Annotated in this window: 190 protein-coding genes, 2 tRNA genes, 20 pseudogenes and 4 riboswitches (2 of these 216 running past the window's edge); of the genes and pseudogenes, 122 read left to right on the forward strand and 90 right to left on the reverse strand. The window is 62.4% G+C overall.

Going from position 1 to position 230,686, the window contains the following annotated elements; translation table 11 throughout:
* The 6 genes from LDP01_RS14675 to LDP01_RS14700 all read right to left on the reverse strand — a co-directional run.
* Positions 1-748: the 5' portion of an amidohydrolase family protein gene (locus LDP01_RS14675; RefSeq protein WP_224093548.1), read on the reverse strand. The gene continues 482 nt to the left of window position 1, outside the view; 748 of the gene's 1,230 nt are visible here — the first part of the coding sequence; the start codon lies at positions 746-748; the stop codon falls past the left edge of the window.
* A gap of 36 nt (positions 749-784) precedes the next feature.
* Positions 785-1,807 carry an ABC transporter ATP-binding protein gene (locus tag LDP01_RS14680; RefSeq protein ID WP_224093550.1) on the reverse strand — a complete coding sequence of 341 codons (1,023 nt, stop codon included), beginning with the start codon at positions 1,805-1,807 and terminating at the stop codon, positions 785-787.
* 8 nt (positions 1,808-1,815) lie between these two features.
* The gene (locus LDP01_RS14685) at positions 1,816-2,874 is read right to left on the reverse strand and encodes an ABC transporter ATP-binding protein (protein WP_224093552.1); all 1,059 of its coding nucleotides are present in this window, start codon (positions 2,872-2,874) and stop codon (positions 1,816-1,818) included.
* On the reverse strand, positions 2,871-3,872 hold the full coding sequence (locus LDP01_RS14690; RefSeq protein WP_224093554.1) for an ABC transporter permease: 1,002 nt from the start codon (positions 3,870-3,872) through the stop codon (positions 2,871-2,873). The genes LDP01_RS14685 and LDP01_RS14690 overlap by 4 nt, the downstream gene beginning before the upstream one ends.
* 82 nt (positions 3,873-3,954) lie before the next feature.
* Complete coding sequence (locus LDP01_RS14695) at positions 3,955-5,679, reverse strand: ABC transporter substrate-binding protein (RefSeq protein WP_224093555.1); 1,725 nt, start codon at positions 5,677-5,679, stop codon at positions 3,955-3,957.
* A gap of 43 nt (positions 5,680-5,722) precedes the next feature.
* The gene (locus LDP01_RS14700) at positions 5,723-6,775 is read right to left on the reverse strand and encodes an ABC transporter permease (RefSeq protein ID WP_224093556.1); all 1,053 of its coding nucleotides are present in this window, start codon (positions 6,773-6,775) and stop codon (positions 5,723-5,725) included.
* Between the two features lie 130 nt (positions 6,776-6,905).
* Here LDP01_RS14700 and LDP01_RS14705 point away from each other — a divergent pair, with 130 nt between their 5' ends.
* Both LDP01_RS14705 and LDP01_RS14710 read left to right on the forward strand, forming a co-directional pair.
* Positions 6,906-8,372 (forward strand): chlorohydrolase family protein, encoded by a 1,467-nt coding sequence (locus tag LDP01_RS14705; protein WP_224093558.1) that lies wholly within the window; start codon positions 6,906-6,908, stop codon positions 8,370-8,372.
* Between the two features lie 34 nt (positions 8,373-8,406).
* Positions 8,407-9,108 (forward strand): GntR family transcriptional regulator, encoded by a 702-nt coding sequence (locus LDP01_RS14710; RefSeq protein ID WP_224093559.1) that lies wholly within the window; start codon positions 8,407-8,409, stop codon positions 9,106-9,108.
* A 1-nt stretch (position 9,109) separates the two neighbouring features.
* Here LDP01_RS14710 and LDP01_RS14715 read toward each other — a convergent pair.
* The 5 genes and pseudogenes from LDP01_RS14715 to LDP01_RS14735 form a co-directional block, all read right to left on the reverse strand.
* Positions 9,110-10,526, reverse strand: a pseudogene (locus tag LDP01_RS14715) (DUF4032 domain-containing protein).
* On the reverse strand, positions 10,523-12,160 hold the full coding sequence (locus tag LDP01_RS14720) for a beta-N-acetylhexosaminidase (protein WP_224093560.1): 1,638 nt from the start codon (positions 12,158-12,160) through the stop codon (positions 10,523-10,525). Before LDP01_RS14720 ends, LDP01_RS14715 begins: the two are co-directional and overlap by 4 nt.
* Positions 12,161-12,308: 148 nt before the next feature.
* Positions 12,309-13,391, reverse strand: a complete 1,083-nt coding sequence (locus tag LDP01_RS14725) for an ABC transporter ATP-binding protein (protein ID WP_223935952.1) — start codon at positions 13,389-13,391, stop codon at positions 12,309-12,311.
* Between the two features lie 227 nt (positions 13,392-13,618).
* Positions 13,619-14,422 carry a trehalose-phosphatase gene (otsB, locus tag LDP01_RS14730; protein WP_224093562.1) on the reverse strand — a complete coding sequence of 268 codons (804 nt, stop codon included), beginning with the start codon at positions 14,420-14,422 and terminating at the stop codon, positions 13,619-13,621.
* On the reverse strand, positions 14,412-15,914 hold the full coding sequence (locus tag LDP01_RS14735; protein ID WP_276573611.1) for an alpha,alpha-trehalose-phosphate synthase (UDP-forming): 1,503 nt from the start codon (positions 15,912-15,914) through the stop codon (positions 14,412-14,414). The genes otsB and LDP01_RS14735 overlap by 11 nt, the downstream gene beginning before the upstream one ends.
* Before the next feature lie 177 nt (positions 15,915-16,091).
* Between LDP01_RS14735 and LDP01_RS14740 the strand changes: the two genes are divergently transcribed.
* The gene (locus tag LDP01_RS14740; RefSeq protein WP_224093564.1) at positions 16,092-16,970 is read left to right on the forward strand and encodes a DsbA family protein; all 879 of its coding nucleotides are present in this window, start codon (positions 16,092-16,094) and stop codon (positions 16,968-16,970) included.
* Positions 16,971-17,105: 135 nt separating this feature from the next.
* Positions 17,106-17,182, forward strand: a tRNA-Thr gene (locus LDP01_RS14745).
* A gap of 347 nt (positions 17,183-17,529) precedes the next feature.
* Here LDP01_RS14745 and LDP01_RS14750 read toward each other — a convergent pair.
* Positions 17,530-18,378 carry a cation:proton antiporter gene (locus tag LDP01_RS14750; RefSeq protein ID WP_263433789.1) on the reverse strand — a complete coding sequence of 283 codons (849 nt, stop codon included), beginning with the start codon at positions 18,376-18,378 and terminating at the stop codon, positions 17,530-17,532.
* Complete coding sequence (locus tag LDP01_RS23465; RefSeq protein ID WP_263433790.1) at positions 18,329-18,883, reverse strand: cation:proton antiporter domain-containing protein; 555 nt, start codon at positions 18,881-18,883, stop codon at positions 18,329-18,331. The genes LDP01_RS14750 and LDP01_RS23465 overlap by 50 nt, the downstream gene beginning before the upstream one ends.
* An 84-nt stretch (positions 18,884-18,967) precedes the next feature.
* Here LDP01_RS23465 and LDP01_RS14755 point away from each other — a divergent pair, with 84 nt between their 5' ends.
* Positions 18,968-20,644, forward strand: coding sequence for a RecQ family ATP-dependent DNA helicase (locus tag LDP01_RS14755; protein ID WP_224093566.1), 1,677 nt, complete (start codon positions 18,968-18,970; stop codon positions 20,642-20,644).
* A 19-nt stretch (positions 20,645-20,663) separates the two neighbouring features.
* On the opposite strand, the gene LDP01_RS14760 is transcribed toward LDP01_RS14755, so the two are convergent.
* Both LDP01_RS14760 and LDP01_RS14765 read right to left on the reverse strand, forming a co-directional pair.
* Positions 20,664-21,587 (reverse strand): NAD(P)H-hydrate dehydratase, encoded by a 924-nt coding sequence (locus tag LDP01_RS14760; RefSeq protein ID WP_224093567.1) that lies wholly within the window; start codon positions 21,585-21,587, stop codon positions 20,664-20,666.
* Positions 21,565-22,359 (reverse strand): histidine phosphatase family protein, encoded by a 795-nt coding sequence (locus LDP01_RS14765; protein WP_396133465.1) that lies wholly within the window; start codon positions 22,357-22,359, stop codon positions 21,565-21,567. The genes LDP01_RS14760 and LDP01_RS14765 overlap by 23 nt, the downstream gene beginning before the upstream one ends.
* A gap of 193 nt (positions 22,360-22,552) precedes the next feature.
* Between LDP01_RS14765 and LDP01_RS14770 the strand changes: the two are divergent.
* Positions 22,553-23,870, forward strand: a pseudogene (locus tag LDP01_RS14770) (NAD(P)/FAD-dependent oxidoreductase).
* Between the two features lie 2 nt (positions 23,871-23,872).
* Here LDP01_RS14770 and LDP01_RS14775 read toward each other — a convergent pair.
* Both LDP01_RS14775 and LDP01_RS14780 read right to left on the reverse strand, forming a co-directional pair.
* Positions 23,873-24,166 carry a DUF3040 domain-containing protein gene (locus tag LDP01_RS14775; RefSeq protein WP_224093569.1) on the reverse strand — a complete coding sequence of 98 codons (294 nt, stop codon included), beginning with the start codon at positions 24,164-24,166 and terminating at the stop codon, positions 23,873-23,875.
* A gap of 254 nt (positions 24,167-24,420) precedes the next feature.
* Positions 24,421-24,654 (reverse strand): hypothetical protein, encoded by a 234-nt coding sequence (locus LDP01_RS14780; protein WP_224093570.1) that lies wholly within the window; start codon positions 24,652-24,654, stop codon positions 24,421-24,423.
* Between the two features lie 124 nt (positions 24,655-24,778).
* On the opposite strand from LDP01_RS14780, the gene LDP01_RS23985 reads away from it, so the two are divergent.
* The gene (locus LDP01_RS23985) at positions 24,779-25,021 is read left to right on the forward strand and encodes a transposase (protein ID WP_224093571.1); all 243 of its coding nucleotides are present in this window, start codon (positions 24,779-24,781) and stop codon (positions 25,019-25,021) included.
* A 367-nt stretch (positions 25,022-25,388) separates the two neighbouring features.
* On the opposite strand, the gene LDP01_RS14790 is transcribed toward LDP01_RS23985, so the two are convergent.
* Positions 25,389-26,264, reverse strand: a complete 876-nt coding sequence (locus LDP01_RS14790; protein ID WP_224093572.1) for a helix-turn-helix domain-containing protein — start codon at positions 26,262-26,264, stop codon at positions 25,389-25,391.
* Between the two features lie 156 nt (positions 26,265-26,420).
* Between LDP01_RS14790 and LDP01_RS14795 the strand changes: the two genes are divergently transcribed.
* The 4 genes from LDP01_RS14795 to LDP01_RS14810 all read left to right on the forward strand — a co-directional run bounded on the left by LDP01_RS14795 (position 26,421) and on the right by LDP01_RS14810 (position 29,906).
* On the forward strand, positions 26,421-27,263 hold the full coding sequence (locus LDP01_RS14795; protein WP_224093574.1) for an SDR family oxidoreductase: 843 nt from the start codon (positions 26,421-26,423) through the stop codon (positions 27,261-27,263).
* A 10-nt stretch (positions 27,264-27,273) separates the two neighbouring features.
* Positions 27,274-28,356 carry an NADH:flavin oxidoreductase gene (locus LDP01_RS14800; protein ID WP_224093576.1) on the forward strand — a complete coding sequence of 361 codons (1,083 nt, stop codon included), beginning with the start codon at positions 27,274-27,276 and terminating at the stop codon, positions 28,354-28,356.
* Between the two features lie 42 nt (positions 28,357-28,398).
* Positions 28,399-29,379: an aldo/keto reductase gene (locus LDP01_RS14805; RefSeq protein WP_224093578.1), complete on the forward strand. Its 981-nt coding sequence runs from the start codon at positions 28,399-28,401 to the stop codon at positions 29,377-29,379.
* Between the two features lie 107 nt (positions 29,380-29,486).
* Positions 29,487-29,906 carry a GatB/YqeY domain-containing protein gene (locus LDP01_RS14810; protein ID WP_224093579.1) on the forward strand — a complete coding sequence of 140 codons (420 nt, stop codon included), beginning with the start codon at positions 29,487-29,489 and terminating at the stop codon, positions 29,904-29,906.
* A 39-nt stretch (positions 29,907-29,945) separates the two neighbouring features.
* Here LDP01_RS14810 and LDP01_RS14815 read toward each other — a convergent pair whose 3' ends face one another.
* From LDP01_RS14815 to LDP01_RS14830, 4 genes are all read right to left on the reverse strand, one after another.
* Positions 29,946-30,677 (reverse strand): DUF72 domain-containing protein, encoded by a 732-nt coding sequence (locus LDP01_RS14815; protein ID WP_224093580.1) that lies wholly within the window; start codon positions 30,675-30,677, stop codon positions 29,946-29,948.
* 42 nt (positions 30,678-30,719) lie between these two features.
* On the reverse strand, positions 30,720-31,592 hold the full coding sequence (locus LDP01_RS14820) for a glycosyltransferase family 2 protein (protein ID WP_224093581.1): 873 nt from the start codon (positions 31,590-31,592) through the stop codon (positions 30,720-30,722).
* A 109-nt stretch (positions 31,593-31,701) separates the two neighbouring features.
* Positions 31,702-31,944: a hypothetical protein gene (locus LDP01_RS14825; RefSeq protein WP_224093584.1), complete on the reverse strand. Its 243-nt coding sequence runs from the start codon at positions 31,942-31,944 to the stop codon at positions 31,702-31,704.
* Positions 31,945-32,177: 233 nt separating this feature from the next.
* Complete coding sequence (locus LDP01_RS14830; RefSeq protein ID WP_224093591.1) at positions 32,178-32,636, reverse strand: MarR family winged helix-turn-helix transcriptional regulator; 459 nt, start codon at positions 32,634-32,636, stop codon at positions 32,178-32,180.
* 139 nt (positions 32,637-32,775) lie between these two features.
* On the opposite strand from LDP01_RS14830, the gene LDP01_RS14835 reads away from it, so the two are divergent.
* The 10 genes and pseudogenes from LDP01_RS14835 (at position 32,776) to LDP01_RS14880 (ending at position 42,928) form a co-directional block, all read left to right on the forward strand.
* The gene (locus tag LDP01_RS14835; protein ID WP_224093592.1) at positions 32,776-33,714 is read left to right on the forward strand and encodes an SDR family NAD(P)-dependent oxidoreductase; all 939 of its coding nucleotides are present in this window, start codon (positions 32,776-32,778) and stop codon (positions 33,712-33,714) included.
* Entirely contained in the window at positions 33,714-34,604 is an 891-nt protein-coding gene (locus LDP01_RS14840) for an amidohydrolase family protein (protein WP_276573612.1), read from the forward strand. The genes LDP01_RS14835 and LDP01_RS14840 overlap by 1 nt, the downstream gene beginning before the upstream one ends.
* Position 34,605: 1 nt before the next feature.
* Positions 34,606-35,802, forward strand: a complete 1,197-nt coding sequence (locus LDP01_RS14845) for an acyl-CoA dehydrogenase family protein (RefSeq protein WP_224093595.1) — start codon at positions 34,606-34,608, stop codon at positions 35,800-35,802.
* A gap of 58 nt (positions 35,803-35,860) precedes the next feature.
* Positions 35,861-36,316, forward strand: a complete 456-nt coding sequence (locus tag LDP01_RS14850) for a MaoC family dehydratase (RefSeq protein WP_224093597.1) — start codon at positions 35,861-35,863, stop codon at positions 36,314-36,316.
* A gap of 52 nt (positions 36,317-36,368) precedes the next feature.
* Positions 36,369-37,694, forward strand: coding sequence for an MFS transporter (locus LDP01_RS14855; protein WP_224093599.1), 1,326 nt, complete (start codon positions 36,369-36,371; stop codon positions 37,692-37,694).
* A 13-nt stretch (positions 37,695-37,707) separates the two neighbouring features.
* Positions 37,708-39,259, forward strand: a pseudogene (locus tag LDP01_RS14860) (acyl-CoA synthetase).
* 257 nt (positions 39,260-39,516) lie between these two features.
* Positions 39,517-40,011 carry a DUF805 domain-containing protein gene (locus LDP01_RS14865; protein WP_224093600.1) on the forward strand — a complete coding sequence of 165 codons (495 nt, stop codon included), beginning with the start codon at positions 39,517-39,519 and terminating at the stop codon, positions 40,009-40,011.
* Positions 40,012-40,134: 123 nt separating this feature from the next.
* On the forward strand, positions 40,135-41,352 hold the full coding sequence (lhgD, locus tag LDP01_RS14870; RefSeq protein ID WP_224093602.1) for an L-2-hydroxyglutarate dehydrogenase: 1,218 nt from the start codon (positions 40,135-40,137) through the stop codon (positions 41,350-41,352).
* Positions 41,353-41,784: 432 nt separating this feature from the next.
* Positions 41,785-42,087 (forward strand): DUF4193 domain-containing protein, encoded by a 303-nt coding sequence (locus tag LDP01_RS14875; protein WP_224093604.1) that lies wholly within the window; start codon positions 41,785-41,787, stop codon positions 42,085-42,087.
* A gap of 294 nt (positions 42,088-42,381) precedes the next feature.
* Positions 42,382-42,928, forward strand: a pseudogene (locus LDP01_RS14880) (AMIN-like domain-containing (lipo)protein).
* Between the two features lie 97 nt (positions 42,929-43,025).
* Here LDP01_RS14880 and LDP01_RS14885 read toward each other — a convergent pair.
* From LDP01_RS14885 to LDP01_RS14895, 3 genes are read right to left on the reverse strand one after another with little or no spacing between them, the layout of a single operon-like run.
* Positions 43,026-44,573: an APC family permease gene (locus LDP01_RS14885; RefSeq protein ID WP_224093606.1), complete on the reverse strand. Its 1,548-nt coding sequence runs from the start codon at positions 44,571-44,573 to the stop codon at positions 43,026-43,028.
* 12 nt (positions 44,574-44,585) lie between these two features.
* Positions 44,586-45,611, reverse strand: a complete 1,026-nt coding sequence (locus tag LDP01_RS14890; protein ID WP_224093607.1) for an agmatine deiminase family protein — start codon at positions 45,609-45,611, stop codon at positions 44,586-44,588.
* Positions 45,608-46,636: a nitrilase-related carbon-nitrogen hydrolase gene (locus tag LDP01_RS14895; RefSeq protein WP_224093620.1), complete on the reverse strand. Its 1,029-nt coding sequence runs from the start codon at positions 46,634-46,636 to the stop codon at positions 45,608-45,610. Before LDP01_RS14895 ends, LDP01_RS14890 begins: the two co-directional genes overlap by 4 nt.
* 365 nt (positions 46,637-47,001) lie before the next feature.
* Between LDP01_RS14895 and LDP01_RS14900 the strand changes: the two genes are divergently transcribed.
* A complete protein-coding gene (locus LDP01_RS14900) occupies positions 47,002-47,223 on the forward strand; it encodes a hypothetical protein (protein ID WP_224093621.1) in 222 nt (73 codons plus the stop codon).
* 84 nt (positions 47,224-47,307) lie between these two features.
* Here the strand turns inward: LDP01_RS14900 and LDP01_RS14905 are convergent.
* Positions 47,308-48,535 (reverse strand): annotated as a pseudogene (locus tag LDP01_RS14905) (amidohydrolase).
* 108 nt (positions 48,536-48,643) lie between these two features.
* Between LDP01_RS14905 and LDP01_RS14910 the strand changes: the two are divergent.
* On the forward strand, positions 48,644-49,294 hold the full coding sequence (locus LDP01_RS14910; RefSeq protein ID WP_224093622.1) for a cyclodeaminase/cyclohydrolase family protein: 651 nt from the start codon (positions 48,644-48,646) through the stop codon (positions 49,292-49,294).
* 64 nt (positions 49,295-49,358) lie between these two features.
* Here the strand turns inward: LDP01_RS14910 and LDP01_RS14915 are convergent, their stop codons facing one another.
* The gene (locus LDP01_RS14915) at positions 49,359-50,909 is read right to left on the reverse strand and encodes an MFS transporter (RefSeq protein ID WP_224093852.1); all 1,551 of its coding nucleotides are present in this window, start codon (positions 50,907-50,909) and stop codon (positions 49,359-49,361) included.
* A gap of 73 nt (positions 50,910-50,982) precedes the next feature.
* Between LDP01_RS14915 and LDP01_RS14920 the strand changes: the two genes are divergently transcribed.
* The 14 genes and pseudogenes from LDP01_RS14920 (at position 50,983) to LDP01_RS14985 (ending at position 67,609) form a co-directional block, all read left to right on the forward strand.
* Positions 50,983-51,522, forward strand: a complete 540-nt coding sequence (locus LDP01_RS14920; RefSeq protein ID WP_224093623.1) for a TetR/AcrR family transcriptional regulator — start codon at positions 50,983-50,985, stop codon at positions 51,520-51,522.
* A gap of 93 nt (positions 51,523-51,615) precedes the next feature.
* Positions 51,616-51,713: riboswitch (glycine riboswitch) on the forward strand.
* A gap of 185 nt (positions 51,714-51,898) precedes the next feature.
* Positions 51,899-54,745, forward strand: a complete 2,847-nt coding sequence (gene gcvP / locus LDP01_RS14925) for an aminomethyl-transferring glycine dehydrogenase (RefSeq protein WP_224093624.1) — start codon at positions 51,899-51,901, stop codon at positions 54,743-54,745.
* A gap of 13 nt (positions 54,746-54,758) precedes the next feature.
* On the forward strand, positions 54,759-55,892 hold the full coding sequence (gcvT, locus tag LDP01_RS14930) for a glycine cleavage system aminomethyltransferase GcvT (protein ID WP_224093625.1): 1,134 nt from the start codon (positions 54,759-54,761) through the stop codon (positions 55,890-55,892).
* Between the two features lie 275 nt (positions 55,893-56,167).
* A complete protein-coding gene (gene gcvH, locus LDP01_RS14935; protein WP_223935990.1) occupies positions 56,168-56,554 on the forward strand; it encodes a glycine cleavage system protein GcvH in 387 nt (128 codons plus the stop codon).
* A 427-nt stretch (positions 56,555-56,981) separates the two neighbouring features.
* Positions 56,982-58,401 (forward strand): annotated as a pseudogene (locus LDP01_RS14940) (L-serine ammonia-lyase).
* A gap of 38 nt (positions 58,402-58,439) precedes the next feature.
* Positions 58,440-59,261: a DNA/RNA non-specific endonuclease gene (locus LDP01_RS14945; protein ID WP_224093626.1), complete on the forward strand. Its 822-nt coding sequence runs from the start codon at positions 58,440-58,442 to the stop codon at positions 59,259-59,261.
* 131 nt (positions 59,262-59,392) lie between these two features.
* Complete coding sequence (locus LDP01_RS14950; RefSeq protein ID WP_224093627.1) at positions 59,393-60,343, forward strand: hypothetical protein; 951 nt, start codon at positions 59,393-59,395, stop codon at positions 60,341-60,343.
* On the forward strand, positions 60,343-61,110 hold the full coding sequence (locus tag LDP01_RS14955) for a peptidoglycan-binding domain-containing protein (RefSeq protein WP_224093628.1): 768 nt from the start codon (positions 60,343-60,345) through the stop codon (positions 61,108-61,110). The genes LDP01_RS14950 and LDP01_RS14955 overlap by 1 nt, the downstream gene beginning before the upstream one ends.
* An 85-nt stretch (positions 61,111-61,195) precedes the next feature.
* Positions 61,196-61,483 (forward strand): efflux RND transporter periplasmic adaptor subunit, encoded by a 288-nt coding sequence (locus LDP01_RS14960; protein WP_224093630.1) that lies wholly within the window; start codon positions 61,196-61,198, stop codon positions 61,481-61,483.
* A gap of 2 nt (positions 61,484-61,485) precedes the next feature.
* Positions 61,486-62,931 (forward strand): ABC transporter ATP-binding protein/permease, encoded by a 1,446-nt coding sequence (locus tag LDP01_RS14965; protein WP_224093632.1) that lies wholly within the window; start codon positions 61,486-61,488, stop codon positions 62,929-62,931.
* Positions 62,932-62,986: 55 nt separating this feature from the next.
* The gene (locus LDP01_RS14970) at positions 62,987-63,463 is read left to right on the forward strand and encodes an ABC transporter permease (RefSeq protein WP_224093634.1); all 477 of its coding nucleotides are present in this window, start codon (positions 62,987-62,989) and stop codon (positions 63,461-63,463) included.
* Between the two features lie 122 nt (positions 63,464-63,585).
* On the forward strand, positions 63,586-64,674 hold the full coding sequence (locus tag LDP01_RS14975; protein ID WP_224093636.1) for a lipid II:glycine glycyltransferase FemX: 1,089 nt from the start codon (positions 63,586-63,588) through the stop codon (positions 64,672-64,674).
* 106 nt (positions 64,675-64,780) lie between these two features.
* A complete protein-coding gene (locus tag LDP01_RS14980) occupies positions 64,781-66,094 on the forward strand; it encodes a peptidoglycan bridge formation glycyltransferase FemA/FemB family protein (protein WP_224093637.1) in 1,314 nt (437 codons plus the stop codon).
* A gap of 27 nt (positions 66,095-66,121) precedes the next feature.
* On the forward strand, positions 66,122-67,609 hold the full coding sequence (locus tag LDP01_RS14985) for a threonine/serine exporter family protein (protein ID WP_224093640.1): 1,488 nt from the start codon (positions 66,122-66,124) through the stop codon (positions 67,607-67,609).
* Here the strand turns inward: LDP01_RS14985 and LDP01_RS14990 are convergent.
* Positions 67,606-68,445, reverse strand: a complete 840-nt coding sequence (locus tag LDP01_RS14990; RefSeq protein WP_224093647.1) for a siderophore-interacting protein — start codon at positions 68,443-68,445, stop codon at positions 67,606-67,608. The genes LDP01_RS14985 and LDP01_RS14990 overlap by 4 nt on opposite strands.
* A gap of 52 nt (positions 68,446-68,497) precedes the next feature.
* The gene (locus LDP01_RS14995; protein ID WP_224093648.1) at positions 68,498-69,265 is read right to left on the reverse strand and encodes a uracil-DNA glycosylase; all 768 of its coding nucleotides are present in this window, start codon (positions 69,263-69,265) and stop codon (positions 68,498-68,500) included.
* A gap of 108 nt (positions 69,266-69,373) precedes the next feature.
* On the opposite strand from LDP01_RS14995, the gene LDP01_RS15000 reads away from it, so the two are divergent.
* The 5 genes from LDP01_RS15000 (at position 69,374) to LDP01_RS15020 (ending at position 73,951) form a co-directional block, all read left to right on the forward strand.
* Positions 69,374-69,709: a DUF3263 domain-containing protein gene (locus LDP01_RS15000; RefSeq protein ID WP_396133470.1), complete on the forward strand. Its 336-nt coding sequence runs from the start codon at positions 69,374-69,376 to the stop codon at positions 69,707-69,709.
* Positions 69,710-69,757: 48 nt separating this feature from the next.
* Positions 69,758-70,378 carry a LytR C-terminal domain-containing protein gene (locus tag LDP01_RS15005; RefSeq protein ID WP_224093649.1) on the forward strand — a complete coding sequence of 207 codons (621 nt, stop codon included), beginning with the start codon at positions 69,758-69,760 and terminating at the stop codon, positions 70,376-70,378.
* A gap of 189 nt (positions 70,379-70,567) precedes the next feature.
* Entirely contained in the window at positions 70,568-70,771 is a 204-nt protein-coding gene (locus LDP01_RS15010) for a cold-shock protein (RefSeq protein ID WP_216926027.1), read from the forward strand.
* A 313-nt stretch (positions 70,772-71,084) separates the two neighbouring features.
* On the forward strand, positions 71,085-72,710 hold the full coding sequence (gene groL / locus LDP01_RS15015) for a chaperonin GroEL (protein WP_224093650.1): 1,626 nt from the start codon (positions 71,085-71,087) through the stop codon (positions 72,708-72,710).
* Between the two features lie 197 nt (positions 72,711-72,907).
* On the forward strand, positions 72,908-73,951 hold the full coding sequence (locus LDP01_RS15020; RefSeq protein WP_224093657.1) for a ribonuclease HI family protein: 1,044 nt from the start codon (positions 72,908-72,910) through the stop codon (positions 73,949-73,951).
* 157 nt (positions 73,952-74,108) lie between these two features.
* Here the strand turns inward: LDP01_RS15020 and LDP01_RS15025 are convergent, their stop codons facing one another.
* From LDP01_RS15025 to LDP01_RS15040, 4 genes and pseudogenes are all read right to left on the reverse strand, one after another.
* A complete protein-coding gene (locus tag LDP01_RS15025) occupies positions 74,109-74,399 on the reverse strand; it encodes a WXG100 family type VII secretion target (RefSeq protein WP_224093660.1) in 291 nt (96 codons plus the stop codon).
* A 170-nt stretch (positions 74,400-74,569) separates the two neighbouring features.
* A pseudogene (locus tag LDP01_RS15030) lies at positions 74,570-76,016 on the reverse strand (sensor histidine kinase).
* Positions 76,017-76,018: 2 nt separating this feature from the next.
* Positions 76,019-76,729, reverse strand: coding sequence for a response regulator transcription factor (locus tag LDP01_RS15035; protein ID WP_026543233.1), 711 nt, complete (start codon positions 76,727-76,729; stop codon positions 76,019-76,021).
* Between the two features lie 67 nt (positions 76,730-76,796).
* On the reverse strand, positions 76,797-77,432 hold the full coding sequence (locus LDP01_RS15040; protein ID WP_224093663.1) for a LysE/ArgO family amino acid transporter: 636 nt from the start codon (positions 77,430-77,432) through the stop codon (positions 76,797-76,799).
* A 68-nt stretch (positions 77,433-77,500) separates the two neighbouring features.
* Here LDP01_RS15040 and LDP01_RS15045 point away from each other — a divergent pair, with 68 nt between their 5' ends.
* Together LDP01_RS15045 and LDP01_RS15050 are read left to right on the forward strand one after the other, a co-directional pair.
* Positions 77,501-78,406: a LysR family transcriptional regulator ArgP gene (locus tag LDP01_RS15045; RefSeq protein ID WP_224093666.1), complete on the forward strand. Its 906-nt coding sequence runs from the start codon at positions 77,501-77,503 to the stop codon at positions 78,404-78,406.
* An 83-nt stretch (positions 78,407-78,489) separates the two neighbouring features.
* Positions 78,490-78,714, forward strand: a complete 225-nt coding sequence (locus tag LDP01_RS15050) for a hypothetical protein (RefSeq protein ID WP_224093669.1) — start codon at positions 78,490-78,492, stop codon at positions 78,712-78,714.
* Positions 78,715-78,737: 23 nt separating this feature from the next.
* Here LDP01_RS15050 and LDP01_RS15055 read toward each other — a convergent pair whose 3' ends face one another.
* The 5 genes from LDP01_RS15055 to LDP01_RS15075 form a co-directional block, all read right to left on the reverse strand.
* Positions 78,738-80,891 (reverse strand): multicopper oxidase family protein, encoded by a 2,154-nt coding sequence (locus LDP01_RS15055; RefSeq protein ID WP_224093672.1) that lies wholly within the window; start codon positions 80,889-80,891, stop codon positions 78,738-78,740.
* Positions 80,892-80,903: 12 nt separating this feature from the next.
* Positions 80,904-81,377 carry a hypothetical protein gene (locus LDP01_RS15060; RefSeq protein ID WP_224093675.1) on the reverse strand — a complete coding sequence of 158 codons (474 nt, stop codon included), beginning with the start codon at positions 81,375-81,377 and terminating at the stop codon, positions 80,904-80,906.
* Between the two features lie 185 nt (positions 81,378-81,562).
* Positions 81,563-83,221 carry a DNA repair helicase XPB gene (locus LDP01_RS15065; RefSeq protein WP_224093677.1) on the reverse strand — a complete coding sequence of 553 codons (1,659 nt, stop codon included), beginning with the start codon at positions 83,219-83,221 and terminating at the stop codon, positions 81,563-81,565.
* A 10-nt stretch (positions 83,222-83,231) separates the two neighbouring features.
* Positions 83,232-85,703, reverse strand: a complete 2,472-nt coding sequence (locus LDP01_RS15070) for a helicase-associated domain-containing protein (protein WP_224093681.1) — start codon at positions 85,701-85,703, stop codon at positions 83,232-83,234.
* Between the two features lie 87 nt (positions 85,704-85,790).
* Positions 85,791-86,006 carry a hypothetical protein gene (locus LDP01_RS15075; protein ID WP_224093684.1) on the reverse strand — a complete coding sequence of 72 codons (216 nt, stop codon included), beginning with the start codon at positions 86,004-86,006 and terminating at the stop codon, positions 85,791-85,793.
* 277 nt (positions 86,007-86,283) lie between these two features.
* Between LDP01_RS15075 and LDP01_RS15080 the strand changes: the two genes are divergently transcribed.
* Positions 86,284-86,667 carry a cold-shock protein gene (locus LDP01_RS15080; protein WP_216926040.1) on the forward strand — a complete coding sequence of 128 codons (384 nt, stop codon included), beginning with the start codon at positions 86,284-86,286 and terminating at the stop codon, positions 86,665-86,667.
* Positions 86,668-86,675: 8 nt separating this feature from the next.
* Positions 86,676-87,314, forward strand: coding sequence for a DUF3027 domain-containing protein (locus tag LDP01_RS15085; RefSeq protein WP_224093687.1), 639 nt, complete (start codon positions 86,676-86,678; stop codon positions 87,312-87,314).
* Positions 87,315-87,396: 82 nt separating this feature from the next.
* Here LDP01_RS15085 and serC read toward each other — a convergent pair whose 3' ends face one another.
* Positions 87,397-88,527 (reverse strand): phosphoserine transaminase, encoded by a 1,131-nt coding sequence (gene serC, locus LDP01_RS15090; RefSeq protein WP_224093690.1) that lies wholly within the window; start codon positions 88,525-88,527, stop codon positions 87,397-87,399.
* 304 nt (positions 88,528-88,831) lie between these two features.
* On the opposite strand from serC, the pseudogene LDP01_RS15095 reads away from it, so the two are divergent.
* The 10 genes and pseudogenes from LDP01_RS15095 (at position 88,832) to LDP01_RS15140 (ending at position 102,248) form a co-directional block, all read left to right on the forward strand.
* Positions 88,832-89,528 (forward strand): annotated as a pseudogene (locus tag LDP01_RS15095) (iron-dependent transcriptional repressor DtxR).
* Between the two features lie 199 nt (positions 89,529-89,727).
* Positions 89,728-89,957, forward strand: a riboswitch (cyclic di-AMP (ydaO/yuaA leader).
* A 6-nt stretch (positions 89,958-89,963) separates the two neighbouring features.
* On the forward strand, positions 89,964-90,794 hold the full coding sequence (locus LDP01_RS15100) for a M23 family metallopeptidase (RefSeq protein ID WP_224093692.1): 831 nt from the start codon (positions 89,964-89,966) through the stop codon (positions 90,792-90,794).
* A 145-nt stretch (positions 90,795-90,939) separates the two neighbouring features.
* Positions 90,940-91,103, forward strand: a riboswitch (cyclic di-AMP (ydaO/yuaA leader).
* A 4-nt stretch (positions 91,104-91,107) separates the two neighbouring features.
* A complete protein-coding gene (locus tag LDP01_RS15105; RefSeq protein ID WP_263422282.1) occupies positions 91,108-91,836 on the forward strand; it encodes a C40 family peptidase in 729 nt (242 codons plus the stop codon).
* A 98-nt stretch (positions 91,837-91,934) separates the two neighbouring features.
* Positions 91,935-92,687: an NlpC/P60 family protein gene (locus LDP01_RS15110; RefSeq protein WP_224093696.1), complete on the forward strand. Its 753-nt coding sequence runs from the start codon at positions 91,935-91,937 to the stop codon at positions 92,685-92,687.
* Positions 92,688-93,013: 326 nt separating this feature from the next.
* On the forward strand, positions 93,014-93,514 hold the full coding sequence (locus LDP01_RS15115) for an HNH endonuclease (RefSeq protein WP_216926047.1): 501 nt from the start codon (positions 93,014-93,016) through the stop codon (positions 93,512-93,514).
* Positions 93,515-93,556: 42 nt separating this feature from the next.
* Complete coding sequence (mobA, locus tag LDP01_RS15120; RefSeq protein WP_224093707.1) at positions 93,557-94,477, forward strand: NTP transferase domain-containing protein; 921 nt, start codon at positions 93,557-93,559, stop codon at positions 94,475-94,477.
* Positions 94,474-95,815, forward strand: a pseudogene (locus tag LDP01_RS15125) (molybdopterin molybdotransferase MoeA). The gene mobA and the pseudogene LDP01_RS15125 overlap by 4 nt, the downstream one beginning before the upstream one ends.
* A 57-nt stretch (positions 95,816-95,872) precedes the next feature.
* A pseudogene (locus LDP01_RS15130) lies at positions 95,873-98,183 on the forward strand (FdhF/YdeP family oxidoreductase).
* A gap of 1 nt (position 98,184) precedes the next feature.
* Positions 98,185-99,051 (forward strand): formate dehydrogenase accessory sulfurtransferase FdhD, encoded by an 867-nt coding sequence (gene fdhD / locus LDP01_RS15135; RefSeq protein ID WP_224093708.1) that lies wholly within the window; start codon positions 98,185-98,187, stop codon positions 99,049-99,051.
* A 170-nt stretch (positions 99,052-99,221) separates the two neighbouring features.
* Positions 99,222-102,248, forward strand: a complete 3,027-nt coding sequence (locus LDP01_RS15140; RefSeq protein ID WP_224093710.1) for an alpha-mannosidase — start codon at positions 99,222-99,224, stop codon at positions 102,246-102,248.
* A gap of 102 nt (positions 102,249-102,350) precedes the next feature.
* On the opposite strand, the gene LDP01_RS15145 is transcribed toward LDP01_RS15140, so the two are convergent.
* The 5 genes and pseudogenes from LDP01_RS15145 to LDP01_RS15165 form a co-directional block, all read right to left on the reverse strand.
* Positions 102,351-103,190: an amino acid ABC transporter ATP-binding protein gene (locus tag LDP01_RS15145; protein WP_224093711.1), complete on the reverse strand. Its 840-nt coding sequence runs from the start codon at positions 103,188-103,190 to the stop codon at positions 102,351-102,353.
* The gene (locus tag LDP01_RS15150) at positions 103,177-103,836 is read right to left on the reverse strand and encodes an amino acid ABC transporter permease (protein ID WP_224093714.1); all 660 of its coding nucleotides are present in this window, start codon (positions 103,834-103,836) and stop codon (positions 103,177-103,179) included. The genes LDP01_RS15145 and LDP01_RS15150 overlap by 14 nt, the downstream gene beginning before the upstream one ends.
* Positions 103,837-104,653 (reverse strand): annotated as a pseudogene (locus LDP01_RS15155) (amino acid ABC transporter substrate-binding protein). It abuts the gene before it with no gap.
* Between the two features lie 242 nt (positions 104,654-104,895).
* Complete coding sequence (locus tag LDP01_RS15160) at positions 104,896-105,603, reverse strand: hypothetical protein (RefSeq protein ID WP_224093719.1); 708 nt, start codon at positions 105,601-105,603, stop codon at positions 104,896-104,898.
* Complete coding sequence (locus LDP01_RS15165) at positions 105,600-106,322, reverse strand: hypothetical protein (protein ID WP_224093722.1); 723 nt, start codon at positions 106,320-106,322, stop codon at positions 105,600-105,602. The genes LDP01_RS15160 and LDP01_RS15165 overlap by 4 nt, the downstream gene beginning before the upstream one ends.
* A gap of 279 nt (positions 106,323-106,601) precedes the next feature.
* Between LDP01_RS15165 and LDP01_RS15170 the strand changes: the two are divergent.
* Both LDP01_RS15170 and LDP01_RS15175 read left to right on the forward strand, forming a co-directional pair.
* Positions 106,602-108,264 (forward strand): annotated as a pseudogene (locus tag LDP01_RS15170) (ABC-F family ATP-binding cassette domain-containing protein).
* 2 nt (positions 108,265-108,266) lie between these two features.
* Positions 108,267-110,183 carry an ABC transporter ATP-binding protein gene (locus LDP01_RS15175; RefSeq protein ID WP_224093725.1) on the forward strand — a complete coding sequence of 639 codons (1,917 nt, stop codon included), beginning with the start codon at positions 108,267-108,269 and terminating at the stop codon, positions 110,181-110,183.
* 65 nt (positions 110,184-110,248) lie between these two features.
* On the opposite strand, the gene LDP01_RS15180 is transcribed toward LDP01_RS15175, so the two are convergent.
* The 3 genes from LDP01_RS15180 to LDP01_RS15190 all read right to left on the reverse strand — a co-directional run bounded on the left by LDP01_RS15180 (position 110,249) and on the right by LDP01_RS15190 (position 111,194).
* On the reverse strand, positions 110,249-110,662 hold the full coding sequence (locus LDP01_RS15180; protein ID WP_224093728.1) for an NUDIX hydrolase: 414 nt from the start codon (positions 110,660-110,662) through the stop codon (positions 110,249-110,251).
* The gene (locus LDP01_RS15185; protein WP_224093731.1) at positions 110,659-111,120 is read right to left on the reverse strand and encodes a DUF6314 family protein; all 462 of its coding nucleotides are present in this window, start codon (positions 111,118-111,120) and stop codon (positions 110,659-110,661) included. Before LDP01_RS15185 ends, LDP01_RS15180 begins: the two co-directional genes overlap by 4 nt.
* Before the next feature lies 1 nt (position 111,121).
* Positions 111,122-111,194 (reverse strand) — tRNA-Arg (locus LDP01_RS15190).
* A 106-nt stretch (positions 111,195-111,300) separates the two neighbouring features.
* Between LDP01_RS15190 and LDP01_RS15195 the strand changes: the two genes are divergently transcribed.
* Positions 111,301-112,092, forward strand: a complete 792-nt coding sequence (locus tag LDP01_RS15195; RefSeq protein ID WP_224093733.1) for a DUF998 domain-containing protein — start codon at positions 111,301-111,303, stop codon at positions 112,090-112,092.
* Positions 112,093-112,403: 311 nt separating this feature from the next.
* Complete coding sequence (locus tag LDP01_RS15200; protein ID WP_224093736.1) at positions 112,404-113,219, forward strand: DUF998 domain-containing protein; 816 nt, start codon at positions 112,404-112,406, stop codon at positions 113,217-113,219.
* Here the strand turns inward: LDP01_RS15200 and LDP01_RS15205 are convergent.
* Positions 113,158-113,784 carry a hypothetical protein gene (locus tag LDP01_RS15205; RefSeq protein WP_224093737.1) on the reverse strand — a complete coding sequence of 209 codons (627 nt, stop codon included), beginning with the start codon at positions 113,782-113,784 and terminating at the stop codon, positions 113,158-113,160. The genes LDP01_RS15200 and LDP01_RS15205 overlap by 62 nt on opposite strands.
* Before the next feature lie 33 nt (positions 113,785-113,817).
* Between LDP01_RS15205 and LDP01_RS15210 the strand changes: the two genes are divergently transcribed.
* The 13 genes and pseudogenes from LDP01_RS15210 (at position 113,818) to LDP01_RS15270 (ending at position 129,604) form a co-directional block, all read left to right on the forward strand.
* Positions 113,818-114,663 carry an inositol monophosphatase family protein gene (locus tag LDP01_RS15210; protein WP_224093738.1) on the forward strand — a complete coding sequence of 282 codons (846 nt, stop codon included), beginning with the start codon at positions 113,818-113,820 and terminating at the stop codon, positions 114,661-114,663.
* Positions 114,664-114,740: 77 nt separating this feature from the next.
* A pseudogene (gene pcrA, locus LDP01_RS15215) lies at positions 114,741-117,294 on the forward strand (DNA helicase PcrA).
* Between the two features lie 23 nt (positions 117,295-117,317).
* Positions 117,318-118,007: a hypothetical protein gene (locus tag LDP01_RS15220; RefSeq protein ID WP_224093739.1), complete on the forward strand. Its 690-nt coding sequence runs from the start codon at positions 117,318-117,320 to the stop codon at positions 118,005-118,007.
* Positions 118,008-118,271: 264 nt separating this feature from the next.
* Positions 118,272-119,441, forward strand: coding sequence for an ADP-forming succinate--CoA ligase subunit beta (gene sucC, locus LDP01_RS15225; RefSeq protein WP_224093741.1), 1,170 nt, complete (start codon positions 118,272-118,274; stop codon positions 119,439-119,441).
* Positions 119,442-119,453: 12 nt separating this feature from the next.
* Positions 119,454-120,357 (forward strand): annotated as a pseudogene (gene sucD / locus LDP01_RS15230) (succinate--CoA ligase subunit alpha).
* Positions 120,358-120,579: 222 nt separating this feature from the next.
* Complete coding sequence (locus tag LDP01_RS15235) at positions 120,580-120,984, forward strand: tautomerase family protein (protein ID WP_224093743.1); 405 nt, start codon at positions 120,580-120,582, stop codon at positions 120,982-120,984.
* A gap of 162 nt (positions 120,985-121,146) precedes the next feature.
* A complete protein-coding gene (gene iolC, locus LDP01_RS15240; protein ID WP_224093745.1) occupies positions 121,147-122,166 on the forward strand; it encodes a 5-dehydro-2-deoxygluconokinase in 1,020 nt (339 codons plus the stop codon).
* The gene (locus LDP01_RS15245; protein WP_224093747.1) at positions 122,163-123,134 is read left to right on the forward strand and encodes a Cgl0159 family (beta/alpha)8-fold protein; all 972 of its coding nucleotides are present in this window, start codon (positions 122,163-122,165) and stop codon (positions 123,132-123,134) included. The genes iolC and LDP01_RS15245 overlap by 4 nt, the downstream gene beginning before the upstream one ends.
* 40 nt (positions 123,135-123,174) lie before the next feature.
* Entirely contained in the window at positions 123,175-125,100 is a 1,926-nt protein-coding gene (gene iolD / locus LDP01_RS15250; protein ID WP_224093857.1) for a 3D-(3,5/4)-trihydroxycyclohexane-1,2-dione acylhydrolase (decyclizing), read from the forward strand.
* A 41-nt stretch (positions 125,101-125,141) separates the two neighbouring features.
* Positions 125,142-126,653, forward strand: a complete 1,512-nt coding sequence (locus tag LDP01_RS15255; RefSeq protein WP_224093750.1) for a CoA-acylating methylmalonate-semialdehyde dehydrogenase — start codon at positions 125,142-125,144, stop codon at positions 126,651-126,653.
* 85 nt (positions 126,654-126,738) lie between these two features.
* Complete coding sequence (locus LDP01_RS15260) at positions 126,739-127,656, forward strand: sugar phosphate isomerase/epimerase family protein (protein ID WP_224093752.1); 918 nt, start codon at positions 126,739-126,741, stop codon at positions 127,654-127,656.
* A 51-nt stretch (positions 127,657-127,707) separates the two neighbouring features.
* Positions 127,708-128,721, forward strand: coding sequence for a Gfo/Idh/MocA family protein (locus LDP01_RS15265; RefSeq protein ID WP_224093755.1), 1,014 nt, complete (start codon positions 127,708-127,710; stop codon positions 128,719-128,721).
* Between the two features lie 10 nt (positions 128,722-128,731).
* Positions 128,732-129,604 carry a sugar phosphate isomerase/epimerase family protein gene (locus LDP01_RS15270; protein ID WP_224093757.1) on the forward strand — a complete coding sequence of 291 codons (873 nt, stop codon included), beginning with the start codon at positions 128,732-128,734 and terminating at the stop codon, positions 129,602-129,604.
* 61 nt (positions 129,605-129,665) lie between these two features.
* On the opposite strand, the gene iolB is transcribed toward LDP01_RS15270, so the two are convergent.
* Positions 129,666-130,559 (reverse strand): 5-deoxy-glucuronate isomerase, encoded by an 894-nt coding sequence (iolB, locus tag LDP01_RS15275; RefSeq protein ID WP_224093758.1) that lies wholly within the window; start codon positions 130,557-130,559, stop codon positions 129,666-129,668.
* Positions 130,560-130,576: 17 nt separating this feature from the next.
* Entirely contained in the window at positions 130,577-131,317 is a 741-nt protein-coding gene (locus tag LDP01_RS15280; RefSeq protein WP_224093760.1) for a GntR family transcriptional regulator, read from the reverse strand.
* Positions 131,318-131,625: 308 nt separating this feature from the next.
* Here LDP01_RS15280 and LDP01_RS15285 point away from each other — a divergent pair, with 308 nt between their 5' ends.
* The 3 genes from LDP01_RS15285 (at position 131,626) to LDP01_RS15295 (ending at position 134,684) form a co-directional block, all read left to right on the forward strand.
* Complete coding sequence (locus LDP01_RS15285; RefSeq protein ID WP_224093762.1) at positions 131,626-132,621, forward strand: substrate-binding domain-containing protein; 996 nt, start codon at positions 131,626-131,628, stop codon at positions 132,619-132,621.
* Positions 132,622-132,905: 284 nt separating this feature from the next.
* Complete coding sequence (locus LDP01_RS15290) at positions 132,906-133,745, forward strand: ABC transporter permease (protein ID WP_527249083.1); 840 nt, start codon at positions 132,906-132,908, stop codon at positions 133,743-133,745.
* 12 nt (positions 133,746-133,757) lie between these two features.
* Entirely contained in the window at positions 133,758-134,684 is a 927-nt protein-coding gene (locus LDP01_RS15295) for an ATP-binding cassette domain-containing protein (protein ID WP_224093764.1), read from the forward strand.
* 64 nt (positions 134,685-134,748) lie between these two features.
* Here the strand turns inward: LDP01_RS15295 and LDP01_RS15300 are convergent, their stop codons facing one another.
* Positions 134,749-135,750 carry a LacI family DNA-binding transcriptional regulator gene (locus tag LDP01_RS15300; protein WP_396133473.1) on the reverse strand — a complete coding sequence of 334 codons (1,002 nt, stop codon included), beginning with the start codon at positions 135,748-135,750 and terminating at the stop codon, positions 134,749-134,751.
* A 159-nt stretch (positions 135,751-135,909) separates the two neighbouring features.
* On the opposite strand from LDP01_RS15300, the pseudogene LDP01_RS15305 reads away from it, so the two are divergent.
* From LDP01_RS15305 to LDP01_RS15315, 3 genes and pseudogenes are all read left to right on the forward strand, one after another.
* Positions 135,910-137,098, forward strand: a pseudogene (locus LDP01_RS15305) (Gfo/Idh/MocA family protein).
* The gene (locus tag LDP01_RS15310) at positions 137,095-138,114 is read left to right on the forward strand and encodes a sugar phosphate isomerase/epimerase family protein (protein WP_224093765.1); all 1,020 of its coding nucleotides are present in this window, start codon (positions 137,095-137,097) and stop codon (positions 138,112-138,114) included. Before LDP01_RS15305 ends, LDP01_RS15310 begins: the two are co-directional and overlap by 4 nt.
* A gap of 81 nt (positions 138,115-138,195) precedes the next feature.
* On the forward strand, positions 138,196-139,221 hold the full coding sequence (locus tag LDP01_RS15315) for a Gfo/Idh/MocA family oxidoreductase (RefSeq protein ID WP_224093766.1): 1,026 nt from the start codon (positions 138,196-138,198) through the stop codon (positions 139,219-139,221).
* A gap of 292 nt (positions 139,222-139,513) precedes the next feature.
* On the opposite strand, the gene LDP01_RS15320 is transcribed toward LDP01_RS15315, so the two are convergent.
* Both LDP01_RS15320 and LDP01_RS15325 read right to left on the reverse strand, forming a co-directional pair.
* Complete coding sequence (locus tag LDP01_RS15320; RefSeq protein ID WP_527249084.1) at positions 139,514-142,414, reverse strand: chitobiase/beta-hexosaminidase C-terminal domain-containing protein; 2,901 nt, start codon at positions 142,412-142,414, stop codon at positions 139,514-139,516.
* 127 nt (positions 142,415-142,541) lie between these two features.
* Positions 142,542-143,345, reverse strand: coding sequence for a gamma-glutamyl-gamma-aminobutyrate hydrolase family protein (locus LDP01_RS15325; RefSeq protein ID WP_224093770.1), 804 nt, complete (start codon positions 143,343-143,345; stop codon positions 142,542-142,544).
* 74 nt (positions 143,346-143,419) lie between these two features.
* On the opposite strand from LDP01_RS15325, the gene LDP01_RS15330 reads away from it, so the two are divergent.
* A complete protein-coding gene (locus tag LDP01_RS15330; protein ID WP_224093863.1) occupies positions 143,420-144,556 on the forward strand; it encodes an LOG family protein in 1,137 nt (378 codons plus the stop codon).
* Positions 144,557-144,572: 16 nt separating this feature from the next.
* On the opposite strand, the gene LDP01_RS15335 is transcribed toward LDP01_RS15330, so the two are convergent.
* The 3 genes from LDP01_RS15335 to LDP01_RS15345 all read right to left on the reverse strand — a co-directional run bounded on the left by LDP01_RS15335 (position 144,573) and on the right by LDP01_RS15345 (position 147,725).
* Positions 144,573-145,487, reverse strand: a complete 915-nt coding sequence (locus LDP01_RS15335) for a matrixin family metalloprotease (protein WP_224093773.1) — start codon at positions 145,485-145,487, stop codon at positions 144,573-144,575.
* A 117-nt stretch (positions 145,488-145,604) separates the two neighbouring features.
* Entirely contained in the window at positions 145,605-146,417 is an 813-nt protein-coding gene (locus tag LDP01_RS15340) for a matrixin family metalloprotease (RefSeq protein WP_527249086.1), read from the reverse strand.
* Positions 146,418-146,561: 144 nt separating this feature from the next.
* The gene (locus LDP01_RS15345) at positions 146,562-147,725 is read right to left on the reverse strand and encodes a VIT1/CCC1 transporter family protein (RefSeq protein WP_224093788.1); all 1,164 of its coding nucleotides are present in this window, start codon (positions 147,723-147,725) and stop codon (positions 146,562-146,564) included.
* Positions 147,726-148,003: 278 nt separating this feature from the next.
* On the opposite strand from LDP01_RS15345, the gene LDP01_RS15350 reads away from it, so the two are divergent.
* Positions 148,004-148,198, forward strand: coding sequence for a hypothetical protein (locus LDP01_RS15350; RefSeq protein ID WP_224093790.1), 195 nt, complete (start codon positions 148,004-148,006; stop codon positions 148,196-148,198).
* Between the two features lie 9 nt (positions 148,199-148,207).
* Here the strand turns inward: LDP01_RS15350 and LDP01_RS15355 are convergent, their stop codons facing one another.
* Both LDP01_RS15355 and LDP01_RS15360 read right to left on the reverse strand, forming a co-directional pair.
* Positions 148,208-148,507, reverse strand: a complete 300-nt coding sequence (locus LDP01_RS15355; protein ID WP_224093798.1) for a hypothetical protein — start codon at positions 148,505-148,507, stop codon at positions 148,208-148,210.
* A gap of 15 nt (positions 148,508-148,522) precedes the next feature.
* A riboswitch (SAM riboswitch) is annotated at positions 148,523-148,642 on the reverse strand.
* A 162-nt stretch (positions 148,643-148,804) separates the two neighbouring features.
* Positions 148,805-150,346 (reverse strand): sodium:solute symporter family protein, encoded by a 1,542-nt coding sequence (locus tag LDP01_RS15360; protein ID WP_224093800.1) that lies wholly within the window; start codon positions 150,344-150,346, stop codon positions 148,805-148,807.
* 265 nt (positions 150,347-150,611) lie between these two features.
* On the opposite strand from LDP01_RS15360, the gene LDP01_RS15365 reads away from it, so the two are divergent.
* Complete coding sequence (locus LDP01_RS15365) at positions 150,612-151,187, forward strand: helix-turn-helix domain-containing protein (RefSeq protein ID WP_224093801.1); 576 nt, start codon at positions 150,612-150,614, stop codon at positions 151,185-151,187.
* A gap of 34 nt (positions 151,188-151,221) precedes the next feature.
* Here LDP01_RS15365 and LDP01_RS15370 read toward each other — a convergent pair.
* Positions 151,222-153,196, reverse strand: a pseudogene (locus LDP01_RS15370) (amino acid transporter).
* A gap of 232 nt (positions 153,197-153,428) precedes the next feature.
* On the opposite strand from LDP01_RS15370, the gene speB reads away from it, so the two are divergent.
* From speB to LDP01_RS15410, 8 genes and pseudogenes are all read left to right on the forward strand, one after another.
* A complete protein-coding gene (gene speB, locus LDP01_RS15375; protein ID WP_224093803.1) occupies positions 153,429-154,499 on the forward strand; it encodes an agmatinase in 1,071 nt (356 codons plus the stop codon).
* Positions 154,496-156,200 (forward strand): annotated as a pseudogene (locus tag LDP01_RS15380) (thiamine pyrophosphate-binding protein). The gene speB and the pseudogene LDP01_RS15380 overlap by 4 nt, the downstream one beginning before the upstream one ends.
* 140 nt (positions 156,201-156,340) lie before the next feature.
* The gene (locus tag LDP01_RS15385; protein ID WP_224091218.1) at positions 156,341-156,823 is read left to right on the forward strand and encodes a MarR family winged helix-turn-helix transcriptional regulator; all 483 of its coding nucleotides are present in this window, start codon (positions 156,341-156,343) and stop codon (positions 156,821-156,823) included.
* 75 nt (positions 156,824-156,898) lie between these two features.
* Positions 156,899-158,887, forward strand: a complete 1,989-nt coding sequence (locus tag LDP01_RS15390; RefSeq protein WP_527249087.1) for an MFS transporter — start codon at positions 156,899-156,901, stop codon at positions 158,885-158,887.
* Between the two features lie 317 nt (positions 158,888-159,204).
* Entirely contained in the window at positions 159,205-160,938 is a 1,734-nt protein-coding gene (locus LDP01_RS15395; protein ID WP_224091220.1) for an ABC transporter ATP-binding protein, read from the forward strand.
* Positions 160,935-163,010: an ABC transporter ATP-binding protein gene (locus tag LDP01_RS15400; RefSeq protein WP_276573609.1), complete on the forward strand. Its 2,076-nt coding sequence runs from the start codon at positions 160,935-160,937 to the stop codon at positions 163,008-163,010. The genes LDP01_RS15395 and LDP01_RS15400 overlap by 4 nt, the downstream gene beginning before the upstream one ends.
* Positions 163,011-163,084: 74 nt before the next feature.
* The gene (locus LDP01_RS15405; RefSeq protein ID WP_224093867.1) at positions 163,085-163,501 is read left to right on the forward strand and encodes an acyl-CoA thioesterase; all 417 of its coding nucleotides are present in this window, start codon (positions 163,085-163,087) and stop codon (positions 163,499-163,501) included.
* A 9-nt stretch (positions 163,502-163,510) separates the two neighbouring features.
* Positions 163,511-164,278, forward strand: a complete 768-nt coding sequence (locus LDP01_RS15410; protein ID WP_224091221.1) for a copper homeostasis protein CutC — start codon at positions 163,511-163,513, stop codon at positions 164,276-164,278.
* Between the two features lie 14 nt (positions 164,279-164,292).
* On the opposite strand, the gene LDP01_RS15415 is transcribed toward LDP01_RS15410, so the two are convergent.
* The 4 genes from LDP01_RS15415 to LDP01_RS15430 form a co-directional block, all read right to left on the reverse strand.
* Entirely contained in the window at positions 164,293-165,240 is a 948-nt protein-coding gene (locus LDP01_RS15415; protein ID WP_224091223.1) for a glycoside hydrolase family 32 protein, read from the reverse strand.
* A complete protein-coding gene (locus tag LDP01_RS15420; RefSeq protein WP_224091225.1) occupies positions 165,200-166,882 on the reverse strand; it encodes a glycoside hydrolase family 32 protein in 1,683 nt (560 codons plus the stop codon). Before LDP01_RS15420 ends, LDP01_RS15415 begins: the two co-directional genes overlap by 41 nt.
* 125 nt (positions 166,883-167,007) lie before the next feature.
* Complete coding sequence (locus tag LDP01_RS15425) at positions 167,008-168,213, reverse strand: NosD domain-containing protein (RefSeq protein WP_224091227.1); 1,206 nt, start codon at positions 168,211-168,213, stop codon at positions 167,008-167,010.
* A 179-nt stretch (positions 168,214-168,392) separates the two neighbouring features.
* The gene (locus tag LDP01_RS15430) at positions 168,393-168,575 is read right to left on the reverse strand and encodes a hypothetical protein (RefSeq protein WP_224091229.1); all 183 of its coding nucleotides are present in this window, start codon (positions 168,573-168,575) and stop codon (positions 168,393-168,395) included.
* A gap of 395 nt (positions 168,576-168,970) precedes the next feature.
* On the opposite strand from LDP01_RS15430, the gene LDP01_RS15435 reads away from it, so the two are divergent.
* From LDP01_RS15435 to LDP01_RS15470, 8 genes and pseudogenes are all read left to right on the forward strand, one after another.
* On the forward strand, positions 168,971-170,251 hold the full coding sequence (locus tag LDP01_RS15435; RefSeq protein ID WP_224091232.1) for an ABC transporter substrate-binding protein: 1,281 nt from the start codon (positions 168,971-168,973) through the stop codon (positions 170,249-170,251).
* Positions 170,252-170,336: 85 nt separating this feature from the next.
* Entirely contained in the window at positions 170,337-171,224 is an 888-nt protein-coding gene (locus tag LDP01_RS15440) for a carbohydrate ABC transporter permease (protein ID WP_224091233.1), read from the forward strand.
* Positions 171,224-172,178 (forward strand): annotated as a pseudogene (locus LDP01_RS15445) (carbohydrate ABC transporter permease). The gene LDP01_RS15440 and the pseudogene LDP01_RS15445 overlap by 1 nt, the downstream one beginning before the upstream one ends.
* Positions 172,179-172,242: 64 nt before the next feature.
* Positions 172,243-173,652, forward strand: coding sequence for a right-handed parallel beta-helix repeat-containing protein (locus LDP01_RS15450; protein WP_224091235.1), 1,410 nt, complete (start codon positions 172,243-172,245; stop codon positions 173,650-173,652).
* A 15-nt stretch (positions 173,653-173,667) separates the two neighbouring features.
* A complete protein-coding gene (locus LDP01_RS15455) occupies positions 173,668-174,720 on the forward strand; it encodes a LacI family DNA-binding transcriptional regulator (protein WP_224091237.1) in 1,053 nt (350 codons plus the stop codon).
* Positions 174,717-176,261 (forward strand): glycoside hydrolase family 32 protein, encoded by a 1,545-nt coding sequence (locus LDP01_RS15460; RefSeq protein ID WP_224091238.1) that lies wholly within the window; start codon positions 174,717-174,719, stop codon positions 176,259-176,261. Before LDP01_RS15455 ends, LDP01_RS15460 begins: the two co-directional genes overlap by 4 nt.
* Before the next feature lie 67 nt (positions 176,262-176,328).
* On the forward strand, positions 176,329-177,975 hold the full coding sequence (locus LDP01_RS15465) for a DUF5107 domain-containing protein (protein WP_224091239.1): 1,647 nt from the start codon (positions 176,329-176,331) through the stop codon (positions 177,973-177,975).
* Entirely contained in the window at positions 177,956-178,318 is a 363-nt protein-coding gene (locus LDP01_RS15470; protein WP_224091240.1) for a hypothetical protein, read from the forward strand. Before LDP01_RS15465 ends, LDP01_RS15470 begins: the two co-directional genes overlap by 20 nt.
* Positions 178,319-178,421: 103 nt before the next feature.
* Here LDP01_RS15470 and LDP01_RS15475 read toward each other — a convergent pair whose 3' ends face one another.
* The gene (locus tag LDP01_RS15475; RefSeq protein WP_224091241.1) at positions 178,422-180,140 is read right to left on the reverse strand and encodes a M23 family metallopeptidase; all 1,719 of its coding nucleotides are present in this window, start codon (positions 180,138-180,140) and stop codon (positions 178,422-178,424) included.
* Between the two features lie 189 nt (positions 180,141-180,329).
* Between LDP01_RS15475 and LDP01_RS15480 the strand changes: the two genes are divergently transcribed.
* The 3 genes from LDP01_RS15480 (at position 180,330) to LDP01_RS15490 (ending at position 184,155) form a co-directional block, all read left to right on the forward strand.
* Positions 180,330-182,564 (forward strand): McrB family protein, encoded by a 2,235-nt coding sequence (locus tag LDP01_RS15480; protein ID WP_224091242.1) that lies wholly within the window; start codon positions 180,330-180,332, stop codon positions 182,562-182,564.
* 79 nt (positions 182,565-182,643) lie between these two features.
* Positions 182,644-183,852 carry a 5-methylcytosine restriction system specificity protein McrC gene (locus LDP01_RS15485; protein ID WP_224091243.1) on the forward strand — a complete coding sequence of 403 codons (1,209 nt, stop codon included), beginning with the start codon at positions 182,644-182,646 and terminating at the stop codon, positions 183,850-183,852.
* Between the two features lie 57 nt (positions 183,853-183,909).
* Complete coding sequence (locus LDP01_RS15490) at positions 183,910-184,155, forward strand: PLDc N-terminal domain-containing protein (RefSeq protein ID WP_224091244.1); 246 nt, start codon at positions 183,910-183,912, stop codon at positions 184,153-184,155.
* Between the two features lie 3 nt (positions 184,156-184,158).
* On the opposite strand, the gene LDP01_RS15495 is transcribed toward LDP01_RS15490, so the two are convergent.
* Positions 184,159-185,829: a sensor histidine kinase gene (locus LDP01_RS15495; protein WP_224091245.1), complete on the reverse strand. Its 1,671-nt coding sequence runs from the start codon at positions 185,827-185,829 to the stop codon at positions 184,159-184,161.
* A 100-nt stretch (positions 185,830-185,929) separates the two neighbouring features.
* On the opposite strand from LDP01_RS15495, the gene LDP01_RS15500 reads away from it, so the two are divergent.
* The 4 genes from LDP01_RS15500 (at position 185,930) to LDP01_RS15515 (ending at position 188,445) form a co-directional block, all read left to right on the forward strand.
* Entirely contained in the window at positions 185,930-186,673 is a 744-nt protein-coding gene (locus LDP01_RS15500; RefSeq protein WP_224091247.1) for a response regulator transcription factor, read from the forward strand.
* Between the two features lie 104 nt (positions 186,674-186,777).
* On the forward strand, positions 186,778-187,368 hold the full coding sequence (locus LDP01_RS15505) for a molybdopterin-dependent oxidoreductase (protein ID WP_224091249.1): 591 nt from the start codon (positions 186,778-186,780) through the stop codon (positions 187,366-187,368).
* 10 nt (positions 187,369-187,378) lie between these two features.
* On the forward strand, positions 187,379-188,116 hold the full coding sequence (locus LDP01_RS15510) for a ferredoxin reductase (protein ID WP_224091251.1): 738 nt from the start codon (positions 187,379-187,381) through the stop codon (positions 188,114-188,116).
* On the forward strand, positions 188,113-188,445 hold the full coding sequence (locus tag LDP01_RS15515) for a DUF6510 family protein (protein ID WP_346658927.1): 333 nt from the start codon (positions 188,113-188,115) through the stop codon (positions 188,443-188,445). The genes LDP01_RS15510 and LDP01_RS15515 overlap by 4 nt, the downstream gene beginning before the upstream one ends.
* 33 nt (positions 188,446-188,478) lie before the next feature.
* Here LDP01_RS15515 and LDP01_RS23760 read toward each other — a convergent pair whose 3' ends face one another.
* The 20 genes from LDP01_RS23760 to bioB form a co-directional block, all read right to left on the reverse strand.
* Positions 188,479-188,712 (reverse strand): hypothetical protein, encoded by a 234-nt coding sequence (locus tag LDP01_RS23760; RefSeq protein ID WP_346658928.1) that lies wholly within the window; start codon positions 188,710-188,712, stop codon positions 188,479-188,481.
* A gap of 206 nt (positions 188,713-188,918) precedes the next feature.
* A complete protein-coding gene (locus LDP01_RS15525) occupies positions 188,919-189,347 on the reverse strand; it encodes a RelB antitoxin-like protein (RefSeq protein WP_224091255.1) in 429 nt (142 codons plus the stop codon).
* Positions 189,348-189,407: 60 nt separating this feature from the next.
* On the reverse strand, positions 189,408-190,325 hold the full coding sequence (locus LDP01_RS15530; RefSeq protein WP_224091256.1) for an NADP-dependent oxidoreductase: 918 nt from the start codon (positions 190,323-190,325) through the stop codon (positions 189,408-189,410).
* A gap of 85 nt (positions 190,326-190,410) precedes the next feature.
* The gene (fdxA, locus tag LDP01_RS15535) at positions 190,411-190,713 is read right to left on the reverse strand and encodes a ferredoxin (RefSeq protein WP_224091257.1); all 303 of its coding nucleotides are present in this window, start codon (positions 190,711-190,713) and stop codon (positions 190,411-190,413) included.
* A 6-nt stretch (positions 190,714-190,719) separates the two neighbouring features.
* The gene (locus tag LDP01_RS15540; RefSeq protein ID WP_224091261.1) at positions 190,720-192,198 is read right to left on the reverse strand and encodes an aldehyde dehydrogenase family protein; all 1,479 of its coding nucleotides are present in this window, start codon (positions 192,196-192,198) and stop codon (positions 190,720-190,722) included.
* Between the two features lie 29 nt (positions 192,199-192,227).
* A complete protein-coding gene (locus tag LDP01_RS15545) occupies positions 192,228-193,040 on the reverse strand; it encodes an SDR family oxidoreductase (RefSeq protein ID WP_224091263.1) in 813 nt (270 codons plus the stop codon).
* Positions 193,040-194,005, reverse strand: coding sequence for a dihydrodipicolinate synthase family protein (locus LDP01_RS15550; protein ID WP_224091265.1), 966 nt, complete (start codon positions 194,003-194,005; stop codon positions 193,040-193,042). Before LDP01_RS15550 ends, LDP01_RS15545 begins: the two co-directional genes overlap by 1 nt.
* Positions 194,006-194,043: 38 nt before the next feature.
* Positions 194,044-194,850, reverse strand: a complete 807-nt coding sequence (locus LDP01_RS15555; RefSeq protein WP_224091266.1) for an enoyl-CoA hydratase-related protein — start codon at positions 194,848-194,850, stop codon at positions 194,044-194,046.
* Complete coding sequence (locus LDP01_RS15560; RefSeq protein ID WP_224091268.1) at positions 194,847-196,100, reverse strand: CaiB/BaiF CoA transferase family protein; 1,254 nt, start codon at positions 196,098-196,100, stop codon at positions 194,847-194,849. Before LDP01_RS15560 ends, LDP01_RS15555 begins: the two co-directional genes overlap by 4 nt.
* The gene (locus LDP01_RS15565; RefSeq protein ID WP_224091270.1) at positions 196,097-197,461 is read right to left on the reverse strand and encodes an FAD-dependent oxidoreductase; all 1,365 of its coding nucleotides are present in this window, start codon (positions 197,459-197,461) and stop codon (positions 196,097-196,099) included. Before LDP01_RS15565 ends, LDP01_RS15560 begins: the two co-directional genes overlap by 4 nt.
* Positions 197,462-197,471: 10 nt before the next feature.
* Positions 197,472-198,803, reverse strand: coding sequence for an MFS transporter (locus LDP01_RS15570; RefSeq protein ID WP_224091272.1), 1,332 nt, complete (start codon positions 198,801-198,803; stop codon positions 197,472-197,474).
* Between the two features lie 163 nt (positions 198,804-198,966).
* The gene (locus tag LDP01_RS15575; RefSeq protein WP_223936112.1) at positions 198,967-199,566 is read right to left on the reverse strand and encodes a helix-turn-helix domain-containing protein; all 600 of its coding nucleotides are present in this window, start codon (positions 199,564-199,566) and stop codon (positions 198,967-198,969) included.
* An 89-nt stretch (positions 199,567-199,655) separates the two neighbouring features.
* A complete protein-coding gene (locus tag LDP01_RS15580) occupies positions 199,656-200,036 on the reverse strand; it encodes an Hpt domain-containing protein (RefSeq protein WP_224091274.1) in 381 nt (126 codons plus the stop codon).
* A gap of 332 nt (positions 200,037-200,368) precedes the next feature.
* Positions 200,369-200,869 (reverse strand): very short patch repair endonuclease, encoded by a 501-nt coding sequence (locus LDP01_RS15585; RefSeq protein ID WP_224091275.1) that lies wholly within the window; start codon positions 200,867-200,869, stop codon positions 200,369-200,371.
* 10 nt (positions 200,870-200,879) lie between these two features.
* A complete protein-coding gene (locus LDP01_RS15590; RefSeq protein ID WP_224091276.1) occupies positions 200,880-202,034 on the reverse strand; it encodes a cytochrome P450 family protein in 1,155 nt (384 codons plus the stop codon).
* Positions 202,031-202,714, reverse strand: a complete 684-nt coding sequence (bioD, locus tag LDP01_RS15595; RefSeq protein WP_224091279.1) for a dethiobiotin synthase — start codon at positions 202,712-202,714, stop codon at positions 202,031-202,033. Before bioD ends, LDP01_RS15590 begins: the two co-directional genes overlap by 4 nt.
* The gene (gene bioF, locus LDP01_RS15600; RefSeq protein ID WP_224093869.1) at positions 202,711-203,874 is read right to left on the reverse strand and encodes an 8-amino-7-oxononanoate synthase; all 1,164 of its coding nucleotides are present in this window, start codon (positions 203,872-203,874) and stop codon (positions 202,711-202,713) included. Before bioF ends, bioD begins: the two co-directional genes overlap by 4 nt.
* A gap of 8 nt (positions 203,875-203,882) precedes the next feature.
* Positions 203,883-205,247, reverse strand: a complete 1,365-nt coding sequence (bioA, locus tag LDP01_RS15605; RefSeq protein ID WP_224091281.1) for an adenosylmethionine--8-amino-7-oxononanoate transaminase — start codon at positions 205,245-205,247, stop codon at positions 203,883-203,885.
* Positions 205,244-205,471 carry a biotin synthase auxiliary protein BsaP gene (bsaP, locus tag LDP01_RS15610; RefSeq protein ID WP_224093871.1) on the reverse strand — a complete coding sequence of 76 codons (228 nt, stop codon included), beginning with the start codon at positions 205,469-205,471 and terminating at the stop codon, positions 205,244-205,246. The genes bioA and bsaP overlap by 4 nt, the downstream gene beginning before the upstream one ends.
* Before the next feature lie 14 nt (positions 205,472-205,485).
* Positions 205,486-206,520 carry a biotin synthase BioB gene (bioB, locus tag LDP01_RS15615; RefSeq protein WP_224091283.1) on the reverse strand — a complete coding sequence of 345 codons (1,035 nt, stop codon included), beginning with the start codon at positions 206,518-206,520 and terminating at the stop codon, positions 205,486-205,488.
* Positions 206,521-206,785: 265 nt separating this feature from the next.
* Here bioB and LDP01_RS15620 point away from each other — a divergent pair, with 265 nt between their 5' ends.
* Together LDP01_RS15620 and LDP01_RS15625 are read left to right on the forward strand one after the other, a co-directional pair.
* Positions 206,786-208,405, forward strand: a complete 1,620-nt coding sequence (locus LDP01_RS15620; protein WP_527249088.1) for a purine-cytosine permease family protein — start codon at positions 206,786-206,788, stop codon at positions 208,403-208,405.
* 116 nt (positions 208,406-208,521) lie between these two features.
* Entirely contained in the window at positions 208,522-209,535 is a 1,014-nt protein-coding gene (locus LDP01_RS15625; RefSeq protein WP_527249070.1) for an SDR family oxidoreductase, read from the forward strand.
* A gap of 66 nt (positions 209,536-209,601) precedes the next feature.
* Here LDP01_RS15625 and LDP01_RS15630 read toward each other — a convergent pair whose 3' ends face one another.
* On the reverse strand, positions 209,602-210,777 hold the full coding sequence (locus LDP01_RS15630; RefSeq protein ID WP_224091287.1) for a zinc-dependent alcohol dehydrogenase: 1,176 nt from the start codon (positions 210,775-210,777) through the stop codon (positions 209,602-209,604).
* Positions 210,778-210,911: 134 nt separating this feature from the next.
* Here LDP01_RS15630 and LDP01_RS15635 point away from each other — a divergent pair, with 134 nt between their 5' ends.
* From LDP01_RS15635 to LDP01_RS15690, 12 genes and pseudogenes are all read left to right on the forward strand, one after another.
* A complete protein-coding gene (locus LDP01_RS15635) occupies positions 210,912-211,133 on the forward strand; it encodes a hypothetical protein (protein ID WP_224091288.1) in 222 nt (73 codons plus the stop codon).
* A 237-nt stretch (positions 211,134-211,370) separates the two neighbouring features.
* Entirely contained in the window at positions 211,371-211,736 is a 366-nt protein-coding gene (locus tag LDP01_RS15640) for a DUF6479 family protein (protein ID WP_224091291.1), read from the forward strand.
* A 163-nt stretch (positions 211,737-211,899) separates the two neighbouring features.
* On the forward strand, positions 211,900-212,532 hold the full coding sequence (locus tag LDP01_RS15645; protein ID WP_224091293.1) for an SIS domain-containing protein: 633 nt from the start codon (positions 211,900-211,902) through the stop codon (positions 212,530-212,532).
* 90 nt (positions 212,533-212,622) lie between these two features.
* On the forward strand, positions 212,623-213,693 hold the full coding sequence (locus LDP01_RS15650) for an alkene reductase (RefSeq protein WP_224091295.1): 1,071 nt from the start codon (positions 212,623-212,625) through the stop codon (positions 213,691-213,693).
* Between the two features lie 229 nt (positions 213,694-213,922).
* Positions 213,923-214,621 carry a GntR family transcriptional regulator gene (locus tag LDP01_RS15655; protein WP_224091297.1) on the forward strand — a complete coding sequence of 233 codons (699 nt, stop codon included), beginning with the start codon at positions 213,923-213,925 and terminating at the stop codon, positions 214,619-214,621.
* Positions 214,622-214,802: 181 nt separating this feature from the next.
* A complete protein-coding gene (locus LDP01_RS15660; protein ID WP_224091298.1) occupies positions 214,803-215,804 on the forward strand; it encodes a sugar phosphate isomerase/epimerase family protein in 1,002 nt (333 codons plus the stop codon).
* A 3-nt stretch (positions 215,805-215,807) separates the two neighbouring features.
* Positions 215,808-217,556 (forward strand): dihydroxyacetone kinase subunit DhaL, encoded by a 1,749-nt coding sequence (dhaL, locus tag LDP01_RS15665; protein WP_224091299.1) that lies wholly within the window; start codon positions 215,808-215,810, stop codon positions 217,554-217,556.
* Between the two features lie 2 nt (positions 217,557-217,558).
* Positions 217,559-218,041 (forward strand): ribose-5-phosphate isomerase, encoded by a 483-nt coding sequence (locus LDP01_RS15670; RefSeq protein WP_224091300.1) that lies wholly within the window; start codon positions 217,559-217,561, stop codon positions 218,039-218,041.
* A 2-nt stretch (positions 218,042-218,043) separates the two neighbouring features.
* Positions 218,044-219,033, forward strand: a complete 990-nt coding sequence (locus tag LDP01_RS15675) for a 3-hydroxyacyl-CoA dehydrogenase family protein (protein ID WP_224091301.1) — start codon at positions 218,044-218,046, stop codon at positions 219,031-219,033.
* A gap of 19 nt (positions 219,034-219,052) precedes the next feature.
* Entirely contained in the window at positions 219,053-219,817 is a 765-nt protein-coding gene (locus LDP01_RS15680; protein ID WP_224091302.1) for an SDR family NAD(P)-dependent oxidoreductase, read from the forward strand.
* Positions 219,818-219,988: 171 nt separating this feature from the next.
* Positions 219,989-221,340: pseudogene (locus LDP01_RS15685) on the forward strand (MFS transporter).
* A gap of 2 nt (positions 221,341-221,342) precedes the next feature.
* The gene (locus LDP01_RS15690) at positions 221,343-222,131 is read left to right on the forward strand and encodes a triose-phosphate isomerase family protein (protein ID WP_224091303.1); all 789 of its coding nucleotides are present in this window, start codon (positions 221,343-221,345) and stop codon (positions 222,129-222,131) included.
* A gap of 70 nt (positions 222,132-222,201) precedes the next feature.
* On the opposite strand, the pseudogene LDP01_RS15695 reads toward LDP01_RS15690, so the two are convergent.
* Positions 222,202-225,760, reverse strand: a pseudogene (locus LDP01_RS15695) (TM0106 family RecB-like putative nuclease).
* 108 nt (positions 225,761-225,868) lie between these two features.
* Here LDP01_RS15695 and LDP01_RS15700 point away from each other — a divergent pair.
* Complete coding sequence (locus LDP01_RS15700) at positions 225,869-226,324, forward strand: nucleoside deaminase (RefSeq protein WP_224091304.1); 456 nt, start codon at positions 225,869-225,871, stop codon at positions 226,322-226,324.
* 99 nt (positions 226,325-226,423) lie between these two features.
* Here LDP01_RS15700 and LDP01_RS15705 read toward each other — a convergent pair whose 3' ends face one another.
* Positions 226,424-227,374 carry a hypothetical protein gene (locus tag LDP01_RS15705; protein WP_224091305.1) on the reverse strand — a complete coding sequence of 317 codons (951 nt, stop codon included), beginning with the start codon at positions 227,372-227,374 and terminating at the stop codon, positions 226,424-226,426.
* Positions 227,343-228,695: a hypothetical protein gene (locus LDP01_RS15710; protein WP_224091306.1), complete on the reverse strand. Its 1,353-nt coding sequence runs from the start codon at positions 228,693-228,695 to the stop codon at positions 227,343-227,345. The genes LDP01_RS15705 and LDP01_RS15710 overlap by 32 nt, the downstream gene beginning before the upstream one ends.
* A gap of 338 nt (positions 228,696-229,033) precedes the next feature.
* Here LDP01_RS15710 and LDP01_RS15715 point away from each other — a divergent pair, with 338 nt between their 5' ends.
* The gene (locus tag LDP01_RS15715; RefSeq protein WP_224091308.1) at positions 229,034-229,468 is read left to right on the forward strand and encodes a CBS domain-containing protein; all 435 of its coding nucleotides are present in this window, start codon (positions 229,034-229,036) and stop codon (positions 229,466-229,468) included.
* Positions 229,469-229,521: 53 nt separating this feature from the next.
* Here LDP01_RS15715 and LDP01_RS15720 read toward each other — a convergent pair whose 3' ends face one another.
* Positions 229,522-229,818 (reverse strand): hypothetical protein, encoded by a 297-nt coding sequence (locus LDP01_RS15720; protein ID WP_223936138.1) that lies wholly within the window; start codon positions 229,816-229,818, stop codon positions 229,522-229,524.
* A gap of 86 nt (positions 229,819-229,904) precedes the next feature.
* Here LDP01_RS15720 and LDP01_RS15725 point away from each other — a divergent pair, with 86 nt between their 5' ends.
* Positions 229,905-230,686: the 5' portion of a Tex family protein gene (locus tag LDP01_RS15725; RefSeq protein ID WP_224091310.1), read on the forward strand. It continues 1,762 nt past the right edge of the window; 782 of the gene's 2,544 nt are visible here — the first part of the coding sequence; its start codon is at positions 229,905-229,907; the stop codon falls past the right edge of the window.

The raw sequence follows: 230,686 nt of genomic DNA on the forward strand, positions 1-230,686 counted from the left end.
AGGCGTGGGACATGGTGACCTTGCCCTGCATACCCAACGCCCGGGTGCGTTCCAGCACGAGGTCGGTGCTGAAGACGCCCAGCTCGCCGGGCTCATGGAGGTGGATGTCGATTGGCACCTGGTACTTCTCAGCCAGGCCGAACACGATGTCCAGGTGTTTCGCCGGATCCCGGTCCAAGGTGCACGGATCAATCCCGCCCATGACGTTGGCACCCGCCTTCAGCGCCTCCTCCATGAGCTCCACCGTCCCCTCTTCAAGCAACAATCCAGCCTGCGGGAACGCGATGATATCCACGGAAGCCTGACCGGCGAACTTCTCCTTGGCAGCAGCAACGGCGTCGAAACGCTCCAGCCGGCAGTCCACATCCACCTGCGCATAAGAACGAACACGCGTCGTGCCACGGGCGATCATCCGGCCCAGGGTGTCATTGACGCGGTCCTGCAGGGGGACTTCGGCGTTGCGCCAGTTGAGGCGGTCGTTCATCATCATGGTCCACACACCCGGACCGCCGGTGTGCTCGCGGAACGGCAGGCCGATCCGGGTGGAATCCAGGTGCACGTGGACATCGGAGAAGGCCGGCAGCAGGAGGCGTCCACGGCCTTCCACAACGGTCACGCCATCTGGAACGACGCGCTCAGGGTCATGAGGCTCGACGGCGGTGATCTTGCCGCCTGCTTCGCCCGCCGCAAGGGTGACGTCGCTGAGCGCGTTCCCCCAAGGACGGACGGCGCGGATCAGGGTATTCAATGGATGCTCCTTTACTCGTGAATCTGTTGCCTGCATCTATTGCACGCCGGCCAGGACCGTTGCTGCCATACCTGTGTGGTGGCAGGCGGGCGCAGCCGGCTGGGCAGGCGTGGGAATCTGGTTGATGCAGCGTTGGCGCTGTTCCTCGGGAAGAGAGCTGATCAGCGGACAGCGGGTCCGGAAGACGCAACCGCTGGGCGGATTGGCCGGTGATGGGAGGTCTCCCCGGAACCGGATCTTCACTTGCTCGCGTGATGCGCGGGGATCCGGCAGGGGAACTGCAGAGAGCAAGGCCTTGGTGTAGGGGTGCAGCGGGTTCTGGAAGAGCTCATCCCGGGGCCCCTGTTCCACGATCTTGCCCAGGTACATCACGGCAACGTCATGGGAAATGTGCCGGACCACGGAGAGGTCGTGGGCAATGAAGATGTAGGAAACGCCGGTGTCGCGCTGGATTTGTTGCAGGAGGTTCACTACCTGCGCCTGCACGGAGACGTCCAGCGCGGAGACGGGCTCGTCGCAAACAATTACCGACGGGTTGAGGGAGATGGCCCGGGCAATTCCGACGCGTTGCCGCTGCCCACCGGAAAACTCGTGCGGGAACCGGTTGTAGTGCTCAGGTTTGAGCCCCACTTGGTCAAGGAGTTCCTTGACCCGGTTCTTCAGGCCGCCTTGCGGATTGATCTTCTGCGCAACCATGGGAGCTGCAATCGCTGTGCCCACTGTCTGCCTCGGGTTCAGGGAGGCGAAGGGGTCCTGGAAGATCATCTGGACCTTGCGCCGGAAGTTGTACAGGTCCTTGCGGCGCAGCTGGCTGATGTCGGTGCCATCCACCATGATCCGCCCGCCCGTCGGGTCCATAAGCCGTGCCACCATGCGTCCCGTGGTCGACTTCCCGCAACCGGACTCACCCACGAGTCCCAAAGTCTGGCCTCGAGCGAGACTGAAGGAGACGCCGTCGACCGCTTTGACCGATCGCTTGGGAGCCCCCGGCAGGAGGCCGCCCTTGAGCGGAAAGTGCTTCTGGAGGTTCTCCACCTGGAGAATTGGTTGATGTTCCATGGCGGGTCCTAACGCGAATTCCGGATGGTAATAATCTGCGGCCCGCTCAGGTGGCAGCGCTTGCCATGCCCGTCGTCCACCGTAAACTCAGGCCTCTGCTTGGCGCAGACGCCGTCGCCCACGAGTTCGGCGTACTGGCACCTGGCGCTGAAGATGCAGCCTTTGGGCAGGTCAAGGAGCGACGGCGGCTGGCCGGGTATGGGGTTCAGCTGGCTCGCGGAGCCGTTCAGGGTGGGCATCGAATTGAGCAGGCCCAAAGTGTAGGGGTGCCGGGTGTCGTAGAAGATCTCGTCCACGGGACCCGATTCGACACACTGGCCGCCATACATCACCAGGACGTCGTCGCAGATTTCGGCCACGACGCCGAGGTCGTGCGTGATGAGGATGAGCGCGGAATTGGTTTCCTCCTGCAGCTCTGACATGAGGTCCAGGATCTGGGCCTGGACTGTTACGTCCAACGCGGTGGTAGGTTCGTCAGCGATCAGCAGTTCCGGTTCACAGATCAGTGCCATGGCGATCATGGCCCTTTGGCGCATGCCGCCGGAGAAATGGTGCGGGTATTCATCGAAGCGCTGCTCGGGACTGGGGATACCCACCCTTCCCAGCATGTCGACGGCGGCTCTCCGGGCCTGCTTTTTGCTTGCCTTGTTATGGACGAGGTAGGCCTCGGCGATCTGGTGTCCCACGGTATAGAAGGGATGGAGCGCCGAAAGAGGATCCTGGAAGATCATGCCGATGTTGCGGCCACGGAGTTGGCGCATGGCGGATTCGGGCAGCGTGACAAGGTCCTTGCCCTGGAACATTGCCTGTCCGGTGACGTGGGCCGAGGTGCCCTTAAGGAGGCCCATGAGGGCTTGGCTGGTGACGGATTTTCCTGAGCCGGACTCGCCCACGATGCCAAGGGTCTTGCCGCGCTCCAGGGTGAAATCCATCCCGTTAACGGCGGAGACCAGACCGTCATCCGTGGGGAACTTCACGGAGAGGTTTCGGACGTCCAGGAAGGGGGCGGTGGCCGTGGCGCCCGCTGGGCGGCGGGCAGGGGATGACGTCAGTGGTGTGTGGGTCATTGGAGCCTCACTCGGGGATCGATGGCGGCGTAGGCAAGGTCCACCAGAACATTGGCGACGATGACGAAGAACGCGGCCAGCATGGTGATGGCCATGGTTACCGGCAGGTCACCCGAGATTGCGGCGTGCACGGCAGTGAATCCCAGGCCGGGGACAGAGAAAATCTGCTCGGTAAGGACGGCGCCTCCCAGGAGCAAGCCGATGTCCATGCCAAGCATGGTGACAACAGGTGTGATCCCGGCACGGACGCCGTGCTTGAACGTGACGGTCCGGGGGGCCAGGCCCTTGGCGCGGGCAGTGCGGATGAAGTCCTCGCCGAATGTCTCGATCATGTTGGTCCGGGTGACGCGGATGTAGGAGGCGCTGAACAGGACGGCCAACGCAATCCATGGCAGCAGGTAGTTCGCCACCCACGCGCCCGGCCCGTGTGGACCAAAGGGGCTATTGATCTCGTTGGTCGTGAACGGCAGAAGGTGCAGCTGGTTGACGAAGAGAAGCAGCAGGAAAAGGCCCGTCACCGGGATGGGCAGCGATACGCCCACCGAGGCCGCGCCGACGATGAACTTGTCCACGGGCGAGCCCTTGCGCAGCGCAGCGAGCAGGCCCAAGCCGACGCCGGTAATGGTCCACAGGATGAGGGCCCCAATGGCCATGGAGAACGTGTACGGGAGCGAGCGGGCGATGATGTCCGCAACGCTCTCATTGGTCTGGAAAGACTTGCCCAAGCATGGCCATTCACAGAGCGTCTGGGCTCCGGGCGCACCAATCATGCGCGGTGAGAAAAGGCCGCGCATGTAGTCGATGTACTGGATAAAGAAGGGCTGGTCCATGCCCAGGGCAACGCGGGCCTCGGCCACGCGTTCGGGGGTGCATTCCTGTCCGCAGGCGGCGGCCGCGGGGTCGGAGGGGCCAAGCTGGAAGAGCGTGAAAGTGATGAAACTGACTGCGGCGAGCAGCAGGACCAACGGTCCGGTCCTGCGAAGAATAAAAGTCATCATTGTGGTGGGTGCGGGGCCGCCTGCTGGAGCAGGCGGCCCCGCTTCTCCTTCTGGACTATGGCGATGTGTTGTCGAAGCCCGGTTAGTGCTCGACGCCGACGATCGAGAGGTCGATGCCGCCGAAGAAGTAGCCCACCTGGGCGTCACGGACGTTGGATCCCACCACGCTGTTGGTGTGGCTGCGGATGAGCGGGACGATCGGATACGTCTTCAGGGCCGTACCGAACGCCTCGGACCACTTCTTGCCCAGCTCTTCAGAAGTACCGTCCGTGTTGCGCAGATCGAACATCGTCTTGGAAACTACGGGATCGAAGTAGCGGGAGGTGTTGGAGAAGCCATAGCTGGTTCCTTCATTGTTCGGTCCCAGCAATGGGTCCGCTGACGTACGGACGGAGGCCGGATCGGCACCACCGCACCAACCCGAGCGGCCCATGTCAGGAAGCTGTTCGCTGGCCAGGACCGAGTAGTAGTTCGGCGCGGGGATGGCCACCAGCTCAACATCGATGCCCAGGGCCTTCAGGTTTTGCTGGACTACGGTGCCGGTGTTCTTGAAGGCATCGCGATTGTTGGCGTAGCCGTATGTGAGGGACTTGGGGTAGTCCTTGCCTTCAAGGAGCTTCTTGGCTTCCTCCAGCTTGGGCTTGCCGGCAGGATCCAGCTCCAGCTCAGTCTCGACGTAACCACGCATCTTGGAGTTCAGCGGGCTCTGGGTGATCTCGCCAAAGCGTCGTCCACCGTACTGCACCAGGATGGATTGGCGGTCCAAGGCCAGGGCGATTGCCTTGCGGACGTCCGGGTCCTTGATCTTTTCCGTGTTCAGGCTGAGGACATCGTTGCAGCCCAGAAGGCCGGATGCGACGCGATCCTTTACCTTGGCATCGGCCAGCTTGGCGGAATCCGAGGTCTGGAGAGCGCCGTTGGAATCGAGGGTGATGGCATTTGGATCCGAGTCAGCCAACAGCTGCTGGCTGATGGTGGCTTGCGAGGTAGAGAGGGAGAAGCTGAACGTGTCCGGAAGGGCAGTGCGGTTGGAGTCCGTAGCGGGATCCCAGTGCGGGTTGCGGACCAACTTCAATGACTTGCCACGGTTGTACGACTCCACCATGTACGGCCCCGAAGACACCGGGTGGTTGGTGTAGTCCAGCTTGGTGTCCTTGGCCTTCGGGACCGGGGCTGTATTGGAACGGGATGCCAGGGCCGGGAACTCCGCGAAAGGCTTCTTCAAGTGGAAGATGATGGTGCGGTCATCCGGCGTTTCCACCGCCTTGAGCACAGCGGAAGGATCCTTGTACGGCCCCTTGTACCCGCCGGCGTCGAGCGCTGAATTCAACTCCTGCGGCGCCTGGGTGAAGACATCCTGTGCGAAGGTGCGTTCCACGCCGTACTTGATATCGGCGGAGGTGATGGGTGTGCCGTCCTCAAACTTCACGCCTTCCTTGAGCGTGAACGTCCAGCTGAGGCCATCGTCGGAGACTTTGCCGGTGTCCGTCGCGAGGTCGGGGACCACTGTTGGTGGTTGGCCCGCGGTTTCCTTGGCCATGGTGAGGGTCCGGTAGTACAGCTGGCCCACATTGGCGGTCTGGACGTAGTTGCTGTTGCCGGGATCCAGGGTCTGGAAGTCCGAGGACATCAGGACGTTGAGGTTGCCGCCCTTGGTGTTGAAGCCGGACTTCACCACCACTGGTGCCAACTCCGTGACCGATTCTGCGGACTTGGTGTTGCCGGGCTGGTTCTGGCCAGCGGCGCAGCCTGTTGCGGCCATGGCAATCAGCACGGAAAGCGCCAGTGCTCTCGTGGGGGTTTTCATGATGCTCCTCTTGAAGGGGTTGGGTGGAGGGAGATGTTGGAAGTTAGTGGCGGGAAGCCTTGGGGTCCAGCGCGTCCCGGACGGCGTCGCCCAGGAGGTTGAACGCCAGGACGGTGACGATGAGCATGACGCCAGGCACGGCCAGGAACCATGGATCGCTGAGGTACCAGTTGCCGGATTGCGCGGCGTTCAGCATCTGGCCCCACGACGGTGTGGGGTCCTTGACGCCGACGCCCAGGAAGGAGAGGGCTGCTTCAGCAGAAATGTTGGTGGGGATCAACATGGTGGCGTACACCAGGACGACTCCCATGACGTTGGGGATGATCTGGCGGAACAAGACACTCAGGTGGGAAGCCCCGAAGGAACGGGCCGCTTCGACGAATTCGCGCTCGCGGAGGCTCAGCACCTGGCCTCGGACGATTCGGGCCAGATAAGCCCAGCCGAAGAATCCGAGGATGATCACCAGCGAGGCCATGGGCAGGAAGCTGCCTTCACCCAGCGGCGTGTCCCGGAGGCGCGACTGCAGGATGGGCGTCAGTGAGAGCACTAGTAGAAGGTGCGGAAAGGCAAGGAACAGATCCATGATGCGGCTGATGATGGCATCGGTCTTGCCACCGAAGTAGCCAGCGGCTGCACCGAGCACTGTTCCCAGAACTACGGAAACGGCAGTGGACAGCAGTGCGATTGTGAGGGAAACCTGGCCACCGTAGGCAAGCCGGGCGAACAGGTCGCGGCCCAGGCCGGGTTCGACGCCCAACCAGTGCTCGGCCGATGGATACATGTAGCCGGGGAGCGGCAGGCCAGGCGTCTGGAAGTCGTCCAATACTTCGGGGCTGGTGTTGGACGTGAAGGGGTCATTGCCGGACATCGCGCTGAGTACGGGGGCAAGGATGGCGAACAGCATGATGGCCACCACGACGCACAGGCTCAGGAGTGCGATCTTGCTCCGCCGGATCCTCATCCACGCCGTGGCGAGCAGCGAGCGCGCCTCGGCGGTGGCTGCTTTGCCCTCTGGCGAGGTTGCCGGAGTGGGCGGCGGACTGCCGGTATTCGGTTCGATGGACTGTAGCTGGGTCAACGGTTGTGCTCGTTTCATGATCCAGGGAGCTGACTCCGCGATTCTTGTATACCAAACTAGATTAGATCAGGATTGATGCGATGTAAATCACAAATAATGTACTGTTTGGAATACCAGATAGCTATTTTGTTCGAGCAAAGGAGTGCACGTGCCCATCAAGGCAACTGCCCGCTACGTCCTGGGGCACAACAACGGGCAACACGTGCTGCTCGAGGATGCCTGCGTCGTCTACAGCGGCGACACCATTGAATACGTCGGGCACAACTACACAGGTCCCGTAGACGAGGAACTCAACCTCGGTGACGCACTGCTGATGCCAGGCCTGATCGACCTCGATGCCCTGACCGACATCGACCACCTCATCCTCGACAGCTGGGCAGGGCCGGAGCAGGCAAAGGGACACCAATGGTCCGAGGACTACTTCCGCAACGCCCGGGCCGACGTCTTTACCGCCGAGGAACGCCAACAGATCCGTGAGTACGCCCTCATCCAACTGGTCCTGCACGGCATCACCACCTACATGCCCATTGCGTCGGAGGTCCATTCCGAGTGGGCGGAGTCTTTCGAGGAACTCGTGGGTATGGCGGAGAGCAGCCGACGGCTGGGCTTGCGTGGCTACCTTGGGCCCGCATACCGCTCGGGCGTGAATGTCGTGTTGGAGAACGGCCAACGCTCGGTCATGTTCGACGTCGACCGCGGCCGTGAGGGGCTCGCGGACGCCTTGCGCTTCATTGACCATGCGACGGAGCTGAACGACCCGCTAATCAGCGGCGTCCTGCTCCCGTGCCGCATCGAGACCCTGGACATCGAACTGCTCAAAGCCACGGCGGCCGCTTCGGAAGAGCGGGACGTCCTGGTTCGCCTGCACTCCCTCCAGGGACTCGTGGAAAGGAAGCTCATCCTGGACCGGCATGGAGTCACGCCCCTGGAGCTCCTGGACCAAGTGGGCATGCTCAACGAACGTTTGCTGATCCCGCATGCCACCTACACTGACCGCAACCCAGCCGTGTTCGGAGAGGACCGCGGCGACCTCGCCCGGCTGGCAGACAGCGGCGCCAGCATCATCCACTGCCCGCTGACATCCATGCGCTATGGCAGCACCTTGGATTCCTTCAACGCATACAAGGCAGCAGGTATCAATATCTCGTTGGGCACCGACTCCTTCCCGCCGGACCTGGTCCGGGGCATCGACGCAGGCGTGCAGCTGGGCAAGATCCTGGCAGGCAACAACGACGCCGGCGACCTCGCCGGATACTTCGACGCCGCCACCCTCGGAGGAGCCCGGGCACTGCGACGAACCGATCTGGGCCGGTTGGAGCCCGGGGCCCAGGCAGACATGGTGGCCTTCTCCCTGGGAGACATCCGGGACGGGGTTCACGAAGACCCGCTAAGGACACTCACGCTCAACGGAACAGCCCGCCAGGCAGTGCTTTCAGTGGTGGCCGGCCGGACCATCATGGCCGATGGTCTCATAGAGGGAGTGGACCTGGATTACTGGCGGGCGAAGGCCCAGGAACTCTTCACCAGGATGCGCAACGCCTACACACTCAGGGATGCCCTGAACCGCCCCTCCGACGAGCTGTTTCCACCCGTGTATGCTCGGTTGGAACGCTGACCGGCGCCGGCCGGCGAATGGAGCGGACGCTGGCATGAAGGGAAGTTTGACAGTGGCTGAGGCGATGCCGGAGACGGGAAATGGCCGCGATGACGAAGCCCGTGCGGAGCACGTCTACCAACTTGTGTTGGAGGGAATCGTCACGGGCACCTTCGCACAGGGTGGGCGCCTGCGTGAACGGGAACTCTCCGAGATGTACGGCGTCTCCCGGATCCCCGTCCGCGAAGCCATTCAACGCCTGGAGAAGGACGGCTTCGTGGCCACCTTCCCGCGCCGCGGCGCCGTGGTCCGGCAACTCACGCTCACCGACGTCAACGAGCTCTTCGACGTTCGCCTTTGCCTGGAAACGTTCGCCGCGAGGATGGCTGCCACCCGCGTTGCCGAAGGCCATTCAAGCGGCAGGCTCGAGGAACTGATGGAAGCCTCCAACGCCGCCATCGACGAGGATCGCGCAGACGACGTCGCGCTGATCAGTGCCGAGCTCCACGCCGAGATCGTCCGTCTGTCCGGCAACAGGCTGCTCATCGAGTCCGTGCAGCCGCTCTTTGGCCGCATGCGCTGGATCTTCGGACTGGCCCACAACCGCAGCAATGAGCTCCAACGGGACGAGCACAAAGAGCTCTGCAACGCCATCCTGAAAGGCCGGCCGGACCTGGCGTACTCGCTGGCGTACACGCACATCGAGCTCGGCCGGGAGCCGGTCCTGGCCGGTCTTGCCGAGACCCTGGAACCCTGAGTTAGTCGTCCGCGTCCGGGTACTCATCCACTTCGTCGTACCGGCCTGACTCCTCCACCTCAACCTCAAGAATCTTGAGCATCTCGGTGTCCGGGTTCAACATGATGGCGGCCTCATCCCTGCGGTGCTGCAGCACAGTGTCCAGGTAGGACTGCACAGTCTCAGCCAGCGGGATGTAGCGATCCTGCTTCTGGCTCATGTACCAGCGGTGCTCCAGGACCTCGTGCACTACTTCAGCCGGTTCCAGCTTGCCGGCAAGGTGCCTGGGGATGGACCGCACGATCGGCTCGAAGATCTGGCTGACCCATGCGTGGGCGCTGATTTCCTCATCCAGCTCAGGGTTGTTGTCTGCCCTGAACTGGTCCATATCGTTCAGCAGCCTCCGGGCCCTGGTTCTCCTGGGCATCCAACCCGGTAAGCCGCAGCAAGCGCCTTTGGTGATGGCCGGCGTCGACGACTTTTGGCTGCAGCTGGATGGTTGAACCATCCGCCGTGGTCTTGATGGCATATTCCTCGACGTCGAAGCCGAGCTCATTGAGCCGGCGGATGCGGGCGCCAACGCGCCAGCGCTCGCCGAGCTCGAAGGATTCCTTCTCCGTCAGCTCAGCCCATAGCCTGCGGTAACTGTCCATGATGAGTTCACTGGTAGCCACGGGATCGACCTTTTCCTCGATGAGCCCGCCATCCAGGAGGTCCATCAGTTCGCCGGCGATGTTGACGCGGGCAATCTCGAGATCGTACTCGCGCTGGCCCATGGACAGGTCCGGGTAAAGCTCGCCGGTTTCGGCATCCACAAGGTACGCAGCGAACGCGCCCGCGTCACGACGGAACAGCGTGTTGGAAAGCGAGACATCTCCCCAATAGAAGCCAATGAGGTGCAGGCGGACAAGCAGCAACGCCTGGGCGTCGATGAGACGCGTTAACGTGTCCTTCCGGAGCATCTGCGAGAAAAGCGCCCGGTACGGCATGGAGAACTTCAGATGCCGGGTGACCAGCACCGGGTTCAGCGGTTTGCCGTCCGCGGTGGTGCGGCCGGTGATGACAGCAACCGGCTCCACGCAGGGAACGTCCAGCCGGGCCAGCTTCCGCAGCATGTGGTATTCGTGGCGGGCGACGTGCTCCGAAGTTTCCTTGATGGCAATGACCGATCCACCCAAGTGCGCGAAACGCACGATGTGCCGGGAAATACCGCGGGGGAGGGCGGCGAGGTTCTCGGCCGGCCAGTCCTCAAGCGCAATGTGCCACGGCAGGTCCAACAACTCCGGATCCGCCGCGGCGGCAGTGATGTTAAGGGAACCGATAACGCTGGCCGGTGGTGCTGTGTCCTGCGCGCTGGCCGCCTCAGTCCGGGGGAGCTTGCCGATCTGCCCGTAGTCGGTCGGTTCGTCGTGCCACTGGGCTCCGTTTTGCTCGCTCATGCCTCAATTGTTCCGTACTCGCCGGTGTTGGCGTTCATTACTGGGGGAAAGGGAGATTCGGGCATCGCGGACCACTGGACGTCCGGTGCTGCCTGGAAGGTGACGCCCTGCCTTGTGAGGCGCTCACCCAAGGCGCCAAGCCGACGTCGGAAGTCACCAAGGTCCCGCGCGTCCTGGGCCGACCACGCCACTTCCGCCAGGGAAACTACCCTGGGGTATAGAAGCCAGTAGGCCTGCTGGTTGTTGCGGACCGTCTCCGTCCACAACGGGCCTTCGACGCCCAGGATCCTGTCATCTTGCAGGCCCCCTTGGGCGGGATTCCAGTCGTAGTACTCGGCCCACGTGAACGGCCCACCGTCCACCCACTCAAGGCCGACGGGACTCGTTGCTTCATACTTCTGGTCCAGGTACGTGTTTGCCGCAGGGGACATGATCATCAAGGACCCCGTGGACTCTGCCTTCTGAACCAAAGGGGGGAGGTCGCCAAACCAATACTGCACGACGTCGCCCTCACGGAGGTCCACGGCGGCGTACTCGTTCCAACCCACCACTTTCTTGCCGGTTTCATCGGCGATGCGGACGAACTCCTGCGTCATGCTGACGTAATGCTCGTGATCCGTTACCAACGCTTCGTCACCCCCGATGTGCAGGTAGGGGCCGATGGTCATGGCTGCCAATTGTTCAAGGACTTCCCTGACAAACTCATACGTCACAGGAAGGGCTGCAACCAGCGTCGACCAGCCCACTGCTGCCGAGGTACTCATGCTTGCCGCATGGCCGTCCGGGTTGAGCTGCGGTATGGCTGCAAGGGCCGCATTGACGTGGCCTGGCAGATCGATTTCGGGGACCACCAGCACGTTCCTGGCAGCGGCGTATTCCTGGATCTCCCTGAAGTTCTGCTGGGTATAGAACCCCTCCCGGCCGCGGACTGGTGCCGCAGTGGGGAACTCCACCGCGCCTGCTCCGCCGATTTCCGTGAGCTTGCCATAATCCAGGCCCGATGGATTTTCCTTGGGCGTTCGGATCTCGATACGCCAAGCTTGGTCATCCGTCAGGTGCAGATGCAGGGCATTGAGCTTGAACTGGGTCATGACATCTATCTGCTCCTTCACCTCTTCGACCGTGAAAAAGTTCCGGGCGACGTCGAGCATGAGTCCGCGATAGGTGAACCTGGGCGCGTCCTTAATCACGACGGCGGGAATCACCCAGGTGCCGCCGGTCCCGTTGTTTGAATCCGTGCTGTTCGAATCCGTGTTGTTCGTATCGTCTTCACCGGTGAGGGAGTGTTCAATGGCAGGCGGGAACAACTGGCGGAGCGTTTGGACTGCGTTGAAGAGGCCAGCGGGGGTTGTTGCCGCGAGGCGTGCACCGGCATCGGTGACAGTCAGCTGATAAGCCTCCGGACCGCCGTCGAGCGTTTCCACGAACTCCAGGGCGATGTCGCCGGCGTCGGCTGTCCCGACGACGGGAAGAGCGAAACCTGTGCCGCGGCGAAGCAGCACCGCCAGCTGCTCCGCGACCGGGACTGCTGCCTCGCTTGCCGCGATCCGGGCCGTAGGGGCAAGCGTGAAGGCCTGACCGTCCGATGGCGCGACGTGTACGGGTCGGGGGATCAGGTTGTCCGTGGTGTTCATGCCGTTCCTTCTGCGGAAAGGTTAACGCGAGAGCGGCCCGACCGGAAGGGGTCGGGCCGCTGTCACAGTGCGGATACTTCTGGTGGCTGGCCCCACGCCGGCAGGGTTCCCTGGCCGAAGCGGAGCGAGGTTAGGGTGCCGGTGGGGATTAGTCGCCCAGGCGCAGGCCGGTCTTGGTGTCGAACAGGTGCACGTGGCCGGACTGCGGACGAACGAAGATGGACTCGCCCTTCATCGGGGGGCGGCGGCCGTCAACGCGGGCAACGATGTCGTGGCTCTTGCCATCCAGGATGGTGTGGCCGTAGACGTAGGCATCGGCGCCGAGTTCTTCGACGACGTCAACCTCAACCTGAAGGCCTTCGCCGTTGCCGACCGTCTCGAGGTCTTCCGGGCGTGAACCAACAGTAACCGTCTGTCCGTGTGCTTCTTCGAGGACGTCGCGCTTGACCGGGTAAACCGTGCCACCGAACTGGACGCCGCCGTCGACGACCGGCAGTTCCAGCAGGTTCATGGCGGGGGAGCCGATGAAGCCTGCAACGAAGACGTTCTGCGGGCGGTCGTAAAGGTTGCGCGGGGTGTCAACCTGCTGGAGCAGGCCGTCCTTGAGGACTGCGACGCGGTCACCCATGGTCATTGCCTCAACTTGGTCGTGCGTCACGTAAACCGTGGTGACGCCGAGGCGGCGGGTCAGGGACGCGATCTGCGTACGGGTCTGGACACGGAGCTTGGCGTCAAGGTTGGAAAGGGGCTCGTCCATGAGGAAGACCTGGGGATTACGGACGATTGCACGGCCCATGGCAACACGCTGGCGCTGACCACCGGAGAGTGCCTTCGGCTTGCGGTCCAGGTACTGCTCGAGGTCAAGAAGCTTGGCGGCTTCGCGAACACGCTCGGCGCGCTCTTCCTTGGAGACGCCTGCAATCTTCAGCGCGAAGCCCATGTTGTCCGCAACAGTCATGTGCGGGTACAGAGCGTAGTTCTGGAAGACCATTGCGATGTCGCGGTCCTTCGGCGGAACATCCGTGACGTCGCGGTCACCGATCAGAATGCGGCCGGCGTTCACATCCTCAAGACCTGCGAGCATGCGCAGGGAGGTGGACTTACCGCAACCGGAGGGTCCAACGAGGACCAGGAATTCGCCATCGGCGATGTCGATGTTGAGTTTATCGACGGCGGGCTTATCTGTGCCCGGGTACAGACGCGTAGCGTTATCAAAAGTAACTGTAGCCACAGTTATCAATCCCTTCACCGGCAGGTACGTGCCGGACGATCCGTTGTGAATGGTTCATTTTCTTCAGTTGAACTCCCCGGCCATTGGCCGGGGAGGATCGTGTGACGTCGCACGGTACTGTGCGTCACATCACGTTCAAGAGTATGTCAGACTTTTGGATTTACTGCGCAAATGTTACGAACGTCACATGTGACGTTGGTCCCGCTAATGCTTCCGCGGTGACGGGATCATGCTTCCGCGGTGACGCGGCGGCGCTCCCGCAGGAGTGCTTCCAGCAGTTCCGCAACCTGCACCGGGGCTTCCACCCGGTACTCGGCCTGGGTGAAATCCAAGCCCACCTTGATGCCGACGTCGTCGCCCATCAGCCGGCCCAAGGCGTCCTCATCGGTCACGTCGTCGCCGGCGAACAGAATGGCCGTGGCGCCGGTCGCTTGACGGAGGAACTCCACTGCCTCGCCCTTGGACGCCTTGACAACGGACGTCTCCAGCACGCGTTTGCCGGTTTTTACGTACACGCCAGGATGTTCGCGCAGAACCCGCGTGGCGGCCTCGACTGCATCTTCCGCAACGTCGTCGTCGGCAAGCCGTGTGTGAAGGACGACTCCGGCGGGTTTGTCCTCGAGCAACGTCCCTGGCGCGATATCGACGATGCCGGCCAGGACGTCGCGTACTGAAGCGAGCCGTGCACGTTGTTCGTCATCCAACTCCAGGCCCACGGACCCTTCGCCCAGCCATACCTCCGCGCCGTGGCTGCCAATCAGCAACGTGTTCACAGGAGGCGAGGCGACCAGGCGCAAACTGTCCAGGGCGCGTCCCGAGATGAGTGCCGTCGTCGTGCGCGGCAGTTCAGCAAGGGCGTCCAAAGCCGCAGCGGATCGCGGAAGGGGCCGGGCGTCACCAGCATGGTCCACGATTGGGGAGAGGGTGCCGTCGAAGTCCAAGGCCACCAGGAGATGGTCCGTGCCAGCGATACGCCGGATGGCGTCCAACAGTTCCGGGGACAAAGACAGGGGCGTCTGCTCAGCTGTCATCGCGCACCACCTTCTCCTCGAGGGCGGCCAGGAACTCCGCCGACCAATGATCGACGTCGTGGTCCAGGATCTGCTTCCGCATCAGCTTCATGCGGCGGCGGGCTTCCTTGGGGGAGAGGTTAACGGCCCGGAGAATGGCCGACTTAAGGCCATCGATGTCATGCGGGTTGATCAGCAGCGCCTGCTTCAATTGGTCGGCAGCGCCGGCGAACTCACTCAGGACCAGCGCGCCGTCGTCCTCGGAACGGGCCGTCACGTATTCCTTGGCCACCAGGTTCATGCCGTCGCGCAGCGCCGTGACCAGCATGACGTCCGCGGCGAGGTACAGCGCCACCATTTCCTCAACGGGGTAGCTGTGGTGCAGGTAGCGGACTGCAGTGTTCTGGATGGTGTCGTAGGTGCCATTGATATGGCCGACGGTGCCCTCGATTTCTTCACGCAGAAGCCGGTACTGCTCCACGCGTTCCCGGCTGGGGCTCGCTACCTGGATCAGGGTGGCGTCCTCCACCTTGATGCTGCCCTCACGCAGGAGTTCCTCGAAGGCCTTCAGGCGGTGGCCGATGCCCTTGGTGTAGTCCAGGCGGTCCACGCCAAGAAGGATGGTCTTCGGGTTGCCCAGGTCCTTGCGGATCTGCTTGGCCCTCTCGATGATGTCCGGCCTTCCGGCCAGCTCCCGGATCTGGTCCACATCGATGGAAATAGGGAAGGCCTGCGCCCGGGCAATGTGGGTGACCTCGCCGTCCGGGCCCTTCACATGCACTTGCTGCTGCTTGACGCTGGCGCCCAGGAAGCGGCGGGCAGAGCGCATGAAGTTGCCGGCATCGCTGGGACGCTGGAAGCCCAGCAGGTCCGCACCCAGCAGGCCATCAATGATCTCGCGGCGCCACGGCAGCTGGGCGAAGATCTCCGGAGGCGGGAAGGGAATGTGGTTGAAGAAGCCGATCTTCAGGTCCGGCCGTGCCTCGCGGAGCATGCGGGGAACCAACTGGAGCTGGTAGTCCTGGACCCACACCGTCGCGCCGTCAGCGGCATGGCGGATGACGGCGTCGGCGAACTTCTTATTTACCTGGCGGTACGAATCCCACCACGTGCGGTGGAATTCCGGCGGGGCGATGACATCGTGATACAGCGGCCAGATGGTCGCATTGGAGAAGCCCTCGTAGTACAGCTCGACGTCGTGGCTGCTCAACTGGACCGGGACAAGATCCATCGCTTCGTGGCTGAAAGGGCGCACGGTTTCATCCGGGGCGCCATGCCAGCCCACCCACGCGCCGTCGGACTTTGTCATCATCGGTGCAAGCGCGGTAACCAGGCCGCCCGGTGAGCGTCGCCAGCCCCCGCCACCATCGCCGTCGCCATCGCTGCTGCAGCGATCGACGGGCAGGCGGTTGGACACCACCATGAAGTCGAACTTGCTCGCCGTTGGCTTCCTGGTGGGAGAGGCCCTAACGCCGTCTTCCGTCTTGAGTTTTTCGCTTGCCAAATCCTGCATTACTGCTCCCTGGGGTTGCTGTGACTCACCTCCCAGCCTACCGGCGGAATCATAGAGGGCGGTTGATCGTTCAACGACCGGGTCATTGCGTGCGCGCCGAATCTTCAAGTTTGCTCCCGTAAACTGACCCCGTTGCCCTAGCTATGCACTACCGACGTCGAGTAATCCGAGGAACTGATGAGCCCCGCAAACGAACCCCGCCTCTCCAAGGCTGAACGCACCGCCCAGGCACGGGAGAAAGCGCGCGAAATCCGCGAAGCGCAGCTGAAAAAGGAAAAGCGCAACAAACTCCTGATCGGTTGGGGCATTGTGGTGGCCGTTGTCGCGATCCTTGCCGTCATCGCGTTGGTAGTGACCACCAGCATCCAGCAAAGCGCGCCGATCGCCGATCAGGGTCCCACTCCCGCGAATGGCAACGTGCACGGCGGCGTAACATTGCTGGCCAACTCCGACGTCGTAAAGTCCGATGCTTCGTCCGTGAACGTGGCAGACGTCCCTTCGGCTCCGGCAACCAAGCCCGCCACGATCACTGTTCCCGGTGGTGAGCCCGAGGCCGGCAAGCCCGTCAAGGTGATCGCCTACATCGACTTCATCTGCCCGGTTTGCAAGCGGTTTGAGACAACCTACGGGGAGTCGCTCACCAAACTACGCAACGAAGGCAAGATTTCCGTCGAGTACCGTCCCCTTGGCTTCCTGGACCAGCAATCCACCACCAACTACTCCTCACGCGCCGCAAATGCCGCAGCGTGCGTGGTGAACTCTTCGCCTGAGAAGTACGCCGACTTCTTCAACCTTCTCTTCGAACGCCAGCCTGCCGAAGGCAGCGCCGGTATCTCGGACAACGACCTCAAGGCCATGGCCAAGGAGGTAGGTGCAGCGAACATCGACTCCTGCGTGGACAGCAAGCAGTACCGGCCCTACGTAAAGGTGGCTACGCAAGAAGCGGCGGCCATCGGCATCACGGGCACCCCAACCGTGTTCATCGACGGCAAGAAGTGGGATGGATCCACCGACCTGAACGCTGAAATCCAGACCGCGGTTGACGCCAAGGGCTAGGTTTCAGGAATTTACGACGGCGGCTGGTCGCCTCGGTTTGTGCCTTGCGCTCATCCTGGGGTGGCTGGCCGTCTTCGTGATTTCCGTGACGGGGAGGGTCTGGGCTAACCTTATCTAGCGTCGTTTTCGGCGCATGCCTCCTTAGCTCAGTTGGCCAGAGCACCGCTCTTGTAAAGCGGGGGTCGTCGGTTCGAATCCGACAGGGGGCTCCACAAAAATCCGCGGCGCTACCGGGACCAAGTCCGGTAGCGCCGCGGTTTTGCTTTCCCGGAGACTTCCGGACTCCTTCCGCCCCTGCCATGCGGGAGGGTTTTGTGCGCCGAGATTGTAGGCATTCTTCCGACACCTGCGGACAGGACCGATCGGGGCGGCTCATACACTCCCGACTATCTCAAGTCCAGCGGGCGGCCTGTCAGCACGCATAGACCTGGAATCCCTGCCATTCACGGGCTCGCCGTTGAACGGCTCGTTACGCGAGCTGCGGTTTCGACGCGCCGAACTGGCGAACTGAAGCGGTACTGGGCCCATCTACGGCACACTCATTCGTGCCTTGCACGGTCTAAGGGACTTCCTCCTGCGGCACCGGGATCCTGCGCTGACGTTCACGCTGACCCTGCCGAAGTGCCAGCAGCGGAAACAGGAGCACGGAGAGCATGCCGGCTCCAACCAGTGCCGATGAGATTCCGCTTGAAATGAAGCCCTGATCCCTGCCAATGGCTGTGACTGCAACGATGATCGGCAGGCCGGTTGCCCCGAAAAGCATGATGGCCCGTTTCTCGGCGAACGTGGACCTTGGCGGGGCAGCAAGCATCGACGGCAGGCCTCGGATGATCAGCAGGAGGAGCACGAACAGCGGGACCATTGCCAGGGCTGACGGGCTGGACGTGAGTGCGCCGAGATCGAAATCTATGCCGGTATCGATGAAGAAGATGGGCACCAGGAACCCGAAGGCAACGGCGTCGAGTTTGGTCTCGATCACCTTCCGGTCCCGTTCGGGTGCGCGCGCAATGGCCACTTTCCAGAGGACGCCTGCGGCGAATGCCCCCAGCAACATGTCCAGCCCCAGGACCATGCTCAGCACCACGAGCACGGTGAGGATGAACATGATGGAGCGGACAGCGAACTGGCCGCTGGTGTGGAGAGTCCGGGTGACCTGCGAGTGGAAGAGCGTGTGCCTCGCCTTGGAAGCCAGGAAAATCGCAATGCCGGCCAGGAGAACGAATCCGAGAAGCACCGCCGTAGCCGGTCCCAGCTGCCTGCCGCTGAAAAACAGCGAGATTGCAATCAGGGGACCAAACTCACCAGCTGCACCCAATGCCGTGACGGCGATACCCATCGGGGATCTTGATTCACCGGCATCACGAAGAATGGGCAGCAACGCCCCCAACGCCGTGGAGCACAGCGCCACCCCGATGATGACTGCGGCCCTCCGGCGTGGGGGCCAACAGAAAGCCCGCCCCAACGCCCGCGGCCAACGAGATCAGCCATCCGGCAGAGGCGCGGATGGCGGGACGGCCCCGGATATCGGAAAAATCGATCTCGTTGCCGGCCACGAAGAAGAGCATCGCCAGCCCGAAATCAGCCAGGGTATCTGTGAACTGCGTGGATTCGATCCATCCCAACACGCTGGGACCCAGCAGGATTCCCAGGACGATCTCGAACACCACGAGCGGCACTTTGACCACCCGGTCAAGCAAGCGGACCGCCAGGGGCGCCGCCACAGCCAAGAGTGCGATCAGAACCAAGGATGTAGACAAGCCCTGCATCAGCGGTACCTCCGGTACCTCGGCCGCTTCTACCCCGGCCGCTTCGACGGAAAAGTATTCCAAAGCTACCGCCACACCTTCGATGACGCCATGATGCCGGTGTCCCGGTAGGCGGCCAGAGTTATCCACAAGCAGGAAGAAGCGCACGACGCCGGGTCCCGGCCCGCGTTAGTCTGGTTACCTCGGCTGAAGCAAGCGGCCGCAACACCCACTGTGCGGAGCCGTTTTCCAATGTCCGATGATCCAGACCTGGGCGCCCTTGCGGCGTCTTCCTTTTCCCTCCCCAAGCTCCGCCCCGGCCAACTCGCCGCCATGATTGCGCTCGCCGGCGGCCGCGACGTCCTGGCCGTCATGCCCACTGGGTACGGCAAATCAGCCACCTACCAAGTGGCAGCCAGGTACCTTTTCAACCAAACCGGGCGCCCCGCCGTCGTGGTTTCTCCCTTGATTGCTTTGCAAGAGGACCAGCTGGACGGACTGAACGGGCAGCTGGGTGATGGCGTTGCCGTCGCCATCAACTCCTCCCGCAGCGACTCGGAAGTGGAAGACGCCTGGGAAGCGGCGGAGTCCGGCAAAGCCACTTTCGTGTTTCTGGCTCCCGAACAGTTGGCCAAACAGGAGACTGTGGACCGGATAGCCAAGCTGGACATCACCCTGTTCGTGGTGGACGAGGCCCACTGCGTCTCCTCTTGGGGCCATGACTTCCGCCCCGACTACCTCGATCTGGGAAATGTCCGCGAACGATTGGGAAACCCTCCAGTGGCGGCCCTTACCGCCACAGCCTCCCCGCCTGTGCGCGATGAAATTCTCGAACGGCTGGGCATGAAGGACCCGCTGGTCCTGGTCCGGGGCTTTGACCGGCCCAACATCAGCCTTGACGTGGTCCGGCATGAAGAAGACAAAGGCAAGCGAAAAGCAGTCCTGGAGCAGGTTGCCGTGCTAGCCAAAGGGGGAGAGCGGGGGCTGCTGTACGCCGCCACGCGCAAGGACACGGAAAAGTACGCCGCCAAACTGGCAAAGGAAGGACTCCGCGCGGAGGCCTACCACGCCGGTCGATCCGATACTGACCGGGATCGCATCCATGAGCAGTTCCTGGACGATCAATTGGACGTCGTGGTTGCCACGACGGCGTTCGGCATGGGTATCAACAAACCCAACGTGCGGTTCGTCGTGCATGCCGACATTCCGGAATCCCTGGACGCCTACTACCAGGAAATCGGCCGTTCCGGACGAGACGGTGAACCAGCCGCTGCCACACTGCATTACCGCGAAGAGGATCTTGGTCTGCGGAAATTCTTCGGCACGCATTCACCGGACCCGGATTCGCTCCTGGCAGTCCTGAAGATCCTGAAAGCCGCAGGCGCTCCTGCCCCCAAGAGCGCGCTCGCGGAGCTGACCGGATTCCCTGCGCGGCGCCTCACCGGGCTCGTCAACCAGTTGGAGGAAGCCGGCGCTGTCACCACAGGCAAGCGCGGCATTCGCCTGGCATCCAAAGCCAAACTCTCAGCCCTAGTGGCACGCGCCGTCGAACTGGCCGAGGCCCGGCAGCGCGTTGACCAGTCCCGGCTGACGATGATGCGCGCCTATGCGGAGACGGACAGCTGCCGCCGGCAGTTTCTGCTGGGCTATTTCGGTGAGGAACTTTCGGAGCCGTGCGGCAATTGTGATGTGTGCGCCGCTGCTTCCAGGGCTGTCGATGGCAACTCAAAGCGTGAAAACCCAAATGAACAGCGGGCTGGCGAAAGCGACCTATTCCCGCTGCAGTCCGCTGTGATTCACAAGGAATGGGGTCCGGGTCTGGTGATGAGGCATGAGGACGACGTCATCACCGTCTTGTTCGAGCAGGAAGGGTACAAGACTCTCTCCCGCAGGGCAGTCGTGGAGCACGAACTCCTGAAGCCTGCATAACGCTACGAGGCTCAGTGTTTCAGGTGTTCAGCTCCAGCATCAGGGCGGGCAACTCGTCGGCGAGCTCGCGCGCAAGGAACCCGAGCGGGCCCATTTTGCTGGCCAAGCGGTCGGCTGCGGCGGCGTGCAGGTGGGTTCCCCAACAGGCAGCCTGCGCGCTGGTGGTCCCACGCGCCCGGAGACCGGTGATGGCACCGGCCAGTACGTCTCCACTGCCTGAGGTACCCAAACCTCCGTATCCGGTGGTGATCTTCCACAGTTCAGGGTCCCCGGGGTCTTCTCCAGGTGGGCGTGCGATCACGCCCTGGCAGCTAACCACTGCGTCGTACTGTTCGGCGACGGCGGCAACGTCGGTTTCGAGGTGGTTTACGTCCCGTCCCAGCAGGACTCCAGCCTCAGTCGGGTTGGGAGTGAGGATCAACCGGCCCCGCCAAGGTTCCAACATCCCCTTTAGCTTCACCAGTCCGCCGAGGGCGAAGGCGTCGAGGACAAGAGCCGGCCCTTCGCCTTTGAGTTCCTCCCGCTCCAACAACCTGGCGAGCAATTCCCCTGCCAGGTCCGAATCATCCAGGCCGGGCCCGACCAACACTGCGTCTGCCCGTTCCAAGTACCTTGAGATGACGTCCAGCCCCTCACCGGTAACGGACCCATCGGCAGTTTCCGGCAAGCCCACCGCCCCGCACTCCGGGAACGCGACTCCCACCTGCACGGCCACCGATTCGGCCACAGCCAACGTAATCTTTCCGGCCCCCGCGCGGAGGGCGGCGATGCCGGCCAGGACGGTGGCGCCCGGAGTGGTTCGTGCGCCGCCGATGATCAGAACAGCGCCGCGTGAGTATTTATCTTCGCCCGGAGCGGGCAGCGGCCACTCACGCAGAAGCGATGGCGTCACTTGCGTGGGGCCGGGAGTGCCGTGGAAATCACTGTGGGTGGACACTGGCATCTCCGGCATGCTCGGTGACCGTGACGCCCTGTTCGGTGAGATGATCGGCCACGTTGAAGCTCTCGAGCATCCATGGTCCAGCGCCAGAGGGGCGCACGTACCGGGTAATTGATGCGTTCAGCACCGTTGTGCTGGCGGCGAGATCCAGGATCTCGCGCTCGGACATCCCTTCCAGGACGTACCGGACCAGCAGGATCACTGCATCATGGCAAACGAGCATTACACGGTGTCCTCTTCCCAGGTTGTTGAGCTCGTCCAGGACGGATCGCAGGCGAAGCGCGACGTCAGCCCAGGATTCACCTCCGGGTGGCCTGTAGAACAGCTTGCCCAGCCAGAGGCGCCGCTCGGCCTCATCGGGGTAACGCGTTTCCACGCCTAAGCGGGTGAGTCTGTCCAAAATGCCCAATTCCCGGTCGCGGAGGCGTTCATCCGTGTGGACTTTCAGGGGCCAGCCAGCTGTTTGAACAGCAATTTCCGCTGTCTGAAGGGCGCGTGCATAGGGGGAGGAGACCACCGTGTCCGGGCGGAACTCCTCCGCAATCCGGGACAGCGCAGTTCCCAATGCCTTGGCCTGATCCTGGCCGGTATCCGATAGGTTGACGTCCGGGTCCCTGGCGGGGACGTCAATGACCTCAGCCCGCGCCAGGCGGGCTTCCGTCGCGGCCACGTTGCCTTCACTTTCTCCATGCCGGACCAGCAGCAACTCAACAGCCCCGGCTTCCTGCACAGCCTCTGTCAGTTGCCTTGCCTTTGTCCGCTCGTCGTCGTTCAAAAAAACCAACTCCTTCGCGCGCGCTTGCCGAATGCAGAACACTACCCACTGCGTACCCACGGGACCAGAGAATAAACGCACGACGGCGAGCTACCGTCCCAGCGTTGGCCGTCCACCCGCCGTCGAGCCTGAAAAGACATCAGGGGACCCTCCGGTACTGTTGCCGGAACCCATGGTGAAGTAAGTTGCTCGCATGGAGGACTCATACCAAGTCATCGTGGTGGGTGCCGGATTTGCAGGCGTCGCGGCAGCCAAAAAACTCGGACGCAAGGGCGTACGCGTCCTGTTGATTGACTCGAACAATTACCACCAATTCCAGCCGCTCCTTTATCAACTGGCTACTTCCCAGATCGGGGTTTCAGCCATCACGCGGCCGCTGCGCTCCGTTTTCCGCCGCTATAAGACCGTCAAAATCCTGACGGCGGGTGTTGCCTCCATTGATGCCGCCCAACGGTCAGTCACTACTGCCGATGGCGTGACTTTGCGGGCGGACATCCTCGTCATTGCGGTAGGTGCCGTTCCCAACTTCTTCAACACACCAGGCGCCGGGGAACATGCTTTTCCGTTGTACTCCGTCACCGACGCCACCAGGCTGGGCACCGCCATTACGCGGCTGCTGGATCAGGGCCGACAGAAGCTCAGAAGGCATGGTAGACGTGGTGGTAGTGGGAGGAGGACCCACCGGCGTGGAGACCGCCGGGGCCATGGCAGAAAACGTGAAATACATGGTCCGCAAGTACTTCTCTCCCGAGCTCGCCGCCCGCTGCCGCGTGCACCTGGTGGACATGGTGCCCAGCGTGTTGAACATGTTCTCCACGAAGTCGCAGCGGTACGCCACCGAACGTCTTGGGAAGGTGGGCGTCCAGCTGCATATGGGAGTGGGCGTTACCGAAGTGCGAACAGATGGTGTGGCGCTGGCTGACGGGAGCTTCGTCCCCGCGCAGATCGTCGTTTGGGCAGGCGGTCTGAAAGCAGGAGACCTCATCAGCACTTCGGGACTGACACAGGGCAAAGGTGGGCGCGTCGATGTTCGTCCGGACCTGACCGCCCCGGATGTGGATGGTGTCTACGTCATCGGTGATGCAGCGAACATCACCGATTCCACTGGCGCAAAGTTGCCACAGCTTGGCTCGGTAGCCCAACAATCGGGAAAGTGGGCGGCAGCCAATATCCTTGCAGACCTGACTGGCGGAAGCCGTACTCCCTTCCGCTACGTTGATAAGGGTTATATGGCCATGGTGGGCCGCGGTGCCGCAGTAGCAGAACTGGGCCGCAAGCGAATCCAGTTGCAGGGCCTTTTCGCTTTCTTGTCCTGGCTTCTGGTCCACCTGGCCCTCTTGTCCGGGGTCCAGCAGAAAGTCCGTGCACTATTTTCCTGGCTCAATGGATACCTCCTGCACAGCCCCGCGCAGGTGGTGGTCAGTGGGCCAACCGAGAAGGAGCTCCCTATGCGGACACTTCCCGAAGTACGTCCGGCCCCATGGACCGATACGGGTCTGGAAAAGGAATAGGCTCACCCGGAGGTGGAACGCGCCCTCTGAACGAAATGTGCCACTAATCCCCACGCCATCAGAAGGAAGCCACAGTATCCCAACGGGGACGGGTTGATTGGTATGGCCAACAGCATCAGCAGCACTCCAAGGGCGACAGCAAGAACGTGGCGGGCCCGCGGTTCATAGGGGCGACGCGCCGGGATTCCTGTTTCCAGTTGACGGGCCAAGTCCGGATCCTGGATGAAAAGTTCCCGTTCGAGTTGCTGCAGCACCCTGCGCTCCCGTTCGTTTAGGTGCATGGTTGTCCCTCCCATGTAGAGCTAAGGCTCCTCGGTGCGATCGGTGAGCCAACCGGTTCCTTCAAGGAATTCCAGCGGCACAATAAGCTAAGCATGCTTACTAAATGCTCCGCAAGCAAAATTTTCCGGACCCTCATTCCGGTCCGCGTCCACTTGGGGGACTGGCTACGATGGCAAGTAGGCGACCGTCCTTGAAGTAAACCGCCTTAACCGGGTGCGGGTCGGCTGAAGGAAAATCAGACCCCTTAGACGCATACCAAGCCGCCCAATCAGTACTCGGCGGCCGCAGCAAAGCGATCCCCAAGGCCAAGGATGGTCCTGTTGAATGCCTGCGTGTCCTGCGGGGCCGGCCGCGCGTCAGCCGTAAAAGCCCGCACTGCAGCCATCAACCAGATCAAGAATCTTCTGGTCTCGGCACCGGACAAACTTCGGGCGAAATATCGGTCCCATGCGACGCCGGCGTTGTTACCAGCCCTCCAGCGCACACGACCTTCGGGCCACATGGCTGATCCTGAGCATGTGACCCTGCTGACGCTGAAGACCTTGGCGACCCGCTGTCAATCCTTATCAGCAGAAATCCAAACTGCAGACGCCACTCCGCGGGACATTGTCAACACCTAAGCTCCTATGCTTTGCCATCTGCCAGGCGTCGGGACAGAAGTCGCCAGCCAACTGCTGGTCACTGTCGGCGACAACCCGGATCGTCTGGCCACAGAGGCGCAATTTGCCTCCCTCGTCGGCGTCGCCCCTGTACCCGCGTCATCAGGCAAGACGACCCGCCACCGGCTCAGTAGAGGCGGTGATCGCGACGCCAACCATGCCCTTTATCAGGTCGTCGTGGTCCGAATGGCGTCGTGCCAGCGGACCTAGGACTATGTCGCCAAGCGCACTGCCGAAGGCAAGAGCAAAAGAGAGACCATGCGCTGCCTCAAACGGTACGCCGCCCGGGAAATCTACCGCCAAATCACCAATCCACAACCAGCGCCCGACAACTCAGATTTGCGGCAAATGCGCACCACACTAGGCTGCACCATAACAAGCGCGGCCCGGGAGCTTGGCCTATGGCCCTCAAAGATTTCCCTCCTGGAACGGGGCCGGTACGCGACGACTCCCTCGCCACTGTCTACCGCCGGTGGCTGACCGGGCAATCAGCCGAAAGCAGGCTCTTGGCGTAACCATCAGCAGGTTATCTACTTCCAGGGCTGTATCAGGTGGCAGCCCGTCCATTGGCCGCTTCCTACCTTTCGAGCTCGATTTCCTCGGGGTGCCGTGCCGCGAGACTTCCGAGCAGGCGGAGAGCGTGGTCAGTGGATGATCCCGGTTCGGCTGTAAAGCCAACGAGTTGGAGCCCCGGATCGGTCATGAGCTGCATGGCTTCGTAACTGAGATCGAGGTCGCCCACATCCGGGTGATGGAAAAGTTTCTTGCCGGCAAGGTGTATCCGTACGTCGTGGGCTTCCCAGAGGGCCGCGAATTCGCTGCTGCCGTTTGAGAGCTCATCGATGAGGCTGCGGAGGGCACGATCGGAGGGCACACGCCCTGATTCGGCGCGGAGCAGAGCGACAATTTGCTGCGCCGCGTCCTCCCATTCGCGGTAGGCAACCCTGGCGCGGGGATCGAGGAAGAGGAAGCGGGCGAAGTTCACAGGCCCATGCGGCTCCACAAACATCTCGGAGAAGAGGGCACGGCCGAGCGCGTTCGAGGCAATGACGTCCATCTTCCCGTTCTGCACGATCGCGGGAAACGTCATGGCGTCCAGGATCTGCTGCGTGCCGGGCCGGACCTGATGGGTGCGGGAGGCGGGCTTTCGTTGCGGTGTCCTGGCGCCCCGGTTCGCTGCCCGGACCAGGTCGTACAAGTGGGCGTGCTCGGCATCGTCGAGCTTGAGCGCGCGGCTGATGCCGTCGAGGATGGCGTCCGAGATCCCTGAGGCGTTGCCCCGTTCCAGGCGCACGTAGTACTCAACGCTCATTCCCGCGAGCAGGGCCACCTCTTCGCGGCGAAGCCCCGGCACACGGCGGCGGCCCCCGAAGTCGGGCAGTCCGGCCTCTGCAGGGGTCAGCCGCGATCTGCGCGTAATGAGGAACTCGCGGATGTTGGCGGCGGTGGTCATGCTCTAAATCTACGTCAGGCACCAACCCTGAGGGGGTCCCGCTTATTAACCCTACAGAGCGGGTCTGCCTCCGGCCTGTGGGCTCTCCTTTACTGGATCTATCACGTCATCGGATGGGCAACGGGCCGGATCCGCGGAGCAGAAGGACATGCAGTCATGGCAGAAAAGAACGTTTGGTTCATCACGGGAGCAAGCCGCGGGATGGGCATCGACATCGCCCAGTCCGCTCTCGCCGCAGGCCATTCGGTCGTCGCCACCGGCCGAGACGCGGCCCGGGCCGCGGCAGCAGTTGGAGCTCATGAGGACCTGCTCCCTCTCGCGCTGGACGTCACCGATCCAGCCGCGGCAGAAGCCGCCGTCAAGGCTGCCGTGGACCGCTTCGGTCGCATCGACGTGCTGGTCAACAACGCCGGGAACTTCTACGCCGGCTTCTTTGAGACCCTCAGCCCCGAGCAGATCCGGGCGCAGATGGAGACGAACTTCTTCGGTCCCCTGAACGTCGCCCGCGCCGTCCTGCCAGTTCTGCGTCGTCAACGCTCAGGCCAGATCATCACGGTGACTTCGACTGCCGGGTTTGTCGGCGGTTCGTTCACCTCAGCCTACGCAGCGTCGAAATTCGCCCTCGAAGGGTGGATGGAGTCCCTGAGCCTGGAGGTTGCACCGTTCGGCATTGAAACAATGGCCGTTCAGCCAGGATTCTTCCGCACCGAACTGCTCGTCGAAGGCTCATCAACGATCTGGCCCGAAGTGCACATCCAGGACTATGCCGTGGAAACAGCTTCCACCATCGCGGCTTGGAAGAGCATGAACGGCCAACAGGGCGGAGACCCGGCAAAACTGGCCGACGCGCTGGTCCTGCTCTCCGACCGAGGCACCCTGCCCGCACGCTTCATCGCAGGCGCCGACGCCATGGACGCCATCGAAAAGAAGCAAGCCGCCGTCCAGGAACAGATCGAAGCGAACCGACCGCTGTCCGCGGCACTGTCCTACGACTCCTAAGGAAATACCTATGCCAATCCTGACCGATCCACTGACACTCTCCACGGGCGCTGTGCTGCAGAACCGGTTCGCTCTCGCCCCACTGACAAACCAGCAGAGCCACGAAGACGGAACCGCTTCAGCGCATGACCTCCACTGGTTTGAGCAACTCGCCGCCGGCGGATACTCACTGCTCACCACCGCCGCCGCCAACGTGCAGCCAACCGGCAAGTCCTTCGCCGGCCAGCTTGGCATCTACGACGACCGACACATCCCCGGTCTCGCAGCCATGGCCGACATCGCGCACCGCCACGGAATCCTCACATCTGTCCAGTTGCACCACGGCGGCGCGTTCGCGCGTCAGGACCTGATCGGATCCGAGACGCTCGTTGGGCCCTCCGACGGTGAGAACGCCGGGGCCAGGGCGCTGACCCTTCTCGAAGCCGAACAGCTCCGCGATGACTTCATCGCAGCAGCCGGGCGCGCCCAACGGGCCGGCTTCGACGGCATCGAACTTCACGGTGCCTTCGGCTTCATCCTGTCCGCCTTCCTGTCGCCGGAGACTAACCGCCGCACCGATCACTACGGCGGAAACCCCGACGGACGCTCACGCCTGCTCCGGGAAATCATTCAGGGAATCAGGGCGGCCTGCGGCCCCGGCTTCCACATCGGACTGAGGCTCGCCCTCAGCGGCCAGGACCCCCACCTGCCCGAACTCCGCGACATGGTCGCCGACTTCCTCGAACGCGGCCAGGTCGACTACCTCGACCTGGTCATCCGGAGCCTCGGCACCCGGGTAGAGGTAGGCCCCCACACCGGTGAGCTGCTTGTCGAAATCTTCACAGATCTCCCCAGGGCATCAACCAAGGTGGGTGTTTCCGGGGACGTCATGAGCTCCGCAGGAGCCCAACGCGCCCTGGATCATGGCAGTGATTTCGTCTTCGTCGCCAGCGGCGCGGTCGTCCACCACGACTTCCCGCAGCGGGCCCTGGCGGACCACGCCTACGAAACCCCCCGCCCGCCGTTGCCGGCTTCATTCTTCCGGGACCAGGGACGAAGCCCGGCCTTCGTCGACTACCTCCAAGAATCTCTGGGCTTCGTTGAAGCCCACTGAACAAAACCCAGGACACCTTGTAGCCGCGAAAGGGAACACACCATGAAGATCGCACACCTTGGAGACCTGGAAGTCTCCGCCATTGGACTCGGAGCCATGACCATGGCCGGCACCTACACCAGCGAAGGAGCGCTGGATAACACCGAATCAATCCGCACCATCCACCGCGCCCTCGACCTGGGCGTCACACACATCGACACAGCCGAGATTTACGGGCCGTTCCTGAGCGAAGAGATCGTGGGCCAAGCCCTCAAAGGCCGCCGTGACCAGGTGAAAATCGCCACCAAGTTCGGCCTCGTCTCCCACTCCGGCGGCGGCCCCGGCGTAATCGACAGCAGTGCAGCGAACATCCGCACCGCCGTCGAGGGATCCTTAAAGCGTCTGGGCACCGACCACATCGACCTCTACTACCAGCACCGGGTCGACCAGAACGCACCCATTGAGGAAACCGCCGCAGCAGTCGCCGACCTAATCAGCGAAGGCAAGGTGCTGCACTTCGGCCTGTCCGAAGCCTCCCCGGAAACGATCCGCCGAGCACACGCCGTCCAGCCCCTCACAGCCCTGCAGACCGAGTACTCCCTGTGGACCCGCGAGGTCGAAGACGAGATCCTGCCCCTGCTGCGCGAACTCGGCATCGGCTTCGTCCCCTACTCACCGCTCGGCCACGGCCTGTTGACCGGTCAAATCCGGTCCGTGGATGACTTCGCCGATGATGACTGGCGCAAGACCAACCCCCGTTTCACCGGCGAGAACTTCCACCGGAACCTCGCGATCGTGGACGAGGTGAAGGCCATCGGCGCCGAGGTAGGAGCAACCCCCGCACAAACTGCCCTCGCCTGGCTGCTGACTCGAGGCAACGACATCGCCCCGATCCCGGGCACCCGCCGGGTCGCGCGTGTCGAGGAGAACACCGCAGCGGATTCCATCGAGCTCACGGCCGACCAGCTCGAACGCCTCAACTCACTCCGGCCCGCCGCCGGAGAACGCCACGACGAGACCAACATGGCCTCGATAGACCGCTGATCTGACGCGATAGGACACGACCCCAAACCCGAACTGGTCGTAATGAAACTCTAGAAGTCCGAATCCAAGTCCAGTTTGACGACTATAGGAGCATCGTCGTAGGCCACATGAAGGCGGGCAACAAGACAGCGCTCACCACCGTGCGGAATGTCCTGGGCGAGATCACCACCCGCGAGAAATCGGGCAAAACGCCCATCGAGTTGGACGATGCGCAGGTTACGTCACTGCTTCAAAAGGAAGCTGCCAAGCGCCGGGATACCGCACGCATCTACACCGAAGCCGGGGAAGCAGACAGGGCAGCCGCCGAAGTTGCGGAGGCTGAGATCATCGAGGCGTACCTCCCCAAGGCCCTCAGCCGGGAAGAAGTAGAGGGCATCGTCGACGAAACCATCGCAGCTTTGAAAGCCGACGGGCAGGAACTGTCAATGCGTTCCATAGGCGCCGTCATGAAGCCGGTTACGGCCAAGGTTGCAGGACGCTTCGACGGCAAGACCGTCAGTGAGATCGTGCGGGGCCGCCTGGGCTAGGGCTGCCTAGGACCGGCTGGCTGGCTCGCCCCCGGCGAGTCAGCCGTTCCCAAGCAGCCACCGCAAAGTATCGGCATTGCGCACGGCGTTGCCACCGCCGTCGTTGTTGAAGTAGGCGTACACGTCCTTGCCCGTGCTGTTCCACTCACGGATCCGATCCGCCCACCAGCGAAGGTCCTCCTCCGAATACGAGCCCCCGTACAGGTGATGGGGGTCCGGTCCGTGAAGCCGGACGTAAACGAAGGGTGCCGTGGCCCGGAGGATGCACGGCAGATTGGCCCCGCTCATGATGCAGTAGGCGGCCTCGTGGCGTTCAAGCAACCCGTACACGTCAGTGTGGTCCCAGCTATCGTGCCGGAACTCCACCGCCACGCGAATCCAATGCGGCAAGGCTGCCAGGAAGTAGTCGAGCCGGGCATCATCGCGGGCGAAATCAGGGGGAAGCTGGACAAGCAGCACAGCTCTCTTGTCACCGAGTTCGTGCCAACAGCGGGTAATGCGCTCCACCCACACTTCAGGGCTGTACAGCTTTTTCCCATGTGTGAGGCCGCGCGGTGCCTTGACCGACATCGCAAATCCAGCCGGCAGGCGATCATGCCAGCTTTTGAATGCGGTGTCCCGCGGCCAGCGGTAAAAACTCGCGTTGAGCTCAACGGTGTCGAACCGTGCCACGTAGTGCGCCAGGCGCTTGGCCGTGGGCAGACCCGGCGGGTAGAGCACATTTTCCCAATGGTCGTAGCTCCAGCCCGACGTACCGATACGGATACTCATGCTGTGGATGGTAGTCGTCGTGAACGCGCTTGCCGGCTCATGTCACGCCTCGGGTCGGACACCAAGCACCACCTCGTAAGCCTCCACGCGGCGGTCCGCCACCGTCGTGGGCGACTCCAAGTGCACGGCGCCCGAAGGAAGAATTCCTGCACCTCCGTACCTCTCCATCACCTGCCACTGCGCCACCACATCCTCGCCGGCGTGATCAATGGGAAGTTGGGGCCAGAACGTGAAGCCTCCCGAATCCAGCAAGGCCTGCCTGTTGTACAGGACGCATCCACCAAGCCAGGCAACCCTGTAGGGCACCCATTCACCAGGCGGCAGGGAAAGATCAACACTGAGATGGCTCAGGTTGGCGGCGTTATGAAGAGGCCAGCGACCGAAACCGGGAGTGTTGGGTCGGACCAGCTCTGCTGTTACCGGCCCCTCCCATCGTTCAAATGCGGCGGTCTCGTCCGGTCTCCTGTCATCCAGATAGGAGAGCCCCTGTGGTGCCATGCCCACGAAACCGCAGCCCAACTTGTCCAGTGCCTGGTTCAATCGCTCAAGCGCACCCGGTTCCAGCCATACGTCATCGTCCAGAAACAGGCACCGGTCCGCTGTTGACTGCTCCAGTAGAAACTGCCGATGCTCAGCCAATCCGCGCCGCGGCATATGACGAAGCAGCCTGACCGGCCGCCCTTGCGCCTGCAGCACCCGAACCATTCCAGCAACGGCAGGATGTTCCCAGTCCGGGGCTTCAGTGGATTGGTCACTAACCACCACGCTAAATGAAGGCTCAGATTGTGCAGCAAACCCGGCAAGGGCCACGGCCACTTCCGCCTGGCGGTTGCACGTGGGAATAAGCACGTCCACCGCCACTTTTCCAGTGGCGCTCAGAGGCCAGGCCCAATGTTCGGATGATCTCCTGCTCACAGCACACCTCCTGCCGTCAGGATCGGCATGAATTACGAAGGGTATGCCCGTATCTGTACCCATTCGGGCCGGATCTATTCCTTGCCGAAGCCGCCAATTGGTGCCTTATTCAGGACTTGATCCCAGCCCTGGCAATCAACGCCTGGAGATCTTCGGCAACCTTGGCCACCTCGCGCTGCCGTGCGTTCCGTGTCGACTTGGCCGCGTGCGTGGCGGGCCGGGTGGCGCCGGGAGAAATGCGTGTCCGGGGATCGCGACGGAACGCGCCATCGCGTCCAATCCTTGGATCACGCACGGGGGCGTCGGCGGTGACGCGGCCCTGAAGGGGGTCGTGGAAAAGTGGGATGTTCATGGTCCATTCCGGGGTATCAGGATGTGAACTTTGATCCTGACATATGCCCGAACGCCGCGATATGGACAGGTGCCTACCTTCACCATGAACCACTGTGCACATGTCCATGCCGACACTGGGGTACTACCTGGTGGCGGGCTACGCCGTCGTCTCAGCCGTTTGGCCGCGATGTGCCGTCCCCAGCGGTCAGGTAGAGCGTCCGCGAGTGACCGGGGGGATGAGTGGGCCCCATCCTAGCCCCAGAGGGCCTTCCTGAGCAGCGCCTTGAGTTGGGTCGCCTCAGCGTTGCTCAGCGAAGACAGCTGTACTTGCTCGCACGCGTCCAGGGCCGAGCGAGCCTTCGTGTGGATCCGCCGGCCTTCGGCCGTGGACACGATGATTTTGGCACGCCTGTCCTGCTTGCCCTGTGCGCGTTCCACCAGGCCGCGGTGCTCGAGGTCGTCCACCAGGCTGACTACTTGGCTGGGGTCGAGGCTGAGGAAGTCGGCGAGTTCGCGCTGGGTGGGTTCCAGGCCGCTGCAGGCCAGCGTCAACACTGAGAACGACCTTTCGCGCAACCCGTAGTCCGCCAGCGCCTTGTTGTTGAGGACCGAGCCTGTTGCGTGCAGCTTGGCAAGCAACAAGCCGACGTCGTTGCCGATTTTGGCGGCCGCGAGGCGCGGGGTCTCAACTTCGGTGCTTTGCAGGCCCATGACAACTCCAATAGTAAATAAAATCAATCATTGACTTTTGCAATGATCCGTATTCTCATTGATCATGACAAGGATCTCACGACGCAGTGGGATCGGCCCCACCGGCTCCGGCCGGTGACTGCATGCGAAGGAGCACGCCATGAGCTTGAACGGCAAGGTTGCAATTGTTACTGGGAGCGGGCAGGGTCTTGGCCTTGCTTACGCGAGGGAGCTCGCCCGCCTGGGTGCCGCCGTCGTTGTCAATGACGTCAATGCCGGGACGGCGGCGCAGGCTGTAGCGCAGATTGAGGCCGACGGCGGCCGGGCCACCGCTGTTGTGGTTCCGGTGGGCACTACGGACGCCGCCAAGGCGCTCGTGGCCGGTGCCGTTGAGGCATTCGGCCGGTTGGACATCCTGGTCACCAATGCCGGCATCCTTCGCGACAAGAGCCTGCTGAAAATGACCGATGAAGACTTTGACCTGGTGATCAACGTTCACCTTCGCGGAACTTTCACGTGTGTCCGGGAGGCATTCGCTTACTTCAAGGAAAACAACATTCCCGGCCGCATCATCACCATCGGCTCCCCGACAGGCCAGCGCGGCACCTTCGGCCAGACCAACTACGCCGCTGCCAAGGCCGGGATCGTGGGCATGGTCCGCACCTGGGCACTGGAAATGAAGAAGGCCGGCGTCACGGTAAACTCCGTGATCCCAGTGGCCGCCACTGCCATGACCAAGACCGTCCCGTACTTCCAGAAGGCCGTGGAGGCGGATGAACGTGGCGAGGCCATGCCGTCCTTCTTCCGTCACGACCTCGGATTCGGAACCGCGGATGACGTCGCCGGGCTGATTGCGTTCCTGGCCTCTGATGAGGCTGCGGGCATCACCGGTCAGGCCATCGGCGCCGGCGGTGACCGGCTGCAGGTCTGGACGCACCCGACGGCGGCAACCACCGAATACCGCAACGGAGGCTGGAGCTACGAAGCCCTGTGCGAAAACGCCGGGTCCCTCTTCGGAGCGAACGCCGTGCAGAGCTACGGCGAGGAATTCCTGCCGTTGCCCGCCGAACTGCAGCCCGAACCAGTACAGGCCCGCTGATCATGACCCGTTACGAACCTGGCATCGACGCCGCCAAGCTCGATGCGATCGACATGCACGTCCACCTCGAAGTGGACAGCTGCGGCCATGGCTCCCTTCCGGACGCCCTCACTGAGGCCTCCGCGAAGTACTTCAAGGCCGAGGACCGGACGCCGTCGTTGGACAGGATTGCCGCGATGTACCGCGAACTGAACATGGCCGCCGTCGTCTTTACCGTGGACGCCCGGACCCAGCTCAAGCACGAACCCAACAGCATCCCGGAGCTGATCGCCGGCGCCGCGCGCCACAATGATGTGCTCATTCCGTTCGGCAGCGTTGACCCGCGCACGGGGGAGGACGCAATCGCCGGGGCGAAGTACCAGGCTATTGAACTCGGCGCCCGCGGTTTCAAGTTCCACCCCTCGCTGCAAGGCTTTGATCCGTCCAACGAGCAGTTCTACCCGCTGTGGGACACATTGCAGGAACTGAGGCTGCCGGCCATTTTCCACACCGGCCAGAACGGCATGGGTGCCGGTCTTCCTGGCGGGTACGGCATCAAGCTGGCATTCTCCAACCCGCTGCTGCTGGATGCTGTGGCGGCGGATTTCCCGGGCCTGCAGATCATTATGGCCCACCCATCGGTGCCCTGGCAGGACGAGGCCAACTCCATCGCCACGCACAAGTCCAACGTGTTTATCGATCTGTCCGGGTGGTCGCCCAAGTACTTCCCGGAGTCCCTGGTTCGCCTTTCAAACTCGGTGCTCCAGGACAAGGTGCTGTTCGGCACGGACTTCCCACTCATCACTCCGCAGAAATGGCTCGGCGCGTTTGAGGATCTTCCCCTGAAGGACGAGGTTCGTCCGAAGATTCTCAAGGAGAACGCTGTCCGGCTGCTCGGTTTGGATGGTTGAGATGTCCACCACGGCGTTGGAACATCGGCTTTACGCCGCTGCTGATTGGTATGACTCCGAATCCCTCCTCACGGACGACGAACGCCACATCCTGGCCCGGCTCCGGGATTTCCTTTCGCAGGAGGCCAAGCCGTTGCTGGCCGATTATTGGGAGCGGGGCGAGTTCCCGGAGCAGTTGGTGCAGCCTTTGATCGATCTCAACCTCATGGAACCGTTCGAGGCGCCCGCCCGGGGAATTTACCACGGCTTCCGGATCTTCGAACTTGCCCGAACCGATGCTTCCCTGGCCACTTGGTACACAGCCCAAGCCGGGCTGTTCCGTACAGCCATCCGCGTCGGTGCTTCCGAGCCCCAACAAAAGGAATGGATGCCAAAGGTTATCGACTTCTCGCTCAAAGGCGTCTTCTCGCTGACCGAGCCGGATCACGGCTCGGACATCGCCGGAGGGCTGTCCACCACAGCGCGCTTTGATGCAGATCTCGACGGCGGCAGCTGGGTTTTGGAAGGCGCGAAGCGTTGGATCGGGGGAGCCTCAACTGCCGACGTGCTGTGCGTGTTCGCCCGGGATGTAGCAGATGGGCAGGTCAAAGCGTTCTTGGTGGACCGCACCGCGCCCGGGGTCAGCCTGGCGAAGATCGGCGGCAAGACGTCATTGCGGATGATGCAGAACGCCCACATCACCCTGGAAAACGTCCGGGTTCCAGAGGCCATGCGCCTTCACAACGTGAACTCGTTCAAGGATGTGGCTGCCATGCTCCGGGCGATGCGCTCGGATGTTGCATGGATCGCCACCGGCATCCAAGCCGGCGCGTTCGAAGCAGCGCTGGCATACGTCAACGAACGCCAACAGTTCGGACGCCCATTGGGGTCCTTCCAGTTGGTGCAGGAGAAGTTGGCCCGCATGCTCGGAAACATTACGGCTTCGATCTCGCTCGTGGTCCGGCTAACGGAACAACAGAGCAGTGGAATCTACCGGGACCAGGATTCAGCCCTGGCGAAAATGCAGACCAGTTTGTTCATGCGCGAGACCGTCGCGCTCGCCCGCGAAGTGGTGGGCGGCAACGGCATCACACTCGCTTCCGACGTCGCCCGGTTCCATGCCGACGCCGAAGCCGTCTATTCCTACGAGGGCACCCACGAAATCAACGCCCTGATCGTCGGCCGCGCCCTCACGGGCGCCAGTGCCTTTACCAGATAGTCCAGCGCCTTCACCCACTAGCCGCACTCTTACAACCAACAACTACCAGGAGGCAACGATGCCCAATCTCGTCGTCGATTTCGACACCCTGCCCACCATGACCGGCAAGGACCTAGGCACTACCGATTACCGCGAAATCACGCAGCAGCAGATCAACCTGTTCGCTGATGCCACGGACGATCAGCAATGGATCCACGTTGATCCCGAGCGCGCCAAGGACGGCCCGTTCGGTGCGCCCATCGCCCACGGTTTCCTGACGCTTTCCCTGATCATCCCGTTCTGGGGCGAGCTGTTCGACGTCGACGGCGTCACCACCAAACTGAACTACGGACTGGACAAAGTGCGCTTCACTTCCCCGGTCAAGGTGGGCTCCAAGGTGCGCATGCAGGCCACTATCGCCGAAGTCACCGAGGTCAAGGGCGGCGCCCAGATCAAGGTCAACGCCACCATCGAGATCGAAGGCCAGGAACGCCCCGCCGTCGTGGCCGAGTTCCTCGCCCGCTTCTACAAGTAGGAACCCCGTTTTACAAGAAAGACTCCCCACCCCTCCTCCCCAAGGAACAGCCATGTCAGGACACACTGCGCTCGCACCTCTGAGCACGGCCGCCAAGCGCAAAGAAGCGCGCACGGTCATCTTGTCCAGCTATCTGGGCAGCACCATCGAGTTCTACGACTTCCTGCTGTACGCAACGGCCGCGGCCGTTGCCTTCCCCAAGGTCTTCTTCGCCGGCACGGATGAATGGGTGGGCGTCGTCGCCGCCTACGCAACCTTCGCCGCCGGTTACGTAGCAAGACCCTTGGGCGGCATCATCTTCGGCCACTTCGGTGACCGGATCGGCCGCAAGGGCATGCTCATCGTGTCCATGGCAATGATGGGCATCGCCTCCACGCTCATCGGCCTGATTCCCGGCGCCAGCGTGATCGGCCCGTGGGGTGCGGTCATCCTGGTGGTCCTGCGGGTCTGCCAGGGCATCGCGGTTGGTGGCGAATGGGGCGGGGCCGCGCTGATGGCGCTGGAGCACTCCGATCCCAAGCGACGTGGCTTCGCGGCATCGTTCGTCAATGCCGGTGCGCCTACCGGAGCCGTGCTTGGCACCGTAGTGATGGGCATCTTCTCGGCACTGCCGCAGGACGCCTTCCTGGCGTGGGGATGGCGGGTGCCGTTCCTGCTGTCCTTCGTTCTCCTGATTGTGGGCATGTTCGTTCGGCTGCGAGTCTCGGAAAGCCCGATTTTCGCCGAGGCAGTAGCCAAGGAAGATGCCCAAACCACCAAGCGCAAGATCCCGCTGCTTGAAGTGCTGCGCCGCCCCAAGGCATTGATCATGATCATGTTCGCAGGTGCCGCGGGCTTCGGCCTTCAAGTTGTGCTGCCCACGTTCTCCGTGACCTACGCAGTGTCCAAGGGTGCACCCCAACAGGGCGTGCTTTATGCGTTCGCGGGAGCCTCGGCCATCTCCATCGTGTTCGTTCTTCTAGGCGGAAGGCTGTCCGACCGATTCGGGCGGCGGCCGGTAATGGTGACGGGCTTGGCGTTGTTCATCGCCTACCTGTTCCCCATGTTCGGGATGCTCGGTTCCGGGAATGTCGGCCTGATCTTCCTGGCCTTCACTGTGGCGCTCGTCCTGCACTCGTCCCTGTACGGGCCACTGGCAGCGTTTGTGTCGGAGCAGTTTGGGACCACGTCCCGCTACACCGGTGCCGCCGTCGGATACCAGTTGGCCACGCTGATAGGTGCCGGCTTCACCCCCGGCATCATCGCAGGCCTGTACAAGGACTCCGGCCAGAGCATCGTCCCCGTGGTGGTGTTCCTGTCAGTCATGGCACTGGTGTCGATTGTGTTCATCCTGCTGACGCGGGAGTCTAAGAATAACGACCTCACTTCGGTCAGTTAGGAGCACTGCAAACATGGACAACAACGGAGTTGGTTCCTGGCTGCACCGTCGCCGGATCAAGTCGGGACCCAAGACGGCACTCATATCCGGGGCACGCACGCTGAGCTACGGCGAACTCGCCGACCGGACAGACCGGCTGGCAAACGCCCTCAAGGACAGGGGAGTGGCCAAGGGAGACAGAGTCGCTTTTCTCGGCGAGAATCATCCTTCCTTCGTGGAGACCTTCTTCGCCTGTGGGCTGCTCGGTGCGATCTTCGTTCCGCTGAACACCCGGCTCGCCGCCCCCGAATTGCAGTTCCAACTCCAGGACTCCGGGTCACGGCTCCTGGTCAACGCCGAGGCCCTGGAGACCCTGGCGGCCTCTGCCGTCGAAGAAACCCTGGTGACCCATCGCCTGGTGGTGGCCGCCGACGACGCCACGGAAGTTTCCCCTGCAAAGCTGCCATCCGGCGTCGAACGCTATGACGAAGTGCTTCAAGCGGCGGCCTCGACGCCGCAGGACGAGGCCGTCAGCCTGGACGACGGCGCCATGATCCTCTACACCTCAGGAACCACCGGCAAGCCCAAGGGCGCCCTGCTGACGCACGGGAACATCACCTGGAACTGCATCAACACCGTAGTGGACATGGACCTGAACCGGAACGACGTCGCCCTGATGATCTCGCCACTGTTCCACGTGGCCTCTTTGGACATGGGTTTGCTGCCCATGCTGCTCAAGGGAGCAACGGTGGTGCTGGAAACCAAGTTCGAGGCCGGCAAGGTGCTGGGACTCATCGGGCAACATGGGGTCACCACGCTCAACGGAGTCCCCACCACGTTCCAGATGCTCTGCGACCATCCTGAATGGCCGACGGCGGACCTTGGCTCCCTGGACAAGCTCACCTGTGGTGGTTCGGCGGTTCCTCGGCGGGTCCTGGATGCCTACGAGGAGCGCGGCATTGGCTTCACGAGTTGTTACGGCATGACTGAGACGGCGCCCGGAGCCACCATGCTGCCTGTCTCAAGGTCCAAGGACAAAGCTGGATCTGCCGGCTTGCCCCAGTTCTTCACCGACGTCCGTATCACCGATCCCCTGGGCGGGCCCACGCCTGCCGGGCACGTCGGTGAGATCCAGATCTCCGGGCCCCAACGTGATCAAGGAGTACTGGAACCGCCCTGACGCCACGGCGGAAAGCTACGCTGATGCCCGCTGGTTCCGGTCCGGCGACATGGGCTTCCAAGACGACGAGGGCTTCCTGTTCATTTCGGACCGCATGAAGGACATGATCATTTCAGGTGGCGAGAACATCTACCCTGCGGAAGTCGAAGCCGCGATCGCCGAACTCGATTCCGTGGGGAGCGTCGCTGTGATCGGCATCGAGGACCCCAAATGGGGCGAGGTGCCGCGAGCCATCGTCACCCTGCGGGAGGGTGCCTCGCTCAGCGAAGAGCAGCTGCGCTCGCACCTGGAAGGGCGGCTTGCGCGCTACAAGATCCCCAAATCCGTAGTGTTCGTTGACGAAATGCCGCGAACGGCCAGCGGGAAGATCCGCAAAATGGAGCTACGAAAGCAATTCGCGTCCTGACCCCGGTTGTTCTCTCACGTCTTGTTGTATGTGAGAGAGCGTTGGCTCAAAAGGGTTGGTATGTGAGAGAAGGTTTGCGCAAAAGGGTTGGTATGTGAGAGAGGGATTGGGGCGACATAATCCGTCAACGGACTAAATCCCGGTTAATTTTGTCCATCGACCTGCATAAATACCGCGGAGAGCACTACGATGAGCAACGACTCTTCACAGAGTTTAGGTCTCACTGCATTATTCACACCTAACCCCGGGGGAACACCTTGAGTTACCAGCAACAGCCACAGCAAACCCAGCCGTATGGCGCACAGACCGGCGAACCGCCGCTGTGGGCTCCCTACTATGGCGCACCCATCGGCGCCGCCGTAAAGCGTTTCTTCAAGAAGTACACCGCCTTCACCGGCCGTGCGAGCCGCAGCGAATACTGGTGGGTGGCCCTCGCTTTGGGTGTCATCGGCCTCGTACTGCAGATCCTTACCGGCATCCTCGGTGCTGCAGGTTCTACAGTCTCGGCAAACGGAACGGCAGTTCCCGGCCCGGGCGCAGTTGTAGGACTTATTTTGATCTTTGCGTTCTACCTGGCGGTACTCATTCCGTCCATTTCGTTGCTGGTCCGTCGTCTGCACGACGGCAACTTCAGCGGCTGGCTCGCCTTGCTCGGCCTCATTCCGTTCCTTGGCGGACTCGCAATTCTGGTTCTCGCACTCCTGCCGTCCAACCCGGCCGGCCAGCGCTTCGACCAGCCCAGCGCTGTCTAGCACTTCACGCACTAAGTAAAAGGGGCGGCACGCGACGTGCCGCCCCTTTTTACGTGCCCGGCGAACCACTCCATGGAATGCTGTGGAGTGATGCGGACCAATCCCCACCGACGAGGAGTTCCCATGTCTGCGAATATAACGCCGAAAAACATCAAACGCTGTGCGGTCATTGGTGGCGGGATCATCGGCGTGGCTGTTGCCCGGGAATTGGCCAATAAACTCGACGGCGTCCAGGTCACCGTTTACGAAAAGGAAGACCAGCTCGCCAAGCACCAGACCGGCCACAACTCCGGGGTGGTCCATGCCGGGCTCTACTATGAACCCGGCGGGCTGAAGGCAACGCTGTGCCGCAGGGGTGTGGAACTGCTTCGCGAATTCTGTGCCACCACGGATCTGCCGTACGAGGCCTGCGGCAAGTTGGTGATCGCCCAGACCCCCGAAGAGTCCAAGCGGCTGGAGAACATCTTCGCGCGGGCAACGGCCAATAGAGTGCCGGGCGCACGCATGCTGCGCGGTGACCAAATACGGGAGGTGGAGCCGAACGCCGTCGGGCTTTCTGCTTTGCACTCGCCGGAAACGGCGATCGTGGACTATAGGGCCATCACGAATGCGCTCGCCGACGACGTCCGTGACGCAGGCGGGCAGATCCGGCTTGGGCAGGAAGTCACCTCGCTGGAACAGCAGGGGAGCGGCGTCGTTGTCCACACGAAGGATGGCGGCGAGCATTACGATCTTGTGGTGGCGTGCGCCGGGCTTCAATCCGACCGGTTGGCGGAAGCCACTGGAGAGCCCGCAACGCCGCGCATCGTTCCCTTCTTTGGGCAGTACTTCCTCCTTGGCAAGGAAAGCCGCGCAAAAGTCAGGGGCTTGATTTATCCGGTGCCGGACCCCAAGCATCCCTTCCTTGGCGTGCATCTCACCAAAAGGATCGACGGCGAAATGATGCTGGGTCCCAACGCTTTCATCTCCTTCGGGCGCGAGGCCTATTCGTGGAAGGACATGGATGTGCGCGACGTCCTGAATTACACCCTGTTTCCAGGTTTCTGGAATTTTGCCCGGCAGAATGTGCCATCGGCGGTCCGCGAATTCCAGACCGTGGTCAGCCGGAAGAAGTTCATTAAGGAGGCCGTACGCTTTGTTCCGTCGTTGGAGGGTGCCACTGTTCTTCCCGGCACGCGCGGCGTCCGTGCGCAGGCCATGAATGCTGACGGTTCCCTGGTGGATGATTTTGTGATTTCACGACGCCGGGACATGGTTTTGGTGCGGAATGCACCGTCACCTGGGGCTACGTCGTCGATGGCGATTGCGGAGTACGTCGTGCAGCAGGCTCTGCGGGACTAATAGCAGAAAAGGGGAAGTTAACAAGCCCGTGACGCTGCAGAAACCGGCCCCACATGACGTGTGGATACCTTTGCCGCATGAAAGCATCATGGTTGGCCGGACAAATCGCGAAGATTGGCTCCAGGATCGGCGAATGGATTGAGGCCGCATACGTCCTGGATTGTGTGGAACCCGTAAACGATCCCGGGGGCCAAGGGGCTCAGGGGCGCCCCGCTGATTGGACGTGGTTGCCGGCGCTTAGCGGGGTTACGGTCGCCAGTGCGCAGGCCATTCAATCCCACTCGGGAATGGTCCGCCGTAACCCCTAAAGGTTGGCTTGAAAGCTGCTGAATGTTGTTTTGGGCACACTTTTCGTCCAACGCGGATGCTATGCCCTAAACTGCTTCACTGAGGTGCCTGAAATGGCACTATGCAGCAACGAAAGCGAACCCAATGGCTACTGATTACGACGCACCCCGCAAGACAGAAGAAGAGACTCCCGCGGACTCGCTTGAGGCTCTTCAGGCGTCCCGCGCAGCCGGTGCCCAGATTGCAGTCATCGACATCGACGAAAACGACACCGCGGAAGGCATAGACCTCCCGGGCGCCGATCTTTCCGGTGAAGAACTGACCGTTGTGGTGGTACCCGAACAGTCTGACGAATTCACGTGTTCTTCCTGCTTCCTGGTCCGCCACAGGTCCCAGGTTGCCTTGGAAAAGAACGGCCTTAAGTATTGCAAGGACTGCGAAGGCTAGTCCCGGGCACCGCAAAGCGTCGAGCCCCGTCAGGCCAATGGATGGTCGGATGGGGCTTTTGCGTGTCCGCAACTCTTTGTAACGCCCAGGTGTCGTTATCTTCGATTACGAACCTATGCATGAAGACCCACTAACTGGTCCCTGAACCGGCATAAATGTCCCCTTCCATGACTCTCCTGTGACCACCCCGGAGTCGTTTTAACGGTTGTGCGCCGAAGCGGCCACAACCCATCCAAACAACCCAAGCGACTCCTACTGTTGAAGTATCAACTTCGCCTGAAGGGGGCACAAAAAATGAGGAAATTTGGAGCGGGTTTGGCAGCAGTCCTTGCAGCTGCCGGACTCGGTCTGGTGGCACCGGGGCCGGCCTCGGCATCACCATATTGCGGGATCATGTGGGGCTCGCTGGCCAAGGGCCGACCCCGATATGAGCGCCGCCAACGTCACCAACGTCCGTACGGGCCAACAGACCTGTTACGACCGCCTGGTGGTAGATATGACCGGCAAGGTGGCCGGTTATTCAGTGCAGTATGTCCCGGTAGTGGTTCAGGATGCCACCGGCTATCCAATCCCCGTGCTCGGTGATGCTGACCTGCAGATTATGGTGACGGCTCCGTCCTATGACCAGAACGGCCAACTGACGTACGCTCCGGCTGCCAAGGCTGAACTGTCCAACGTTTCCGGGTACCAGACGTTCCGTCAGGTGGTTTACGCGGGCAGCTTCGAAGGAACCACGAGCATCGGTTTGGGTGTCCGTGCCCGGCTTCCGTTCCGCGTCTTCACGTTGGACGGGCCCGACGGCGGTTCGCGCCTTGTGGTGGACGTCGCCCACCGTTGGTGATTGGGTAGCCGGCTAACGCGAGAACGCAGGAAAGCGGCCAGTTCGTCCGGAGATTTCCGGGGTACTGACCGCTTTCCTGCGTCTTCGCGTTGAGGAACTACTCGGGGACCACCAGGGCAGGGGTGTCCTTGCGGATGGTCTCACCGCGGAAGAAGCCGGGACGGACGCGGGACATGATCAGCATGAACACGGCACCCAGGGCAAGGATTCCGATGCCGAGCACGAACACGAGTCCCACTCCGAAGATTTCCGAACCACTGCCAAACTCCGGGGCCCAGCTGTCCACCGCGGTCTGCAGGAAGACAACAAACAGGCCGACCCCGCCCAGAAGTGGGCAGAAGAGACGCAGGAAGAAGTTCCGGGCACTGGAGAATACGCTGTTCCGGAAGTACCAAACGCAGGCGATGGCCGTGAGTCCGTAGTAGAAGCAGATCATCAAGCCAAGGGCAAGGATGGTGTCGTTGAGGACGTTCTCACTGATCACGTGCATCACGGCGTAGAAGCCTGCGGACAGGACGCCCGCCGCAATGGTGGCGAAGCCCGGCGTCGAGAACTTCTTGCTCATGTGGCTGAAGCGCTCAGGCAGGGCGCCGTAGTGTGCCATGGCCAGCAGGCTGCGGGACGGCGAGGTGAACGTCGACTGCAGGGAAGCCGCCGAGCTGGAGAGGACGGCGAGGGACATCAGGATCGCGAACGGACCCATAACCGGAGACGCGAGGGCCGTAAAGACGTTGGCGTGGTTTTCCTCATTGTTCAGGCCGATTCCGGTGTCTCCGACGCCTGCGAACATCATGGTGGCGATGGTGACCAGGAGGTAAATGCCCAGCACGATGACGGCGGTCAGGGTGCCTGCGAGGCCGGCGGTCTTCTTTCCGTTGGCGGTTTCCTCGTTGACTGTGAGGCAGACATCCCAGCCCCAGTAAACGAAGATCGAGAGGGAGATGCCGGCTGCGACCTGGCCGAAGGTCTCAATCTTGGTGACGTCGAACCAGTCCCAGCTGAAGGGAACGGCGGTCTCGGACGTGGACCAGTTGGCGAATGCCATGGCAACGAACAGGCCGAGCACCAGCAGCTGGAAACCGACCAAGCCGTACTGCACGATCTTGGTGGTGTGCAGGCCGCGGTAGCTCACCCAAACAGCCAGCGCTACAAAGACGAAGCAGGTGGCAACATTGAGTACCTTGTTCGAGGCGAGGTCGGCCAGCTCGGCCGAGCCCGTAACCTGAGCCAGGAAGAGGTAGAAGAAGTCAACAGCGACGCCCGCCAGGTTGGACAGGACGATAATGTTCGCCGCGAGCAGGCCCCAGCCGCCCATCCAGCCCACCCAGGGGCCGAAGGCCTTGGTGACCCACGTGAAGGTGGTGCCGCTGTCCGGGGAATCTGCGTTGAGTTCCCGGTACGCCAGGGACACCAGGATCATCGGAATGAACCCGATAAGGAAGATCACGGGCAGTTGCAGCCCGGCTTCGTTGACGGTTGGGCCAAGCGCGCTGGTGAGCGTATACGCCGGGGCGATGGTGGAAATGCCAAGAACGACGACGGCGAGGAGCCCCAACTGCCCCGTCTTCAGTCCCTTGCCGCTGATGTCGTGCGACGTGCCGGCCGGGCTGGTGCCTGCGGCCGTGCTACGGATTGTCTGGCTCATGAAGGGCCCTTTCTAGATGGCCGTAGGCTGCTGCTGCGTAATGCAGTGGATGCCGCCGCCCCGGGCGAAGAGTTCGCGCGCGTCAACACTGACAACGCGGCGTCCGGGGTAGGCGTCGGCGAGGATGCGGAGTGCTTTCTCGTCCATGAGGTCATTGAAACTGCATGCGATGACCCCTCCGTTGACCACGAGGTGGTTGATGTAGCTGTAGTCCACATAACCTTCGTCGTCGGTAAGGGTTTCCGGGGCGGGAACTTCGATGATGTTCCAGTCCCGGCCTGCTGCGTCATGGGTTGTGCGCAGGAAGTCGATGATTTCCCGGGAGACGTTGTAGTCCGGGTGTTCCGGGTTCTGCTGGGAGTGGACCAGCAGTGTGCCGGGGCTGGGGATTGCTGCCACAATATCGACGTGCCCGCGCGTGCCGAACTTCTCGGAGTCGCGTGTGAGGCCACGGGGCAGCCACACCACATGCGTGGCGCCGATGGTGCGGGCAAGTTCCCCTTCGATGTCGGCCTTGGTCAGGCCCGGGTTGCGGCCTTGGTCAAGCTGTACGGTTTCGGTGACCAGGACGGTGCCTTCGCCATCAACTTGGATGCCGCCGCCCTCGTTCACGATGCCCGACGGAATGTGGTGGGCATTGGCGCGGCCGCTGACCTCCGCAGCAATGAGCGAGTCCTTGTCCCATGCGGCCCAATCCTGGCCGCCCCATCCGTTGAAGATCCAGTCCACGGCGCCAAGCTGCTTGTTGGCATCGAGCACGAACGACGGCCCGATGTCCCGCATCCAGGCGTCGTTGAGCTCGGCGGTGAGTACCTCGACGCGAGGGTCCAGGTAGCGCGCGGCAGTGTCGACGTCGTCGGGGTGTACCACCATGGTGACCGGCTCGAATTCAAGGATGGCGTTCGCGACGGCGGCCCACGTGGATCGCGCTGCGTGGGCCTCTTCCTCGGTGTCACCCAAGGTGTAGCCGCCGGTCGGGAAGGCCATCCAGACGCGGTCCTGGGGAGCGGTCTCGGACGGCATGCGCCAGGCGCTCATGCGGAGACTGCCTGGTACGGCGAGGCCTCGGCTGTGGAGCCGAGCGGGGCGTTGGGGTTGACCGGTTCGGTGAGGCGGCCGTACGTTTCCGGGCGACGCGTGGCCAGGAAGGGGAAGAGCGTGAGCCAATCCTTGCGCTGGTCCAGGTCAAGATCTGCAACCAGCACGGCGGATTCGTCGCGGGGTGCCTGGACCAGGATGCGGCCGTAGGGATCGGAGATGAAGGATGAACCGTAGAAGTTCAGTGTGCCCTCGCTGCCGTGGCGGTTGGGGGCAATCATGAAGAGTCCGTTGGCGATGCCGTTGCCCACGATGACCTGCTGCCAGAGCGGCTGGGTGTCGAAGTCGGGGTGGTCCGGCTCGGAACCGATGGCCGTGGGGTAGACCAGGATCTCTGCTCCGCCCAGGGAGTACATGCGTGCCAGCTCCGGGAACCACTCGTCCCAGCACGTGGGCATGCCAAGGCGTGCGCCGCCGAGTTCTGCCGGAGCGTGCACTGCATAGGCGTCCTCGGCGGCCGGGCCTTTGCGGAAGAACTTGTCCTCGTAGTAACCGGCCGTGACAGGGATGTGGAGTTTGTGGGTGCGTGCGACGAGTTCGCCAGCGGGGGAGACGAGGATGGCTGTGTTGAGTCCCAGGCCATCGTCCGTGCCGTCCGGGTTTTCGGCACGCTGGTAGAGCGATGCGTGCACCGAGACGCCGTACGTCCTGGCAGCCGCTGCGGCGAACGTGAAGGTTGGGCCCGTGAGCAGGTCTTCGGTGATGTCCGAAGGGCGGATACCAGCGGCCGGGTTGTTCTCCGGCCGGGTGTCTGCAGGGTAGCGGGAAAGAGTCAGTTCAGGCAGGAAAACAACACTGGCTCCCAGCTTGGCTGCGCGTTCGATTCCCTCGTTCAGTTCGGCATGCAGGACTGCTTCATCAGCGTGCCAGCGGTGCTGAACGACGCCGACCCGCAGTGGGGTGCGGGTGGACGGCTCGGTGCGGGCCAGGGAAGTCGGGGCTTCGAGGCGGGTAATTTCAATCATGGGGGCATGTACTCCGGTGAGACGACAGTCACTAAATGAATAGCGTTCATTTAGTATGGCGGTAGTCACGGCTGGATGCAAGGGGGTACCGGATCGAGGTCTCCCCAGATGGCATTTGATGCCAATGTTTCCAGCCACCATTGGCATCAAGTGCCATCTCGGCGGGGTTATCGCTTCGGTCGCGCCCTGACATGCATGCGCTCGCCCTGCTACCCAAAGAGGGTAAGGAGTTCCACGGGTTCCTTTGTGGCGACGGCGGCCAGCCGCGTTGAAGGCCTTGTTTCACGGTGAGTTGCATTAATTAGCAGTCGACTTACGGTCCAGGTGCGAGGACGATTAAAGAACAGCCACTAAGGAGGTTGGGTATGTGCTACTCGTACTACGAGGGCTATGAGAGGCGTACGAAGAAGGACTCCGTGCGCACGCCCGAGATGCACAAGCCTGAGACCAGCAAGGATCAGGCACCTGAGGCCCCTGCCGAGAAGAGCCCGCAGACAGAAGGAACGTTGTGGACTTTCCTGGCGCGTCGTCGCAGGGAATTTGAGGTTTCAGAACCGAGGATCGACCGCATCCGCGAGAAGGTCTAGGCGTTTTTCGAGCAAGACCCCGTCCAACGGACAATTCACCACCGGGTGCGGCGGTGAATTGTCCGTTAGGCGGGGTTTTTGCTGCTATCTTCCCGAAGTCTCCAGGAATTCGAGGGCCGCAGTAACCAGTGCTTCCGTGCCAAGGGCCAAGGTCGGCTGGATGATCGGGGCAAAGTAGGGCGAGTGGTTCGACGGAACGTCCTCGGGCAAGCGACCCGTCGTCGCCCATTCCTTGAAGTGGGTGGCCTCGATCCCGCCCAGGAACCAAAACACGAGGGGCGCGCCGGCCGCCGTCGCGAGTTCCCCGACGTCTTCACTGCCTGAGACCGGGGCCGGGGTCCATGATCCTTGCGGCGCCGAACTTATCGCGAAACGCCGAAGCGATCCTTCCGGCGGCCGATTCATCATTGACCGTCAGCGGGTAGCGCTCCTCATAGTGGAAGTCGGGTTCCTTCAGGGCGCCTGAGGCAGCAGCTTCACTTCGAACGATGCGCTCGATCGAGTTCAGGACTTTCTCCCGTGTGGGCTCGCTGAAGGATCGAATGCTGAGGCCCAGGGTTGCGGTCTCGGGAATGATGTTGTTCTTTGTTCCCGAATGGATTTGCCCAACGGTAACCACTGCAGAATCGCTGGCGGCCAGTTCCCGGGACACCACTCCCTGCAGGCGCATGGTGGCTGCCGCAGCCATGAGGACTGGATCAACGGTGGTTTCAGGCCGGGAGCCGTGGCCGCCGCGCCCATGCAACGTCACGTTGAGGGAATCCGCTGAGGCCATGGCCACGCCGGAACGGATGCCGAACCATCCGGCAGGAAAGGGCGCCACATGCTGGCCGAGGACCACGTCCGGCTTGGGGACCAGGTCAAAGAGCCCATCCGCCACCATGGCCTGGGCGCCGCCGCCCCATTCTTCGGCTGGCTGGAAGACCGCGATCAGCGTGCCCTGCCAGTCCTGCCGCTGTGCGGCCAACGCTTCCACTGCTCCGAGGAGGCAGCTGACATGTACGTCGTGCCCGCTCGCATGCATGATCGGCACCTCACGGCCTTCATGGTCGACGCCGACTGCCGCACTTGCGTAGTCCAGCCCGGTGTCCTCCTTGACCGGTAACGCGTCCATATCCGCACGAAGCATCACCACGGGTCCGGGGCCATTGTCCAGGACTCCTACAACCCCCGTTTTCCCCACGCTGCGGTGGACCAGCAGCCCCAAGTCCTCAAGGTGTCCGCTGATGATCCCGGCTGTTCTGACCTCTTGGAAGGAAAGCTCCGGGTTCGAGTGGAGATCACGGTAGAGGGCTTCCAGGTCAATGCTCATGGGGAATTTTCCTTAACAGGTCGACGCCGCAGGGTCTGGCCAGTGTATCGACGTCATCAGGCAACGACGCCGACCCACACCTTTGCGCTTCAGGGCAAACTTGGTTGCATGGAATCTTCACAAGAGATCACTACCCAAGGCTCAACAGTCGAGGATTGGACCAAGGCCCTGGCAGAGTCCAGCGGATCACCGGGTGGAGGCGCGGGAACCGGCGTGATGCTGGCCGTTGCAGCGTCCCTGGCGTCCATGGTCGCGGGTTACACAGAGGCGCCCGGGCAGGAGTTGGCCGAGCTGCACGTCCGGGCCCGCTCCCTCCGCGAAACCGCCCTGAAGCTGGCGGACGAGGACGCAACGGCGTCGAAGGCTTTCGGTGCGGCCTTCCGGCTTGATCCTGGCCCGGACCGGGAGCAGGCAATCCACCGTGCATCCGTCGATGCAGCCAAGGCCTCCGCTGTGCTCGGCGATCATGCCATCGACGCCATCGAGGACCTGGGATGGCTTGCTGCCCACGGGAACCCAGCACTCATTGCCGACGTCGTGGTGGGGTTTGGAGCCCTCAGGGCAGCCATCGCAGGAGCCCGCACCAACGTGAGCTTTGATCTCGGATCGCTCAGATCCGCAGGCGCGACGCTTGATGAAATCAAGGAAAAGCACCCTGGATTGTGGGCAACGGTAGGCCGGCTCAGCGATGCCCTGGACCGGATTGACGAGCTGGTGGCCGCCGTAGATGACAAGGCTGCACCTACTGACGGCCACTGATTCCCGACGGAACGCCGGCCTACTGTACACCCGGCTACTGCACGCTCGCTTACTGCACGCTCGCTTACCGCGCCTTGGGCACCCTGCGGAGCACGACGGCGGCAAGCACTGCCGCTCCGGCCATCAGTACCAGCCCAATCGCCGCAGTGATGTGGACGCCGGACTCGAAGGCTACCCGGGCGGCGGCTGTCAGTGCATCGGACAAAGGAGCGGGTAGTGCAGCTGCGGCATCCACGGCGCCGGCCAGCGTTTCGCCCGCGTTCCCTGCCGCCTGCGTGGACAAGCCCTCCGGGATGACGAGGTTGTGCTGGTAGGACGCGGTGAGGATAGAGCCCAGCACGGCCGTTCCCAGGAGCGAACCCAGTTCGTATCCGGTTTCGGAAATTGCGGACGCCGCTCCGGACTTGTCGGCCGGTACGGAGCCGAGGATGAGGTCGTTGGAGATGGTCTCCGCTGCGCCAACGCCAACGGCCAGGACAGTCAAAGCTGACAAGAGGAACACCGGTCCGCTGCCGTGGTCACCCACAGCCACCACCAAATAGCCTGCAGCGCTGAGGGTAAGTCCGCCGGCCACTACGAATCCTGGCCGGATGCGCTTTACCAGCGGGACCACTACCAGACCGGCGATGACCGTTGCCAGGAGCGCCGGAATCATTGCAATGCCCGCTTCCATGGGGGACTGGCCTTCAACCAGCTGCAAGTGCTGGGCGAAGAAGTAGATGAAGCCCGTCATGGAAAACAAGGACAGGACGTTGGCCACGATCGCTGTGCTGAATACCCGGTTGCTGAACAGGCGGACATCCAGCATTGGGTTCTCAAGTTGCCGCTGGCGACGGACAAACAGAACGCCCATCACCAGGCCGAAGACCATGAAGGCCGCTGCCGACACCCCGAATCCGTGAACAGCGAATTCCTTGATGCCGTACACGAACGGAGCCATCGTGATCACGGACAGCCCGATACTGGGCACGTCCACGCGGCCGGGGTTGGCGTCCTTGGATTCGGGAATGAGGACCCTGCCGAAGGCGAGGAGCGGCAGGAGCAGGAAGGTCGCCACCAGGAAGACAGCACCCCACCAGAAGTGCTCAACCAGCCAGCCACCGAAGATCGGGCCAAGGGCAGCGCCACCAGAGAATCCGGCGGCCCATACGGCGATCGCGAGCCGCCGGCGGTTCGGATCAGCAAAGATGTTCCGGATCAGGGACAGCGTTGACGGCATCAGCATCGCGCCGAACACGCCAAGGGCTGCGCGGCCGGCAATCAGCCATTCCGCGGAAGGCGCGAACGCCGTAGCAGCCGAAACCGCAGCGAAGCCGGTGCTGCCGATCAGCAGCAGCCGCCGTCGTCCGATCCTGTCGCCCAGGTTGCCCATGGAAACCAGCAATGCCGCCAACACGAGCGGGTAGGCGTCGATGATCCATAGGAGCTGCACGCCACCCACGTCCAGGGAGCGGGCAATTTCGGGCAGGGCGAACGTGAGCGCGGTGTTGTCGACGGCCACCAGCAGCACCGGGAACATCAGGAGTGCCAGGGCCGTCCAGTCGCGCCAAGGTGCGCCTCCACCCATGACAGGACGAGCGGAACGGGGAGCTTGGGTCGAGGACGGCGTGAACATGACAGCTACTGTACCGTCCAGACGGTACAGTTTCAAATTAAGCGCCGCCGACCCCGTAGGGAATGATGTACACATGCCACGAAAACCAGTTGCCAGGGATGCGGTCCTGGATGCCTACGAAGCCCTCCTCATCGAGGTGGGGGAGCGGGCCGCCACCCTCGATGCCGTTGCCAAGCGGGCGGGCGTCTCCAAGGGTGGGCTGCTTTATCACTTCCCCAGCAAGGAATCGCTGATCAGCGCCCTCCTTGAGCGCCTGGATCGGTTGGCCCAGGAAGACGTCGAGCAAATGAAGGCTGCGCCGGACGGCTCTGCGGTTTACTTCATCCGCTCCTCCCTATGGGCGGGAACCCCCATGGATCGGGCTTTGGTCGCTGCCACGAGACTGGCCGAAGTTGCGCATGAGGAGACCCGCCGCAGGTTTGCCGGAATCCAGCAGCAGTGGTTGGACGTCCTGGCCGAGGATGTTGGTCCGGAGGTTGCCAAAGCCGTCAGTTACATGGGCGACGGCCTGTATTTCAATGCCATGTTCGAGGGTGGCCAGGAAGGCGGCAAGGCCGGGCGGGAGGCCGACGTCGAGATCCTCCTTGGCATCCTGGACCGGCTCCGCAAGTAGCGGGCCATCCATTTGCGGCGACGCCCCCGACGTAGGACAATTGAGCCTTGTGGTGCGTCTTCACAGGGGCCCGCAAAAAATTGAATATGCCTTTGATCTGCGGCGGGAGAGTCCCGCAAGCAAGTGATGCGGGCGCCGTAGGAGCAAACCCTCCCCAGGAATCTCTCAGGCCCACGCACCGCCGCGGCGAGGCAACTCTGGAAAGTAGCAGGCCTTTTGCTGCGCCCTCTTGGCGCGGAAGAAGTGCTGTGCTCACCGACGGTGCAAGCGATCGTTGTTCAAGCAACACGCGGAAACTCTCAGGTCCAATACAGAGCGGGGAGGAACCCGAGCCGCTGTGGCGTACCCAACGCCGCCCAAGTAATGGAGTTCCTTCGTGACGGTTAGTTCAGCCTCCACCACCTTCGTCGACCGGCACATTGGCGCCCGCCGCCAGGCCGACATTGAAACCATGCTCAAGACGGTCGGCTACGACACCGTTGATTCCCTGGTTGATACAGCCGTTCCCAACGACATCCGCCAGGACGTTGCCCTCACCCTTGAAAACGCGCTCAGCGAAGTTGAGGTGCTGGCCGAGCTGCGCAAGCTTGCGTCCAAGAACAAGACCGCCGTCCAGATGATCGGCCAGGGCTACTACGACACCGTCACGCCGCCGGTTATCCGCAGGAACATCCTTGAATCCCCGGCCTGGTACACCGCGTACACGCCCTACCAGCCGGAAATCTCCCAGGGCCGCCTCGAAGCTCTGCTGAACTTCCAGACCATGGTCCAGGACCTCGTGGGCCTGCCGATCGCCAACGCCTCCCTTCTGGATGAAGCAACGGCAGTGGCCGAAGCCGTGCTGATGATGCGCCGCGCCAACAAGAACAAGGCCGCCCATGACGGGAAGACCGTCCTGGACGCCGACTGCCTTCCCCAGACCATTGCCATCGTGAAGGGCCGTGCCGAGGCACTCGGCTTCGAGGTTGAGGTCGCTGACCTTTCGCTCGGCCTCCCGGAAGGCGCCATCAACGGCGTCGTCCTGCAGCAGCCCGGCGTTTCCGGCCGCGTGTTCGATCACTCCGCCGTCATCGCTGACGCCAAGGAGCGTGGCGCGCTCGTCACCGTGGCTGCAGACCTGCTCTCCCTGACGCTCATCAAGCCTCCGGGCGAGCAGGGCGCCGATATCGCCGTCGGTTCGGCCCAGCGCCTGGGCGTTCCGCTGTTCTTCGGCGGCCCGCACGCCGCCTACATGGCCGTCCAGAAGGGCCTCGAGCGTTCAATGCCCGGCCGTCTGGTGGGCGTTTCCAAGGACGACGCCGGTGTCCCCGCCTACCGCTTGGCGCTGCAGACCCGTGAGCAGCACATCCGACGCGAGAAGGCCACGTCCAACATCTGCACGGCCCAGGCCCTGCTTGCCATCGTCGCCTCCATGTACGCCGTCTACCACGGCCCCGAAGGCCTGAAGGCAATCGCCGAAACCGCCCACGGTCACGCGCGCACCCTTGCAGCGTCCCTGAAGGCTGCCGGCGTCGAGGTCCTTCACGGTTCCTTCTTCGACACCATCACAGTCAGCGTCCCCGGCAAGGCTGCCGAAATCGTCGCCACCGCCGAGGCAAAGGGAATCAACCTGCGCGGCATTGACGCTGATCTGGTGGGCATTTCTGTTGACGAGACCACTACCTCAGAGATTGTCCGCGGCGTCCTGGATGTCTTCGGCGCTTCGGTCACCGAATCCGCCGAAGGTTTCTCGCTGGAATCTTCCGTTGAGCGTACGAGCGACTTCATGCAGCACCCGGTATTCAACACGCACCGCTCCGAAACCCAACTGCTGCGCTACATCCGCAAGCTTTCGGACCGGGACCTCGCCTTGGACCGCACCATGATTCCGTTGGGTTCCTGCACTATGAAGCTGAACGCAACGGCTGAGATGGAAGCAATCTCCTGGCCGGAGTTCGCCTCGATCCACCCGTTCGCTCCGGACTCCCAGACTGCGGGATGGCGTGAACTCATCGCCGACCTTGAGTCCCAGCTGACCGAGATCACCGGGTACGATCAGGTTTCCATCCAGCCGAACGCCGGTTCCCAGGGTGAGCTCGCCGGCCTCCTTGCGATCCGCGGCTACCACCTTTCCCGTGGCGACGAGCAGCGCAATGTGTGCCTTATTCCTGCCTCGGCCCACGGCACCAACGCGGCCTCGGCTGTGCTCGCTGGCATGAAGGTAGTAGTGGTGGCCACCGCTCCCGATGGCACCATCGACCACGTGGATCTCAAAGCCAAGATCGAAGCCAACCGGGACGCCCTCTCGGCCATCATGATCACCTACCCGTCTACGCACGGTGTGTACGACGCCGATGTCCGGGAAGTTTGCGACGCTATCCACGAAGCCGGCGGCCAGGTTTACATCGACGGCGCAAACCTCAACGCACTCGTTGGGCTCGCCCAGCCGGGCAAGTTCGGCGGCGACGTCTCCCACCTGAACCTGCACAAGACCTTCTGCATCCCGCACGGCGGCGGCGGACCCGGTGTTGGCCCGGTCGCTGCAAAGGCACACCTTGCCCCGTTCATGCCTGGCGACGCTGCTTCCTGGACCGAAGGCAACGACGTTCCGATTTCGGCATCCCGTTTCGGTTCGGCCGGTGTGCTCCCGATTTCCTGGGCCTACGTGAAGCTCATGGGTGGCCAGGGGCTCACCGAAGCCACCAAGTCCGCGCTGCTCGCTGCGAACTACATTGCTTCCCGCCTCAACGAGCACTTCCCGGTGCTCTACACCGGCGAAGGGGGACTCGTAGCGCACGAGTGCATCCTGGATCTCCGCGAACTGACTGCCCGCACCGGCGTCACGGCTGAGGACGTCGCCAAGCGCCTCATCGACTTCGGTTTCCACGCACCCACACTCGCGTTCCCGGTTGCGGGCACTTTGATGGTGGAGCCGACCGAGTCCGAGGACCTCGTGGAGATCGACCGCTTCATCGAGGCCATGATCACCATCCGTGCCGAAATCGAGCAGGTCGCCACCGGCGATTTCACTGTTGAGAACTCGCCGCTGCGCAAGGCACCCCACACAGCTGCCGCCGTCGTAAGTTCTGACTGGGACCGCGCATACCCGCGTGAGCAGGCCGCGTTCCCCGTCCACCACCTCAAGCAGGACAAGTACTTCCCGCCCGTCGGACGCATCGACGGCGCTGCTGGCGACCGCAACCTCGTGTGCTCCTGCCCACCGATCGAAGACTTCGAGAACTAAGGACGCTCCCGCAATGACTGAGAACTACACCGCTCTCTACGAAGAGCACAAGAAACTCGGCGCGTCCTTCACGGACTTCGGCGGCTGGCAGATGCCGCTCAAGTACGAGTCCGAGCTCGCCGAACACCACGCCGTCCGCAAGTCCGCCGGCTTGTTCGACCTCTCCCACATGGGCGAAGTCTGGGTGACAGGCCCGGACGCGGCAGCGTTCCTGGACTACGCCCTGGTGGGCAAGATCTCCGCCATGGCCGAGGGTAAGGCCAAGTATTCGCTGATCTGCCAGGAAGACGGCGGCATCATCGACGACCTCATCACGTACCGTCGCGGCGAGGACAAGTTCCTCGTGGTGCCGAATGCTGGCAACGCCAAAGTAGTGGCTGCAGCGCTGCTGGAGCGCGCCGCCGGCTTCGACGTCGTGGTTGAGGACGCCTCGGCCGAGACCTCGCTGATTGCTGTCCAAGGTCCGCGCGCCGAAGCCATCCTCCTGCGCCTCGTGCCCGCAGAGCAGCACGCGCTGGTCACCGAACTGAAGTACTACGCCGCTGTCGAGGTGCCCTTCACGTTCGACGGCGGTACTCAGGACCTGCTGCTTGCCCGCACGGGCTACACCGGTGAAGACGGTTTCGAGATCTTTGTGTCCAACGACTCCGCTGCTGCCCTCTGGCAGGCCATCGCCGACGCCGCGGAAGACGGCGAGCTCACTCCCGCTGGCCTCGCTTCCCGCGACTCCCTGCGCCTCGAAGCCGGCATGCCGCTCTACGGCAACGAACTGTCCCGCGAAGGAAACCCGTTCGCCGCAGGACTCGGTCCCGTGGTCGCACTTTCCAAAGAAGGCGACTTCGTCGGCAAGGAGGCACTCGCTGCGCTCAAGGCCGACGGCGCCGGCTCCACCAGCGGGCGCAAGCTCGTAGGCCTCAAAGGCCTGGGCCGCCGCGCTGGCCGCAGCCACTACCCGGTCCTCAAGGATGGTGCAGTGGTAGGCGAAGTCACCTCCGGCCAGCCCAGCCCGACGCTCGGCTACCCGGTCGCGCTGGCCTACGTGGATGTTGAGCACAGCGAGCTTGGCACTGCCTTGGACATCGATCTGCGCGGTAAGAGCGAGCCGTTCGAAGTCGTTGCATTGCCGTTCTACAAGCGCCAAAAGTAGGCCGGGTCGGTCGCGACACGCCTTAAGCCCGGCGGGGCCGACCTCCACTGCATGCTCGGTCGCGATGGCGCCCGCTGGGCGGACGCGACGCTCCCTTGGACGCATGCTGCCGGAGGCCGGCCCCGCAAGGGGCGTGCACCTCACCAGGACGCGTGGCCACTTTGGCGATTCGTGAACCGCTGAATGCTGGGGGAGTGGCAACCTGCCGGGGGAGATCCGGTGCCCCAGCACCCAACCCAGCCATAGTTTTTGATCAACCACAGTAAGGAAACAGAATGCCCAAAGTAGCGCCTGAACTTCAGTACTCCGACGAGCACGAGTGGGTTTCCCGCGGGGAGGGGAACCTGGTGTCTGTTGGCATCTCCGAGGTTGCAACCGACGCGCTGGGCGATATCGTGTACGTCGATCTGCCTGAGGTTGGTTCCACCGTGACTGCCGGTGAGACCTGTGGCGAGGTTGAGTCCACGAAGAGTGTTTCCGACCTCTACTCGCCGGTCACTGGTGAGGTCACCGAGATCAACGACGCCGTAGTGGGCGATCCTGCCCTGATCAACAACGATCCCTATGGCGCCGGCTGGCTCTTCAAGGTTGCGGCTGAGTCCGACGGTCCGCTGCTTTCGGCCGAGGAGTACGCCTCCAAGAACGGCGGAGACCTCTCGTAGGGTCAGTGGTTGGCCCGTCGGGGCCGACGTCCTCCGCGTGCTCGGTCGCGAAGACGCCCGCTGGGCGGACGTGACGCTCCCTTGGACGCACGCTTCCGGACGCCGGTCCCATGGGCCCGTTCCGCCGATGAGGTATTGCCAGTCCGTTTCGTGGGGTTGCTGCCGGAGATGCCGTGCGCACGGCATGTTCGGCAGGGGAGCCCCGAAATGGCCGCTGGAGTCCGCGGAGGACGTTGGCTCGAAGCGCCCATACAGCGCCCACTGTGGCGTAGCGTGGGATTGTAGAACTAAATAATTTGCGACGCCGGGTTGCCGCCTTTGGGGGCCATCCGGCGTCGTGCTTCGGCCGTCTGCCGCCACAAGCGGGGAGGCCATCCGGCAGGACCATCTGCCGGACCGTTTCAAGCTGTATTAAGGGATCCCGACTATGGCTGTTGGTGTTTTCGATCTGTTCTCTGTGGGTATTGGCCCGTCGAGTTCTCATACTGTGGGGCCGATGCGTGCTGCTGCGGTGTTCGCTGGCGAGTTGCGTGAGTCCGGGGTGCTGGGTTCGGTGGCGGGGTTGCGGGTTGATTTGTATGGGTCGTTGGCTGCGACTGGCCGTGGCCACGGGACGATGACTGCGACGCTGTTGGGTTTGGAGGGTTACCACCCGGAGTTGATCCTGCCTGATGAGGTGGAGGAGCGGTTGGCTGCGATCGCGGAGACGGGTGTGCTGAATCTTGCTGGTGCTGGCGTTGCTGGTGCGGGGGTGCAGTTGCGGTATGCGGTGGAGGATATGGTGTTGCATCCGTTGACGGTGTTGCCGCGGCATACGAACGGGATGAAGTTTGCCGTGGTTGATGCTGAGGGCGCCACGTTGCGGGAGGCGACGTTTTTCTCGGTTGGTGGCGGGTTCATTGTCCGTGAGGGCGAGGAGGACGCGGCGCGGGCGGAGTTGGAGGAGACGAAGGCGGAGTTGCCGTTGCCGTTCCGGACGGCTGCTGAGTTGCTGGGCCGGTGTTCCTCGAAGGGGTTGGGGATCAGCGACATCATGTTCATCAATGAGCGGGGGTCCCGGTCCGAGGAGGAGATCCGGGAGGGGTTGTTGCATATCTGGCATGTGATGGAGGCGTGTGTTGAGACGTCCCTGAAGCGTGAGGGTGTGTTGCCCGGGGGGTTGAGGGTCCGTCGTCGTGCTCCGGACTGGCTGGAGCGGTTGTTGAAGGAGGACAAGGACCGTAACGATCCGAAGTATTGGCAGGAGTGGGTGAATCTGATCGCGTTGGCGGTCAATGAGGAGAACGCTTCCGGTGGGCGGGTGGTTACGGCGCCGACGAATGGTGCGGCGGGGATTATCCCGGCGGTGTTGTATTACGCGTTGCATTATGCGCCGGGCATGGACAAGGCCACCCAAAAGGATAAGGACGATGTGGTGGTGAAGTTCCTGCTGGCTGCGGGTGCGGTGGGTGTGTTGTACAAGGAGCAGGCGTCCATTTCGGGGGCTGAGGTGGGCTGCCAGGGCGAGGTGGGGTCGGCGTCGTCGATGGCTGCTGCGGGGCTGGCCGAGGTGATGGGTGGTACGCCGGGTCAGGTGGAGAACGCGGCGGAGATCGCGATGGAGCACAACCTGGGGTTGACGTGTGATCCGATCGGGGGGTTGGTGCAGATTCCGTGTATTGAGCGGAACGCGATCGCGGCGGCGAAGGCGATCAACGCGGCGAAGATGGCGTTGTGGGGGGATGGGACGCACCGGGTGTCGTTGGATGAGGTGATCGTGACCATGCGCGAGACCGGCAAGGACATGTCTTCCAAGTACAAGGAAACCGCGATGGGCGGCCCTGGCCGTGAACGTCGTCGAATGCTGAGTCTGTTCGCTGTCTGTCCCTAGTGCCATGCTGTATCCATGAGCGGGGGATACGATAAGGATTTTTTGCGGGCACGCGTTGAACTGCCCAGTCCGTCAGCAACGACGATTCTTTTGGACTACACGCACTTCTCCGTGCGCTTCCGGGCTCCCCGGAAGCTCGCGGCGATCGTGGGTGTCAACATCAGCGGCGGGGAACTGAGCCCTCTGGCCCGGGAAGGGACTTGGCATTTCGATGACAGGATCCCCAAGGAGCAGCAGGCTGGCCCGGACGTCTACAAAAACAATGCGTTCGATCGCGGCCACCTGGTTCGTCGCCTGGATCCCGTCTGGGGCGATCCGGCAACGGCCAAGAAGGCAAACCAGGATACGTTTGCCTTCACCAATGCCGCGCCGCAAGTGGACGACTTCAACCAAGGCAAAGAACTGTGGGTGGGACTCGAGGACCACGTGCTGGGCCATGCGGACGCGCACGATGCCAAGATAACCGTGTTTACGGGGCCCGTTCTTCTCGACGACGACCTCCCGTACAGGGGCGTGCAGGTTCCGCGGAAGTTCTGGAAAATCGCCGTATGGACGAACGACGCCAAGCTGGCCGCCGCCGGGTTTGTGCTGGACCAATCGCCATTGCTGGGCAAGGTTGAACTGAAGAAAGCGATCGATCAACGGCTCCTGGAAGGCGAACCGCCGCCCCTGGGGCCGTTCCGGACCTTCCAGGTTCCCATCGGACAGATCGCTGACCTTACCGGTCTGAGCCTCACCCGGCTGGCCAACGCGGACCGCCTTGTGAGCGGCCAGCGGGAACTCGGCAAGGAACCCAAAGCCATCAAGTTGGAGAGCGCTGAGCAGATCCGGCTGTAACGGCACGAGCTGTAAGGGCATGAAGGTCCCCATTACATGTGTCGTGGCCAATAGCTTCGTGACGCCCAAAGATGACTATTTCTGAGAATTCTCCAATGTTTCACCATTGAAATCCCAATAAATTGTCGCGCTTGGTGTTCCCGCGCAAGATGGCTATTTTTGGCATCATTACAGTTTCAGCCGGAGCTGTGGGGACGCCGGGAGGCAAAATGGCGCGGTATCCACTGGGTCTGATCGTGTTGGTAGTTGCATTGGCCGGATGCAGCGTCAATTCGCAGCCCGCCGGACTGGATGCGGCCTCCTTGCCTCCCGTGGACCGGGCAGCATTTAACGGCGTGCATGCAAAACTTGATCCGGCGACGGCGAGCATTTCTTTGCCCATGGATGCGTATGAAGCGACGCCCGATGAATCAATGCTCATAACGGCAGCCAACATGTACGTCATTGAAGATTGCATGAAAAACGCCGGTGTCATCATGCCGGAGAAGCACGGCGACCTGACGGTTAAGGCTGACCAATCGTATGGCGTTTGGGTTCCTGAACTTGCGGCAAAGTACGGGTATGACAAGCCGATCATCCGTACCATAGCGGGCATTTACGATTCCAAAACGAGGGAATCAGCAGACGCAAATGTGAAGAAGTACTTTGAATGCGATAATGCCACTATGTCCAGTCAGATACCTCCTTTCCGTAGCAGAATCGCGGGTCAGGACTCATTGCTGACGAACATTAGCAACGACTCGAATGCATTATCTGAGCGGGATCCTGAGTGGGGCAAAGCACGCGATGACTGGATTGCTTGCCTCAAAGAAGCCGGAATTTCAATGCGGCAGGATTCACCCGATGCCTGGGTTCCTTCATACCCTTCGGACAAGCAAGGCGAAATCAGGACAGCTGTACAAGACGCGGGCTGCAAGCAGGAAACGAAGGTAATGCAGCGCATCTCGGATATCCGGGCGCAGTATCAATCTGCCCTGATCGCCGCCAACCAAGCCGCCATGAACAGGCTCGCCGTTGACAAAACCGAGGCTCTGGCAAAAGCCAGGACGATTTTGCGGCAACACGGCAAGGGCGGCGCTTGATGCCGATGCAGCAGGACGCGGTAGTCAAGGTGCCGCGGGTTCCTCGATTCCGGCGGATCATTGGCTTCCTGGTCGTAGTCATGGCAGGAATGGCAGGTGCCTTCCTTGCCGGAGGTTACATAAAGTCACCCCAGTCTGCAGCCCTCGACTCCATCAACATTCCAGTCCAGGTGACCGCCACGGTGGAGCGCAGGGCTTTGGCGAGCACACTGGTCGTCCCCGGGAGCATGACTCCGGGAACGTCGACGGGCATCGCAGCATCAGTACCTTCAGGGACTGAACGCGCCGTCATCACGAGCATGCTGGTTGCCGTTGGTGACACGCTAAAGCCCGGCACGATCGTTGCGACTGTGTCCGGGCGCCCTCTTATTGTTATCTCAACGTCCGTCCCCCTGTATCGCGACCTCAAAGATGGTGACAACGGTCAAGACGTTTCCGCGTTGCAAAAGTGGCTTCAATCCATGGGGTATCTGCCCAGCATGACCGGAGTATTTGATAAGTACACCCAGGAATCCGTGGCGGCTCTGTACCGTGACGTTGATCAGCCAGCACCAAAATCCGACGACAAGAAGACCATGGTCCGGTGGAGGGAGTTTGTTCAAATTCCTGGTGATGAGGGCTCGGTGACGAGCATTGCTGCTTCAGGAGCCGTGCTGACGGACAATCTCTTGGTAGCAACAGTGCAAACTGCCCCGGACGTGGTGGTGGGACGGGCGTCCATTACCCAGGCTGAAGCTCTCAAAGCTGGCCAGGGCCGTCGCGCTTGAAGCCAGTGGTTACAACGCTCAGGGCGTCATTCAGAGCATCGGGGTTTTCGACCAAGGCAATGCGGAAAAGGGGACGCTTCCCGGAATGGACATCATCGCCTCTATTCCCGAGGACCCCAACAAGCCAAAACCCGGTCAGCCTGTCTCTATCAACGTGAAGGAGCCGGTCCAGGAGACCTTGGCAGTTCCCCTGACCGCCATCAAACAGGACGACACCGGGACGTACGTGATGGTGCCGAGTTCGAAAAAGGACACTGGTGAGGGCGCATCGGTGGAGAGAATTGACGTGACAGTGACGGGGCAGCGCGATGGCTGGGCTGCTTTGGCCGAGACATCGGACCTCGAGCCTGGAACCGCCGTCGACGTATCGTGAACATGCCAACGCCCGGCGGGATTCCCCTGCTCCGCTTGGAACGCATCGGGCGCTCCTATGGCGGAGCCGATGTACCCACCGCTGCCCTTCAAGATGTCAATCTTGAGATTGGTGAGGGTGAGTTTGTTGCGATCATCGGCCCCTCAGGCTCCGGCAAGTCAACACTCCTGAACATTCTTGGGCTGTTGGACCGCGCGTCAGAGGGCACGTACTTCATCAACGGTGCCGATGTGTCACTGATGGCGGAGAAACAGCGCGACGTGTTGCGATCGCGGATGTTTGGATTTGTCTTCCAAGCCTCGCATGTGATGTTGGATGAATCGTCAGCACGGAATGCGGCGCTCGGCCTCCGTGTTCAAGGTGTCCGCCACGTGGAGCGGGAGTTGCAGGTGACGGAGGCCCTGCGTCGGGTTGGGTTGCTGCACAGGACGGACGTGCCCGGCAAGAACCTCTCTGGAGGGGAAAGGCAACGTCTTGCCTTGGCGCGGGCCCTCGCGACCAGGCCCGGGATCCTGTTTGCAGACGAGCCGACTGGAAACCTGGACAGTGGCAATACGCAGAGTGTCATCGCGGATCTCAAAGCCTTGAATCAGACGGGCGTGACCGTCGTCGTCATAACGCATGATCCGATCGTCGCCGCCGCGGCAGACCGGCAGATCGTCATCAACGACGGACGGTTGGAAACGCCCGATGCACAGAGTTCGCAAGGCTCGGCCCATCATGAGGCCAGGGGTGGACGCCCGGATTCAGCTGAAATTCTCGCCGCTGCGCCTCTTGGGCGACGGCTCAATCTATTGGCGGACGACATCTATGATGCCTTGGCGTCCCTTACCTCCAGGACAGGTAAGGCACTCCTGCTCATTCTGGCGTTCATGCTGGGATCCGGTGGACTGGTTGCCTCGGTTGGACTTAGCCAAAGCGCCTCCGCGCAGGTTTCCGAGCGCTTGGCCGAAGCCGCATTGGATGAACTGCAAGCCTCGAGGAGTCCCTCGGGGGTTCAACCCGGAAACCCTGACCTCGCAGGTTTGCGGGATCAGCAGAACAAAATAGCGGCCCTTCATGGAGTCGTTGCGGTTGGTTTGCGCGTTGAGATGGCGACTTCCGAATTCCGACCCACACGCTTTCGGCCAAATACAGGCATCCAAGAGGACGACTTCGCGGGATCCCTCTTGGCCGTGGATTCCACGTTTCTGGAACTTAGCGAGGCCGTAGTTGAACCGGCCTCTGCGCTGTCTCTTCTGGACGAGTCCTATGGAAAGCCAGTGGCAATAGTGGGACAGGACACGGCCACGCGTTTGGGGATACCTTCTGCGGGCCCAGGCCAGAAAATTTGGATCGGTGGGCAGCCGGTTCCCGTCGTAGGCATACTCAGCCAGACCGGAAGGAACCCTGTTCTGGCAGACAGCATCATCCTGGGGATCGGGGCCCTACCCGTCCACTGCTTCTGATAACCCGGTATTTGTGGTCCGCACCCTCCCTGGGTTTCCAGCGCCACTGGCCGACGTGATTCCTTTAGCCCTCGACGCCGCCCATCCCGAGCACTTCACAGTAAACACCGTGGCCGACCTTCGCTCGCTCCGAAGAGGTGTGAACAATGATTTGGGCGTATTGATCAGTGTCATCTCCTGGGTGTTGCTCGCTCTTGCCTGCCTGAGCGCTGCTACATCCATGTATTTGACCGTGCAAACACGAAGATCGGAGATCGCTCTCCGTAGAGCCCTCGGTACGAGTCGCGCCAGCATTGCCCGGATGTTTATCCTTGAGGGCTTGCTGGTGGGATTGGGTGGGGGCCTGGCGGGGGGAGCGGTGGGGGTGCTCGGCGTCCTGGCCTTTTGCCTGAGCCAGGAGTGGACGCCGGTGCTGGGACCTGAATCAGTGTGGACTGGGATCGCTGCCGGCGCAGCTACCGGTGTTCTTTCTGCGGTGTATCCGGCTATTGCGGCGTCCAGAGCGGATCCGGCGCAGGCAATTCGCGCCTAGCTCGAACGGGCAACTCACGGAGAGTCAAGCTATTTTCCTACGCCCGATAGACTTGGGGCTGCATGTCCGCATGCGCACTTGCTTCTGAGCACCGATTTGAACACTGCACCAAACCCCTGAGATTGGACACGGCCACCTTGCGAGAATTTACCGCCCGCTTTGCCACCGCCGAGGAAATCGATAACTGGGACAAGCACGTCACAGCCAACCCCAATGGCGGCAACATGCTGCAGTCGGACGCCTATGCGGCAGTCAAGGATGGCAACGGCTGGTTGGTCCGCCGCTTGGTTCTGGAGACCTCCGAATACTCCAGCTACAACTTGCTTCTTGAGAAGAAGTTCCCTGTCCTGGGCCGCCTGTGGTACCTGATCAAGGGCCCGGACGCCGCCTCTGTGGATGACATCAACCCCATGCTGACCGCAATCGCTGCGCTGGCCCGTGAACAGAAGATGAACGTCTTCACCATCAAGATCGAGCCCGACGTCGTGGACTCGCCTGAGGTGGCGGCTCAGCTGAAAGCCGTGGGCTTGGTTAAGGCGCCAAATATTCAATCCAACGACTCAACAGCGCTGCTGGATATTTCGGCCCCTGCCAACGAAGTGTTGCGGAGCATTTCATCGCGGGCACGCAACGCCGTCCGCAGGGCAGAACGTGAAGGATGCGAAGTTCTCCCAGCTGAGCCTGGCGAGGAGACCTACCGCAAGCTCTACGCACTGATGCAAGACACCGTGAACGCCAAGGGTGCCATGCCGTTGCGGAGTTATGAGTACTACTCCCGTTTCTGGCACGAATTCTGCAGCCGCGGGCAGGGGCACTTCTTCTTTGTCCATGAGGACGGTGCACCCAGCGTCGGTGCTTTCGTTATCAACTATGGCTCCAAGGCAACCTACAAGGATGGCGGCTCCACGCAGAACCGCAAGCAATACGGTGATTCGCATTTGGTCCAGTGGGCAGCTATCCAGCGGATGCAGGATCTGGGCTGCGTTGAGTACGATTTCTGCGGCACGCCACCTGCCGCCCGGATCAAGGACAAGACCCACCCACTATTTGGCATGGGCTTGTTCAAGACGAGTTTCACCAAGACCGTTACGGACTTCGTAGGCTGCTACGACCTCGTCCTCGGACGAATCCGGCATAAGCTCTGGCTCAAGGGTGCCGAACGCGTCTTCCGCCGGCTGGAAACCATGCGCACCGGCGGACAGTTCTACTAAGAACCGGCACCAACCCAACACACTTCAGGCCCGCCCCGGCCACCAACGGGTGCAAATCTATCTAGGTGAGGTAATTTCTTTGACTCCGATTGAGGCTGGAACCGGCATGGAATTCGTGATTCTCAATGACGCTGATTTCGAGACATTCGCAAAGGGACACCCGCAAGGCAGCTTCATCCAGTCCGTAGACCTGGCGCGGTTCCAGCGTGCCCGCGGCCAGGAAGTGGAGCTCTTTGGCGTAACCCGCGGCGGCAGCCTGATTGCCGCCGGAAAGCTCGTCTACACAGCCAACCGTTTTGGCTACAAGGTCTGCGACTGCGCAAAGGGACCACTGCTGGACTACAACGACGCCGAAACGGTGCGGTTCGTCGTCGAGCAGTTGAAAAAGCATGCGGCCTCCAAGAAGGCTGCTGAGCTGCGGATCTCGCCAAACGTCAAGTACATCGCCCGCGACGAGGACGGGGCGGAGCACCCGGAGGTTGAGGACAACCGTCCACTGCTGAAGGAACTGGCAGGGTTGGGCTTCAAGCACCAGGGCTTTGACATGAATTTCGCGAACATCAATTGGATGTTCGTCAAGAAGCTGGATGGGATCGCCGATTCCGAAGAGCTCATCATGGGCATGAATTACCGCACGCGCAAGGCCATTCGGAAGGCCGAAAAGAACGGCGTTTACCTGGAGCAGGCCACGCTGGAAACGCTGGACGACTTCTACAACGCGCTGAGCACGGCCGGCGACGAAAAGGGCTTCACCTACCGCGAGCGTGAATACTACGAAGGACTGCTCCGCAATACCTCGGATGAGTTCACCAAGCTCATGATGGCCAAGATCAATATCCCCGAATACCGGGCGTCCATCACCGAGCGCCTGGATGCCGAAGCCAAGACCCTCGCGGACCTCAAACGAGAGGTCGAGGAAACCGGGAGCAAGAAGAAGGCCAACCGCGTCAAGGTTGTCCAGGATCTCGTGGACAGCTACGAGCGGAGCCTGAAGGACATCGAACGCTTCCCCGACTCGGTCGGCGTGGCTACGGTTGCGGCAATCCACTTCGCATGCTCCGGCGATGAAATCGTGTGCGTGATCGGCGGCACTGTCCAGGACTACATCTACTTCAACGGGGCAACGTCGCTCTACTGGGGCATGATGCTGCACGCGCTGAACAACGGCTACTCGCGCTACAACTTCTATGGCACGTTCGGCATTCAGGGCCAGGATGAAACCGGTCACGGCGGCTACGAATTCAAGAAGGGCTTCGGCGGCGAAGTGGTCCAACTGGTGGGCGACTTCGTTGCACCGGTGAATCTGCCGGTCTTCACTGCTTACCAGGCGGTCAGGAAGCTTGCAGCTGCCGCCAAGACGGTACTGGCAAAATTGCCGGAGCCCGGAAACCTGCTGAGGAAATTTCGGGGGAAGAACTAATCAACGAAGCCAAGGGAGGAACACTGCGTGACTGAACGCCCTGAGGGCTCCGGCGGCAGGCCTCACACTGACGGCTTGCCCAAGACCCAGCCGATGCGGCCATCGCAAATCCGGCAGAACGCCAATGCCAAACGCATGCTGATGCGCTTGGTGCAAGGCGATAGTCCGCCCACAGCCCCCATGAACATCGTGGACCGGCTCGCGGGAAGTCCGTACGCCAACCCAACTATCCAGGTTGTCGGCGTCGACGCTTCAGCGCGCAAGACCATCGACTTCGCCCTGCATCTGGCCGAAGTCATGTTCCGCTACGGCGCAGGTGCCCTTGAAGTTGAGACGAGCATGATTGCCGTGACTGCCGCTCTTGGCTTGAAGAACGTTGAAGTGGACATCACCAACCAGTCGGTGGCCATCAACTATGCACCGAAGGACCAGACCCCCATCACGTTGTTGCGCGTGGTGCGCTCGTGGACCAACAACTACGCCGGCCTGGCCCAAGTGCATCAACTGGTCACGGACATCGTGGCCGGAGGCGTTGGCCGCGACGAGGCAGTCCGTCGACTCAACGACATCGTCCGGAGCGCCAAGCCCTTCCCTCGCTGGATGGTAACCGTTGCCTTCGCTGTGTTCGCCGCGGTGTTCGTGGGCGTACTGGGCGGCGGTCCGGGCGCTTCAGCCCTGGCATTTGGCTCCAACTTGCTCATCAGCCTGGTTGCGCGTCAATTGAGCCGGTGGCGCACCCCGGACTTCTTCATCACCCTGTCGTGCTCGTTCCTGGTTACATTTATCGCCCTCATGCTGCGTTGGGCTGGCGCGGACATCGCTCCGTCCATTGTGGTTGCGGGCGGGATCCTGTTGTTGCTTCCCACAGGCAGGCTGGTGTCTTCCGTTCAGGACGCCATCAACGGCTTCCCCGTCACGGCCGCCGGACGATTCCTCTCCACGTTGCTCACCTTCGGCGCGATCGTCGCCGGCATCGCCGTCGCGGTTGTGGTGGGGACCCTCATGGGCAGCGAAGTCCTGGACGTCACCAAAACATTCCCGGACGCGTATCCTTTGTGGGGCCAAGCCATCCTGATCGCGATCGCGGTGGTAGCTATTGGGGTCACCGAACAAACACAGATGCGTTTGTTACTCCCGACGGCGGCAGTCGGCCTGGTTGGCTTTTTCGTCTTGTGGGGGGCTACTACGGCCGGGTTTGGCGACCGCTTGTCGCCGGCAGTTTCGGCTGTGGCTATCGGCCTGCTGGCTCGGGTAGTGGCGCTGAAACTTGGTGCTCCCCAACTTGTGGTGGCTGTTCCGGCCGCGCTGATTCTGCTGCCCGGCCTGACCATATTCCGTTCGATGTATGTATTGACCATCGAGGAAGCGGACATTCTGCAGGGCGCGGGGGGCATGTTGAACGCAGGCGCGATTGTCCTGGGAGTGGCAGCAGGCATCGTGCTGGGCGATAACCTGGCGCGGCCGCTTACGAAGGGACTATCCAGCAACGAGCGCCGCAGGGTACGGCGCCGCTAGATCTGTCCTACGGGGAGCTTCTTCTCTGCCTGGAACACTTCCTCTACCCGGCCCTGTGCCCAGTAGCCGGAGAGTGAAACCTGCGAACGCTCCAGGCCGCGCTGGGTGAAGAAGATCTGCCGCAGGCCCTTCATGTAGCCCCTTTCGCCATGCGCAAAGACATCTACGCGGCCGGGCAGCCACTGGATTTCGCGAAGCGCGTCCAGCAACACCTCGCTTGATCCGGCGGGCACTCCGTTGCGCTGGAGCCATCGGAGTTCCAGGCCGGCAGGAGCGGCGATAGGCAGGATGTCCTCGGCGCTGTCCACCTCAAGGAACGCATATCCGCGGGCTTCCGGGGCGAGGGCCTCTATGCAGGCTGCGATGGCTGGAATCGCGGCGTCATCGCCGGCGAAGAGGTGCCAATCGGCGTCGGGCGCGGGGTTGTAGCCGCCGCCGGGGCCGGTAAAAATCAGGGAGTCTCCGGGTTCTGCTGCCGCCGCCCAAGGCCCTGCCAGGCCCTCGTCGCCATGGACTACGAAGTCAATCGCCAGTTCGCGTTCTTCAAGGTTCACCCAGCGGATGGTGTACGTCCGGGTGTGCGGCCATTGCTCACGTGGCATTGACTCGCGGATGCCCCACAGGTCCAGCGGAAGCTGGTAATCAACGCCGGGCTGCGGAAAAACTATCTTGACGTATCGGTCCACGTATTCGTTGTTCGCGTAGTCGCTGAACCCTGGGCCGCCGGCGACGATCCGCACCATGTGGGGTGAGAGCCATTCTTTGCGCAGGACGGTCAGGTTAACCTGCGGACGCGTGTTCCGGGTGGCGGACGAGGTAACGGGGAGAGCAGCCATGTAGGCAAGCCTAAGCTAATTCGTTGGGTGCCACCTGCGTATGAGTCGAAGGTTACAAGATGGGTAGTTCCCAATTGACGGGCTCTGCGCCCTGTTCCCTCAACAGTTGGTTGGTGCGGCTGAAGGGCTTGGAACCAAAGAAACCACGGGATGCTGAGAGGGGACTCGGGTGCACTGACGTGATTGCCGGTGTGCCATCCAGCAGCGGCATGACCGCTTCGGCGTCCTTCCCCCACAGAATCGCTACCAGCGGACTACGGCGTCCCGCGCCGTCGGTGCGATGGGCTACCGCCCTGACGGCCGCCGTCGTGATTGCCTCCCAGCCTTTGCCGCGGTGTGAGCCGGCGTTTCCCGCTGCGACGCTAAGGACGCGGTTCAGCAGCAAGACGCCTTGGTCCGTCCAGGCTGTGAGGTCGCCATGGATGCGCGGCGGGAGCCCAAGGTCGTCGTGGAGTTCACGATAGATATTTGCCAGGCTCCGGGGGATCGGCCGCGTATGCCGCGAGACGGCAAAGGAAAGCCCGACGGCGTGTCCCGGGGTTGGGTACGGGTCCTGGCCAAGGATGAGTACTTTGACGTCGGCCAGTGGTCGGCAGAAAGCCCGGAGCAGGTTGGTAGCCGGGGGTAGGACTTGGATCCCTTGGGCAGCCTGACCCGCAACAAAGGCCAAAGCTTCACGGAGTTGGCCTTCCACGGGTCGCAAGGCGTCCGCCCAATCCGCGGCCATCAGCTCTTCCAGGGGTCGGTCAACAAGCTCGTCGAAGCCCGGATCGGCAACGCCGGCAGGTTCCAGGTCAAACAGTGCATCCTCGCCAGTCACCCTGTCATTGTCCCCTCCATGGCATCGGCGGTGCGAATGACAGCGTTGTTATTCGCCCGTAACATGGGTGTAGGACATTTTCCCCCAACCAGCGTCAAGGAGTGTGCCGTGGCAGAACCAGCACCGGAACCAATGGCGCCGCAGTCTACCGGTTTGGCACTTGAAGACCTGGCGGCAGAGACCCGCAGCGACTCACCTTTAAGTGACCGTGATCAGCAAATGTTGGCCTTGGAGCGGCAATGGTGGAAGTACGCCGGCGCCAAGGAACAGGCGATCCGTGAGCTCTTCAATCTCTCCGCCACCCACTACTACCAGATCCTGAACGCACTTATCGATACCGAAGATGCGTTGGCCCACGATCCCATGCTTGTGAAGAGATTGCGTAGACTACGTACGTCGCGCCAACGTGCGCGGACAGCGCGCCGCCTGGGGTCCGACGCGTAAATCGCCCGGCTGATAGTCAGCAGCAACCAGCAAGGACAAGGCTTCACCATGACCAAATTTGCCAAGGATGAATTCGACCGGGTCCCACAGAACAGCTCCCGGCAGGGTGTTCACCGTGACGCCCAAGAGACAGCCCGCCCCAATTTGTGGCCGGTCTTGACCGTCGGAGCCGTCGCACTGGTGCTGGGACTCGTCGCTTTCCTTATACTTCCGCGGCTTGGCCTGGTTGCCCCCGGTGCGTCCGCAAGCGTTTCGACGCCGGCGCCCCAGCAGAGTGAAACTTCCCCTTCGGCTGCACCTACCGAATCAAGCAACGCGCCCATCGCTTCCGGTGAGCCGAGCCCGGGCACCACACCTTCCGGCGAAGCCTCGGCAACTCCTTCTGCTGCACCGGTGGACAAAACCGTTGCAGTTGCCGTCTACAACGGCACGGCTACGGCCGGGCTTGCGAGCCGAGTCGCAGGGCTGGTCCAAGGCGATGGCTGGACGCTGGGAACTGTGGGGAACTGGGGAGGCCTGCCGCAACAGTCTTCCGTGGTCTTCTACAACGTTCCCGGCCAGAAGGCGAACGCAGAAGCGCTGGGCAAGCTCCTGGGTATTTCCGCCGTTGTTGAATCTCCTGAAATCCAGCAGCCGCTGGTTGTTGTTGTGGGACCTGGCTACCAGTAGTTCCGCCGATCTTCGAGCATTTTCCCGGGGTTCCAGCCTCGAAAGTGGCAACTCGGTTAAGCCTCAATAACAAAAGTCATGGTGGACCCCTCCGCAGCAGCGCGCGGCGAGTGACTGTGGTTACAGTGGATTGATTCCGGTCCGGAGATCCCGGCAACCGGTCTTGGCTACTGTGAAAGTGTGGGCATCATGGCTTTGGGAACCGTCAAATGGTTCAATGCCGAAAAAGGGTATGGATTCATCACTGTGGATGACTCCGGCGACGACGTCTTCGTGCACTGGTCCGCGATTCAGATGGAAGGCTTCCGCGCTCTTGAGGAAGGCCAGCGGGTGGAGTTCGAATTAGGCGAAGGCCAGAAGGGTCCGCAGGCCGAAAGTGTCCGCGTTGCATAGTCCCCTCGGCCGTCGCGTCAGCTAACGGCTGAAACCCCTTTGTTTATAGCGCAAAGTGGCGCTTCTGCTTGCACTCTCCCCGGTCGAGTGCTAATTATTGATTTAGCACTCCTACGCTTCGACTGCTAACTGCGGCCCGGTTTACGCCGGCAGCAGATGGCTCCCGGAACGTCAGGAGGATCAAGAAACACCTTGGTGGGGTGAGGTCCGGAGCGCGGGGCATACAGAGGCCGCAAGCAAAGGACCGTCCGTCGCGGGCACCCTATCTGACAGGTTCCTTCTTAACGACTGTCCCGAAAGGACTACCGCCGTTATGGCCAAGATCATTGCATTTGATGAAGAGGCACGCCGCGGCCTCGAGCGGGGCCTGAACATCCTCGCCGACGCCGTCAAGGTCACCCTCGGCCCGCGTGGACGCAACGTCGTCCTCGAAAAGAAGTGGGGCGCCCCCACGATCACCAACGATGGTGTTTCCATCGCCAAGGAGATCGAGCTGGACGATCCTTACGAGAAGATCGGTGCTGAGCTGGTCAAGGAAGTTGCCAAGAAAACGGATGACGTCGCTGGCGACGGTACCACCACCGCTACGGTTCTCGCCCAGGCACTGGTCAAGGAAGGCCTGCGCAACGTTGCCGCCGGCGCCGACCCCCTGTCCCTGAAGCGCGGCATCGAGAAGGCCGTCGAGGCCGTCATCACCGAGCTGCTCGCCTCCGCCAAGGAGATCGAGACCAAGGAAGAGATCGCAGCTACGGCTTCCATCTCCGCCGGCGACCCGGAAATCGGCAGCCTCATTGCCGAGGCCCTGGACAAGGTGGGCAAGGAAGGCGTCATCACGGTCGAAGAGTCCAACACCTTCGGCCTGGAGCTCGAACTCACCGAAGGCATGCGCTTCGACAAGGGTTACATCTCCGCTTACTTCGTCACCGACGCTGAGCGCCAGGAAACGGTCCTCGAAGACCCGTACATCCTGATCGTGAACTCCAAGATCTCCAACGTGAAGGAACTTGTCACGGTCCTGGAGAAGGTCATGCAGTCCAACAAGCCGCTGCTGATCATCGCTGAAGACATCGAGGGCGAGGCCCTGGCCACCCTGATCGTCAACAAGATCCGTGGCACCTTCAAGTCTGTTGCCGTCAAGGCTCCGGGCTTCGGTGACCGCCGCAAGGCACAGCTCGCCGACATCGCGATCCTCACCGGTGGCCAGGTCATCTCGGAAGAGGTCGGCCTCAAGCTGGAGAACGCCGGACTGGATCTCCTCGGTACCGCCCGCAAGGTTGTCGTTACCAAGGACGAGACCACCATCGTTGAAGGTGCCGGCGACGCCGACCAGATCGCAGGCCGCGTTGCCCAGATCCGCGCCGAAATCGAGAACTCCGATTCCGACTACGACCGCGAGAAGCTGCAGGAACGCCTGGCCAAGCTGGCCGGCGGCGTTGCAGTCATCAAGGCCGGTGCCGCAACCGAGGTTGAGCTCAAGGAACGCAAGCACCGCATTGAGGACGCTGTCCGCAACGCCAAGGCTGCTGTTGAAGAAGGCATCGTTGCCGGTGGTGGCGTTGCCCTCATCCAGGCTGGCGCCAAGGCATTCGCCAACCTCACCCTCCAGGGTGACGAAGCAACCGGTGCCAACATCGTCAAGGTTGCCATCGATGCTCCGCTGAAGCAGATCGCCTTCAACGCCGGCCTCGAGCCGGGCGTTGTTGCAGACAAGGTTCGCGGCCTGCCTTCCGGCCACGGCCTGAACGCTGCCACGGGTGTCTACGAAGACCTGCTGGCTGCTGGCGTCAACGACCCCGTAAAGGTCACCCGCTCGGCTCTCCAGAACGCTGCTTCCATCGCTGGTCTGTTCCTGACCACCGAAGCTGTAGTTGCCGACAAGCCTGAGAAGAACGCTCCGGCTGCCGGTGGCGACGACATGGGCGGCATGGGCGGCTTCTAAGCCTCCTAAGCTGTAGCGTCACGCTTTAGAGCAAACGACGGCGGTCCTCACCATTTGGAGGGGGCCGCCGTCGTTTGCGTCCGCGCCCAAGTAGATAGCAGCAGATGCCCTTTTCAGCGCTCAAAAGGGCATCTGCTGCTACTGGGTTGGGTGCTAGCACGCTTTCAGTGTCTGTGCGGTCTGGCAGGATTGAAGGCATGACGATTATTGCTGCCGCCGATGGCTCTGCCCTCGGCAATCCCGGGCCGGCCGGTTGGGCCTGGTACGTTGACGATTCCTGTTGGCGCGCCGGAGGTTGGCCACACGGCACCAACAACATGGGCGAGCTCATGGCTGTCCTGGACCTGTTCCGTTCCACGGCCCACATACCGCAGGAAGAACTGCTGATCCTTTGCGACAGCCAGTACGTCATCAACTGCATCACCAAGTGGATGCCCGGGTGGAAGCGGAAGGGCTGGCGGAAGGCTGACGGAAAGCCCGTGCTGAACGTTGACCTCCTCAAGGACATCGACCAAGCAATCGTCGGGCGCAAATACACGTTTGAATGGGTCAAGGGTCACGCCGGACATGACCTCAACGAGGCAGCAGACGAGCGCGCACGCGCCGTAGCCACCGCCTTCCAGCAGGGCACGGCAGCTCCTATCGGACCGGGGTTTACGGGCTCACACCAAGTCTCGGCCGAACCTGTTCCTGCCGCAGCGGCCGCTGGCACCGGGGCGGTTCCTACAGCCGGATCCGTACGCACAGCAGGGGCCGTTCCCACGACCACTCCAGTTCCGCCGGCCAGAGCCGGGCGCGGATTCCAATCCCACTCGGAACCCACCCTGTTTGGGGAGTCGGGTATCTTCGGCCAGCCGGATCTTTTCAGTGAACTGGACGAGGATGCGTCCGCGCGGGAATTGCCCGCGGAGGAAGTCGTGGTTGCCCTGGAGCGCGAACTCCTGCGCCCCGATGTGAGGACTGACATCGGCAGGATTGGAGTATTGCTTCATCCCGACTTTGCCGAGATTGGCAGCTCCGGTCGCTTCTGGACCCGGGACGCCATGATGGTCGCCCTCGAGGAGGACCCCGGCGAACCGATTGAACTGGAAGTTCTTAGCGCCGATCGCTTGAGTGAGAACACGATCCTGCTGAACTACCGCAGTTTCGCGCACTCAGGTTCGGCCCTCCGCAGTTCCGTTTGGCTCCTGGACCGAGGCCAGTGGCGGCTCCGATTCCACCAGGGAACCCCCGAAAACTGACCAAACAGGGAGCAAACAGGAAGCACAGCAGGGGAAGTACAGCTCAGGCAGCAACGGGCTTTAATGACCTGCGGGGCGGCTGCACAGGGGGAAGACAGCCGGCCCCGCAGGAGCTTATAGCTAGCTGGACCGCGAATGTAGCTTGATCGTGGAGACCCTAGTAGGCGAACCGCTGCGTGTTGCCCTGCTCGACTTCGAGGTAGCTTGCGGCTGCCGACGCCAAAGCCATGTTGATGGAAGCCAGTGAAGCCTCGACTTTGTTTTGCGTCAGGGACCATTCAAGGACAAGCGATTGGAAGTTGGTTGCCGCGGAGCCTTTCCACGTGGCTTGGAGCTCGTCCAGTCCTAGTTTCATGGCTTGCACGTCCGTGCTGATGCGGTCAACGGTTGCTTTGACGTTGGACGACTTGAGCTGAAGGAGCTCTGTGTCGACGGAAATGACGCTCATGGGTGATGCCTTTCGACGATGATGTTCCGCTGCTCGCGGCGGTGTGCGTGGCCACAACATCGAGCCTAGGCAGCCGCTTGGGGGCGGGGAACAATCATTCGTCGCTATGTGGATAACCGCTCCGTTGATGAGCCGTCATACAGGTAATGCCAATGCGGGGGACACCCGCGTTACTGCGATATCAGCTCCGCGGGCTCCTCGCGGAACGGGAGGCTGACCACCAAAGTTGCGCCGCCGCCGTCGGTCTCTTTCACCCGGACGCTGCCCCCATGCGAGCCAACGATGGCGGCCACAATGGCCAGTCCAAGGCCACTGCCGCCGGTCTCGCGGGTGCGGGAGGTATCGGCACGGTAGAAGCGTTCAAAGATCTTGTTCGTCTCAGCCTCCGGAATGCCGGCCCCGTGATCCCGTATTTCGATGACCGAAAGCGTGCCCTCAGGACTGCTCCGTACACCAACGGCGAGTTCTATGGGGGTACCCTCTGGCGTGTAGCGCAGGGCGTTGCCCACCAGGTTGCCGATTACCTGCCGGAGCTTGGCCTCATCGCCGTGGACCGGGGGCCGGGGTGGGGGAGGATCCGTCGAGACCGATGAGCGTGATGTTCCGGTTGCCGGATGAGGCCTTGGTATCCACCACGGCGTCGTGCGCCAACAACTGAAGGTCCACAGGCTTGAGCTGCAACGGCCGCTGCTCGTCCAGCCGGGCCAGGAGGAGCAGGTCTTCCACCATGGAACCCATCCTCTTGGCTTCGCTTTCGATTCTGCCCATGGCGGTGGCGACGTCTTCGGGAGTCGCCAGCGCGCCGTGGCGGTAAAGCTCAGAGAAACCGCGAATGGTGACCAAGGGTGTCCGGAGCTCATGGGAAGCATCCGCAGCGAAGCGGCGCATCCGGGCTTCAGAAGCGGCGCGCGCCGCAAAGGAGGCCTCAATGTGGGCCAACATTGCGTTCAGCGAAGCGCCGAGGCGGCCCACCTCTGTATGGGGGTTGTCGATTTCCACGCGTCGTGAGAGGTCGCCTGCGGCGATGGCTGCGGCTGTCTTCTCCACCCGGGCCAGGGGCCTGAAGGATCGTGCCACAGTCCATGTAGCGATGAAGAACGCCAGAACCAGGGTCAGCAGGCCAACACCAACCACCACCAGCACGGCGTGTTCCATGACTTTGTCCACGGGCGTCAACGGCAGGCCGATAATGACCACGCCGTTCTGCCCGTTGGCCACGACGCCCACGGCGACGACACGCCAGTTGCTGCCGGCGGTGCCACTCACTTGGAACGGGGCATTGCCGCGCGCTTTGGCCTCGGCAGGAGTGATGTTCGCGATCGCCGGACGGTCGCTTTGCATGCCGCCAAAGGGATACGGCGAAAGCCCCGGAACATACAGGGTCAGCGAGTAGTCCGTGGGGACGGCAGGGTTCGGCTCGGACAGCTTGTCGAATGACTGCTGGTCCTGGGCCAGTGCGACGGCGGCCTTGAGTTTGTCATCAACCTGGCCTTGCAGGTAGCTCTTGACGAGCGTCAGCGTGCCGGCGCCCGTCGCGGCCAGCGCGAGGAGGAGCAGTCCCATGATGATGGCGACGAGCTGCGACCTCAGGGACGCCGCTTTCCAGCGTTGCAGCAAGGTCAGCGCTTCTCTGCCGTTCGCAGCACGTAGCCCACTCCGCGCTTGGTCTGGATGAGGGCTGCGGCATCGGGGTCGATGTCCACTTTGCGGCGCAGGTAGGAGATGTACGACTCAACGATCGAGGCGTCGCCATTGAAGTCGTATTCCCAAACGTGGTCCAGGATCTGTGCCTTGGAGAGAACGCGGTTGGGGTTCAGCATGAGGTAGCGCAGGAGCTTGAACTCGGTGGGGGACAGCTCAATGACCGTGCCGCCGCGCCGGACTTCGTGGGCGTCGTCGTCGAGTTCGAGATCGTCCACGCGGATCACGGCGTCGTCATCCTCAAGGGGCTGGGTCCGGCGCAGTACGGCGCGGATGCGGGCCACTACTTCGTCAAGGCTGAAGGGCTTGGTGACGTAGTCGTCCCCGCCCACAGTCAGGCCCGTTACCTTGTCCTCGGTGTCGTCCTTCGCCGTGAGGAACAGGACCGGGAAGTGTTTGCCTGCGGCACGGAGCCGACGCGTCACTGTGAAGCCGTCCATGTCGGGCAGCATGACGTCCAGGACCGCGAGGTCGGGGGCGTGGAGGTCGGCGGCGGCCAGGGCTTCGCGCCCATTGGATGCGGCAACGACCTCGAAACCTGCAAACCGCAGGGACGTGGAGAGAAGCTCGCGGATGTTGGGTTCGTCGTCGACGACAAGGAGCTTGGCTTCGGGGCCGTTCTTTTTCATGACACCCATGATGCTCCCAGTTTCTGTGAGTTATCTGGATGCTTGATGTGAGAAGACTGCGCGCCGCTTAGACTCCGAGGGCGAGTCCTGCGCCGAGGGCTCCCATGGTCACAGCGATCCCGCCGTCCAGGATCCGCCAGGACTTGGGCCGCGCGAAGAAGCCGCGCAGGAACCTGGCACCGAAGCCCAGGGAGCAGAACCAGAGGACGCTTCCCAGCATCGCCCCGGCTCCGAACCACCATTGCAAAGAACTGCCTTGGGCACTGGCCAGCGAACCAATAAGCGCGATGTCCAGGTAGACATGCGGGTTTAGCCACGTCAGCGCCAGTACGGTGGTGAGTACAGCGGCGAGGCCACGTTTGGTGTCGCCACCGGTGGACGGCGTATCGGAAGAATCGAGCGCCTGTGGGCGAAGGGCGCGACGCGCAGCAAGAACCCCGTAAGCCACCAGGAATGCCGCGCCGACAAAGCGCAAGATCACGACGGCGGCAGGAGCGGCCGCGATCAGTGCGCCTGTACCAAGCACGCCAGCGGCGATAAGAAGGGCGTCTGAGAGTGCGCATACTGCGACGACCGCACCTACGTGTTTGCCAAGGATTCCTTGTCGCAGCACGAAGGCATTTTGGGCACCGATAGCAACGATGAGGCCAAGACCGGTCGCAAGGCCGAGGCCTGCCGAGTTGAAGAAGTCAGAGAAAGTCACCCTTGAAAACTATGGGGCGAACGAAACTTAGACCAGCTAATGTTTTTCACGTCGCATAAGATCTTCTTATGCCACAGTTTCCTTCTGAGCAGTTGTTGACGTTCGCCACCGTACTTTCGGAAGGCACACTGGATGCGGCAGCGCGCCGGCTGCACATCACGCCGTCGGCCGTGTCCCAACGCTTGAAGGCGCTTGAGCAATCGTCCGGAAGGGTCCTGCTCCAGCGGAGCAATCCCGCGCAGGCCACGGAAGCGGGCGAAGTGGTGCTTCGCCTTGCCCGCCAAGTAGGCCAGCTGGAGGCAGATGCAGGCGTCGAGTTGGGTTTGGGCGCGGACGGTCCGCAGCTGGCTGTGCCGATCGTGGTGAATGCGGACTCGCTTGCGGTCTGGTTCCTGCAAGCACTTGCCCGTGTGCCCGGCGATCTCAACATCACCTTTGACCTGCACCGCGACGACGAACAACACTCCACCTCGATGCTGCGTTCGGGGACCGTCATGGCTGCGGTCACGGCCACTCCGGACCCGGTGCAGGGCTGCCGGGTGGAGAGCCTCGGAGTCATGCGTTACCGGGCAGTGGCAGCTCCGGTCTTTGTGGACCGCTGGTTTGCGGACGGGGTGGACGGAGGCAGGCTCAATACAGCACCGGCCGTGGATTTCGACCGAAAGGACACCTATCAGTGGGCTTTCGTGGAATCGTGGCCGGGTGCTTCAAAGGCACAACAGAAGGGGCCGCGACACTACGTGCCGGCTTCACAGGACTTTGGCGATGCCATTCGCCTGGGCTTGGGCTGGGGATTGATTCCGGAGGTTCAATGCGGGCCGGACATTGCCGACGGGCGCTTGATTGAACTCGCTCCCGCGCGCCCCTTTGATGTTCCGCTCTACTGGCAGCGCTGGAAGACGGCATCAAAAGTGCTCGACGTCGTCAGCTCCATAGTGCGCGAAGTCTCCGCCGAGTACCTTCGAACGCCCTAGCCCGGGACATCCCCAAGGCTTAAGATCTGAACACGCCCACGGATGCTCCTAAAAATGTCAGTGCCCCATTCCAAACTGGAAGCATGGCAAAAGAAGCAGCCCCCATCAGCATTCATCACAATGAAAAAGCCGCGGACGTCGAGTTCCACGTGACGTACCTGGATACAGACTCGGGCCACATTCGGCGCGAGGAATTTCCGGACCTGGCATCGGCCGAGCGCTTCGCCAGCGCACAGCTCCATGACGCCGACTGCTGGGCAGTAGTGGATCACGTTGCCATCCCGCACGCCAGCCGCATGGTGGCCTGAGGACGAACGCTACACCAGCCGTCCTATTCAGGCCGGTTGTGGGAATGGCCACCGTGTACGAAGCCGGATGACACGCCTTCGTACTTCAGCAGCATCATCATTCCCTCTGCAGCATGGTCCAGGTTGTGGCAGTGATCCATCCAGATGCCCGGATTGTCCGCGTGCAGCAGCAGCTCCCATACTTCGCCCGGCAGCACGTCCACGGTGTCAAGCATCAGCGGCGATCCACTTGGGGCCACGCCGTTCCTGCTGAGTACTTGAACGTGGTGTCCGTGGGGATGCATGGGGTGCGGCTCCGCGGTGCGGTTGACGATCGTCACTTTTACGGTGTCCCCTTCGGCCACTTCAATGGATGGCACCAGGGGATAGGCTGCGCCGTTCACCGTAAACGCGTAGCGCGGAATTCCGTCAACAAAGCGGAACTGGCGATCCAACACCAGCACTTCCTCCCGGACATTTTCTGCGGGTGCCGGTGTGCCGGCCACAGGTTCACCGTAGTGCAGCAGATCCAGGACGGGCGTCGTCGCAAAGATGCCCGGCTCGGCCTTCTCAGGGATGCCCGGCTCGGCCTTCTCAGGGGCGCCAACCGCCTTCTCAGTGATGTCGGCTTCTTTCATTGTGGCGTCAGGGCTGGACGGGGCAACCACGACGACGGCGCTGGCCGCCGAGTCAGAGCGGAGCGTCACCGCGGATTCGGGCATCGTGAACGTGACGTCCATCCTTCCCCCGGCTCCCAGCCGCAATAGCTTCCCCTTGACCTCCTGGGGCTGGTTCACCTCCGTTCCGTCCACGGCTGCAACCTTGAACGCCGTTCCATCCAGAAGGTAGCGCTGCGGCAGGGAATCAGTGTTGATGAGGCGCACGCGAACGCTCGAGCCGGGGACGGCCGCATGCACAGTGCTACGGTCTGAGGAGCCCAGCAACCCCAGACCGTCGAGGTCGTGTCCTGCCACCACAATGTCGGTATCCGCGCGAGGCAGTGTGGGGTTGTGCACGACGAATGTGCCGTAGAGACCCTTGCGGACACCTTCGGCTGAATCTTGGTGCGTGTGGTACCAATACGTGCCGGCCTGGGCAGCAAGGAACCGGTAGGTCATGGACTGCCCGGGCATGACGGCGTCCTGTGTGGCCCCGGCCACGCCGTCCATGGCGTTGGGGACGTCGTAGCCGTGCCAGTGCAGAGTTACGCCAGCGCCCACGTCCTGGTTCCTCAGCTCAACTTCCATGACCTCGCCCAGTTGGGCTTCGATGCCAGGGCCCGGGAGGCTGCCAAAGGTCCATGCATCGGTGGACTCCCCGGAGGGCAGGGTTATGTGTTCGGTGCGGGCAGTGAGTTCGTAGTGCCGGACCACGGCATTGTCAGGGAGGTCGCCCACCAGGCTGGTTACCGGAGTTGGGGCCACCACTGGTGCAGTGGTGACACCTCGGTGATGACCGATTGCGGCTGCAATCACCGCGCCATCAGCGGAACGGCTACCCAACCAGGCAAAGACTCCCGAGCCCAAAGCGGTGCAGGCCATGAGTCCGGCGACTGCAGCAGCCGCCGTCGTGCGCCTCCGAACCATGCGGCCCCGGCCGGGTGAAACGGTGCCGCCGGGCGGAGCGGCAGGAGCGGCGGGAGCGGCAGGAGCGGGCGGGCGAGGGAAGCGAGGGAACAGCGCGAGCCTGGCCAGCATCACGGTCCCTGCAACCAGGAACAGGAGAACCACCAGCGTCCACGGGGCGGGGAATGGGCCGAGGACAAAGGTCAGCGCAAGTGAAGCAATTGCCGAAGCCGCGGCGGACACCATGGCGAGGACAGCCCATTCCTGGGTTCGGCCAGCGCGTCCGGGTAGCTTGCCCGAACGTGGTGGGCCGGTGTTCCGCCTCCTCAGCAAGTACGGAACACCGGCCATCGCGGCCCAAGCCGCGGGGATGGCGGTCAAAGGCAGGCTGATGGTTGTGCGTTCGCTGGCAAACCACCAGCTGCCCGCCACCAAAGCGGGGAGCAAGGCATAGCGCGCCGCAGTGGCAACGACGGCCAGGCCCAGCAGAAGAAGCGCCAAGTCGACACCGCGTGGCTTGGCTGGCCTCCTGTCAGCTGTTGAAGAAATGGCCATCCAGGCGGCGGCCATCCAGGCGCCGGCGGCGAGGATGGCCAACACCAAATCGACGGCCAGTAGCTGTGAAATATTCACAGCCGCCGCTCATCACGCCGTAGCGGAAGAGGCGGAAGCATCCGAGGCTGCTGCCTTGGGTGGAAGGGGTTGGGGATTAAGTGCAAGGGTGCGGGCCCGCCTGAACAACCAGTAGGACATGAAGATGATCAGCAGCCCCGTGATGGGGTGAATGGAAGCCACCCACGAGCCGGAGGGCGTGATGAAATCCTCCGACGAGCCAGTGAGCATGCCGCCGATAATAAAGATAAACAGTTGCACCCATGTCATTAGGAAGATTCCGGCGGCCAGCCAGATGGTCCGGGATCCCGCCTTGGCAATGGCTGCAACGATCACAGCCAGCAAAGCCGAATAACGCAGCACATATTGGCCGTTCATGACGTGATAAACGCCCGCTTCGCGCTGGGCTTCAATAGTGTTTTGGAAATGGAAGTAGCCGGCAAAAAACAGCTGGGCAAGGCCTGATAGCAGGATGATCGCCGACAGGACCAGAAGGGTTTTACGCATAAGGAGTCCTCTGGTAAAAAATCACAGATTCTTCAAGGCCTTCGAATCGCCGGCACCCTGGCTGCGGGATTCCCCCGTTACCGACGACTGGCCGCCAGGCTGCCTGGACCAAGGGCAACCCTAAGGGCGGAGAGCTTCACTTGGAATCCTAAAATTGCTGGAGATAAATAGCAATGGCCCGGCGATTATTCCTCTGCGGGAGCGTCTTTACCCACATCCTTGGCGTCCATGATCCGGTAGGCATACCCCTGTTCGGCCAGGAACCGCTGGCGCTTGGCCGCGAAGTCCTGGTCCAAGGTGTCGCGGGCCACAAGGGAGTAGAAACGGGCCGAACGACCGTCTTGCTTTGGCCTGAGCAGGCGGCCCAGTCGTTGCGCCTCCTCCTGCCGGGACCCGAAGGAACCCGAAACCTGGATGGCGACTGAAGCCTCCGGGAGGTCGATGGAGAAGTTGGCCACTTTGGACACCACGAGAGTCTGGATCTCGCCTTTACGGAAGGCATCAAAGAGTTTCTGCCGGGCTTTGACGCTGGTTTCCCCCTTGATCAAGGGAGCATCCAGCCGCTCGGCGATCTCGTCCAGTTGGTCTATGTACTGGCCGATGACCAGCAGTTGCTCGCCCTTGTGCGCCGCCACGAGCTGCTCCACCAGTCGGGTCTTTGTCTCGGAGGTTGCGCACAGCCGGTATTTGTCGGCGTCATCGGCCATGGCGTAGGCCACCCGCTCGTCGCGGGGTAAATCGACGCGGACTTCAACGCAATCCGCCGGTGCGATGTAGCCCTGCGCTTCGATGTCCTTCCATGGAGCGTCGTAGCGCTTGGGTCCAATCAGGCTGAATACTTCGCCCTCCCTGCCATCCTCGCGCACCAGTGTGGCCGTCAGTCCGAGCCTTCGCCGGGCCTGCAGGTCCGCCGTCATCCGGAAGATCGGGGCGGGCAACAAGTGCACCTCGTCATAAATGATCAGGCCCCAGTCATGACCGTCCACGAGTTCAAGGTGCGGGTAAAGTCCGCCGCGCTTGGTAGTGAGTACCTGGTAGGTGGCGATGGTGACGGGCCTGACTTCCTTGACCGCACCGGAATATTCGCCGATCTCATCTTCGGTCAAGGACGTCCGCTTGAGCAGCTCGTCCTTCCACTGGCGTGCCGAAACCGTGTTGGTGACCAGGATCAGCGTTGTAGTGGAGGACGTCGCCATGGCCGCCGCGCCCACCAGGGTCTTTCCCGCACCACAAGGAAGAACGACGACTCCGCTGCCGCCGGCCCAGAAGTTCTCCGTGGCCAACTTTTGGTAAGGGCGCAACTGCCAGCCTGTTTCATCGAGCATGATCAGGTGCGGCTGCCCGTTGACATATCCGGCAAGGTCTTCGGCCGGCCATCCCAACTTGAGGAGCAGCTGCTTGAGCTGGCCCCTCTGCGAGGAATGAACCACCACAGTCTCGCCATCGATCCTGGGCCCAAGGAGCGGGGAGATCTTCTTGGCGCGGATGACTTCCTCCAGTACGGGGTAGTCGTCAGTACGCATCACCAAACCATGCTGTGGATCCTTTTCGAGGCGAAGCCTGCCATAGCGGGACATGGTCTCTTCGATATCGATCAACAATGCATGCGGAACCGGGAAGCGGGAGTACTTCAGCAGCGTATCCAACACCTGCTCGGCGTCGAGTCCGGCGGCCCGGGCGTTCCACAGCCCAAGAGGCGTCAGCCGGTAGCTGTGCATGTGCTCGGGAGCGCGCTCCAGCTCAGCAAATGCCGCAATGGCGTGCCTGGCTTCCGTGGCGAGCTCGTGGTCGACTTCCAACAGAATGGTTTTATCGCTTTGTACGATCAGTGGACCGTCGGTCACTCTTGCATCCTCACTTGCGCAGCTCTCCTGCTGGTTCTACATCGATGATCCGGTGGATGGACAGTACACGCTCAGTTTCCTTGCCGGGATCGAAGACCCGGACGCGGCCACCGGAGACGGAGACAGGGACCACGGTTTCGATGTTCGCATTTCCCAGGCTGTCCACCACGTTCATGGTGACCGCCTGTTTGAGGCGGATGGCCTTCTGCAGCGTTTCCAGGCCAAGCTGTGTGGAGGCTTCGCCTGTCGCATCAGCCGGGACGCCACGGTGCTGCCGCAAGACCGAAAGCTGGGCTTCGACGTCGTCGTCCGGTGGGGCCGTCCGCGGTGCCGTATAGACCGGACGCGCGCTGCCCGGCACTGCCGCTGTCCGTTTAAAGCGCACGACGGCGGGTTCCGCGTCCTGGACGGCAGGCGAAAGTCCCAGCTCGCGCAGCACACGTGCAGTCTCCTTGGGGCTGGCAGAGGACGTCAGCACGGTCGGAGCGATCCGAACCAGGCTCAGTGCAGACGTGCGGGCCTCCTGCAACAGGTCAGTGATGGCGGATTCGTCGTCGCTTTGGATGAAGCTGGCACTGGAACCGATCCGCAAACGTCCGTGTCGGGATGCTGTGTCCTGCACCAGGTACTCGAGCGGTTGCGGTACGTCCGTGGCTGAATGCTCCCGGAGGAACGTCAACAGCGATTCCGCATCCTGCCCGGCGTCGAGGGCCCTGCGGATGGTTGCCGTGGAAAAACGGTAGATCGACGCCGGGCCCTGGCCCTCGGCGTCGGCCATGAGCAGCAGCGTTTCGCTGAGTTCGGGCGCGAGATAACCGGGTGCCACGGCTGTGAGGTCCGCCTGCAGGAGGATGTGGTTGACCGCGGCTGGCAGGTGTTCACCGAGGAGGGTCATTGCCTCCTCCGGATGGCCGAGCGCGATGGCAGACCCCAACTGTGTGAAGGCCCCGGAGCCCATCAAGCCCAACAAAGTGGCTTCTTCCAGGATCCCCCTCACCAGGGAGCTGAACCGGCGGGACATGCGGGGCTGCGTCCATTCCGCGCGTTGCAGCACCGCGCGCGCGTCAAGGACAGGTGCTTTGCCATCCGGAGCGGCCGCTTCAGCGGTCAGTTCATTGAGGATCTCCAGGATCCTGCGCCGGACCACTGGAGCGTCGGGCCTCTGAGCCTCGGCGGACAATGCATTGATGGTGCTGCCGGCGGAACCTGGATGGGATGGCGAACCGGAAGTCGACCCCGGGAGGGGCTGCCCCACCATCGAAGGTGCCCGCTCGCTGGCCAACCAGGCGTTCACCAGCCAGAGCCACTGTTCCTGTCGCGGCAGGGAAAGCCATTCCAACGACGGCGCCTGTATCCACGTGGAACTGTCAACGTCCAGCCGCAGAAGGCCGGCCAGTGCGCAGAACTCCAGCAGGAGGGCAGTTTCGTGGACGCCGCACCGGACGGATTCTGCAAGTCGCCGCAGCTCACGCACGCCTACGCCGCCGCTCCGGAGGGTTGCCAATGGCTGCTCACGAACCGCGAACAGCACCTCGCTGGTGAGCCGTAGTGTCTCGGCGATGGCGCCCATCGCGGCATTGCGTCGGAGGGCAGCACTCGTGTGGCCCAGTTCCGGAACCGGAGGGGTCAGGGTGAAGTCGTCAATGATCGCACCACCGCGCAGTGCTATGCCGACACTGTGCGGCAATTCGACGTGGCCGGCGTCCAAGGGAACCAACAGACCGCGGGCCAGCAGCCAGTCAACAGGCCCGACGTCGGCGCTTTCGTGGGTTACGGAGGCCCGCCGTTGAGCTTGGGGGACCGCGCCCATGGCCCAACTGCCGAACTTGTCCAGTAAGCCGACGGTCCTTTCGGGCGCAGTGGCCAGAATGGCGCGCACATTCTCTGCACTTGACGTCCAGCGTTGCAGGGACAAGGCCGCGTCCATTGGCGTGCTGGCGGGGTGGATGTCCAGGCCGCACTGATGGAGCTCGGCTACGAGCTGGACCACGCGTTGGGCGAAAGCCGGCTGCAACCTGACCAGCTCTGTGTAGCTTCGGCCCAGGCCGGCCGGATAGATGCCGATCACGTCCTTCAGGCTTCCAACTGGAAGGTAGAACCGTTGCCGGGAACTCGGTTGTGAGTTTGCTGCCGCAGGAGGATCGGCCCGGTGGATCAGCGCCAACTCCTGAAGCTTTGCGAGAATCGGTTCCAGTGCAGACAGCGTGGAACCGGCAATGACCTTCTTGAGCCCGGCAGCGGAAACACTGTGGCCGGTATCGGCATTCGTGCACAGATGGAGTGTTTCCAGAACCTGCATTTCGGGCTTCGTCAGCCGCTCCAACGCCCGTTGAACGCTGACCCGCGCACTTGCCCTGGCTGCCAAGGCAGCGAAGTCCGGGGCCATGGGAGAAATCAGGTCGGGTCGCGCGGCAAACAAGGCCCGCAGCGAATTGTCGCTGCGCGCTTCCAGTTCCTTGCTGAGCGCGCGAATGAGGGACATCAATCCAACGTTACCGCCACCGGGCCGCTCGTGCGTGGCCAGGGCAAAGCTGCCCCGGTTGATTTGCTATTGACGGTGCTTCATTCGCTACTGCCGGCGCCGTTGACGGATGGCGTCCAACACCAGGACCACTGCAAGCATGAAGGCAACCGGCAGCCCATAGAGGGCGGTGGACGTGATCCACACCGGCGCAACTCCACTGTTAAAGGCGATGGCCATGACCGCGCCCACTGCGGCCAAGGACAGGACGGCGATCATGGCGGCAACGATCATGAGGGGGCGGCGGTAACCCGGGGAAGTCATGCGCCTAACGCTAGCAGCAGGGCCACACGGACCAGGCCCATGGGCAAAGGCGCCGCAAGCGTGAAGCAAAGGCGCCGCAAGCGTGAAGCAAAGGCGCCGCAAGCGTGAAGCAAAGGCGCCGCAAAGCGGCGGCAAAGCATGAATAGGTGGTCCGGCAGGATAACCTTGAAGTAACAGACCAACACGGACCGTGCTGTCTCCCTCGATCCCGCAAATCCCTGCGGATGCGGTGGCGGCACGACGTGTCTCCACAGCAAGAACGAAGAAGGTTGATTACGTGCCCACCGGCAAGGTCAAGTGGTATGACAAGGAAAAAGGCTTCGGATTCCTCGCGGCTGAGGACGGCCAGGAGGTATTCCTGCCCAAGACGTCACTGCCCGCAGGCGTAACCGAGCTCAAAGCCGGTACGCGTGTGGAATTTGGCGTGGCAGATGGCCGTCGCGGTGCCCAGGCATTGGGCCTTCGGGTCCTGGACAAGACGCCCTCCATCGCCAAGGCCAAGCGGATGAACGCCAAGGACCTGGCGCCGTTGGTGCAGGACCTCGTGACCGTGTTGGATAACCTGTCCGGTACTTTGTCTTCCGGCAAGTACCCCGAAGGCAACAAGGCCAAGGCCATCGGTATGGCTCTGCGCAAGGTTGCCGACGAGCTGGAAGCCTAGGAACCGCCATGACTTCGGAATCCGCACAGGATACACAGGCCGGAAGGGACGCACAGGCCAGTCCTGGGGCCGTCACTTCTGCCGCCGACGTCCCTGTCATCGGGGGGAATCCTGTCAACGGGCAAGCCCCTGAAAACAGCGACACCCCTGCGCGGAAGCCGGTCGCAGCGAAGCCGCGGGCAGGCATCCCCGTGTGGCGCACTGGCAAGCCGGATGCGTTCCTGGCCGCCGCCGTCGACGTCGCGCGGGAAGCGGTGGAGACTATCGCGAACCCGGGCGAGGTAGGTGCCCACGTAGGCGCAAAGTCCGAGGGCGACCGCGTGGTCACGCACTTGTTCGAGTCCAAGCTTGCCGGATACGGCGGGTGGCAGTGGTATGCCGTGATCACGCGCAATTCCCGGTCGAAGATCGTCACAGTCAGCGAGCTTGGCCTCCTGCCCTCCGACGATTCCATCCTTGCCCCGGAATGGGTCCCGTGGGCAAAGCGTGTCCGCCCGGAAGACGAGACACCCTTGGTGGAGGAGACGGTGGAGGAAGTGTCCGAGGAAGCCGTGCAGGCCGAGGAAGACGCTGCCGCCGAAGCCGCCGATCCTGACGCGGTGGATAACGACGACGATGACGACGACGTCGCCCGCCTGGGCGATTAACGGCAGCGGCGCCGTCCGGGAAGAACCCTGACGACGCCGTTTCCTGCCTTGCGCGGAATTCCGCGACAGTTACTTCTTCAGTTTATTTCTTGAGTTCGCCCACGACGTAGTCGATGCTGGCGAGCAGGGCCGAGATGTCGTCCGGTTCGATAGCGACGAACGTGGCAATGCGAAGCTGGTTTCGTCCAAGCTTGCGGTACGGCTCGGTGTCCACGACGCCGTTGGCCCGCAGGATCTTGGCGATTGCCGCGGCGTCGATGGAGTCATCGAAGTCGATCGTGGCGATGACGTTGGAGCGGTCCTCAGCCTTCGCGACGAACGGTGTTGCGTACTCGGACGCCTCGGCCCAGGAGTAAATGCGGCTGGCAGAGTCTGCCGTGCGCTTGCTGGCGAAGTCCAGTCCACCATTGCTGTTGAGCCACTGCACCTGCGCATCCAAAGTCACCAGCGTGGACAGTGAAGGTGTGTTGTACGTCTGGTTCAGTTTGGAGTTGTCGATAGCGGTCTGCAGGTCCAGGAAGTCCGGAATCCAGCGGTCGCTGGCCTTGATCCGGGCCGCGCGCTCCAACGCTGCCGGGGAGAACAGGCCCAGCCACAGGCCGCCATCAGAGGCGAAGTTCTTCTGCGGGGCGAAGTAGTAGACATCCGATTCGGCGACGTCGACGTCCAGCCCGCCGGCGGCTGAAGTGGCGTCCACCAGGACGAGCGAACCGGCGTCGGCGCCTTCGACGCGCTTTACAGGGGCTGCAACACCGGTTGAAGTCTCGTTCTGGGGCCAGGCATAGACGTCAACCCCGGCCTCCGCCTGGGAGACCGGCCGCGTGCCGGGCTCGGACGTGATGATGGAGGATGCATCCAGGAAGGGGGCTTTGTTGGTGGCCGCGGCAAACTTGGAACCGAATTCACCGAAGGAAAGGTGCTGGGCCTTTTTCTCAACGAGCCCAAAAGCTGCTACATCCCAGAAAGCAGTGGAACCGCCGACGCCGAGGACAACCTCGTAGCCCTCGGGTGCACGGAAGAACTGGCTGAGTCCTTCGCGGACCGAACCCACCAGGTTCTTGACCGGCGCCTGACGGTGGGACGTGCCAAGAATGGTGGTCGATGCGGCAGACAGGGCCTGGACCTGTTCCGGGCGGACCTTGGACGGTCCCGCGCCGAAGCGTCCGTCCTTGGGCAGCAGGTCGGCGGGAATAGTGATGCTGTTGTCGCTCACGTGTGGCTCCAATGGGTATCGGTTAGAGAGGGGGAGGTGGGCAGGTGGCATCGGCTGCCCCTTCGACTCCCTCATTCTGCCTGACCGGGCCCACCGTCAGGAATCTGCGGGTGTCATAGTCCGCCACGTGGAATGCCGGACCACCACAGGGATTCCGGCCCAGGGAAAAATTATCCAGAGTAATTCCAAATAAGCTAGGCTTGGATTGACGTTCCGGAGGTGTCGGTTGCACACCGTCCACCTTGGCTGGGACGCGGTACGGTGGAGATTACGCAAGAAATGCGTTCGAGGAGAGCTGAGCTGGATGACGGATCTGATCGATACCACTGAGATGTATCTTCGGACCATTTTGGAGCTTGAAGAAGAGAACATCGTGGCTCTTCGCGCGCGCATCGCGGAGCGTCTGCGGCACTCGGGTCCCACGGTTTCCCAGACCATTGGACGCATGGAGCGTGACGGCCCTGGTGATTGTGTCCAACGACCGCCACCTGGAGCTGACCGAAGTCGGGCGCAAGCGGGCCACCGAGGTCATGCGGAAGCACCGCCTTGCCGAGAGGCTCCTGGCGGACGTCATTGGCCTGGACTGGGCGTACGTTCATGACGAAGCATGTCGCTGGGAACACGTCATGAGCGAACGGGTGGAACGGCGGCTCTATGAGTTGTTGGAACACCCCACAGAGTCACCATATGGCAACCCCATTCCGGGCTTGGAAGCCCTTGGCGGCCTCGCCAACCAGCCTCTTTCCCGCCTGGACGTGAACCTGCTGCACGCGATGGACGGGTACGCTGCCGATTCGCGTGTAGTGGTCAGCCGGCTTGCTGAACCCATCCAGGTTGAGCCCGAGCTCCTCACCCAGCTCGATGAAGGCGGAATTCGTCCTGGCGCAACCGTCTCCTTGGAACGGGTGGGGGAGTACATCTCCGTCCGCGTTCCGGGCATTGAAGGAGCACTGGAGTTGCCTCCCGAGGTCGCTGCGCACGTCTTCGTCGCCGTCAGCTGACTCTGAATTGCCCTGACCACGGGAGTGTCGGATCTCACTTTGTGGTGGTTGGCGCGCGTATGACCTGCGGGTTTCCGCGACTGATGATATGGAGCACCCGCAACTCGGTCGTTTTGGAAAGATAACGAATTTATTACTGCGGGCTTTAATCACCTATAGTTATCTACTAGCGCCGATACCAAAGCGTTACCTGATCTGGAGCCGAGCTCTGCCAGCAGATCAGGTGTGTCATCAACTACTGGCAGAGGCGGGGGAACCACAAGCGGCTGCCTAAAGAAGCAGCCTTGGGGTGAAGTCCGCAGCAGAAGTGCCTACTAACGCAAGTCCTTCCGGGGATACCTGTGTGCCGTTTGCGCTTCGTGCGGACCGGGTCTTTGAACTCTCTGACCCGAATCCGACAGCTAACTTCGCAGGCTTTCCAGAGAGGAACAGAGTTTGACATCGCAGAACGTCAGGGGCCGTCGCCGTGCGTCCGGCCCCACTGCTGAGCTGCGGCCAGCCCGCGCCGCAATGGAGATCCGGCCACGCGACACCCCGCGTCAGGTGCGCCGCCGTAAGAGCCCGTTGCGCCAGGTAGCCGACTTCGCGTCAGCCAGTGGTGTAGGGCAGAAGGCCGGTGTCGCGCTTGCAGCCACCGGACTTGCCCTGACTGTAGGTCTGCCTGCCACCAGCCCCGTCATGGCCACGTCGGAATCGGGCCAGACCGAGGCGGCGCTCTCCGTGCCCGGCGGCAGCCAGCCCGAAGTTTCTGCAGCAGCCTCCGCCAAAATCGATTTCAGTCGTGCAGCAGTCGCCACCGCCGCTGACCCGGACGGCAAGCTCAAGCAGCTGTTGAGCGCCCAGTCAGCGGGGAGCATTCAGCGTGCTTCCTCACTTGGCACCTTGGGAAGTCCTCTGGACAAGCTGGTCACGGCATCGCCGTTTGGCTACCGCGTCAGCCCCCTTACCGGCGGCACCGGTGACTTCCACCGTGGCCAGGACTTCGTGGCCCAGTGCGGAACCGCCGTCCACGCCGCCGCTGCAGGCAAGGTCACGTTCGCCGGGTGGCATGAGTACGGCGGAGGCAATCGCGTTGTGATTGATCACGGCAACGGCCTTGAGACCACGTACAACCACCTGTCGTCCTTCAACGTCAAGGTGGGGCAGACTGTCAGCCGCGGCGATACCGTCGCGCTGAGTGGCACCACAGGAGCATCTACCGGCTGCCACCTCCACTTCGAGGTCCAGGTAAACGGCGAAGTCGTAGATCCCATGGGCTGGCTCTGAGCAATTTGATGGTTGTCTCTCGCATCCATGACACGCCCCGTGACCTGAATGTGACATTCACGAACATCTGTTGTACCGTCTAAAGCGCATCGGCTTTTTAGGGGGCCGGTGCACTTGAGTGGATTGCCTAGCTCTGCCACCACTCGAGGTCCGTTCGCAAAAATCGTCTGGCAGGGGCGGGGGAACCAATTTTGGTCTTCGAGTCAGAAGACCTTGGGGTTAAGTCGCAAAAGCTTCCTTGAAGCCGCGCGGCCGGATGACTCCCATCCGAATCCGACAGCTCACCTCGCAGGCATTGGGAGAGGCTACCTTCGTGTCATCACGCACTACCCCTGCGCGCCATCGCGCCGAATTGGTTCGCACGAACCCGTTGAACACCCTTTCCAAGGCTGTCTCAACCAATGCAGGCACCGTAGGCCGCCAAGCCGCCGTTCTGGCCGCAGCCTCGGGGCTCGTTCTCAGTGTTGGACTCCCGGCCCAGGCCGCCGACACCGACGTTTCGAAGTCGGAATCTTCCAGCACCCAGCAGTTGGTCGCCACCGCAGTTGTTACCGCGGAGCCCACCGCAACGGTTTCCTTCGAAAGCCCCGTTGTGGTCACCAAGGAAGCTCCCAAGGTTCAGCGGGCCTCCCAGCGCACGTCGACCGAAGACCAAGCGAACAGCACCCTCGGTGCCCTGTCCTCCAAGGCCAAGGATGCTGCTTCAAGCGCGGCGGCCTCCGGACTTGCAGCAATTGCCTACACCGGCATCGGCCACCCCTACGTTTGGGGCGGCACTTCCCCCAACGGCTGGGACTGCTCCGGATTTACCCAGTGGGTTTACGCCCAGGCCGGCATCAGCATCCCCCGCGTCAATGCCTGGACGATCATGACCCCCACCAGCACCCCTGCCCCTGGCGACCTCGTCGTTCAGAACGGCGGAGCCCACGTGGGCATCTACGTCGGCAACGGCATGATGATCAGCGCTTTGAACCCCAGCCAGGGCACGCTCCTGCACTCCGTGGCCTCCACCGGCACATCCTCGTTCTACACCCTCCGCTAGGAAATCCCATTCGGGGTAAGCCAGCATGCCCCCCAAGTGCTGGCAGCCCATAACCCGCGTGCGGTCCCAGCGTGCGCGGCTACGAAAAGAGAGTAATCATGACCAGTGCAAACAAGGTTGCACGGCATAGAGCTGAGGCCCCCAAGACCAGCTCACTTGCCGTCATTGCCAAGGCTGTCAGCGACAACGCCGGTGGCGTTGGCCGTCAGGCAGCAGTGATCGCAGCTGCGTCGGGCCTTGTCCTGACCAGCGGAGTTGCTGCAAATGCTGCGGACACCAACGTTCAGCGGGAATCTACGTCTGCCTCCACGCTTGACGTGCAGTCTGTTGCCCAGGCCACCATTGCTGCTGATTCCAGCGTTGCCATCTCCTATGAGCGCCCTGTGGTCAAGACTGAGGAAGCCCCCGCTCCCGTCGTCCAGAAGGCGACTGCCAAGGAAGCTCCGGCTGCCGGTGGCACCGCAACTTTGGCGGTCAACGCTGACGCGTCCGCAGCCAAGGCGCCCGCTGCATCCAGCGGCCTCGGTGCAGCTATCGCTGCAGCGGCCTACGCACAGCTCGGCGTCACACAGGACTGCACCATGCTGGTGACCAACTCGCTGGCCGCGGTCGGTATTCACTTCCACGACTGGCCGGCCGGTTACCTCTCCCTCGGCCGCACGGTCAGTGCAGCTGAAGCCCAGCCCGGCGATCTCGCTTACTACGCCAACGGCGGCTATGGCGGAATGGCACACATCGCTGTTTACGTCGGCAACGGCATGGCAGTCCACGGTGGATGGAACGGATCCACCACGGCACTGTTCAGCGTGAACGTTGGCTCCGGCCCCGTTTTCATCCGCGTCAACGGCTGATCACTTACTTCACGGAACACCCCGCAGGCTCAGGCCGGCGGGGTGTTCTGCTTTAATCACCAGTTTTCGTGACAGCCAGAGAAGCGGGCTGCCGACACCCAAATTCGGGGGGCGCAAGTCCGATTCCGTGGCCTCAGGGAATGTGCGCGTCCTCTGCAAGGTGTCCCGCGCATGAATTTTCGCCAACACCACAGCCGAAACGACAGAAAAATTCGTTGATACGGCATACAAGTGCTTACCCTTGTGTTGTCGATCCACAGCCCGTACAAGCAGAGGGCAGCCGGCCCTCGTGCCCCTGACGGGTGCGGCCGTGAAGAGGTACGTGCATGCGCACACTCGTTCTGAATGCTGGATATGAACCGCTGGCGGTAGTAACCTTCCGCCGGGCGCTGGTCCTTGTGCTGACTGGAAAAGCTAGCGTAGTGGCCGAAGGCGACGAGCCTGTCGTCGGGCCACAGGAGATTCTCGGACGACCATCCGTGATCCTTCTCAACCGCTACATCCGGCCCCGGTACAACAGGATCACCGCCGTGAGCCGCCGCGGGGTACTCCGCCGCGACGGCCATCGCTGCGCCTACTGCGGGAAAACAGCCCACACCATAGACCACGTCCACCCCAAATCCAGGGGCGGCGCGGATTCCTGGGAAAACCTGGTTGCGGCGTGTTTGAAATGCAACAACGCCAAGAGTGACCACACGCTCGCCGAGATGGGTTGGAAACTTCGTTTCAAACCCGGCGTGCCCACAGGAACCATGTGGCAGATCAAAGAACTCGAGAAACCTGCGCCGGACTGGGACCCGTTCCTGTTGCCGGAATCCGCCGCCTGATCGATTTCTGTTGCCCTCCCGCCGTCCGGGTAATCTGGGCGGATGGAGTTCAACGCTGTGATTCTGGCGGGTGGCAGGGCCACCCGCCTCGGTGGCGTGCCCAAGCCCGGATTAACGTTCGACGGCGCCAGCCTCCTTTCGCATGCCCTGCAGGCCGCACGGGGAGCCTCCGCTGTGGTTGTGGTTGGTCCGGACACCTCTGGTATCGGCGGTGTCCTGCCTGATGGAGTTCTTAGTGCCCGGGAGGAGCCGGCCTTTGCTGGCCCTGCCGCTGCGATTGCTGCCGGTCTGGCGGCCCTTCATGAGGCGGCCGCCCTTCGGCAGGCAGTCAGCCCGGCGCCATGGACGCTCGTCCTGGCTTGCGACATGCCGCACGCCGCCAGGGGCATTGCGCCCCTGTGGGAAGAACTGCGTGCGCACCCCGAAGCGGAGGGTGCCATGGCCGTTTCAGCCGATGGCCGGCAACAGCCCCTCCTGGGGGTTTACAGCACGCGGGCTTTGGAAAGGGAAGTTTCCGCAGCTTCTGCAACTTCGGGGTTAACGAACTCTTCAGTGTTCCGGCTGCTTGCTAGGCTGAACCTGCTGGCCGTTACTGTTCCCGATGGGTCTACCGATGATGTGGACACATGGGAGGACGCTGCGGCCCTGGGCATACACAACGAGCAGGAGGCGGACATGAAGAGCCAGGAAGAGACGCTCGAGGACTGGTGCCGCACACTGTTGCAGGCCTTTGAGCTTGAGGGCGTTGAAGTGGATATCAATGAAGTCCTCGCAGTGGCAGGAGTTGCCGCCCACTCCGTGGTGCGGCCTGCCGCGCCCCTGACTACGTTCATCGCCGGTTACGCTGCTGGTATGGCCAGGGGTATCGGCCAGGCGGCGGACGACACCGCCATGAGCGCCGCCCTTGACCTGGCCCGCCAGGTTGCCAAGCAATACCTGGAGCCCGGGACTGAGGCGGAATGACCGAGGCCCCCGGACAGGGCCACCACGCGGCACACACATGGCATGAGGCCCGGCAGCGCGCCTTCGACGTCGCTGCTCCGATCCCACCAAGCCCGGTGCCACTGAAGGCCGCCTTGGGAAGGACGCTTGCCTCGGACGCGGTCGCCGTACAGGACATGCCGCACTATGCGTCCTCCGCCATGGACGGCTGGGCCGTCAACGGAACAGGTCCTTGGATTCTTGTTGAGCCCGGACACAGGCTTGCTCCCCACCAGGCCAGTCCCATCGTTACCGGGGGACTCATTCCGCCAGGCGCCAAGGCTGTTTTGCGCACCGAGAGCGGGGTCATTACCACCGACGACGACGGCCTTCCAATCCTTGCGCTTGGCGGGGCAGCGAAGCCGGGGGAGCCCCGCAATGGCCAGCACATCCGCAAGGCTGCCGAAGAAGCTGCAGAAGGGGACGTGCTGCTCAAAGCCGGAACCATCCTCAATCCTGCGCACATTGCCTTGGCTGCCCTGGCCGGCCTGGATGAGCTGGAGGTCCTGGGGAAACCCTTGGTTCGGTTCCTCCTGACGGGCTCGGAAGTTGTGACGCAGGGCGTTCCCGTACCGGGCAAGGTCCGCGATACCTTCGGACCCCAGCTTGGCGCCGTCGTCGAACTCCTGGGGGGCATTCCAGGGGAGCAACTTAAGGTTGGCGACAATTACGACGACTGGCTTGCGGCTTTGCAGGACACCGAGCCTGAACCCGCAGAACCATATGCCACAGCGGAGCCGCCGGCCGACGTCGTTATTACTACGGGCGGGACCGGACGCTCGGGGACGGACCATTTCAGGAGAGCCGTGGCTGAACTGGGTGGCCGGCTGCTGATCGACGGCATTGCCATGCGTCCGGGGCACCCTGCCGTATTGGCGGAGCTTCCGGACGGGCGCTTCGTGCTGGGGCCTGCCCGGGAATCCGCTTGCCGCCATGATGGCGCTCTTCACGGTTGGGGGGCCGCTGCTCGCAGCGCTCGGCCACGGGAAGCTGGAGGACGTTGGTGAGGTTCCCAGCGGTGCAATGATCGACGCCGATCCTGGACGGACGCGCCTGATGCCTTTCAAACTGGTCTACGGATTGGCATCGCCCGCGCAGCACGCAGGTCCTGGGATGATGCGCGGGCTGGCAGGAGCGGATGGCGTCCTGGTGGTCCCGCCACACGGTGTCCAGATGGGGGAGCTGGTCCCCGCCTTTCCCTTGCCTTGGGGCAAACCTCTGCCCACGCCCAAAGCGGGTGAAGGGAAACGAAAGGCGCCGGCCCGGCAACAAAAGAAGGCCCCTTCCGGTCCCGTTGACTGGAGCGCGCTGGAATCCTGAAGGTCCCCGGATGGACGCAGGTGGTAACGGGGTGCCCGGGCTTGCAATGATGGACCCATGAACAGGCATGCTCCCGAACAGGACATCAATGAAGATGACCTGCAAATCCACCCGCCCAAGAAAGCTGCGGCAGGCCTCAAGGCTGTCACTGTCGCCCTTGAAAGGGGCTACTCCCAGGCAGGAGTAGCCCGCACGGTCCGCTCCATGCTCAGGGTTAACCAGCATGACGGCTTTGATTGCCCGGGCTGCGCCTGGCCGGAATCCATCACGGGACGCCGGAGTCCCGCTGAATTCTGCGAGAACGGCGCCAAGGCAATCGCTGAGGAAAGCACCACGCGGACGGTGGGGGCCGAATTCTGGGCAGCACATTCCATCGCAGATCTTGAAGACAAGACCGAATACTGGTTGGGAAGCCAAGGACGGATCGCCGAGCCCGTAGTCCTCAAACCGGGGGATACCCACTATTCCCCGATCAGTTGGACTGATGCCTTTGCCTTGATCGGGGAGCATATCAATGCCACCACGCCCGATCGCTGTGTTTTCTACACCTCCGGCCGGACGGCCAATGAGACCGCGTTCATGTACCAGTTGTTTGCCCGCAGCCTGGGCACAAACAACCTGCCGGACTGCTCCAACATGTGCCATGAGTCCTCGGGCAGCGCGCTGAACCCGACCATCGGAATCGGCAAGGGAACTGTTTCGCTGGAAGACATCCACCGCGCTGAACTGGTGTTCGTTGTGGGCCAGAATCCCGGGACCAACCATCCCCGCATGCTGTCCGCGTTGCGTGACTGCAAGAACAACGGCGGAAAGATCGTTGCCGTGAACCCGCTTCCGGAAGCGGGACTGCTGAACTTCAAGGACCCCCAGTCCCTCAACGGCGTGATCGGGGGCGGCACTACTATCGCCGATGAGTTCCTCAAGATCAAGGTCGGTGGCGACCTCGCTCTGTTCCAGGCGCTGGGCCACTTGCTCCTGGAGGAAGAGAAGCGGAACCCGGGGACGGTGGTCGATAAGTCATTTATCGGAAAGCAGACCGAGGGCTTCGAAGCGTACGCGAAGGCACGGTCCCAGCTGGACTGGGATGAGACTGAGCGCGCAACCGGCTTGTCGCGCGAGGAAATCGTCACTGTGGCGGGGCTGATGGCCAAGTCCAAGGCAACCATTATTTGCTGGGCGCTTGGCTTGACCCAGCAGCCGCACTCCGTGGATACGCTGAAGGAGATCATCAACCTGCTCCTGCTCCAAGGCAACTTCGGTAAGCGTGGAGCCGGCGCGTGCCCTGTGCGTGGCCACTCGAACGTCCAGGGTGACCGCACCATGGGTATCTGGGAGAAGCCACGCGAACCCTTCCTTGCCGCGCTGGACAAGGAGTTTGGATTCCGGATGCCCCGCGAGCATGGATATGACTCCGTGGAGACCCAGCACGCCCTGGAAAAGGGGGAGGTGGATGTCTTCGTTTCCATGGGCGGAAACTTTGCTGCAGCCGGTTCTGACACATCAGCATTGGAAGCCGGGCTCAAAACAGCCGGCCTGACTGTCCACATCTCAACCAAACCGAACCGGGGCCCACGTGGTGCACGGAAAGACATCCCTGATCCTGCCCACGCTTGGACGCACGGACACGGACGACAAACACCCCAAGGGCAAGCAGTTCCTCTCCGTAGAGGATTCGATGTCGGTCATCCACAAGACGCAGGGCAGGCTGGCTCCGATCTCGGAGCACCTCCTGAGCGAACCCGTCATCGTGGCCCGCATGGCGCAAGCGACACTCGGGGATGACCACGGCGTTGACTGGCGCGCCATGGCTGAGGACTATGACGTGATCCGGGACCACATCTCACGCGTTATTCCGGGGTTCGAGGACTTCAACGCCAGGGTCCGCACGAAGAACGGTTTTGTCCTCCCGAACCCGCCACGGGATACCCGTACCTTCGCCACTGACATCGGCAAAGCACGGTTCACGGTTAGTCCGCTTGAGTATCTTCAAGCTCCAGAGGGCCACTTGATCCTGCAGACGGTTCGTAGCCACGACCAGTACAACACCACGTTCTATGGCCTTGACGACCGCTACCGCGGAGTCTCGGACGCCCGCAGGGTGATCCTGGTCCATGAGGAAGACCTCGCTGGCCTGGGTTTCAAAGACCGTGACCTGGTGGATGTCATTTCCACGTTTGCCGGCACGGAGCGGCGGGCCAACAAGTTCCGGCTGATCGCATACCCCACAGCCAAGGGCTGCGCGGCCGCATACTTCCCGGAAGCCAACGCCCTGGTGCACCGCGAGCTTGTGGCCCGCGAATCGAACACGCCCGGCTACAAGGCCATGACTGTGCGGTTCGTAAAACACCCAGAGGAGAACGGATCCTGACATGGGACGTGTGACCCAGCGCCGAAAGCTGCATAAGTTCGTTCTTGACGGATCGCCCCAGGCCCTGGAACACCCTGTCCGGTACAAAGAAGACGTCCTCGCGGTCGAGGAGCCCCTGGAGATCCGCCTCGGCGATATGTCGTTCTCGGTGACCATGCGGACCCCCGGAGACGACTTCGACCTGGTGGCGGGGTTCCTTGTTTCCGAGGGCATCATCTGGGAGCCGGGGCAACTCGTTTCCGAACGTTTCTGCGCAGGGGAGGACGAGAACGGCGTACAGACCTTCAATGTCGTGGACGCACAGCTGCGACCCGACGTCGAACGTCCGGATACGGGCCGTAACGTCTACACTTCAAGCTCCTGCGGCATTTGCGGCACCGACTCGATCGACGCCGTCCGGAAGTCCTCGCGGCACAGTCCTGCGGACGACGACGTGACCATCCCCGTAAAAGCGCTGGCTGCCCTCCCGGACCGGTTGCGTGAGGCGCAGGCGGTCTTCGCCAAAACAGGCGGCGTCCATGCCGCGGGCCTTTTCAGGGTTCACGACGACGGTACTTCCGAGCTGTTGTGCCTGCGGGAAGACGTTGGCCGCCACAACGCCGTGGACAAAGTGGTGGGTTGGGCTTTGCGGGCAGGCAAGCTGCCGCTGAAAGGAACAGTTCTTCAAGTATCCGGCCGGGCGTCGTTCGAGCTCGTCCAGAAGGCTGCCATGGCGGGCATTCCCGTCCTTGCAGCGGTCAGTGCTCCATCGAGCCTGGCGGCCGAGCTCGCGGACGAAACGGGGATCACGTTGGTGGGCTTCAGCCGCAGTACCAGCCTGAATGTGTACGCGGGGAGGGACAGGATCGTAGGGGTGGAGGCCGGCTGAGGCCCCATTCGTTGCGGATAGTCCTCGATCACTTGGCTATTGAGCTGGAACAACGTAGATTTTATCCATCGATTGGAATCGCCGTGTCCTCTAATAACGCCGTCCATCACGTACCGGCCCGCCAGCCGGCCATGACGCTTTGCCACCAGCCAATGCCTAAGGGGTTTTAATTGCACGACGACCGCCGGATCACTGAACAGCGTCTCGATCGATTCGTTCGGGAACGCCTTCTTCCGGCCATTTACGGTAGGTCCGTCCCGCTGCAGCTGAGCAGCTGGGACGCGCCCGGAGAACCCGTGCCCGCAGCGGAGGCAATGCGCCAGCTTTTCACGCCCCAGGAGCCGGGGGCACCTTGGGGTAAGCCGTGGAGTACCAAGTGGCTCCGGCTCCAGGGTGAAGTTCCGGAAGGCTGGGGTTCAGCCGAGGGGACGGCGGTGGAAATCATCGTGGACCTCGGTTTCAACAGCGACGTGCCGGGGTTCCAATGTGAAGGCACGGCCTGGCGTGCCGATGCCAGCATCATCAAAGCGATCTCGCCGCGTAACTACCACGTTCCGCTGAAGCTGCTCGGCGGCGGATTGTCCGTTGACTTCTATGTTGAGGCGGCAGCCAACCCGGATGTGGCGCAGGGTTGGTCATTTGCGCCTACCCTTTTGGGGGATAAGGCGACCTCGGGCGGGGAACCCCGGTATCGCCTGGGCCGGATTGCCATTGCCGAACTCAACGAGACGGTGTGGGAACTCAACCAGGACGTTTGGACATTGAGCGGGCTCATGCACGAGCTCCCCATGGACCTGCCGCGCCGCCACGAAATCCTTCGGGCCCTGGAACGGATGCTGGACATCATGGATCCGGATGACGTCGCGGGAACGGCTGCCGCAGGCCGCGAGGCATTGGCAGAAGTGCTGAGCCGGCCCGCCTATGCTTCGGCCCACGAACTTGTGGCAACTGGCCATGCGCACATCGATTCTGCATGGTTGTGGCCTGTCCGTGAAACCATCCGCAAGTGTGCCCGCACGTTTTCCAACGTGGTGGCCCTCATGGACGAGGACCCCGACTTCGTCTTCTCGTGCTCCTCAGCCCAGCAGATGGCCTGGATCAAGGAATTTTATCCCGAGCTCTTTGTCCGCATCCGGGAAAAGGTCAGGGCCGGGCAGTTCGTTCCCGTCGGTGGGATGTGGGTTGAATCGGACACCAACATGCCCGGTGGCGAGGCCATGGCGCGCCAGTTCGTGGAAGGCAAGAGCTTCTTCCAAAAGGAATTCGACGTGGAGTGCCAGGAAGCATGGCTGCCCGATTCCTTCGGTTACTCGGGAGCACTGCCACAGATCGTCAAGTCGGCAGGTTTGCGATGGTTCCTTACGCAGAAGATTTCCTGGAACAAAGTGAACCTGATGCCGCACCACACCTTCACCTGGGAAGGCATTGATGGCACCCGGTTGTTCACTCATTTCCCGCCCGTAGACACGTACAACGCAGAGCTCCACGCCCGCGAGCTTGCGCATGCGGAGCGCAACTACCGTGAGCACGGCCGCGGAACCATGTCACTGGTTCCCTTCGGTTATGGCGACGGCGGTGGCGGTCCAACCCGTGAGATGGTGGCCGCAGCACGCCGCACCGCAGATCTTGAAGGTTCGCCCAAGGTCCGGATGGGCACGGCCAAGGACTTCTTCACGGCGGCCGAAGCCGAGTACCGCAACCTCCCGGTGTGGGTGGGCGAGATGTACCTGGAGATGCACCGTGGAACGTACACCAGCCAGGCGAAGACCAAGCGCGGCAATCGGCGCAGCGAACACCTATTGCGTGAAGCAGAACTGTGGTGCTCCACGGCCGCAGTGCGCCTTGGCGAGGCATATGCCTATCCCGAAACGGAGCTCAAGAGGCTCTGGCGGTTGGTGCTCCTGCAGCAATTCCACGACATCCTGCCGGGCAGTTCCATTGCGTGGGTCCACCAGGACGCCGAGCGGAATTACGAGGCGATCGCCCGCGATCTCGAGGTCATCATCGGCCAGGCCGCCCAGGCGCTTGTCGGCCAAGGAGACAAGCAGTTCCTGCTCAATGCGGCCCCGCACAAGAGGGGCGGCGTGCCGGCACTGGCCGTTGGGGAAGCGGTGAAACCGGAGGCAGGTGTTGATGCCGGCGAGAAGGGTGGCGGCTACATCCTGGACAACGGAATCATCCGCGCTGTCGTGGACAGTAACGGCTTGCTGACCTCGCTCATGGACCACTCCACTGGCCGTGAGGCGATGGTGCCCGGTCAGCCCGGCAACCTGCTTGAGCTGTTCAGGGACACTCCCAATGAATGGGATGCCTGGGACATCGAGGAGTTCTATAGGCGCAACGTCACCCAACTGACCCAAGCGGAAACCATCGATCTTGAGCGCACGGAGGCTGGCGCCGTCGTGGTGGTCAAACGTACGGTTGGTGCCTCCACCATCAGGCAACGGATAACGCTCGACGCCGGTGCGGAGTCGCTGGGGATCTCCACCACAGTGGACTGGCAAGAACGCGAAAAGATGCTCAAGATAGCCTTCCCACTGGATGTCCGCGCGGACCGCTCGGCCTCCGAGACCCAGTTTGGCCATGTGTTCCGGCCGACCCACACGAACACATCATGGGATGCTGCGAAGTTCGAGATCTGCGCCCACCGCTGGATCCACGTTGCCGAGCCTGGTTATGGCGTAGCCGTCAGCAACGCTTCCAGCTACGGGCACGACGTCACCAGGGCTGTCCGCGGAGACGGGGGGACGACCACCACCGTCCGTGTCTCGCTGCTGCGCTCCGCCAGGTTCCCGGACCCTGAAGCAGACCGCGGCGAGCACACACTTGAGCTGTCCCTTAGGCCTGGAGCGGGGATCGGGGATGCCGTGGAGGAGGGCTACCGCACCAACTTGAAGCCCCGCTATGTCACTGGTGCCAAGCCAGTGGAACCTCTGCTGTCCGTGTCCAACCCTGCCTTGGTAGTGGAGGCAGTGAAGCTGGCTGAGGATGGCTCCGGAGACGTCATTGTGCGTCTTTACGAATCCTTGGGACAACGCTCAGCCGGTGTTGTCAGGGCCAATTTTGAAGCTCATGGCGTCCTGGCCACGGACCTGCTGGAACGGCCGGTAGAGGCCCCTGGAGTGAGTGTGGGGCAGGACGCAGCCGAGCTGGTCCTGCGCCCGTTCCAATTGGTCACCTTGCGGTTCGCCCGATAAAGGCTGGGCGCGCCTGATGGCTGGGCGCGCCAGATGGCTGCGCGCGCCTGATGGCTGGGCGGGCGTGGTGGCTGGGTGGGCCAAGGGGACCCGCGCGAAGCCTTAGACGTCGTGCTGGAGCCGCTTCACGAACAGCTTGGTCCGTTCTTGCCGGGGTGCGCGCAGCACTTCGGCAGCGGGGCCCCGCTCCACCACAACGCCGCCATCCATGAAGATGACCTCATCCGCCACATGTTGGGCGAAGGCCAACTCATGGGTCACGATCACCATGGTCCAGCCTTCCTCGGCGAGTTCCTTGATGACGCCCAGGACGTCACCGACGAGCTCGGGGTCCAAGGCCGACGTGGGCTCGTCGAACAACAGCAGCTGGGGCTGGAGCGCCAAGGCACGGACGATGCCCACGCGCTGCTGTTGTCCGCCGGAGAGCTCGAACGGATAAGCGTCCCGCTTGTCAGCCAGGCCCACCCGCTCAAGCAATCGCTCGGCTTCAGCGATGGCCTCTGCCTTCGGGCGCTTCTGTACCTGGACCGGACCCTCGATGATGTTCTTCAGGACAGTCATGTGCGGGAACAAGTTGTAGTGCTGGAACACCATGGCACTGCGGTCCCGCAGCGCAGCGATCTCCCTCTTGCCCACTTTGGCGCCGAAATCGATTGAGAGGCCGTCAGACGTCTCGCCCGCCGGGCCGGAGCCTGGGCCCCGGCCCGTGCCGCCAAAGGTGACAGTACCGGCGTCGGGAATTTCAAGGCCGTTAAGCGAGCGCAAAACAGTGGTCTTGCCCGAACCTGAGGGACCGATGAGGGCCACCACCTGGCCGCGCCGGATGTCGATATCGATGTCGCGGAGCACAACGTTGCTGCCGAAGGCTTTCGCGAGGTTTCGGGCCTTGAGGACCGAGGTGACGCGTGGTTCGCGCTGTTGAGGTGCATCAGTGGGCGACATAACGGTCCAATCTCCGTTCCACGGCGGACTGCGCGGTGGAAAGGACCAGGCAGATGACCCAGTAAACCAGGGCTGCCTGCAGGTACAGGGCCATGAACTCCTGGCTGAACGCAGCGATTTGCTGGGCGTTGCGGAAGAGTTCAGTGACCAGGATGAGTGAAGCGAGCGAGGTGTCCTTAACCAGGGAAATGAAGGTGTTGGACAAGGGTGGAACGGACACGCGTGCCGCTTGCGGAAGGATGATACGCACCAGCGCCTGGGGGCGGGACATCCCGATGGTGTGGCCGGCTTCCCATTGTCCCTTGGGCACTGAAAGTATCGCAGCCCGGATGATCTCGGCAGCGTAGCCGCCCACGTTCAAGGAGAAGGCGATGATGGCGCTTGGCCAGGGATCCAGGCGGATGCCAATGCTGGGAAGGCCGAAGAAAATCACGAACAACTGCACCAGCAGGGGAGTACCCCGGATGACCGAGACGTAGAAGCGACCTATACCGGACAGCAGCCAATTCGAACTCAGCCGCAGCAGCGCCACCACCAAAGCCAACACCAGGCCCACAGCAAAGGAGGCCAGCGTAAGGGGGATGGTGCCCGTTACGGCACCGCTGATGATCGGCCCGAAGGAACTCCAGATGAGGTCCCAGTTCATTTATTTGGTGACATCCGCACCGAAGTACTTTTCGGAGATCTTTGTCAGGGTTCCATCTGCCCGGAGGTCATCCAGCGCCTTGTCTACAGCCTTGGTCAGCTCTGTGGAACCCTTCCGGAACACCATGGCGCTCTCGGTCTTGTCCGGCGCTTCGGCGGCCACCTTCAATCCGGAATCGGGTGTGGTTTTCGCGTAGTCCAGGTAGGTGAGTTTGTCGTTCACCGTTGCGTCCACGCGTCCCTGCTGTACGAGCGTGGCCGACTGGGCCCAGCCTTCCACTGCCTGAACGTTGGCGCCGGCCCTCTACGGCCATCTTGTAGAAGTTGCTGGTCAGCGACTGCGCGGTGGTCTTGCCCTTGAGGTCGGCGAAGCTGTTGATGCTGGAATTGTCCTTCTTGGTCACTACGACGCCGGTGGAGACGGTGTAGGGCTTGGAGAACTCGTACTTGGCTTTGCGCTCGGCATTGATGGAGATCTGGTTGGCGATTGTATCGAAGCGCTTGGCGTCCAAGCCCGCAAATATGCCATCAAATTGCGTCTCTTGGAAGCTCGCCTTCACGCCCAGCTTTTCAGCCACCGCTTTGGCAATCTCGACGTCGTAGCCCGTCAGTTCACCAGCGCCCTCGGCATGGAAGCTGAACGGGCGGTAGGTTCCTTCCGTTGCGATGACGAGTTCGCCCTTGGATTTCACATCGGACAAGGATGTATCGCCACCGGACTGGGCTGGAGTGGAACCGCCACCGCAGGCAGAGAGCGCAAGGGCGGCGGCGGCCAGGGTAGCGGCGAAAAGAGAACGGCGGGAGCGAAGGCTGGTCATGGAGCCATCTTAGTCACGGGCCAATGCGGATTCCCGGCAGGAAAGGCTTGGAGACTTGTGGAAGGGGTGGTTAAAAAGGCTGAGTGGGGGCGGTCCCCAACAGCCCGCCACCACTCATCCCCCCAATTGTGATCACGTGGGCGCCACATTCACCGGAAACCCGTTCTCTGATTCCGGTGCCAGGCTGCAACCGCGTTCACACATTCATGATTGTGCCACGATCTAATGGTTTTGTGAAAGTCTTACGCTGTGCGTCTTGCTTTGCGTCTGGCAAATGCCTTGGAAAACCAGATCCCGGCGAGCCCAATGGCCGTAGCCAGCACCGCGGAGTAGTTAATCAGGGAACGCAGCCACAGGTGCACCAGCGGGATCAGTGGGAAGAGCTGGGACAGCAACAGCAACGCCAGCCCAACAAACAGGAGCGCCGAGGCGGCACGCAGCAACGCAGGGTAGCGGCCTACGACGGTCCGCCAGATTGCGGGCAACAAACAGGCTGATACATAGCCGGGATAGAAGCGGCCCAGAGCCGCGTAAGCCTCCATGGATGGTCCCCAGGTCAGCCCCGTCATGCCCACCGTGGAACCGCGCGTGTCTGTGATGACAAAGAAGAACGTGGTCAGTGCCACCGTGATTCCCAGGACCGTCAGCCCCCAAGGGCCACGAATAGCCCGTTCCGCTGATCTGGAAGCGAAACCCATGGCAATCTTGATGCCCATCAGCAGGAAGGTGCCGTAGAGCAGGAACCGCAGAATCAGGTTCGTTACGTTAACGCCGCCGAGCAGGGCATCGATGGCAAGGTACGGGCCTTCGATGCTGAGGAGGATATCCAGGGTGATCAGCGCGAAAATGTAGAAAACCACCCGGTTCTCACCCCTGAGCAGGCTCGGAATCCGCGCGATGGTGATCGCCAGGCACACAATCAGCGTTGCCCAAGGCAGGACAGCCGTCATCCGAGATTCTCCCAAATTCGTTCAGTTCGTTCGTGGTCTTGTTCTTGGCGGCGCAGCGTTTTGCCCAGCGCCTGGAGTCGTTCGCCTGCCAGGGTCACCAGCTCGCCCAGCGTCATCCGGTCGAGTGCTTCCTTGCGTCCGTTGGGCGACCAGCCCGCTTCGGCTTCGGTGATCAGCCCTCCGGCGACCAGCCCGCCCGCCGGTCCGACGCCGGCAGCCCGCGACGTCGCGATGGCCAGCTCGGGAGGAAGCCTGTTGGCTGTCAGGTGGGCGGAGAAGTTCTGCGGTGCGATCCCGGTGGCTTCGCTGACCCGGTGCCGCAACTCGCCGTCGTCGATTGCATCCACCCAGTTGCGCACCGCGGTGGGGTGCGGTGTTGGCGATAGTCCCGTGACGGAGACGGACCCTGGCTCACTGCGTTCCACCACCGCGCGCAACAAATCCATGGTGGCTATCTGGCTCACCAGTTCATCAGGCGTGGGTGGGACGGGATCGCCCCGAAGGTCTGCGTAGAGGTCAAACGTGGCCAGGGCTTGGACGGGACTGATGTGGTAACCCCGGCTGATGCTGACCAGCGTTGACTCCGCCACCTTGCCGCGGACCAGCTGTTGGGCCAGCGTTGTCCGTTTTATCCCGGAAATCCTGCAGACGTCCGCTGTGCTGGCGTTGGGTGCAACGCCGTGAAGCCAGCGTTGGAACGCCTTGGACGGTAAGGGCATGGAGGGCTTTCTGGGGTATTTCAAACGGGCAAGTCCGGCATCTTCCAAAAAGGAACCGGAGCGAAGGTACGGATTGATTTTACGCCGACGCCACATTGAATTATGCTTGATGCTTGAACCCGTTGGTCCGTACACCCCCCAAGTCCGGACCAGCGGGTTTTTCCATGCCCTTGGGAATCACGGGCATGGAAGCCGCGTTTGATAGATGAACCCACGCTTGTTTGCCGTGCTGGTGATGTAGACGCGAGCGCCGTGTTGGCGCTGCGAGAGGAATAGAGAATGACTGCAACCTTGGTGGCCAAGGATCTTGCCGGTGGCCACGGCCACCGCACGCTCTTTTCGAAGCTTTCCCTCACCGTTGCGCCGGGTGATGTGGTGGGCGTCGTCGGAGCGAACGGCGCTGGCAAGTCCACGCTTCTGCGCATCCTCTCAGGCGTGGACCAGCCGCAGGAGGGGACCGTCAGCCTGGCTCCGTCGGACGCCTTTGTGGGCTGGTTGCCCCAGGAACACGAGCGCACGGCGGGCGAAACCATCGCAGCATACATTGCGCGCCGCACGGGCTGTGCACAGGCCACCGCAGAAATGGAAGCCACAGCCGAGGCCCTCGGTTCCGGTGCTCCCGGAGCAGATGATGCATATTCCTTGGCCTTTGACCGCTGGATGGCATCCGGTGCAGCAGACCTGGAGGACCGCATTCCTGCTGTATTGGCGGATCTTGGGCTTGAACTCGGCACCGATGCCCTCATGACAGGGCTCTCCGGAGGGCAGGCTGCCCGGGTTGCTTTGGCTGCGCTGCTGCTCAGCCGCTTCGATGTTGTCCTTCTTGATGAACCCACCAATGACCTGGACCTTGATGGCCTGGCCAGGCTGGAAGCGTTCGTGCAGGGGCCTGCGCGGAGGAGTGGTTCTGGTGTCCCACGACCGTGAGTTCCTGGCCCGCTGCGTCACCACCGTAGTGGAACTGGACCTCGCCCAGAACTCCGTGGCTGTCTACGACGGCGGCTACGAAGCATTCCTCGAAGAGCGCGCCGTCGCCAAGCGCCACGCCCGCGAACGCTACGAAGAGTTTGCCAACACCAAGGCCGATCTTGTGTCCCGCGCACGGACCCAGCGCGAGTGGAGCTCCCAGGGCGTCCGCAATGCGATGAAGAAGAACCCTGACAACGACAAAATCCGCAGGGCGGCGAGCACGGAGTCTTCCGAAAAGCAGGCACAGAAGGTCCGCCAGATGGAGTCGCGCATCGCCCGCCTCACCGAGGTGGAGGAGCCGCGCAAGGAATGGCAACTGCAGTTCAGCATCGGTCAGGCACCCCGCTCAAGTGCCGTCGTCGCCACCCTTCGTGACGTGGTGGTGCGCCAGGGCGATTTCACGCTGGGACCGGTCAACCTGCAACTCAACGGCGGTGAGCGCATCGGCATCACCGGGCCCAACGGCGCCGGTAAGTCCACTCTCCTGCGCTTGCTGCTGGGCACCCGGAAACCGGACGACGGCGACGCCTCCATGGGCGCGTCTGTCGCCATCGGCGAAATCGACCAGGCCCGCGGACTGCTCGACGGCGGACGGCAGCTTGGCGACGCCGTCGAAGCCGTGCTGGTGGACTGGAATAGTGCCGACGTCCGCACGCTCCTGGCCAAGTTCGGCCTCAAAGCGGACCACACCTCGCGGACAGTTGACTCTCTGTCCCCGGGCGAGCGGACGCGCGCCGCGCTGGCCCTCCTGCAGGCCCGGGGCGTGAACCTGTTGGTGCTGGACGAACCCACCAACCACCTTGACCTCCCTGCGATCGAGCAACTTGAAGAAGCGCTGGAAAGCTACGAAGGCGCCCTCCTGCTGGTCACCCACGACCGGCGACTGCTGGAGAACGTTCGGCTCGATTCGCGTTGGCACCTGGAAAACGGCCGTGTCCAGGAGCTTCACCACATCCCCGGCCAGGAGAAGTAACCATGAGCATGGATGGCGTTGCCTGGAGCTCGCTGCACAAGATCACGCGTGCCCAGAGCGGCTCGCAACCCTTCTCGAAGGAAACGCTGAAGCGCGTGCTGAGCTTTGCAGCGCCCCACAAGGGCAAGCTCACAGCCTTCGTCATCGCCTCGATTGCGGGAGCGTTCCTGGCCGTCGCCACGCCGGTGCTTGCCGGGCAAGTGGTTGACGCGATCATTGCCAAGGCTGGCGTGGGCACGGTGATCTGGCTGGCCGTCCTCATTGCGATTGTGGCTGTTGGCGAGGCTGGAATTGGACTCGTGACCCGATGGTTGTCCTCCACCATCGGCGAGGGCGTCATTGTGGACCTCCGTACCCGCGTGTTCGACCATGTGCAGCGTATGCCCATCGCTTTCTTCACCCGGACACGGACCGGCGCGCTGGTCAGCCGCCTGAACAACGACGTCATCGGGGCGCAGTCAGCGTTCGCAGGCACCTTGTCCGGTGTGGTGAGCAACGTCGTGGCGCTCGCCTTGACCCTTGTGGTCATGCTCAACACGTCCTGGTTGGTCACCGTCCTGGCCATGGTGTTGCTGCCGATCTTCCTCATACCTGCCCGACGCATGGGTTCCAAGCTGGCGGACCTCCGACGCGAGGCAGCCGCACACAACGCTGCCATGGGTACGCAGATGACCGAAAGATTCTCCGCTCCCGGCGCCACATTGGTAAAACTTTTCGGCAGGCCGGACGAGGAATCCCGGGAGTTTGCTGCCCGGGCCGGCCGCGTGCGCGATATCGGCATCCGCACCGCCATGCTGCAGTTCACGTTCGTCACCGCGCTGACTTTGGTCTCGGCCTTGGCTCTGGCCCTCGTTTACGGACTGGGCGGCTGGCTTGCCCTCGGTGGACAACTGGCGCCAGGCGACGTTGTGGTCCTGGCCCTTCTCCTGACGCGTCTCTACGCTCCGCTCACCGCGCTCTCCAACGCGCGCGTGGAAATCATGAGCGCACTTGTCAGCTTCGAGCGGGTCTTCGAGATCCTTGACCTGCAACCCCTCATCACGGAAAAGCCGGACGCGGTGGCCCTTCCGTCCGGACCCGTCGCCGTGGAATTCCACGACGTCCGCTTTTCCTACCCGTCGGCGGACAAAGTGTCCCTCGCCTCCTTGGAAGACGTGTCAACCTTGGACACGCGCGGCGGCGAGGAAGTGCTGCACGGTATCAGCTTCCGCGTTGAGCCTGGCCAGACGGTGGCCTTGGTGGGCTCGTCCGGCGCAGGAAAGTCCACGGTGGCCCAACTGCTGTCCCGCCTCTACGACGTCGATTCCGGTGCCGTACGTCTGGGTGGGCGCGGACCTGGCACCGGCGTGGATGTCCGGGATCTCCGCTTTGATTCCGTGCGGGACACCCTGGGAATGGTGACCCAGGACGGCCACCTTTTCCACGAAACCATTGCCTCCAACCTGCGCCTGGCCCGGCCGGATGCCACGGAAGAAGACATGTGGGAGGTGCTCAGGCGCGCACGCCTGGAACCCATGATCCGGTCCCTTCCGGACGGCCTGGAAACAGTTGTTGGGGAGCGCGGCTACCGGCTTTCCGGTGGAGAAAGGCAACGTCTCACCATCGCACGTTTGCTCATTAAGCAGCCGCGCGTGGTGATTCTTGATGAGGCAACCGCAGCGCTGGACTCCACCAATGAAGCCGCCGTCCAGGCAGCCTTGGGGGAAGCGCTCCAGGGGCGTACCGCCGTCGTGATTGCCCACAGGCTGTCCACCATCCGTGCCGCGGACGTCATCCTGGTGGTAGAGGACGGCAGGATCGTGGAACGCGGCACGCACACGGAGTTGCTTGTTGCCGACGGCCGCTATGCCGAGTTGTACCGGACCCAGTTCGCGGAAGCCACGGCGGTGGCCGAGGAAGCTGTTCCGGAGCCCAACTGAGTCGCATTTGTGCGCGTTTTGAGTGCTCAAAACGCGCACAAATGCGACCTACTTGGGTGACCTACTTAGGCGAGGCGAGGCGAGGCGAGGGCAGGAAGGACGTGGTCCGTCAGCAGTGGTGCGAGATCCCCGGGCAGAGATGCTGTGAGGTCCAGCCAACGGACCTCGGCGATCTCGGCGGAAGGGTGTGCTTCCCAGGTTCCAGGAGCCGTGAAAACTGTGGCCTCAATGTTGGTTGCGGCCTCGTTGGCAGCCACAGCGAGCCAGGCGCCCAGGGGTTCAAGGTCTTCGGGGGCTACCTCGATGCCCACTTCCTCGAGCAACTCGCGGGACGCAGCCTCGGCAGCTGTCTCACCGGCCTCGGGTTTGCCGCCCGGATGCATGAATTTGTCCGTGCCCCGTTTGCGGACGGTGAGGAGCTGGCCCTCCTTGTTGTAAACGCACACGGCGCTGACCACGATCACATCAGTAATGCTCATGCTTGCCTCCAGGCGTTCGTTCGGACCAGATGCGATTCCAGCAGCAGATCCTTTGCGGGACCGCGGACATCCCAGGTGAAACTGAACGCATCCGGGCCTTCCCAGATGTAGTTCACGTAATAGTCATCGGGATCGCACCAGTGTTTGTCCTGGTTGGCCTGCTCCGCAAAGCTCATCACATGGAATGGCCGGCCATCGGGGAAGAAGACGTCCATGGAATCCGGTCCAGGGCCTGGCTTGAGGAGATACTCGCGGAACGCCGGGCCTGTGTGGGTGGGCCAGTGCATGGTTCCATCTTCGCGGTAGTGAAGGCCATCGCCGTCGGGCTCTTCCGTGTACCGCACGACGCCGGTGAAGGTTCCGCGGGTGCCGGAGGCCCTGTCCAGGAGTGTCCGCTCCACATTCCACGTGCCGGCCAAATAGGCACGTAAGTCCTGGATGGGCTGCTGCTGGTTCAAGTGCCCTCGATTGGAATCGAACCAACGACACCGGCTTTAGGAGAGCCGTGCTCTATCCACTGAGCTACGAGGGCCTGCGTGTCCATCCCCGGGAGTACCGTTACGGAGCTCCTTGGCCGGACACGACTACAAGCATACAAGCTGCCGGGCCAGTGCCCGAACACGGCTAGGCTGGCCGTCATGAGAGGGCATGCGACACCACCGGAAACCACCGGCACATTCCTCCCGGATGTCCGCGCGACACGGGCAAACATTGGCGGCTGGGCCCAGTTGAGTGTGGTCCAGTATTTCGTTGCCGAGGCTGCTGTTATCGAGGCCTGGGCCGGTCCTGAACCCTACAGCAGAGCTACCGGGTTCATCAGCGACCTCGGCGCAGTATCGTGCGGGGTCTACGAAGACCGGGCAGTTTGCTCCCCTTTGCATGGGCTGATGAACGCCTCTTTTGTAGTGCAGGGCCTGGCATTGATCCTTGGGGCGGTGTTCCTGACGGCAGGGCTTTTGTGCGTGGCAGCGCGTCCTGGTGTGCATGCCCAGCGCTTCCACACCGCCACAGCCGACAAAGAGCCCCGGACCCGGGTCCTGGCCAAACCATGGATCATGGCTGTGGCCATCCGAATACTCACGGGTGTTTCAGGTGCCGGGACGGTCATCGTTGGCCTGGTGCCGGAGGATGTGGGCTCCCCATGGCATTTTGCCGGCGCCTTGATGTTCTTCATTGGCGGTGGCTTCGCATTGCTTCTGCTGGGCATCCTCTGGTTCCGGCAGACCCCGATGAGCTGGTTCATCGCCGCCTGCGGCTCCCTCTGTATCGGGGCACTCATCGTTGGCGGGATCACGGGAATGGACGTGCCCCAGCCCGGAGCACTCGAGAGACTGATGGGCTACCCCGTCACCATTGGCTTGGCAGCTGCCGGCCTGGTCATCGCCCAGCGCGTGCAAACGGTGCGGAAAGCGGCGAAGGCCCTGCGGTAAATCAGGTCCTGCGGTAAAACTGTCCTGGGGCGGCAGGAGCGGGAGAAAATCCGCTCGGGGGCCTGGTCTTGATGTGTGAGCACCAAGGACTAGACCCTTGATCGCACAACATAGGTGCCCTGCGCCTAAACAATGACCCGCTTGCCGGCGGGTCAATTGTTTTAACGAAGGGGTGGGCGGTTGGCCCACTGGGATAACACTATCGTTTTTATTTTGCCCGCTTCCTCCGCCTTGCGCATCCGGCGTCAGCCGTCAGCCGTCAGTGCCGTTGAACGCGTGCGTCCGCGGGACTCCGGGACTATTCTGGCGCTATGACGACGGCGGGTGGTCCGCTCGGCGGGGACCGGGGACTTCTGCCTGACCTCGCTGGCCGGCGCGAGCTGATTGGGGGTTGGGCCGCGATTACCCTCATCCACTATTTCGTGGTGGAAGCCATGGCGATGGCTGTGTGGCAAGGCAATCCAGGTTATGATCGGCGCGCCCACGTCATCAGTGATCTTGGCGCGGCCCACTGCGGTCCCTTCAACGGTTACGAGGTGTGCTCGCCGCTTAATTGGCTGATGAATGCCTCGTTCGTGCTCCAAGGGGTTGCCATGGTCCTCGGGGCGGTGCTGCTGAGCTCGGCTGTCCTCTCTGTGGCGGCTGAATCCGGTGCCCGGGTTATCCGGCCGGGAATGGCATCACCAGCCGCGGCAGTTCCCTGGATTGCGGCCGGGGCAGTCAGGGTGCTGGTCCTCGTAGCGGGCATCGGCCAGGCAATGGTTGGCCTGATCCCGGAAGACACCGACCTGGCGCTGCATCTGACCGGCGCGGGACTGTACTTCATCGCCGGACCGCTGTCCTTGGTGATACTGGGCCTGGTATGGCGGGGGCACACGCAGATGTGGGGGATGGTGCTCTTGTTCGGGGTTGTTTCCCTGGGAGCAACCATCTACGTCCTTGCGGTGCAGTTGCGCGTCGAGGAGCCGGGCGCCATCGAGCGCACAATGGCGTATCCGATCATCCTGGGGTTGTCCTTGGTGGGCCTGGTAGTGGCTCACCGCGTCACAAGGGAACGGAAAGCTGTCAGGGTTGTTTCGCGTTCTTCCGTCCAAGGAACACAGCCGCCACGCCGCACAGCAGGCTGATCAGGAACAGTACCCACGACGCAATGGTGACGCCGGAGGCCAGGGCAACCTGACCGGCGTCGGGCGTTTCCGTGGCCAGCATCGAATCAATGGCGACGTTGGACCACAAGTGAGCCACGGCGAAAAGCAGGGGAGCGGCCCACAATGCCCAGCGCCACGACTTTCGGGCAACGTTGGTGCCGATGAGCAGGAGCCAACTGAAGCCGAAGATCAGCGGAAAGAGCGTGCCGGCAGTCTTATGGACGTAGTTCAACTGGCCCCGGGCGGACTCGTCCATCGCGGCGCGAAGCTGGGCGACGTAGTCCTGGGAGAACCCGCCGATCAGCGAATCCGGCATGGCGAGCCCGCCTGAAAGCTGCGTCATTTGGTTCAGCGTCAACAAGTGCAGGTACCAGAACAGGAACAAGCTGGCCACAACTCCTGCAATCACAATGAGCTTGGAGTTGCTCTGTGCCTTCTCGGGGCTCCGCCGCGTGGTGGGATTGATCACGGGTGGGAGGGTGTGCTCAGGGACCACCGCCTTGGCTCCGTGCTTCTTGATGCGCTGCGCTGGTGTCTTGGCCATGTCATTCATTATCCCGCCACATAAGCTGGGACCATGACCACCGGCAGGCACACCGCAACTGAACTCGATCCATCACTTGATGACTACCAATTGGCCAGCGCACTGGTCCGCGAGGCAGGGCAACTGGCGCTGCTCATGCGGATGGGCGGACTACAGGGCACGCGCAAGACGTCAGTGTCCGACGTCGTCACGGCAGCCGACCATGCGGCCGAGGCTTACGTCTTGGAACAGTTGCAACGCTGCCGCCCGGAGGATGGCATCCTGGGCGAGGAAGGCACTTCTGTTGCCGGTACCAGTGGCCGGACCTGGGTGATCGATCCTGTGGATGGAACCTACAACTTCCTGCATGGCTCCACGTACTGGTGCTCGGCCATTGCCCTTAAACGCGACGATTCAGATCACGGCGGCAATCCCGTTGCTGATCCCTCCGTAGTGCTTGGGGCCATCTACCAGCCCGAACTGGACAAGCTCTGGCTAGGCGGCGAAGAGCATCCGGCCAGCCTGAACGGAGAACGCATTTCAGGTTCCGGAGACCTCTCTGTTGGCCAAATCTGCGCAGCAACCTACATCCACCCCACCTGGTTGGCGGACCCCCGCACTGCCATGCCCTGGCATGCCGCTGCCGTCTCCGCCGCATCACTGCGGATGTTCGGTTCAGGCTCGTGCGACCTCGGCCGTGTGGCTGATGGAGAACTCGGCTGCTGGTTCCAGCACAGCTGCCCGGAATGGGACTGGCTCCCAGGCAAGGCGATCGTCCGCGCTGCAGGCGGCGACACCGCCGTCGTGCAGGTCAACGGGATTAACTGGTTCATCGCAGGAGGCCCGACGGCGGTCCGCGAGCTGAGTGGGGCCCTCACCTCAGTACCGCAGTTTGCGTAGTTTTTGGATCGCCTGGGCGGTGCTCTCTTTGGGGTGGCCCTTGAGTGTCAGAGGCACCGCCTAGACTGGTAGTCACCATGGATATGTTGTTCGACCCCTACGCAGACGGCCCCTTCAACGCAGGCTCCAAAGCCGCTACCAAGGCTGCCCCGGAGCTTTGGCACGCGGGCGGCGGCGCTTCCCGTGCCCGGTTCGGTGAGGGCAGCGGTGGGTCCAGCACTGGAACAAATGAACGTCCTGCCTCCGGTGGTTGGGGTAACCAGGAGGCCGGTAGGCTTCCGTCCGCCGACGCCCTCCTCCAAGGCTTGAACCCACAGCAGGAAGAAGCCGTGAAGCACGCCGGCAGTCCGTTGCTGATCGTTGCGGGTGCAGGCTCAGGCAAGACCCGTGTGTTGAGTAACAGGATCGCCTACCTGATCGCCACCAAGCGTGCCCACCACGGCGAAATCCTGGCCATCACCTTTACCAACAAGGGCCGCCGCGGAAATGCGCGAACGTATCGAAGCCCTGGTGGGTGGGCGGGCCAAGGCCATGTGGATCTCCACGTTCCACTCCTCCTGTGTTCGGATCCTGCGCCGCGAGGCCGCCAATGTGGGCCTGAACTCGAACTTCTCCATCTACGACTCCGCGGATTCCCTGCGCCTGATCACGCTTGTGTCCAAGAACCTGGACCTTGATCCCAAGAAGTTCCCGCCCAAGGCGATCCAGCACAAGATCTCCGCACTTAAGAACGAGCTCATCGACGCCGACTCCTACGTCTCCTCGGCAAACCACAACGACCCCTTCGAGCAAGCCGTGGCTGACGTGTTCAAGGGCTACACCCAGCGCCTGCGCCAAGCCAACGCCATGGACTTCGATGACCTCATCGCGGAGACCGTCTACATGTTCCGGGCCTTCCCCGCGCTCGCCGAGTCGTACCGCCGTCGCTTCCGGCACGTGCTGGTGGATGAGTACCAGGACACCAACCACGCCCAGTACGCCCTGGTCAGGGAAATCGTTGGCCTGGGCACTGATACTGACGTGGAGCCCAGCGAACTCACGGTGGTGGGAGACTCCGATCAGTCCATCTACGCATTCCGTGGTGCGGACATCCGCAACATCGTGGAGTTCGAAGCCGACTACCCCAATGCGCGCACCATCAAGCTTGAGCAAAACTACCGCTCCACGCAGAACATCCTCACCGCCGCCAACTCCGTGATTTCCCGGAACCCCAACCGCCAGGAAAAGCGGCTGTGGACGGCAGAGGGAGATGGCGAGAAGATCGTGGGCTACGTCGGAGAGAACGAGCACGACGAAGCCCAGTTCATCGCCAAGGAAATTGACCGGCTTCAGGACGAGGAAGGGCTGCGTCCTGGCGATGTCGCCATCTTCTACCGCACCAACGCCCAGTCACGGTCCATTGAAGACGTGCTGGTCCGGGTGGGCCTGCCGTACAAAGTTGTGGGCGGCACGCGGTTCTACGAACGCAAGGAAATCAAAGACGCCCTGGCTTACCTGCGCGTCCTTGTGAACCCTGACGACGACGTCAACCTCCGCCGTGTCCTGAACGAACCCAAACGGGGGATCGGCGACCGCGCCGAGGGTGCCGTCGCTGCCTTGGCTGAACGCGAGCGGACGTCCTTTATGGCTGCCGCCCGTCGTGCTGACCAGGCGCCCGGCATGGCAACGCGTTCGGTGAACGCCGTCCTTGGCTTTGTGAAGCTGCTGGATGACCTTGCTGAGGTGGCTTCCGGGTCCGGTGCTGCCGCTGCCCTGGAGGCTGTGCTCGAGCAGACCGGATATCTTGCCGGTTTGCGCGCGAGCAACGATCCCCAGGACGAGTCCCGCGTGGAGAACCTCGCCGAATTGGTGGCCGTAGTCCGCGAGTATGAACGCGACAACCCGGACGGTTCGCTGGGCGAATTCCTGGAGCAGGTTTCCCTGGTGGCCGACGCCGACCAAATTCCTGATGCTCCCGGCGGGGACATTGACGCCGCGGTGGCCGAAGCCAAGCGCATGGGCGTTGTCACGCTCATGACGTTGCACACGGCCAAAGGCCTGGAGTTCCCGGTGGTCTTCCTGACCGGCATGGAGCACGGGATCTTCCCGCATCAGCGCTCCGCCACGGACCCCAAGGAACTGGCCGAAGAACGCCGCCTGGCCTACGTGGGCCTTACCCGTGCACGCAAACGGCTCTACGTCACGCGCTCCGAGGTCCGAAGCATGTGGGGCCAAAGCCAATACAACCCCGCCAGCCAGTTCCTGGAGGAGATTCCCTCCGAGCTGGTGGACTGGAAACGTGAAGGCATGAGCCGGCAAGCGGCAGGTGCCGGTTGGGGAAATGCTCCCATCGGCTCCAACCGCTACGGCGGCTCTTTCTGGGGTGCAGGCACGTCACGCGGGGTTGCCGCCAGCCCAAGTGCCGGTTTCGACGCCGACGTCCCGGCCGCCGTCGCACGCACCAGGGTGCAGCCGCAAAAGGAAGTCATTTCGGTGGTGGTGGGGGACAAGGTCAACCACACAAGCTTCGGAAACGGCGTGGTGCTGGGGGTCGAAGGCTCGGGTGACAAGACAGTCGCCAAGGTGAAGTTCGACGTCGGTGAGAAGCGCCTGCTGCTGAGGTACGCGCCCCTGACCAAACTGGATGCCTGACGCCTCACGGCATAATTGGTGGCATGCGACGGACTGTATTGGGGATTCTTGCCGCTTTGCTCCTGGTGTTGGCCACGGGCTGCTCGTTCGCCACGAAGGACCCTGACTACGTTTCCCCGGCGCCGTTGCCTCCGCTGGAACAGCTCAAGGAGGTCCCGGTTACCGAGCAGACCGCTCTGGCCGCCGGCGGGGACGTCACCGCATTTGTGACGCCGGACCGCAACATCGTGTGTGCCATGACCTCCTCCAGGGGCGGCCACATCAACATCCCCTATGAGGCGAACACGTATTCCGATGCGGCCAACAACAAGTTCGCCGTGGTGCCTGTCGTCCATTGCGAATTGGCGAAGTATGCCAAACCTGACCCAACCGACGTCGCAGACGACTGCGGTGGCACAGGGCTGGGTTATCTTGGTGGCACGGTTCTCCTGACGCCGGACAAGGCCGTGTATGGCTCATGTCGTTCCGGCGTAACACAAATGGAGTCTGAGTTCGGGCCCAAGGGGAGCCGGAGCGGCCCCATCTCGAAGCTGCCTGAGCTGGCCGACGGGCAGAACATCGAACGCAACGGCCTTCGGTGCTCGGCCTATAACGACGGTGTTGCCTGCGGGAATGTCTCCGGTGGCGTGGCGTTCTTTGTCAGCAGGCAGGGCTACCAACTGATTTCCGACGGCGGCAAAGAGGTCACGGGGAACCTGAAACAGGCGACGTGATCGCCGTCGAACAGACGATGAACGGCCAAAAAACCGCGTCATTCTGCGAGTTTTCTACGCGCGATAGAAGTGTAAGGTTACTCACTTAACCGGTAGTGTGTAGCTGGCGGGACTCCTCAAAGGGCTAAAGTTCCGAGAGGACCTTACGCAATGTGACCGGCTTCAATCCTGGTTGTTACCGCGTACTTTCCGCAGCTGGCTATCGCGGTCATCGCGGTTCCCGGCTGAACAGAAAACTACTTCGACGTAGAAGGACACTAAACCGTGGACCTGTTTGAATATCAGGCGCGCGATATGTTCGAAGCGCACGGTGTACCCGTGCTCGCCGGCATCGTGGCGCACACTCCTGAAGAAGCAAAGGCAGCTGCCGAGAAGATCGGCGGCGTTACTGTCGTAAAGGCACAGGTTAAGGTTGGTGGCCGCGGCAAGGCTGGCGGCGTCAAGGTTGCCAAGACTGCCGAAGAGGCGCTTGAGCACTCCACCAACATCCTGGGCATGGACATCAAGGGCCACACCGTTAACAAGGTGATGATCGCCCAGGGTGCGGACATCGCCGAGGAATTCTACTTCTCGGTCCTGCTGGACCGCGCCAACCGCAACTACCTGGCCATGTGCTCGGTTGAAGGCGGCATGGAAATTGAGCAGCTGGCTGTTGAGCGTCCCGAGGCCCTGGCCAAGATCGCCATCGATCCCGCTGTGGGCATTGACCAGGCCAAGGCTGACGAGATCGTCGCAGCCGCAGGCTTCGCTGAAGAACTGCGCGGCAAAGTGGCCGACGTCATTCTGAAGCTCTGGGACGTTTTCAAGAAGGAAGACGCAACCCTGGTTGAGGTCAACCCACTGGTGCGCACCGGCGCAGGCGACATCATTGCCCTCGACGGCAAGGTTACCCTCGACGAAAACGCAGACTTCCGCCACGTGCACCACGCACTGCTCGAGGACAAGGAGTCAGCTGACCCGCTCGAGGCCAAGGCAAAGGCGCAGGACCTCAACTACGTCAAGCTGGACGGCGAAGTAGGCATCATCGGCAACGGCGCCGGTCTTGTGATGTCCACGCTGGACGTCGTTGCTTACGCTGGTGAAAACCACGGCAATGTCAAGCCCGCCAACTTCCTGGACATCGGCGGTGGAGCTTCCGCCGAAGTCATGGCCAATGGCCTGGACGTCATCCTGGGCGACTCCCAGGTCAAGAGCGTGTTCGTCAACGTCTTCGGCGGCATCACCGCTTGTGACGCTGTGGCAAAGGGCATCGTGGGTGCGCTTGCAGAGCTGGGATCTGCTGCGAACAAGCCGCTGGTCGTTCGCCTCGATGGCAACAACGTCGAGGAAGGCCGCCGCATCCTGACCGAGGCCAACCACCCGCTGGTTACCCTGGCCGCCACCATGGACGAGGGCGCCGACAAGGCCGCCGAGCTCGCCAACGCAGCTAAGTAAAGGGACGCGACAATGTCTATCTACCTCAACAAAGACTCCAAGGTCATCGTTCAGGGCATCACCGGCGGCGAAGGCACCAAGCACACCGCACTGATGCTCAAGGCCGGCACCAACATTGTTGGTGGCGTCAACGCCCGCAAGGGCCGGCAGCACGGTCCTGCACGGCGAAAAGGAAATCACCGTCTTTGGCACCGTCAAGGAAGCCATCGCTGAAACCGGCGCAGATGTCTCCATCGTCTTCGTTCCGCCGGCATTCACCAAGGACGCCGTGGTTGAAGCCATCGAAGCCGGCATCGGCCTCGTTGTAGTCATCACTGAAGGCGTTCCGGTTCAGGACTCCGCCGAATTCTGGGCACTCGCCCAGTCCAAGGTTGACGCCGACGGCAACCAGATCACCCGCATCATCGGGCCGAACTGCCCCGGCATCATCACCCCGGGCGAAGCCCTGGTCGGCATCACCCCGGCAAACATCACGGGCAAGGGCCCCATCGGCCTCGTGTCCAAGTCCGGTACCTTGACCTACCAGATGATGTACGAGCTCCGCGACCTCGGATTCTCCACCGCCATCGGCATTGGTGGCGACCCCATCATCGGCACCACGCACATCGACGCCCTGGCTGCGTTCGAAGCCGACCCGGAGACCAAGGCAATCGTCATGATCGGCGAAATCGGTGGCGACGCTGAAGAGCGCGCTGCTGACTTCATCAAGGCCAACGTCACCAAGCCGGTTGTTGGCTACGTTGCAGGCTTCACCGCTCCTGAGGGCAAGACCATGGGCCACGCAGGCGCCATCGTCTCCGGCTCCGCAGGAACCGCACAGGCCAAGAAGGAAGCCCTCGAAGCTGCAGGCGTGAAGGTCGGCAAGACGCCGTCCGAAACTGCCAAGCTGCTGCGCGAGGTCTACGCAACCCTCTAGTACCCAAAGCAACGCGGGGTCACTTACGGCCCATTCCTGACTGTGGAATGGGCTCAAAGTGACCCCGCGTTGCTCTTTAAAGCACGACGGCGGCTCCGCACCTTTCCCACGGAAGGTGGCGGGGGCCGCCGTCGTGCTTTAAGGCGTGTTGTGAGGCCTGTACCTTCCGCCTGATTCTTTGTTAGTATGTCAGGACAAACCACTTCCAAGGAGCGCGCAAACATGCCATTGGTAAGAATCGACGTCAATCAGGGCAGGTCGGCGGAGGAACTGGCTGCGATCAGCCGGGCCATCCACAATGCAATCGTCTCTGAGTATGAGATCCCTGAGCGTGACTACTTCCACATCCTCACTGAACATCCGGAGGGGCAAATCGTGGCCCAGGATGCCGGGTTGGGTTTTGGGCGCAGCCGTGGCGTGATCATGATCCAGATCTTCACCCAGGGCGGCCGCAGTCAGATGGCGAAGAGCTCGCTCTTCGAGGCCATCACCGAAGGGCTTGGTGGGCTTGGTGTCAAGGGTGAGGATGTCTTCATCGGCTACATGGAGAACTCGCCTGGCGACTGGTCTTTCGGCTTCGGGCGCAGCCAGTATGTCTCCGGAGAATTGGCCATCCCACGCAAGTAGATACAGTCCGTGTCATGTTGTAAATATGTCAGTACAAACCTTTGACAGGACATGAAATCTGGGGCAAAGTAGTCATGTGGCCCCGCTCACTGAGGGGTGGCAAGGCATTGGGGCCCAGCGCTCAAAGGTTCAGAGTTCACAAGAGAAAGGTCAACGATCATCGTGACCCACGAACTGCTTACGATCGGGCGCATCAGCGTTGATATCTACCCGAACGATATTGGGGTGGACCTGGAGGATGTGACGTCCTTCGGCAAGTATTTGGGAGGTTCGCCCTCCAACGTGGCGGTCGCTGCTGCGCGCCACGGCCGCCGCGCCGGTGTCATCACCCGCACGGGCGACGACGCGTTCGGAAGCTACCTGCACCGGGAACTGCGCAAGTTCAATGTTGATGATTCGTTCGTCTCCCCGGTCAAGGAGTACCCCACAGCGGTGACTTTCTGCGCGATCAAGCCGCCGGAAGATTTCCCTCTCTACTTCTACGGACGCTTCCCCACGGCGCCGGACCTGCAGATCAAAACCGAAGAGTTGGATCTGGATGCCATTAGGGACGCGGGCATTTTCTGGTCCACGGTGACAGGCCTCTGCCAGGAACCCAGCCGCAGCGCGCACATCGCCGCCCACGAGGCCCGGCCCCGGACTGCTTTGAAGGAAGGCCAGTTCACCATCCTGGACCTGGATTACCGGCCGATGTTCTGGGATTCGGAAGAGGAAGCCCGCGCAGAAGTTGCCAGGATCCTCCCGCACGTCACGGTCGCGATCGGCAACGACAAGGAGTGCGCGGTAGCCGTAGGTGAGGGGACGCCGGACGAGCAGGCAGACCGCCTGCTGGCAGCTGGCGTCGAGATCGCGGTGGTGAAGCTCGGCCCGGAAGGCGTCATGGCCAAGACCCGCACTGAGCGTGTCGTCTCGGCCCCTGTGCCGGTGGAAACCGTTAACGGCCTGGGTGCCGGTGATTCCTTCGGCGGCGCTTTCTGCCATGGCCTGCTGTCCGGCTGGCCGTTGTCCGAGGTGCTGGATTACGCAAATGCCGCGGGTGCGATCGTTGCCTCCCGCGTGTCCTGCGCGGATGCGATGCCGACGCCGGATGAGGTCACCTCGCTGCTCGCGGAACGCGGCCGGCGGATCCCGGGAGCTTCCACGCCGGCAGCACCCACGTTCGCAGAAGGAGCAGTCCGTTGAGCCTGAACGATGACCCCCGCCGGTACGAGCACTTGAGCCGCATCCGGCTCGAGGATCCGGAAGCCGTCGCACGCGCGGCTGCCAACCGGCGTCGCCACCCTGGGTTGAAGCACGGGGTCCAGAACTTCATTGTTGCTGCCGACCATCCGGCCCGTGGTGCCCTGGCGGTGGGGCCGGAGCCGATGGCAATGGCCGATCGCCGGGACCTCCTGGACCGGCTCCAGATCGCCCTCGCCAACCCGGCCGTGGATGGAATCCTTGCCTCACCGGACATCATGGATGACCTGCTGCTGCTGGGTGCTTTGGATGGCAAACTGATCTTCGGCTCGATGAACCGTGGTGGCCTGGCTGGCCTGGTCAACGAGTTCGATGACCGGTTCACCGGCCACACAGCTGCCGCCTTGCAGGCACTCGGTGCCGACGGCGGCAAGATGCTCACGCGTATCTGTCTGGGAGACCCGGACACGGTGGCCACCCTTGAAGCGACCGCAAAAGCCATCGATTCGTTGGCCGAACGTAAGCTCATCGCCATGGTGGAGCCGTTCCTGTCGGTGCGTGACGCCCATGGCAAGGTCCGCAACGACCTCCGCGCGGACGCCGTGATCAAGTCCGTTGGTATCGCCGAGGGCCTGGGTTCCACGAGTGCCTATACGTGGATGAAACTGCCCGTGGTGGCCGACATGGAGCGCGTCATGGCCTCCACGACCCTTCCCACTGTGCTCTTGGGTGGTGACCCCGACGGCTCCCAGGACGAAGTCTTCGCCAGTTGGCAGGCCGCCCTCGCGCTCCCGGGCGTCCGCGGCCTCACCGTGGGCCGGACGCTGCTCTACCCGCACGACGGCGATGTGGCAGGTGCGGTGGCGACAGCCGCCTCGCTGTTGAACAGCACTGCACCTTCGACCGGGCCCGCACCAGTTGCGGGGGAGCACACCTCGTCAGACCGTATTCCAGTGAAAGTATCGGAGTAGCCCCGCCATGCGGACCTCAACAGGAACAGCAACCCGTCGGATGACCGTGGCCCAGGCCGTGGTCGAGTTCCTTTCCAAGCAGTACACGGTGGATTCCATCGGTGGCCAGGAGTACCGTGAGCGCCTCATCCCGGGCATGTTCGGTATCTTCGGTCACGGCAACGTTGCCGGCGTTGGCCAGGCGTTGAAGCAGTACCAGGCCACGGACCCGTCCATCATGCCGTACTACCAGGGCCGCAACGAACAAGCCCAGGCACACCAGGCAGTTGGCTACGCACGGCACACGCGTCGTCGCCAGACCTTCGCGATCAGCACGTCCATCGGGCCGGGTTCATCGAACCTGCTGACGGGGGCTGCCTTGGCAACCACCAACCGCCTGCCTGTGCTGCTGCTGCCGAGCGACACGTTCGCCACCCGTGCCGCGGATCCCGTGCTGCAGCAGTTGGAGCTGCCGTACGCATACGACATCACAGTCAATGATGCCTTCCGCCCGCTGTCCAAGTTCTTTGATCGGGTGTCCCGTCCGGAGCAGTTGTTCTCGGCGTTCCACCACGGCCTGCGTGTCCTGACTGACCCGGCCGAGACCGGTGCTGTCACGATCTCCCTGCCGCAGGACGTCCAGGCCGAAGCCCTCGACGTTCCGGAAGAGTTCCTGGCCGAGCGTGAGTGGCGGATCCGCCGTCCCGAGGCCGAGGACGATGACATCCGACGCGCTGTTGAGGCCATCCGTGCAGCCAAGCGCCCGTTGATCATCGCCGGCGGCGGCGTGCTCTACGCCTACGCCAACGAGGAACTCGCAGCCTTTGCCGAACTCACCGGCATTCCGGTGGGGAACACGCAGGCGGGCGTGGGCGTCCTGCCATGGGACCACAAGTTCTCCCTTGGTGCCATTGGTTCAACGGGCACGACGGCGGCCAACGCCATCGCTGCCGAAGCGGACCTCATCATCGGCATCGGCACGCGCTACGAAGACTTCACCACTGCGTCCCGCACGGCGTTCCAGAACCCGGACGTGAAGTTCGTGAACATCAACGTCGCCCCGATCGATGCGTACAAGCACGGCACCACCATCCCGATGGTCGCTGACGCCCGCAAGGCCCTCGTGAAGCTGAACCAGGCGCTGGGCGGCTACCGCGTTGGTGCTGATCTGGAACAGAAGGTCGCAGCCGAAAAGAAGCGCTGGAACGCGATCGTGGACGAGGCCTTCGACACCCGGTATACGCCGTTGCCGGCCCAGAACGAGATCATCGGCGCCACTAACAAGGCCATGGATGACCAGGACGTCGTTATTTGCGCTGCGGGCTCGCTGCCTGGTGATCTGCACAAGATGTGGCGCGTCCGCGACCCGTTCGGCTACCACGTGGAATACGCCTACTCCTGCATGGGCTACGAAATCCCGGGCGGGCTGGGCGTAAAGCGCGCCGCTCTGGCCGAAGCCGCTGCCGGCGGTCCCAACAGGGACGTCGTCGTGATGGTGGGGGACGGTTCGTACCTGATGATGCACACCGAACTGGTCACCGCCGTCGCCGAACGCATCAAACTGATCGTGGTCCTGATCCAGAACCACGGTTATGCCTCCATCGGTTCACTGTCCGAGTCGCTCGGTTCCCAGCGATTCGGGACGCAGTACCGGGTCCTTGACAAGGAACAGCACAGTTTCGACGCCGGTGAGCACCTGCCGATCGACCTGGCCACCAACGCCGAGTCCCTGGGCGCGAAAGTCATCCGGATCGAACCGGGCGAGAACGTCATCGAATCCCTCGGCGCTGCCATCAAGGAAGCCAAAGCAGCCCCCGAAACCGGCCCGATCGTCATTCACATCGAGTCCGATCCTCTGCTGGACGCCCCCGGCTCGGAGTCCTGGTGGGACGTTCCCGTCTCCCAGGTCTCGGACCTCGAATCCACCCAGCAGGCCTACAAGACCTACACCGACCACAAGAACCGCCAGCGCAAACTGCTCGGCTAACCTCCCCCAAGCTACCGTCCCACAGACCAAAGGAAGTCCGCATGTCGACGACGACCACACTGACCACCATTAACCATTTCATCGACGGCGCCGAGTCCACAGGTGAGGGAGAACAGACCAAGCCCGTCTATAACCCGGCGACCGGGCAGGTCACGGCTGAGTTGCGCCTGGCGAACGAGGCTGACCTGAACACTGCGGTGGCTGCTGCGAAGAAAGCAGCGGAGTCCTGGGGTGATATTTCCCTGGCGAAGCGCACGGGCGTGTTGTTCAAGTTCCGTGAACTCGTGGCCGCGCACGTGGATGAGCTTGCGGAGCTGATCACGGCCGAGCACGGGAAGGTGATCTCCGACGCGAAGGGTGAGATCGGCCGCGGCCTGGAAGTGATCGAGTTCGCCTGTGGCATCCCGCAGCTGCTCAAGGGTGACTACTCGGACCAGGTCTCCACCGGCATCGACGTGTTTTCCTTCCGCGAACCCCTGGGCGTCGTTGCCGGTATCACGCCGTTCAACTTCCCCGTGATGGTGCCGCTGTGGATGGCCCCGATGGCCATCGCCACCGGCAACGCGTTCATCCTCAAACCCTCCGAGCGTGACCCGTCCGCTCCGATGCTGCTCGCGCGCCTGTGGAAGCAGGCCGGCCTACCCGATGGGGTGTTCCAGGTCCTGCACGGCGGCAAGGAAACCGTTGACGGGCTCCTGACCCACCCGGACGTGGACGGGATCTCCTTTGTTGGTTCCACCCCGATTGCCCAGTACGTCCATGAGACCGCCACCAAGCACGGCAAAAGGGTCCAGGCCCTGGGCGGGGCGAAGAACCACGCCATCGTGCTGCCCGACGCGGACCTGGACAACGCAGCAGACCACCTCGCCGCCGCCGCGTTTGGCTCCGCGGGGGAGCGGTGCATGGCGATCTCGGTTGCCGTGGCCGTGGGGGACGCCGCTGATTTGCTGGTGAAGAAGGTCCAGGAACGTGCGTTGGCGGTGAAGGTCGGCAACGGTACCGAACCCGGCGCGGAGATGGGCCCGGTCATCACCCCTGCCTCGAAGGAACGCATCCTCAGGATCGTCACCGAAGCAGAAACCGCCGGTGCGGCCATGGTGGTGGACGGCCGCGACCTGGTCGTCCCCGGCCACGAAGACGGCTTCTGGGTCGGCCCCACCGTGATCGACCACGTCAAGACCGAAATGACCGCCTACACCGAGGAAATCTTCGGACCCGTCCTGGTGGTGGTCCGCGTCGCCGACCTTGACGAAGGCATCGCGCTGATCAACGCCAACCCGTACGGCAACGGCACCGCGATCTTCACCTCCTCCGGTGCGAACGCCCGCAAGTTCCAGCGCTCGGTCACGGTCGGGATGGTGGGCATCAACGTGCCCCTGCCCGTCCCGGTGGCCTACCACTCCTTCGGCGGCTGGAAGAACTCCCTCTTCGGCGACAAACACATCTACGGCCCCGAAGGCGTCTCCTTCTACACCCGCGGCAAAGTCATCACCTCCCGCTGGCCCGAACCCACCCACGCCTCCGGCGCCTCCTACAACTTCCCCTCCAACTAACCCATCCCCACCGCCACCCTCGCCTCGCAAGCTCGGCCAGGGAAACCTGGCGGCATGGGCCCTGATAGAGAAAGACACCGCTGTCATGACTGACGTCGAGAACAAGCTCATCATCGGCACCGCTCCCGATTCCTGGGGTGTGTGGTTTGCCGATGACCCCCAGCAGACTCCGTGGGAACGGTTCCTGGACGAGGTTGCTGAATCCGGATACAAATGGATCGAACTGGGTCCGTACGGCTACCTGCCGAATGACCCCACCCGCTTGGCAGAAGAGCTCAAGCAGCGCGACCTCCAGGTCACTGCAGGAACGGTGTTCACTGCCTTCCACCGTGGTGCCAGGCAGTACGACGAAGCCTGGGAGCCGGCACGCAAGGTGGCCGAACTGACTGCGGCAATGGGTGGCGAGCACATTGTGGTTATCCCGGCTATGTGGCGCGACGACGTCACGGGTGAGGCCGTAGAGAATGGCGAACTGACCGACGAGCAATGGGCTGATCTCTTCGCAGGCCACAACCGGATGGGCAAGGTCCTGTTGGAGGACTTTGGCCTGCACCAGCAGTTCCACTCCCACGCTGACTCGCACGTTGGCGCGCAACAGGACATCGAAACCCTTCTGGCCGCAACGGATCCGCAGTACCTGAACCTTTGCCTGGACACGGGCCACGCGGAATACTGTGGCGCTTCCAGCCTTGAGCTCATCAAGAATTACCCGGACAGGATCGGCTACCTGCACCTCAAGCAGATCAACCCGGAGATCCTGGCAGAGGTCAACGAGAAGAACATGACCTGGGCTGCTGCCAACCTGGCCGGCGTCATGACCGAGCCGCCCAACGGGCTTCCGGACTTGCGCGCCGTTATTGAAGCTGTGGAAGGCCTCAACCGGCCGATCTTCGGCATCGTGGAGCAGGACATGTACCCGGTAGCGTTCGATGTACCGATGCCCATCGCCAAGCGAACACGCAACTACCTGCTTTCCTGCGGCTCGCGCACGCGGGTCCAGTAGCTCCCGCACGCGGGCCCTGTAACAAGAACGAACCTCACGAAGGATAGAAAAGTGACAAAGATTCTCCGCGTTGCGGTCATCGGCGCAGGCCGTATGGGTGCCGACCACATCAAGCGCCTGAACACCCGCATCCACGGCGCTGAAGTAGCCGCCGTCGTCGATGTTGACCTTGCCCGCGCGCAGGCTGCCGTTGAAGGAATCGACGGCGCCGTGGCACTGTCCAGTGCCGATGAGGCGCTGAACAATGGTGACGTCAACGCCGTCCTGATCGCCACGCCGGGCTTCCTGCATGAGGAAATCCTGTACAAGGCCTTGGAGAAGGACTTCCCAATTCTCTGCGAGAAGCCGCTGACACCGGATGCAGAAAGCGCGTGGAAGGTTGTCCAGGCTGAACTGGCGTTGGGCCACAAGCGCATCCAGGTGGGTTTCATGCGCCGCTTTGATGCCGAGTATTCGGCGCTGGGTTCGATCATCCGCAACAGCGAATTGGGGGAGCTGTTGATGTTGCACCACCAGCACCGCAACCCCACCACGCCGGAGGGCTTCACCAATGAGATGCTGATCAACGACTCCGTGGTCCATGAGTTCGATGCCATCCGCTACTTCACCGGCGAGGAAATCACGTCGGTGCAGGTCCGTCTGGGCAAGCCGACGCGCAACGCCCCGAATGGCCAGCACGACCCCCAGCATGTGTTGCTTGAAACTGAATCGGGAGTGTTGGCCGACGTCGAGATCTACGTCAACGCAAAGTTCGGCTACCAGGTTGCCACTCAGGCGTCCTTCGAGGACGGCATCGTGAGCATCGGCGGGGACAGCGGCCCGTACATCCAGACCTCTGGCAAGTGGGGCGGCAGCGTCACCCCGGGCTTCGAAGAGCGCTTTGGAGCAGCGTACGACGTCGAGGTGCAGGCTTGGGTGGACGCCGCCCTCCGCGGCGAAATCGGCGGCCCCACCGCTTGGGACGGCTACGCCACGGCCGCTTGCTGCGAGGCCGGCGTCGAAGCGCAGAAGTCGGGCGAAAAGGTCAAGGTCCAGTTGAACACCAAGCCGGATCTCTACAAGTAGGGACACGGACATGAAGATTGCCCTTGATCCCACACCGTTCCATCACACGCACAGCCTTCTGGAGTTCCCGCGCGTCGCCGCGGATCTCGGCTACAAGTACCTGCAGATGACGCCGCATGCGGACCTCATCCCGTTCTTCAACCACCCGAAGGCTGATGACGAGCTCGTGGGCAAGTTGAAGGCAGCGTGCAAGGACACTGGCGTCGAAATCGCCTCCGTCCTGCCCGTCCTGCGGTGGTCCGGACCCGATGAGGACGCCCGGGAAGCTGCGGTCCGGTACTGGAAGCGGGCCATCCAGATCGCCGTGGACCTCGGCGTCCAGACCATGAACACGGAGTTCAGCGGCCGTCCGGAGAAGGCCGAGGAGTCTGAACGCGCCTTCTACCGCTCCATGGAGGAACTCCTGCCGATCATCGAGCGCGAAGACATGGACGTGCTCATTGATCCCCATCCGGATGACTTCGTGGAAGACGGACTGGCCGCGCTGCGCGTGATCCGGGGCGTGAACTCCCCGAACATTGGCATGGTCTACGTTGCCTCCCACACGTTCCACATGGGCAACAAGCCGTTGGAGATCATGCGGGCGGCGGGCGACAAACTCCGCTTGGTGCATGTATCCGACACGATGAACCACCACGCCTCCCACGGCCTCAGGTACATCACCAACCCGCCGGGCAACGCTGTCCGCGTCCACCAACACCTCAAGATCGGTGACGGGGACGTGAACTGGGACGAGTTCTTCGGTGGCTTGAAGGAGATCGGATTCCTGGACAAGGAGAACACCGTGATGGTCTCCAGCGTCTTCGCGGAAGACGAGAACGCCGAGGACGTTTCCAGGTACCAGCTCAAGACGATGAACGACTACATCGCCCAAGCCAAATAGTGCTCAACACCAAGAATGCCCCTGTGACCAAGAGTCACAGGGGCATTCTGTTATCCATGCGTCAGGCCGTAAAAGGGAGCCTGGCGTCCACGTCCTGGCCTTCCCAGGTCTGGCGGATCCAGCCGTGGTGCGGGTCGTCGCTGATGAGCCAGTCACGGACCCGTCCGGGGCCGGCCATGACGTTGAGGTAGTAGAGGTCGTAGCCCGGAGCTGCCATCGCCGGCCCATGCCAGCCGTAGGGAACCAGGACAACATCACCGGTCCGGACTTCCGCGGAGACGTCGATGGGCCGGTCGTCAGAGGCGTAGACCCGGGCGTAGCCGATTGCGTCTGAATCCGCGGGGGCTGGGGAGTCCGGGGCCACCCGCGTTTCGAAGTAGTAGATCTCCTCCAGGCTGGTCTCGCCTTCCTTCTCGTCATCGTGCTTATGCGGAGGGTAGGAAGACCAGTTGCCGGCAGGTGTGATGACCTCGCAAACAATAAAGCGATCAGCTTCCAGCGCTGCCGGTGTGCCGAAGTTGTGGACCTGCCGGGAGCAGTTGCCGGCGCCCCGCAGCTCCACGGGGGTCTCGGCCGCCGTGATCAGGCGAGTAGGGTAGTCAGCCTTGGCCGGTGCCGTCGCAACCGCAACCCGGCCGCCGTCGTGTGAACTGATGGTGACTGCCCTATTGATACCTATGTACAGGACGTCACTTGGCCCGTGGAAAACCGACTGCCGGCCCGCGAGGCTGTACTCGCCGTCGTCGACCGTTACGGTGAACGAACCGCTCAACGGAACCACAATGCGCTCTTCTCCAGCGGAAGGAAGCTCGACGGCGGCACCCGCCGCGAGCGTCGCCACCTTCAGTCCCGTATGGGCCCAGCCGTCGATCGCGAGAGTGGAATCGGAAGCGCCGAGCGAGATGTCCCATTTGCCGTCAGTGGCTGTTCCCAGCGGGTAGACCCAGTTGGCCATAAGTTTGTGTCCTTGCGTTAGCGCTGTACGAGTGTCATTTCAAAGCTGTAGGAATCGGCGCGGTAGACGTGGTGGCCCGTTTCAACCATGCGTCCCGTGTCGTCCACGGCAGTGCGCTCCATGGTGACCAAGGCTGATCCGACCTCGGCTTCGAGGAGTGGGGCCTGGTAGTCATTGGCGATCATGGCGCCGATGCGCTGGGAAGCCAATCGGAAATTCACGCCACCGCGGCGAAGGATGGAATAGAGTCCCTCGCTGGAGAGCTGGGCTTCATCCATGCTGGTGATGTCATCACGGACCCAGTTCTCCATGAGCGCCAGGGGCTTGCCGCCAACTTTGCGGAGGCGGGTGAAGTGGTAGACCTTTGACCCGGGAGGCAGCTGAAGCGCGGTGAGCGTTGCGGCGTCGGCCTCCACGTGGGAGAAGCTAAGCACGTCCGTGGTGGGCTTCTTGCCGTTGTTACTGAGGTCATCAAAAAGGCTGGAGAGCTCCAGTGGCCGCCGGACCTGGCTTGAAACAACCTGCGTTCCCACGCCGCGCTTACGGACCAGGAGGCCCGAGCGGACCAGTTCGTCCATGGCCTTTCGCATGGTGGGGCGGGACAGATTGAGCTGTGCAGCAAGGTCGATCTCGTTGTCCAACCGGCTGCCCGGCTCCAGGACGCCGCTGTGGATGGCGGCTTCGATTCCCTGGACCACTTGGTGGTAGAGCGGCACCGGGGACGAACGGTCGATGCTGAGGCTGAGTTGGTTCGCCACTGGTTTCTCCTAGCCTGCGGAAGCCCGGCCGGGAAAAGCAGTATCCCGGCCGGATGGATGAGTATGTCCGCTCATGTTCTCTTGATAGGACATACTGCCTTTTTCTGATAATAGCAGCCGGGCTGTTCTGGTCAAGGAAGTGGCTTCAGGCCCTGCGTGGTGTCATCTACTCGAGGAGCTTACGTTAAAACATCCTAATGTCAGGACAAAGTATTGACAAAGTGTGAGACGAGTCACCATGATCGAGGTAGCAGGCGATCCGGGCACGAGTCCCCGGACGCCCGAAGCTGACATCAAAGGAGATAACGGTGGCAAAATTCTCGTGGCGCAAAGCGGCGGTCGTCGCAGCAGTGGTTCCATTGGTGGCCCTGAGCGCCTGTTCGAGCCAGGGCGGAAAACCGGCAGATTCCGGGGGAGGTGCAGCCGCCGGGCAGGTGGCCAGCACGGCGCGCATCAAAGTAGCCCTTATTACGCATGCGGCGGCCGGGGACACGTTCTGGGATATTGTCCGCAAGGGCGCAGAAGAAGCATCGAGCAAGGACAACGTAGAACTCCTGTACACAAGCGATCCCGAAGCCGGACGCCAGGCGCAGCTTGTTCAGCAGGCCATCGACCAGAAGGTGGACGGCATTGCTGTCACGCTGGCAACCCCGGACGCCTTGAAGGATGTCCTGAAAAAGGCCACCGCTGCGGGCATCCCGGTTGTGAGCCTGAACGCCGGTGAATCCGTTTCCAGCCAGCTGGGCGCTTTCACCCACTTCGGATCGAACGAGCAGCTTGCAGGCGAAGCGGTGGGCACCCGCCTCGCTGCAGAAGGCTACAAGCACCCCGTTTGCGTCATCCAGCAGCAGGGCCACGTCGGTCTGGAAGCGCGCTGCGCCGGCGTGAAGGCAAAGGTGCCGGCAACGGAAATCCTCTACGTCGATGGCAAGGACATGACCGCGGTCCAGTCGACGGCTACAGCGAAACTCCAGGCGTCCAAAGATGCCGATGTGATCATCGGTCTTGGCGCCCCCATCACCCTCACGCTGCTCAAGTCCGTCACTGACGCAGGCAGTTCGGCCAAGGTGGCCAGCTTCGACCTCAATGCCGATCTCGCCCAGAAGATCGTTGACGGCCAAGTGATCTTCACCGTTGACCAGCAGCCATGGCTTCAGGGCTACATGTCTGTCGATGCCCTGTGGCAGTCAAAGCGCGGCGGCTTCAAGATCGGCGGCGGCCAGCCTGTCCTGACCGGGCCAACCATCGTGGACAAGACCAACGCTTCAGATGTCCTCAAGTTCGCCCAGCAGGGCGTCCGCTAGATCCAGGCATCCGGCTGCGCGGCGGGGAACCGTCGCGCAGCCTGACCAACAAGGAGTCATTCCTATGGCAAATACAACAACTCTGCCGCCGGCGGGGGCCAAGGGCCCCTGGCGACGAACGGGTCGGACGCCGTAGTCCGATCCAAAAGTTCCTGGCGAGACCCGAGGTCGGTGCACTGGTCGGAGCCGTAGTTCTTTTCATTTTCTTCGCCTCCGTTTCCCAGACGTTCACGCAACCGAACGCGCTGGCCACCGTGCTCTACGGTTCATCGACCATTGGCATCATGGCAGTAGGGGTTTCCCTGTTGATGATCGGCGGTGAGTTCGACCTTTCCACAGGTGTGGCCGTGATCTCCTCCGCCCTCACCGCCTCGCTCTTCAGCTGGAACTTTTCACTGAATGCATGGGTTGGTGTCACGTTGGCACTGGTTGTCTCGCTGGGCATTGGATTCATCAACGGCTGGATTCTCGTCAAGACCAAACTTCCGAGCTTCATCGTTACCCTGGCGACCTTCCTCATGCTGACGGGCCTCAATCTGGCACTCACCCGCCTTATCGGCGGCAGCGTCTCCTCGCCGTCGATCTCCAAGCTGGACGGGTTCGAATCGGCACGGGCGGTCTTCGCCTCCTCCATCAGCATCGGTGGAGTGGAAGTCAAGATCACGGTGTTCTTCTGGATCATCCTGGTGGCAGTGGCATCGTGGATCCTGTTGCGCACCCGCGTAGGCAACTGGATCTTCGCCGTGGGCGGCGACGCCAATGCTGCCCGCGCAGTTGGTGTCCCGGTGACCAAGACCAAGATCGGCCTCTTTATGGCTGTTGGTTTCTGCGGCTGGATCCTGGGCATGCACAACCTCTTTGCTTTCGATGCCGTGCAGTCCGGTGAAGGTGTTGGCAACGAGTTCCTCTACATCATTGCTGCCGTCATCGGTGGGTGCCTCCTGACAGGCGGCTACGGCTCGGCCGTAGGTGGCGCTATCGGTGCGTTCATCTTTGGCATGGCCAACAAGGGCATCGTGTACGCACAATGGAATCCAGACTGGTTCAAGTTCTTCCTGGGCTTGATGCTCCTGCTGGCCACCATCGTGAACCTGATCGTCAAGCGCCGGGCAGAGCTCAAGTAAGGGGCCGGAACAATGAACGCACAACAGATCGACCAGCAGACATTGCTGAAAAACGAGAAGGACCCGTTGACGCACACACCCGTGCACCTGCTTTCGCTCGAGGGAGTAGGCAAGCACTACGGCAACATCATCGCCCTGCGCGATGTAACCATGGCGGTGGACAACGGCCGGGTCACCTGCGTCCTGGGAGACAATGGCGCCGGAAAGTCAACGCTGATCAAGATCATCGCGGGCCTGCACCAGCACGACGAAGGCACCTTGCAGGTGATGGGCGATGACCGGAAGTTCAATTCACCAAGGGACGCCCTCGACGCCGGTATCGCCACCGTGTATCAGGACCTGGCCGTGGTTCCATTGATGCCCATTTGGCGGAACTTCTTCCTTGGCTCGGAACTGATCAGCGGATTCGGTCCGTTCAAGAGCATGGATGTCCAGAAGATGAAGGACATCACGCTGAAGGAGCTGGCCGAGATGGGCATCGACCTCCGCGACGTTGACCAGCCCATCGGCCAGCTCTCGGGCGGCGAGCGCCAGTGTGTCGCCATCGCCCGGGCCGTGTACTTCGGCGCGAAGGTGCTGATCCTGGATGAGCCCACAGCCGCCCTTGGCGTGAAGCAGTCCGGCGTGGTGCTTCGGTACATCCTGCAGGCCCGCGACCGCGGCCTCGGCGTCATCTTTATTACCCACAACCCGCACCACGCCTTCCCTGTGGGGGACCGCTTCCTGCTGCTCAAGCGCGGCAAGTCGATCGGCTATTACGACAAGAAGGACATCACCTTGGATGAGCTGACGGCCCAGATGGCCGGCGGTGCAGAGCTGGCGGAGTTGGCCCATGAGTTGGAGCAGCTCGGCGGGCATTCCGATGCGCTTGAAGAGGTCAAGGCCGAAGTGGCGGGTGTGGCTGATGCTGCCCCGGAGGGTGCCACGAAGCGGCACTAGGCTTGTTCGGCGGACTTCTGCCCGGAGTGCCTGATGGCTCCGGGCGGAGTCGTGTCCGGTTCCCTTAGTGAACCGCCGACGTCGTGCCGCGGAGTACAAGCGTCGGCTCAATGAGCTTCCGCTCCGGCTCCAGCGTTGGATCTTCGATACGGGCCAGCAGCCTTCGCGCTGCGTCCACGCCCACAAGGTCGCTTCGGTTATCGATGGACGTGAGGTCCAGGAAGCGCGACTTGGCCAACGGGGAGTTGTCGTAACCGATCACCGAAATGTCGTTGGGGACTGAAAGTCTGCGGGCCTTGATGGCGGCGAAAGCGCCGAGCGCCATGGTGTCGTTGGCGGCGAAGATCGCTGTGGTGTCCGGGTGGTGGTCCAGAAGCCAACAGGCGGAGCCGTATCCGTCTTCTTCCGAGGTTCCTGCAGACTCGCCGATGACGACTTCGACGCCGGCAGCCTCCAGGGCGCGTTGGTAACCGGCGCGCCGGTGTGCTGACGCGCCGTCGGACCCTGAAAGGTGGCCGATGCGGCTGTGGCCCAACCCCAGTAGGTGGTCCGCTGCCATGGAGCCCCCGCGGTCGTCGTCGTTGGTTATCAGGTCCGCACCTGTCGGGATGCCCTTCCGCCATCCGGCAACCACGGTGGGGACCCACGTTTTGGTGAGCATGGACTCGCTGGGTTCGGCCGCAAGGACCAGGGCATCCACGTGCATGGCCAGCAGGCCGTCCGTCGCTTCCTTGATGCGGTTCTCTCCTGGCCGCGAGTCCGCGAGCATGACCTGGTAGCCGAGGTCTGAAAGAACCGATTCCATCCCACGGAGGAGGTCTACAAACCAGAGATTCCGGTAATCGTCGATCACCAGGCCAATGCTCTTGGTGCGGTTGCTGGCGAGGGTTGTGGCAGCGCGGCTGGGCCGGTAGCCAAGATCGTGGATGGCCTTTTGGACGGCGTCCCGACGCTTTTCACTGATCTTCCCCGGGTCCTTGAGGAACAAGGAAACCAGCGACGGCGAGACTCCGGCCTGGGTGGCGACGTCGTAGAGGGTGGGGCGTCGGGTATGTGCGCTGTTCAACGGAATCGGTGTGCCTTTCTTGTCTGTCCTTGAGGATAGTCGGTTAAGGATTGACAGGACATAAAGACATAGCTACGCTCAAACCCGGTGCAAAAATTGTAGCGCTACAAAATGCCGTCCTGCGCCCCGCGCGGCGGCGAAATTTCAAAGGAGAAATCAATGGCTGAAAGCCTCGGCGTCGCCGTCATCGGTGCAGGCATGGCGGGCAAAGCGCACGCTGCTGCATACCGCACGGCATCTGCCCTCTACAGCCCCGTGCTGCCCCCGGTACGCCTGGTCTCGATCGGTGACGTCAACGCCGAATTCGGTTCCCTCGCTGCCCGCCGTTTCGGGTACGAACGCAACGACACGTCCTGGCAGGCCATCGCAGAAGCCGACGACATCGACGTCGTCAGCGTGGTCATCGCCAACTCGCTGCACCGCGAAGTGGTGGAAGGCCTGCTTGCTGCCGGCAAACACGTTCTCTGCGAAAAGCCCCTCAGTGACACGTTGGAAGACGCCCGCGCCATGGCTGACGCTGCCCGCGCTGCTGAAACCCGTGGAACGCTGGCCCGTATCGGCTTCACGTTCCGCCGGACCCCGGGCATCGCTTACATCCGTGACCTGATCCGCAGCGGCGTCCTGGGCAATGTCCTGCACTTCAGTGGGCGGTACTGGACCGACTACGGCTTCAGCCCTTCGGCTCCCATGAGCTGGCGCTACAAGGGCGGCCCCCGGCTCCGGTGCGCTTGCCGACGTCGGAAGTCACCTGACGTATGTCTCCGAATTCCTGTGTGGCGACATCAAGTCCATCAGCGGTGGCCGGCTCGCCACGGCGATCGACAAGCGGCCCCTGCCTCTCGCGGCCGTCATGGGCCACGACCACGTTGCCGTCAGCGACACGTTCGAGGCCGTCGAGAACGACGACTACGCGGCCTTCAATGCAGAGTTCGCGAATGGTGCTGGAAGCTTCGAAGTTTCCCGCGTCGCAGCCGGTCACGCCAACGGCCTCCAGTTCGAGGTCTTCTGCGAGAACGGCGCCGCCAAGTTCGACCAGCGCCGGCCGTCCGAAATCCAGCTGTTCCTCAACGATGGCTCCGGAAACGAGAACGGCTACCGCCAGGTGATCCTCGGCCCCGGCCACCCCTACATCGCCGGCGGCCTCGCCATGGACGCCCCGGAAGTTGGCTTCGGCCAGAACGACGCATTCGGCTACCAGGCGCGGGCATTCCTCGAAGAGGTCGCAGGCCTCAACGAAGAATCATCCCTGCCCCGCTGCGCCACCTTTGACGAAGGTGTCCGCAACATGGAACTGCTCGGAGCCGTCACCGAATCCGCCCTTAACAACGGAAAGAAGATCACGCTATGAAGCTCGGCGTCTACAACGCGATCCTGCACGACCGTCCGCTCCCGGAAGCACTGAAGGTCATTGCCGATCTGGGCCTCACGGGCATCGAGATCAACACCGGCGGGTTCCTGCCTTCCGTGCACGTCCCCACTTTTGACCAGATCCTGGAAAGCGACGCTGCGCGCGACGACTACCTGGCGATCTTCGAGAGCACCGGCGTTTCCATTGCGGGACTGAACTGCAACGGCAACCCGCTGCACCCCAGGCGTGAGATCGGCGAAAGGCATGCGGAAGACATCCGCCGCTCCATTCGTTTGGCCCACCGCCTCGGCCAAAACCGCGTGGTGACCATGTCCGGCCTGCCAGGCGGAGAACCAGGAGCCACCACCGTCAACTGGGTGGTCAACGCCTGGAACTCTGCGGCCCTGGATGTGCTCGACTACCAGTGGAGTCTTGCTGCGGAGTTCTGGAAGGAAACCGACCGCCTCGCTGCCGATCACGACGTCAAGGTGGCGCTGGAACTGCACCCGCAGAACATCGTCTTCAACACCGCCGATGTCTACAAGCTGATCGAGCTCACCGGCGCCACCCACGTGGGCGTTGAACTGGACGCTTCCCACCTGTTCTGGCAGCAGATGGACCCGGTGGCCGTGGTCCGAGAACTCGGGCCTCTCGTGTTGCAGGCCGCGGCGAAGGATGTCCGCGTCAACACGGAGAACGCCGCGCTCTACGGCGTGCTGGACAACAGCTTCCGCCGGCTCTCACCGGATGAGCCCCGCACCAACCTGGGCGGCGACGAGTGGGCCAACGAATGGCCCAAGAACTCCGCCTGGGACTTTGTTGCCTTGGGCCGCGGGCACGACACAGCGTTTTGGACCGGGTTCCTCCGTGTCCTTTACGAGGTTGACCCCAACATGCTGGTCAACATCGAACACGAGGACGTTTCCCTTGGCCGCATCGAAGGACTTGAAGTTGCGGCAAAGGTCCTTAAGGAAGCCGACGCGGCACTGAACGCCTCTGCCGCTAGTGCCATTTGACAGGACAAACTGACAAGGTTTAGTGTCGCCTCAAGAATCCCTCTTAAGACTCAACTTCTGCTGCACTGACGGAGACAGATAATGATCAAGCAAGTGACCCTTGGCCTGGTGGGTGTTGGCCGGATCGGTGTAATGCATGCCAGGAACATCACCTCGCTCAACCAAGTCCTGAACCCGGAAGGTGTCCAGGTCCAACTCAAGCTGACCGACGTGGCGGAGGAGCACGCCCGTTTTGTGGCCGCTGACTTTGGAGCGGAATTCGTGGCTTCAGTGGCGGAGCTGATCTCTTCAGGGGTGGACGGGCTGGTCATCGCAACCGGAACGGCGACACACCCGGACCTCATCCGCGCGGGCGTCGATGCTGGAATCCCGGTGTTCTGTGAGAAGCCCGTGGCCGTGAATGTGGCGGAGTCCTTGCCAGTCCTTGAGTACATCCGCGACAAGGATGGAACCGTGCAGATCGGCCACCAACGCCGATTCGATGCCGGCTACCTGGAAGCCAAGCGCGCGTACGAAGCCGGGGAGTTGGGCTGGATCCACTCCGTCCGCGCCCTCACCTGCGACATGACCCCGCCGCCCGTTCAGTTCCTGGCAACCTCAGGCGGCCTGTTCCGGGACTGTTCCGTGCACGATTTCGATATCCTCCGCTGGCTCACAGGCAAGGAAATTGTGGAGGTCTATGCCAAAGGTTCCAACAACGGCGACCCCGCAATCGGTGAGGTGGGCGACGTCGATACCGCCCTGGCGGTAGTAACGTTCGACGACGGCACGGTAGGTACGGTTTCGGCCAGCCGTTACAACGGGGCCGGGCATGATGTGCGGCTGGAACTCCAAGGCTCGGATGGCTCGATGGCGGCTGGCATGGATGACCAGATGGCTGTCCGTTCGGCTGAGCCAGGCGTTGCGTTCCCCTCCGGCAAGTCCCATCAGACCTTTGCTGAGCGCTTCGACCAGGCGTACCGTTCCGAGATGGCTGCGTTCGTGGAATTGGTCCTGGGAGAGCGCAAGAATCCGTGCACGCCCGAGGACGCCGTCGCTGCTTCCAAGGTTGCTGACGCGGCCCAGGAATCCCTCGAAACCGGCGTCCCGGTCCGCGTCGCCCCCTGATCTTCTCTCACATTCTGCGGCCTTTTTCCCAACGTTCTCTCACATCCTTGGGGATTGCCGGCTTTCCTCTCTCCCTTGCTTCAGGAAAGCCACGACGCCGGCACTTGGCCCTGGTGCCGACGTCGGGTCCTACCGCGCGCGGGAGCTGCGAGAGGATCGGCCGAAAAGGGGGCCGATGTGAGCGAGGATCGGCCGAAAGGGGGTCCGATGTGCGAGAGGATCGGCCGTAGCTGACGCGGGCCGGATGAGTCTGGGGGAAAACTCCGACCCGCGCCAGGTCTATGGGGGCTGATCAGGCGATGACCTTCATTGCCTGCCAGCCCGAGCCGAGGCTGACGGGCGGAACGTTGCTGAGCGTTCCGCTTCCCGATCCGGGATAGAGCCACAAAGTGTCTCCGATGCGGCCTACGACGTCGTTCTTACCGTCGCCGTCAAGGTCCCGTGGTCCGGCCAGCGCAGTGCGGGTTCCCCAGCCCGTCCCGATCTGCGTCCATTGCAGCCAGCCCCCGGAACCATTGCCCGGATATAGCCATAATGCGCCTGTATCGGTGCGCCGCGCCAGTACATCTGCCTTGCCATCACTGTTGAAATCGCCGGTGCTGAAGATGGCGTTCATGACGCCCCAACCCCAGCCGACTGTGTAGGGAGTCCGCTGTCCTCCGGCACCATTTCCTTCATACAAGCGGAGGTCGCCATTGCTGCGGCGTCCCATGAAATCGGGTATTCCGTCACCGCTGAAATCGCCTGGCGAGAAGAGCTGCGTCATGGTGCTCCAACCGGTGCTGACTTGCTTCCGTGCGCCAAAACTGCCGGCACCGTCACCGGGGTAGAACCACAGCACGTCCCCGGATCGTGCCAGGACGTCCGGTTTTCCGTCGCTGTTGAAGTCGCCAGGGGTGATGGTGTCCGTGTTGGTTGACCAGGCCGGCGCAGGCAAGGCGAGTTGCCTGGGGGAGAGCCCGCCCGCGCCGTTGCCCGGGTACAGGTACAGGTTGCCGGCGGTGTCAGCCGCAAGGACGTCAGCGCGGCCGTCGCCGTTGAAGTCATGGGCCGACGGCGGTCCGGCTATGGGAACGGTGTACGTCTGGGTACCAACGGAGGACGTGTTGCCTGCCGCGTCCACGCCTATGTATTTCAACGTCAGGGTGGAGCTGCCCATCACGATCTGGCTGGAGTACTTGATGTTGGAAGCAGACTCCGTCGCCGTTGGGGTGCTGCCGTCGGTGGTGTAGTAGATGGCCGCCCCAGGCTCGTTGGCTGTCAGCGTGATCGTGGCGCCGCTGGCCAAGGCCCGCGAGGTGGGATTGGCCGTCACCACCGGAGCTGTCGTGTCCGGCGGGATCGTGTAGGTCTGCGTTGCGATGTCGGACGTATTTCCGGCCGTATCTTTGGCAAAGTACTTCAGGGTCATGGGGTCCGGCCCATTGAACGTTATCGGCGCGGTATACAGCAGGCCGGCGGTGAGGGGATCGGTGCCGTCCGTGGTGTAGCGGATTTCCGCCGGTTCGTTGGCGGCCAAGGTGATGGTGGTACCCGCTGCGTAGGCACCGCCCACAGGGCTGGCTGTCACCACAGGCTTGGTGATATCAGGGCCTGTCGAATACGTCTGGGTGGCCACGGCAGACGAATTATTCGCGCCGTCAACGGCGAAGTACTTCAGGGTCATCGGGCCGTTCAGCGGGATGGGACTGGCGTACTTGCTGCTCGCCGTGGTGGGGTTGCTGCCGTCGGTGGTGTAGTAGATCGTCGCCGTCTCATTGGCTGTGAGGGTGATGGACTGGCCCACCGCGTATGTTCCACCCGGAGGTGTTGCCGTGACCACGGGGGCGACGTTGTCCGTTCCGAGATAGGCCTCGAACTCGGCCAAACCGGCGTTGGTGGTGGTGGAGCTTACTGAGGTGATGTTCAAACGCACCGAGCTCACGGTCTTGGACGGGAAGTTGATGGTGAGCCCGGAACCGTTGTTGGGAAGCGCCGGGACTGCCACAGTGCTTCCATCCGAGAACAACAGGTTTCCTCCGGTCACTTGGTCGGAGAGGAGCGGCCGGTCGAACAAGGTCACCGAGTTGATGGTCCTTGTGGGGGAGAAGTTGTATTGAATCCAGCTGCCCGCCTTTTCAGCGGCTGTCACCCATTCACGCGTTGCGTCCATGGGGGTGCCCCACGCATACCCGTCCCGGGCTTTCTCCGGGCTCTGGGCTGTTGCTTTCTGGGATGACGCCGTGACGGTGGTCCCTGCCGATTTCGCAGCGTTGCCCACCCACTCAATGGCTGTGATGTATTGCCGTTTCAGCCACTCATCGTAGGGGGAATCGGGGCATCCTTCGCCGGGACTGCTGCAGATGTACATGTCGAAATCCGCGAACCGCACGAAGGTGTCCACTTTCGCGGTGAGTTCGGCACCGGTCACGTTCTGGGGGTACTCGTCAATCACGTAGGCGTCGTAGGCCAGGGAGGTATGGGGGCCGGTGTAGCTGCGCGTAGCCAGTTGGGCGAATTTGGCGGTAGCCCAATGGTCGCTGTGATCGTAGGGGCTGTTGAAGTTGCCGGTCCAGTCCTGTGTGCGGAACGTGGTCGGTTGGAAGTTGGCCACCAGTCGGTTCAGTGCGGTCTGGAACTGTGACTTGGTAAAAGTGGCTGCGTTGTCCACGGGCCTGATGGAGGAAAGCCGTCCGTCCCAGAGTTTGAGGATGCTTTGGTCGTTGTACGCCGCACTGCCGTCACCGTTCGGGAAACCATCGGGAAGGCGCATGAACACCACCGAGATATTGGGTGCACCATTGAGGGTTTGCATGGTCAGCGGACGGTTGGGAACCCCTGCATCCGAGGTGGTCCACGAATCAGACACTCCTGCCATCTTGGAGTAGCTGGCCCTGATTCCAGCTTCCAGGCTCTTCCAATACACGGCACCCTCGCCAGCCTCGCCCGCCGTGGTGAATACCGTTTGGACGCAGCGTTTGGCCTGGATGTCCCTCATGAAGTCCGGACTGAGGAAAAGCAGGTCATCGTCCGTGTGAGCCACGATCTGCATGGCCCCGCCGGTTCCTGCGCACGGCGGAACGGCCGCCGACGCAGGGGCGATGGAAAATGCGACGAGTCCCGCGAAGGCCAAAGCCGGAGCAAGCATCAAGCCCAGGAAGCTGAAGAGACGGGGTTGCCGATTCGGACGACGGATGTATTTTGGACGGTCCACAACCATGCTCCTTTGAGCAGATGTTGGGCCCCCCAGCCGGCAAACTTACGACGCCCACGGGACGTCATGCGAATGGAGTTATGCGCTGGCCGAGCTTTCAGCAGAGCTGAAAGCGATGCAGTGAGCGCTACTGTACTCCTCCAGGCCGGGCCTGGGTAGGGTTCCGGCACACTTCCACGAACGCCTTAAAAGGTGCCAGCCGCTTGTTATCGGGAAGCTGGGACGCCTCCGGATGCCATTGCACCGAGGCAACCCAACGGGAAGGATCTTCAAGCGCTTCCACGGTGCCGTCGTCGGCGATCGCTGTAACCACCAGCCCTTCGCCCACCCTGGCCACCGCCTGGTGATGCCCCGAAGCAATCTTGATGGAAGTCCCCTCCGGAGCGCCATAGAGCGCGGCGGTCTTCGATCCTGGTTCAAGCACAACGTCATGCCATGCCCACTCACCGGCACTGGGGTCGTCCGGATCCAAGCCGTTGTGGTTCACGGCAGACGGTGCCATGTCCTGGATCAACGTCCCGCCGTAAAGCACGTTCAACAGCTGGTGGCCGCGGCAGATCCCCAGCAGCGGAAGGCCGGCGTCGATCGTGGCCCGGGCGACGTCAATATCCAGGTGGTCCTGTTCCGGGTTGACGTCATACACCGAATCCTCCGGGTCCTGGCCATAAAGACGCGGTTCCAGGTCCCCGCCACCGGGCAGCAGCACGCCGTCGAGCGTTTTCATGACAGAAGCCAGACGCCCGGCACTGTCGGCCGACACGGGGGTCAGCAACACCGGCTGCGCACCCGCTTCACGGAGCAAATCCACAATAAATGTGAAGAGTTGGTTGGCTTCGCCCACGCGGGCGTCGGGATTGTCCGAGCTGCTAAGGCGAATCGGAACTCCGATACGCGGCCGGGCGCCAGCGCCGCCCTCATCTGAAGTCTTCATGCTTCATCATGCAACGGAACATCGCCCTGCGCGTAAACGGGACTCAAGCCGTTGAGCACTACTACGCTGATGCCATGAATCCCTCCGGTGCCTTGAACCCAAGTCCACGGACGCTCGACGTCGAAAGCATCGTTCATTTCGACAAACTGGTTACGTCCGGGGCGGGATCCATGCACGGCTGGCACGCGCAGTCGCTGGACCTTCGCGGACGCTCGCGGGAATTGAAAATGCTGGACCCGCAGGGCGCGATCTTCCTCGGATGCACTTTCGACGACGGCATCGAGGAGAGCCTTCGAAGCCGCGGCGCGCTCATCTTTCCCAAGATGCGCGGCGTGCCCTTCAACCCATATCGAGGCACCCTCTACACGGCCAGGGAACTTTACGAGGACATCTCCACTGCAGAGTATGAAGCCACCCTGGATGCGAGGATTTACCAGTGGAGCATCCTTCCGGGAAAGCGGGCAAGCCTTGACGCAACGCTCGCCGCGGCCCTGCACGACCACGCGATCGGCGACGCCCTGGACGAGCTGCTGCAAGACGGGGACCTGGCAGGCACCAAACTCGTGGGCGTCATGGGCGGACACGCAGCGCAACGCGGAACCAAGGAATTCGCCGACGCCGCGCGGCTGGGGCGCTTGCTCGCGCAAGCGGGCTTCACAGTAGCTACCGGCGGTGGCCCTGGCGCCATGGAAGCAGCCAACATGGGCGCCTACCTCAGCGGACTGCCCGACGCCGATTCCACCACAGCGCTGCACACGCTCGCTTCCATACCGGGGTTCAGGCCCTCGGTGACGGCTTGGGCGCGGCAAGCAGCCGCCGTCGTCGAACGTTACCCGGAAGGCACAGCGACGCTGGGCATACCCACCTGGTTCTACGGCCACGAGCCACCCAACCTTTTCGCCACCCACATCGCCAAGTACTTCGCCAACGCGATCCGCGAAGCGATCCTCCTGGAGCTTTGCAACGGCGGAATCGTGTTCCTGCCCGGTTCCGCCGGAACCGTGCAGGAGATCTTCCAGGACGCATGCGAAAACTATTACGGTGCCCCCGAAACCATCACTCCCATGGTCCTGGTGGGCCGCGATCATTGGGAACGGACCTACCCGGCCTGGCCAATGCTGCGAAGCCTCGCGGCCGGGCGGCCCATGGCGAACAGAATCTTCCTGGTGGACACGGTGGAGGACGCGCTCGCGGTCGTGGCCGCGGGCTAGAAAATCCTTGCTGCAGCTAGAAGTCCTTGCTGCAGGGGCCTGAGCCGAGTTGGGCAAGGCCGGTCTTGTCCCCGGCAGCGTACTCGCGAACCCACGAGGCTTGGTCGTACATCAGCTGGCGGGGGTCATCCACATGGTCCAAGCCAAGAACGTGTCCGAGTTCGTGCATGATCACGGCCGTGCCCACTTCCTTGCCCTGGGGTGTGTCCATGATCCCGGCAAACTGCGGTGCATCCAACGACACCGACCCGGTCACGTAGGCCTTATAGCCGTTGCTCAGGCCGATGGAGGAACTTCCGCCCAAGCCCACCGTTTGTCCGGTTAGCCGCGGCACCTGCTCCGGTGTGGTCCAGGCAATGAGCACCGGCGCCCAGCGGTCCCCGTATGTGGTGGGCTGGTACCCGGCCCTGTTGGTGCTGGGGATTTCGGACGTCGGACCGTCATAAATGAACTGCAGCCCGGAGGCGAGGCTGGCCTGCCGAACGGCTTCCTCCACCATGGAATACCAGCTCGTGGGGGCCAGGTTTGAGTTCACGACGTAGTGGATCGGCCTGCAAGGGGAGTAGGCAAGGGGAGTGCCGTCTTCCTTGACGGCCAGGAATTTGTAGGAAGTGCTGGTCCGTTGCAACGGCGCCGGCGTGCCCAAGGGAGCGTCGGCTTCCTCAAATCCGGGCAGTGGATCCTGACGCTGGCCAAAGGGAACCAGCCCGGGCCGCGGCGCCTGGCTTTGCGTTGTGGAATCGGACCAGAACCTTTGAAGTTCGCCGCTGAAGTAGGCGCCGGCGCAGACCAAACCAAGGATGCCGAACAGGAACATGATGGCCGCGATGCTGCTGTGCTTGATGGGAGGCCTGGGCGGCGGCTTGGCTTCCGGGTGGTAAGGCGGCGGGGGATAGGGGTCTGGCCACTCTGGCGACCCATAAGGTTCCATCGAACCCCCTCACGGGACGGCCCAATCGGACGGTGGGGCGCCGCCGTCGGCCGCTTCCGTCAGGATAGAACCCATGGGACCGCGAGTCCATGGCGATTCCTGGGAAGCTGCGCTGCTTCAGATGTCCTTGCGGCAAGGAGCCGAGGCCAGGAGGTGAAGGCCGTTCAGGTCGCCGGCAGCCAACCCGTCAGGGGCGCCGATCTCCGGATACATCAGCTGAACCGGATCATCAACATGATCCAAGCCCATGACGTGCCCTAGTTCGTGCTGCATGACCGCCAGCACGTAGTCCGAACCGCCCTCCTCGGCAAGAAGCTCCGTCACTTGCGGGGTATCGAGTTCCAGGCTTCCCGTGATGTAGCTCTTGGGACCATTGTTGAGTGAGTACATGGTGCTGCCGCCCGTGCCGATGACGCTCTCAGCCAGCGCAGGAGCGGTCTCGGGCGTTGTCCAGGAAATGAGCAAGGGTGCCCACCGGTCACCATATTTGGACGGTTGGTAGGGTTCCCGTTTAGTGGTGGGCAACTCATCGGTGCTGCCATCGTTGACGAACTGGATTCCGGACGCCGCGGAAATATTGGCGATTGCGGTGGCAAGCAGTGAATCCGTACCCTCAGGCGCGGTGGCGTCGTTCACCACGTAGTGCAGGGGACGGCACGGCGAGTACCCAACCGGAGTGCCGTCGTCGTTGGTTGCCAGGAACTTATATGAATCGCTGGCGTTGGCTGGGGGCGGCGGCGATGCGAGCGGGGCGTCGGCCTCGTCGATTCCTGGAGGCGGCGCGTCCAGGGCGCGTGCCGGGGTCTGTTGGATCGGCTCGCTTTTGGGCGAATTGGGCAGGGCCACGCCAGGAAACAGCCCGATGATCCGCGGATCGCCGTGGAGCAAACCGCTGACAAGGACGGCCACCACCGCGGCGACACCGGCCATGAGGACGCCGCGAAGAATTCGGAGGGTTGTGCCCGCACGACGGTGTTTTGGCGCGCGCAATGGCGGCTGCTCCGAATCCACGGTTCTCCATTCCCTACGCCCCGGTCACGCGGGGCCGCGCGGAGGACGAACCAACATTACCGCCTAGACGATCATCGTTCCGAACGCGAGGCCAAGCCCGTAGGTGGCGGCCGCGGCGCCCAGGCCGATCGCCAGCTGCCGGAAGCCACGGCTCAGCGGTGAGGTCCCGGACAACAGCCCGACGACGGCGCCGGTCGCCAGGAGCGCGATCCCCACCAGTACACCGGCTACTATCAGTGCCGCCATACCCGTCATGCCGAAAATAAACGGAAGGATGGGCACGATCGCACCCGAGGCGAAGAAGCAGAAGCTGGACATCGCAGCGCCCCAGGCAGACCCCACGGTTTCGTGGTTGTCAGCGGGTTGCTCCTTCTCCGGTTGCAAGGAGAGGCTGGGATCGCAGTCGCAGCTGAAGAGTCCCATGCGTTCGGCGGCACGGTGCTCGGCTGCCTCACGGGTCATGCCGCGGGCCAAGTACACCAGCACAAGCTCGTTGTGCTCGATGTCCAAAGAAGGGGCGGCTGTGAGGGTTGCCTGCGTGGGCAGCGTGGCGCTGAGCAACTCCCGCTGCGAGCGGACCGAAACGTACTCGCCAGCACCCATGGACAGGGCGCCGGCCAGCAAACCGGCCACGCCACTCATGAGGACCACCGGGCTGGGAACGCCGGTTGCTGCCATACCCATAACCAGTGAAAGGTTGCTCACCAGGCCATCGTTGGCGCCAAAAACAGCAGCACGGAAGGTACCGGAGAGCCTGTTGCGGCCACGGGTGGCAAGGCCCCTGACAACTTCTTCGTGGATTTGTTCGTCGGCAACCATGGCTGGAGTCGCGGCAGGTTCGGCTCCGTAGGGGGAGCGGCCTTCCGCGCGCTGCGCCAACGCGAGGACGAACACGGAACCAAAGTGCCGGGCCAGGAAGCCCAGCAGCTGGCTGCGGGTGGAAGCTCCCTTCGGCATTCCGGCGTGTTCTCCCAAGAGCTTGAGCCAGTGTGCCTCGTGCCGTCTCTCGGCCTCGGCCAGGGCGAGCAGGATCTGCCGTTCTTCGCCGTCACGACGCTGGGCGAGTTCCCGGTAGACGGCGGCTTCGGCACGCTCGTCGGCCAGGTATTGACGCCAGCGCCTGATGTCCGCCGGTGTGGGCCGGGCTGGTTGGGACGGTGTTCCGGATCCGGGGGCGGGGTCCGGAGCGGGGCTCGACGAACCGTGGGATTCCTGGTGCTTCTGCACTTTTTCTCCTGTGCTGGGTGGGGTAGTTGCGGCCCCATTGCACGCCCACTGTACCGCTTATCGGCGCGGATTTTTGGCCGGTATTCCTTAGTTGGAATGTTCGGCATGCCTTAATTTTCGAAGCTGCAATCCTCTGCCTGGAGCCTTTCCCTGGGTCCATGTGGGCCGTTGCCTTGACCCTCTTCAGGCACAGTGCTCAGATGGAAGGACAGGGGCGGGGGCCCTCCCCGCACTCGGTCAGCAGGCTGCTTGCCAGCCCACCAGACGGAGGTTGCAGCATGGACACCACCGAACCGCACGCCAACCACCCCGAACGGGAGACCATCGAGTCGGATCCCGCCTACGACTACAGCGATGACCAGGAAGTCGACGAACCCTGGGTGGAGGAAATCGACGTCCCGGATGACGACGAGCGGGTTGTCCCCCTGGATGAAACCGAAGAATTCCGCGGGGAAGAAGACGAGGAATTCTAGGACCGTTTCTTAGGCAGGGCCATCTTCACCGAAGGTGAAATGCCGCTCCAGTCCCGCCGGACGCCCGAGCGCTGCAACAGTCACCGTCAACGTCCTCGACGATTCACACCACCGCGATGGACGCACAGCCTGGGCAAGGGCATGCGCCAACAGGCGCGCTTCGGGGTGCCGGAACCGGGCCAGCCCACCGTTCAGGAACAGGGTCACCGTCCCAAGGACAAGGTCGACGCCGGGAATCACCGGAACAGTGGGCGCTTCGGTTTTGGTGGGGCTGCTTTGGCTTGGGGTGGTAACGCCTTGGTACGGCAAGGACTGCTCCTTTGGGGAGTGCTCTTGCCCGCTCGGTTGTCTCTGGTCCGGGGCGGGCCGCTTCCTCATCCGAACCACCCGTGAACATGGGGTTGGTGTGTGGCCAGTCGGAGCTTGGCGCCACCTCTCTTGAAGCTGGGACCACTGTACTGGAGGAGTGCTGTCCGGGAGAAGTGTGGCCCTCGGATCCGCTCGCCCCCGCACAGCGCAACGGCGGCGCTGCCCCGGGAAGGGGCGGCGCCGCCGTCGACCATTGCTCAGTTCAGTTCTTACCTGATGCCTTGCGGCCCTGGGCCGTTAGCTGGCGTTGTGGCTGCTGACGGGGTGGGCTTCCAAGGGCAATTCGTCAGATACCGCTCCGGCCACGCGCTTTTCCCAAGCGGCCCGGACTTCGGGTTCGGTGGGCGGCGTGAGGAGGGAAATCACCACGTAGGCGACGAACGAGGCCGCGAGGCCGTAGTAGATGGGCTCGTTGGCGTAGACGCCGTCGACGCTTGGAATGACTCCAGTGGCGAACAGAATCAACAAGGCCAACGTCAATACCGAGCCCACTGCCATGGACCATGCAGCAGCGATACCAGTGCCGCGCTTCCACACCAGGCCGCCAAGAATCGCGACGAGGAGGCCGCCCACAAGGATGTCGTAAGCAATGGTGAGGGCAACAACCACGTCCTGCGCGGCCATGGAGATCAACACCGCGACGATGCCCAGGCCAAGAACCCAGTAACGGTTGGCTTTGACGTCGTGCTCGGGGTTTTCGGTGTCGTCCGTGTTGATGGTCTTGCCGAACCAGCTGGCCACGAACGGAACAACATCTGCGCGGGCCACCGTGGCGGCGGCAATCAGGGCACCTGAAGCGGTGGACATCATGGCTGCAACAGCTGCGGCCATGACCAGGCCGCCGATGCCGATGGGCAGGATGTGGGTTGCCACCTCGGCGTAGACCACGTCCTTGCCGAGGTTGGCGACATCAATGTTGGGGAGCGCCACCCGGGCGGCCAGGCCGATCAAGGCACCGGCCACACCGTAGAGGATGCAGTAAACGCCGGCGGTCGCTCCACCCCAGCGTGCAACCTTGGGAGTCTTGGCCGTGAAGACGCGCTGCCAGATGTCCTGGCCGATCAGGAGTCCGAGTGTGTACACGACGAAGTAGGTGATGATCGTCTGGACGCCGATTCCGTCGATCTGGAAGAAGCTCGCCTCGACGCGCTCACGGATGCCGTCCAGTCCTCCGGCCGCGTTCATGACGAACGGGAGCATCAGGAAGAAGATGCCCACGGTCTTGATGATGAACTGGACCTGGTCGGCCAAGGTGATGGACCACATGCCACCGATGGTCGAGTAAACAAGCACAATTGCACCGCCGACGGCGATCGCCATCCAGCGTTCCCAGTCGAAGAGGACCACGAAGATGGTGGCGTAGGCGCCGGTGGATGTGGCACAAAGCATGAGGGTGTAGGCCAGCATGACGATTCCGGAGGTCTGCGTGGCCTTGCTGCCGTAGCGAAGGCTCAGCATTTGGGAGACCGTGTAGATCTTCAGGCGCTGGATGGTGCCGGCGAAGAGCAGGCTCAGGAGGAGGACGCCGGCGCCGATTGCGACTACCAGCCACATACCTGAGATGCCGAACTTGTAGCCCAGGCCGACACCGCCGACGGTGGATGCGCCACCGAGGACAACTGCGGCCATGGTGCCCGTGTAAAGGAAAGGTCCAAGGCGGCGGCCGGCCACCAGGAAGTCGCTGTTGTTCTTGGTGCGGGACTTGCCCCACCAGCCGAATGCAAGCATGGCAAGCAGGTACACCACCACAATGGCGATGTTTATGAACGATGAGTCCATGAGTGGCTCCTTGGAGCTGGTGCACGGAGGTTGGGTTTTCGACGATACGCCTGGGAAGCGTCGAAGTCTCCGTGCTGGTGATGGGAGATTGGGGATCGTGTTGTGCCTCACAGACAACACTTGTTGCCTATGAGGATATGTTGTGATGGGAGTAACAGTCAAGGGGCTTTGGTCATCCTCGGGCTGTTGAGGGCTCCAGCGGCCCCTGGTCCCGCTACTATTGCTGCAATGACAGGGCCGAATGACAGGCCTGAAAGGTTCGTGAATGAAGGCTCTCCCCGTTGAACCAAGCAACGTTCCCGTTGCCATTGGTTCCAGAATCCGCGCAGCCCGCCAGGCACAGCGCCTCACCATTGAGCAAGTGGCGGACGCAACTGGTTTGACCAAGGGCTTCCTCAGCCGTGTCGAGAGGGATCTGACGTCACCGTCGGTCGCTTCACTTGTAACCCTTTGCCAGGTCCTGTCCGTGTCGGTAGGAGACCTGTTTGCCGCTCCTGAAACGCATCTGACCAGGCGCGACGACGGTCCCCGGATTTCGCTGGGTGGCCAGGGCATTGTGGAGCGTTTGTTAACGGCCCGTTCGGAGCGGCGCCTGCAGATCCTTCAGGCCACCATCGAGCCACGGGGCCGTGGTGAGAACGAGCTCTACGCCGTGGACTGCGACGTTGACGTCCTTCATGTGGTGAAGGGACGCATCAAGCTCATCCTGACCAACGAGGAGTACGACCTCGAAGAAGGGGACACCCTCTCCTTCCCGGGCAGGGAACCCCACACCTGGGTCAATCCCACGGACGAAACCGTCGAGGTCCTCTGGATTCTGGTGCCCGCAGCGAGCAAGTAGCTCTTGCCCGCTGCTGCGGGGTGCTGCGGCGGGGTCAGCCCACGTGGACCCAGGGGCGCCGGGTGATGTCCGGCTCAGCCTCACGCAGTACCTCGCGGGTCACCGGTGCGATCTCGCCCTCGCCAAAGAAAAGGAACCTGCTGAGGTTGGAGATGGGGTTGCCCTCGGTCCAGCGGAAGTAGATGTGCGGCATGAAACCCGTAACGTCGCGGATGTGCAGCAGGACGGCGGCAAGGGTGTTGGGCACGTTGTTGCTGTGGACTTCCAGGATTTTGAAGCCATGCCGTTTCTTGCCCACAACCTGCAGCTCCTGCTCGAAGTCCGAGCTGTCGTCAACAATGATCTCGATGAATACCGCATCGCAATCCAGCGGCAGGTGGTTGGCCTGCTGCGCGTGTTGGAGCTTCTCCCGGTACCGTCCGGCGCTGAGGTGCTTTGGTTCATGCGCGATGATCCGAACAGGGGCCGTCGACGTTGTTTGCAGTGAATTCGAGTGCAGTCTGGTCCATTTTGATATGCGTGGCACGGAGCTCAAAAGCACGCCGGATCCTGGAGATGAAGCTCACCACCATGATGCCCAGAATGAACAGCGCGGCGATCTTCAGGCCGTCCGGGCGCTCGATCGAGTTGACCACGGTTGTGTAGATGAAGACCAGGGAAACCACTCCGAACCCGATGAACTGTGCCCGTTGTTTCTTTCTCCGGGCGGACAGTGTCACTGCGATGGAGGCGGACGTGATCAGGACGAGTACACCCGTGGCATAGGCGCCACCCTGGGCGTTGACGTCGGCTTGGAAAATAATCGTCACGATGAAGGCGATGACTGTGAAGACCAGGACGAGTGGGCGCAATGCGCGGACCCACGCTGGAGCCATGCCGTAGCGCGGCAGGTACCTGGGGACCAGGTTCAGGAGGCCCGCCATGGCCGAGGCTCCGGCAAACCACAGAATAGCGATGGTACTGGCGTCGTACACCGTGCCAAATCCGTCGCCCAGGAACTTGTGGGCGAGGAAAGCCAGGGCACGCCCATCAGCCTTGCCGCCGGGTTCGAATTCAGCGGCCGGGATCAGCATGACGGTGGTGAAGCTGGACGTTATGAGGAACGAACTCATGATGATGGCGGCGGTGGTCAGGAGCTTGTGGGCGCCCTTGATCCGTCCGGCCGGCTTGGCTTCAGTGTCGGAAGGATCTCCGTTGATCTGCGGCATGACTGCGACGCCGGTCTCGAACCCTGAGAGGCCAAGGGCCAGCCGCGGGAAAACGAGCAGCGCAAGGGCAATCATCAGGATGGGATCACCGTGGGATGTGTTCAGTGCGGTCCACCAGTCTGAGATGACCCGGGACTCGGTGAAGACATGGCTGATGGAAACGATGACGACCACAAGGTTCAGTGCCAGAAAGGCGGCGACCAGGACGACGGCCACGTTGATGGCTTCCTTGAATCCGCGCAGGAAGACGATGCCCAGTCCTGCAATCAGGGCCAGGGTGATGACAACCTGCTGGCCTTCCAGGAAGTGTGGAGCGAACGGGTTCTCAATGAGGTGGGCGGTGGCGTCGGCGGCGGAGAGCGTGATGGTGATCATGAAATCCGTGGCCGCAAAGCCGAGGAGTGCCAGGACGAACAACTTGCCACCCCACCGGGGGAGCAGACGCTCGAGCATGGCAATGGAACCCTCGCCGCGAGGACTTTCCCTGGCGACTCGACGGTATACAGGCAGTGCGCCAGCCAAGGTGACGAAGACCAGCAGCAGCGTTGCCAATGGCGACAGTAATCCCGCAGCCAGGGCCGCGATGGCAGGCTGATAGCCCAGCGTTGAGAAGTAGTCCAGGCCTGTCAGGCACATGACCTTCCACCAAGCTTGCGGTTTGTGGGCTTCCGCAGGCTTTCCGTGGGGACCCTGCCGCTTGCCCGAGGTATCCGGCATTCCTTCAAGCAGCCATGATTTGAGGTGGAATGCCTTTTTGTGCCGGTCGGCAGGGTCGGCTGGCGGCCTCGTCAGGGTGGTCACGTTGTCCTTCCGGGCAGCACGGTGCTGCTCACGCAAAGGAGCGTATGGCCGCATTCTGCGCCTGGACCCCGGTTTTTATGGAATCTTTACGCCGGATGTGACCGGCATCTCATAGGGCCGGGACCTTGAAGGAAACTTGTAAACAGATGATGCTTATTAGGAAACTTTGAGTGTATGATGGGTGTCACAGTTACTGATTCATCTCGACCTATCCACTAAGGAGTGGCGCATTTTGGAAGAGCTCCGTATTGAGGCCAACGGGAACCTTGGTCCCATCGATTCGTCCCGCATCCCGCGCTACGCCGGTGCTGCCACCTACGCCCGCCTGCCCCGCCTGGACCAGGTCTCCAAGGCCGACGTCACCGTTGTGGGCGTGCCCTTTGACTCCGGTGTTTCCTACCGCCCCGGCGCCCGTTTCGGCGCTAACCACGTACGTGAGGCCAGCCGCCTGCTGCGCCCGTACAACCCTGCCTGGGATGTCAGCCCCTTCGAGAACATCCAGGTGGCGGATGCCGGCGACATGGCGGTGAACCCGTTCAACATCAACGAGGCCATTGAGGCCATTCAGCAGAACGCGCTGGACCTTACGGCCAGCGGGAGCAAGCTGGTCACCCTGGGTGGCGACCACACCATCGCCCTTCCGCTCCTGAGGGCAGCAGCGGAGCGCGCCGGTGAGCCAGTGGCCATGCTCCACTTCGACGCACACCTGGACACCTGGGACACCTACTTCGGTGCGGAATACACGCACGGTACGCCGTTCCGCCGCGCAGTGGAAGAAGGCATCCTGGACACGGAGGCCATCAGCCACGTGGGTACCCGCGGTCCGCTGTACGGCAAAAAGGACCTCGACGACGACCACCGCTTTGGCTTCGGAATCGTCACCTCCGCTGACGTCTACTACCAGGGCGTCCTGGAGACGGTGGCCAAGATCCGCGACCGCATCGGCAACCGTCCGCTGTACATCTCCGTGGACATCGACGTCCTGGATCCCGCACACGCCCCCGGCACCGGTACGCCCGAAGCAGGCGGCATCACCAGCCGGGAACTCCTCGAAATCATCCGTGGATTCCGTGGCATGAACCTCGTGGGTGCTGACATTGTGGAAGTTGCCCCGGCTTATGACCACGCGGAAATCACGGGCGTGGCCGGCAGTCACGTTGCTTATGAACTGGTAACCCTCATGGCGGATAACGCCGTGGAGGGCGACCGTCTCGGTGCACCGAACGGCTATGCCCAGCAGGCCCTCGGTGCCCGCATCGCAGAACTCGCCCAGGCAACCGGCACCGCTGGAGAGACGCGATGATTGATTTCGATCCAGGCACTGCGGCCCCGACCCGGGGTACCGATCAGCGCAACGGTGGGGACCTCGTCGTCGAGACCCTCGAGGCGCTGGGTGCCAAGACGGTCTTCGGTATCCCCGGACAACACGCTTTGGGCCTCTTTGACGCCATGGGCCGCGGCAACCTGCACTTCGTGTCTTCGCGCGTGGAGAACAATTCGGCGTTTGCGGCTGATGGCTACTCCCGCGCCACCGGCGAGGTGGGCGTGCTGTTCCTGTCCACCGGTCCGGGTGCGCTCACCTCCCTTGCCGGTTTGCAGGAGGCGTATGCCACCGGTGTTCCGATGGTGGTTGTTGCCAGCCAGATTCCGCTTGAGGGCCTGGGTGCGCGCCGCAAGGGCATGCTGCACCAGTTGGACGACCAGAAGGCTTCGGCCGCGAACGTCACCAAGAGCCAGCGCCTGATCCAGCATGCCTCGGGCATCCCGTCGGCCATCCAGGACGCCTGGACCGAGGCCATTTCCTCGCCGCAGGGGCCGGTGTGGATCGAGATTCCGCAGAACGTCCTGCTGGATCCGATCATGGTCCCGCCCGTGGAGGACGCGCTCGCCGAGGCAGCAGACAACCCGCCGCGCGTCGAGCTGATCCGCGAGGCCGTGAAGTGGCTTTCGACGGCGGAACGTCCGGCGATCATCGCAGGCGGCGGTACGCGCCGTGGCCGGGCTGAGAAGTCGCTGCTGTCCATTGCCGAGCAGCTGCGCGCCCCCGTCATTTGCACCCCTGGCGGCAACGGTGCATTCCCGTGGAAGCACGAGTTATCGCTGCAGTCGTGGATCGAGGACCGGTACATGACCGATGTCCTTGAAGATGCCGACGTGCTGATCGTCATCGGTTCATCCCTCGGTGAGGTTACGTCCAACTACTTCACGTTCGAACCCCGCGGCCGCATCATCCAGATCGACGCCGAACCGCGCGTCCTCGAATCCAACCGGCCAGGCTTGGGCATCCGTGCCGACGCGGGCCAGGGCCCTGGCAGCCTTGGACGAGGCGCTGGCAGCAGCTGGTGCCGCGGACACTGTGACTCGGTCCTGGCACGGCACCAGCCCGGAAGAAGTGGTCAAGGAGTCCCTGACCAAGGTCAAGGCACGCCTTGAATCCCAGGATCTGGCCAAGGAACTGAAATTCATGGCCGACATCCGTGAAGCGGTTCCCGCCGACATGCAGACCTTCTGGGACATGACCATCTCCGCGTACTGGGGATGGAGTTGCTGGGACGCCCGCGAGGGCCAATTCCACTCAGCCCAAGGTGCCGGCGGCCTCGGCTACGGCTTCCCGGCAGCCATCGGCGGTGCCGTGGGCCTGGAAACCACCGGCAAACCCGGCAGGGTGCTTGCTGTTTCCGGTGACGGTTCCTCGATGTACTCCATTTCGGAGTTGGCTACGGCGAAGCAGCACAATATCCCGGTCACCTGGCTGATCGTGGACGACGGCGGCTATGGCATCCTCCGCGAATACATGGTGGGTGCTTTCGGCAAGGCCACGGCCACTGAGCTCGCACGGCCGGACTTCGTGAAGCTGGCCGAGTCGTTCGGTGTTCCGGCGCGCCGGGTTTCCCCGGAGGAAGTGGGGGACGCGCTCAAGGCGTCCTTCGAGGCGGACGGTCCCAACGTCGTCGTGGTTGAGACGCTGCTAAAGATGTTTGGCCCGACCCACCTGGACCACTAAGAACCCAAAGCAATCAAGCCCCCGCACGTTTTCCGTGCGGGGGCTTGATTGCTTTAACAGCCCAGGCTCTTCTTTAGTTTCCCAAAGCAATCAATATGGGTTATAGTTGCTCTAGGCAAACAAAAAAGGGGTGTTCTTCCATGTCAGTCGGTTCTGCCACAGCAACCGATCTTGTGCATCAAATCTTCGACCTCCAGCGCACCCTGCGCTGCGTGGTGACCGCCCACATGGCCCGCGTTCCCGACGTCGGGATGGCAGTCCAGGGCGTCATGCGCTTTATCGGCGAGGGGGAGACCCGGGCAACGGCGCTGGCTGCGCGCCTGGGTGTCAGTGCGCCGGTCCTCAGCAGGCATATCGCCGAACTCGAGGAACTTGGCTTCGTCGCCAGGCGGCCTGATCCGGCGGACGGCAGGGCCCAGCTCCTTGCCCTGACGGAGGATGGCGCGGCCAAGCTGCGCGACTTCGAAGAACAACGCAGCGTGAGGCTGCGGGATTACCTGGCGGACTGGAGCGAGGCGGACGCCCTCGAGGCCTCCCAGGTCATCAACAAACTCACGACGTCCCTCAAGGACTCAATCCGGGCAACGGCGGCCGGCTCCACTACGACTACTCACACAGCTTAGGAGCCACGCATGGCCACACCAGTTCAGAATGCCACCCCACTTCAGAATGCCACCCCGGGGCAAACCGCCGCACCCATGACGCACCGGCAAATCATGGAAGCCCTCACAGGTCTCCTCGCGGCCTTCTTCACGGCGATCCTCAGCAGCACAATCGTCGCCAACGCGCTGCCAACCATCATGTCCGAACTCAAGGGCACGCAAACCGATTTCGCTTGGGTCATCACCGCCGCTTTGCTGGCGAACGCGGCCACCACGCCCATCTGGGGCAAGCTCGCGGACCTCTTCGACAAGAAGCTCCTGGTCCAGCTGAGCATCATCATTTTCGTGGCGGGCTCCGTCATGGCCGGCTTGTCCGAGACGATTCCGCTGCTGCTTACTGCGCGTGTCATTCAGGGCATCGCCATGGGTGGCCTCACCGCCCTGGCCCAGGCAATCATCGGTTCCATGATTCCGCCGCGCGACCGCGGCAAATACTCCGGCTACATGGGTGCCGTCATGGCGGTGGGCACTGCCGGCGGCCCGCTGCTGGGTGGCTTCATTGTGGACAGCCCGCTCGGCTGGCGCTGGACGTTCTTCGTCTGCGTGCCGCTGGCCGTCGTCGCACTCATCCTGCTTCAGGTGACCCTGAAGATCCAGCACATCAAGCGCCCCGCCAAGATCGACTGGCTCGGCTCCATCCTCCTGACTTCGGGCGTGAGCCTGCTCCTGATCTGGATTTCCTTCGCCGGCAACCCGGACTACTACGACTGGTTCTCCTGGCAGTCAGCGCTCATGGTGGGCGGTGGTGTAGCGCTGCTGGCGCTCCTGGTGCTGGTGGAAACCAAAGTCGCCCAGCCGATCATTCCACTCAAGATCATCTCCGAGCGCACCACGGCACTTGCCATCATCGCTTCCATCGCGGTCGGTATCGCCATGTTTGGTTCGTCCACCTTCCTGGGCCAATACTTCCAGGTTGCCCGTGGAGCCACGCCGACCGAGGCAGGGCTGCTCACGCTGCCAATGATCGCCGGCAACCTTATTGGTTCTGTGGCATCGGGCATCCTGATCAGCCGCTTTGGCAAATGGAAGCGGTTCCTGATCGCCGGCTCCGTGCTCCTGATCGGCGGCCTCGCATTCGCCGGCACGATGGACCACACCACAGAACTCTGGATCGTAGCCATCTACACCGGAGTGTTCGGCCTCGGCTTGGGCATGCTGATGCAGAACCTGGTGCTCGCCGTGCAGAACACCGTTCAAGCGAAGGACATCGGTACGGCCAGCGCTTCGGTTGCGTTCTTCCGCTCCGTAGGCGGCGCAATCGGCGTGTCCGTCCTGGGTGCCATCATGTCCAACCACGTGAAGGACCTGGCCGTTGAAGGGATGGCCGCCGCCGGCATTCCGGTCCAAGGTGGCGGGTCCGGCGCCAGCATGGACTTGGCCGATATGCCGGCGCCCATCGCGGAAATCATGCGCGCGGCTTACGGCGACGCCACTGCCCAGATCTTCCTGATCTCCGCCATCATCAGTGTGGTGGCACTCCTGGCTGTGCTGTTCATCAAGGAACGCCCCCTGCGGCGCACCGTTGACGCGGCGCCCGAGTCCGAACTCATGGCGACGGCGTCCGGAGATGCTGCCATGTCGTTGGATACAGCGACCTTGGATGCGGGGAAAGCGGACGACGGCGGCGCCCGCCTGGGTGCCGATCGCTCCGTCCCTGGGGCCAGCCGCCAGGTTCGGTCCACGGACTCCGGATCCGATCTTGACCTCGAATTCGCGCGGATCCTGACCCAGGAACGCCCCCACGCCACGGTTGACGTCAAGGAAGTCCAGGAGCAGCTGTCCCGCACCCAGTACGTCCTGGCGGAACAGCAATTGCAGCTCAGCCGGGCCAACGTTGAGCTACAGGCACGGTTGCGGGAGCAGCAAACCATCGCGGCGCAGCAGGCGAGTACCGCAGAGAAACTCGCCGCGATCCGTAAGGAACTCAAGCGCGAACGCAGGCAGCAGGAGCGAATGGCATTGCTGCTCCTCCAAGGCGTCGAAGCGCGGGAGGCGCGGCCGGACCACGGCAAGCACGCGGGCTAGACACCACGGATCCTGCCCTTGTTCGAAACTCCTGGCGTACTAAGCAGGCTGTGGCGAACGAGGGCGGGACCGAAAGCGCCGGCTGTGACCAGCCGGCGTTTTTGTTGCCTACAGCGGCTGATCCGGCCAGCATCGGCTGTGATGGCTGCGCCAGCGGGAGCAGATCCGACACGGGACATACTCCGCTGGGATGATCTTTTCCCCGGGTTGTTTCGCCGAGGCAACGGATTTCGTAGAGTAGGGAGGCTAATACTGTCAGCCCTTGCTGCAACACTTCTCTTACTTCATTCACGCACTCTTTCTAAGGACCCGTGGGCATGCTTGTCACCCTTATACGGCGCTACTCCAAGCCGTATTTGCCGCAGATAGTGGCCGTCCTCATATTCCAGTTGGCGTCCACTATTGCCACGCTCTACCTCCCAAGCCTCAACGCCAAAATCATTGACGAGGGAGTCTCCCGCGGCGACACCGATTTCATTTGGCGCACGGGCGCCATGATGCTCGCCGTCGCACTCGGCCAGGTGCTCACCGCTGTCGCAGCCGTGTACTTCGGTGCACGGACGGCAATGGCGATCGGCCGGGACCTCCGGCGCAGCGTCTACCGTCAAGTGAGCAGCTTTTCCGCACAGGACGTGAACCGTTTTGGTGCTCCCACACTGATCACCCGTGGCACCAATGATGTCCAGCAGGTCCAGATGCTGGTGCTGATGGGCCTGAACTTCATGGTCTCCACACCTATCATGTGCGTGGGTGGCATCATTATGGCCCTCCGCGAGGACCTCAGCCTGTCCTGGTTGGTCTGGGTTTCCGTGCCCATCCTGGTGGCAGTGGTTGGCTACCTCGTGGTCCGGTTGATGCCGCTCTTCCGGTCAATGCAGGCCAAGATAGATGCCATTAACGGTGTGCTCCGCGAGCAAATCATTGGTATCCGTGTTGTCCGTGCCTTTGTGCGCGAACCCTATGAAGCCAAACGTTTCGGTGACGCCAACCAGGACCTCACCGCCGTCTCCGTGAAGATCGGCAATCTCTTTGTCCTGATGTTCCCGGCGATCGGCATGATCCTGCACCTGTCCACCGCTGCGGTGCTGTGGTTCGGCGGTCAGCGTGTGGACTCCGGTGACATGCAGGTAGGCTCCCTCACGGCTTTCCTGCAGTACCTCCTGCAGATCCTGATGGCAGTCATGATGGGTACCTTCATGGCCATGATGATTCCCCGTGCTTCCGTCTGTGCAGACCGCATCGGCGAGGTCCTGGACGTGGAGCCTTCCATCCACAACCCGGCTTCCCCCGTGGTTCCTGCGGAAAAGAAGGGCCACGTGGAGTTCCGCGATGTCACCTTCAAGTACCCCGGGGCCGAGGCACCGGTGCTGAGCAACATTTCCTTCACCGCTGAGCCGGGCAAGACCCTGGCCATCATCGGTTCCACGGGCGCAGGCAAGACCACCCTGGTCTCCCTGCTGCCGCGGCTTTACGACGTCGCTTCAGGTGACGTCCTTCTCGACGGCGTCCCCGTTACCGAACTGGACGCGTCGGAGATCACCAGCCGCGTCTCGGCTGTTCCGCAGAAGCCGTACCTTTTCTCCGGCACCATCGAGCACAACCTGCGCTTTGGCAAGCCCGAAGCTACCGACGAGGAACTGTGGGAGGCGCTGGAGACGGCGCAGGCCAAGGGCTTCGTAGAGGAAAAGTCATCCGGCTTGAACCGGCGCATCGCCCAGGGCGGCACCAACGTCTCCGGCGGCCAGCGCCAGCGCCTTTCCATTGCAAGGGCCCTGGTCACCAAGCCGAATGTCTATCTGTTTGACGATTCATTCTCCGCATTGGACGTCGCTACCGACGCCCGGCTCCGGAAGGCCTTGAAGGCCAAGACGCAGGACGCCACAGTGATCATCGTCGCGCAGCGAGTCTCGACCATTGCCGATGCGGACGAGATCCTGGTCCTGGATAACGGCCGGATCGTGGATCGCGGAACGCACGATGAACTGCTGGAAACCTCTCCTACGTACCAGGAAATCGTTGAATCCCAGCTGAGTGTAGAGGAAGTCGCATGAGCGAGCAGGACCAGCAGAAGAAGCGTGGCTGGGCTGCCAAGGCAAAGGCCGCGAAGAATGCCAAGGCCACGGCCGAGGCAGACGTGGCAACCGAGGCACTTGACGATGACGTCGTGGACGAGGAATACGTCCCGTCCGAGGCAGATGGCGGTATGTTCGGCAATCTTCCAGCCAAGAAAGCCAAGGAGTTCTGGCCATCGGCCAAGCGCCTCATGGGCCTGTTGAAGCCTGAGAGCGTTGGCGTTTCTATCGTGATCGGCCTTGTGGTGGTCTCGGTGGTCCTGAACGTGATTGCCCCCAAGGTTTTGGGCACCGCGATGGACGTGATCTTCGGCGGCGTCATGGGCAAGCAGCTCCCGCCAGGCGTCTCGCAGGAACAGTTCGTAGAGCTCATGCGCCAGCAAGGCCAAGAGAACTTTGCGGACATGGTCTCCAAGATGGAACTCACCAACGGGATCAACTTCCCCAAGCTGACCTTCCTCATTTCGATCGTCCTCCTGATGTACTTTGTGGCCAACATCTTCCTGTGGGCACAAGGCTGGCTGCTCAACAGGATTGTCATGCGCGTTATCAAGCAGCTCCGTAATGACGTCCAGGCAAAGCTCAACAGGCTGCCGTTGAACTACTTCGACACACGTCAGCGCGGCGACATCCTTTCCCGCGTGACCAACGACGTCGACAACGTCCAGCAGGGCCTTCAGCAGGCGTTCGCACAGTTGGTTAGCTCGGTGCTCACCGTAGTGGGAATCACCGTGATGATGTTCATCGTGTCCTGGGAACTGGCATTGATCGCGTTGATCGCCTTGCCGCTTTCCGGTGTCATGGCTGGCTTCATTGGTGCCAAGAGCCAGAAGCTCTTTGCTGCACAGTGGAAGAACACCGGCTCGCTGAACGGCCAGATCGAGGAATCCTTCTCGGGACACGATCTCGTCAAGGTGTTCGGCCGTGATGCAGACATGCTGGTGCGCTTCGATGAACGCAATGAGGCCTTGTACAAGGCATCCTTCGGTGCCCAGTTTGTTTCCGGCGTAATTTTCCCGGCCATGAACTTCGTGTCCTACCTGTCCTACGTCGGCATTGCGGTGGTGGGTGGCCTGCGGGTTGCCTCCGGCTCCATGAGTCTTGGCGACGCCACAGCGTTCATCCAGTACTCGCGTGAATTCACCCAGCCGCTAGGCCAGATCGCCGGTATGGCCAACATGCTGCAGTCCGGTGTGGCCTCGGCCGAGCGCGTCTTTGAATTCCTTGACGCCGACGAAGAAGTTGAAGAGACCGGTACCCGCCATCTGCCAGCCAAGACCGACGGCCATGTGGAGTTCGAGCATGTCTCGTTCAGCTATGTGGAGGACAGGCCCCTCATCGAGGATCTCTCCTTCAGTGCGGAGCCTGGGCACACGGTAGCGATCGTCGGGCCTACGGGAGCTGGAAAGACCACCTTGGTGAACCTGGTAATGCGCTTCTACGAGCTCAATGCCGGTCGTATCACTTTGGACGGCGTGGACATCAAGGACCTCAGCCGCTCCGAGCTGCGGTCCAAGGTGGGCATGGTGTTGCAGGATGCATGGCTCTTCGGCGGGACCATCTACGACAACATCAAATACGGCAACCTTGACGCCACCGAGGAACAGATCATGGAAGCGGCCAAGGCCACTTACGTGGACCGCTTCGTCCGGGCTCTGCCGGACGGTTACCAGACGATCATCGATGAAGAAGGCAACAACGTCAGCGCCGGTGAGAAGCAGCTCATCACGATTGCCCGTGCTTTCGTCTCCGATCCTTCGCTGCTGATCCTTGATGAAGCTACGAGCTCAGTGGATACACGTACTGAGCTGCTGCTGCAGAAGGCCATGGCTGCGCTCCGCACGGACCGGACGAGCTTCGTCATCGCCCACCGGTTGTCCACCATCCGCGACGCCGATACCATCTTGGTGATGGAGAACGGGCGGATCGTTGAGCAGGGCAACCACAACCAGTTGCTGACGCTCCAAGGTGCCTACTACCGCCTGTACATGTCCCAGTTTGCCGGTGAGGAAGAGACCGCCGTGGATGACTCGACGGCGGTGCACAGCTGAGCGCGAATTCCCTGAGTACCGGATTGCACTCCCGGGATTCCGTGGAACCCCAGCGCATCGAGGTACTCGTACCCATGCGCTGGGGTGACATGGATGCCTACGGGCACATCAACAATGTGCAGATCGTTCGGATGCTGGAAGAAGCCCGAATCGCGGCTTTCGGACCACCACGGGGCGCTGGCCTTCCGGGCGTTGAACCACCGGCGGCCCTCTTCAATGATGTTGAGGAGGGCACCATGACGTTGGTTGTGGAGCACAAGGTCCGGTACGTGCGGACTCTGGAATACCGCAACATCCCGGCCGTGGTGGAGATTTGGGTTGGCGCCATCAAGGGGGCCAGCTTTGATCTTCACTACGTCATCAAGGACCCCGTCACACAGGAAGAATGCGTCAAAGCCAGTACGCACCTGGCCTTCGTGGCAGAGGCTACCGGCAGGGTCCTCAGGCTCACCCCGGACCAGAAGGAAAAGCTGGAGCGGTACCGCGCGTAGAGTTTCACCATGAAACTTGAAATCGCGGTGGTGAGCGCGACGGGTGCCGGTACGGCCGCATCCGAAGGTGCCGATCGGATTGAGCTCTGCAGCAGCCTGGAACTTGGCGGCATCACGCCAAGCCAGGGACTACTGGAGGCCAGCATTGAACATGTTGACGGACGCCTTGAGATCCACCCGCTGGTGCGTTGCCGCCCCGGCGATTTCCACTATTCCGCCTCGGACGTGGACACCATGGTGCACGAAGTACGTCACCTGCTGGCTCAGGGCGCCCACGGGGTAGTAGTGGGCGCCCTGACCGCAGAGGGCGATATCGATGTTCACGCGGTCCAACGGCTGGTGGATTCTGCCCGGCTGGCGAGCCCTGAAGTGCAGTTGACCTTCCATCGCGCGATCGACCAATCACGGGACCCCTTGGCGGCCCTTGATCAACTGCTGGAACTCGGGTTCACCCGGGTACTCACGTCTGGCCACGAGGCCACAGCAGGTGCAGGCCTTGCCACCCTTTCCGAGATGGTGGAGCGGGCGGGAGGAGCACTCGAAATCATGGCAGGAGGCGGCTTGCAGCTCGGCGATATTCCGGCGATGCACGCGGCCGGCCTCTCAGCAGTTCATATGTCCGCCAAGAGAACGGTCTCTACGCTGGGCCAGCGAACCATATCCCTTGGCACGCAGGACGGCGCCGACCCCACCGCCTATACCGTGACAGACCGGGAAACGGTCCGCATGGCGCGGGCCGAGATCAACGCGCTGGAACTCGGTGCTCCTCCGGCATAGTTTCCACTGCTGGGTCAGCCTCCCCACATTGCCTGGTTCAGGGGAGTTACCGTCAGGCTTTCGAGCCGTGCGGTTCCTCCTTCCGAGAAAACCGAGATGCTGGTGGCCCCAGCGCTTGGAAAGACCTGGTCCGTGATGGTGGTCAGGCCGTCCTGGGCGAAGAGCTCCACTGATGCACGGTCCACGTACAGGCGCAGGCGGAGCCTGCCATTGATCAACTCGACCCGCGGATCCTCTAATGAGCTGAAGGCTGGATGGAATCCCTCGTTGCCCGAGTTGGTCCTGTCGATGGAGAGCCGTTGAGTGGCCGGAACGTAGCCGATGCGGGTTGCTTCGGTTCCGTTATCGAGGACTTTCACGCCAAACGCCGACGCCGTCCCCGGAGAGAACTCGGCGTCAACCTGCACCACGTCACCTGTAATGGGAAGTGTGGTTGTTCCTGACGCGATGTCCTGGGCTGACGCCGTGTATGCGGCCGCCGTGTTCTTCAATGCATCGGCCTGGGACACCACCTGCTGTCGCAGCCGCGGACCCGCGGACGTCTGGGTTAGTACCACTTCACGTGGCAACGCCATGGTTCCGCGCCACGTGGTGGTGGGAGTGTCCTGACCGTAGTCCCAGTTGTTCATCCAGCCCAGCATGATGCGCTTGCCGTTGGGAGCATTGTTGAAGGACACCGTGGCGTAGTAGTCCCTGCCCCAGTCCAGCCAATCGTGCTGTTCCAGATGGGAGGCATCGGAGGAAACGAACTCGTCGGCCAGGATGTGTCCCCAGCCGCCGCGGTTGTTGTCCACGATCTTGATGGTGGCCTGGCTGCCCTTGTAGGCGCTAACGTCCCAGGCTTTCCACTCCAGATGTTCGGAATCGCTGCCGGTGGCGGTACGGACGGTCTGGCCATTGACCACAAGGTTCACTGTGGTTTCAGCGCTCCTGGGCTTCGCCTGCTCCGAGCCCAACACCATGTTGTCCAGAGTCAGGTGGCCCCAGGGGCCCGGTTGCGTTATCAACAATTCGGATGCGGGCGATCTGGCCGTACCAGGGGGAAACGTCCCAATTCTGCCAGTTCAGGTCCCCTGAATTCGTACCGGTGGCAGTGCGCACTGGCACGCCGCCAACCAGCAGCTCAACCTGGAGTTCGCCGCCGCTGCGGTTGCCGCCGCCAAGGAGGAAGCCGATGTTGGTGTTGGTCAGGTAAAACTCGGGAGACGTGATGGTGCCGACGTTGTTGTCCTGGTACGGGCCGCCTTCGAACGTGTTGATCCGTTTTCCAATGGCGAATTCACCGCCCGACGTCGAGGGGTTAAGTGCCGCCTGGAAGTCACCCGTTAGCTGCCAGCCAGCTTGCGTGAGCGTGCCGGGGTAGTCGAAGCCGTCGAAGAGCAGATAGCCCGGAGGCGCCTGGTTTCCTGACTGCTTGCCGGCTTCCTGCGGGTGTTTACCGCCGCCGGCGAGGAAGTTGAGGTAGTCCTTGTCCAGCGTGAAAGGTGCTGATTCCATGGTGCCCACGGGAGCATCTCCACCGTGGAAGCCGTTAACCAGCCCGGCTCCGATGTTGCCAGTAACCGCCATCTGTCCAGAAAGACTTCCGGAGGCGGGGGCGCTTCCCCAAGGCCCGGAACTGTTCGAAGGATCGTTCTGGATGTTCCAGCCGCTGTAATTGCCACTGTTGAAGCCGGCAAGGACGTTTCCGGGGGGAAGCTGGCTGGCGGGATCGATGTTTTCAGCGGTGAAGGAAGTGCCGTTGAAGGTTCCTACGAAGTATTGTCCGCCGCTGCCGCCTGCGACGGCTCCGGGATTGATGTTCACCGAGAGGACCCACTTGACGTTGTTCGGGTCACCATCGACGGCGAGTGGGAACAGATCAGGGCATTCCCACTGCCCTCCGGTGGCATTTGCGGGACCGAAGTCATCCAGATAGTTCCATTGCTTCAGGTCATTGCTTTTATAGAAGAGGACGCGGTGCTCGTCGGCTTCAACGGCTGCCATGACCCAGTAGTCCGGGCCGGTGGGGGAGTCGTACCAGAAGACTTTGGGGTCGCGGAAGCTTGACGTGTTCCTGTTCAGGACCGGGTTGTTGCCGTACTTGGTCCAGGTCTGTCCGTCGTCGGTGCTGAATGCCAATGACTGGGCCTGTTTACCAGCGAGGGTGGGGTGGGCCGCAGTGTAATTGCTCGTGTAGATGGCCACCAACGGCGGATTTTGGAGACTCCCGAGCCCGCTGGTGTTCTGGGTGTCCACCACTACTGATCCGGAGAAGATTTCCTCGATCACCTGGCCGGATCCGTTGAAACCCCGTGGAATGGCGAGTGGGTGTTCCTCCCAGTGGATCAGGTCGGTGGAGGAAGCGTGGCCCCAGCTCATGTCTCCCCACCGCGTTCCGTTGGGGTTGTACTGGTAATACATGTGGTATTTCCCGTTGTGGAAGACAAGTCCGTTGGGATCGTTCATCCAGTTCGCTTCCGGCGTGTAGTGCAGGTACGGCCGGTATTGCTGGGTGGCCGGATCAGGATCGGTGGCCTGGGCGGTGGTGGCAACGGAGAATGAGGCAGCGGTGAGTGCCACGGCCGCCCCAATCGACATCAGGACTTTGGTGCGTCTTGTCATCGTTGACAGACCTTTCGTCAGGGGCTTGCGTTGCAGGATGACGACGGCGGACCCGCCTGATGGGGCGACGCCCGCCGTCGTGCTATTCGCTATTCATATTCATGTCGTGCGATGACGCCGTGCAGTTACGGCGTTGCCCTGAACGCGTAGTTGGACGCGTAGCGAACCACCTGGTTGCTATCGCCGCTGTCCAACACTTTGGACCCTGAAGTCGATGCGTCCAGGACCACTGTGTGCACCGCGATGGCCGAGACGGTGTTGTTGGTGGCGATGTAGTTGTTGTTACCGGATGCCACCAGGATGATGGTGGGCGTCTGCCCCGACGGCGTGACCGATCCCGAGGCGACGTCGTAGCTGAAGTGGTTTCCAATGACGGTGTTGTTGCTGCCCGCTATGTGCACCAGGCCGAACAGATCATCCAAACCGTTGTTGTAAGGCTTGAGGGGATCGAACGGTTCCATCTGGCGCAGGAAGTGGTTTGCGCCAACGAGGTTTTCGGTGCAGCTGCCCTCGAAGTTCACCATGCCGGGGTAGAAGGCATGAAAGCGGTTGGACGTGATGGAGGAGCGCGTGCAGTCCTTGAAGTGCACGCTGCTCTTACCCCGGGGGAAAACGTTGTTGCCCGTGATCAGCAAGCCCATGTGCCCCTCGGCGAAGATCGAGAATCCCACGAAGCCGGCGCCAATAAGGTTGTCGGTGACTTTCGAGGCCTGGCCCGATCCTGTCAGTTCCACGCATGATCCATTTTCAGCAAGGAAGTTGCTGCTGACGCTCAGGGCATCTGTATCCCTCACCACGAGCCCGTGCTCGAGGTACACCATTCCCATGCGCTCCACCCGGCAGGAATCGTTGGCAGAATCGAAGCGGATGCCTGTTTTCCCGTTGGTGTAGTCGTTCTCGTTGGAGCCGAAGGAGACTCCGTCAAGGCAGAAGTTCTCGAACACCACCCCACTGATTCGTGGATCACCTGTGCGGTAGACCCGGAAGGCGTCCGTGTTCCCGTCAGTGTTTTCCACCCTGACGCGGCTGGCGCCGGGGTTGATCTCGTGCCAGCCCGATGTGTTGCCGGCGTTGTAGCGGATGCTCAACGAGGTGAAGCCATGGCCCGATCCACGGATGGTCAGGAAGCTGATGTCCACATTCACCCTGGTCTTCAGGGAGTAGTCTCCCGGCGGGATGTAGATGACAGCACCTGGCTTGGACGCCTGGCTGGTCTGCTGGCTCTTGATGTCAGCGATGATGCTGTTGATGATGAGCCCGATGTCGTTGTACGGGGTGGCGGACGGATTCCCTGGAACGCTCCAGGTGGTGACGTCGTAGACGGTGGTCAAAGCTGGTTCTCCTCACATCGTTGGGGGACTGAACTGTGCTGCTTCTCTTCAAGTGCGTCCGGAACCGCCGGCGCCGTGCTCCGCATGCTCGCTCATGCCTCGCTTAGACGCATGCTGCCGCACGCCTCCGGTGGTTCCCGGTGGTACTACAGACGGGTGGTTCTACAGAGACGGTTGCTTTACAAAACGCCGATCAGGTGGCGGTGCCCTTGGGGCTGAGTACCGGCGTCGGGCGTTGCGGCCACCTGCCCTGGTGCCGCGGCAGCAGCGCTGCCCGTGGCTGCCACGGCGAAGGCAACTGCCGCCGATGCGGTAAGCGCGCGGAGTAGACTTCGTCGGCTGATGTCGGGGATGGGTTTCATGCGTTCTCCTGTGAATAGGGTCCCCAAGTGGGGACGCTGGCGAGAGGTGGGACGAGAGGTGGGAAGGGACCGGACCAGGGGTGGAAACCGGCGGACGGGATAACAATCTGCCTAAAGAGCCGGCGTCGGCCTAAAGAACAGGCGTGAGCCGGAAGAGGCACAACGCGTGCCAAAACCTGCCCACATCAGCCAAAATATGCCAAAACGGTTTAGCTGCCTGCGACGATGACTCTAGGGCTGGGCCATCAAGCTCGTCAAGAGCTTGGGGGAGCCAAAATGTGACGCTTGACATACCCCGGAAATCGGGCCTATGGTGTTGCCAAGTCGTTTTGGCAAAACGATTCTTCATCCCCACAGAATCTTTCACATCCCGTTCAAAGAGAAAGCCGACAGCGATGTCCACTCGAAAGACCATCTCCAGACTCGTCACACTCGGCGGCCTCTGCACTGCCGTCGCACTAGCAGCTACGGGTTGCGGTGCCGGGGGCCCCGCACCAACATCCGGAAGCGCGTCCAGCACTGTCAACGTCCTGGTGGAAGCAGGCGGCCACGCCGAGCTCACAGGCGTTGCCGAGCAATGCAAGAAAGACACCGGCCTCAACGTCAACTTCGTCGAACTGCCCTATGACGGTATGTTCAACCGGCTCTCCAGCGAGTTCTCCTCCGGCAACGTTTCCTTCGACGTCGCGGCGTTGGACTCCGTGTGGCTCCCCAGCTTCAAGGATGCAGTCCAGCCAATCGATGAACTGTTCACAGATGAAGCGAAGAAGGACATTTTCCCCGCCCTTGTGAAGGAAGCCAACGTTGATGGCCACTTCATCGGCATGCCTGCCTGGACCAACGCAGAGATCATCCTGTACCGCAAGGATCTCTTCGAGGACGCCAAGAACAAGGCAGATTTCAAGGCAAAGTACGGCTATGAACTGGCAGCCCCCACCACGTGGAAGCAGTACCAGGACATTTCCGAATTCTTCACCAAGGACGGCATGTACGGCACGGACGTGAAGGGCGCCGTGGAAACGGAATGGCTCGCTCACGTCCTGCAGGCCGGCTCGCCGATGGTCCTTGACGCGAACAACAACGTGGTCATCGATAACGCTGCCCACAAGGAAGCGCTCGACTTCTACGTCAGCCTCACCAAGTCAGCCCCTCCGGGTGCTGCACAGGTTGACTGGGCGGCGGCACAGAACCTGTTCAACCAGGGCAAGACCGCTATGACCCGCTTCTGGGCACACGCCTACCGGCAGATCCCCAAGGACTCTCCCGTAGCAGGCAAGGTTGGAGCTGCAGCGATGATTGGCGGCAGCGCCGGCGTCGCGGGTGTTCCGGGCCCGTGGTACCTGTCAGTACCCAAGGCGACCAAGAACGCTGATGCCGCCAAGAAGTTCATCAAGTGCGCGTACGACCACAACAGCATGGGTGTGGAATCCAGCCTTGGACTCGCCTCCCGCATCTCAGCATTTGAGAAGTACCAGAACCAGCCAGGCTACGAGAGCTTCAAACCGCTGATTGAAACGCTCAACGGCAAGGCAACCGCAACGCGTCCGGCAACAGCCAAGTGGCAGCAGATTGTGGACACCGTGCTGGTGCCGCTCCTGCAGAAGGCTGTGGCCGGCGGCGACTCCGCCACCCTCCTGGCTGACGCCAAGAAGCAGATCCAGGACCTCCTCAAGTAAAGGCTCCGCGGCCGGCACCAGCAGACTCAGCCGGTGCCGGCCGCGGCCCCAACCAACAGAGCCCCAACAAACAGAAGAGAAAATCGTGCGTATCTCCGATCGCCGCTTCGCCCTATACCTGATGACCCCAGCGGCGCTGTTCCTGGCCGTGTTCGTGGCCTACCCGCTGTTCCGCCTCGTCGCGGACAGCTTCTTCAAGATCTCGCCCATCGCGGGCGGCCCGCGTGACTTCGTCGGATTCCAAAACTATGCGGCAGCGTTCGCCTCCGAAGCCTTTATGGGTGCCGGCTGGCGGACCCTGGCTTACACAGTGGTGGTGGTGACGCTCGAGTTCGCGCTCGGCCTTGGGATGGCTCTCCTGTTCACCACGCTGGGACGCAAGTCCCAGATTTGGCGAACGGTGTTCCTTTACCCGCTGATGATTGCGCCGATCGTGGCCGGCCTGCTCTGGAAGTTCCTGATGATCGATAACTTCGGCCTCATCGGAACCCTCCTGCACCAAGCGGGCATCCTCTCAAACCCGAACCAGATCGGCTGGCTCTCGGACCCGGACATCGTGCTGTTCTCGGTAGCCGTCCCCGATATCTGGCTCACGACGTCCTTTATGTGCCTGGTGCTGTTCGCCGGCCTCCAAAACATCCCCGGCGACCTCATCGAGGCAGCCCGCCTGGACGGCGCCAAGGCACCGGCGCTCCTGTTCCAGATCATCCTTCCGCTCCTCCGCCCGGTGATCGCCGTGGCGCTGGTGGTCCGCGGAATCGATGCCGCCCGGGCCTTTGACACAATCCTCATCCAAACCAACGGCGGCCCGCAGTCCGCCTCCGAAACCATGAGCCTGCTGATCTACCGGACCATGATCCGCTTCGGCGATCCCGGCCTGGCCAGCGCCATGGGCACTATCTACCTGCTGGCGATGCTCGCCGTCGCATTCTTCGCGGTGGCCACCATCTGGCGGCCAGGAAAGGACAACTGATGCGCGTCGCCGAACGAACAAAGCCCGACGGCGGGAAGGCGCCTGCCGTGAGTGCCAGGAGTTCCGTTTCAACCGCCACGCATGTTGCCCCGCGCAAGCGCCGCGGCGTCAACCGCGAAGGCCTGGAAGCCGGCCGCCGCAGCACCAGGACCATTCTGTGGATCCTGCTGGCCGCAGCCATGGTGCTGTACGGATTCCCGTTCCTGTACCTGCTGTTTACGTCTTTCAAGACCCCGATCGACACCATCGCCGTTCCACCTACCATCCTCCCCAAAGAATGGACCCTGGAGAATTACGCGAATGCCCTTGGCCGTAGCGGTGTGCTGGCTTCATTCATCAACAGCATCCAGACCGCAATCATCAGCACCCTGCTGTCGTTGGTCCTGGCTGTCCCGGCGGCCCTATGGCATCACGCGCTACAAGACTCCGAGCGGCCGGGTGTTCATCATGGCCGCGCTGGTCACCCGCATGGTGCCGCCGGTAGCAATCGGCATTCCGCTGGCATCCATGATGGCTTCGGCTGGTTTGGCGGATACCCCGATCGCATTGTCCATTGCCCACACCACCATTTCCTTGCCGCTGTCCATCTGGCTGATGTCCAGCTTCTTCGAGGCCGTTCCCCGCGACCTGGAAGAGGCTGCAACGGTGGATGGCTGCAGCAGGCTCGGCGCGCTCTGGCGGGTAGTGATCCCGGTGGTTTCCGGAGGCATCGCCGTCACCGCGATCTTCGCCTTCCTCGCATCATGGAACGAGTTCCTCTTCGCACTCCTGATGACCGCCATCCGATCCCAGACGACTCCAGTGGTCATCGCGAACTTCCAGACCCAGTTCGGCCTGGACTGGGGATCCATGACGGCGCTGGCCGCCGTTTACTCCATCCCGGTCATCCTTCTCACCCTTCTCTTGCAGCGCAAGATTGTCGCAGGCATGACGCTCGGCGCCGTTAAGGGCTGAGAAACCGTCAAGGGCTGAGAACCGTCAAGGGCTGGGAAACCACACCACAAAAAGGGCAGAAGCTATGTCAAGCAACAACTACTACGACGTGACTACGTGGCCGGTCGGCAACCCGTCCGAAGACGTCGGCGAAGTCATCAACAGCATCATCGCCGATATCAAGGACCGGCAGGCAGCTACCGATGTGAACAACGGAGGAAAGCCGGGGGCGGTGATCTACCTGCCACCCGGGGACTACCACCTCCGTACGCAGGTGGTGATCGATATCAGCTTCCTAAGGATCCAGGGCTCGGGACACGGCTTTACGTCTTCGAGCATCAGGTTCAACGTTCCCGAAGAGGAGTGGCCTGATCTGCACGAGCTGTGGCCCGGAGGAAGTCGCATTATTGTCGATCTTCCGCCCGCCTCGGACGGGGAGGGCGCGGACGGGGAGGGCTCGGACGAAGCCAACGGGGCGGCCTTCTACATTGAGCGAAGCGGGAGCCCCCGGATCAGCTCGGTGGAGTTCTCCAACTTCTGCATTGACGGCTTGCACTTCACCCCGGACGGCTCGGGGCTGCCACCGGAAAACACTTATGTGAACGGCAAGACCGGTATCTATGTGGCGAGCGCCAATGACTCATTCCGCGTCACGGGGATGGGGTTCATCTACCTTGAGAACGCCCTCACGATCCATAACGCCGACGCGCTGTCCATTCACGATAACTTCATCGCCGAGTGTGGAAGCTGCATCGAGTTGCGCGGTTGGGGACAGGCGTCCAAGATCACCGACAATTTGATCGGGGCAGGTTTCAAGGGCCACTCGATCTACGCCAGGAACCATGGCGGGCTCCTGATAACCGCGAACAACATCTTCCCCAGGGGTGCGAGCAGCGTCTATTTGGACGGCGTCACGCGTTCAAGCGTCACCAACAACCGTCTGCATTCGTTCTACCCCGGGATGGTGGTGCTTGCCGCTAACAGTTCCGAGAACCTGGTGGCAACGAACCATTTCCTGCGTGACCATGAGCCCTGGACACCCTTCCTGGGAGTCGATAACGGGCTGGACGATCTTTACGGGCTTCTCTGCGTTAGCGGGAGCAACAACTCTGTGGTGGGCAACCACTTCTCCGAGGTCATCGACGCACAGAGCATCCGTCCCGCAGGTGCGACGCCGGTCATCATCCGTTTGCTGGAGGGGGCTGGAAACTTCGTCTCCAACAACCATGTGGTGGCGATGGACGTTCACTCCACATCCAGTGATTCCTGCTTCTCTGCCCAGGTGGACGCCCTGCTGACCACAGGTGCTTCCGACGGGCTCGCCGTTACGGCCGTCCTGGTCGAATCCGGATCCGCCCGGAATACGGTCCTGGATTCCGGGACTGACGCGCAGGTTATTGCAGACAGGGCTGTCAACGCCTTGAGGGCCACACCGACAGTCGGTTTCCAGGCGGCACATGCTGATTCGATCGCAGGATCAGCACCAACATCATGAGGACGTGGGGGACCAATGACCAATAGATCAGTGGGTATCAAGGATGTGGCGGCAGAGGCCGGGGTTTCGGTCACCACCGTCTCCCACGTCCTGAACGATGTTGCCTACGCCCGGGTGGGCGCCAGGACCAGGGAGCGGGTGCAGGAAGCCGCACACCGTCTGGGGTACGGCCCTAACCGGCTGGCACAAGCCCTGCGGACGCAACGTTCAGGAATGATCGGGTTCATCAGCGAGGAAATCGCTACCACGCCGCATGCAGGCAGGATCATCCTCGGCTCAGAGGAAACTGCCAAGCGCCGGGGCTACAACATCATGATCATCAACTCCACGAGCACCAGCTCCCAGGAGTCCAAGGAAAGCCAGGTGGCGGACCTGCTGGACCGGCAAGTGGACGGCATCCTGTACGCCACGATGTATCACCGGAAGCTGGCTGTGCCCGGGAATCTGGCAGGACTGCCTGCAGTCCTGGTGGACTCCGAAGACATCAGCCACACTGTTTCCTCCGTCATCCCCGACGAGGTGGGTGGAGCAAGGTCGGCCGTGCAGACATTGATCGACGCCGGCCACACCCGGATCGGGATGCTGAACAACACCGACGACGTGCCTGCAACCCACTCCCGGTTGCGCGCCTTCAAGGAAACGTTGGCAGACGCAGGGCTGCCGTTCCACGAAGAACTGGTCCAGTCCGAGCATTCGGAGATGCCTGGTGGCTACCAGGCGGCGCTGCGCCTGCTGAAACCTGAGAGCCGGCCAACCGCCGTGTTCTGCTACAACGACCGCATGGCCATGGGCGCCTACCGGGCCGCTGCGGAACTCGGTCTAAGGATTCCGGAGGACATCTCCTTCGTCGGTTTCGACAACCAGGAGCTCATTGCCGAAAACCTTTACCCTGCGCTGACAACGGTGGCACTGCCGCACTACGAGATGGGCGCATGGGCAACGGAAAACCTGATCGATGCCATCGAAGGGAAAACCGACCTGCAGCTGTTCGCCACCCACCCCACCGTTCTTCCCTGCCCCATGGTTCTTCGCGATTCCGTCGCATCCCTCCCGAAAGACCTCCGATGACTGAAACAACAACCCACCGTGCCGGTCCCGGCGAAGACGCCGCCCCATCGGTGCGCCCGATCCTTCACTACACGGCCAGGAACACCTGGCTGAACGACCCCAACGGACTGGTTTGGCACGGGGGCCTCTACCACCTCTTCTACCAAAACAACCCGTTCGATAACGTCTGGGGCAACATGTCCTGGGGGCATGCCACCTCAACAGACCTCCTGCACTGGACTGAACACCCGGTTGCCATCGCCTGCGACGATGAAGAAGACGTGTTCTCCGGCAGCATCGTGGTGGACCACGGCAATACGTCGGGCTTCGGCACAGAGGAAGGTCCGGCGTTGGTGGCCATCTACACGAGCGCCTTCAAGGAAGGCTCGACGCATCAGGGGACACAGGCACAGTCCCTCGCGTTCTCCACGGATGGCGGCATGACCTGGAGCAAATATGCAGGCAATCCGGTGCTTGGCCGGGGCTCGGCCCATTTCCGGGATCCCAAGGTTTTCCGCTATGAGGGATCTGCCGGGTCCTGCTGGGTGATGGTGGCCGTGGAGGCCCAGCATCAGCAGGTTGTTATGTACCGCTCGGACAATCTGAAGGACTGGGAATACCTGAGTACTTTCGGGCCCGCGAACTCGTCGGAAGGCGAATGGGAATGCCCGGACTTGTTCCCGCTCCCCGTCGATGGCAATCCGGAGAACGTCAAGTGGGTCCTGGTGGTTAACGTCAATCCTGGTGCCGTGGCCGGTGGCTCGGGAGGGCAGTACTTCGTGGGCCACTTCGATGGCGTGCGGTTCACTGCCGATCCTGATTCGCTCGTTTCACCGCACGCTGACGGGACCATCGATCTCAGGGAATGCCTGTGGCTGGACTGGGGACGTGACTACTATGCAGCGGTCTCCTTCAGCAACACCCCGGACAACCGCCGCATCATGATCGGTTGGATGAACAACTGGGACTATGCCAACTCCTTGCCCACGGCCCCGTGGCGCTCGGGCATGTCGCTTGCCCGCGAGGTTGAACTCGCGACTGTAGAGGGTTTGCCGCGCCTGGTGCAGCGGCCGGTGCTTCCGCCGGTGTTGCCGCTGGATTCCGGGACGCCAGCCAACATTCTTCAGGATGCCGAACTTCACGACTCCGCGGTGCAACTGCCCGACGCCAGGACCGGATCAGCCCAGCTGATCGAGGCTGAGATCCTGCCCGGCTCGGCCCGGACCATTGCGTTCAGGCTTTTGTGCGCCCCGGACGGGAGCGCCGCAACGGTTCTCAGCTTTGATGCCGTAACGAGTCAGCTCATCCTGGATCGCCGCAATTCCGGCAACACTGCCTTCCACGAAAAGTTTGCGTCGGCCGAGTCGGCGCCAGTGAAGCTCGACGGCGGTGTGCTGAGGCTGCGTATTATCGTGGACCAATCGGTGGAGGTCTTCGCCCAAGACGGCAGCGTTGTCCTGAGTGATCTTGTTTTTCCCCTGCCCGGGAGCCTGGGCACAGATCTGCGCGTGGAAGGCGGCACGGCCACTGTCCGGAAACTGGCCGTCGGCTCACTGTCCTGACCCCGAGGCTCCCCGAACGGTAGAGGGAGGTCTGGCGCCGGCTGCCCGGTCCGAGGAGACTGTGGGTGTGGACGTTGATTCCTCACGAACGGATACGGACATGGCCGCCACGTCACCTTCCCATCCCACTGTCACCACTATTTCCCTGACGATGGCCGACATTGGCCCACTGAACCCCTTGCCCGTGGTGGCCGCGGAGCTCGATCAGCCGTACACCGTGGGCGAGGGAGTGCCGGAAGAACTCCAGGCGGCGGTCCGCTACGGTGTAGTGCCCAACGTGTTCCCGTACCTCATGCAGGATGGCTATAGCCGGGAGGCGGCACCCAAGGAGCTGCCCGCCGTCGTGCTTGAGAACAGCAAACTCAAGGCGACCGTCATACCGTCACTGGGCGGCCGTATTTGGGAATTGTTCGATAAAACGACGGGAAAGCAGCTCCTCCACACGCACGACGCGCCCCAGCTGGCCAACATAGCGCTGCGAAAGGCGTGGTTCGCGGGAGGCTTGGAGTGGAACATTGGCACGCGCGGCCACTCGCCCACCAGCTGCGATCCACTGCACACGGCGATCGTCCACACCGCGGACGGAAAGCACATCCTTCGCGTGTGGGAGTTCGAACGGCTCCGGGAAGTGGTGTTCCAAGTGGACATATGGTTGCCTGCCGAATCGGACGTGCTGTTCGCGGCGGTGCGCATCCGCAACCCGAATGACCACGACGTTCCCATGTACTGGTGGAGCAACGCAGCCATTCCGGAGACGGACCGCACCCGGGTGATCGCGCCGGCCCACGAAGCATTTGGCAGCGACTACGCCACGGACATCACCCGCGTCCGGCCCACAAACCACAACGGCTACGACGGCACGTGGTTGGTCAACAGCCCGCATGCCGCCGATTTCTTCTTTGATATCGATCTATCCGAACGTCGCTGGGTTGTGGCTGCGGACGACGACGGCGATGGGCTGGCGATGCTATCCACGAGCCGGCTGAGGGGCAAGAAGCTTTTCGTCTGGGGACAAGGCCAGGGCGGTAAACGGTGGCAGCAGTGGTTGAGCCCGGGTGCCGGCCCTTACGCCGAGATCCAGGCTGGCTTGGCGAGAACCCAGTTTGAGCATTTGTCCATGCCGGCGGGTGCGGAATGGTCGTGGGTGGAAGCATACGGAAACGGGCATCTGGACCCGGAAACGTCCCACGGATCGGATTGGGATGCGGCCGTGGCCCATGCCGGCCAGCGGCTTGAGGAGCTCCTGGCGCACGAGGACCTGGAGGCAATGCTGCCTGCCGCCATCACCGATGCTGACGTCCCGCCATCCACCATGGTGCTCCACGGCAGTGGCTGGGGAGTCGTGGAGCGGGCACGGCGCCGCAGGACGGGCAAGGGCTGGATTGACGAGAGCGGCACCCCGTTCGTAGATGAAAGCATCACGGCGGAGCAGGAACCATGGCTGGAACTGCTGAAGGGAAAAGAGTTCGACGGCGCAACCACCTTTGTTGCCGGAGCTGACTGGGAGGAGCTGCTGGAGGGACAGGAAAGTCCTGAGGCGCGCTTCCACGTGGCCACCATGAGGCATGCCAGGCAGGATCTGGAGGGAGCCAAGGCGGCCTACCGTGGGGTGCTTGCTGCCGGGGGCGTTCAGCAGCGGACCTTGGCGCTCGCACATCGCGGATTGGGGTTGGCGTTATTGGCCGACGGCATCGATGGCGAGGGCCCTGGATGAACTCAGGAGCGGGGTTCAGGCCGACCCCTCCAACAGGGCATTACTCACCGAGGCTGTGACACTCAGCATCCGCCATGACCACCCGGCCCAGGCGCTGGAACTGCTGGAGTCCGCGCCCAAGCTGGAGTCCGAGCCCAAGGAGGGCGCCGCCGTCGGGCGTTTGAGGTTCCTCAAGGCCCTGGCACTAGCCCGTGTGGGCAGGGCAGGCGATGCTGCAGCCATCCTGCGCGAAGGGGTGGAGATACCGGATCTCCGCGAGGGCGAGGATGCCATAGCGGCGCTGTGGGAAGAAGTCTGTCCGGGTGAAGCAGTGCCCTTCGACTACCAATTTGGAATGCACTAGGGGACTGCTTTCGCGGCATTCCAAAGGGAAGGCGCTATCCCGTCTTCGTCCTGAAAATGCCGGGCGGGGCGAGTAAGAAATCAACCCTTGACGGGTGGACACGCTACGGAGTTAGTGCCGGGGTGGGCGTAGCCGTGATGGTGGCGGTCGCTGTGGGGTCGGTTGTTGGGGTCGTCGTGATGGTTGCGGTGGGAGCGGCCGTAGCTGTTGGCGTGGGTGAAGCTGTGGGTATAGGCGTTGGGGCGGGTTCAGCCGTTGCTGTCGGCGTGGGTTCTGCGGTCGCTGTTGGGGTCGGTGTTGGGGAACCGGTTGGTGTCGCGCTCGGAGTTGGGGTTGCCGTTGGTGAAGCGGTTGGTGTCGCGGTCGCTGTTGGGGTTGGCGTTGGTGATGCGGTCGGCGTTGCGCTCGCCGTTGGGGTCGGTGTTGGTGAAGCGGTCGGGGTGGCGCTCGCAGTTGGGGTCGGCGTCGGCGTTGGGGTAGCTGCGGGTGCTGGAGGCGGCGCAGCCGGCTCGGGAGCCGACGTCTCCGGCTCGCCAAGTGCGATCCCGAGCGACCACACCGGAACCTCGCCAACCGGCGTCGTTCCTGTTACCGGTGAGAAGCTTGTGAGCCTGAGCAGATCCACGGACGACTCTCCATCCAGCGGGATCAGGCTCCACGACGATGGATCCACCAGCACGCCATTCACAATCGTTTCAAAGTGGAGGTGGCATCCGGTCGAGGAACCAGTGGAGCCGACCAAGCCGATGACGTCCCCGGCTTCAACTACCTGCCCCTTGCGCACGGCGCTCGCCTGCAGGTGGTTGTACGTAGTGATAAGCCCGTTGCCGTGATCGATCTCTATCCGGTTGCCTCCGCCCCAGGCATGCCAGCCCACCTCGCGCACGTAGCCGTCATCGGCAGAATGAACCGGTGTGCCACAGGCCGCTGCGAAGTCCTGCCCTGTATGGAGTTCCCCAGGAGCACCTGTGATGGGACTGGTGCGCAGTCCAAAAGGTGAACTGGGACGCAGGTTCAGCAGGGGTGACATCAACATGCCTGGTCCTGGCCGCACATGACGGGACGCGGGATTCCCAACCGATGTTTGCCACGAAGCAGCGCCGGAACAGGGGAGTGTCAGCGGACCCTGGGAACTCAGGAAGCCCACGATTTCCTGGGCCAGCTGCCGGTACTTGGTGTAGTGGTCCGAGTCCTGGTTCCGCTGTACCTGATGGATGGCCAGGCTGGAAGGCAGAAGCTGCCAGTCCTTGATGCCCTTCAGGGCAAGGAAGAAACTGGTTGCGCTAACGAACGGATCCATTCGATCGGCATAGGAGCCCCATGCCCCGTTGGCGCGCTGCTGGAACAACCCGCGGGAGTCCGGCCCTGCGGCGTCGCCGTAATCCTTGCTTTCAAGGGAAGATTCGCCAAGCGCGGCTTGTACCCCCAGGATTTGGGCATCGGATGGCAGGCCCAGCTTTTCCGCCGCCACCATGATGGCCGAAGCATTACGGAGCTGGACGTCTGAAGGGGCGCCGGTGGTGGATGCCAGTCCAAACCCTGTCTGTTGACACAGCGTAGTACCCAAGGGGTTGGCAGGCGCGGGCTCAACCGTTCCCGAAGGGTTGGTGGCCTGACTCGGAGTGTCGTTCGTGGACCAGTTCGCTGCTGAGGGCGCATCGCCGGATGAATCTGCCCGGATCTGCTGGACGGCTGGGGGCGCCGGGGTGACCGCTCCGGATTGGAAGCAGCCAAGCATGACAGCGGCCGCGATAACCGCTAACGGAAAGCGGGCGTGCCCACGGAGCCGCGCCGGGCCTTTGTCAGGAGTCTTGTTGTTCACCAAACCCGCTCCTGACATGGATCCGTGCCCGGCGAAAAGTGTTGGAGGTCCACACCATTGTCTGGATCCGATCACTGCATGTTACGGGTACTGCATGTCTATGGGAATGACAGGCCCACGTCAAGGCTTTCCGCATACTGCGGTGCTCCAAATCCAGATGCTTGGCTAAGTCAAACAAGGTAAGTTGGCATGGTGACCCCCTCCGTGAAGCCTGCCATTGACCGCGCCCCCGGAATCTCCAAGGAGATCGAGGACGCGGCCTGGTATGTGCTGGGCCCGGCACTTCAAGGGAGACCTTCTGCGCTGGACGGGCGCACGCTGACCTGGACGGCAGACGCCGCCGGGGAACTGCTGGAACGCCTCGAGCGCGGGGTGGAAGATTCCAAAGCGCCCATGATGACAAACCTCCGGCAAAACCTTGAAGGCGCCTCCCGGGAAGCCAAGCTGCTGGCCGTGGAGTTGCTCTTCCTTCAGTCCTTGCCGCTGGCCCATGAGGTCAAGTCGCTCAGGGTGAAGCGTGCCCGTGTGGCCGAGGCTGCCTCCTGGGTAGGGCCCCCGATCGAGTTGCCGGAACAGCTCTACGAGGGCATGACGGACCACGGCGTGATCCGCGACCGTACCGCGGAGTTCAACTGGACCATTTGGGACCACCTGAAATGGCTGTGCCGCTTTGTTGCGCACGTTGACAGCCAAAGCACGGAGACCATCAACCAGGCGCTCGCTGATCCTTTGAAGTTCCATGAACTTGCGGTCGGAACACCAGAGGACCAGCCGGCCCTGCGCCGCAGTATTGAGTATTTGGTATGGCCCAGCTACTTCGAGCCTGTGGTGGCTGACGTGGAGCGCCGGGAGATTCGTGACGCTTTCGCCTCACTCGTTGGTGGTGCCGGGGGCGATACCGAAGAGGACGTGACTGCGGACATCCATCGGATCCGGCTGCACCTGGACGAACAAGCCGGCCAGCGCATCGACTGGTACGCACGCCAGCTGGTCAGCCAATGGCGGAAGGTGGGAGACCCCGGCCGCCGCTCCTGGTTGCTGCGTACCCATCACGACAACGCAGATCTGCTGGCTGCCTGGCTTGCTGAAGAGAAAGCCACCCTGGACGTTGAGCACCTCCGCTCGCTCACTGCAGGAGTCACTGCCGGTGTGGTCCAGCATGCCGTGGACGAGGATTACAAGCACCTGGGCTATGTGGAGCGCGAGGACACCAAGACGGCGGTCTTCGCCTTCCTCACCGTGATGAAACCCGGTGACCTTACGCTCTACCAACACGCCGGACGCGTCCGGGTGGGAGTCGTCCTTGGCGAGCCCGAACACCACGAGGACAACCGCCGCATCCGCCGCAAGGTCCGCTGGTTCGACGACAGTTACGCCATCACCGAACTCCCACGCCATGCACAGCGGCAATTGTCCACGCCCGGGATCATCGTGGACGTCACAAGGGTCATTCAGGCGTTGCAGGAACTCCTTCCGGTAGAAGCCGAAACCGATGGCGAGGACGAAGCGCCGCCCACCGCCGTCGTCGAGGTTGTCCAGCAGGGTTTCCGGCCCTTGACGGAAGAGTTCGCAGCTTCCCTTCACATGGACCTCGAGCCGCTGAAGGAAATCGCCGAGCTGCTCGAAGAGAACCGCCAACTGGTTCTTTACGGACCTCCAGGTACCGGCAAAACGTACCTTGCCAAGCACCTCGCTGCCGAGCTCGCCGGCGACAGCACCGATGAACGCGTGAAGCTGGTGCAGTTCCATCCGTCGTACGCGTACGAGGATTTCTTTGAGGGTTACCGGCCGGACAAGACCGACGACGGCCAGGTCTCCTTCAAGCTCGTGGCCGGACCGTTGCGTCGGCTCGCGGAGGAAGCTGCCAAGCCGGAGAACGCGCACAAGCCGTACTTCCTGATCATCGATGAAATGAACCGTGCCAACCTGGCCAAGGTCTTCGGCGAGCTGTACTTCCTCCTTGAGTACCGTGACGACCGCATTTACCTCCAGTACAGCCCCAACGAGCCCTTCAGCCTGCCGGACAACCTGTACATCATCGGCACCATGAACACAGCTGACCGTTCCATCGCCATGATGGACGCCGCCATTCGTCGTCGTTTCGCGTTCATCGAGCTGCATCCCAAGGTGGAACCGGTCAGGGGCTCGCTGCGGCGCTTCCTTCAAGCCCGCGGCCTGGACACGCTCAACGCGGATCTTCTGGACGCCCTCAACGACGCCATCGATGACTGGGACCGGGACCTGATGATCGGGCCGTCCTACTTCATGAAGAACGCTGCCCAGAACCCCACAGGGCTTCGCCGGATTTGGAAGTACGAGCTCATGCCGTTGCTGGAGGAGCACTACCATGGGCAGCTGAACCGCGCGCAGTTGGAGGAACGCTTCGGCCTGGACCAATTGCTGGGACGACTTGCTGCCCGCTAAGGCCGTCCCGCCACGCCCGCGGCGGCCACCGGCAAGTGCCGGTACGGCGCGTACGGCTGCCGGGACCCGGCACATCGTCATGGACGAGCTCTCACGGGGAGTCGTTGACAAGCTCGACCCCCCAACCGCTGCGTTCATCAACGCCAGTGGGCTGGCGAAAGCGTCACCGATTGGCATGGGCCTCTACAGGATCGAACCCGTCGGCAAAGTCGGCTCGGTAAGGACTTCCACCGTCCAGCTTGAGGTTCGCCCCAAGGACCGGCTTGGCTTAAGCCGCCTGCTTTTCCTCCTCAGCTACGCCGGCGATCAAGGCTTCCGCGACCACTCGGTGGAAGCCGTTGAGCACCCTGATCTCTGGAGTGCCCTGGCCGAATCGCTGGCCCAGCTGGCTGACCGCGCGCTGAGCCGCGGCGTCCTTCAGGGCTACCTCACCATCGATGAATCGCTGCGGACCGTCAAAGGCCGCATCCGCATCTCGGACCAGATCTCCCGCAGGCCCGGAATGATGGTGCCCTTGGAAGTGTCCTACGACGAATTCACCGAGGACATCGCCGAAAACCGCATCCTTCGCGCTGCCTTGGAACGGATGGGGAAGGTGCCAGGCGTCCGGGCCGACGTCCTGAGCCGCTTGCGCCAACTGAAGGGAAAGCTCGACGCCGTCACCCGCCTTCAGTCCGGAGCCCCCCTGCCGCCCTGGCGGGCCAACCGAATGAATCTCAGGTACCACGCCGTTCTGCGGCTCTCGGAGGTCATCCTGCGCAATGCCTCGGCCGAGGCCGGAGAAGGGAAGCAGCAGACCGCTTCCTTTGTGGTGGATATGGCACAGGTTTTCGAGGAGTTCGTGGGCACGGCTTTGAGGCATGCGATGAGTGCCTATCCTGGCGAAATGCGCCTCCAGTATGGGGCGCTGCTCAATGAGGCTGTCCGGGACACGGATCGCCTGACAGTCCGCCCCGACGCCGTGCACTTCCTGGGCGGGAGGCCCGTGGTGGTCTACGACTCCAAGTACACGGCGGCAGGAGATGCCGGTGCTTCGCTGAATGCGGACCATTACCAATTGCTGGCGTACTGCACCGCGCTCCGGGTCCCGACCGCATGGCTTGTCTACGCCGGGCCGGGGGAGATGAAGCTGCGAAGGATCCTGAACACGGACATCGACATCGTGGAGTATCCGCTGGACCTGTCCCGGCCGCCGTCGGAGATCCTGGCCGCCGTGGCAGACCTCGCGGAACAATCGTGGGGCGAGGTAGTGCGTCAGGCTGTGGCGGGAAGAACGGCCTCAGACTAGCCTGAGATCGTCGGCTCAATGAACTCCGGCTCAGTGGAAATTTTCGAGGGAGGCATCATGGCTCGCAGGAAATCGTGGCGCGATATGAGCAAGGGCCAGCGGATCATGCTCATTGTCAGCGGAGCCATAAATATGGCACTGCTGGGTGCAGCGCAACGGAGCATCGGAAAGACCCCCGACTCCAGAATCAGGGGGAAGAAGGCGGTGTGGCGCGCTGTTTCGTTCATCAACTTTTTCGGACCGGTGAGCTACTTCCTCTTCGGCCGCCGTCGTGATGCCGCAGTAGCAGGCACAGCGCGCTAACGCTCAGGCGGGCATCTTCACGAGGAAGGTTGTGCCCCGGCCGGGTTCGCTTTCCAGCGTGATGGTTCCGCCGTGCGCTTCAACGATCGCCTTGCTGATGGGCAGTCCAAGCCCGACGCCGGGAATGGTGCTGTTGCGTACGCCGCCGGCCCGGAAGAACTTGGTAAAGGCCTCGGACTGCTCTTCTTCCGTCATGCCCATGCCGGTATCGGAGACGCGGCAGAACACAAAATCCTGGTCCTCCCACGCAGCAACTTCCACGTCTGCGCCTTTGGGGGAGTACTTGATGGCGTTTGATACCAGGTTGTCCAGGACCTGGGCTATTCGTGAGGAGTCCACGTGGGCCTCCAAGGACTCAGGGACATCCATGGACAACCGGATGCCCGCTTTGGCTGCCCGGGGACCGGCTGAGCTCACGCTTCCCCGGACCAGCTCAGCCACGTCCACCGTGTGCGGCTGAATGACCATTTGGCCCGAACGCACAGCCAACAAATCCGATACCAGGGTAAGCAGCCGTTCGGCGTTCCTTCGAACGATGTCGAGTTGCCTCCGGGACGAGGGATCCAGGGAACGGGGATCATCCAGCAGGAGCTCCACGTAACCAAGGATGGACGTCAGCGGCGTACGGAATTCATGGGAGACGTTGGCGACGAAGTCGTCCTTGGCGGCCAGGGCATTGACCAGATCAGTGACGTCGCTGAAGACAACAACCGAGCCGGCGAAGTTCCCGTCGTCGTCAACCATGGGGCGGGCGCTTGTGGTGAAGGCACGCTGGTCTGTTCCGGAACCAAGCCACACGAGTTGGTCCGTGAACCTTTCCCCCAGGACCGCGCGTCGGACTGGACGGCGGTCAGTGGGCAGCGGTGTGGTCCTGTCCTGGTCGAAGACGAGCAGTTCGGATTCGTTCGGATCGTCATTGCCCGGAGGTGTTGCCAGCGAGTGGGTCTGGCGCTGGCGGCGGTTCATGAGGACGTCATGACCTTCGCCGTCCACTGCCACCACACCCAGCGGCAGGGCTTCCATGACCGTGTTGAGGAGCCGCTCCTGTTTGGTGGTGACGTCCAGCGCTTTCTTGAGTTCCTCATCCTTCTGCTCCAAAGCCCGTTGTTGGCGCACCATGCTCAGGGTCAACACGCTCACGGACACGCCGATGCCAAGTATCAGGATCGGGAAGAGCAGGGGTTTGGTGAGGTCCTGCTCGGTGAAGGATCCCTTGACGAACAAGGGAGCCCACACGATGCAGAGCGGACCCACGAATGACAAGGCAATCGCCAGCCTTGGATACAGGCCGGACGCACACAGCCAAATGACGGGCAGGACCACCAGGACACTGAGCCCCGTGAGCGCTTCCTGCCCGCCTTCCCTGCCGAAGGAAATCGACACCATATCCAGGATCGGTATCACCAGGAAGCTGGGGAACGGCAGCCGGTGCCACGGCACGATGACGCACATCGCCAGCAGGAATGCCTGGCTGAGCAGGAAGAGGAGGAACAGGGGATTCTCGAGGGTGGCGGGGAAAAACAGCCACACCAGAATCGCCGAAATGCACACACAGACGGACAGCGGCAACTGGCTGAGAACCACCCTCATTCGCAGGGTGTGTTCGTGGAAAGAGCGCCGGAAAACCAGGAGGTTTTTCTTCTCGCCAAGATCCCAGGTGCTTGGGCGGGTCACGGCGCAACCACCTGGAATGGAGAAGAAAGTCGGTTCATGAGATCAGCCTAACCATAATGGTTATACTTCGAAGGGTTATCGAAGGGGCTGAGGGGCAGCGATGAGTGAAGTACGTGTGGGGCTGGTCATTGAAGATGACCAGGATATTCGCGAATTGGTGCGTGTGGTCCTTTCCCAAGCGGGATTTGATGTCCATGTTGCATCCACTGGATCCGCGGGCGTCACGTCAGCCCGCGAACTGAATCCAGACGTCATAACCCTGGATCTGGGGCTGCCCGACATCGATGGTTTCGAGGTGGCACGCCAGATCCGGAAGTCCTCGGACGCCTACATCATCATGCTCACTGCCCGTGCGGAGGAACTGGACACCCTCATGGGCCTTGAGGCCGGCGGTGACGATTACCTCACCAAGCCCTTCCGTCCCCGCGAACTTCGCGCACGTGTCGAGGCCATGATGCGAAGGCCCCGCGCGTCGTCGGAGTCCAAAGCCGCCGCGGAAGCAACAGACCCCGAAATGACCCACAACGGCCTTGCCGTTTCGGCCGGCTCCCGGACGGCAGTCCTGCACGGCAAGGAACTGAGGCTGACCCGCACCGAGTTCGACCTCCTGCTTGCCCTCCTCGAAACCGGCCGGATTGTGCGGACAAAAGCAGATCTGGCGCGGCGCCTTCGCAACGAACCCTACGACGTCGGCAGTTATGTCAGCGACGCCGACGAGCGCGCCGTTGAAGTACACATGGGCAACCTGCGCAAAAAACTTGGCGACAGCATCCAGAATCCGCGCTGGCTCGAGACCGTGCGCGGCGTTGGATACCGGCTGGCGCCGCTGGCACAGGGCAACTAAGGATCACTGCCCACCCTGTGCCGCTGGACCGCGCCCGGAGGTTGCCCTATGGTTGGGGCATCAACGGTCGTTGGCCGGTGGAGCTCCATCGCGGAGGGTGCATCATGGGTATTATTTCTTCCGGTTTCCGTGGGCGACGGTCCGAGAACCCTGCGTTGCCTCCGGGACAGCATGAAACGCAGGACTTTCCTGTTCTGACCGCTGGACCCGCCCCGCTCATTCCCGTTCAGGAGTGGGAGTTCTTCATTACTGCGGAGGATGGCCAGCGGCTGGCGTGGTCCTGGGATGAATTCATGGCCCTGCCGCAGGAGGAGATCACCGAAGACATTCACTGCGTCACCAGTTGGTCAAAATTGGGAACAGTGTGGCGTGGAGTCTCAGTGGACACGCTTTTTGAAAACGTGAAGACCACCCGGGACTTCGCCACTGCCCATTCCTTCGGCGGCTACACAACCAATGTTCCGCTGTGGGACCTCCTGGGCGGTAAGGCCTGGGTGGCCTGGGAGTTCGATCACGAACCACTTGAACGGGCGCATGGCGGCCCGGCGCGGCTTTTGGTGCCGCACTTGTATTTCTGGAAAAGCGCCAAGTGGATTCATGGTTTGGAACTGACTGAGGAAGACGTTCCCGGCTTCTGGGAGTCGAACGGATACCATCTTCACGGCAATCCGTGGAGCGAGGAGCGGTACTCGTGAGGCCTTTGCCGTGAGTTCTGTATGGCGGGTCGCTGAAGTGGTGGGCGGGGAACCGGAAAACGCCACTGCCCGGACCATTAGGCTGCGCGTGGATGGTTTGATGGGATATCTGGCCGGCCAACACATTGATATCCGCCTCACCGCCGAGGACGGGTATACGGCCATCCGGTCTTACTCGGTGGCATCGGCAAGTGACGACGAGCATCTGGAAATCACCGTTGACGAACTGCCCGATGGCGAAGTGTCGCCTTACCTTGTCCGGGACCTGGCGGTCGGAGACCGGTTGGAAATCCGGGGACCGGTGGGTGGCTGGTTTGTCTGGCGGCAGGGCAACGCGAACCCGGTGCAGCTGATCGGGGGAGGGTCGGGTGTGGTGCCGCTGATGTCGATGATCCGTGCCCATCAGGCATCCGACAGCGAAGCCCCTTTCCGGTTGCTCTATTCCCTCAAGGCTCCGGAAGCTGAGCTCTACCGTGACGAGCTGCATCGTTTGGATCGGGAATCAGCCAAGCTGATGGTCGATTATGTCTACACGCGTTCGACGCCGGAGGGCTGGCCGGCAGCGCCAGGCCGCCTTACCTCCGAGAGCCTTTTGGGCAAGATCTTCCCAACAGAGGAGAAACCGGATGTTTTTGTTTGCGGCCAGACAGTCTTTGTGGAGACCGTTTCGGACTGGCTTGTAATGGCCGGTTATCGGCCGGAGTCGATCAAGACCGAGCGGTTTGGCGGGACGGGAGGTATCCGGTGACCAGCGCCGATGACTTCCCCGTCCCCGGGTCCGAAGACCCGGACATTGCAGCAGGATCCCATGACCCCATTCCGTATGTGGACGGCAACGCCGCTGCCGGCGCCCTGTCCGAAGTCTTCCGGATCGACATCATCGCGGCGCTCGGGCGCTGCAGGCATTGCGGTTCCGTCAGGGCTTTTGGCGAGGCCATGGTCTTTACCGACGCGCCCGGCATTGTGGTCCGGTGCCGCGACTGCCAGGGCGTCCTGCTGAGATTGGTCCAGACACCAACGCGTTATTGGCTGGATCTGAGCGGCCTCAGCTACTTGGAGATCGACCGCGAAGAATAAGGGTTGCCCAATCCCGAAGACGTGGACTTGGGCCTATTTCCCGGGCGTGACGGTTGAGGTCCAGTAGGCGTTCATTGCCTGTACGGCTTCTTCCTTACTCATGGTGGCAACAGTCGCCTCAGGGATCTTGGCTGTCTTGGTCAGGAGTATGACAAGCTCGAGAGGCAAGGCCGTAGTCGGCGCTTCGGGTAGGCCGCGGTCTGGCAGATCACCGTCCTTCACGCACCCCCAGAACTCGTCCGGGGTGACGTCCAGTTGATTCTTCAAAATTTCACCCCAGAGGGAAGGACCATAAGCGGTCCGGTCCACTGGGCGTGAGATGCGAGTCCGAAGAATTCTCCCGTCATGTAAGGCGAGCTCATAGGTGGCGTGGTGACGGACCTTCTGGCCCTTGGCGTTGGGCACAGGTTGCCATTCCTCCGTCCTGCAGAAAGTCTCGTGATCATCTCGGGTGCCTGGGGGATATTTTTGGCTCACTTCTTGCTACCGGTCAGCCATGCGGCCAGTTCCTCATCAGTGGAGGAGTCAATCAGTTGTACTAAAGCCCAGTTGCCTCGATGGTTTGATGCCATGCGGAGGTGGTCCTCCCAGTCTTCAGCGTATTCACGAAGAGCGTCGATTAGATCAATGGTCGCTTCTTCCAACGTCGTCCCCTCGGCTGCCAGGGGCAAGCCGGGCAGGAACATGGCCCATGCCCCGTCCTCGTTGACGACCTGCGCTTTTGCCGGAAGGTTATTCACTAAGAATTCCTTGAACAAGCTGGTGTTCACGACAGAGGCGGAGCTCTCTCCACGCTCAATGATGGACAGGCCGCCGCGATCGCTAGTATCCAAAATTGTCTTGAAGGACTTGCGGGCGCCGGCGAAACCGAAAGTCCGCCGCTCGTGTGTAGGAGTGCTCATACATACAACCATGAGCCATGTACATGATGTACGTCAACTCTAACGTCTGGATCGTGTCCCCTACCGACGCATCTGGATGATCGTCTTCCCATTCCGGCGTGCGGCCGGATTAAGGGCATTGATCACGTCGTCGAATTCCCCGATGTTTCCGATGTTTGTCCGAAGCCGTCCGTCTCGGATTCGCTGGACGATCTCACCCAGTTGGGCACGATCCGACTCGACAACGAAATCCACTGCCAGACCATCTTTAGGGCGTGCTTCAACCGGCCCGGTGATGCTCACCAGCGTTCCGCCGGGCCGGATCAGGGCCGCTGACTGCTTCTGGATATCGCCACCGATGACATCGAATACCAGGTCAACTGCGCTGATATCCTGCAAGGTGTCGTTGGCGAGATCGATGAATTCGTGCGCTCCAAAGTCGAGGGCCTTCTGCCGATCGGCAGTTCGTCCGGTGCCGATGACGTAGGCGCCCGCTTCACGTGCCAGCTGTGTCACCATCGTTCCGACTGCCCCAGCGGCGCCGTGCACGAGCAGGCTCTGCCCCGACTGGATGCGGCCATGGATAAACAAGCCCTGCCAGGCGGTCAGACCAGAGATGGGCAGGCTCGCGCCAACTGTGAAGGGGACGTCGCCCGGCAGCGGCGCAAGGTTACGTGCTTCCATGGCCACGTACTCCGCCAGGGTCCCATCCCGGTGCCAGTCCGCAAGGCCAAACACGCGTTGACCCACAGTCAATCCTGTCGTCCCATAACCGAGCGAGGTTACGACCCCGGCCACCTCGTGCCCAATGATGGAGGGTGTCCGGTCCCGGCCGGCTCTATCAGTCCAGGTCGAGGGCCATTCCACCTCGGTTGGGACGAATCCCGAGGCATGAATCTCAACAATGACATCATTTATGGCCGCAGCCGGCTGCGGCCGTTCGGCCATTCTCAGCCCGGCCATTCCGGCAGACTGATCCGACACAATAACTGCTTTCATCAAAAGCTCCTGTCCTCGATCCTGGCCAACACCGCGGATTCACATTTAACAGCGCCGTACAACCCGGCACCACAACCGGCGCCGCCTAACTGCCCACCCGCAACGGCTCCGCCATCACCACAGGATGATCGCGGCCCCCGTCCTCGCGGAAATCGGCCTCGAAGAACTCCGCGTTCGCCCTGACGTAATCCGCCCATTCGTCAGGGACATCCTCCGCATAGTAGATCGCTTCCACGGGGCACACAGGATCGCATGCCCCGCAGTCAACGCACTCGGACGGGTGGATGTAGAGCGAGCGTTCACCTTCGTAGATACAATCCACCGGGCACTCGTCAATGCACGCCTTGTCCTTCACATCCACGCAGGGCTGTGCGATCACGTAGCTCATGGCGCACTAAATACCGGTGTAGACGGTCTTGCCCCAGGTGTAGAAGTCCAGGGCGGACCTGCCTTGCTCGCGGAAGGTGTTGGTGGAGGAATCCTTCACGCCGCCGAAGGGAACGTTCAGGTCCAGCCCGGCAGTTGGGCGGTTGATCTTCACTACACCTGCCTGCGCGCGGGCTGCGAAGTCCGTGGCGAGGGCCAGGGAGTCGGTGCAGATGCCGGCGGTGAGCCCGTAGCGGGAGTCATTGATGGCTGCGAGGCCGGTTTCATAGTCTGCCACTTCGAGAACGGTCACCACTGGCCCGAAAATCTCTTCGGTTACGGCTGCGTCGTCGAACGGCAGTCCGGTGAGAATCGCCGCCGGGAAGAACAGCGCGCCGGTGGGGTCGCCGTCGTGCTGTCCGTGCAGGAGTGTGGCCCCGCGTTCGACGGCGGTACGCACCGCTGCCTGGTCCTGCTCGAATTGCTGCCTGCTCACTACGGCACCCATCCGGACCTCGCTATCAAGCCCGTCACCGGTGGTGTAGGCGGCGGCCTCCCGAACCAAGGCGTCCAGGAAGGCGGAGCGGATGCCCGGTGTCACGTAGACGCGGGAGGTTGCTGTGCACGCCTGGCCGGTGAGGCCGAATGCACCGGCGGCGACTACCTGCGCAGCTTTGCGGGGGTCGGCGTCATCCAGCACCAGAACACCGTTCTTGCCGCCCATCTCGAGTTGGACCCGGGCGCGCCGGGCATTGAGGATCTCCTGCAGCCCAAGGCCAACATTGGTGGAGCCGGTGAAGGACAAACCGGCGATGCGGGGATCGCGGGCCAGGGCGTCACCCACCACGCGGCCCTTGCCGTGCACCACGTTGAACACCCCTGCGGGTAGCCCGGCGTCCTGCAGTGCACGTGCCAGGTGGGTGGTGGACAACGGAGTGAGCTCGGCCGGTTTGATCACCACGGCGTTGCCGCTGATCAGGGCAGGCGCGGTTTTCCATGCCGGAATGGCGATGGGGAAGTTCCACGGGGTAATGAGTCCCACCACGCCCAACGGTTCCCGACGCGTTGTGATGGTGGTGTCCGGCAGGCCGCTCGGCAGGACTTCGCCCGTTGCCGCCCAGCCCAGCGAACCGAAGAAACGCAGCACGTCCGAGGCACGCCTGACCTCCCCCTTTGCCTCCGCGAGTGTTTTTCCTTCCTCACGGACAAGGTCCTCGGCGATTGCGTGTTGGCGCTCGTTGAGCAGGTTTCCAGCCGCGATGAGGATGGCGCCCCGGGCTGGTGCGGGCAGGGCCGCCCATGACGGCTGGGCCGCGGCGGCCGCGGTAATAGCGGCGTCCACGTCCTGGACGGTGCCGCTGGGTGAGAGTGCTGCGAGTTCGCCTGGCCGGGCCGGATTCATTCGCTGCGTGTCCGGGTCTCCGAGCCACTGGCCATTGATGAGGTGCTGGGCGGCAACCGTAAGCGGGTCGGTGATCGCCTGGGCGTCAACTGCTGTGGAAGTCATGATGTTCCTTAGGATTTCGGGAGGGGAGGCTAGAGGCTGCGGATCAATCCGCCGTCGCACCTGAGCGCGACTCCGGTGATGTACGACGCCGGCGCGCTGCACAGGAAAGCGGCAGCAGCACCGAACTCGGCAGGTTCTCCATAGCGTCGGGCGGGGATGGTCTTGCGGGATTCGAGCTGGATGTCTTCCAACGTGGTCCCGCGTCGCTTGGCGGCGGCATGGTCAAGTTGCGTGACCCTGTCCGTTGCGATGCGGCCCGGCAGGAGCAGGTTCACTGTGACCTCGTCCAGGGCAACTTCGGCAGCGAGGGTCTTGAGGTAGCCAGCCAGGGCAGCACGTCCGGTGTTGGAGACCGCGAGGTTGGGAAGCGGGGCTGTCACGCCGCTGGACCCGATAGCCAGGATTCGGCCCCACCGCCGTTCCCGCATCCCGGGAAGCACGTGGGAAACCAAAGCGTGCTGCGGTTTGACCAGGAGATCAAACGCCGCCGCAATGTCATCGGAGCTCAGCGTGGCTGCGGCACCGGGTTTGGGGCCAGGGCCGTTGAGGACGAGGATGTCGATGGGTCCCAAATCAGCGACCGTCTGTTCGACTGCCGATTCGATGCCCTCGGGCGTTGTGAGGTCCGCTTCGATCGCCACGGCGTCGAAACCGCTCGTTCCAAATGAGCCGGTTCCGTACGCGGCCTGCAGTTCAGCGACGATCTCCTTTGCACGGTCCCGGCGGCGGCCCACGATGGCAACGCGAACGCCTTCGGCAGCCAGGGCACGCGCTACGGCCAGACCCAGCCCACCCGTGGAGGCGGCAACCAAAGCGGTCTTGCCCGCGATTCCCAGATCCATCACAGGCTCCTTGCAAGGGTCGTGTCATTTTCAAGGGCTGACGCTGCCTCGCGAAGATGTGTGCCCATACTCCCGCGCAGGGCTTCGGGAAAGCCCGCTGCAGGGGCGCGAACGCCCGAGTCCTTGATGAGTCCCCGTTCGCGCAGGCACTCCTTGCGAATAGCCAGCGCCACCTTCGCCTGCTGCTCAAAGTTGATCAGCGGCAGGTAAGGGAGCAGTTCGCGCCGGGCTGCTTCATAGCCGTCCTGCTGCCACGCCCGCACGCAAGCTATGAGGGCTTCAGGGTAGGAGAAACCAGTCATTGCGCCTGCTGCGCCGGCCATCAGTTCATCCAGCAGTCCCTGTCCGCCCAGGCCACCAAAGACTGAAACCCCGACGCCGGCACTCAGCTCCGCGATCGCGACGCTGGTGGGAGGTGCTTCGGCCTTGACGGCTATGACGAATTCACAAGAGGTCACCACCTTGATCAGAGCGGACGTGGGGATGCTGACGCCACTTGCCAACGGATAATCCTGAAGGACAACCTTGGCGCCAGTAGCCCTGTGGATGGCATCCAAGTGCGCAATCACTGTCTCGGGCCTGGCCGAGTTAGCCTGCACCATCACAGCTGCCAGGCGTTTTCCGGCAACATCCTGAGCAGCCCGGACTTCCTCAATGGCAGTCCGTGTGGCCAGGGCAGTCACGCCCACCACCAACGGCAGCGAGGTGCATTCGACGACGGTCTCCAGCACTTGCCGGCGTTCCCCGGCCGTCAGTGCGGCTGCTTCGCCGAAGACTCCCAGCACGGTGAGTCCCGTGGCACCGATGGCCTCGTAATGCTCCACGAGCTCGGACAAACTGTCCAGGTCAACGTCCAGCGTGCTGCCCTGGAATGGCGTGGCAACAACCCCCCAAACGCCTGGAGACAAAGATTCAGGGTGCTGCATTGGATGTTCCCGGGATTCGAGCGCAGCTGATGGCTGCATCGGTATCTCCTTATCTTCGTTCGAAGTGATGACTGGCATTAGCGGCCCGGCCAGACGGGTGCGCGCTTTTCCTGGAAAGCGCGCACTCCCTCGGCGGAGTCTTCGCTGTCCAGCGCCGCCATGAGAGCGGGCAGGCGCAGGCCGCGGGCTTCCTTGGCCGTCAGGTGGGAAGTCTGGGTGACCATCTGCTTCACGGCCCGGACTGAGGTGGGGGCGCACGCAAGGATCTGGTCCACCCAGCGCTGCACCGCGGCGTCGAGCTCTTCTGCAGGAACTACTTCGTTGACCAGCCCCATGGACTGCATCTCGGCAGCGTCTGCCTTTCGGCCCGTCAGGAGCATTCCCATGGCCTGGGTATACGGGATCCGCCGCACCAACTGGTGGATGCCGCCGTCGAGTGCCAATCGCCCAACCCGAGGTTCCGTCAACCCGAACTTCGCTGTGTCGGCAGCCACCAGGATGTCGGCACCCAGCACCATTTCCATGCCGCCGCCAAGGGCGTAGCCGTTGACTCGGGCGATGACCGGGATGTCCAAGCTGGTGCGCAGGCTCAGCCCACCGAAGCCGTTAGGGTCCAGTCCCGCCCAGTACTCCAGGCCGGTCTTGTCCACGGCCGACGCCGACATGTCAGCACCAACGCAGAAGGCGCGGGTCCCGGCACCGGTGATGACAACCGCACGTACGGACGGGTCCTGCTCAAGCTGGGCCCAGATCTCGTTGAGCCGTGCATGGGTGGCGGCATCCACGGCATTGAGGACGTGCTGACGATCGATGACCACAGTTGCCACGTGGTTTTCGATGGTCAGGGTGACGGCATCCACCGGAGCTTCAACCACAGCGGTCATCGCAGGACTCCCAACTGCTGCAGGCGCTCGATCGTCTCTTGGTCGAAGCCGTTCTCCAGCAGGACCTCTACGTTGTGCTCGCCAAGCCGCGGTGCGGTGCGGCGAATAGTGGGAGGGGTGGCGGAAAGCCGGATGGGGGCATTCAGCATACGGACCGTGCCGACGGCGGGATGCTCTGCTTCCACGATCATCCCATTGGCCTCGGTTTGTGCATCAGCCAACGCCTGTTCCAGGGTGTGCACCGGAGCATTCAGCAGCCCCTGTTCCTCAAGCCGGTGTGTCCAATACTCAGTGGTATTGGTGGCGATGCGCTCGCGGAAGATCGCCTGCAATGCCGGCTTGTTCTTGAATTGCTGCTCAAGGTTGGAGAATTCGGGCCGCTGCGTGAGGTCCTCGTCCAGGCCAAGTGCTTCAGAAATCCTGGCCAGGGGATCGGGCGTGAAACCACCCACCATGCACACGGCCCCGTCAGTGGTTTCGAAGACACCGCTCAGCGGCATGGCGCCCCAGTTGACCTCGTAGCCGCGGTTGAGCTGCATGCACGCTTCCTGCATCTGCAGATGCAGCATCGAGTCGTACATGGTCACCTCCACCTTCTGGCCCACTCCCGATGCCTCGCGTGTGCGCAATGCGAGGAGGATGCCCTGCATGAGGTGCATGCCCGTGATGTAGTCGCACAGGGTGGTGGGGTAGATGGAGGGCTTGGTGTCATCGGATTCCCGGCGCCACATCACTCCGGAATACGCTTGCGCGATGGCGTCCTGGCCGCCCTTGTGGGAGTAGGGCCCCTCGGGGCCGAAGCCCGTGCCCGAGGCCCAGATGATTCCCGGGTTCGCAGCTTTCAGCTCCTCGTAGCCGAAGCCCATCCGTTCCATGACTCCGGAGCGGAAGTTGCTGACCACCACGTCCGCATCAGCCATGAGCCGGTGCAGCACCTCGCGCCCTTCCTCAGTGCGGGTATCCACAGAGACGCTGCGCTTGTTCCGGTTGATGGACAGGAAGATCGGGTTGTCCTGGCCGTCCTGGTCCGGGAAGGAATTTCGGGAAATGTCGCCTGCGCCGGGGCGTTCCACCTTGATGATGTCCGCACCGTAATCGCCCAGCAGTTGGGTGCAGGACGGGCCCATGAACACCTGTGTGAAGTCCACGATTTTGATGCCGTCCAGCGGGAGTGGCGTTGGTACCGGAGCCCCGGCGGCGAGTGCCGCCGTCGTGCTTTCCGTTGTCTGTTCCAGAATTACGGTGCTCATGCCGGCACCGCTGCGGTTGCGTCGACAGTAGCGTTCGACGACGGGACGTCGCCTGGGTCAGCACCATGCCGGCGCATGCCCTGCTGGATATCCAGCGCGGAGACGTCGCGGACCAACACGTTGTTTTCCACGGCGAGGGCCGCTGCAACGCCGACGGCCTGTCCCATTGCCATGCAGGGCGGGATCTCGCGCGACATTTTCTGTGCCTCCGGAGTGGCGGAGTAGTGGCGGCCGGCCACCAGCAGCTGGTCCACTTCCTTGGGCAGCAGTGAGCGGTACGGGTAGTAGTAGTCACGGCCGCGGGCAACGGTGTCCGCGAAGTGGCGGCGCTGGGTGACGTCGTCCTTGGTCATGACGTACTCGCCCTGCAGGAGCCGGGTCTGGCGGACACCCATTTGGGAGGCGACGTCCAGCATGTAGCAGTTTTCGAAGCCGGGCAGGTTCGCGCGGACGTACTCCACGGCCTCGGAGATCCGGTCCCGGGCTGCGAACTCCGCGGCAGTCATGTCGGCGGGATCGACGCCGTCGAAACCGGACATGTGCGGGGCGTTGCACCAGACCACGCCGTCGATGGGTGTCTTGAGCCACCACAGTTCCCAGGCGCCGCCGAGGAGGCGCTTGATCTTACGGTTGATGGCCCGGGCTTCCTTGGGGTTGGCCTGTTCGAAGGCTTCGGCCGCGTTCGTATCCACGTTGCCCAAACGGAAGACCAGCGTGGTGAGGTAGTTGTCCTTGGCATAGCTGGCGCCAGCGCGGGAGGCGACGTCGATGTCGCCGGTGGTGTCGATCACGACGTCGGCCATGAAGGCCTGCGGGCCGAGTTTCGTTTCGCAGATGACGCCCTTGATCACGCCGTTGTCCACGATGGGACGGGAGAACCAGGAGTGCAGGCGGAGGTCCACGCCAGCCTCGCGGACGAGGTCGTTGGAGACGCGCTTCCAGCCGTCGGGATCGAAAGCGGCGGCATAGCAGATGGGCTTCGGGTTGGTGTGGGAGTGGAAATCGAAGGTGCCGAAGCGGCCCCACTTGTTCCAGAGTTCCTCGGAGGTCTTGCGGTCATCGGCGGGCGGGACGATTGCCAAGCCCAGCTTCTGGAGGCGCTCGACGTATTCGGAGACGATGCCGGTGACGGTGATTTCCTGGCCGTTGATCATGTCATCAAGAACCAGGACCATGCCGCCGGAAGCGAGTCCGCCCAAGGATGAGTAGCGTTCCAGCAACGTGACCTTGGCTCCCGAGCGGGCAGCGGTAACCGCTGCGGCGACGCCTGCGGGACCACCACCGACCACCAGGACGTCGGACCGTGAGATGACCGGGGCGGTGAGATCCGCCGTCGTAGTGCTGAGTTCAAGCGAGTTCATGATGGAGTCCTTACTTTCCGACGAAGATGCCGTTGGAGCGGCGTGCGGCGAGGTAGAAAACGATGCTGAGGATGGAGAGGACGGCCACGTAGACCGGGAAGACCCAGGTGAGGTTCAGGGATTGGAACCAGACCAGAAGGTAGGAGGCAGTGCCGCCGAAGAGGGCGACGCCGATGCCGTAGCCCAGCGCAACGCCGGTGCCGCGGATGTTCTTGGGCATCAGGGATGAGCTGACCACGTTGTAGAGGGTCATGTTCAGGACCAGGACGATCGAGCCACCCAGGAGGACCGCTGCGAATCCGCCAATGCCCGGCTGGACGTACATCAGCATGAGGAACACGGACGGGATGGCGAGGATGCGGGTCACCAGGAACCAGCGGGACATTGCTTTGCCGTCGGCCAGCTTGCCGATGACCCAGCTGCCCACTACGAGGATGACGGCCAGCATGGTGGTGAGGGCGAAGACCGCGGTGGGATCTTCCTTGAAACCGCTGCGGGCTGCGGTGGGAAGGCCAACGTTCCAGGCGTAGTTGTAGGCCTGTGCTGCACCCACCACGAAGATGATGGCAAGGACGGAGAGCCAGTGCTTACGGACTCCGGACCACACGGCACGCGGCGTGTTCGTGGCCATTTCCTCGGCCTTGAGCGTCTCCGGCAGGGAGCGGCGAAGGTAGAGGACCACAAAACCGAAGGCAGCGCCGATGATGAACGGTACGCGCCAGCCCCAATCAGCCATGGCTGCGCCGCCGAGGACAAGGCTGCAGAGGAAACTCACCAGCGAGGCCAGGAGGATGCCGATGTTCACGTAGAAGGACATGATGCCGGCAACGTAGCCTTCGCGGCCTTCCGGAGCGAGCTCCACAGCGTGGGAGGTGGAGAGTGGGGCTTCGATTCCTGTGGAAATACCCTGCAGGATGCGGCACACCAGTAGGATGATGCCGGCCCAGGCGCCGATGGTGGCGTAGTTGGGCGTGATGGCAATGATCAGCGTGGTGCCGGCCATGAGCATGATGGACAACAGCATGACCCGACGCCGGCCGATCCGGTCTGCGAGCGTCCCCAGCAGTATGCCGCCAAGGGGGCGGAAGGCGAACCCGACGGCGAACACGGCCAATGCATTCAGGGTGGCGGAGAGTGGCTCTGTGTTGGGGAAGAAGTTCGGACCGATGAAGGCTGACAGGAGGCCGAAGACCATCCAGTCGTACCATTCAAGGGCGTTGCCGAGGCCCAGCCCCAACAGTCCCTTGCGGACCTGCGGAGTGAACTTTGGGTTCTTTGTGGGGGAGGAGTGGCTGGTGCTTGGTGACGGGACGGCGTTGTCCGTCGTTTGGGTGTTGAGCATGGAAGTGTCCTTACGCTGACGCCCCGGGGGGCGTGGGAGGGTATGACGCAGGAACGCCTGTTGGAGGAGGCGCTTCGTGCGAAAGTGGCAAGGATTGTCTGCGGCCACGGTTCGTGTTCGGACAGTTAAGGGAAAACGCTGGCGCCGTTAAGGGGCGGCAGTGTTACCACGCGTGTGGTGCGTTGACCCAGATGGCTACGCATACCTCTTCGTAGCTGTTTTTGTACCAGTGGGGGATTTCTGAGGAGTAGGTGATCGAGTCGCCCTCTTCCAGGCTGTAGCAGACGCCGTCCAAATAGACGTCCTTACGGCCGGAAATGATGTAGCAGAACTCTTCACCACTGTGGGTAAAAGGGGTGGCGCTGGTGTCATGCCCTGGGGGCGTGCTGATCCACTGCGCTTCAATGCTTCCGTCGCGGTTGGGAGTCAGCAATTCATGTACAGCTTCGCCCACGGATTCACGGGTGACGTTCTTGAGGTTGCGTCGCTCGGATCTGCGGACCACAGGTGAGGTGGATTGGTCCTGGCCAATGAAGAATCTCCCTACAGGGATATCCAGGCCGTGGGCCAATTGGGCGAGGGTGGTGAAGGAAGGGTTGGCCATTCCGCGTTCTATTTGGCTGACGATCGCCTGGCTGAGGCCGGTGATGTCCGAGAGCTGGGCGAGGGTCATGCCCTTTGCCTTGCGCATGGTGCGCACCTTGTTCCCCACAGTTGCCAGCAGTTCGCTGGTGGCTGGCGGTGCAGGAGTCTCGGTAGTCATTGCCGCATCCTTCGTTGGTGAGCTAACTCACACAACTATAGTGAAGATTTTTAGCGAGTCAATGGTTTTCTTTATTTTCGTGAAGATCTTTACGAGATCGACGGTTGGAGTTCGCAAATCGTACCGAATACGAAGGCCTCGATCGTCTGCACTTGCTCCCTCAGTTCCTGAAGGTGCCCGGCGTTGGGGAGGAGCCTGATGCTGATTTCCAACTCCGTGGCCAAGCGGCGCATGCAGATGGCCCCCACCATGTGGCTTGAAGTCTTCAGGCTCAGTACCGCGTCCATGGCGTCTTCAATGTCGAGGTTGTTCAGTGCGTGATGCAGGCGGCCAACCCGCCACGGCAGGAGATCGATGTAGTTACGGACGAACCTGGTGACGATGGACCGGTCTCCGCCAAGCTCTGCCTGGAGTTCGGTGAGGACGGTGGGATCAACCAGTGAGTCTGTGCACTCGTCATACTCAGACACCAAACCCCTCCCGCCTCCGAACAATAGATGCACGATTCAACAGTAGGTCCCGGGGAACTATCGAAATGCCCGAAAGCGAAAGCTTGATCCAATCTTGAGCGGACTCAGAGGGAGTCTTGATCGAAGTCGCTGAAAGTAAGTAAAGGAAATGGAGTAATCGCCGAAGTGGGGGATCAAGGCGTGGGCAAAGGATTGGAAATCAGCATGAACGGTGATGTTCGGCCCTCAGCGGGGCTCATGGTCATCATCGTGTTGTGCCTGACGGTGCTGCTGGGTATTGGTGGAACGTCAGCGTATGCGTTGTGGGAGCAAGGTTCACACAACAGCACTAATCAATCGGACTCCGCTGGTTCCGCCGGGAATGCCGGGCCGAAGGCGCCATAGGGCGAATGGCCCTCCAACGGCCCCTCCAGGAACCCCGTCAGCCGTTCTTCGAGGACTGAGCTGTCCCGCAACTCGCACTCCCACACCGTCAGCACGTCCCAGCCGGCAGCGCGCAGCTGTTCCCTCTGTATCTGATCGCGTTCACGGGTCCGCGTGCGCTTGGTCTCCCAGAACGCCGCATTGGCAGTGGGGGAGTGCAGGCCAGCCTTGCAATCATGGAAGTGCCAGAAACAGCCGTTGACGAAAATGACCTTACGACGGCCGGAGAACACCAGATCCGGCCGACCCGGCAGCTTGGTCCCGCCGGCTTGCCCATGCAACCGGTAGCGGTACCCCTTGGCATGCAGGAGTTTGCGGACCAGTAACTCGGGCTTGGTGTTTTTGCCCTTGATCCTGGACATGTTTCGGCTACGCTGCTCCGGCGTCAGCAAGTCCCGGCTCTCGCCCATACAGTCCAGCCTACCCAGGGATTACTGTCACGGTCCGGGGAGCCTGGAACGATAGCAAACGGAGCCATTCGGGGTTGGGGTCCCCGAGCCGGACCCCGTTCAGTGCCGCGGTGGTTTCCTGAACCACGACGACGGTCTCCAGCTCGGCGAGCTTGGCACCAAGGCATCGATGGATTCCGGAGCCGAAGGCCAAGGCGTAGGGCGTGGGTCCCTGATGGTCGGTGGCTTCCCCAACAGACTCACCGCTGCCTTCACCGGCCGCCCAGGGAAAGCCGTGGTTCCCGGTCAGCTCCACCAGGATTTCCTCGCCCGCAAGGATGTGCTCGCCGTTAAGCTCGGTATCGCGGGCGGCCACCCTCCGCCAGGTAGGCACGGAAGACTCGGTGGCCAGCACATGACGAACAATCCCGCGGGCTTTGGCGCTGGAGGAGGCTTCGTCCCAGGAGATTCCGCGCGAGCCCTCGGCCAGACGGAACAGCGTGGTGCTGATGAGCTGCGTAGTGGTCTCCTGGCCCGCGATGAGCAGGAAGTAGCCCAAGGAACAGATCTCCGGCGTGCTGAGTCCGTGGTCTGCGAGTGCCCTGAACAGGTTTGTTGCGCCGGGAACTACCGGTGCCTCCACCGATTCCAGGACCAGCTCCCGCAGCCAGGTGTAGAAGTCCGCCGCAGTGTGGGCCAGTTCGAGTTGCCGTTCAGGATCCGGCCAGCCCCAGAACAACTCAAGGGAGTCCAGGCTCCACTCTTTCAACCGGGGGAGGTCGCGGGCGGGAAGCCCCAGCATCTCCAACATGATGACTGCTGGCGGATACGCGGCCACTGCCTGCACCAAATCAACATTTCCCGCAGAACCAAGGACCTGGGCTGCGGCAGCGGCCGACTCCCTGGAGAGCTGCCGGATGCGCGGTTCCATGGCGGCCACCTTGGCAGGCGTGAAGAAGCCCGCCACTACCTTGCGGATAGCTGCATGTGAGGGGGAGTGGTTGCTGGCCAGAACGGGTGGAAGGGCGAAGCGCGCCTTCTGCAGGACGCGGAGAGACTGACCGCTCAGGGGTGTCACTGCCAGAAGCGCATTGGCAGGGCTGAAGTCTTCGGGCCGGTGAAGGACCTCGCGGACGGTGTCCGGATCGCGCAGCACCTTATAGGGACATGTAGTAACGGTGCTCATGCCGGCACCCCGGCAAGCCAGGAGGCCGCGTGTTCGCGGAACACGCCCGGGTCCATTCCGGCGGCTTCCTGCCGGATAGCACCCAGCAGCGGCACAGGCCAGTCGGAGATGGTGGCGCGGTTGCTGCGCTCCACAGCGCCAGGGACAGCAGGCCAACTGCCAAGCACAACACCGACCACCGGCAAGCCCCGCCGATCGAGGGCTTCAAGCGTCAGCGCCGTGTGGTTCAACGTGCCCAGCGACGGCCGTGCCACCACGGCGAAGCCAGCCGAATCGCCCAGGAGGGTGCCCAGGTCAGCCAGCGTCCCGCCGTCGTGGTCCAACTCAACAAGCACCCCACCTGCACCTTCCACAAGGACGTGGTCGTGCGTGTTGGCCAGTGCACGGATTCGCCCGGCATGCGAGGCAAGCTGCGGCAGCACCACCTCATCACAGGCAGCCGCGGGGACGGGAGCCAACGGCTGTTCGAGTACGATGCCGGCCTCGGCCGTAAGCGGGCCGGCAAGCCGCACTACTTCCGCGCAGTCCGAATCGCCGTCCACGTTGCCGCTTTGGCAGGGCTTGTAGACCGCTACCGAACAGCCGCGCTGCTTCAGTGCCGCGGCGAGTGCCGCCGTCGTGATGGTCTTCCCGACGCCGGTATCGGTACCGGTCACCAGGATGATGCGGGGAAGTTTCATGAGGTTCGCTCCAGGATGTCGCGCAGCACTGCGCAGGCGTGGTCGAGGTCGGTGGGGGTGAGGTTGGCACGGGCCGTGAGTCGCAGGCGGGAGATTCCGTCCGGCACCGATGGTGGCCGGAAACAGCCCACCTGGACGCCGGCAGCGTACGCGGCCTGGCTCGCAGCCAAGGCAGCTTCCGCTGAAGGCATGGGGATGGATTGCACCGCTCCGGCACACCGCTCGACAGCGGCTGGGCCTCCCAGCGCGGGTTGCAGTCGGGCGGCGAGAGCGGCTGCGTTGTGATGGACGGCCGCGGCGCGCCAAGGTTCCTGCCGGATGATCCCGACGGCGGCCATGGCAGCAGCCGCTGCGGGCGGGGCCAACGCGGTGTCGAAAATGAAACTCCGCGAACGGTTCACCAAGTGCTCCCGCAGCAGGCTGGAACCGAGCACCACCCCGCCCTGGCTCCCCAATGCTTTGGACAGGGTGGCCGTGCGGACAACGCCCGGATGGTCCGCGAGGCTGGTACCCGCCACCGCGCCCCGCCCCTGAAAGGCGCCAACGCCGGCAACGCCCAGGCTGTGTGCCTCGTCGACCAGCAGAACGGCATCGTGTTCCTGGGCCAGACTGAACAACTCCTGCAGGGGAGCGGCGTCCCCGCCCACACTGTAGATGGACTCCACAACAACAAGGGCCCGCGGCTGTGTCCGGTCCGCCAGGAGGCGTGCCGCATCCGCAGCGTCATTGTGCTTGAATTCCCGCACCTCGGAGCGGCTCAGCCTCAAACCATCGATCAACGAGGCATGGCAGTACTCATCCGCCACAATCAACGTTCCGGGACCACCCAAAGCCGTGGTGACACCCAGGTTGGCGAGGTAGCCGGAGGAGAACACCAACGCAGCTTCCGCTCCGGTGAACAGGGCAAGGTGGTGCTCCAACTCAAGATGCAGCTCCGTGGTGCCGGTGACCAACCGGGACGATGCAGCGCCAGTGCCCCAGCGCCTGATCGCGTCCATGGCAGCCGCCGCCAGGCGTGGATCCGTGGACAGGCCCAGGTAATCGTTGCTTGCGAGGTCGATCATCCGGCGAGGTCCGCCCTGCGGGCCTCGCACTGTCGGCCTCCGCACGAGTCCACGGCGCTCGCGGACCTCTGCCTGTTGCTCCAGCCAGGCGGTCATGGAGAGGCTCATGCTCTGGCCCCCAGCCTGTCTGCGGCCGCGGAGACTGCCGCCACCATGCCCGCGGTAATGGTCCTGATCTGGGAGGTTGAGCTGATGTACGGCGGCATCGTATAGACCAGGTTGCGGAACGGACGGATCCACACTCCCTGCCTGATCGCAGCCCGGGTCACTGCAGCGACGTCCACCGCGTCCGCCAACTCAATGACGCCCACAGCGCCGATAGTACGGACGTCCCTCACGCCGTCGAGCCCCACCGCCGGGGCCAAGCCCTCCGCGAGGCCTGCGCCCACGCGGTCAACGTCTGCGCGCCAATCCCCGTCCCGCAGTAGTCCGAGGCTCGCGTTGGCCACGGCACACGCGAGCGGGTTGCCCATGAATGTGGGACCGTGAAGTAGTGCACCAGCACCACCATTGGAGACCACCCGGGCAACCTCACCCGTGCACAACGTTGCGGCCAGCGTCATGTACCCACCCGTGAGCGCCTTGCCGACGCATAGCATGTCCGGGACAACGCCGGCATCGTTCGCCGCGAACAACTCGCCTGTTCGTCCGAAACCAGTGGCGATCTCGTCCAGGATGAGCAGCAGGCCATACTCGTCAGCCACCTCACGGAGGATTCGCACACACTCTGCCGGGTAGATGAACATCCCTCCGGCCCCTTGCAGGACAGGTTCCACAATGATCGCGGCGAGCTCGTTGGAATGCTCACGTGCCAGCTCCTCAACTGATGTCCGCCACTCACTGATAACTGCTGGGCTGGCCGTCGCCGCGGCTGGAGGGCGCGGCGCGAACACGTTATCCGCCAGCAAACCAGGGAACGCGGAGTGCATACCGTCAACGGGATCACACACGCCCATCGCCGCGAACGTGTCGCCGTGATAGCCGCCGCGGACCGTCAGGAAACGCTGCCGTTGTGGACGCCCGGACGCTGTTTGGAACTGCACCGCCAGCTTCAGGGCAACCTCCACTGAGACGGAACCGGAATCAGCCAGGAACACGCGCTCCAACCGACGGCCGGGCTCGCCTGGTGCCATCGCCAGCAGGTTCTCCGCAAGTTCCACTGCAGGCTGATGCGTCAGCCCACCGAACATCACATGGCTGAAGGACCCCAACTGCCGCTGAACCGCGGCATCCAGCACAGGATGGCGATACCCATGGATCACCGACCACCACGACGACATCGCATCCAGCACCTCATGCGTTCGGCCGTCCTCGTCCCGAAGCCGCAGCGCCACGCCGTCGGCTGCTTCAACTTCCCAGAGCGGCAGCGTCCCGGACGCCGGAGCGTAAGGATGCCACAGGCTCGCCCGATCGCGCTCGATCAAGGAACCTCGCTCGATCAGGGACTCCCGCTCGATCAGCGACGTCATCGGGACAACCGTCCGTGACGCGAGCACTCTGCCGACCATCCCAGCGGCGTCACCTGGACCTTCATCCGGCGGCGGCACTGCGCACAATACCTGGGCGGTTCCATCGCCAACCGTTGGTGACAGCCCTGGTGGGGGTCCGATGTCGGGTGGGGGTCCGACGTCGGGCGCTCGCCTTGGGTGCCGGCAAGCGCGCCCCCGCAATGCGCGCAGTAGTCCGCCGTCATTGCGCCAACCGCGGTCATAGCGACTTCTGGAGTTCCTTGATGGGCATGTTGAGCTCCACCAGGAGATTCAGGTCGGCGGTGGCGGGGCGGCCCAAGGTGGTGAGGTAGTTGCCCACGATCACGGCATTGATGCCGCCGAGCAAGCCATCGCGGGTTCCAAGATCCCCGAGGGTCAGTTCGCGGCCGCCAGCGTAGCGGAGCACTGTGCGAGGCATGGCGAGCCGGAAGGCGGCGATGGCGCGGAGGGCGTCCTTGCCGTCCATGATGCCCTGGTTTTCCAGCGGCGTTCCCGGGCGCGGATTGAGGAAGTTCAGTGGAACTTCGTGCGGTTCCAATGCGGCCAGCTGGGCGGCGAGTTCGGCCCGCTGCTCCAGGGTTTCACCCATGCCGATCAGGGCGCCGCAGCACAGTTCCATGCCGGCGGCCTTGACCATGTTGCAGGTGTCCAGCCGTTCCTCGTAGCTGTGCGTCGTGACAACTTCCGGGAAGTAGCTCCGGGCGGTTTCGAGGTTGTGGTTGTAGCGGTGGACGCCCCACTCGGCCAGCTGGTCAACCTGGCGCTGAGTGAGCATGCCCAGCGAACAGGCGATGTTGATGTCCACTTCTTCGTTGATGCGGTCGATCGCGAACTTGATCTGGTTCATGAGCTTGATGTCCGGGCCACGCACAGCTGCGACGATGCAGAACTCCGTGGCACCGGTGGTGGCGGTTTCCTTGGCGGCCTTCACCAGCTCGGGGATATCCAACCAGACGCCTCGGACAGGGGAATCGAACAGGCCGGACTGGCTACAGAAGTGGCAGTCTTCAGGGCAGCCGCCGGTCTTGATGGAGATGATGCCTTCAACCTCGACGTCCTCGCCGCAGTGCTTCAGCCGGACCTCGTGGGCGAGCTGCATGGCCGCGGGTATCGCTTCGTCAGGAAGTTGGAGGATCTCCACAAGCTGGGCTTCGTTGAGGCCTTCACCACGCTCAAGGACCTGCTCGCGTGCGATGTCCAGGATGGCGTAGGCAGCGCCTGCTGGGGTTCGATCAGTTGTTTGGGTCGTCATGGACTTGACGGTATCCGTGGGCGCGTTACGCGATTTTGTGGGGTCCGCACAAAGTGGCATCACGGTTTTTGGAGCGCACTTATGGCTTAGGGGTGAAAGAGCTGGTGCAGAAGTTACAGCTGTGAAACATCGTTGTGACTGATTTGACCCGCCGCGTGACTAGCGTCGTTGGCGAAGCACCGACCACGAATCTTGAAAGTGAGCCCGGATGAGCGACGTTCTGACAGACACCCAAAGAGCTACGACGGCGGGGAGCGCCGATGCGATGAGCGCGGCGAAGGAGAGCCTTGAAGACTACACGCTCCGGTTCGCCCCGCGCTCCTACCGGAAGTGGAGCGCGGGTGTGGTGGCGACCAGTGCGCTGGGCGGGATCGCCTACCTGGCTGACTTCTCGATCGGGGCAAACATCGGCATCGCCTACGGCACCGTGAACGCGATCGTCGGCATCATCGTGGCCGCAGTGATCATCTTCGCCACGGGCTTTCCACTGGCGTACTACGCCGCCCGCTACAACATCGACCTCGACCTCATCACCCGCGGGTCAGGCTTTGGCTACTACGGTTCAGTGGTCACGAACATCATTTTCGCGACCTTCACCTTTATCTTCTTTGCCCTCGAGGGTTCCATCATGGCCCAGGGCCTGCAATTGGGGCTTGGTGTCCCGCAATGGCTTGGCTATGCCGTGTCCACCATCATCATCATTCCGTTGGTGATCTACGGGATGAAGACCCTTGCTACTTTGCAAGTGTGGACCACGCCCTTGTGGTTGCTGCTCATGGTGGTTCCCGTTGGCTATCTGCTGCTGTCACATCCGGAGAGCATCGACGCCTTCTTCGCGTACACCGGTGCTTCGGGCGGGGGCGGGACCAACCTTGCCTCCGTGATGCTGGCTGCCGGTGTTTGCCTTTCGCTGATGGCCCAGATCGCCGAGCAGATCGATTACCTGCGCTTCATGCCACCCAAGACCGCGGAGAACAAAGGCGCTTGGTGGCGTGCCGTAATTCTTGCCGGACCCGGTTGGGTTATTTTCGGTGCCATCAAGCAGGTCGTGGGCATGTTTATTGCCATTTACCTGATCGCCCGGCTGGACCCCGCCGCGTCCGTGCACGCCAACGAACCAGTCCACCAGTTCCTAGGTGTGTACCAGGAGATGATGCCTGCGTGGCTCGCGATGTCCCTTGCCGTTGTGTTGGTGGTTATCTCGCAGATCAAGATCAACGTCACCAACGCCTATTCCGGCTCGCTCGCCTGGACCAATTCGTTCACCCGCATCACCAAGACCTACCCGGGCCGCATGGTGTTCGTGGTGGTCAACCTGGTGATCGCGTTGGTCCTCATGGAGTCGAACATGTTCGAGTTCCTCAACACGATCCTTGGCTTCTACGCCAACTGCGCCATGGCCTGGGTGGTCACAGTCGCCTCCGATATCGCCATCAACAAGTACCTCCTGAAGATCTCGCCCAAGGTTCCTGAGTTCCGCCGGGGCATGCTTTACGCCGTCAACCCGGTTGGTTTCGTTTCCATGCTCGTGTCGGCGGGGGTGTCCATCGCGGTATTCTTTGGGGCTTTCGGTGCCGGAGTGCAGCCGTACTCGCCAATTTTCGCCGTCGTCCTTGCTTTGGTACTTCCCCCGGTCCTGGCTTTGGCAACACGTGGCCGCTACTACCTCCGCCGCACCGATGACGGGATTGACCTGCCCATGTTCGACGCCGACGGAAACCCCAGCGACGAGAAGCTCCTCTGCCACGTCACCGGACTGGAGTTCGAACGCCCGGACATGCTCCGCTCAGGCCAGGACGGTCCCGACGGCGAACCCCGCTTCATCTCTTCCCTTGCCTTGTCCACGGATAAGTCAGGCGCACTGGTGCTGCCGGCTCAAAAATAGGCGCGCTGCCCCAAGTAGGTCGCATTAGATGTCGTTTTGGGCCCTCAAAACGGCATCTAATGCGACCTAGTTGGGCTGACGCTGTGTGCGAATAGTCAGGGTGCTTAGAATGAGGCATGGCACAGGATGAGCGGAACGAAGAGGCCGGGCAGGGCGAGGAATCCGGGCAGGTCGAGTCAACAACCGACCTCGACGAGGACATCGCGATGGCGTTGGAAAATCACGTCCTTAACCCGGCGGAGGATCCTGAAGACGCGTCAGATCCACGGACGATGTATCCGTCGGGGGAGTTCGAACCGCAAACCCAGGACTACCCGGGCTGGACCGAGGCGATGATCCCGCGTCCGGATCACGGGGAGCAAAGCTACGTGGGCCATCACCGGATGATGGGATTCCGGACCTTGATTACTGGCGGCGATAGCGGGATTGGGAAGGCCGTAGCCATTGCCTTCGCCCGTGAAGGCGCAGATGTGGCGTTCACGTATTTGCCGGAAGAGGAACAGGACGCCGAATTGACCGTCCAGTTGATCGAGGCCGCCGGCAGCCGTGCCCTCGCGCTGCCGGGGGATCTGCGGGACGAGGAATTCTGCCAGGAAGTCATCGCCCAAACCATCGAGGAATTTGATGGGCTGAATGTCCTGGTCAACAACGCAGGTTTCCAAATGACTACCAGCGAGGGGATCGAAGACCTCAGCAGCGAGCAGTTCGACCGGACCTTCAAGAGCAACGTCTATGCGCTCTTCTGGCTTACCAAGGCGGCCTTGCCTCATTTGCAGCCGGGGTCCTCGATCATCAACACCTCATCGATCCAGGGCTACCATCCGAGTCCCTCGCTCATCGATTATGCCGCCACCAAGGCAGCCATCAACAGCATGACGTTCTCGTTGGCAGAGTCCCTCGGTCCTAAGGGAATCCGGGTCAATGCGGTAGCTCCCGGACCCGTTTGGACTCCGTTGCAGCCACCAACCCAGCCGGAGGAAAAGATCGTGAAGTTCGGGCAGGACACGCCCCTCGGCCGGGCCGGTCAGCCTGCTGAACTTGCCGCGACGTATGTGCTCCTTGCGACAGAGGAGTCCAGCTATATTTCCGGCTCGGTTATTGGGGTTACCGGCGGAAGGCACCTCGCATAGGGAGCCTCCCGGTATCCAGCCGGTATAGCCAGCCAGGCAGTTCCACCAATCGGATCCTTCACGAAATCAGGGCTTGAGCACCACCTTGATGCAGCCGTCCTGCTTCTTCTGGAATTTCTCGTACAAGTCCGGTGCATCGTCCAAACCACCAGTGTGGGTGACCAGATGCATGACTCCCAGCGGATCGGCGTCGTCCTCTACCAAGGGGAGCAGCTGGTCAGTCCAGTTGCGGACGTTGCATTGCCCCATGCGGAGTTGGACTTGCTTGTCGAACATGGTCATCAGCGGCATGGGATCGGCCTGGCCACCGTAAACGCCGCTGAGTGAAACGGTGCCGCCGCGCCGCACCATATCCACAGCTGTGTGGAGGGCAGCAAGGCGGTCCACGCTCATCGTCTCCATGGCTACCTGCGCCGGCTTGTCAGGGAGCAGGGAAACCGCCCGGTGCAGGAATGATGCAACCGGGGAGCCGTGGGCTTCCATGCCCACTGCATCCACTACCGCGTCGGGGCCCCGGCCGAGGGTCTGTTCGCGGATCTGGGCTGCAACGTCCGGGCTGTAGTCCATCGTCTCCACCCCATGTTCTTCCGCCATGGCCCGGCGCTCGGGAACGGGATCTACGCCAATGACACGGAAACCCTTGTGGACGCCAATTCTGGAGGCGAACTGGCCCACAGGGCCGAGTCCCATAACCGCCAACGTGCCGCCCTCGGGGACGTTCGCGTATTCCACGGCCTGCCACGCAGTGGGCAGGATGTCCGAGAGGAACAGATAGCGTTCATCGGGGAGGTCTGAATCTACTTTGATGGGCCCATAGTCCCCGAAAGGCACACGCAGGTACTGTGCTTGGCCGCCCGGGACAGAGCCGTAGAGTTCGGAGTATCCAAAGAGTGCGGCCCCTGTGCCCTTGGCTTTGACCTGCGTGGTTTCGCACTGCGACTGGAGGCCTTGGTTGCACATGTAGCACCGGCCGCAGGAGATGTTGAAAGGCACGACTACCCGGTCGCCCTTCTTGAGCCGGTGGACCTCCGGACCCACTTCTTCGACGATTCCCATGGGCTCGTGGCCGATGACGTCGCCCTTGTGCATGTAGGGGCCCAGGACTTCATAGAGGTGCAGGTCCGAGCCGCAAATGGCTGAAGATGTTATTCGGACGATGACATCCGTGGGTTCCTGGATGGTGGGATCGGGGACATCAATAACGCTCACTGAGCGTCTTCCTTGCCACGTCACTGCTTTCACAATCGCTCTCCCTGCTTTGGGGGCTGGAGGTGTCCCGCGCTGCAGGAGACCTTCCCAGCGAAGCAGAGTTGGCAGCGGCGCACAAGGTCTTCGGTAGCCTCGACAGCCCCGGATGCCGGGCCTAGATTGAGGCTATGAGCGAAGCATCGAGCGAACCGGACCAAACGTCTTCCGAAAGCGCAGCGCCCTCTGAAGCCTCAAAGCCCGCGGTACCTGCCGACGTCGAGCATGAGGGCAGCAGCGCCGGGACGGGTGACTTCACCACCGAAGTGGACCCCACCTTCATCCCTGATGAAAGCGGCGAGACGCCGGAGGAGAAGCGCGCCAGGGAGCATCCAGAGCCGACGGGCAGCTAAAGGCGCCTGATTTTGTAGCAGTAGAACGACGGCGGTCCGCAGCGACCCTCCCGGGTCACCTCCGCGCGCCACTTAGTAAGTAACCTGATAATTGGTGTTAAGCTGAGAGGAAATAGCTGTCCACGTGATCAGAAAGCGTTTGGAACGAGCACGGGATGGGTACAACTTTGGGTACTAAGCACAGCATGGGCTAGGGGCGGCGCCCAAACAAAGCCGTTCGCGAGGGAGGCAATCCACATGGACACAGGACAACTGGTATTGATCATCGTGTTGGCCGTCGTCGTAGTCGCAGCTGTGATTATTGCGGTAGTAGTTGGGCGTAAGAAGAAGACCGAGCTCAATCGCCGTCGGGCAGGGGAACTGCGCGAGAAGGCAGACCAGGAAGCCGTCGGCGCACACCAGGCGAAGGCCCAGTCGGCACAAGCCGAGGCTGCTGCCGTTCAGGCAGAAGTCGAGGCCAACCGGCTCCGGCGCGAAGCCGACCGGCACGCGGAGAAAGCCGAAGAAGCCAGTGGCCGCGTTGAGGAGCACCTGCGCCATGCCGACAAGGTGGACCCCGATGTCAGGACCGGCCCGCGACCGGGAGAACGACACCGATCGTGAACGTGACCGTGACATGGGTTCGCGTGACGAACGGCTAACACGGGATCGCTCGGCACGGGAAAGTGTCAGGGAAGAGCCTTTGCGGGACGACTCTGTGCGGGACAGTTCCAGGCGGGACGGAGATAGGAACGTGTAAGTTCCTACGGTGAAACGGAGGCAGGAAGTGAGCATCGTGGTAAGGCGACCGGGACAGGTGGTGCGCCCGACGGATTCAAGGCAAAAGAGGCATGCAGTTGACGTCGTTCTTGGCCATTTGGGCGAGATCGGCCCCGCGGTAGCGGCCCTGCGCCGTGAATCGTCGCGGCTCGCTGAATGGGGTGAGGAACTGGCCCGTGTCCGTCTTCGTGGCGGAAGCGTTTTTGCTGCCGGCAGCGATGGCTCTGCCCACGAGGCACAGAGATTCACCTCCGAACTGGCGGCCCACGATGCCAATTATGGTTCGCCCGGCGATGGTTCTGCCTTCAAGGCCATATCTGTCAGCAACAGCGCCAATGACGGCGACCGCGCAAGCATCAGCGACCAGATTCGAGGGCAGGTTCGCCGCGGCGACATCGTGGTGTTGCTCGCTGCGAAGGGAATCACGGATGATCTCCGGGAGGCCGCTGCCGCTGCCAAGGCCGCCGGAGCACGTGTCTGGGCGTTGACCGGCAAGGAGTCCAAAGACCTTGCCCAGGCGGTCAACGAGGCGATCTGCATCGACACTGATCCGCCGCACGCTGAAGAAGCGCACCTGGTTGCCGTGCTGGCCCTTTGCGAATGCTTCGACGACGCCATGAAGCTACGGGGCCAGGGCTAAACAGCCTGTGATCTGCCTCTCACCAGGAATAGTTGCAGACGCTGCACAGTTGCCCAGAATGAACCTGATTCATTCTGAAAGGAACTGCGCATGCTGTTTTCCCCCTTGGCACTCGGTGAGCTTGAACTTCCCAACCGACTCGTGATGGCGCCTTTGACCCGGCTACGGGCCGGTGCTGAGGGAGTTCCGGGGTCACTGATCGCCGAACACTATCAGCAGCGCGCGTCCCTTGGTTTGATCGTCAGCGAGGGAACATACCCGACGCCGGCCGGTCAGTCGTACCCGGGCCAGCCCGGCCTGGTGACGGAAGCGCAAATTGCAGGCTGGAAGACGGTCACCGACGCCGTTCACTCGGAGGGTGGACGCATCTTCGCCCAGATCATGCACGGTGGCCGCGTTTCGCACGCCGACATCACAGGCGGCCACGAAATCGTGGGCCCGAGTGCTGTTGCCATCGAGGGCGAAGTCCGCACGCCCAATGGCAAGCAGCCCTACCCGGTGCCCCGCGAACTCCGCACCGATGAGCTGCCGTCAGTCATCCAGGAGATCGTCACTGCTTCCAAGAACGCGATCGAGGCAGGATTCGACGGCGTGGAACTCCACTCCGCCAACGGTTACCTGCTGCACGAATTCCTTGCGCCCAACTCCAATGTCCGGACCGACAGCTATGGCGGGTCCCCGGAGAACCGCGCGCGCTTCGTAATCGAGACCGTCAACGCCGTGGTTGAGGCATTGGGTGCAAACCGCGTGGGCATCCGTATCTCCCCGGAACACAATGTGCAGGGCATCGCCGAGACGGATGCAGCCGACGTCCGCGCTACCTACGAAGTCCTCGTGGAGACTATTGCGCCGCTCAACCTTGCCTACCTCAGTATCCTGCACCACGACCCCAAGGGCGATCTGGTCCAGGATCTTCGCGAACGCTTCAACGGCACGTTCCTGGTGAACACTGGCTTCAGCCAAATCACGACGCGCGAAGAAGCAGTTGCATTGGTGGCCGATGGCCTCGCGGACGGTGTTGTGGTTGGCCGCCCCGCCATTGCCAACCCGGACCTCGCGCGCCGCTGGCGTGAAAGCCTTCCGCTCAACGAGCCGGATGCGTCCACGTTCTATGCCGAGGGCGCAAAGGGTTACACGGACTACCCGTTCTACGCCAACTAACCCCGCAGAACCCCAGCAAGACCGCGACGTCGGCACTCACGCGAGTGCCGGCGTCGTGCTTTAACGTGTGCCCGCCCAACTAGGTCGCAGCACTGCGCGTTTTGACGGCTCAAAACGCGCGCTGCTGCGACCTGGTTGGGGGAGTGGGGGGCGCAATGTGACAGGGTGAGATAGCTGGTGCGGGAGACCTCCCGGGCTTGTGCGCGCCCGTTCCTATAGGATTTGTGGCATGTCTGAACCTTCGCCGGCTCTTGCCCGCCCCGGCTTTCCCGTCAGCCGCCAGGTGCTGGCCGATCACGTTTATGAAGCCCTCCTCGAATGGCTCATGGATGGTCGGCTCGAACCCGGGGCGGCCGTCAGCATTGACGGAATGGCGCGGGAACTGGACGTTTCCCCCACTCCGGTACGTGAGGCGCTGGCGCGATTGGAGCATACGGGCATGGTGCGGCGCGTGGCGCTGAAGGGGTATCGCGTTGCCCCCGTGTTCACGCGGGAGGACTTCGCGGAACTCATGGAAGCACGGCTTTCCATAGAGCCTGTGAATGCCCGCCTGGCGTGCGAGCGAATGACTTCGGAAGGCTTGGACGCATTAAAGCAGGCCGTTGAGGATCTCAAGACGGCACCCAGGGGCGGTACGTTTGCCGAGTACCGCAGCTACCTCGAGGCTGACGAGCGTTTCCACCAGTTGATCGCGGCGCAAGCCAGGAACCAGTTCCTCCTCGCCGCTTACAACACACTGGGCGGCCAGATCCAGCGCTTCCGGTTGTTTGGGGGAGTGGGCATCACGGATGCGGAGCAGGCTATCGCCGAACACCAAGCCGTGCTCGACGCGATGTCCAGCGGAGATCCGGGGAAAGCGGCGGAGGCAATGATCCAGCACGTGGAAAAGGTGCGGGGTAGGGCCATGGCTGACGCGCCCGAAGACTGAACACCCACCGATCCGTAAGGGCCTGCCGCGAACGCGGCGGGCCTTCTTCATGTGCAGCGTGACCGCCTTCACAGACATATGTAAGACATATAGGATCTAGGAAGTTTCGCGAAAAGGGTTGACAGCTTTGCTTGGTTCGTAAATCCTATAGGAAACAGGATTCCACGAAGGAGTGTTCACCATGGCGTATACCGCCGAGAATTGGCCCATCACCGCGGCCCTCCTGCAGTTCCCCGGCACCGACGCTGCGGGGCGGCACATCAACGACGCCGATGCTTCCGTGTGGGCGGGCGTCCTCCAGGAAGTGAAAGAGGCGGGCTTTGCCAACGCGGACCTCACCGACAGCTGGGTCCGTCCGGGCGATCTCAGCACGGATCGGCTGACCGAGTTCAAGCAGACGGCTGACGAAGTGGGAATCGGAGTGCCCGTCATCTCGGCAATCCGCCGAAGCGTCATCCACCAGACGGACTGGGCCGACAACCTCGCCTACAGCCACCGCACCATCGATGCCGCTGCGGAGCTCGGATGCGAGGTTGTCTCCTTCGGGCTTCACCAGGCCATCACGCCGGAGCAGCAGAAGCAGTTGTGGTTCTGGACGGTGGAGGGTTACAAGGACCCGGTAGGGGACAAGGAGCTGTGGGGCAACGCCGTGAGCCGCCTCCGCGAACTTGGCAAGCACGCAGCAGAAGCCGGCATCCTCATCTCCCTGGAAATGTACGAGGACACCTACCTCGGCACCGCTGATTCCTCCGTACAGCTGGTCCAGGACATCGGTCTGGACAACGTCGGCCTCAACCCGGACCTGGGTAACCTGATCCGCCTGCACCGTCCCATCGAGGACTGGCGTGAGATGGTGGCCAAGACCCTGCCGTACTCCAACTACTGGCACATGAAGAATTACATCCGGGACGAAGATGTGGCCCGTGACAGCTACATCACCATGCCCGCACCCATGGAAAGCGGCCTGATCAACTACCGCGAGGCATTCAAGTTCGCTCTCTCGGTCGGCTTCCAGGGCATCCTCTGCACCGAGCACTACGGTGGCGACGGGCTCAGCGTCACGGCCAGCAACCAGGAATACCTGCGCCGCCACGTCCTGCCGAAGACCGAGGGTTACAAACTCGGCACGAGCCAGGTCGCGCAAGGCCGGCAACAGCCCGCGACAGAATTCGCAGGAGTCTAAGGAATGACACAGATTTTCGACAACCCGGCAGACTTTGCCGATGAGGCCCTGGACGGCTTCGTGGCTGCCAACCGCGGCTATGTTGCCAGGGTGGATGGCGGCGTGGTCCGCTCCACCGAAGTACCTGCCGGGCAAGTGGCGTTGGTGGTCGGCGGCGGTTCCGGGCACTACCCGGCCTTCGCCGGATTGGTCGGCCCCGGACTCGCAACAGGCTCGGCCTGCGGCAATATGTTCGCCTCCCCGGCGGCCGGCCAGGTATACCGCGTGGCCAAAGCGGCCAATGCCGGAGGTGGGGTTCTGCTGAGCTACGGCAATTACGCTGGCGACGTCCTGCACTTCGGGCAGGCACAGCTCCGCCTCAACGCCGAGGGCATCGAAACGCGCACTGTCACCGTCACTGACGACATCGCCAGTGCACCCATCGATCAACTAGGGAAGCGCCGCGGCATCGCGGGCGATCTGACAGTCTTCAAGATTGCCGGTGCCGCCGCCGAAGCGGGACTGAACCTTGACGACGTCGAGCGTTTGGCCATCAAGACCAACTACCGGACCCGGTCCCTCGGCGTGGCTTTCGACGGTTGTACGCTGCCTGGTGCCAAGGATCCGCTGTTTCACGTCCCGGCCGGGCAGATGTCCCTGGGCCTTGGAATCCACGGTGAGCCCGGCATCTCTGAACTCCCGATGCCCACCGCGTCCGAGCTTGCACAACTTCTGGTTTCGAAGCTGCTCGCGGACAAGCCCGAGGACGCGGGGGATCGCGTGGTGGCGATCGTCAACGGCCTGGGCACTGTGAAGTATGACGAACTCTTCCTGCTGTTCGGTAAGGTCGAAAAGCTGCTCATCACCGCTGGCCTCACCGTTGTTGAACCGGAATGCGGCGAGCTGGTGACCAGTTTGGACATGTCCGGACTGTCCCTGACGCTGCTCTGGCTGGACGATGAACTCGAACAGTACTGGGCCGCGCCCGCCGATACTCCCGCTTTCCGCAAGGGCAGCATGGCACCCCGCGCAGCACGCGCCGAGGCAGCGATCGTCGACGCCGAAACCGCCGACGTCGAACAGCCCACCCCGGCCGCGGCGGAACTTGGGCGGCAGGCCGTGGCGGTTCTCGGCCAGGTCCGCGATGTCGTCGTCGAACACGAAGACGAGCTCGGCAAGCTGGACGCTATCGCCGGCGATGGTGATCACGGAATCGGCATGCGTCGCGGCGTCGACGCTGCGGCTGCTGCGGGCGAGGCCGAGTCGGGCTCATCGGTAGCGCGGGTCCTTGCAGCGGCCGGCGAGGCCTGGAGCGAACGGGCAGGCGGAACATCCGGCGCGCTGTGGGGTTCGGCGGTCATCGCGGCCGGCCAAGCACTCGGCAACCGCGAATCGTATTCGTCCCGCGACGCCGCCGCCGCGGTGAAGGCCTTCGTCCTGGCCATCACCGAACTCGGCAAGGCCGAGCCCGGAGACAAGACCATGGTGGACGCCCTCCTGCCATTCCGGGACGCCTTCCTGACAGAGCTCGACGGCGGTGCTCCCGTTGATCGGGCACTGGCAGCAGCCGCTGCGGCTGCTGAATTGGCCGCCGCGCAGACCGCTGAACTGCGGCCGCTCAAGGGCCGGGCCCGCCCACTTGCCGAGAAGAGCCTCGGCCATCCGGATCCCGGCGCAGTCTCCTTTGGCCTGATCGCCACAAGGATCTCCCAACACATTGATTCACTACTGGCCAGCGCTGCTTCAGCGTCTCCGGCCGGAAACGGAGCCTAAGAATGAGCGACACACAAGGCTGGCGCATCGTCGTCGGCAACGACGAAGCCGGAGTGGAATACAAGCAGGCACTCCTGGCATTGCTGGAATCCGACCCGCGCGTTGCAGCAGTGACCGATGCCGGAGTCGGTGCCAACGATTCAACGGCCTATCCGCACGTTGCAGTCGATGCCGCCCGCAAGGTAGCTGACGGTGAGTTCGATCGGGCCCTCCTGATCTGCGGCACCGGGCTGGGCGTGGCCATTGCGGCCAACAAGGTCCCCGGAATCCGTGCGGTGACCGCCCACGACAGCTACTCGGTGGAACGCTCAGTGTTGAGCAACAATGCGCAGGTCCTCACGCTCGGGCAGCGGGTGATTGGCTTGGAACTGGCCAAGAAGCTCGTAGGGGAGTGGCTCGGCCACCGCTTTGACCAAAACTCATCCTCCGCCGCGAAGGTGGACGCCATTTGCTCCTACGAGCCCAACTACACGAAGGCAGTTTGATCATGACCATTCCTGAAGCAACCGAGGGCACCGCGAAGAACGCAGCCCGGAAGATCGCCGTCGTCGGCTCCGGTTACATGGGTGGCGGCATCGCCCAGGTCCTGGCGCTCGGCGGAGCGCGCGTGGCTTTGGCTGATGTCTCTGCCGAGATCGCGCAGAAGAACTTCGACCGCCTCCTGGTTGAGTCTGACCAGTTCATTGCCGATGGCCTTTTCCCTGAAGGTTCCACGGAGATCCTCAAGCAGAACCTGTGGGCCGCGAAGGACATTGAGGAAGCCGTTGCGGACGCCGACTTCATCGAGGAATGCGTTCCCGAGGTCTTGGAAATCAAGCACCAGACGCTCGCCCGGATCAGCGCAGCTGCCCGCCCGGATGCCCTGATTGGCTCCAACACCTCAACGATTTCCATTGCCTCCCTGGCAGAAGCCGTGACCAACCCCGAGCGGTTCCTGGGCGTTCACTTCTCCAACCCGTCGCCGTTTATCCCCGGCGTCGAGGTCATTCCGCACGCCGGCACCGACGCCGCCACGGTAGCCGCTTCCCGCGAGCTGGTCCACGCGGCCGGCAAGCAGACCGCCGTCGTGAAGGACGTTACGGGTTTTGTGCTCAACCGCTTGCAGTACGCGCTGTTCCACGAAGCTGCGCAGCTGGTGGAGCAGGGCATCGCAACAGCGGACGACGTCGACACCCTGGTGCGTACGACGTTCGGCTTCCGCTTGCCGTTCTTTGGTCCGTTTGCGATCGCGGACATGGCCGGTTTGGACGTTTACAACTTCTGCTACAAGTCCCTGCAGACCGGCTTCCCGGAGCGGTTTGCGACGCCGAAGATCCTCTCGGACCTCGTGGAGGCAGGCAAGCTCGGCACCAAGACCGGCGCGGGCTTCCTCAACGTCCCCGCCGAGCGCACCCCGGAACTCATCGCATACCGGAACAAGGCCTACGTCGCCATGCAAAAGCTCATTGAAGAGCTCGGCCCGGCACCCATCAACTAACTTTTTCAGGAGAAAACACATGTCTTTCCCCGCTGAACGCACCGCCATCGTCACCGGCGCCGTTTCCGAGCGCGGCATCGGCCGCGCCACAGTGAACTACCTGGCCGCCCAAGGCTGGAACATCGGCATCATCGATCTGGATGACGCCGCCTGCAAGGCTGCAGCCAAGGAAGTTGCTGCAGAATACGGGATCCAGGCCCACGGAGTCGGCGCGAACGTCGCCAGCGAAGCCGAAGTCCGGGCCGCCATCGATGACCTGGAAGCGGAGCTGCCGCAGATCGTCGCCCTGGCCAACGTTGCCGGCGTCAGCTCGCCCATCGGATATCTGGAACTCGAACCTGCCGAGTGGGACCGCGTGCTGAACATCAACCTCAACGGTGTCCACTACGCCACCCGCCGGGTGGCCGAATCCATGGTCAAGAACCGGATCGGCCGCATCGTGAACATCTCGTCGGTCTCCGCCCAGCGCGGTGGTGGCACGTTCTCCAAAACCCCCTACTCGGTTGCCAAAGCCGGTGTGATCGGCCTGACCCGTGCCACGGCCCGGGAACTGGGCGAATACGACATCACCGTCAACGCGATCTCACCCGGCCCCATCGACACCGACATCATGGGCGGCACGTTGAGCCAGGAACGCAAGGACGAACTGACCAAGGACCTCGTGGTGAACCGCGTGGGCTCCACCAGGGACATCGCCGCCGCCATCGCCTTCCTCATCAGCGAGGACTCCGGATACATTTCCGGCCAGACGCTGAACGTGGATGGCGGGCTGTACATGCACTAGGGCCGTGAAGACCCCTGACGTTATGAAGACCTGGACCAGAGAACGCAAGATCTACCTTGCCGTGGGCATCCTTGCCTGCGCAGTGGGCATGGTGCTCATTTTCTTCCCGCGCTGATGGCGCGCTTCCTAAGCCATCGCAACCCCAACTGAATTGCTCAAAGAGGAGTTTCAATGTCCGTTGCCTCAACTTCCACCAAGGAGTTGCTGGATTCACCGATTCTGACGTCGGCCATATCCAAGGCTTCGCTGCGGCTGATGCCGATGCTCGTCATCCTGTACGTGGTGGCATTCCTTGACCGCACCAACGTGGGCTTCGCCGAAGCTGCCCTTGGGGTGGACAAAGGTATTACCGCAGGTGCTTACGCACTGGGTGCCGGTATCTTCTTCATCGGCTACGCATTGTTCGAGATCCCCAGCAACCTGCTGCTCACCAAGTTCGGCGCCAAAGTCTGGCTGGCCCGCATCGCCATCACCTGGGGCGTAGTGTCCGCGTGCTTCGCCTTCGTACAAGGTGAGACGTCGTTCATCATTCTCCGCTTCCTGCTGGGTGTCACCGAGGCAGGTCTCTTCCCGGGCGTCATCATGTTCCTCGCCGCCTGGTTCCCCAACAAAGTGCGTGTGAAGATGTTCGCCATCTTCTATCTGGCTCAGCCTCTGTCCCAGATGCTGGGTGCTCCGCTGTCCGGCTGGCTCATCAACATCGGTGACCAGGTTCCTGGCGTCGCAGGCTGGCAGGTCATGTTCTTCGTTGAAGGTTCTTTGGCCATCGTGGCAGGCATCGCGTCCTTCTTCTTCCTCATCAACAGCCCACAGGACGCCAAGTTCCTGAGCAAAGAAGAGAAGGTAGCCCTGACCGATGTCATGGCACTGGAAGACACCGTCAAGGAAGAATCAGGTCCGCGCGGTGTGCTCGCTTCCATGCGTAACGGCCGGGTCTGGTACTTCACCGTCATCTACTTCTGCTTGCAGGTGGCTGTCTATGGCGTCACGTTCTATTTGCCGCAGCAGGTGTCCCAGCTCACCGGCCAAAAGGTGGGGCTCGCCGTCGGACTCCTTGCCGCTATCCCATGGTTCTTCGGGATCTTTGCCTGCTACTTCGTTGGCAAGGCTGCAAACACTGTGGCACGTCGCCGCCGCTGGGGGACCGCATTGTTCGTCTCCACAGGCCTCTGCATCTTCGGTTCCGCCTGGGCGGGCGCCAACCACCTTCCGGCGTTGGGCATCATCTTCATCACGCTGGCGGTGTGCAGCTTCCTGTCGACCGGTCCCATTTGCTGGTCGTATCCGACCGCGTTCCTCACCGGAACTGCTGCGGCTGCCGGTATCGGGCTGATCAATTCCCTGGGCAACCTCGGCGGTTTCGTCGCACCGATCCTTCGCACCACGGTCAACCAGGTCACGGCCTCGGACACGGGCACCATGGGTGTTTACGCCCTGGGTGTCCTGCCCTTCCTGGCCGCGCTGATGATGTTCGGCACCCGGGGCCCTTCACCAACAAAGCCGACGAGTTGCTGGACAAGTAGCCGTGGACAAGACTGCCTTTGATTTCCTCGATGCTCCTGTCGGGGCCTTGTTCATCGGTGTCAGTACCAAGATGTACATGGGCTACGCGCAAAGTTTGGCGTGGCTGGAGCAGTTGCTGGCAGAAGTGGACGCCCGTCCGGCCCTTGCGGCCGGGCGGGTGGTCCCGTTTGTGATCCCTTCATTTCCGGTGCTGCCCGCAGCGTCCGCGATGCTTCAGGGTTCGACAATGGTCCTTGGGGCCCAGAACTGTGGTTGGTCGGACGGGCCGTGGACTGGCGAAGTCTCCCCGTCGATGCTTGCCGAGCTTGGTGTCGGCCTGGTGGAGATCGGCCATGCGGAACGGCGCCGCCACTTTGCCGAAGACGATGCCAGGGTGGCCCTGAAGGTTCGTGCCGCCGTCGACGCTGGCCTGACGCCATTGCTGTGCGTCGGAGAGACGGTGGTGGATGAACCTGGAACTGCCGCCGATGCCGTGTTCGGGCAGGTTAAGACGGCCGTGTCCGGGGACTGGTCCGTCGCTTCCCAAATGGTGATCGCCTACGAACCCGTGTGGGCGATCGGTGCTGCCGAGCCGGCATCGGCTGCCTATGTTTCCCAGGTTGTGGCTGAGCTGCGGGTATTGCTCGCTGCCCACGGGGTGAAGCAGCTGCCCATCATTTACGGTGGCTCGGCGAAGCCGGGTCTCCTGCCGCAGCTGGAAGGGGTTTCCGGGCTCTTCCTGGGCCGCTTCGCGCACGACGCCACCAACTTCGGCCGTGTGCTGGACGAGGCCCTCTCGCTGCCCAAGTAAGTCGCAGCAGATGCCCTTTTGAGCCCTCAAAAGGGCATCTGCTGCGACTCAGTTGGGTGGGACGAAGCGCTTAGGTGACCCCGCGCTGGCAAAGGGCCACAAAGCCGCCAAGGTTCTCCAGACCCTCGGGATGCGTCGGGAGGTAGTTGGTGAGTTCGGGTGAACGCACGACGACGGCACGCCACTGACCGCGTGACACCGCCACGTTGATTCGGTTGCGCAAGAGCAAGAACTCCATGCCGCGCGGCACCTCCCCGGCAGCTGATGCGGCCATGGAGACGATAACCACCGGCGCTTCCTGGCCTTGGAACTTGTCCACCGTGCCCACCCGGACCTTGGTGAGCCCGGCCTCGCGGAGCTGGTGCTTGATGAGCTGAACCTGGGCGTTGTAGGCGGCGACCACGAGGACGTCGGTTTCCATGAGGGGCCGCGGGCCTTCCTCCTCTTCGGAGGGGTCTAGCCACTGAAGACCCAGGTGGGCCCGGACCTGGCGAACCACTTCTGCCGCTTCCTCGGGCGAAGAGCTCGCGTTCCCTGTGTGGTTAACGTAGACGCAGGAAATCCCGGGCTCTGCTCTATCCAGCTGACGCTTCGAAGCCGCGGGGGCCGCTTCCAGACGGCCGTCGTACGACAAGTCCGAAACAGCAGAGCAGAGGGCCGGATGCATGCGCCACGACAAGGCGAGGAAGTAGCCAAGCTCCGGTGGAAGGGTGTTGTAACCATCGGACAGCCAGCCCAGCGCGGACTCGTCAACCGGTTCAGGGTGTATTCCCTGGGTGACCTGGGGAAGCTGCTGGGGGTCTCCGAGCAGCAGGAGGCTCTTTGTGGCCCGGCTGACAGCCATGGTATTGGCCAAGGAAAACTGTCCGGCCTCGTCAATGACCAGCAGGTCCAGGGAACCCGCGGGAACGGAACTTCCCACCATGGTCCAGGCCGTTCCACCGATCAGGGCTCCGCCAGGCTTGGACAGGATGTCCGCCACGTCGCCCTTGGCGCACCCGTTCCACGGCACAGGTTCGTTGTGCTTGACTTCCTTGGCCACCCGCAACGGATCCACTCCGGCTTTCTCCACCGCTGCACAAAGCATGTGTTCCACCACGGCGTGGGATTGCGCCACGACGCCAACTTTCCAACCATCTGCTACAAGCCGGGCCAAAACGTGGGCACCAACATAGGTCTTTCCGCTGCCGGGAGGGCCTTGGACTGCCAAGTACGAGTTGTCCAAATCCTTCACAGCAGCAGTGATGGCGTCGATGTACCCATCGGGACCAGGTTCCACGGCGGGCAGCGACGCGAGCGTGCGAAGCTTAGGTGGTTGTCGTCGAACCAGATCCAGCGAACAATCCCGCGGCCACAACGGCAGGGAGGCCCGGAGCTTTGTTGCCAGTGCTGCCAATGCGGCTCTCTGCCCGGTGGTGTAGAGGGGCTCGTCAGGCGTCAAAGCCATGGGCAGCTGCTTGAACTCGGTGGAGTCGTTGCGCAGGCTTTCCTCCATGATCACGGACTCAAGCTCGCCTTCTTCGCCAACCTCAATGACCTCAGTCTTGCTCCAACCAGCCCTACCCAGCACTGATGATTCCTTACCGACCAAGGCGTCAGGCAGCGGGGGACCATACATCCGGAAGTACGTCTTGCCAGGCTCCAACCCGGCACCGTCACCGGAACGGCCAATGAGTTTCACTGTCCGTACGCGGTTCCGGCGAGGCGGGCGCTTGGCCCAGTCCTGCAGCACTTCCGCATGGTCAACCGTGAAGATGTCGCGGCCGTCTTCCCACTGGGAGGTTGGCTTTTCCAAGCGGTCGAAGTGCCCCCACCAGTGCTGTTTGTCCTCACGACGGTGGTACCCAACGCCCGCTGCCACAATTGCTATCGCCCGGGAATCCGCTGATGCCCTTTCTTCCCCAGGGAGACCGTCAAGGTAGTCGAACAGCGCCTTTTCCTCCGGCGCAGCCTGGTACTTGTCCTCCTCAGGCGTGGGCTCCTCCTGCGTTATGGAGCCTGGCACGATGGATCGCTCGGCGGCGCGGGCTAGAAGCCAATTGCGCAGCTCCAAGGTTGAGAGACAGTCGTACTCGTTGTAGTCGCGGATGCTTTCAAGGATGGCTGCGGCCTGCTCAGCCTGCCCGGTGTCCCTCGCCGTGCAGAAGTCCGCGTAGGCAACCACGGAGGCACCGGCGTCGGTCACGTCTCCGGACCGGAGGTGCTGGCCCATGTAGAGGGGTTCAAGTTTCTTGATGCTGTACGAGTTCTCGGAAACGCGGATGCTGTGGCGGACGGTGTCGTAAAGGTCCACCAGGACGCCTTGCTTCAGGAGGTCGTCGACGGCGGTTTCGCCCACCACGTGCGTCAGGGAAAGGTTGCGAAGGGCCGTCTTCTCGTAAGCGGCGTAATGGTAAATGTGCATGCCCGGGTACGTAGCCCGGCGTTTGGCAACGTACTCCAGGAAATCAACAAAAGCCTGGCCCTCCTCCTCCCGGGAATGAGCCCAAAATGGACGAAACACCGGTTGGGCGCCGGGCTCCGCCGGGTTTTCGATGACGCCGAAAAGGTACTCGAGGCCCCATTTGCCCGTGACGGGATCCTGCCACAAAGGATCGCCCTCGAAGTCGAAGAAAATATCGCCGGGATCCGGTTCCGGGAGCCTGCCGAGGGTGTTCTCCGGCAGGATCTTATAGCTGACAGTTTTGGCTTCGCCTGCTTTGTCCGTGTACTTCACTGTCCCGTCCGGAGTCCCTACGCCGGTCTGCAACTGTGCTTGCTCGCGCAGCCGAAGCAAGGTGGGATCAGGGGCATCGGGGAGTGCCGCGAGCTGGTCGATCGTGGTGACTCCGGCCTCTATCAGCTTCTTACGCCGGCTGATCCGCATTCCGGCAACCATGAGGAGGTCCCGGTGCAGTTTTACTTGCTCGGCACAGTAGTCGCAGCGGCCGCACGCGGAGAAGCGGGAGTCGCCCCATTCGATGGGTCCCGAAGCAGCTCGATGGGCCCGCGGTCATTCCAAGAAAGCGTTCCCGGCGTTCCTTGAAGACGGGCAAAATTTCCGCGAGCGGGTGATCGCTCTGCACGCGGTTGCCCAGGACCAAGGTGACTGTGGGATCAGGCGTAATACCGGCCTGAAGAAGTTGATCGCCATACGCAGCCAGCTGCAAAAGTGCAGTGACCTTGGCATGGCGTGCAAGCTTTGTGTCGAAGACGGCGTACTGACCGCCGGGACGCTTGACCAGGAAGTCGGAGCGGCCGTGGAATTGGCCGTCGAAGAACGCGGCCTGGAACACGATGTCCGCTCCGGAGCGCAAGGCGTCGATGGATTCCGCATGCTTGGCCAAAAGGGTGGCGCGGTCCATGGCGGAGGCGGGAACGACGTCGTAAACGCCCTGTCCTGTTGCCGCGTCCCAAGGCCCGAACTCTGCCACGAACTCGTCCAAGACCCTGTGCTCATGGACATCGCCGAGCTTGGCCGTGCGATCCAACATGGCATCTGCCGCGAACTCAGCTTTGGGGGAGCGGCCCAGTTTTTCGTCGAGTTTCCGGAGCAACTGGTACTCACAGGTGGCAGCGATGACCAGATCACTGGCTGAGAACACCAAATCCTGCGGCGCGCCAGCTATCTCCGAATCGAGAAAGAACACCGTGACCTACTCCCTGTTGCCGGATGAACCACTGTTGCCGGATGAACCACTCCGAAGTGGACCATGAAGCCAAGCTATCAGCGGCCTCCGACAATTTAGACTGCACCCATGACTGAAACAGCACCGACCACCGTCGATCCCGCTTTCGAAGCCGCCTACGAGGCCGCACAAAAGAGTCTCAGCGAGGGCGGGATCCCTATTGGCGCCGCGTTGGCCCGCGGTGGGAAGATCATCGCCAGCGGGCACAACGAACGTGTCCAGCATGGCGATCCGATCGCGCATGGCGAGATGTCCACGTTGCGCGCTGCCGGCCGGCAAAAGACCTACCGGGATACGACGCTTTACACCACGTTGGCGCCGTGTGCGATGTGCACCGGAACCATCATCCAGTTCAAGATTCCGCGCGTGGTGGTGGGCGAAGCGGAGACGTTCCCGGGAGAATTCGATCTCCTGCGTTCGCGTGGTGTTGAAGTAGTTGTCCTCGATGACCCCCGGTGCGTGGACATGATGCGTACCTTCCAGGATGAACACCCGGAACTCTGGGCGGAGGATATCGCGGAGTAGACATGAAGAGAGCGACGGCGGCACCCATCTTTTCGAGCGATGGAGGGTGCCGCCGTCGCCGGCTGCGGAGGAGCCACATGCCAAACGGTCATCCGACGACTATTTGGCAGGCTTCCTCGGAGCCGACCGGCGGGAACGGGCCGCCGGAGTTGATGGGATCAGTTCCTTGACCTGTGCCAGGACTGTGGGGTTTACGCCGCGGGAGCCCAGGTCTTTGGCAAGGGTTTCCACCTCTGACTTTGCGGCCGCGGTGTTGTCCGCCTTCACGTGCAGTTCCGTCCGCAGTTCCACGAGCTTCCTGTAGGCCAGGTTGTTCGCTGCTCCGCTGCCCTTCTGGTAACTCGCCAGCCCGGCATCCGTCAGCGCCAGCGCCCGCTCAGGATCGGCGCTGTGGTGCTTCACCATCTTGTCTTCCTTGCGGCGATAGAAGTCATCACCCACGGATTGCGCGACGGCGGTAGCCGCCTTGACGCCCAAGGGCTCACCGCTGAATCGCTCGGCTGCCTCGGTCAGGGCGTCCAGCCCTTTGCTCAGGTGGGGTGACATGGACCCTTCGAAGGCGAGCGTGAGTCCTACTTCCCGCGTGAAGAACTCCGGTGCAAACCGGTCCTCCTCCCGTGTGACCGGGAAGCCGACCCGCAAAGGCAAGGTGTTGGACGCCTGGACAATGCCCTCCGTTGAATAGATCGCGCGGACCAGGTACTGGCCGGGCTCATCGAATGCGAAGCCTTGCACTCCAAATGCCAGCTGGACCAGTTGGCTGTAGCGGTCGCTGCCGTCACTCGTGGCTCCGGCGGCAGGTTCCAGGGTCACCGGTTCAGGGAGGCCATAGAAGCAGACCACTGATTCGTGCAGTACCACCGTTCCGTCCGGCTTCTGCACGTAAACAGTGGTGTTTCCGAACCTGGGATCCAGCCGGCCGTCCACCACTACTGGTACATCGCTGGTGTTCCGCAGCCGGAATTCGATGGACACGGGCTCCATGTAGTCGAAGTGGCTCTTGGCTGAGAGCGTAAGTTCAACATCGCTGCCCGGCCCGGAGACGGTCATGGAGCCGGCAGGGGATTCCAGGTGCCCACCGGATGCCCACGGATCTCCACCCATAATCACGGATGCACGGTCGCCATGGCGCATGTGGAGCAGTTCGTCGTCGTCGAACCGGAACCGGAAGTTGCCCCAGAAGGTATCGGTGCCGTTGCGCTGATCCTATTTCCAGTCGTAGTTCATCCAGGACAACGAATCCGGCCTCGCCTTGTCCCAGGCATGCAGGAAGTTGAACGCGTGCCCTGCCTCGTGGACCCACGTGTACAGGAAGTGGCGCATGGCCCAGGGCCTGGTCCTGCGTGGTGGGGTTCGAGACAAGATTGGTGAACCAGGAGTGGTTGCGGAAGACTGCAAAACCCTGGCGGTCCGGACCGCGGCCCGCGCCGCCAAAGCCTGCAGCGGCGTCGAACATGATGCCACCAACTCCGGCGCTGTCGAAGAGGCCGGCCTGCACGCCCCAAAGGTTCCAGGCAGGCCATCCGGAGTTGAACTTGCCGAAGGAGGTTTCCATGGCGTCGTGAAGTTCACCGACGTTCCACGAGGCGAAGCCGGCTGCACTGTCATCGATCACTGTGTGGACCGGATCGATGGTGACGGCGATTCCCGCGTCCAGGTACGAGGATTCGATGGTGATGGTGCGCTCAGTCAGGTCTGCCGGGCGGTTGCTATGTGAATGGCTGTTGTAGACGGGCGCCTTGGGTTCGATGTCCACGGACGTGCAGTAGTCGAGTTCAAGGTTCATATCGCGGAAGCAGCCCGAACGGTAGGCGCAGGCGTATGGCTGCCCGGCAACGCCGCCCGCCGTGAACGTGGCCACTGCGCCGGTGATCGCGCCGTGGGACCAGGACACGTTGATTTCCACTGTTGTGGCGGGGTGCGTGCCTTTCCAGTAACGGACGGTTCCAGTGATGTGTGCATGCGCACGGGTCATGGTGACCACCGGGGCGTCCACGATCCAGGACTCCACATACGTCTTCACGAGTTGGTTGAGCCCACCTGCTTTGACCCAGCGGGTGCTGTATAGATCGCCACTGACTTTGTTCAGCACCGGGGATTCCACGCTCTGGCGGGGATCCACATCCAAGCGGAGGTCCAGCGCGCTGCCGACAGGACCGTTGCCCGCCTGGTTGCCTTCATAACGACCGCTCACGGGAGCGGAGCGCCAGCACCTCCAAAATTCTTCGGAGGGCCATGTCAAGGTGCTGGGCTGGGGGCCATAACTGTGGGGTCCAAAAGCGTCAGACCCAACAGTGGGTGGAAACGGGATTTCAGAGGGGTTGCCGGGGACAGGGTTGTAGTGGGTGCCGGGGACGTTGGGGGTGTCCATGTGAGGATCTTTCTCGCTCTGCAAGCAGTCAATATGCGTTCGCCCATCACGGGATGTACCGGATGGACGGCATGACGGTTCAGGGCGGGGCGATGCAGGTGAGGAGTCCCAGAGGGGTGAAAGTGGCCATGCCCAGAAGCCGTGTGTAACCCAAAATGAGGATACTCCAACGAATGGATTATATCTAGGGAGGCGTCTTAATTTTCTGCCCGGTAACCTGCCGGATCGCCTAGTCAGCCGCAGCCGCCAAGCGTAGGCTGGCAGCATCGGCGTCGGTGCCGAAAGGACCATCCCGGAGGACCCCGCGTCGATGAACCCCATTCGATGAAGGAGGACCCATGAGTGTCGTACGTGAATTCATGACCACAAATGCCCAGTGCATCCCGGAGGACCAGACTCTCCAGGACGCCGCCCGCATGATGAGGGATCTGGACTGCGGTTCACTTCCCATCTGCGGCAATGACGGCAAGCTCACCGGCTTCATCACCGACCGCGACATCGTGGTCAAGTGTCTGGCCGAGGGAAAGGACGCCCGCGAAGTCCGGGCCCGCGACCTCGCCACTGGTAAGCCGTATTGGATTGACGCTGATGCCAATGTTGACGAAGCCATCGCCATGATGGAAGAGCATCAGGTTCGCCGTCTTCCCGTCATCAAGGATCACCAGCTCGTAGGCATCATCAGCCAGGGAGACATTGCCCGCAACCACTACGCAGAACAGCGCGTGGGCGAAATGGTGGAGCACATTTCCGCCAAGGAGCATATGTCCCACTAGCGGCCGACCAGCCACAGTAATCCAGGTAATCCAGCCGCCGCGAAGCGCTCCCGTTAGAGGAACGCCTCGCGGCCCGTTCCTTCGCGCAGCACGAGTTCGTCATTTTCTATCGAGACGATCAGGCTCCTGGGTTTACCAGCGAGCTTTTTCGTTGCGCTGAGCTTTCTGCTTCGGACTTCCACTCCCACCGTGGCGCCTTTCGCCGGCAGCTCCACCGTGATTTCGTCGGCCATTCCCAACAGCATCTTGGTGGACACATCCCGTTCGGACACAGCCTCCTTGCCGTTGACGGTCACGCTCACGTCATCGGAAACAAACCCGTCCTGAAGGATGATGAGCAGTTCCTGCATGGTCCAACTACAGCACTAACAACGCTCCCGGCATAGGCCTTGCGGAACCGGACCTGAAAACTGTCGGTCATGTGAGGCAAACTGTCATGGTGACTCAATCTCTCCAGCACCAGTCAGCCGATTCTGCCATCCATCAACTCATCGCCAACGAACTCGGCGTGACGGCCTGGCAGGTCAAGGCCGCGGTGGAACTGCTCGACGCCGGATCCACCGTTCCCTTCATCGCCCGCTACCGTAAGGAAGTCACCGGGACGCTCGATGACACCCAGCTGCGCGATCTTGAGGAACGTCTCCGGTACCTGCGGGAGCTGGAAGAGCGGCGCAAGACCGTCCTGGAAGCGATAGCAGGCCAAGGCAAGCTGACCCCGGAGCTGGAAGCCGCCGTCGTGGGTGCTGACACCAAGGCGAGGCTGGAGGATATCTACCTTCCCTTCAAATCCAAGCGCCGCACCAAAGCCCAGATAGCCCGCGAAGCCGGGCTGGAGCCGCTCGCCGACGTCCTGCTCGCGAACCCGCAGCTGGACCCCGAAACCGAGGCCGCCAAGTACCTCAACGCCGAGCTCTCCATTGAGGACGCGGCAGCAGCGCTAGCCGGCGCCCGCGCCATTCTTGTGGAGCGCGTTGCCCAGGATCCTGACCTGGCCGAGGACCTGCGCGAGCGGCTCTGGAAGCAGGGGCGCATGGTCTCCCGCGTCAAGAAAGGCATGGAGGCCGAAGGCCAGAAGTTCAAGGATTACTTCGAGTTCACGCAAGTTCCGTCCGGTATGCCGTCGCACCGGGTGCTCGCCCTGCTGCGGGGTGAAAAGGACGGCGTACTTGAGCTGGACCTGGCCGAAGCGGACCCCGCCGACGACGACGCCCTGGCCGC

This window comes from Arthrobacter sp. StoSoilB13 (assembly GCF_019977255.1).
GTDB lineage: Bacteria > Actinomycetota > Actinomycetes > Actinomycetales > Micrococcaceae > Arthrobacter.

Bases quoted from the DNA above. Each gene is read 5' to 3' on its own strand.
- LDP01_RS15260 (WP_224093752.1), top strand. From the start codon at position 126,739: ATGACTGACGTCGAGAACAAGCTCATCATCGGCACCGCTCCCGATTCC.
- LDP01_RS14885 (WP_224093606.1), bottom strand. From the start codon at position 44,573: ATGAGCCAGACAATCCGTAGCACGGCCGCAGGCACCAGCCCGGCCGGC.
- LDP01_RS15470 (WP_224091240.1), top strand. From the start codon at position 177,956: ATGGCGAGGGCCCTGGATGAACTCAGGAGCGGGGTTCAGGCCGACCCC.
- LDP01_RS15350 (WP_224093790.1), top strand. From the start codon at position 148,004: ATGGACACCACCGAACCGCACGCCAACCACCCCGAACGGGAGACCATC.
- LDP01_RS14775 (WP_224093569.1), bottom strand. From the start codon at position 24,166: ATGGGAGGGACAACCATGCACCTAAACGAACGGGAGCGCAGGGTGCTG.
- LDP01_RS14735 (WP_276573611.1), bottom strand. From the start codon at position 15,914: ATGCAGGATTTGGCAAGCGAAAAACTCAAGACGGAAGACGGCGTTAGG.
- bsaP (WP_224093871.1), bottom strand. From the start codon at position 205,471: ATGACGGCGGACTACTGCGCGCATTGCGGGGGCGCGCTTGCCGGCACC.
- fdxA (WP_224091257.1), bottom strand. From the start codon at position 190,713: ATGAGCTACGTGATCGCACAGCCCTGCGTGGATGTGAAGGACAAGGCG.
- LDP01_RS15160 (WP_224093719.1), bottom strand. From the start codon at position 105,603: ATGACGGCTGTCCTGCCTTGGGCAACGCTGATTGTGTGCCTGGCGATC.
- LDP01_RS14915 (WP_224093852.1), bottom strand. From the start codon at position 50,909: ATGTTCACGCCGTCCTCGACCCAAGCTCCCCGTTCCGCTCGTCCTGTC.
- LDP01_RS15180 (WP_224093728.1), bottom strand. From the start codon at position 110,662: ATGAGCATTACTGATGTGATCGTGGTCAGCGCCGTGTGCGTTTACAAC.
- LDP01_RS15450 (WP_224091235.1), top strand. From the start codon at position 172,243: ATGTCAAGCAACAACTACTACGACGTGACTACGTGGCCGGTCGGCAAC.
- LDP01_RS15540 (WP_224091261.1), bottom strand. From the start codon at position 192,198: ATGACTTCCACAGCAGTTGACGCCCAGGCGATCACCGACCCGCTTACG.
- LDP01_RS15625 (WP_527249070.1), top strand. From the start codon at position 208,522: ATGGCACAGGATGAGCGGAACGAAGAGGCCGGGCAGGGCGAGGAATCC.
- LDP01_RS15290 (WP_527249083.1), top strand. From the start codon at position 132,906: ATGGCAGTAGGGGTTTCCCTGTTGATGATCGGCGGTGAGTTCGACCTT.
- LDP01_RS15085 (WP_224093687.1), top strand. From the start codon at position 86,676: ATGACTTCGGAATCCGCACAGGATACACAGGCCGGAAGGGACGCACAG.
- LDP01_RS15220 (WP_224093739.1), top strand. From the start codon at position 117,318: ATGCGACGGACTGTATTGGGGATTCTTGCCGCTTTGCTCCTGGTGTTG.
- LDP01_RS15545 (WP_224091263.1), bottom strand. From the start codon at position 193,040: ATGGATCTGGGAATCGCGGGCAAGACCGCTTTGGTTGCCGCCTCCACG.
- LDP01_RS15255 (WP_224093750.1), top strand. From the start codon at position 125,142: ATGTCGACGACGACCACACTGACCACCATTAACCATTTCATCGACGGC.
- LDP01_RS15325 (WP_224093770.1), bottom strand. From the start codon at position 143,345: ATGAAGACTTCAGATGAGGGCGGCGCTGGCGCCCGGCCGCGTATCGGA.
- bioF (WP_224093869.1), bottom strand. From the start codon at position 203,874: ATGACCGCCTGGCTGGAGCAACAGGCAGAGGTCCGCGAGCGCCGTGGA.
- LDP01_RS15365 (WP_224093801.1), top strand. From the start codon at position 150,612: ATGAAGGCTCTCCCCGTTGAACCAAGCAACGTTCCCGTTGCCATTGGT.
- LDP01_RS15315 (WP_224093766.1), top strand. From the start codon at position 138,196: ATGATCAAGCAAGTGACCCTTGGCCTGGTGGGTGTTGGCCGGATCGGT.
- LDP01_RS15340 (WP_527249086.1), bottom strand. From the start codon at position 146,417: ATGGCCGGTGTCGCCGCGGTGGTGGCCGTCCTTGTCAGCGGTTTGCTC.
- gcvH (WP_223935990.1), top strand. From the start codon at position 56,168: ATGCCCAAAGTAGCGCCTGAACTTCAGTACTCCGACGAGCACGAGTGG.
- iolD (WP_224093857.1), top strand. From the start codon at position 123,175: ATGACCGTGGCCCAGGCCGTGGTCGAGTTCCTTTCCAAGCAGTACACG.
- LDP01_RS15310 (WP_224093765.1), top strand. From the start codon at position 137,095: ATGAAGCTCGGCGTCTACAACGCGATCCTGCACGACCGTCCGCTCCCG.
- LDP01_RS15020 (WP_224093657.1), top strand. From the start codon at position 72,908: ATGACGATTATTGCTGCCGCCGATGGCTCTGCCCTCGGCAATCCCGGG.
- LDP01_RS15235 (WP_224093743.1), top strand. From the start codon at position 120,580: ATGCCATTGGTAAGAATCGACGTCAATCAGGGCAGGTCGGCGGAGGAA.
- LDP01_RS15360 (WP_224093800.1), bottom strand. From the start codon at position 150,346: ATGGACTCATCGTTCATAAACATCGCCATTGTGGTGGTGTACCTGCTT.
- bioA (WP_224091281.1), bottom strand. From the start codon at position 205,247: ATGACGTCGCTGATCGAGCGGGAGTCCCTGATCGAGCGAGGTTCCTTG.
- LDP01_RS14810 (WP_224093579.1), top strand. From the start codon at position 29,487: ATGAAGGCGGGCAACAAGACAGCGCTCACCACCGTGCGGAATGTCCTG.
- LDP01_RS15715 (WP_224091308.1), top strand. From the start codon at position 229,034: ATGAGTGTCGTACGTGAATTCATGACCACAAATGCCCAGTGCATCCCG.
- LDP01_RS15045 (WP_224093666.1), top strand. From the start codon at position 77,501: ATGCCACAGTTTCCTTCTGAGCAGTTGTTGACGTTCGCCACCGTACTT.
- LDP01_RS15525 (WP_224091255.1), bottom strand. From the start codon at position 189,347: ATGAGCACTCCTACACACGAGCGGCGGACTTTCGGTTTCGCCGGCGCC.
- LDP01_RS15660 (WP_224091298.1), top strand. From the start codon at position 214,803: ATGGCGTATACCGCCGAGAATTGGCCCATCACCGCGGCCCTCCTGCAG.
- LDP01_RS14960 (WP_224093630.1), top strand. From the start codon at position 61,196: ATGGACATCATCGCCTCTATTCCCGAGGACCCCAACAAGCCAAAACCC.
- LDP01_RS15565 (WP_224091270.1), bottom strand. From the start codon at position 197,461: ATGAACTCGCTTGAACTCAGCACTACGACGGCGGATCTCACCGCCCCG.
- LDP01_RS15500 (WP_224091247.1), top strand. From the start codon at position 185,930: ATGAGTGAAGTACGTGTGGGGCTGGTCATTGAAGATGACCAGGATATT.
- LDP01_RS14895 (WP_224093620.1), bottom strand. From the start codon at position 46,636: ATGATTGAAATTACCCGCCTCGAAGCCCCGACTTCCCTGGCCCGCACC.
- LDP01_RS15700 (WP_224091304.1), top strand. From the start codon at position 225,869: ATGACTGAAACAGCACCGACCACCGTCGATCCCGCTTTCGAAGCCGCC.
- LDP01_RS15205 (WP_224093737.1), bottom strand. From the start codon at position 113,784: ATGGCCAAGACACCAGCGCAGCGCATCAAGAAGCACGGAGCCAAGGCG.
- LDP01_RS15050 (WP_224093669.1), top strand. From the start codon at position 78,490: ATGGCAAAAGAAGCAGCCCCCATCAGCATTCATCACAATGAAAAAGCC.
- LDP01_RS15395 (WP_224091220.1), top strand. From the start codon at position 159,205: ATGCTTGTCACCCTTATACGGCGCTACTCCAAGCCGTATTTGCCGCAG.
- LDP01_RS14875 (WP_224093604.1), top strand. From the start codon at position 41,785: ATGGCTACTGATTACGACGCACCCCGCAAGACAGAAGAAGAGACTCCC.
- LDP01_RS15710 (WP_224091306.1), bottom strand. From the start codon at position 228,695: ATGGACACCCCCAACGTCCCCGGCACCCACTACAACCCTGTCCCCGGC.
- LDP01_RS15060 (WP_224093675.1), bottom strand. From the start codon at position 81,377: ATGCGTAAAACCCTTCTGGTCCTGTCGGCGATCATCCTGCTATCAGGC.
- LDP01_RS14680 (WP_224093550.1), bottom strand. From the start codon at position 1,807: ATGGAACATCAACCAATTCTCCAGGTGGAGAACCTCCAGAAGCACTTT.
- LDP01_RS14945 (WP_224093626.1), top strand. From the start codon at position 58,440: ATGAGCGGGGGATACGATAAGGATTTTTTGCGGGCACGCGTTGAACTG.
- LDP01_RS14825 (WP_224093584.1), bottom strand. From the start codon at position 31,944: ATGAACATCCCACTTTTCCACGACCCCCTTCAGGGCCGCGTCACCGCC.
- LDP01_RS15385 (WP_224091218.1), top strand. From the start codon at position 156,341: ATGTCAGTCGGTTCTGCCACAGCAACCGATCTTGTGCATCAAATCTTC.
- LDP01_RS14700 (WP_224093556.1), bottom strand. From the start codon at position 6,775: ATGAAACGAGCACAACCGTTGACCCAGCTACAGTCCATCGAACCGAAT.
- LDP01_RS15650 (WP_224091295.1), top strand. From the start codon at position 212,623: ATGCTGTTTTCCCCCTTGGCACTCGGTGAGCTTGAACTTCCCAACCGA.
- LDP01_RS15330 (WP_224093863.1), top strand. From the start codon at position 143,420: ATGAATCCCTCCGGTGCCTTGAACCCAAGTCCACGGACGCTCGACGTC.
- LDP01_RS14890 (WP_224093607.1), bottom strand. From the start codon at position 45,611: ATGAGCGCCTGGCGCATGCCGTCCGAGACCGCTCCCCAGGACCGCGTC.
- LDP01_RS15575 (WP_223936112.1), bottom strand. From the start codon at position 199,566: ATGACTACCGAGACTCCTGCACCGCCAGCCACCAGCGAACTGCTGGCA.
- LDP01_RS15210 (WP_224093738.1), top strand. From the start codon at position 113,818: ATGACCACCGGCAGGCACACCGCAACTGAACTCGATCCATCACTTGAT.
- LDP01_RS15335 (WP_224093773.1), bottom strand. From the start codon at position 145,487: ATGGAACCTTATGGGTCGCCAGAGTGGCCAGACCCCTATCCCCCGCCG.
- groL (WP_224093650.1), top strand. From the start codon at position 71,085: ATGGCCAAGATCATTGCATTTGATGAAGAGGCACGCCGCGGCCTCGAG.
- LDP01_RS15405 (WP_224093867.1), top strand. From the start codon at position 163,085: ATGCGCTGGGGTGACATGGATGCCTACGGGCACATCAACAATGTGCAG.
- fdhD (WP_224093708.1), top strand. From the start codon at position 98,185: ATGGGACGTGTGACCCAGCGCCGAAAGCTGCATAAGTTCGTTCTTGAC.
- LDP01_RS14800 (WP_224093576.1), top strand. From the start codon at position 27,274: ATGCCAATCCTGACCGATCCACTGACACTCTCCACGGGCGCTGTGCTG.
- LDP01_RS15655 (WP_224091297.1), top strand. From the start codon at position 213,923: ATGTCTGAACCTTCGCCGGCTCTTGCCCGCCCCGGCTTTCCCGTCAGC.
- LDP01_RS15550 (WP_224091265.1), bottom strand. From the start codon at position 194,005: ATGCAGCCATCAGCTGCGCTCGAATCCCGGGAACATCCAATGCAGCAC.
- LDP01_RS15705 (WP_224091305.1), bottom strand. From the start codon at position 227,374: ATGACCGTCTCCGGGCCGGGCAGCGATGTTGAACTTACGCTCTCAGCC.
- LDP01_RS14920 (WP_224093623.1), top strand. From the start codon at position 50,983: ATGCCACGAAAACCAGTTGCCAGGGATGCGGTCCTGGATGCCTACGAA.
- LDP01_RS14850 (WP_224093597.1), top strand. From the start codon at position 35,861: ATGCCCAATCTCGTCGTCGATTTCGACACCCTGCCCACCATGACCGGC.
- mobA (WP_224093707.1), top strand. From the start codon at position 93,557: ATGGAGTTCAACGCTGTGATTCTGGCGGGTGGCAGGGCCACCCGCCTC.
- lhgD (WP_224093602.1), top strand. From the start codon at position 40,135: ATGTCTGCGAATATAACGCCGAAAAACATCAAACGCTGTGCGGTCATT.
- LDP01_RS23985 (WP_224093571.1), top strand. From the start codon at position 24,779: ATGCTTTGCCATCTGCCAGGCGTCGGGACAGAAGTCGCCAGCCAACTG.
- LDP01_RS15505 (WP_224091249.1), top strand. From the start codon at position 186,778: ATGGGTATTATTTCTTCCGGTTTCCGTGGGCGACGGTCCGAGAACCCT.
- LDP01_RS15485 (WP_224091243.1), top strand. From the start codon at position 182,644: ATGGACGAGCTCTCACGGGGAGTCGTTGACAAGCTCGACCCCCCAACC.
- LDP01_RS14720 (WP_224093560.1), bottom strand. From the start codon at position 12,160: ATGAACACCACGGACAACCTGATCCCCCGACCCGTACACGTCGCGCCA.
- LDP01_RS15145 (WP_224093711.1), bottom strand. From the start codon at position 103,190: ATGTCGCCCACTGATGCACCTCAACAGCGCGAACCACGCGTCACCTCG.
- LDP01_RS15490 (WP_224091244.1), top strand. From the start codon at position 183,910: ATGGCTCGCAGGAAATCGTGGCGCGATATGAGCAAGGGCCAGCGGATC.
- gcvT (WP_224093625.1), top strand. From the start codon at position 54,759: ATGACTGAGAACTACACCGCTCTCTACGAAGAGCACAAGAAACTCGGC.
- LDP01_RS14955 (WP_224093628.1), top strand. From the start codon at position 60,343: ATGCCGATGCAGCAGGACGCGGTAGTCAAGGTGCCGCGGGTTCCTCGA.
- LDP01_RS14900 (WP_224093621.1), top strand. From the start codon at position 47,002: ATGTGCTACTCGTACTACGAGGGCTATGAGAGGCGTACGAAGAAGGAC.
- LDP01_RS14690 (WP_224093554.1), bottom strand. From the start codon at position 3,872: ATGATGACTTTTATTCTTCGCAGGACCGGACCGTTGGTCCTGCTGCTC.
- LDP01_RS15635 (WP_224091288.1), top strand. From the start codon at position 210,912: ATGAGCGAAGCATCGAGCGAACCGGACCAAACGTCTTCCGAAAGCGCA.
- LDP01_RS14855 (WP_224093599.1), top strand. From the start codon at position 36,369: ATGTCAGGACACACTGCGCTCGCACCTCTGAGCACGGCCGCCAAGCGC.
- LDP01_RS15590 (WP_224091276.1), bottom strand. From the start codon at position 202,034: ATGAGCACCGTTACTACATGTCCCTATAAGGTGCTGCGCGATCCGGAC.
- LDP01_RS15680 (WP_224091302.1), top strand. From the start codon at position 219,053: ATGTCTTTCCCCGCTGAACGCACCGCCATCGTCACCGGCGCCGTTTCC.
- LDP01_RS15555 (WP_224091266.1), bottom strand. From the start codon at position 194,850: ATGACCGCTGTGGTTGAAGCTCCGGTGGATGCCGTCACCCTGACCATC.
- LDP01_RS15035 (WP_026543233.1), bottom strand. From the start codon at position 76,729: ATGAAAAAGAACGGCCCCGAAGCCAAGCTCCTTGTCGTCGACGACGAA.
- LDP01_RS14760 (WP_224093567.1), bottom strand. From the start codon at position 21,587: ATGCCAGTGTCCACCCACAGTGATTTCCACGGCACTCCCGGCCCCACG.
- LDP01_RS15295 (WP_224093764.1), top strand. From the start codon at position 133,758: ATGAACGCACAACAGATCGACCAGCAGACATTGCTGAAAAACGAGAAG.
- LDP01_RS15560 (WP_224091268.1), bottom strand. From the start codon at position 196,100: ATGAGCACCGTAATTCTGGAACAGACAACGGAAAGCACGACGGCGGCA.
- LDP01_RS15070 (WP_224093681.1), bottom strand. From the start codon at position 85,703: ATGTCCCTCATTCGCGCGCTCAGCAAGGAACTGGAAGCGCGCAGCGAC.
- LDP01_RS15005 (WP_224093649.1), top strand. From the start codon at position 69,758: ATGACCAAATTTGCCAAGGATGAATTCGACCGGGTCCCACAGAACAGC.
- LDP01_RS15720 (WP_223936138.1), bottom strand. From the start codon at position 229,818: ATGCAGGAACTGCTCATCATCCTTCAGGACGGGTTTGTTTCCGATGAC.
- LDP01_RS15480 (WP_224091242.1), top strand. From the start codon at position 180,330: ATGGTGACCCCCTCCGTGAAGCCTGCCATTGACCGCGCCCCCGGAATC.
- LDP01_RS14755 (WP_224093566.1), top strand. From the start codon at position 18,968: ATGTCCGATGATCCAGACCTGGGCGCCCTTGCGGCGTCTTCCTTTTCC.
- LDP01_RS15195 (WP_224093733.1), top strand. From the start codon at position 111,301: ATGAGAGGGCATGCGACACCACCGGAAACCACCGGCACATTCCTCCCG.
- LDP01_RS14815 (WP_224093580.1), bottom strand. From the start codon at position 30,677: ATGAGTATCCGTATCGGTACGTCGGGCTGGAGCTACGACCATTGGGAA.
- LDP01_RS14910 (WP_224093622.1), top strand. From the start codon at position 48,644: ATGGAATCTTCACAAGAGATCACTACCCAAGGCTCAACAGTCGAGGAT.
- LDP01_RS15530 (WP_224091256.1), bottom strand. From the start codon at position 190,325: ATGAAAGCAGTTATTGTGTCGGATCAGTCTGCCGGAATGGCCGGGCTG.
- LDP01_RS15670 (WP_224091300.1), top strand. From the start codon at position 217,559: ATGAGCGACACACAAGGCTGGCGCATCGTCGTCGGCAACGACGAAGCC.
- iolB (WP_224093758.1), bottom strand. From the start codon at position 130,559: ATGGCCAACTGGGTCTACCCGCTGGGAACAGCCACTGACGGCAAATGG.
- LDP01_RS14695 (WP_224093555.1), bottom strand. From the start codon at position 5,679: ATGAAAACCCCCACGAGAGCACTGGCGCTTTCCGTGCTGATTGCCATG.
- LDP01_RS15270 (WP_224093757.1), top strand. From the start codon at position 128,732: ATGAAGATTGCCCTTGATCCCACACCGTTCCATCACACGCACAGCCTT.
- LDP01_RS14740 (WP_224093564.1), top strand. From the start codon at position 16,092: ATGAGCCCCGCAAACGAACCCCGCCTCTCCAAGGCTGAACGCACCGCC.
- otsB (WP_224093562.1), bottom strand. From the start codon at position 14,422: ATGACAGCTGAGCAGACGCCCCTGTCTTTGTCCCCGGAACTGTTGGAC.
- LDP01_RS15110 (WP_224093696.1), top strand. From the start codon at position 91,935: ATGACCAGTGCAAACAAGGTTGCACGGCATAGAGCTGAGGCCCCCAAG.
- bioB (WP_224091283.1), bottom strand. From the start codon at position 206,520: ATGACGACCCAAACAACTGATCGAACCCCAGCAGGCGCTGCCTACGCC.
- dhaL (WP_224091299.1), top strand. From the start codon at position 215,808: ATGACACAGATTTTCGACAACCCGGCAGACTTTGCCGATGAGGCCCTG.
- LDP01_RS14790 (WP_224093572.1), bottom strand. From the start codon at position 26,264: ATGACCACCGCCGCCAACATCCGCGAGTTCCTCATTACGCGCAGATCG.
- LDP01_RS14990 (WP_224093647.1), bottom strand. From the start codon at position 68,445: ATGGCTGCTCTCCCCGTTACCTCGTCCGCCACCCGGAACACGCGTCCG.
- LDP01_RS15025 (WP_224093660.1), bottom strand. From the start codon at position 74,399: ATGAGCGTCATTTCCGTCGACACAGAGCTCCTTCAGCTCAAGTCGTCC.
- LDP01_RS15175 (WP_224093725.1), top strand. From the start codon at position 108,267: ATGAGCATGGATGGCGTTGCCTGGAGCTCGCTGCACAAGATCACGCGT.
- LDP01_RS15620 (WP_527249088.1), top strand. From the start codon at position 206,786: ATGAGCGCGGCGAAGGAGAGCCTTGAAGACTACACGCTCCGGTTCGCC.
- LDP01_RS15435 (WP_224091232.1), top strand. From the start codon at position 168,971: ATGTCCACTCGAAAGACCATCTCCAGACTCGTCACACTCGGCGGCCTC.
- LDP01_RS15415 (WP_224091223.1), bottom strand. From the start codon at position 165,240: ATGGTGTTGGGCTCGGAGCAGGCGAAGCCCAGGAGCGCTGAAACCACA.
- LDP01_RS15570 (WP_224091272.1), bottom strand. From the start codon at position 198,803: ATGCTCAACACCCAAACGACGGACAACGCCGTCCCGTCACCAAGCACC.
- LDP01_RS15010 (WP_216926027.1), top strand. From the start codon at position 70,568: ATGGCTTTGGGAACCGTCAAATGGTTCAATGCCGAAAAAGGGTATGGA.
- LDP01_RS14830 (WP_224093591.1), bottom strand. From the start codon at position 32,636: ATGGGCCTGCAAAGCACCGAAGTTGAGACCCCGCGCCTCGCGGCCGCC.
- LDP01_RS14685 (WP_224093552.1), bottom strand. From the start codon at position 2,874: ATGACCCACACACCACTGACGTCATCCCCTGCCCGCCGCCCAGCGGGC.
- LDP01_RS15430 (WP_224091229.1), bottom strand. From the start codon at position 168,575: ATGAAACCCATCCCCGACATCAGCCGACGAAGTCTACTCCGCGCGCTT.
- LDP01_RS14835 (WP_224093592.1), top strand. From the start codon at position 32,776: ATGAGCTTGAACGGCAAGGTTGCAATTGTTACTGGGAGCGGGCAGGGT.
- LDP01_RS15410 (WP_224091221.1), top strand. From the start codon at position 163,511: ATGAAACTTGAAATCGCGGTGGTGAGCGCGACGGGTGCCGGTACGGCC.
- LDP01_RS15420 (WP_224091225.1), bottom strand. From the start codon at position 166,882: ATGACAAGACGCACCAAAGTCCTGATGTCGATTGGGGCGGCCGTGGCA.
- LDP01_RS15585 (WP_224091275.1), bottom strand. From the start codon at position 200,869: ATGGGCGAGAGCCGGGACTTGCTGACGCCGGAGCAGCGTAGCCGAAAC.
- LDP01_RS15150 (WP_224093714.1), bottom strand. From the start codon at position 103,836: ATGAACTGGGACCTCATCTGGAGTTCCTTCGGGCCGATCATCAGCGGT.
- LDP01_RS14980 (WP_224093637.1), top strand. From the start codon at position 64,781: ATGGAATTCGTGATTCTCAATGACGCTGATTTCGAGACATTCGCAAAG.
- LDP01_RS14780 (WP_224093570.1), bottom strand. From the start codon at position 24,654: ATGTGGCCCGAAGGTCGTGTGCGCTGGAGGGCTGGTAACAACGCCGGC.
- LDP01_RS15115 (WP_216926047.1), top strand. From the start codon at position 93,014: ATGCGCACACTCGTTCTGAATGCTGGATATGAACCGCTGGCGGTAGTA.
- LDP01_RS14710 (WP_224093559.1), top strand. From the start codon at position 8,407: ATGAAGGGAAGTTTGACAGTGGCTGAGGCGATGCCGGAGACGGGAAAT.
- LDP01_RS15640 (WP_224091291.1), top strand. From the start codon at position 211,371: ATGGACACAGGACAACTGGTATTGATCATCGTGTTGGCCGTCGTCGTA.
- LDP01_RS14965 (WP_224093632.1), top strand. From the start codon at position 61,486: ATGCCAACGCCCGGCGGGATTCCCCTGCTCCGCTTGGAACGCATCGGG.
- LDP01_RS15165 (WP_224093722.1), bottom strand. From the start codon at position 106,322: ATGCCCTTACCGTCCAAGGCGTTCCAACGCTGGCTTCACGGCGTTGCA.
- LDP01_RS15390 (WP_527249087.1), top strand. From the start codon at position 156,899: ATGACGCACCGGCAAATCATGGAAGCCCTCACAGGTCTCCTCGCGGCC.
- LDP01_RS14795 (WP_224093574.1), top strand. From the start codon at position 26,421: ATGGCAGAAAAGAACGTTTGGTTCATCACGGGAGCAAGCCGCGGGATG.
- LDP01_RS15455 (WP_224091237.1), top strand. From the start codon at position 173,668: ATGACCAATAGATCAGTGGGTATCAAGGATGTGGCGGCAGAGGCCGGG.
- LDP01_RS15075 (WP_224093684.1), bottom strand. From the start codon at position 86,006: ATGACTTCCCCGGGTTACCGCCGCCCCCTCATGATCGTTGCCGCCATG.
- bioD (WP_224091279.1), bottom strand. From the start codon at position 202,714: ATGAAACTTCCCCGCATCATCCTGGTGACCGGTACCGATACCGGCGTC.
- LDP01_RS15675 (WP_224091301.1), top strand. From the start codon at position 218,044: ATGACCATTCCTGAAGCAACCGAGGGCACCGCGAAGAACGCAGCCCGG.
- LDP01_RS15460 (WP_224091238.1), top strand. From the start codon at position 174,717: ATGACTGAAACAACAACCCACCGTGCCGGTCCCGGCGAAGACGCCGCC.
- LDP01_RS14805 (WP_224093578.1), top strand. From the start codon at position 28,399: ATGAAGATCGCACACCTTGGAGACCTGGAAGTCTCCGCCATTGGACTC.
- LDP01_RS14845 (WP_224093595.1), top strand. From the start codon at position 34,606: ATGTCCACCACGGCGTTGGAACATCGGCTTTACGCCGCTGCTGATTGG.
- LDP01_RS15200 (WP_224093736.1), top strand. From the start codon at position 112,404: ATGACGACGGCGGGTGGTCCGCTCGGCGGGGACCGGGGACTTCTGCCT.
- LDP01_RS15400 (WP_276573609.1), top strand. From the start codon at position 160,935: ATGAGCGAGCAGGACCAGCAGAAGAAGCGTGGCTGGGCTGCCAAGGCA.